A 228954-nucleotide genomic window follows, 5' to 3' on the forward strand; every position below is an offset into this window, starting at 1 on the left:
CACCCAGGCTTCCATCTGATCGGCGACCTGGGCCGCCGTGCCGATGGCAAGCAGGTGCCCGCGGGCGCCGACAACCTTCTGGTAGAACTGGCGGACGGTAAGCCGCTCCTTGACGGCCATGTCGATCAGCAGCTTCTGGCGGCTGGGGAAGTCGGGGGTGAGGGCCAGCTGCGGGAAAGGGCTGTCCGGGCCCAGATGCGACACGTCGATGCCGAGATGCCGCTTCAGGACGATCCAACCCACTTCGGGTTCGATCAGGTCCTGCAGTCGCTCGTATTTTTCGCGTGCTTCCGCAGCTGTGGCGCCGATGAACGTCATGACGCCAGGCATGATCTTCAGGTGCGCCGGATCACGCCCGGTAGCCGCCGCCTGTGCCTTGACGTCGGCGTAGAACGCTCGCGCGGCTTCCAGGCTGGGCTGTGCGGTGAAGACCACTTCAGCCCGTGTGGCAGCAAAGTGGCGTCCGTCGCTCGACGACCCTGCCTGCACGATGACCGGCTGGCCCTGCGGCGAGCGCGGGATGTTCAAAGGGCCACGCGTTGTGAAATACGTGCCGCGATGTTCCTGCACATGAAGCTTGTTTGGATCGAAGAACAGGCCACTGGCTTTGTCGCGCAGGAACGCGTCTTCCTCCCAGCTGTCCCACAGGGCCTGCACCACGTCGACGAACTCCTGGGCCCGTTCGTATCGCTGGGCATGGCTTCGCACGGTTTGCTGATTGAAGTTCTGGGCTTCGCGGTCGTTGAAGGACGTTACCACGTTCCAGCCAGACCGGCCGCCACTCAACTGATCCAGGCTGGCGAACTTGCGGGCTACGTGAAACGGTTCGAAGTAGCTGGTCGACACCGTGCCGACCAGGCCCAGGTGAGACGTACTGGCGGCCAGCGCGGCCAGCAAGGTCGTGGGCTCCAGGCGGGTGACGCGCGACGTCCGCCCGACCGTTTCGTCGTCCGGATATTGTGCCGCCATCTGGTCACCGAAGAAGATCATGTCCAGCGTGCCGCGCTCCGCCGTCTGTGCCAGGCTTCGATAGAAAGAGAGCGTGGACCCGCCGTCGGCAGGAACATCCGGGTGCCGCCAGGCGGCGATGTGGTGGCCGACATCCAGGGGAAAGGCGCCGAGATGGATATGCGAACGTTTAGGCATGTTGATCGCCTCAGAGGCGCGCGGTGACGTCGTAGGCCTGGCCCAGATGAAACTTGCCCACTGTGGCGGCGGTCTTGTCGTAGTTCTCGTGCAGGGTTTGGAATCTCAGGTCACGGATGAACCGCGAGATGTCGCTGTCTGCGTCCAGTGCGCTGGAACCGGCTACTTGGGCGCCGCGGTCGATGGCGAGCACGGCTGCCGCGATGGCCTGATGCTTGGCGTTCATGGAAAACAGTTCGGCGGCGGCGCTGTCGCGGGTCCAGAGCCAGGCGGCGCGGTAGGTGAGCCAGCGCGCCGCATCGATGGCGATACGCAATTCGCCGATGCGCAGCTGGGCGTAGCCGTCGCCTGCCGTGCCGCGGTTGGGCAGATAGGCCGTCAGCAAATCGAACAGGCCTTCCGACGCCCCTATGTACTGGGCCGCGAAGCTTAGGTGGCTCTTTGCCTGCCATCTCCCCTTGGCCGACTCGCCCAGGGCGCCGAGCTGATTCCGGTCGGGTACGAACACGTCTTTCAGGCGCAGGACCGGGCTGAACGCCCCACGCATGCCGATCGGATTCCACGAGCCGGGCTCTATGGTCAGCCCTTCCACGCCCTGGGGCAGGGCAAGCATAAGGTGGCCGTCCGGGACGGGAACGTCCTTGGCGACCGCCGCAAGGGTATGGTAATGAACTGCATCGGCGAGCGTCGCATAGTTCTTGACCCCGTTGACGACCCACCCGCCAGGCACTTTCTCAGCCACCGTTTGCAGGTTGTACAGGCCGCGCGCCGTCCGGCCGGGTTCGCTGCCGGTGGAGTTGACGAACTTGCCGGCATGCACCACGGGGCCGAGGATACGGTCCACCTGTTCCGCGGAGCCGATCTGCTCAAGACGATGCGAAGCGTTGTAATGGATATGGATACTCTGTGCGGTCGACGGGCAATAGCGTGCGGTCTGCTCCACGACAAGGAGGGACGCCAGCGGGTCGGTGCCGAGCGCACCTCCACCCAAGCCGCCCAAGTCCTCGCTCAGGGATGCGGCGCCGTAGCCAGCGTCGACCAGGTCCTGTAGGTTTTCCACGGGGCTGGCGGTGCCCACTTCCAAGGCGGCGGCGCGCGGCGCGAAACGGGTCCGGCCAAGTTCGCCGACGGTGTTGTAGATAGCTTGCTGCTTGGGGGTGTAATCGAAGTTCATAGCGGAGATGAAAAAAATTTCAGGCGGTGTGCTGCATGCGGAATCCAGCCGCGGCGGGCTGGCCCAGGGCACCTACCAGACTTTCTTCCCACGCCAGGTAGGCACGCGAGTGTTCCTCGCTGCCGGTGTGGCGCTGGTGCAGCCAGAACAGGTGATCGATGCGCAATGCCGGCGGGATGTCTATCTTTCTGTCGTCGACGGCGAGGCCCGCTTCCCGCCATTCTGCGAGCCCGCCGGCTACAGAATGGATGGACAGGCTGGGGTGGCTTTCTCGCAGGTCGATGGCGGCGAGACGGTTCGCATCGTCATTCGTACCGAAGATCAATACCGTGCTGGCCGTGTCCAACGCCGGTGTAATGGCTTTCAGCCGTGAACGATTCGTCCATACGGCGCCCCTGACGCGGTACTGGGCATAGTCGGCGCTTGTTCTGACGTCCAGCACCAGCGCATTCGCCGCCAGCAGTGGTGCGGCGTCGGCGGGCGCCAACGTTTCAGGAGCGCTGGCCAACGGTTCCGGAAGGTCCGCCCTCGCGTCCTTGCGCAGCGCTTCTGGCAATTCAGGGTCGTCGAGCACGACCACCAGCCAGCCCAGTTGTTGAAGCCAGTACGCCGTCACGTCGGCGCGCGCGGCCAGGTCGTCGACCAGTACGATGCGCGCGCCTCGCACGACGGCCCAGCGGTCCAGCGTCTGTACCAACTGGCCGCCGGGGACGTTGATGGTGCCAGGCAGGCGGGCCTTCGAAAATTCCGCCGGGCTGCGCACGTCGATCACGTAGGTCGTTCGCTGCGGATCGCGCTTCCAGTCCTCCAGCAATGCAAGGTTGATCCGTTCGATGCCGGCCTTGTCGGCCAGGGCACGAGCGCGCTGCCGCCCCGTGGCGATGCCTGCCGCACTGAAGGCGGGCGCCGGCTCGCCCGCGCCGTTCACCACTGCCAAGCCGGCCAGTTTCCATCCTTGCGTGCCGCCCGCCAGGGAGTAGACCGGATTCGGTACGCCCGCGCTGATCAGCGACTGTGCTCCCATGATGCCGCGTGTGCGTCCTGCGCAGCTGACGACCACGGGCACCGTGGGGTCCTGCACGAAGTCGGCGAATCGCAGCACTAGGTCGGCATTGGCGCAATGACGCGCGCCTGGCACGTGGTAGCGCGCGAACTCTTCGGCCGTGCGGCCGTCCAGAATCACCGGCGGCTTGGGGCCGGCGCGCCAGGCTTCCAGGTCGCGCGCGCTTACCGCAGGGGTGTGGAAGGTGTGTTCGACGAACTCGGCGAAAGCCTTGCTGGGCACATGGATGCTGGGAAAAAGCGGGAAGCCGGCCTTCACCCAGCCATCGGTCCCGCCTTGAAGCAGGGACACGTTGTTGTAGCCCAGCTGCGCCAGCCTGCGTGACGCTGCCGCCGCGTTTTCCTGTTCGCCAACGAGCACGATACGGGTGCCGCGCCGAGGAACACGCCGCGTGATTTCACTTTCCAGGCGGCTGTAGGGCAGATTGCTGGAGAGCAGCAGATGGCCTTCGCCGAAGATTCCGGGTTCTCGGATGTCCAGCAAGGCAATTTCGCTGGATTCGGTCAAGAGACGCTGCAGTTCGGCAGCAGCGATTGAAAAGGCCTGTGTCATGGTTGATCAGTCGTCCGAGTAGTGGGTGAGGTCGGCGGTTTCAAGGCGGACCGGTGCTAGGTTTTGTGTGGGCGCACGCAAGAAATTGATCACCTGGCCGTCGACGCGTGAAGGACTGGCGGCGGGGTCGCCCTGCGCCGCGACGGCGTGGCACGCGACACCGTGTCCTTGCGTCAGCACCGTCCACGCGGGTGGCGCGACGGCGCAGACCGGCAGCGCGATGGGACAACGGGTGTAGAAACCGCAACCCTGCGGCGGGGCATAAGGGTCCGGCAGGTCGCCCTGCAGCAGACCCCGTCTGGCCCCCGCGCTCCGCTCTTCTGCCGGCGTGATAGCGGGCGCGGCGGCAATGAGGGCGCGCGTGTAAGGATGAGCGGGCTGTCGCCAGATGCGCTCGCGTGGACCGGTTTCTACGATGCGGCCTAGATACATCACCGCTACGCGGTCGGCCAGATGCTGAACGACGCCAAGATCGTGGCTGATAAACAAGTACGCTACGCCCAGATCACTCTGAAGGTCACCCAGCAGGTTAAGGATCTGTGCCTGTAGCGACACATCCAGGGCCGACACCGGTTCGTCGCAGACCACCAGCTTGGGCTCGGGAGCCAGCGCGCGTGCAATGGCGATACGCTGGCGCTGGCCGCCGGAGAACTCATGCGGCAATCGCTCTGCCACGGCGCTCGACAGCCCGACCCGCTCCAGCAATTCGTCCACCCGTTTTGCGGCGGCGCGACGGGTCAGGTCAGGCCTGGTCAGGCGCAATGGCGTGCTGAGTATCCGCCGAACCGTCTGGCGCGGATCCAGTGATCCGCCTGGGTCCTGAAAGACCATCTGGAACTGGCTTCGCAACGGTCGCAGTTTCCGGAGCTTGAGTTCGGTGATGTCCTGGCCGAGGATGCGGATACGCCCCGAGTCAGGGTGGGCCAGGCGCATCACGGCCTTGCCTAGCGACGACTTGCCGCAACCGGACTCGCCGACCAGCCCCAGCGTTTCCCCCGGCGCAACGTGCAGGCTTACGTCCGCCACCGCGTGCAGCGTACCTCTTGCAGTGCGATAGCAAACATGCAGATTGTCGATATCCAGGATGTTCATCCGACTATCTCCCGCTGCAAGGAAGCTTCTTCCTCGGCGCGATGGCAGGCAACCTCGCGCGCGCTGCCAGTGCCAGCGGTGCCCAGGCTACGCAGCGCCGGGACCGCCGCATGGCAGGACGCGGCGGCAATATCACAACGGCTGACGAAGGCGCAGCCGGCGTCTAGCGTGCCGGGCGCCGGAACCGCGCCCGGGATCTCGAGCAAGCGACGGCGCGTTCCCATGTATCCACTGTCGAACTGTGGGCGTGCCTGCACGAGCAGTCGTGTGTACGGGTGCGCTGGTGCTCGGAAAAGCGCCTGGACCGACTGCTGCTCGACGACCCGCCCCGCATACATCACGATCACCCGGTCCGCGGTTTCCGCGACGACGCCAAGATCATGCGTGATCAGGATGAGAGCCATGCCCAACTCGCGTTGGAGCTGGGTCAGCAAAGCCATGATCTGCGCCTGGATCGTGACGTCCAGCGCAGTGGTGGGTTCGTCGGCGATCAACAGAGCGGGGCGGCAGGCAAGCGCCATGGCGATGGCGACACGCTGGCGCATGCCGCCGGAGAGCCGGTGTGGGTAATCATGCAGGCGCCGAGCGGCTTGCGGGATGTGGACCAGATCGAGCAGGGCGTGAGCACGCGCCCACGCCGTCCTGGCATTCATTTTTTCGTGGGCGCGCACCGCTTCGGCGATTTGCGCGCCTACCGTCATGACCGGATTCAGCGCAGCCATGGGGTCCTGGAATATGGTTGCTAGGCGGGAACCGCGCAGCGCGCGCATGTCTTTGTCCGGCAACGCCAGCAGCTCGCGATCCTGGAAACGAATCAGGCCTTGCACGCGTGCGCGCGGCGGCAGCAGGCGGGTCAGCGCCAATGCCGTCATGGATTTGCCGCAGCCGGATTCCCCAACGATCGCCAGCGTCTCGCCAGCGGCCACTGAGAAGGTCACATCATCGACGACCGTGATCGGCGCGGGGCGGCCGGGAAACGTCACGCGCAGGCTATCGACCTGAAGTAATTTCGGGGAGTTCATCGCAGGCGTGCCTTGGGGTTGAAGACATCATTCAGGCCATTGCCCAGCAAGGTAAATGCCATGACCGTGAAGAAGATCGCCAGCCCGGGTTCGGCGGTCATGTACCAGGCGGTGCGCAGTACCTGGCGGGCGTCGCCTATCATGCTGCCCCAGGACATCGCGTCCGTGTCGCCCAAGCCCAGGAATGACAGCGCGGCTTCCGCCAGGATGACCGACGCGATCAGCTCGGACGCGGCCACCATCACCGGCACCAGGCTGTTGGGCAGGATGTGGCGCACGATGATGCCAAGATGACCCATTCCCATCGTGACCGCCGCATTGACATAGTCGTGGCCACGAATGCGCAGTGCTTCGGCGCGCACCAGCCGCGCGATCTGCGGCCAGGCCGTCAGCCCAAGCGCCAGGGCGATGCTGGCTTCGGAGGGCCCTAGAATGATGACGACGGCGATAGCGAACAACAGCGTCGGCATCGTCAGGAAGATTTCGGTGAAGCGCATCAGTGCGTCATCGACATGCCCGCCAAAGTAGCCGCTGACCACGCCAAGGACGATGCCCAGCGCCAAGGCCAACGTCGACGCGCCGAAAGCGACCAGCAGCGATTGACGCGCACCGTGCATCAGCGCGGCCGCCATATCCCGGCCCAGCATGTCAGTGCCCAGGGGGAAGGCCGCGCGGGCGCCAGGCCAGAGGGTGGCGGGCCCGGCCATGTCGCGCGGGTCGCCCGGATAGGCCCAGGCCGCGCTCAACGCGCTCAGCACCACGAAGGCGACCATAAGCAAGCCCGAGACTGCGGCAGGCGAGCGCAGGATGCGGCGGGACAGCCGGTTGTCGGCGCTCATCGGGCCACCTCGATCCGGGGATCCAGGACGGCGTAGAGAAAGTCCACCGCCAGGTTCATGCTGATGACGAGCACCGAGCTACAAAGAAAAATCGACAGGAACAGGTTGAGGTCGCGGGCGCCCACCGCATCGTAGGCCAACCTTCCCAGGCCAGGCCAGCCGAATACGGTTTCGATGACGACCGTGCCGCTGAACAGGCCGCCAAGGTGCAAGCCGGTGATCGTGACGATGGGCAGCAGGGCGTTGCGCAGCACGTGGCGCAGCAGCACGCGCCGCTCGGTAAGGCCTTTGGCGCGCGCGGTGCGGACGAAGTCGAGATCCAGGATGTCGAGCATGGCCGAGCGGGTGAGCCTGACGTAGAGGGCAAGGTAATAGATGCCCAGCGACAGCGCGGGCAACACCAGATGCATTCCGACATCCTTGATGTATTGCCAGGTGTTGGCATAGTCCGCGCCTACGGTGCTGAATCCGGCGACCGGCAGCCAGCGCAGCTTCACGCCGAAGAAGACGATGAACATCAGCCCGATCCAGAACAGGGGCGTCGCGAAGCCTATGCTTGAAAACACGGTGATGCCCGTGTCCAACGCTGTTCCCCGATAGCGCGCGCTGAGAACGCCAAGTGCGACCCCGACGATCAACGCGAACGCCAGCGCACTGAGCGACAGCAACAGTGTGGCAGGAAGGGCGCCGGCGATCAGGGTGGAGACAGGCATGCTGTCACGGAAGGAGTAGCCGAGATCAAGATGGATGACGCGATTCATGAAGGTGAGGAACTGCTTCTGGATCGGCGCGTCCAGGCCATAGAGTTCGCGCATCTCCTGCATGTACTCCGCGGTTGCGCCGCCGGACTCGCCCGCCATCACGTCGACGAGGTCCCCCGGCGCGGCTTTCATCAGCGCGAACGAAACCAGCACGATGACGAAGACGGTTGGGACGACCTGCAGCAGACGGTAAAAGAGGCGCCGCCACACGGGACGGACGCCGCGGTAGGCCATGTCGGCCTTCGGTAGGATGACGGTATTCATCAAGATTTCGCGCGCGCCGGCGCACCTGGAGCAGGGCGTTGAGGGTGGTGCGCAGTGCGTTGGGGAGAGCGATACTTTGTCGCAAACGCGCTGCGATACGAAGTATTTTTTGTTTTTATGAATATTCGATATCGCTAATATTTTTATTCAATGCAAGCATATGCGATAGATATGATTCGCTGCCAGGCATAACGATATGGAGGCGTCACGGATCACGTAGACCTACAATCCGCTTTCACATCACTCGTTCTACGGACTGTCCGCGGCGATAGCGGAGTGACGACATGACCGTAGCTCTATTGCCTAGAGGTTTCTTGTGGAGTTACGCCATCTCCGGTACTTCGTGGCCGTGGCGGAAGAAGAGCACGTCACGCGCGCCGCGCGCCGCCTGGGCATGCAGCAGCCGCCATTGACGCAGCAAATCCAGGCGCTGGAGGCCGAACTGGGGGTGCCGTTGTTCGAACGTCGGCCAAGAAGCATCCAGCTCAACGAAGCCGGCCGTGCCTTTCTGGAAGATGCGCGCCGCCTGCTGCAGGACGCGGATGCCGCAGTCTCGCGGATTCAGCGTTACGCGCAGGCGGCCGATGCCGTGCTGCGCATCGGCATGACCACGACGTCGGCGCTTCACCATCGTACACGCGCGCTGCTGCGGGCGTTTCGTGGACAAAGACCCGAGGTGGTGCTGCAACTGGAAGAGGGGGCAGCGGCGGATCTCCTTGGCGGCCTTGAACGTGGCGAGCATGATGTCGTATTGATACGCGGTCCCGGGCCCGAAGTGTCGACGTTTGCCACCCAGTGGCTCAGCGAAGACGATCTTATGGTGGCCGTGCCGGCACAGCATCCCATCGCTCATTCCGATGGGATCGATCTCGGCGATTTGCGCCACGAGGATCTCATTCTTTATCGGCAGGGTGGCTACATGGGACTTTCCAGCCGCCTCATGGCGACCTTCGAGCGCCAAGGCATACAGCCGCGCGTGGGTGCAGAGGCGCGCAGGTTGCTATCGGCGGTGAATATGGTTGCGACCGGAATGGGTATCACGGTGGTGCCGCGGTCGCTCGAGGCGCTGCGGATAGACTCGGTGATCTACCTGCCGCTGCAGACGCAACCCGTGGACCGCGCGCCCGTCACGATGATTTATCGCCGCACCGATTGCCATCCGTTGTTGCACGAGTTTCTCGATGTCGGTGAACGGGTTGCGCGCAGCATCGGCCCCGCCAGGGACGTGCCCCTGGAAGCCTGACGACGAGGCGTGCCGCGGCGCCATTACAGCATCAGAAGCTGTGCCTCATCCCGATCAGGAATTGTGTCGCGCTCCAGTCTCTGGCCGACACGCCCGTGGTCGCACTGTCGAACCAGGCGCCGTCCAGATAGGAGACGTAGGTGTAGAGGTTGGTGCGCTTGCTCAGCGGATAGGAGTAGCCGAGACTGTAGATCCGTTGCGTGTGTCCCGGCTGGTCGTTGCGGCGCACCCCGCGGTTCGGGTCGCTCAGCTGGTACTGCGCGAGCACTGTGCCCGTGCCAAGCTTTGCGGAGACCCCCAGGGTATAGCCGTTGACCAAGCCGCCGCGGAAGACGGCCGTTTGTCCGGTGTTGTTCGGGAGTATGCCGTTGATGTAGGCGTCACGGTGCTGGGCGAACGCTCCATGCAGGGTGACGGGACCCACATTGACGGTGCCGCCGACGCCGTACTCACGCGGCCGCACATCCTGGTGTACGCCGGATGAGTACGTATTATCCTGGAGAAAGGCCGCCTGATAGTAGCTGACCAGCTGCCAGGTGGAGGCCCGGTAGCGTGTCACGACGCTAAGAATGCGGTCGCTGCCGTTGTTGAAATAGGGATTCGTCCTCCCGTCGGTATTCTGCGCCAGATGACCGTCGAAGGCATAGCTGACGGCGGCTTGCAGGTTGTTGAATGCAGGGCTGATGTACTTCAATGAGTTATCGGCGCGGGGTGTAGTGTTGCTGTTCACGGAACTGCCCCCGCCGGCCAGTTTGAAACTGGTTCCAAATGGGCTGTAGACGCCCGTGTAGTCGGTGGCCGCCAACGTCTGCCGGCCGGCGCGTAGTTCGCCCCAGGAACCGCTCAGGCCGACCCAGGACGCGCGGCCGAACAGCCGGTTGTTCTGCGTGGACTGTCCATTGGCGCTGTCGAATCCGCTTTCAAGCTGGTAGTTCGCCTTCAGGCCGTCGCCCAGATCCTCCGACCCGCGTAGGCCCCAGCGTGAGCCGGATTCGCCGCCGCTCACTAGGTCTTGTGAGCTGCCTTCGCCCTTTATACGAAACGATTGATAGCCTGCGTCAACGATGCCGTATAGCGTGACCGAGCTGGTTGCGGCGAATGAGGGGGTGGCCAGGGATATCGTTGTCAGACCTAATGCGAGCGTGTAGCGTTTCATTATTGATGCTTTGATAAGGTGGGATGGAAAGGGCGCTTTTGAAACTGCGGAGCAAAAGCGCAGGACAAACTCCGCCCTCCGCGCGGATGGCGGATGAATGGAGAAGACGGAAGAGGCGAGGGCCTAGGCGCCAGGAAGCGAGCGGCGGGCCGCAGCGTCTGCGCGCTGAAGCAGCAACGCCAGCAGCAGATCGAGCGTGGGCGTGGCCATGTCAAATTGTCTGGCGTGGCCAGACCTGTGCTGCGAGCGACTGCGCATCGATCTCCAGAGGCTTGCCGGCAAGCAGATCCTGGAGCATCGACGACCGGTGCGGCGTCTGCCGCATGCGGCCCGGCCGCGCGACGATGTCGACTTGCACATCAAGCGCTTAGGAACACGTCCGGTTTCGCTGATACATCGTGCGAAGAGGTCGCATAAAACCGGAGTCTCGGCCACCTCCTTACCGGTGGCCAGAGTGAGGCACGCGATTGGAGACAGCCTGTGCTTATGGAAGTACCGCCACGGCAAGCCATTGACCGCGAATATCACAGGGGTACTTGCGTCTAGGAGCGGCAGCAAGTCGGCAACGGAGCCAGGACGAGTGTGCGCTTCGGCGGCGACGATGACGGCATCCTGGGGACCCAGACCCCGGGCGTTGACCGTGGCGGCAACGGCCACATGCCAGGATTCGTGCTCGCTTTGATAACGCAGGCCATGCGTGCGTATGGCCTTCACCTGGCTCTTGCGGACCACGACACTAACCGGCAGGCCTGTACGCGCCAGACAGGCGGCAAAGAAGGAGCCGATGGCGCCTGCACCGAGAACGGCAATCTTCATCGCCAGCCCGGGAATATCTGGTGCTTGCCGGCGGCCGGCGCCGAGCCAGCGCTCCCCCGCGCCTGGAGGTGGCGCTTGAACATGGCGCTAAGCAGATCGACGCATGCGAGGTCATAACCTGTATGCACGGTATTGAGAATTGACGCGTCAACGGCGGTGAGGGTCTCGTCGTTGATTGAACGGCTGGATAGTACGGGGCGTGGCGACATGGAAGATCGATACTTGGATAAAAGAGACATGCTTGGATAGGTGTTTACGCATTGCCTTCAGTCTCGACTCCATGTGCTGTTCTGTAAAATTCCCGTTCTTGTCGATTCGATATTTTTAGGATATGGCGGTCATTGCGACGTCGGATTGGATCCGTCTGCGAATTACTAAATACCGCCTTGGTTTTGGGCGTCGCAGCGAAAGCGCGGGGCTACTGCTGTTGCGTTAGGCTCTCCGTCGTGGCCCCTCGTATGCACTCTCAACGGCATAAACATCGTTGGAATCGGTCTGTTAATGTGTTGTTCAGCTACACCGCCAGATGCTTCATCACCAGACTTGGTGGTTTCGTTGCCTCTCGGGCGCTAGAGGATGGCGCGTTGCCCGCCGTCCGCGGAGATGGACGCGCCGACGATGTAGCTTGCCCTCTCGCTGGCGACGAAGGCGATGAGATTGGCGATCTCTTCGGGTCTGCCGTAGCGGCCCAGAGGGGAGCGCGCCGCGCCACGCGAATAGGCTTCCTCCCTGTCTATGCCCTGGCGTTGTGCTTCGGCGCGCAGCGTCTCTTCCATTCTGTCGGTCAGGGTAACGCCGGGGTTCACCGAATTGATGCGTATCCCGTAGCGACCATAGAACTGGGCGAGCCCCATTGTCGAAATCAGCAGCGCGGCATTGGCGGCGCTGCCAGGAAGGTGCGTTTCCGTAGGTGCTTTGCCACCCATTCCCACGACATTGACGACTGCGCCGTGCTGACGCTCGTGAACGCCGCCAGGAAGCGTGCCTGCAGCTTCGGCTCTTGCCCGCATGCGTTTCAGGACTTCGTCCTGAATGTAGACGTAGGAGAAGAATTTGGCGCAGAGGCCGGCTTGCCAGGCGTCAGGACCGAGGTCGTCCACTGCGGTGCGCCTGGCGCTGCCGGCGCTGTTGACCAGGATGTCGATCGGCCCAACCTCCAGCTCGACGTCCGCGGCCAGTCGCGCCGCCGCGCCGGCATTGCTGAGGTCCGCCGCCTTTCCCCACAAGACCGCTCCCGATCCTTCCAGCGCCCGCAGCGCCTTGTCCACGTTGGCCTGGCTTCGCGATACGATTGCGACCGTTGCGCCCTCGCGTAGAAACACCCTGGCCGTCTCCAATCCAATTCCTTTGGTGCCGCCTGTCACGAGCACGATCTTGCCTTTCAGATTCAGATCCATATTTAATCTAAGGTAGTTGAGAAAAATTCATAGGCGCGCGCTGACGTCGAAGTGCTCCCCGAGCAGCGCCCGGCCGATTTCAGTGGCTGTCGTGTCCGGATTCTCGTGCAACGATTGATAGCGCAGGTCGCGCAGGAAGCGTGACAGCACGCTGCGCGCCGTGAGGGCACTGGAGCCCGCTATCTGCGCTGATTTTTCGATGACGCTTGTTGCGCACTTCAGTGCGACGTGCTTCGCTTTCATGGAAGCAAGTTCGGCGTTGTCGGTGGCGCCTTGTTGCCATAGCCAGGCAGCGTGATAGAGACTGTTGCGCGCGGCGTCGATGGCGATGCGGATTTCGCCCAGCCGCAGTTGCGTATGCGAATTGCCGGATGTGCCCCGCTTCGGGATGTAGTCGCACAGGAAGTCGACGACGCCTTCGCTTCCGCCGACATACTGTGCGGCGAAGCTGAGATGGCTTTTCGCGGTCCAGCGGCCGCGCGCATAATCGCCAGCTTTACCCAACACGTCACGGTCTGCGACGAAGCAATCTCTCAGGGTCAAGGTGGGGCTGTATGCGGCCCGCATGCCCATGGGATCCCAGGAGTCCGGCTCTATCGTCAAGCCAGCGGCATGCCTTGGCACGGCGAAGAACTGAATCGCGGATTTGCCGGTATCGCCATCGGTGACGACAGCGGATATGGCATTGAAATGCACCACATCGGCCATCGTCGAGTAGTTCTTGACGCCGTTCAACAGCCACCCGCCATCGGTTTTTCTGGCGGATGTCCGTAGATTAAGAAGACCGCGGCCAGTGCGCCCTGGTTCGCTGCCTGTGTTGTTGACGAACGCGCCTTGATCCACGATGGGCTTGATGATTCGCTCGATCTGGTCCGCGTTCGCGGTCTGGTCGAGACGGTGCGAGGTGTTGTAGTGGATGTGCAGGCATTGGGCGGTGGACAGGCAGTACCGCGCGGAGTGCTCGACAATCAGGAGTGACGCAAGCGGATCCAATCCCAACGCGCCGCCGCCCAGGCCGCCGATTTCCTCGCGCAAGGCAGCTGCGTTCAAGCCGGCCGCGACGACGTCTTGGAGGTTGCGGGTAGGCGTCGCGGCCAGGATGTCATGCTCGGCGGCGCGTGGGGCAAAGGCGCTGCGGCCTAGATAAGTCACCTTGTCGATGATGTCCCGGTGTTTCCTGGTGAAGATGGCGTCCATTCCCGTCCTTACTTCTGAATATGGGCAGGAAGGCCGTAGTGCTCCCGCAGTGTGCTTCCTTCGTATTCGTAGCGAAAGAGGCCGCGTTGACGCAGAATTGGGATGACCCCGTCCACAAAGGCGTCCAGTCCCTGCGGCAGCACTGCAGGCATGTAGTTGAAGCCGTCAGCCGCGCCGTTCTCGAACCATTCGGCGATACGGTCGGCAACCTGCTCCACGCTGCCAACCAGGGTCTGATGGCCACGGGCTCCCGCAAGGCGCCCGATCAGCTGCCTCACCGTGAGATTTTCGCGTTTGGAGGATTCCAGGATGATGGTGGCGCGGCTACGGTGCCCCTCTATATTGTCCAGAGCGGGAAATGCCTCCAGGGGAACCGGCTTGTCGAGCGGATAGCCGCTCAGGTCCACACCCGTGAAATGGCGGATCTGGCGCAGACCCGCCTCGGGTACGATCAGCTCTTCCAGATCCTTGGCCAGACGTTGCGCTTCAGCTTCAGTGCCCGCCAGTATCGGACTCAGGCCGACCATGACCCGAAGGTTATCGGGATTGCGTCCCGAGCGCGCGGCTTGCTCCCGGATGCGCCGGTAGTAGGACTGGGCGCCCGCGAGCGTGTCCTGCGCCGTGAACACCGCATCGGCGTGGCGGGCGGCGAATGCAATGCCCGTCTCCGACGATCCGGCCTGGATCAGCACGGGCCGTCCCTGTGGCGACGGCGGCAGGTTCAGCGGACCCAGCACCTTGAAATACTTGCCCTGGTGATTGATCTGGCGGATTTTCGTCAGATCGGCGTAGACGCCATTCGTCTTGTCGTTTACGACAGCACCTGGCAACCAGCTGTCCCAGAGTCGCGTGACGACCTGGACGAATTCTTCAGCGCGCCGATAGCGCTCGGCGTGGGCAAGTCTGTCGTCGAGCCCGAAGTTACGCGCCGCGTTGTCGCTATTGGTCGTCACGATGTTCCAGCCGATCCGCCCCTTGGACAGGTGATCCAGCGAGAGCAGCTTGCGCGCCAGATTGAAGGGCTCGTTGAACGACGTGGATGCGGTGACCGCCAAGCCGATGTGGCTCGTGGCGACACTCAACGCCCCCTGTAGCGCGATGGGGTCGAGTTGCTCGCTGGGACGATAGCCGATGCTGGAGTAGAGCATGGGTTGGTCGCCATAGAAGACGGCATCCAGCTTGCCGCGTTCAGCGGTGACCGCAACCTGGCGGTGCGCTTCGAAGTGGGTGAGATCGGCGCTGGCGGCGTCAGGCAGACGCCAGGCCGCTTCGTGATTCGATCCAAAGGAGACATGGACATTGAAATGAAGTTTTCTCGGTGGCGTTGCCATGACCTGTGCTTTTACTGAAATTCGGGTTGGGAAAGGGGCGGGCCGCGGAAGCGTTGTGGGCGGGTCAGGGTTCTATCCAGGCATCCTTGAGCGAGGATCGGGCGCCATCGGAACTGGTGTCCACGCCGTGCACGCGCTTGTTATAGAAAGTGAAATAGGGTGCCTCCATGACGGGAATCAGGGGCAGGTCTGTCAGGAGTACGCGCTGCAGATCATGAAAGGCTTCATAGCGCTTGCGCGGGTCGAGCTCTTGCTGGTAATGGGCGATCAGGGCGTCGACGCGCGGCGATGCGTAAGCGAACGCATTGACATTGGGCACGCCCTTGGCGCCGGCCTTGGACCAGACGAGACGGGTCAATCCAAGTTCCGGGTCCATCAGGGTGGAGAAGCCCTGGAACAGGATGTCGAAGTCGTAGTCGGTCCAGATTCGCTTCAGGAACGCACCCTGCTCGGTCAGGACAGGCTTGACGTCGATGCCGACCTTTGCCAGGTTTTGCCGGATGTACTCGCCGGCTAGGGGAAACGCTTCGCCATTGATGGATAGGTCCAGCTTCACGGTGAAGCGTTTGCCATCCGGCTTGCGCGGCAGGCCGGCTTCGTCCAGCAGTTTCTCCGCCTCGATGGGGTCGTAAGGATAGGCAGGCTTGTCCTTCGCATAAAAATCGCCCAGTGCCGGCACGATGGGGCTGTCGGCGGTTCGGGCCACGCCGTGCCAGACGGTGTCGACCAGCCCCTGCTTGTCCAGCGCATAGGCGATAGCCTCGCGTACCTTTACCTGGTCTACATGCGGACGGCGCAGATTGAATGCCAGATAAAACACCTGGGCGTTGTATTCATAGCCATGTGGTTCGAACACGAGGTTTGGATTCGACTTCAGCCGCTTCACGTCGGCGAGGGGCACCCCGCCAAAGGGTTGATACTGGATTTCCCCGGTTTCCAGCGCCGCGGCTCGGGTTGCGCTGTCGGGCAGACTGCGGAAGATGACGCGGTCGAGATAGGGTTTGCCGCTATCCCAATAATCGGGATTGCGTTCTAGGATGATTTGCTGCGATTTTTTCCATTCCTTGAATCGGAAGGGGCCCGTGCCGACCGGATGCTGATTGACGGGATTGCTGCGCACATCCGTTCCCTCATAGAGGTGGCGCGGCAGTATCGGCGCTTCCGCCGCGTCCAGCGAGTTAAGAATGACAGGCGCCGGACGCCGCAGCCGGAAGATCGCCGTGGATGCATCCGGTGTATCCACGGCCAGCAAAGGCTCAAAGGTTACCCGCGCGCGCGGACCGACCTTTTTCCATACTTCCAGGGCGGTGTATTGCACATCCGCGGAAGTGAAAGGTTTGCCGTCATGCCAACGGACGCCGCTACGCAACTTGAACGCGATGCTCAGGCCGTCGTCGGACACCTCCCAGCGAGTGGCCAGTGCCGGGACAGCACGGTTGTCCTTGTCGTAAGACACCAGGCCTTCGAAGATATTGCTCCCTGCGACGGCATTGGCATATTGATTATGGAAAGCCGTGCTGAGTTGTGCGGGGTCCGGGTTGACCGCGACGACCAGGGTGCCGCCCCGCACCGGGGTCTGTCCGGCGGCGAGGCCGGTTGGCGCTGCGCCGGCAATGCCAGGAATGGCTAGCGTCAGGTTGGCGCCGACAAGCAGGGTACGCACGAGTTTGCGAAGCATGGGATGGAATCTTTGTAGAAATACGGTGGCCCTGCGTAGCAGGTGTCCCGGAGAGCGCGCGCGGGAGCGCCCCGCGTACCCTCAGAAAGAGGGCACGCAGCAGGGTGGATCGTTGAGTGAGGCCTATTGGCGGCGAGTTACTGCGCGGGGGAGCTTGGTCAGCGCTGGTAGTCTTTCGTCTGTCTGTCGAGGCTGCGGCGCAGCGCCTCCCAGTCATTGCCGCCGATACGCGCCCAGCCGTTCTTGGAGACGATGCGGGACGCTTGCGTCGATGCCCGCTCAATCACCTCGGTCGGTAACTCATTGAGTTCGGTGCTTACCGTGCCGATCTGGGCCGCGAGCTGCATGACGCAAGCGCGTTGTATCCGCCAGGCAAAGCCGAACGCTTCGCCAACGGACTCGCCCACGGTGAGCGTCCCGTGGTTGCGCAGAATGAGCACGCTGCCATCGCCGATATCGGACGCAATGCTATCGCGCTCGTCCTCGTCGGAGAAACCCAGGAAGTCATGGTAGCGGACGTAAGGGAGGATGGAGAGTGCCATCTGTGTCAACGGCAGCAATCCGCGCTTCTGGCTGGCTACGGCCACGCCTTCGCGCGTATGCAGATGGATGGCGCATTTTAGGTCGGGACGGCTGATGTGTACCGCGCTGTGGATGGCCCACGCGCCGCTGCCCACGATACGCTGCCCGGGAATGGCGTCGATAGCTTGGCCGTCGGCCGTCCCATCGAAACCGACCTTCACCAGATTCGAGGCGGTGATCTCATCGAAGAGCAGGCCATAGCGGTTGATCAGGAATTGGTCAGTGGTGCCGGGCACCATCAAGGAGATGTGCGATGACAGCAGGTCTGTCCATCCGAGCGTGGCCACCAGTCGGAATGCCGCGGCAAGCTCGACCCGGGCCGCCCACTCTTCGTTGGAATAGCTGGCGGATTGAGATGGAATGGAACTGGGATTGATGCTCATGCTGGGATCCTTAAACGGTCGTGGCATCGTTGCTGGGTACGGCTTGGCGCCGTGTGGCAGGGCGGTCTATGCCAAGGTGGTCGCGTAATGTGGCGCCTCCGTAATCGCTTCTGAATATCCCGCGAGATTGCAGGATCGGGATGACCTGGTCGACAAAATCGGTCAAGGAAGCGGGCAGGCTGGGCGGTATCAGGTTGAAGCCGTCGGCAGCGCCTGACTCGTACCAGCGGATCAGCTCGCTGGCGACCTGTTCCGGCGTTCCGACGATCGGGTAATGGCCCCGCCCGGCGCTCAAACGGCGCAGTAGCTGTCGCAGGGTGAGCGTCTCGCGATCGGTGAGGTCCTGCACCAGCTCTCGCCGGCTATGCAAGTGTTCCTGACCGGAGCGCCGCGGCGGGATCCGGACCGTTGCGTCAAGGTCGTGTCCGCTGAAATCCTCCCCCGTGATCCGCAGCAGTTCCGCGATGCCATAGCTGGGCAGAATGAGGTTTTCATACGATGACTGCAGCGCGCGCGCCTGCGCCTCCGTACCGCCGAGAAAGAAGCTGATGCCAGGCAATACCAGGACTTGAGCAGGATCGCGCCCGGCCTGCGCAACCTGGGCTTTCGATCCTTTATAGAAGTGTTGTGCGTCCTCCAGGCGTGTTTGCGCTGTGAAGATCGCGTCCGCGTAACGCGCGGCCAAGCGCTGGCCGGCACCGGACGAGCCCGCCTGGAACAGCACCGGCCGGCCTTGCGGTGACCGCGGCACCTCCAGCGGGCCCGCCACCTGGAAGTAGTCGCCAGCGTGGTCGATGCGATGCACCTTGCTGCGATCCAGGAACACGCCAGCCGACTTGTCGGCCCTGATGGCGTCGTCATCCCAACTATCCCAGAGCCCAAGCACCACTTCCAGGAACTCCTCGGCGCGCGCGTAGCGGCTGTCGGGGTCGGGATGCGCCGGCAGCCCGAAATTGCCCGCCGCTTCACGGTTCACCGTCGTCACGACGTTCCAGGCTGCGCGGCCCCGGCTGACATGATCAAGGGAGGCATACCGACGCGCCAGGCTGTAGGGATCGTTGTAAGTCGTTGAACCCGTCGCCACCAGGCCGATGTGGTCGGTGACGCCGGAGAGCGCAGCTACCAGGATCAGAGGGTCCAGCAGATCCCACGGCCGGTCCTGGGACCGTGCATTAAGGACGGGATGATCAGCAAGGAAGATGGCATCCAGCTTGCCGCGTTCCGCCTCCCGCGCTAGATGGCGATAGTGAACGATGTTGACGACGTCCTCCGTGCGGGCTTCTGGCAAGCGCCAGGCGGCTTCGTGCTGACCGATATTGCGCAGGAAGACATTCAGGTGCATTTGGCGTGACGGGCGGTGCTTGGCCATGGCTGATTAACCGATAATCAACGGGTGGCGGCCGGCGCGGCCTCGAAAACCGGCGCGGGACGTTCAATCTGACGGTAATGTGCCTCGCCGCCAGACCGCTTCAACTGTGCGGTCAAGCCGTGTTCCCACGCCAGATATTCTCGGAACCGTTGATGACGGACTGCCTCTTCGGCGTAGACGTACGCGCCGTAGCGCGTATCGTCTTCGCCGGTCAGGCGCTGCTGGTCACCGTTGCCCAACGGTAGGCCGGCGCGCTTCCAGGCTTCGGTGCCGCCCTGGATAGCCCGTACGTCGAGCTCGCCGGTCCGGTGCGCTGCCGCGACGCGGCCCGCCAGAACACCATCGCGCGACGTCAACAGGATGGATTTGCCAGGGAACTTGCTGGCGCTCAATTCCCGCAGGCGGTGGGGTGCGATGAACCAGGCGCCTTCCGGATGCTGCTTCCTGTATTGGAGGCTGTTATCGATGTCGATGATGACGGCCCCGTCCCGCTGCCGCCCGTGGGCGCTCGCGGGAGCGATCCACGGAGTCGGCCCAACGGCGGGATCGAGCCGCAACAGCCTCGGGGCCGGTCCGAGTTGCAAATCGGCGGGCGTGCCTGTGCGGTAAAGATGAACGTCATAGACGCCGAATTGCGCCAGCCAGGCCGCGGCTGCCGGTGCGCGCACGCCATCCCAGTCCGCCAGGACGACGCGCGCGCCCCGAGTGCCGATATGCTTGTCTGGTCCTTGAACCAACTGACCACCCGGCACCCACCACCAGCCTGGAAGATGACCGTCGACGTATTCTTCCTCGGTACGCACATCCAGAAGATATAGGCTGCGGCGCGTGTCAGCGCTCAGGCGGGCCAGGCCGGCGTCGTCGACATAGGACACGCCAGCCCGTTGCAACAGGTCCGCGGCGGCAGCCCGCGCTTGCGTCAAGTGGACCGCGCCGGGTTCAGGCAGTTCGGTCACGCGTCCATGCTCGAGCTGTAGGCCATTCAGCAACCAGGCCATCGTGCCGTCTTCCAGCGCAACGACGGGATTGGGTATCCCCGCGTCGATCAGGGTCTGGGCGCCGACGATGCTGCGAGTTCGACCCGCACAGTTCACCACCACCAGCGTATCGGGCTTCGGTGCGAGTTCGCGAATACGGTAGGGAAGTTCGATATTCGGAACGTTGAATGCCCCAGGTAGGGAGAAGTTCTTGAATTCAGCGGGAGTGCGGCCGTCGACGATGACGACGTCCTCACCACTGGCGATGCGCCGTCGCAACTCGCGCACGTCGATATGAGGCGTCTGCGCTTTCTCTTCGATCCACTCACCAAAGGCCTTGCCCGGCACGTTCTCGTCCTGGAAGACCTCCAGTCCGGCGGCTTCCCAGCCGTCGACGCCGCCTTCGAGTAAAGCAATGTCGGTGTAAGCCAGACGTTGTAGTCTTTCGGCAGCGGCTTGCAGGGTTTGCCCATCGGCATCCACGAGAACGATAGGGGTGTCCAGCCGTGGCACCAGACGGGCGATTTCGAGTTCGAGCCGGAAATAGGGGATGCTGATTCCCCACAGCAGGCTCTTGCGGGCAAAAAGACCCTGTTCGCGCACGTCGATGACGGCGATTTCCGCCGGCCCGAGCAGGGCGTCACGCAGCGCGGTCGGAGAGACCGAGCGAAAATTTGATGAAGTACTCATGGCTACGCTCGCTGTAAAGAGGCTATCTGGATGGTCCGACTATCGGCTTGGCCGGGGCAGCAGCGTAGAAGATGTTAGGCGGCGGGCACGAGACGAGGAAAATACTTGCTTGCTATAAAAATAAGCATATGTATGGGATATAACGAGCGTAAGTCTGCCGCCTCGTGCGGAGGTCCCAGCAAGCGGGTATTGATACGCGGAGGATATGCAAGTCAGCGGGCAGTCGCGCTATCCATCGCTCAACTGCCAGATGACCGGAACAGCGTGGGCGTGGACAGTACTGACAAGGGGATTTCCGCAAGCTCCGCCGCCTTTCCAAGGAAGCCCGCCAACGCGGGGGATCGGGCCTCTCGCCTCGATACGAGGTTCAGCGGCGCCACATAGGATGATCGGGGAGCCAGCGGCCGGTACGTGACGAACTGCAGGGGAAAAGACCGCACGCTGGCGGCCACTACGGCAATGCCCATGCCAGTAGCCACCATTCCCAATGCTGCATTGGTGCGCCGGGGCTCATGACGGACTCGTGGTGCAAAGCCTGCCATCTCACAATTCTGTATCAGCGTCCCGCTCATTCCTCTGTTGGCTTTCTGTATGGGAAGAATGAACTCTTCGTCGTGGAGATCGGCAAGATTGAGGGATTTCGCCTGCGTATACCTGTGCGTGGAGGGCATCGCCACGACCAGGGGCTCGTCCGCGAGCCGTTGGGATTCCAAACCTGGATAGTCGGTCGTTTCTGTTCGAATCAGTGCAACGTCCAGGGATTCGTCGTCAACCGCATTCAGGAGATCCAGCGTTGCCCCATCCTCGATCCTGACCTCCACGTCCGGGTATTGAAGTCGGAAGGCATGTAACAGGGCCTGGGTACGCTCGTGCAAAAGGGCTGATGTAGTCAGTCCGACCCGCAGCATCGATCGGCAGCCCCGCGCTTGAATGCGCACTTTGGCGATGGCCTGCTCCGATGCCTTGAGCAACCGCAGAGCTTCGTCGAGGAAGACGCGGCCTGAATCGTTCAGGGTGATCTTGCGCGGACTGCGGTGGAACAGTTGGACGCCGAGCTCGCGCTCCAGGATCTGGATCTGCTGAGTTAGAGGAGGCTGACGCATCTGCAGGCGCTTCGCTGCACGCGTTACGTTCTCCTCTTCCGCCACCGCGACGAAGTAGCGGAGATGGCGTAGTTCCATGGGAAACTCCTGACGGGGTTGTGGGGGCTCAGGGCCACCCAATCAACTATGGCAGACCAAGCCGTCCTTCAAGGTGGCGACTTCAAAACTCACTTCACCGGCGCGCGCCTGGCGTGCTTCCTGCTGCGCGCCGCTGGCGAGCCATCGCCGCACCACCTTGTCCAGGTAGCGCGCCGACTCGCCATCGGGGCGGCTAAGGATGATCTGCGCACCTTGCCCAGCCCGCACCTTGACGGGGACCGGCTTATAGAAGCGCCAGTCTTCTCGCGCCAGCAGGCGTTTCAGCACTTCGTTATCCTCGGCCAGGATGTCGCAGTCGCCGCTCATGAAGGCATAGGCAGCGTGGACGCTGGAAGCGTATACGAGCGGCTGGGCGCCTTGCTCGCCCGCGAGGCTGGCCGCATAGGGGCTGCCTTGTTGCAGGCACACGCTGTGGCCGGCAGCCTTGTCCGGCAGCGCGGCGCGTAGCGCGATGAGTTCGGCGCGGCCGGTGATGTAGGGGGTCGACACGACCTGTTCAGCCGACGGTGCACTAACGGCGCCCCCGAGCGGAATGCCATAACGGGTGCCGCCAATGATGAGGTCGGCCGCGGGCAGGGAAGGCGGCGCCAGCTTGCCGGAGATGCCGGCGGTTTGCTGGCCGGGAGCGGGCAGGTTGACGATGCGCACAGGCACGCCGAGCGTTCCGGCCACGTAGCGTGCCAAGGCGGCATCATAATCATCCGGCTCGGCCGGCGCGGGCACGCCGGGCGGAGCCGGGCGCGGATAGGCGCGTACGGCCACCACCAGCTCCCCACGTTGCGTGGCTTGCTGGAGCAGGGGGCCACGGGGCAGGGCTTGCCAATCGGGCGTGCCCGCCACCCCTTCCATCCAAAGTCGCGCGTGGCTCAAAAAACCATCCTCCGCCGCGGACGACAGGGTCAGCAGGCTTGCCGCCGCGCCGGCCAGGACCAAGCCGGCAATGGTTGCGCGCAAGCGAAAGGAATGCGACGCCATGACCTGGCCACCCTTATGACGCCAGGCTCTGGCGCCAGCGCAGGCTCCAGCGCTCGATCAGCGACAGCACGAAGTTCAGCAGCAATCCCAGCAGGGCCAGGAGCAGGATGCCCGCGTACATCGACGGGATCTGGAAGACTTCCTGCGAGTTCAACGTCAGGAATCCCAGCCCGGAATGCGCGCCTATCATCTCGGCCGCCACCAGGGCGGTGATGCAATACGTGCCTGCCAGCCTGACACCCGTGAAGATCGACGGCGCCGCCGCCGGCAACACCACCTTGCGGAAGACAAATGCACTGGACGCGCCCATCGAACGGGCGGAGTTGATGAGCAGGGGATCCACCTGCGTGACGCCGCTGATCGTGTTCAGCAACACCGGCCAGAACGAGGCCCAGAAGATGATGGCCACTTTCGACGATTCGCCAATGCCGAAGAACAGGATGAATACCGGGAACAGGGCCAATGCCGAGGTCTGCCGGAACAACTGCAGGATGGGGCCCAGCACCCTCGCGAGCCGGGGCAGGCGTCCCATCAGCAGGCCGAGCAGGACGCCCAATCCGATGGCGAGCAGCAGGCCCCAGAGGGAACGTTGCAAGCTGGCCCAGATGTGCTTGAACAGTTGGCCTTGCGAGAACAACTGCTCGATCGCCTGCAGCACTTGGGAAGGCGGGCTGAGGTACGCTTCACTCACCACATGCAGACGGGGCAGCAGCTCCCACAGGACCAGAAACCCGGCGATCCCCACCAGCCCCAGCCCGTGGTCGCGCAGCCGGCCGCGCGCGCTGTATCGGCTCATGGCGTGGCCTCCGCGGTGCGCGCCTCGTTGCCGCGCTCGGCGGGATTGGCGGTGGCGCCCAATGGCCGCGGCGTTGCCGCGGGATTGAGAAACTGCACTTCGTCCTTGAGGATGTCCCAGGCACGCTGGCGCAGGTGGACAAAGGCCTCGGTGTTGCGCAGTTCCGGATTGCGTGGACGAGGCAGGGGCACGTCGATGATTTCCTTGATAGTGCCGGGGCGCTTCGTCATCACCGCGATCCGGTCGGACAGGAATATGGCCTCGTCCAGGCTATGGGTAATGAACACGATGGTCTTCTTGTGCTGCTCCCAGATGCGCAGCAGTTCGTACTGCAGGATTTCGCGAGTCTGCGCGTCGAGGGCCGCGAAGGGTTCATCCATCAGCAGCACGTCGGGCTTGTAGGCGAGCGACCGGGCGATCGCCACGCGCTGCTTCATGCCGCCCGAAATCTCGTGCGGGTAACGGTTGCCGAATCCATCCAGACCCACCAGTTGCAGGTATTCCTGCGCGACGCGGCGGCGCTCCCGTTTGGGAACGCCGCGTATCTCCAGGCCGAATTCGATATTCTCCAGCACGGTCTGCCAGGGAAACAGCGCATAGCCTTGGAACACGACACCCTGGTTGGGATTGATGCCCTTGAGTTCCTGCCCGTTGATGGCGACGCTGCCCGCGCTGCGCTCGGTCAGTCCCGCCAGGATGCTCAGAAACGTCGACTTGCCGCAGCCTGACGGCCCCAGAATGGAGATGAATTCGCCTTCGCGTATGTCCAGATCGAAGTCGTGCAGCACGCTGATGGTGCTGCGTCTGCCGTTCTCGTCGCGTGCGGCGTACTCCTTGCCCAAGCCCCGCGTGGAGATCTTCTCCGTCATGGGTTCAGGCTGCCTTGGCGTAAGGATTGAAGTCGTTCGTGTAGATGTCCTTGACCGTGACCTTGCCCTTTTGCAGCTTGCCTTCGCGCTCCAGTACATCGATGTAGTACTGGATTGGGGGTTCGGTGACGACCAGGTTTTCCACATAGGCATATCGGTCCACGAATTCGAGCTTCAAGTTGGTGCGCTTGGAGATCAGCTTGCGGGCTTCCTCGGGATTTGCGTTGACCCAGTTGCCGGCCTTGGCGATGGCGGTGACCACGTCGCGCACGGCCTGCGGATGTTCCTTGATGAACTTGCCGTGAGCGCTATACGGAGACATCCCTCCCAGGCCGCCGTCCAGGTCGTAATCACTCCACAGGCGGGTCAACTGGGGAGACTTGTCGGCGCGGCCCGAGAAGGGCGCGTGGATGATCGCGAGGTCGGTGTTGCCGGTTACCAACGTCTGCTCGGCGTTGTCATCCGGGACGACAACGAAGTTGACCTTGTTGGGATCCACGCCGTTCTGGCGCATCCAGGTCTTGGTCACGAACTCCGCGCAGGCGCCGAAGCTGTTGAACCCGATGGTCTTGCCTTCCAGGTCCTTCGGCTTGCTGATGCCACTATCTTTGCGCACGAAGTACTTCATGTGCGGCGCTTCCTGCAGCGTCTTGCCACCCGCCGCGACGACCTTGATGTCGCCGCCCGCGGCCACGGCGGAGATCACCAGCGGCACCATGCGGGAGCCGAAGTCGATTTCGCCGATGCTTGTCAGCGGGATGATCTGCGGCGAGGACACGCGGCCGATGTACTCCGGACGTGTCGTGGTGCCTTCGAAATAACCCAGGTCCTCGGCCAGGTAGATCAGGTCGAACGACGGGTTCAGTGGATACTTGAATGTCGTCTTGTCGCCGACCGCGCGCACGATGGCGGGTGCCGCGAGCAAGCTGGCGCCGGCGCCGAACATGGCCAAGGAGCCGATTTTCCCGAGGGCGTTACGGCGAGCTTTGAAGGTGGACGTAGCGGTATCAGTCATGGATGGGGCTGGGCTCGGAGGATGGAAATATGGCACCGTGTGAGCCGCAAAGTGTACGAGTCGTCATTTGCCCCACTTAATACTTTTTCCAGATAAAAAAATGCCGTGGCGCCGCGAGGGACGATGCGATTCGTTCCTCGCGGCGCCACGGCATCCCCGCGCGACCACGGGTTGCAGCGCTATTTCTCGCCTTTGAGCAGCGTATCGATGCGGGCCAGCGTGCCGGCTTCACCGAACCGCCAGGCGGCATCGAGCAGCGCGTCCGCCGCCGTGACCCCGATGACCGGTTCCGCCAAAGCGCGGAATTTCTCCGTCAGTCCCGCATCCGGCACCGGGTTCTCGGGATGCCCCAGGATGACGCTGGTGCTCTCCCGCAGCACATCGCCATCGGCCAGTTCGACCGTCACATGGGCTGACGCGGGCGACTGGCCCACGACAGGCTCGATCTCGATGCGCGGCAGCAGCGCCTTTATGCGCGGGTCCGCCAGGGTTTCGTCGACGAAATCGGTCCATGCCAGGCGGTAGCCGCTCAAGGCCATCGCCACGCAGCAGGCCACGCTGAACTTGGCCTCCAATCCCGTCGAGGGCGCGGTCTTGCCCGCCGTGACCAGGGCGCCGGGATGCACCTTGACGCGGACGCGCTTCACATCGCGGCCCCGGATGGCATCGACCAATGCCTGTGCCGTCTGGGCCGATGCATGTGTCGCCCGGCAGCTTGCGTAGAGCTTGTAGCCATTGCGCAGCAGCTCGTAACGGGCGTCGAAATCCAGCGGCGGAACCTCTACCTGGCGGTCCTGGATGAACGCATCCAGCCAGCCTCCCTGGAGTTCGAACGCATGATTCGCGCCGATGTAGCCCTCGGCCGCCAGATCGGCCGCCAGGATACCGTCCATCGCCGCCTTGCCCGCATGGAAGGGTTTGCCATGCGTGCCGAAGGACGCCACCAGGCCCCCGGCCGTGGTCGCGGCATTGCTCAGGGCGTGCAGCGAGCGCGTGGCATCCAGTCCATACAGGCTGGCTGCCACCGCCGCCGCGCCCATGCGCCCGACCACCGACGTGGGATGAAAGCCCTTGCGCTGAAGGCTGCGGCCGACGCCCGGCACGAAGCCGCCGCCCAGCCTTGCCATGACTTCCACGCCGGCCACGAAGGCCGCCAGGACGCGTTGCTCGTCGTCGCCATGCTCCTGGCCTATGGCCAAGGCCGTGGACCAGCAGGGGGCGCCGGGATGCCCAGCGCCAAGATAATGGACGTCGTCGTAGTCCATGGCATGCACCGCGGTGCCATTGACCAGCGCCGCCAAGGCAGGCGTGGTGGTCCCGCCCAGGACGATGCGGGCTTTACCGCGCGCCTGCCAGCGGCGCACGGTGCCGCGCAGCGGGACGACCACGGGATCGTGCGCGGCCACCAGAGCCAGCCCCAGGTAGTCGACCAATGCTCGGCGGGCCTCGTGCAGGACTTCGTCCGGATGGCGCCGCTGCTGGCTATCCGCGATATAGCGGCCCAGGGTCTCGCCACGTTCGTTGATACGTGTTTGGGTCATGTCAGGCGTACTGATCCTGTTCAAGGCGTTGCAATAAAGCCTCGGCAGCCGCCGGCGTCAGCACGCGGCCCGCGCAGTTGAGGAATTTCTGCTCAAGCGTTTCGGCGCTGAGCGGCAGGTCATGGGTGGTGCCCACCGCCGCCTCCACATAGCGCTCGTGGACCTGGCCGCCGTTTGTCCGGATGACGACCGTCGCGCCGCTCGGGTTATCGCGCTCATAGACGGACAGGCTCACTTTGGGCATCAAGGCGCGTGTCGCCGTGTCGTTGAAGCGGCTTTCATGCTCGAAATCTTCCATCGTGATGGCGCCCTGGACCAGCGCGCGTGCCACGGCGTAGCTGGTCGAGAACTTGCCGCCCAGCGGATCCACCGGATTCGGCACGTTGATGTGCGGGAAACGAATGGCATGGACGCCGATCGCCACGCTGGCGATATCGTCGGGGCGCAGATCATGTTCCGCACGCAGTGCCAACACGCCATCGAGCACCGGCGCCAGCGCGAAGCAGCAGGGGTAGCGCTTCTGCTTTACGCCTTTCTCGCGGTCCAGGATGCGCGGTTCAGCGTCCCAGTCTTCCGTCAGGAACTGGGGCGCATACGTGTCGGGGCCGCCGTTGAACACCGCGAAATAGCCCTGCGGATGCTCGAAGGCCTGCGCGCCGGCGGTGTGGCCGTTCTTCGCGAGCAACACGGCGAGCAGGGCGTTGCGGTTCGCGTGGCCGACGATCAGCGGCTTGGTCATGCTGCCGAAGTTGGACTTGATGCCGGCGGCGAAGGACGCCGCTATGCCCAGGGCCGTGGCCAGTTGCGCTTCGTTCAACGCCAGCAATACGCCCGCCGCCGCCACGGCGCCGAAAATGCCGATGGTGGTGGTCGGGTGCCAGCCGTGCGTATATTGGCGTCGCCCGACCGTGCTGCCCAGGCGCGCCACGGCCTCGAAGCCGGTGATGTAGGCCTGGAGCAGCGTTTGGCCATCTATGCCGTGTTCGTCGGCGACGGCCAGCGCGGCCGGCAGGATGGCGACCGATGGATGCCCGTGCAGGTAGGAGTTGGAGTCGTCGTAATCCAGCATGTGCGCGGCCTGCCCGTTGAGCAGCGCGGCATCCAGGCTGTTGAGCCTGAGGTCGGTGCCCAGCACGCGGGATTTGCCTTGCGCCGCTGTGGGCTCGATCACCGAGCGCAGGATGGCGCTGCCGTCATGGCGGCTGCCTGCCAGCGTGACGCCAATCGTATCGATGATGGCGGAACGAGCGCGCACGAAGGCGGCTTCGGGTAATTGACGGCGCGAGAAGGCCAGGATGTTGCGGGCGAAAGCCAGCGAAATGGGGAGGGTGGTCATGGTCGTCCGTGTTCAGGGTAGGCGTCGATGCGTGTGTGGATTCAACGGCTGAAGCCGCCAAGCAATTCGCGGAAGCGCTTGTCCTCGCTCCGCAGATAGGCGGCGGTCTGGGCGCTGTCCAGGCGGTGCGCCACCAGCAGTTCGGCATCCAGCATGGCCTTCCATTCGGCGGTGGCGGTGATGGCTGCGAATGCCTTGTCCCAATACGCGACCTGGGCAGGCGTCAGTCCGGGCGGCGCCAGAACGCCCCGCCAGGCGGGCACGACGACGTCGTAGCCCAATTCACGCCACGTGGGCACCTGCGCAAGGGGGCCGGTGGCGCGCTCGGCGCTGGCGACGGCGATGTAGCGCAAATCGCGCGATTCAACGAAAGGATTCAGCGCGAAAGGCGTGGTGACGGCGACTTCCACGTGCCCGCCTATGGTTGCCGTCACGCCCTCCGTGGACGAGTTGAAGCTGATGGCCTTGATCTTCTTCAGGTCCAGGCCCAGTTGTTTCGCCAGGAGCAGCACGCTGACGTGGTTGGTGGTGCCTATCCCGGACGAGATGGAGAACGACACCGAGGCCGGGTCCTGTTTCAGTCTGGCGATGAGGTCGGCCGGTGTCTTGATCGACGATTTGCTGCCGACCGCGAAGACCATCAGTTCATCGAACAGGATGGAGATGGGTGTGAACTGCGAGTACGAGATCGGACTGCGGCCCAGGATATTGTTGGACAGCACGACGCCGCCGACGACCTGCAGGATATTGGCCTCCTTGGCGTGCTTGAGCGTATAGGCCATCGCGACGGCGTGGCCGCCGCCTGGGCGGTTGGACACGACGCTGCCCGCCGGGGCATAGCCGGCTTGCTTCAGGAAGCGCTCCACGTCCCGGCCGGTGCGATCCTGCGCGCCGCCAGGGCCCACGCCGACGACGATTTCCACGGGGCGGTCGGGAACCCATGCGCCGGCTGGGGATTGAGCGCGGGACAAAGCCGGCAGCGCAGCCCATCCCAAGCCGGCGGAAGCGGCAAGAAGGGCGCGGCGGCGCGGCAGGGAGATCGGATCAGGATTCATCGGTGGAGGTCTGTGGTGATGGACGGGAGGAAGGCGCGGTCCGGCCACGTAGCAGGGCGGCCAGGCGGGTCCGGTGTTTCCAGGCGTAAGGCAGGAGGAACATCAGCGCGGCCAGGATCAGGAAGGTCACCGACAGGCCGCTGGATAGAAAGATGGCGGGATCGGCGCTGGACAGGGTCATCGATTGCCGGAACGATTGCTCCAGGCTCTTGCCCAGCACCACGGCCAGCACCATGGGAGCCAGCGGCACATCGAGCTTGCGAAACACATAGCCGACCAGGCCGAAGCCCAGGATCAAGCCAAGGTCCAGCGTGCTGCCGTCGATCGAGTAAACGCCTATGGTGGCGATGGCCAGGATCAAGGGCAGCAGGATGCCGGCCGGGACATGGAGCAGGCGCACGAAGATGAATACCAGCGGCAGGTTGAGCACGAACAGCATGACGTTGCCCAGGTACATGCTGTCGATCAGCCCCCAGACCACTTCCGGATTGCGGGTCATCATCAGCGGGCCAGGCTGCAGGCCGTACATGACGAAAGCCCCGAGCAGCACGGCGGTCGTGCCATTGCTAGGCAGGCCCAGGGTCAGCAGGGGAACCATCGAGCCGCCGGCCGCGGCGTTATTGGCCGCCTCGGGGCCCGCCACGCCCTCGATCATGCCGGTGCCGAACTTATGCTTGTCTTTGTGGATACCGCGCTCCAGGCCGTAGGACAGGATGGTGGCGATGGTGGCGCCGGGGCCTGGCAGGATGCCCTTGACGAAGCCGATCAGCGTGCCGCGCACGATGGGCATGACCGAGCGTGACCATTCTTCGCGCGTGAGCCACAGCCTGCCGCGGATGCGCATCGCGGGCGCCATGCCGCGGCAATGCTCCTCGAAGGTAACGAAGACTTCGGATATCGCGAACATGCCCACCGCCACCGCCAGGAAGCTGATGCCGTCCTGCAGCTCGGGCACTGCGCCGGTGAAGCGGGGCGAGCCGCTCTGCAGGTCTATGCCCACCGTGGCGATCATCAGGCCCAGCACCATGGACAGCAGGCCCTTGGCCAGCGACGCGCCGGTCAGGCTGGACACCGCCGACATGGAGAACAACATCAGGCTGAAGTATTCGACCGGACCGAATTTCAGGCCGAAGCGCGCCAACGGCACGGCCAGCACGCTTAGCGCCACGACGCTGAACGTGCCGGCGATGAAGGACCCGATGGCGGAGACGGCCAGCGCCGCGCCGGCACGCCCGTTCTTGGCCATCTGATAGCCGTCGAGCGTGGTCATCACCGATGCGGATTCGCCCGGGGTGTTGATCAGGATGGAGGTCGTCGATCCGCCATACATGGCGCCGTAGTACATGCCGGCGACCATGATGAGCGCGCTGGTGGGATCCATGCCGAAGGTCAGCGGCAACAGCAGCGCGATGCCCGCCGCGGGCCCCAGGCCAGGTAGTACGCCCACCACGGTACCCAGGATGCTGCCTATCAGCACGAAAAGCAGATTGCGCGGTTCGACGGCTGCGGCGAAGCCGTGCAGCATGTGCTCGAAGTTATTCATGGTATTGCCGCGTTCAAAAGGGGAGGAAGCCGACGGGCAGGGGAACGCCGAACAGGCCGGCGAACAGCAGATAGCTGCCGCCGGCGAAAAGAATGGCGACGGCGGCGCCCGCGTAACGGTTGCCGTGATGAAAGCGCAGGATCAGGCCCAGCAGAAATGCCGCGGTCGCCAGGGCATAGCCCAAGGTCTCGAAAAACAGGAAATAGAGCCCGGTCCAGATCGACACGGTCAACAGCACGCGGAAATCCTGATCGCGCACGTAGCGGTAGAAGCGGGCGCCGTCCGCGCGCAGTGCGGCCCGGGCGCACCCTTGCACGATCAAGACGATGCCGACGATGATCAAGGCGATTGTGAGCACCTCGGGGAACAGGCGCGGCCCCAATGGGTCGCCGAACTGAAGCACGGGAATCTGCGAGATGCCCCAGCCGTAGATCAGGGCAATGATGAGGGCGGCGGCGCCCAGGGCAAGCTGTGTCATTGCGCGGCCCCGCACGATGTGTCTTTGCGCCCGCTCAGCAGCATGGCCACGATGGCGCGGGCCGTGGTGGCGGGCCGCGCTTGCGGACGCAGTACCGACGCGGCAAGCGCGCCTTCGTAGAGCAGCAGCAGTTGGTCGGCCAGCGCGTCGCTGGCGCCGTTCACGCCGTTCTTCCGGTCCGGCTCGGCCTGCAACAGCCGGACGAAGAGGGCACGTAAAAATGCCTTGTGCTCCTGGCCCACCGCGAAGATGGCCTCCGATCGCGGATTCTCCGTCACCGCGATGACGAACGCGCAACCGCGATAGTGTTCGTCGCGGGTCTTCGTTTCCAGGCTGGCGAAGATGGCGTCTACGGCCTCGGCGCCGGATTTGTCTGTGACCAGGTCCAGTAGCTGTCGGCTGACGCATTCATGCCGATGCCGAAGATAAGCCAGCACCAGTCCTTCCTTGCCGCGGAAATGCCTGTATAGCGTCGCGCGGGTGATGCGCAAATGCCGCACGAGGCTATCAACGCCAAGCAGATACGTCCCATGTCGATAAAACAACTCGCCGACCGCCGCGATGATGCGATCACGGGTGGGCAAGGAGGAATCAAGCGATGATGCAGTTTGCATGGCCGGTAGAAAGAACGTTCGTTCTACCGAAGAATACGTGGCGTCCCGGGGTGGACCAACGTCAAATAATTCATCTGCAAATAGCCGAAAGCAGTGACTCTCAGCTGCTGTTCAGCTTGTTGGCCACCGCGTTTCGCGTATTCGAGCTGACGCAATCTCAAGCGCCCTTGCCCGGCAAGGACTAGGTGCGTGTCATCGTGATTGACCTGTCCGAGACGGACCTATAGATCGCCCGCCAGTATTCCCCACCGCGATGATCGTGGCCGACCGCTTTCACGTTGTGCGCCTGGTCAATCAGAACTTTCCCAGGCTATGGCAGCAACGGACCCCGAAGGCCGGAAGAACCGGGGCTCGCTCAGCCTGGTCATCGCCATCACTGGAAGCTGACGGCCTCGCAAAAGGAACGTCGACACTTGTACCTGGCGCAATCGCGGTGTTGCAGGCGCTGTATTTCGCCAAGCAGCAATTGGACAGCTTTGGGAGGCTTCCACTCGCTGCCCGCATTCACGCTAGATCAGCATCCGAACACCTTCGGCGCGGGCCGAGCGCGGGATCTCCTGGAGCATTAGTTCGAGCAAGGCTTCGGCTGCCGGTGTCAGGCTACGCTGGTCAGGCTGGACCAGACACATCTGGCGGTGGCAGGTGGGGTCTTCCAACAGGCGGCATTGCAGCTTGTTTAGGGGAACTCGCTTTGCCGACAACGACGGCAGCGCACAGATGCCCAGGCCCTGATTGATCAATGATTCGATCGTTGCCGTGTGGCTGACCTGGCAACTTGGATTTCGCACGTTTTCCGGCATGTCCGAAGATGGCATCTGCCTAAGCTGCATCGCCAGCCTGCTGGATTGAGAGAATCCAATGATCTGATATGGCTCTAGGTCAATCCATCGAACGCGCCGCAACTTCGTCAGCGGATGACCTTTCGCGAACAGCACGGCGAACTGATCGTCAAAAAGAGGCGTATACCTCAAATTCGATAGTCGGTTCAGCGGACTGGTGATGCCAAAATCGGCTTCGCGCTTCAGTACCCGTTCTTCGGCGGCGTCGGAACTGTCTTCCTGCAGGTGTACAGAAACACCTGGATGGCTCTTCATGAATTTTCCCAGCACCTGCGGGATCACGAGCGCCATGATCGAGGGGACCACGGAAATACTGACATGCCCCCGCGTGCGGGCGCCTAGTGCGCGCATCTTGCCCAAGGCAGAATCGAAATCCTCCAGCAATCTGCGCGCTGTCGGCAGGAACTCTTCCCCCGCAGCGGTAAGCAGCAGCGTCCGCGTCGTTCGATCGAACAGGCGCACTCCTATGGACGCTTCCAGCTGCTGCAACGTCAGCGTCAGCGCGGACTGTGACACGTTGAGTTGAAGTGCGGCCTTGGAAACGCTTTGCCAGACGGCAACTTCCACAAAGCAGCGCAGGTGCCGGAGGGCGGCAGTCATGGCAGGTTCCTATCAAAAAAACTCATTAATCGATCTTATAGTTCTATTGGACGAATAGTACCTCCGCTTTTAAAGTTTCTAGGTGCAAAACGCGCCATTGATCAGAAGGGCGGCGCCCCTCGCTTTTCCTTAACCACGCATGAAAATCACCGACATCAAAGCATCCCTCCACCGAAATGAAATCGATCTTCCCGGTATCGGAAAATCCATTGAGAGCCGCGCATTCGTCTTCGTTGAGGTGGAAACGGACGAAGGCATTTCCGGTCTGGGTATCACGGGGCAGTTCCTGCCGTGGGCCGTGATTACCGCCATCAAGGACCACATACTTCCAACCTTGAAGGGTATGGATCCTTACCACACCGAAAAGATCCATTCGACTGTGTGGAAGAAGTTGAATAATCGCGCGTACACGGGCGTGATTTCCAACGCACTGTCCGCCATCGACATTGCATTGTGGGACATACGCGGCAAGAAAGAAAAGCGTACCGTCGCCGAACTGCTGGGGGGCTACCGGGATTGGGCAAATACTTACGCGACGTTCGGCTATCCGTTTTTCGACGAGGATCAACTGGCCGAATATGGCCGAAAATTTGTGGCCGAGGGCCATCGTGCCTTGAAAATGGTCGTGGGCGAGCCGTCACGCACCTGGCAGGATGACGCCCGTCGTGTGCGGGCGGCCCGCGCCGCCATCGGCCCGGACGTGCAACTGATGATCGACGCGAACTGCTATTTCAATCCCCACGAAGCGCGCTTGTTGTGCCGGGCCATCGAGGAGTGCAACCTCACGTGGTTCGAGGAACCCTTGCAGCAGAATGACGCCCGCGCGCTGGCCGATCTGCGGCAGCACACCTCCATTCCCATCGCTGCCGGCCAGATGGAGGGCCACCGATGGCGCTACCGCGAACTGGTGGTCCATCACGCGGTCGACGTCATTCAGCCCAACGTGCTTTACAACGGCGGCTATACCGAATCCTTGAAAGTCGCGCACCTGGCGCAGGCATTCAATCTGCCTATGTCGAATGGCGGCGGATGGCCGATATTCAATATGCATCTGCTTGCCGGCGTACTGAACGGCGGCCCAGTCGAGTTCCACTACGGGATGTGGCAGACGGGCAAACGCTTCTTTGTCGGCACTCCGGATCCGCTGAATGGCAAGATGGAGATACCCAAAACGCCGGGGCTGGGCTTTACGCCGAATTACGATCAGCTCAAGGACGCCCGGGTCGAGGGGCCAGACGACACGATGAACGATGGCCGCGATGGTCACGGCTACCTGTTGCGTTGATCAATAAATATAAGTGGAGGGACATGACATGGGTGTTTTTACACATCACCCCGGGGGCGGGTGCGTGTTCGCGCTAGGGTTGGCGGCGGTTGGATTATTTGCGTCCAGTCTGCCTGCGCGGGCAGAGGCAGCGGGCTTTCCCGACCGTCCGATAACGCTGGTGGTGCCGATGGCCCCGGGCGGTCCGGCGGACACTGCGGCGCGGGCCGTCCAGGTGGAGATGAGCAAGAAGCTGGGGCAGACGATAGTCATCGAGAATCGCGCCGGCGCTGGCGGGTCCATCGCAGTGAATATGGTGAGGCGGGCGGCGCCGGACGGTTACACTATTTTGATCGCCAATGCGTCTACGCACGCGATTGCTCCCAGCATCTACGAGCGCCTCTCATACGATCCTGTGAAGGACTTCGCGCCTGTGGGACAGATCGTTGTGTCACCCGGTATTCTGGTCGCCTCGCATAAGGTGGCGCCGGACTGCAAACTGGCAACCTTCATCGCTAACCTCAAGAAGGCGCCTGGCAAGATCGCGTTCGGCTCGGCGGGAACCGGCACGCTTTCACATCTGACCGGAGCACGCTTCGAAGCCGCGACAGGAACGCAGATGCTTCACGTTCCCTACAAAGGGCTGGCACCGGCTATCAACGATCTGTATGCGGGGCAGATCGACGTCGTTTTCGACAGCGTAAGTTCGGCGCTGCCGCATGTGCAGAGTGGCAAGTTCTGCGCGCTGGCGGTACAGTCGGCCGCCCGCATTGAGGCGTTGCCGGACGTTCCCACCTACGCGGAAGCAGGGTTGCCGGATCTAAACAGTCCTACCTGGTATGGTGTCGTGGCGCCGGCCCACACGCCGCCGGCGGTGGTCGCCGCGTTGAATACGGCACTGGATTCCGCTCTCAAGGATCCGGTTGTGGTGCAAGCATTCGATCGTATGGGCGTGTATGCCGCGGCCACCACTCCGGAGGAGTATGGCGAGCGGATCAAGCAGGACATCGCAACCTGGAAGCAGCTCACGGAACAGATCCATTTCGAGAAAATACAGCAATAGGGCATCGCTTGAGTTTCAATTACTTAGCTGTACGTTGCCATCAGAATCGGCGCTGCTGTGCCATAACTTGGAATTCTCCACCGAGGATTTCGTTTAACTTGGAATATTCCTAAGCAAAGTGGTGACCGCGTGCCACCGATGGCTGGTAGGGCCGGCGAACGTCGTCTTTCGGCTGTTCATTCAACTGGTCGTTGCAACGGCTCGGCCAAATCGATCTGCCGGTGTTTCGTAGTTCAGCGTCTTCCTCGGCAGTTAATCGATCCGTCCTTGCCCACGAGCGCCGCAATGCTGAGACTTTCGCAAACTTGAATGGCAGGGCATCCCCGCCTGGTCGCCGGCCAGAGCCAACGATCTGCTGTAATAACACTGGCCCGTTCCGGGCCGCCACATCTCCCCTGGCGTCACCATGCGAGTTTCCTTTTTTGGCTGCCGTAGCCTCGGCGGCCTGCCTCCTTTCGGCCCGCGGCTTTGTCGCGCCGGCTCCGCCGATGCCCTCCCAACGACAACCGTGTCGCCATCGACCAGGCCGATGATCCCCGGCTGCCGGCGAACGATCGCTTATCCAGCAATCCGGCGACGCTTCCTCAAGCGGAGCCAATAAAGGTTAAAGGTCGCTGCCGCGGCGCCCATGTCCGGCATTCTTACCGGCAAATCTTCGGCACCGGTGCTCGTCACAACGGCCAGTACAGTTGCCACAGTCCCCCAAGGCGAGCTCCCTGCGATGAAGACGCCTGACGGGAAGCCGGTCACTCCGCCGCCGCAAGCAACGCAAGCGGTGGCCACCGGGTATCATTCCCATTGCTGATATCGAGCCACCGTCGCCTGAGCCTGCTGCAGAGGTAGTAGTCCTCATAAGGGAATCTATCCTAAGAATGCCGGCCCGATTGGGGCCGGGTGTCCTTGGGGGGCAGGAAAGGGCCGCCGATATCGGGGCCCAGGAAACTGGAGACGCAAACCAGCTACTAGATCCAAACGCGGAACGTGACGCGGAACGATTGCGGAATGTTTAGGGGCTCGCGAAGCGCATACTATCAGTAAGAAGCCCTAGAATCCTGTGGTGCCCGGGGCCGGAATCGAACCGGCACGCCTTGCGGCGGGGGATTTTGAGTCCCCTGCGTCTACCAATTTCACCACCCGGGCGGATCGTGCGCGGTGGCCCCTGATGGGGTACGCGTTGGTGCAGAGAGCGGGATTATAGCGGTTTCGGGGAACTTTGCCTGGCGCCCCGGTCCCTATCCCAGCTCGATCGTATAGAACTTCGTATCCACCGCCATCCTCGGGAAGCTCGCCGGCAGGGCGTCCGGTGTCACTTCTGTGAATCCGTGCTTTTCGTAGAACCGGTGAGCCGCCAGGAACTTGGCTGTCGTGCCCAGGTAGATCCGCCGCAACCCGCGTTGCCGGGCCGCCGCCAGCAAGGTTTCCAGCAAGCGGGCGGCGACGCCGAGGTTCCGGCCGCGGTAGGGCGCCGCGACGAACATCTTGCGCAGGGCGGCCTGGTGGTCGCCGATGTCCTTTAAGGCGATGGTGCCGATGACCTTACCTTCGCCCGTGGGGGAGCCGTCCTCCCCGGTCACCGCCACCCAGAAATCGCCCTTGCCCGTCTGGTAGAAGGCCTCGATCGCGGCCAGGTCCGGCTGGTCCTCCGCCGTGATCGGGATCCCGAATTCCTCGCGCTGGATGGGGAGTATGGTGTCCGCTACTCCCTGCTTGTCGGCCGGCCGGTAACGCCGGATTTCGAAGCGAACCCCATTATTACGAGTGCTGCCCAAGTGATTCCTCCCATCGAACCGGCCTCAAGCACGCTTTCGAGCTTCCCCGGCCGGTTGATTATCATAGCCCCCTTGAAATATCCCCCTCCGCCCCTATTCTTACGGCTGCTGGCGCTATCCGCCGGGAGCCGGTAGCGTATCCGGCGGGCCTTTGGCATTCCCTCCTTTCCCAGACCTTGAAGATTTCGACACCATGAACGAAACCGTCTCCTCTACCCCGTCCGAAACCCTGGGCTTCCAGGCCGAGGTGAAGCAACTGCTGCACCTCATGATCCATTCGCTCTACAGCAACAAGGAAATCTTCCTGCGCGAGCTGGTGTCGAATGCTTCGGACGCCTGCGACAAGCTTCGCTTCGAAGCCATTGATAACGCTGCCCTGCTGGAAGGCGACGGCGATCTGGCCATCCGGGTGGACTATGACAAGGCCGCGCGCACGATCACGATTTCGGACAACGGCATCGGCCTGACTCGCGACGAAGCCATTGCCAACCTCGGCACCATCGCCCGCTCCGGCACCAAGGAGTTCTTCTCCAAGCTGACCGGCGACAAGCAGAAGGATGCCCAGTTGATCGGCCAGTTCGGCGTCGGTTTCTATTCCTCCTTCATCGTCGCCGACAAGGTCACGGTGATTACCCGCCGCGCCGGCACGCCCGCCGCAGACGCGGTGCGCTGGGAGTCGGACGGCCAGGGCGAGTTCACCATCGCCGCCACCGAAAAGGCCACGCGCGGCACCGACGTCATCCTGCACCTGCGCGCCGACGAGGACGATCTGCTCAGCGGCTGGAAGCTGCGCGAGATCCTGCGTCGCTATTCCGACCACATCTCCCTGCCCATCCGCATGGCGAAGGAAGAATGGGACGCCGAGAAGGGCGAGCAGGTCAAGAAAGAGGAACTGGAAACCGTCAACCAGGCCAATGCGCTGTGGACCCGCTCCAAGGGCGACATCACCGACGAGCAGTACAAGGAGTTCTACAAGCACGTCGCCCACGATTACGACGATCCGCTGGCCTGGACGCACAACCGCGTCGAAGGCCGCAGCGAATACACGCAACTGCTGTACATCCCCAAGCACGCGCCCATGGACATGTGGGACCGCGACGGCCGCCGCGGCGTGAAGCTGTACGTCAAGCGCGTCTTCATCATGGACGACGCGGAACAACTGCTGCCGTCCTATCTGCGCTTCGTGCGCGGCGTGATCGATTCGGCCGACCTGCCGCTGAACGTCTCGCGTGAAATCCTGCAAGAAAGCCGTGACGTGCGCGCCATCCGCGAAGGCTCGGCCAAGCGCATCCTGTCGTTGCTGGAAGACATGGCGGAAAACCGCAAGGACGACTACGTCACCTTCTGGAACGAGTTCGGCCAGGTGCTGAAGGAAGGCACGGGCGAGGACCAGGCCAACCTGGAACGCATCGCCAAGCTGCTGCGCTTCGCCTCGACGAACTCGGGCGACGACACGCAATCCGTTTCGCTGGCGGACTACGTGTCGCGCATGAAGGAAGGCCAGGACAAGATTTACTACGTCACCGGCGAAAGCTATGCCGCCGCCAGCAACAGCCCGCACCTGGAGATCTTCCGCAAGAAGGGCATCGAGGTGCTGCTGCTGTGGGAGCGCGTGGATGAGTGGATGCTGTCCTACCTGCGCGAATTCGAGGGCAAGTCCCTGGTGTCGGTCGCCAAGGGCGGGCTGGACCTGGACGCCCTGGCGGACGAGGAAGAAAAGAAGCGCCAGGCCGACGTGCAGGAGGAATTCAAGCCGCTGGTCGAACGCCTGAAGACCGCCCTGGGCGACAAGGTGGCCGACGTTCGGGTGACCCTGCGTCTGGTCGATTCGCCGGCCTGCGTGGTGGTCGGGCAGAACGACCTGAGCCCGAACCTGCTGCGCATGCTCAAGGCCGCCGGCCAGCAGGCGCCGGACATCAAGCCGACGCTGGAAATCAATCCGGAGCACGCCCTGGTCCAACGCATCCGCGACGCGGGCGACAGCGATTTCGGCCAGTGGGCCGAGTTGCTGCTGGATCAGGCCATGCTCGCCGAGGGCGGCCAACTGTCGGATCCGGCCGCGTTCGTGAAGCGCTTGAACGCGCTGCTGCTGAAGGCGGCTTGATGATCGCTTGACGCCAATTCGCCGGTGATCCCGCGTAGTCCTTCGAGACGACGCGGCTTCAGAAAAGGCGATGAACGGGCCAGGTTTCCCCAGGGAGGCCTGGCCCTTCTGCTTCCTGGACGGCGCTGGAGATCGATAGCGTCGAAGCGACGCGTCGGCTTTGTCCGACGACGCGGCCAGCTTCTCCACGAGCACCGTGACCAGATCGCGACAGATACTTTCAGGACGATTGCGGAACGGCCGCCACAAAGCGAATTTCAAGCTTCACGCGCCGTCCAAGGCTTCAATGCCGGCCTGGATGGCGCACGCCCCGAGCAGCCATGACCGCACAGAACTTTCTCGATCCCGACTCGCCCCATTACTTTGACCTGCCGCTACGCGAACAAGCGGATCTGCTCCGCGGGCTGGCCCCCGTGCTCGGACGCCGGGCAGAAATCCTGGAGAAGGATATCTGGCTGTGCCAGGTGCTGGTCGCGCTTTCCACTTGGCCGCGCCGCAAGCCGATGGTTTTCGAGAGCGGAATGTTGCTATCGAAGCTATATCGGGTCATCGGGCATTTCCCCGACGACTTGAAGATCGCGATCGACGCCCGCAGCCTGGTCGCCGATATTCCCGGCCTGACGATGCTGCCGGACCTGCTCAAGGCTGCGCTACGTCACCACGTCAACCAGGACTTGGTGCCCGCCCTTCAAGTGTCGTTGGCGCAGGCGATGCCCACCGCCGGGATCCGGGTCAAGGTCAGCGAGGATGCCGGGCAGGTATGGCTTTACTACCCCAGCGCGCTGGGGTATCCGCGCGCCTGTGCGCCCGCCGGCATACGGATGGAATTCGGCGGCCGCCATGCCGCGTCGTCATGCGACACGTTGAGTATCGAGCCGGCCGTCGCCGCCCACGTGCCGGGCCTGACCTTCCCCAGGGCCCGGGTGGCGGTGCTTTCCCCGCAGGTTCAGCCGGGTGGCAGGGCCCGCCGCAGGAAACCGCACGTGGCGCCGAACCGCGGCCAATCGAAGGCGGGACCGGGGTCGGTCTTGCGGCCCGGCGCGATATGTTCGTGGCCCCAGGCGTGGACCAACGGGTAGCGCGCCTTGAGGGCCGACGTCAGCCGGGCCAGCGTCGCGTATTGTTCGTCGGTATAGGGCAGCACATCCGTGCCTTCCAGTTCGATGCCCACGGAAAAATCGTTGCAGCCCTCGCGCTTGCCCAGGCGTGACGCGCCCGCATGCCAGGCCCGCTTGTCGGTGGAAACGAATTGCTGGACGGCGCCGTCGCGGCGGACGAGGAAATGCGCGGCGACGCGCAAGCCCCGCAGGCGCTCGAACCAGGGATGCGCGCCATAATCCAGGCGGTTGCAGAACAGGCCTTCGATATACGGGCCGCCGAATTCCCCGGGCGGCAGGCTGATGTTGTGGATGACCAGCAGGCTGACTTCCGTGCCTCGCGGACGTTCATTGAAATTAGGCGACGGCGTCAGCGAGACGCCGCGCACCGGCTTGAGCCAGCCGTGTCGGTCCAATTGCAAAGACATGCGATCTCCCATAGTTGGCGTTATGACTTGCGTGGCGCGCGGGCCATGCGCGGCGCCAGGGCGCCCGCGGACCTCTTGTTATCGCCGCCATCCCGTGGAGGGACGGCTCAATGCCGCGCCACGCCCAGCCGGGCATGTTCCTGCCCGCAATACGTTTCCCCGGCGCTGAGCACGGCTTCCGAACGCGGCAGGTGGATGCCGCAATGCGCGCAGCGCACCATCTGTTCGGCCTGCTGAACCGCCGCCGGCCGGCCGGGCCGGTCCCCGCCGGCGTTGGCCCGGTTGCCGTGGCCGGGCTGCTGTTGCTGCCGGGCCTGCTCGCGCGCCTGCTGCTGCGCCGCGCGTGCGCCGGCGCGCGCGGCGATGCGCGCGACCGTCATGATGACCAGTCCGATGACGAACCAGAAAATCAGCTTACCCACGTCAACCTCGATGCAAAATCACTTCCAGCACGAACCGGCTTCCGGTATAGGCCAGAATCAGCAAGGCAAAGCCGACCAGCGTCCAGCGCAGCGCCACGCGCCCGCGCCAGCCCTTCAGGTAACGGCCCAGCAACAGCACGCCGAACGTCAGCCAGGACAGCAGCGTGAAAACCGTCTTGTGATCGAAGGGTAGCGGTTTTCCGGTAAGTTCGTACGACGCGATGGCGCCGGTGCAGACCGTCAGGGTCAGCACGCAGAAGCCCACCGAAATCAGGCGGAACAGCAGATATTCCTGCATCAGCAGGGGCGGCTGCACGTCCAGGACGCGGCCGACGATGGTGGCCTGGCCGGCGGGGCTGGGCGGGCGGTGCAGGTGGCGGTCGAGCAGGGCCATCAGGCCGGCATGCAGCGCCGCCACCGTCATCAGGCCGTAGGCGGCCAGGGCGATGACCAGATGGGTGCGCAGCCAGGCGTTATGCGCGTGCGGCACGGTTTGTCCCTGGGGAAAAAGCGCCGCCAGGGCGGTGGTCAGGGTGGCGGCCGGCAGCAGCAGCAATTGCAGCCCGTCGATCCGCACCAGCAGGCTTTCCAGCCAGAAAATCACCATTCCCAGCCAGACGGCGGCCGACAGCGCCAGCGCCCAGCCCACGAACAGGGCCTCGCCGCCCAGGATGCTTTCGTAGAGCGCGATGCCTTGCAAGAGCAGGGCGCCCAGCAGGCACAGGCGGTTGGCCCGGCCCGCCTTCTGCACGTCCTGGGTCTTGCCCAGCCGGCGCCATAGCGACCCCGCCAGCACCGCATAAGCGACGGCGGCGGCCGCGTGAAATACAATGCCTGTTGACATAGAACCCGTATCTTGGATGTGGCCTGGGCGCGACCGGCGCTCCATGGCGCGAAACCGCGCCTTTCTGGCCACGAGTTAGCCGACTAGTTTAAGCGGAAACGCATCTCATGCTCGATAACCTTACCCAACGCCTGTCGCGCGTCGTCAAGACGTTGCGCGGCGAAGCCCGTCTGACCGAGGCCAATACGCAGGAAATGCTGCGTGAAGTGCGCATGGCCCTGTTGGAAGCCGACGTGTCGCTGCCCGTGGTGCGCGACTTCGTGGCCCGCGTCAAGGAAAAGGCGCTGGGCGAGGAAGTCGCCACCAGCCTGAGCCCCGGCCAGGCCCTGGTCGGCTTGGTCCACAAGGAATTGACGGCCCTCATGGGCGGCGACCTGGGACCGGATGCGGGCGAGCTGTCCCTGGCCACCCAGCCGCCGGCCATCATCCTGATGGCGGGCCTGCAGGGCGCCGGCAAGACGACCACCACCGGCAAGCTCGCGCGCTGGCTGGCCGAAGGCAATCACGTACAGAACGGCCGCAAGACCGGCAAGAAGAAAGTCCTGGTGGTCAGCGCCGACGTCTACCGTCCGGCCGCTATCGACCAGTTGAAAACCGTGGCCGCCCAGGTGGGCGTCGACTTCCTGCCGTCCGATCCCAGCCAGAAGCCGGAAGACATCGCGCGCAACGCCGTCGACCACGCGCGCCGCTTCCACTACGACGTCCTGATCCTGGATACGGCGGGCCGCCTGGGTATCGACGAGGCCATGATGCGTGAAATCCGCGCGCTGTACGACCTGGTCAAGCCCATCGAAACCCTCTTCGTCGTCGACGCCATGCAGGGCCAGGACGCGGTCAACACCGCCAAGGCCTTCGCCGACGCGCTGCCGCTGACCGGCGTGGTGCTGACCAAGCTGGACGGCGACGCGCGCGGCGGCGCGGCCCTGTCCGTGCGCCACGTCACCGGCAAGCCGCTGAAATTCGTCGGCGTCTCGGAAAAGCTCGACGGCCTGGAAGCCTTCTATCCCGATCGCATGGCGCAGCGCGTCCTGGGCATGGGCGACATCGTGTCGCTGGTCGAGCAGGCGCAGAAGAATATCGACATCGCCGAGGCGCAGAAGCTGGCGTCCAAGCTGAAGTCGGGCAACAAGTTCGACCTCAACGACTTCCGCGAGCAATTGGGACAGGTGAAGAAGCTGGGCGACATGGGCTCGCTGCTGGAAAAGCTGCCGGCCCAGTTCCAGCAGGCGGCGGGGCAATTGCAGAACGGCCAGGCCGACAAGCAACTGCGCCGCACCGAGGGCATACTCAATTCCATGACGCCGGCCGAGCGCGCCAAGCCGGAACTCATCAAGGCCTCGCGCAAGCGGCGCATCGCCACGGGCGCCGGCGTGCCGGTGCAAGAGGTCAATCGCCTGCTGTCCCAGTTCGAGCAGATGCAGGGGATGATGAAGCAGATGAAGAAGGGCGGCATGGCCAAGATGATGCGGGCCATGGGCGGCCTGAAGGGCCTGGGGAAACTCGGCGGACTGCGGTGATGCGGTAAGCGCATCGCACGGCGGTGACGGCGGCGCCCTGCACGGGGCGCCGTTTTACATTGGGCGATGCATCGAAGGGGCTCCCACGCTTCGCCCCCCAAGAGGCGGCGTGCTTGCCTGCGAACCGCCCGGCAAAAAAAAAGAAGGCCAGGCGAGGCCTGGCCGATTCCACCAGCACGGAAGGGGAAGGATCCGCACCGGTTTAGCCCATCGAAAACGCTGCGGAAGTCCGACGGGCATTGCTGAGATTATCCGTAGTCTCGGCGAAAGTCAGCGCAATGATGTGTAACGATGTGCGTAGCATTCATGCGCAATAAATTGCTCTACAGTTGAGCGCATATTACTGGGTTTGTATCCTTTGCATCGCTGGCCGGAGCCGGACGCGAAGCATCTCCAGGCATTTGTGCTCAACCACCGCCGACCGCGACAACTATCTCTAATTTGTCATCAGCGTTCAGAGATGTAATCCCGTGCTGACTTTTCGGAACAATTTCCCCATTTCGCTCCACCGCGATTCGCTTGCCGGCGTAGCCCAGCAGTTCGACGAGTTGCGTAACGGTGGCGCCGGCGGGAATGTCGCGAGGTTGGCCGTTGAGTTGGATATTCATGGCGAGACGGAAGTGTTGGGTTAAGGCCGGTGCGGGGCTGTGCTGGCGAAACTACGCCGCGAACCGATTCAGCGACCGCACCAGCAAGGCCAGGATCCCCGGTTCGTCGAAGGCGTGGCCCGCGTCCGGCACGATGTGGAAATCCGCTTGCGGCCAGGCGCGGTGCAGATCCCAGGCCGTGCGCGCGGGCGTGCAGACATCGTAACGCCCCTGCACGATGACGCCGGGGATGCCTTCCAGCTTGTGGGCGTCGCGAATCAACTGGCCTTCTTCCATGAAGCCGGCATGAGTGAAGTAGTGATTCTCGATGCGCGCGAAAGCCAGCGCCGCCAGGTCGGCCGCATGGCTTTGCTGATGGCGGGGGCTGGGCATCATGGTGATCGTACTGTCTTCCCACTTGCTCCAGGCCTTGGCGGCGCGCAGGCGCTCGGCCTCGTCCGCACCGGTCAGCCGGCGATGGTAGGCCGCGACCAGATCGTGGCGTTCATCGGGCGGAATGACGGCAAGGTAGTCTTCCCACAGATCGGGGAAGAGATGCGAGGCGCCTTCCTGGTAGAACCAGTCGATCTCGCTCTTGCGGATCGTGAAAATGCCGCGCACGATCATTGCCGAGACGCGCTCGGGATGCGTCTGGCCGTAGGCCAGCGCCAGCGTCGAACCCCAGGAACCGCCGAACACCAGCCACTTGTCGACGCCCATCACCTCCTTGCGCAGGCGTTCGATATCCTCCACCAGGTGCCAGGTGGTGTTGTTCTCCAGGCTGGCGTGGGGATGCGAGCGGCCGCAGCCGCGCTGATCGAACAGCAATACGTTATAGCGGCTGGGGTCGAACAACTGGCGGTGAACCGGCGAGCATCCGCTGCCGGGACCGCCGTGCAGGAAAACGGCGGGCTTGCCTTTCGGGTTGCCGCATTGCTCCCAGTAAATCTGATGGCCGTCGCCGGTGTCCAGGTAGCCGTGGGCGTAAGGGTCGATCGCGGGGAAGAGCATTCAGGCGACTCGCTTGAAAATCAGGTCCCAGACGCCGTGCCCCAGGCGCAGGCCGCGCGTCTCGAATTTGGTTTGCGGACGGTAGTCCGGGCGGGGCGCGTAATCCTTGGCCGTATTGGCGAGCAAAGGTTCGGCGCCGAGGACTTCCAGCATCTGTTCGGCGTAGTTCTCCCAGTCCGTGGCGCAGTGCAGGTAGCCGCCGGGCGCCAGCCGGCTGGCCAGCAGCTTGACGAACGGCGGCTGGATCAGGCGGCGCTTGTGATGGCGCTTCTTGGGCCAGGGATCGGGGAAATAGATATGGACGCCGGCCAGGGAGTCGGGCGCGATCATGTCGCGGACCACTTCGACGGCGTCGTGCTGGACGATGCGGATATTCGGGACGGCGGAGGCTTCGATGCGCTTGAGCAGGGAGCCCACGCCGGCGTTGAAGACCTCCACCCCCAGGAAGTTATCGCCGGGACGGGAGAGCGCGATCTTCTCCGTCGTCTCGCCCATGCCGAAGCCGATTTCCAGGATAGTGGGGGCCTGGCGGCCGAAGGCCTTGGTAACGTCGAGCAGGCGGGGGGAATAGGGGATGGACCACTGTTCCAGCAGGCGCTCCAGCGCATCGCGCTGGCCTTGGGTGATGTGGCCGCGGCGATGGACGAAGGAGCGAATATGGGACGGATGGGCAGCGTCGGTCGCGCTGCCGTCGTTGGGGAGGGGGCTGTCTTGCGCCTGGAGTTGGGCTGTCGCGGCCGGCTGGCTGGCAGTCGTGTCGTCGGCGGGCGGCCGATCCGCGGCGTCGGCAGAAGGAGGGTGCGTATTCATAGGGCGCCATTGTAGTAGGGCGCAGCCGTCGTGCGGAACCGTGGAGGATCAGGTTACAGGCGGGTTTTGCGTCGGGCTTACGGTGGCTTCCATGCTCTATATATATAGTCACACGTCGCCTCGGATAGGAATCTTGAGACCACGGCCCGGCGTATATATTGATTTGTAACGCCGGGGGCATCAATGAACGGATGTTTCTTCTTTGTCGGGTATTGAGGGAAAGGCGCCCGCGGTCTGCCGCCTACGCGAATACGATGTCTTCGAGCGTCAAACCGTCGCCTGGGAGCCGAGAACGACCGTGCTTTGGGCGGACAGCGTTCCGCCGTTTCCATGCGCAAGCGCCACGTCGCAGTTTGCGACCTGGCGGGCGCCCGCCTCTCCCCGAAGCTGCCGCACCACCTCGATGAGTATGAAGATTCCGTACATGCCGGGGTGGCAATAGGACAGCCCGCCGCCATTGGTGTTCACCGCCAATCTGCCGCCCGGCGCGATGGCGCCATCCATGACGAAGCGGCCGCCTTCCCCCTTGGGGCAAAAACCGAGGTCTTCGAGGAAAAGCAGGGTGGTGATCGTAAATGCGTCGTACAGCCCAAGCACATTCACGTCTTTCGGCCGCAGGCCCGCCATGGCATACGCGCGCGCGCCGGAGCGCACCGCTCCGGTCGTCGTCAGGTCTTCCATGTTGCTGATGCTGTAGTGACTCAGGTCATCGCCCACGCCGAGGATATAGGCGGGGGGCTTCCTGAGCGTCCGGGCTCGCTCGGCCGACGTGACGATGATGGCGCCGCCGCCGTCCGTCACCAGGCAGCTATCGCGCACCGTCAACGGACTGCTCAGGACGCGCGAGTTCAATACCTCCTCCACGGTCAGCGCCTTCTTCTCCCACGCCTTGGGATTGAGCAGCGCCCACTGGCGCGCCGCCACGGCGATGTGCGCCAATTGCTCGCGTGTGGTGCCGAACTGATAGGCGTGCCGCGCGGCCGCGAGGGCATAGGAGCTGGCGGTGAAGATGGGCCGGAACGGCGAGTCGTACGGACTGGGGTCGACCGAGGCCACGTTGGCCCGCCCCAGGCTGCGCTGGGTGCTGCCATACGCGATCAGCGCGACTTCGCATGCGCCCGTCTCGATGGCGGCTTGCGCATGCGCGACCATGGACATGAAACTGCATCCGCCGATATTCGCCCCGCCGTGGTAGCGGGGCCGCAGCCCGAGATATTCGGATAGCGAGAGGGTCGCCATGCGCGCTTGCGAGGTGACGCAAAACACGCCGTCGATGTCCTGCAGCGACAGGCCGCAATCTTCCAGCGCGCGGTGCGTGGCCTGTCCCATGAGGTCCATGGGCGATAGACCGGGAGAGACCTGGCCTATGTCGGACTCGGCCACCCCGACGATCGCGCAGGCGCCTCTTTTCAGTTTCTGGCTCATGGATTCATTCCGGTACGAATATGGGATAGGGAGGTTCTTCATTGCCCGGATCGAAGACGCGGGCCCGCACCCGCATTCCGATGCGGACGTCTTCCGCCGGTATGCCTTCGACGCGGCTCATGAGCCGGTAGCCCTCGTCCATGTCCACCAGCACGACGTTGTAGGCCGGCTCGTTCTTCGGACTGATTACCGTGACCGAATACACCGAGCCGCGCCCCTCGCTGACCCGCCACGTCAGGTCGGTGCTGCCGGAACCCGGGGCCAGCACGCGCGGAAAGAACACGGGTTTTCCTGTCGCTTTATCCCACTGGTAGGCCAGTTTGCCCTTGCGCAGGAACGACTCATATACGCTGAGGGGCGAGCCTTCGATCACTTCTCCTGGCATCTCGCTCATCGAAAAAACCTCATCTGTCATATTTCCGGGCGGCTTGCCCGTGGACGTATGTGTCAGGCCAACGCCTCGATTTCCGGATTTTTCGCGCTGGCGGCGATGCCCAGGATCGATTGCATGGCATCCAGCAGCAGCCGAACGGCGGCGGCCTTGTCCGGGGCGCACAGCTTGGCTCCCACGAAACCATCGGGGCGCACCAGAACGACGTCGCCGAGGCGCGCTGCATAGAGCCGTTCGAATTTCGAATCCAGGGGCCGATATGCGGCGTTCGCGCCGACAGCGATCGCGGGAAGCTCGATGTCCAGGGCGTCGGCGACATCGGTGGCCGCGGCTTTCCAATAATCGGGCATGTCGTGCCCGACGAGCACGAACCTGCGCCCCCACAGATCGATGGTGGAGATTCGTTCGCCCGTGGCCTGCCTCGATAACCAGGCATGCGGCGCCCGCACGCCTGGAACGGTGGTTTCCACATACTCGACCAGATCCGGCGCCGGCGCGGTTTCACCGTTGCCGACGATTGCGCGGGATCGATAAACCGTACCCAGTTGATAACCGGTGTGGAGCACGGCGTTGTCGCCATGCGGAATCGTGCGCTGGCTGAGAAAAAGCTGCGCTTCCGCCGAAATTCTTCCCTGCGCGAACAGCGCGCCTTCCCCAACCCGCGCGGCCTCCGCAATCGCCTGGTAATGCAGGGAGTTGTAGGTGGCGGACTTGACGGTGATAAGCGCTTTCGACTTGCGCTCTTCCTGATAGGAGTCGAGCAGCGTCTCGGCGGCCTTGCCTTTCAGCACCAGTTCGAGTTTCCACGCCAGGTTGTTCGCATCCTGGATGCCGGAGTTCATGCCGAAACCGCCCCACGGGGAATGCCAGTGGGCGGCGTCTCCGGCGAACAGCACATTTTTCTCGCGCCAGTTCCGCAGCAGGCCCGTGCTGTAGTCGAATCGGTAGGTCTGAATGATTTCTATCGGCAAGTGGGGCATTCCTAGCGCCCCGCGGATGCGTTCCAGCAATACTTCGCGCACCGGCGGTGTTTCTTCATCATGCCGGAAGCTGTAGCGCCACAAACCGTTGCCGGGGTGCTTGCTGCCAAACCATCCCGCATAGCGCGGATTCAAGATGAAGGAGTGGAAGAATCCGTCCTTGCCCAGGGTGTCGTCGAGTTCAGCCCGAAACTCCACCAGCACCTGGTTTCCAAAAGTGGGTCCGTGGTCCTGGCCCGTCCCCAATCGAGAACGAATGAAGCTATGGGCGCCGTCGCACGCCACCACGTAGCGCGCCACGACGCTCCTCATCGTCTTCGACGGGACGTCCTCGACCGTCAAGCGGACGCCATCCTCCAACTGCTCGACGTCCGTGACTTGCGTATGGAAGTGCAGCGAGGCGTTGGCCCAGGACTCGGCCCGGCGGCGTATGGCCGCCTCATAGTCCGACGCGGGAATCTTGCGTGGAAAGACGGGACTATGCGCTCCCCACTTTTTTACATAGTCTTCGTGCGTGCCTTCTATCGCGCGGATCGCCGCCACCGGGCCGTTCGCCACGTTCACGTAGAAGCCCTGGCCGTTGGCATCCTCGGTCTCCCAGCCCGCGTCGGCCAACAGGTCCCATACGCCCCATTGCCTGAAGAATTCCGCGGTGGACGCGTGAAGATATTGCCCCTTGGGCAAAGTGGTCGTGCTGGGACGTTTCTCGAACATCGCGACCCGCAGGCCTGCCCTCCCTAATAGATAGGTCATGGAAAGTCCGACCGGGCCGCCGCCACAGACCACGACATCGAAACGATTTTCCGCGTTGCGCCTGGAATCTCCGTTCATTCCTCAACTCCTTGCCATGGCGCTGCGAGCCATGCGTTCGGGACGCTTGCTCCACTCCGACCATGATCCGACGTAGAGACGCGGCTGGTGTCCCAATGCCTGGAGCGTCAGCACGGTCAACGCGGAAAGCACCCCGCCGCCGCAATACACGATGACATCGTCGCCTTTTCGAAGGCCGGCTTCTTCGTATAGATCCTGGATTTCTCCGGTCGTGCGCAGGGCGCCTCCCGGCGCCCACTGACCGGCGGCGGGAACGTTGCGGGCCCGTGGAATGCATCCGGCCAGATATGCGTTCTCATCCCGTGCGTCGATCAGCACCGCGCCGTCGTCCAGATTCTCGACGTCCTGGACGAGAATCTGGGGCATGCCGCCACCGGACAAATGGAGTCGTTGGGGAGGAGGGCTGGACGCGCGTTGGGTTTCCCCTTGCGCGACGGGACCGCCATGGTTGATCCAGGCTTTCAACCCGCCATCAAGTATCTTCACGTTCGCGAGCTCGGCCCAGCGAAGCACCCACCAGCCGCGGGCGGCCAGCGCCATCGATGGGCCATACAGCACGATTTCGGTGTCCGCATCGACGCGCCACGCCTGGAGTTGACGCTCTAGCTGATCCAGGTCGGGCAGCGGCAGGTTCCCGGAGTCGGGGGTCGGCGGTCCGGCGAAGACATCTCGAATCTGGGCGTGAACCGCACCGAGGATGTGGCAGTCCCTGTAGTCCTTGAACTCGTCCGCGGGTTCGCCCAGGCGAACGTCGACGAACAGGCGATTATCGTTGGGGCTTTCAAGCAGTTGGTCCGGCTGCACGAGGTCGCCGGAGAGAGAAGAAAGTTTGTGCTCCATTTTTCATGCCCTTTGCGCTGACGGTGGGGATCAGGCTCAATCCGCGATAGGGAGATTGCGTTCCTTGATGAGCTTTTTCCAAAAGCGGGTCTCCGATCCCACTACGTTTTCCAGGGCGGCGGTTCGGGTGTCGGGAAGCTCGGCTGCCCAACCCTTGATGGTTTCCTGCGTCGCGGGATCCTTCGCGATCTCGGAAATATTCTTCGAGAGGCTTTTCACCACGGCGGGATCGAGATTCTTGGGCCCGAAAACGGCAATCCACGCGCCGATGGCGGGAACGTCCTTGAGACCCAGTTCATGCAGCGTGGGAATATCCGGCGCGATGGCACTGCGCGTTTCCGAGCTGACCGCCAATGCCTCCATGGTTCCCGCATGGATATAGGGCCACGCGGTGACCAGCGAAATAATGGCGATGTCGACGTCGCCTCCCATTACCGCGGCCAGTTGCCTGGAGCCGGTGTTGTAGGGAATGTGCATCATCTTCACGCCGGCGCTGATGTTGATGAGCTCGCCCAGATAGTGCATGCCCGTGCCGATACCCGCCGACGCGAAGTTGATTTTCTGGCTGCTCCTGGCCTCGGCCAGCAGGTTCTTGAAGGTCTTGAACCGGCCCGCCTTGGCGACGATGACATAGGGCGTGGTGGTGATCTGGGCGATGGGTTGCAGGTCGCGCAGTCCGTCCGCATTTTTCTCGTTGCTGGCCGCGCGTATGGTGATGGACGAACCCGTCACCAGCAGGGTGTAGCCGTCCGGCGGCGCGGCGATGACCTGCCTGGCGGCGATTTCACCGCCGGCCCCCGGCCTGGGTTCCACGACGAATGGCTGCTTGTATCGGGTTGCCAGCTCCTGCGAAAACAGGCGCGCGGAGTTGGCGGGGAAACCGTCGATCCAGGGCATGATCACCCTGACCGGTTTTTGAGGATAGGACTGCGCGAAGCCCGGGCTTGCGGCAAGCATCGCGATGCCGGCAAATACCCACTTGACCGCTCTGGAGATGAATTTCTTCATATTGTTTGTCTCTGTATTTATGAGCCTTTGTTTTTCGGCTTCCCGGATTCTGCCGGCCGGGTCATGCGCGCGATGTGAGATCGCCGATCGGCGTCTCCCTAGATCACCTTGGCCTCCCTGTAGGCCGCAATCTCCTTGTCCGATTTGTTGAGAAGTTGTTTGAGCAGGTCCTCGGTGCTGCTGCCGAGCTTGGGGGGAGGCAGTTTGTACTGCACGGGGGTGCCCGTGAGCCGCAGGGGACTGGCGATGGTGGAGACCGTTCCGCCGTCTTCGGTCGGCATGTCCACCCGCAAGCCGCGATGCACCACTTGCGGATCCTCGAAGACCTGCTTGTAGTCGTTGATTCGGCCGCACGGCACGCCCAGCGCTTCCAAGCGCGCTATCCACTGCGCCGAGGTGCGGGTGCGCATGGTCCTGGCCAATTCGGGGATGAGGGTTTCGCGGCCGGTGATGCGGCCTGTCACCTTGGTCCAGCGCGCATCGGATGCGAGGTCGGGCCGCTCTATCCCTTCGCAATATTTTTGCCACTGCTGGTCGTTGCCAACCGCGACCACCATGTCGCCATCCGAGGTCTGGAATACCTGATAGGGAACCAGGCTTGCATGCGCATTGCCATAACGGAAGGGCACCTTGCCGCTCGAAAAATAGCCCGTCACCTGGTTGCCGCCCAGGGCGACGAGGCAATCGAGCAATGCCATGTCTATATATTGGCCGCGTCCGGAAACTTCCCGGTGATTGAGCGCGGCAAGTATGGCGATGGACGAATACATTCCCGTCATGACGTCGGCGATGGCAATACCTACCTTCTGGGCGCCGCCGCCGGGCAGGTCGTCGCGTTCCCCGGTAATGCTCATAAGCCCGCCCTGGGCCTGGAAGACGAAGTCGTATCCCGGCTTGTGCGAACTGGGGCCGGTCTGGCCGTAACCGGTGATGGAGCAGTAGACCAGGCGCGGGTTGATGGCGGCCAGGCTCTCATAGTCCAGGCCGTAGCGTTTGAGATCGCCGATCTTGTAGTTCTCGACCAGCACGTCCGATATGGCCGCCAGCTCCCGGATCAGCTTCTGCCCTTCCTCGCTGGCAATATCCACCGTGATGGATTTCTTGCCGCGATTGGCGGCCGCGTAGTAAGTGGAGTCGTTCGTGTACTCGCCGTTGTCGTCCCTGATCCACGGCGGTCCCCACCCGCGCGTGTCGTCTCCCACGCCGGGCCTTTCCACCTTGATGACTTCCGCGCCCAGGTCGGCGAGGTTTTGCGTGGCCCAAGGTCCCGCCAGGATGCGCGAGAGATCGAGTACGCGGATATGCGACAGCGCGCCCGTGTTCTGAATTGTCGGTGTCATGGGCTTGCCTCAGTCCAGCTTGATGTGCGCCGTGGCGATCACCTTGGCCCATTTATCGATTTCCGCGTTCACGAAGGCCGCGAATTCGGGTTGCGTCATGGTTCCGGGGTCGGCGCCCTGTTCCAGGAAGAGCGTCTTCATCTTCGGCATGTTCAAGACTTCGCGCACGTCGGCGTTGATCTTGTTGCTCAATTCGGGTTTCATCCCCGCGGGGCCATAAAGGCCGAACCATGCGGTGGCTTCGAATCCCTTTACGCCGGATTCGTCCAGCGTGGGGATGTCGGGCGCCACGGACGAACGCTTGAGCGAGGTGACGCCCAGGGCCCGCAACTTGCCCGCCCTGACATGCTGCAGGACACCTGTGATCGAATCGAACATTACCGGGATCGTTCCGCCCAACAGGTCATTGAGCGCCGGCGCGGCGCCGCGGTAGGGAATATGCGTCATCTGGATGCCGGTCATGGACTTGAAGAGTTCGCCCGACAGGTGGTTCGCGCCGCCCGTGCCCGCGGAGCCGAAGCTCAACTTGTCCGGATTGGCCTTGGCGTACCGGATGAATTCCTGCACCGTCTTCGCGGGCACGGCGGGGTTGACCAGCAGGACGTTGGGAACCACGGCCACCTGCGCCAATGGCGTGAAGGCCGTCTTGGTGTCGTACGGCAGGTGCTTGTAGAGTCCCGGATTGATCACGTGATGGGTGGCCGTCACCATCAACGTGTATCCGTCAGGCGCCGTCCTTGCCAGTTGCTCGGAGAATATGGTCCCGCTCGCCCCCGACTTGTTTTCGACGACGACGGGAACGCCCCATTTCTGTCCTAAGCCGGTGGCGAGCTGGCGGGCGAGGATATCGGTGGTTCCTCCGGCGGGGAATGGCACGACGATCTTGACCGGTTGCGACGGCCAGGCCTGGCCGAATGCCAGACTCGCTGACAATGCCGCCACCAGGCCTGCCGACCATTTCGCTAATCCAAGTTTTATACCCATCGCCGAAGTCTCCTTTATCTTTTTTCGCTTTTCCTGAGGCCGGTCTGTGTTTCAGTGAGGAAACTCAGCCATGGCCTCGCCGACCGCGACCACCTCGTCGCGCTGGTTGCGCACCTCTACGTCGAGGCAGACCCAGCGGCTGTTCGAGGTTTTCTTGAGCGCGGTGATGCGGCCCCGGGGGGTAATGGTGTCGCCGGGTTTGACGGGACTCTTCCAGCGCGTTTCCAGGCGGCGCTCCACGGCGTTCTGCTCGTACAGCCAGTCGGTGAGCATCCTGGTGATGACCCCGAAGTTGTTCATGCCGTGCATGATGATTCCGCCGAAATTGGTCTTGCCGAAATCCCCCTTCATGTACTCGTCATCCAGGTGCAGCGGGTTGAAGTCCAGCGACGCCTCGCAGAAATCGCGAATGGTTTCGCGGGTGGGAGAGAAAGGGGCGCCCACGATTTCCTGGCCGACGCTCAGCTTGTCGTAACTCATATCCATGTCTCCTGTTGTCTTGCTTATTGCGGACGGATGGTCCAGCCGCGGCCGGAGCAGATCACTTCGTCGTTCTGGTTGAAGAACACGTTGTCGTGCACGACGAAAAGCCGGTCCTTCTTGATGAACTTGTCCAGCGCGCGGGCTTCCAGGCGGATAACGTCGCCGGGGCGGGCCGGAATGTTGTAGCTCCAGGACTGGCCGGCATTGACGGTGCCGGGGCTGCGCATCCAGTCGTCGGTGGGCGTGCAGGCGAACATCAGCAGGATGTGAATCGCGGGCGGCGCGATCAACCCTCCATACGAGGATTTCTTCGCGTATTCCTCGTCGAAGTACAGCGGATGCATATCGCCGACGACCCGGCAATACTTCTCGATGGCTTCGCGGGTGAGGGTGTAGGGGAGGGTCTTGCGAGGCTGGCCCGGGACGATGTCGTCCCAAATCTTGCGAAGGTTCGCGTCCTTCCAGAAGTCCGTCTCGAAGGTGGTCTCTTTCATGGCTTCCTTGCTGGTTTGAAATTGCGAAGGACATCTGTATAATGTCCGCTAAGCGGTCAATATAAACCGCTCTGCGATCATTATTTAAAAGTTTGAGACCGGCGTCAACGCGAGCACGGGAAATCCCCTATGGCTACTCCAGAGAGCGAATCCTTTGTCAGAACCTTCGCGCGGGGCTTGCGCGTCATCGAAGTGATGGGCCAGTCCACGGGCAGGCAGAACATCGCGCAAATCAGCGAGGCGGCGGAACTGCCGCGTACGGTGGTGCGGCGTCTATTGCTGACGCTGATCGATCTCGGTTTCGTGGGCGCGGACGAAAAGGACTACTGGCTCACGCCCAAGGTCCTGCGTTTGGGGATGACCTACCTTTACACCTTGCCTTTCTGGCGCCAGTCGCAACTGGTCCTGGAGGAGCTGGGCACGCGCATCAAGCAGTCGTGCGCCGTGTCCGTGCTGGACGACGGGGATATCGTCTATATCCAGCGTTTTCACACCAAGCGCATCCTGGCGTTCAGCCCGTCCATAGGCAGCCGCCTGCCTGCCTATACGGTGTCCATGGGACGGGTGCTCCTGAGCGGTCTGCGGGCAGACGAGCTCGACACCTATCTGTCCACGACCGAATTCACGCCGCTCACGCCGAAGACCACGACCGACAGGGAGGCCTTGCGCGCGGTGATTTCCAAGGTTCGGGAGCAGGGCTATGCCTGGTCGGATGCCGAATACGACGAATCCATCTGCGGACTGGCCGTGCCCATCCGCGGCCCGGGCGGCGCCGTCGTGGCGGCCGTGAACGTGAGCCTGATTTCGGGGGAATTCACGGAGGAACAGGCACGGACGGAGTTTCTGCCGCTCTTGAAACTCGCGGCGTCGAGGCTGAAGGAGCAGTAGCGCAGCCGTTCCCGCCGCGGGGTATAATCCCGCTTCCTGTCGGCGGAGTAGTGCGCCGGCACGGCATCCATGCGGGTGTAGTTCAATGGTAGAACGGCAGCTTCCCAAGCTTCATACGAGGGTTCGATTCCCTTCACCCGCTCCAAATCACGCTTCATACTCGGTGCGTCACTCTGGGAAGTGATTCCAAGTGATTGAATTTCAATGAGGTTTTTCCATCCCTAATGCTGTTGGGATCGGGAAAATGCCTCTCTAGCGTCCCCAGTCCGGTACATTTTTTGGCCCATCAATACGGGGGACCACGGGCGGATCGTGGATGCGGTCTCGATTAGCGGGCGACCAGCCTCAGCGAGGATCGAGCCGTACCCGGACACTGGGAAGGCGACCTGCTCTTCGGGATCTGTAATAGCCAGATTGCCACGCTGGTCGAGCGGCAGACGCGTTCCCTCATGCTGATCAAGGTGGCAACGAAGGGCACCGAAGCGGTCGTCAATGCCCTGATCAAGCAGGCACGAAGGCTGCCCATGAGGTATACAAATCTCTGTCGTGGGACCGGAGTAAAGAAATGGCTACGTATAAGCGTTTCACCTTGGCCACAGATATAAAGGTGTTCTTTTTCGATCCGCAGAATCCGTGGCAGCGCGGGACCAATGAAAATACCAATGGCCTGTTCAAGCAATACTTCCAAAAAGGCCTCGACCTCAGCGACTACTCGCAATCAAATTAGGTGCTATTACCAGGTGCTTAAACGAATGTCCGCGGAAGACGCTGAACTACGAAACACCGGCAGAGCGATTTAAACAAGCTGTTGAAACGACCGGCTGAATGCACAACCCAATATAGCCATTCAGTACCTTTCGAGTAAGTCTCAGCGCTGCGGCGGTCTCACCAAGTCGAAAACCATCCCCTAAATGCTGTGTACGCCGCGATCCGGTCATTTACGAATTTCATATGACTAGCGCCATAGTTAGAGTGGATCACTAATAAATATAATCAATCAGGTGCTTGCATAGATATTTAGTTGGGAAAATAGGTTGACCACGTCCGGATCAGTTGAATCTTCGGATAGAATCTTTTCACGCATCCGAATATGTGTAAAGGTCGATTTTGCACCTGAAGCTTGGCGAGCCTCTTCGCGCAACAAGTTGCAGTTACGAAGATGATTTGCTAAATCTTCCCAATATTTATTTCTTAGTATTTTGTCCGCTTGAATATCATCGCCCGGACGTAGCCAATACTGCCGGATTCTACATGCACTCCCTAGCAGCTTGAATATTGGATGCACAGCAAGTTCAGGTGAAGCGAGACCAGTGGCTACCGTGGCTGTGGCATTTCTTCCATGGCGAGTCAACCAGTCCTCTATTTCGCGGGAATCAACGATGTCATCCTTCCCTTCAAGTGCTACTTGGCGGGGCGAGGGAAAAGAAGATGAAAATATCGTTGCATCATTGGCTATTAGGCTCGTTACCTCGCACCCATTGAAAGACACGGCACTTAGATCGGCAGACCGACAATCGAGCTGATGGATGGAGACCTTCTCCAGCGACACTCGGCTTGCAGTTCCACGTATGACCGTTTCGTCGATTTCTGAATCTCTGATTATTTCGCCCTCTGGCAATAGCGAAAGCGTAGAGAGCACAAGTGCGCCTGCATTCCGGGCTGCCCTGTCAACCCCTCCATAGGTGCTAGCCATAGGCAACGAACGATTCACGAAAGCATTCAGTTGGGGAGCACTCGATTCCGCTGCTTTCGCAGCTACGTCGCCGAAAACAGCGATCAGCTCAGATCCAAGAACATTGCGCTTTAAAAACTTTGGAACCTCGCCATTGCCAATTGACTCGAGCACGGCAAGAGAAAGAAAATAATTGTGAAGATGGGAGTGAACGAATCCCTTGTAGCCGGGCCTTATATCAGGCTTCAACGGTGCGACTACGCTTGCGCGATTACGAATAAGACGGATAATTTCTTCAGGATAGCCACCCCCAAGCGTCATTTCAACGAGCCATGACAGCGTAGTTTCATCAAGCGCTTCTGCTTGTCCGTCCGCCATATCACGAGCGACTTCAATCAAAAATCGAAGTAAAAAGTCTTCCAACGCCTGGCGCGGAACAATGCTCTCAACGGCGTCTCCAAAAAGACCCGCTTCGCGCTCAAGCATGTGCTTGACAAGCAATGGGGTCAAGAAGCTATCAGTCTCCTCACGCAGCCTCTTTGGCGCGATGTTCGTGGCCATTAAATTAAGAAAAACTGGCCGAAGAGCGAATGACCCATCTTCTAGAAGTGATGCCACGGCTGGAATCTTAAAATGAACATCGGTCCAACCTTTAGTCCTTAGCCAATCCTGCGCCTGTGTTGGTGTAGCAGGCTCCAAGGTGAGGCTCGTGACCAAATCATAATTTTCACGCAAAGATTTCACATCTCTAAAAAGTCGGTCTCTACCTAAAAAGGTATCCCTGCCCGATAGAAGCACCACACCTTTGCCCCGTGCCGAAAATATCAAGTCATTAACTTGCGACCATGCCAATTCATAGCCATTAGGATCTCCCAACTCGTCAAACCCGTCCACCGCAACGGTTATAAGCCCATGCTTTAAGAGAATTGGAACTTGGTCATAGGTTGTATTTGATCGCAACGTCTGCAAACTAAACGCCATCAAATCCTGCAAGTTTGACAACACGCGACCGCGGCTCCGTACATGCAAGATCAGTGGCGATGGCGAAAGGCTATAACTTTCAGCCCGTAGAAGCGCCAACTGCTCGACAAGCTTTGTTTTTCCTATGCCGGCTGGGCCATCAATTAAAATAACCTCAGCTGCATCATCCGCTCTAGCGTCGGAATCTAACAAACCATTGACCTGTTGGATGCCTTCGATTTTGACTTTCTTATGAGTGCGTCCGTTAATTGGCAATAAATGCTTTTCTGATGCAGAAATCTTGCGTAAAAGTTCCGCCTGAGAAGCAGCCCATTTTCGAAGATTTGCAAAATCTTCAGAAGCAAGCATCGCAGCGAAAGACGAAAACCCTTTAACGGGGAAACCCGACTTCTTGAGAGAGATTTTCCCTGTCTCAACGTCAACTTCAACCTTGTACTCCCTCCCATCTCTTACAAACAGTGCGCTCAAAACATTTGATTTATGCGTGACCTTGGGTGAGTTTGTACCAATATCTACGAACGGCAGCAAATCGCTAGCCAATAGGTCTTTATTCAAAATCACATCTTCACCATAATATTTTCCAAATTTAGAAAATTCCCCGAACGCTTTCTGTTTTGCAGCATGAGTATCCTCGAAGAAGTTTTTGATAGCAATGCTTCAGCCGTGAACACAGGCGGCACTAGGTCATCGTCTTCAGCGACAACCACAATCCACTCGTCTGTCTGAGTTGCGGCGTTCGAGACAACGTCGGCAGCCAATGCCGTGTCAACCATTTTTTCTCCGAGCACTCCATGCTGTAACTGTAGCGTATTCGGTAAATGAATTCCAAGACGCGTATGCAACCGACTAGAGAGCGCATGCAGTAAACAATCTCCATATGCAACGTTCGAATCGAAGACTATGTTTCTTATCGGAGATAGATCTGCAAAGCTTATCGATGCCAACGCAGTAGTTATGGCCTTCCGATTGATGGTTGGCTCATATCCCTTGTGCCAACCATGATAAAGGCGAATCTGCACCCTAAAGCGGCCATCACGATCAACTTTATTTAGGCATCTCGCAATCCTTGCAACGGTCTTTTCGAGCGTAAGTTGCGCAGTCATGATCGGGTCTTTGCGTAATTTTTCCCCATTGATATAGATTTGAGAATTCCAATCCACGAAAGCTGAAACTGGCTGAATTCTAGCTCCCTGTGATTGTTCTTTTCGCGCCTCGTGGGACATCCATGTGACTCCTGGTTTACCAAACTATTGTACATTCTATGGTGGTGGTTACGTTAATGCCACATTGGAAGGGGCGCGACGATCTGAATCGCCCTGAATCTCTAGGTATTCTAATGACTGCTATTGGTTGTGCATTCAGCCGGTCGTTTCAACAGCTTGTTTAAATCGCTCTGCCGGTGTTTCGTAGTTCGGCGTCTTCCGCGGGCATTCGTTTAAGCACCTGGTAATAGCACCTAATTTGATTGCGAGTAGTCGCTGAGGTCGAGGCCTTTTTGGAAGTATTGCTTGAGCAGGCCATTGGTATTTTCATTGGCCCCGCGCTGCTACGGATTCTGCAGATCGAAAAAGAACACCTTTATATCTGTGGCCAAGGTGAAACGCTTATACGCAACCATTTCTTTACTCCGGTCCCACGACAGAGATTTGTATAGCTCATGGGCAGCCTTCGTGCCTGCTTGATCAGGGCATTGACGACCGCTTCGGTGTCCTTCGTTGCCACCTTGATCAGCATGAGGTAACGCGTCTGCCGCTCGACCAACGTGGCGATCTGACTATTACAGCTTCCGAAGAGCAGGTCGCCTTCCCAGTGTCCGGGTACCGCTCGATCTTCCGCTGAGGCTGGTCGCTCGCTAATCGAGATCGCATCCACGATCCGCCCGTGGTCATCCGTTTTTTGCGTATGGTGGCGCGATCGTCGCATGACTCGGGTACGTCGCAGATGCGCTACCAGCTCCTTTTTCAAAGCTCCGCGCGTTTGGATAAAGAGCGTCCGGTAAATGGTCTCGTGCGACACTTGGTAGCCCTTGTCCTCCCAATAAGCGCGTTTCAGCCACCCGGCGATTTGCGCTGGCGACCACTGCAAAGCCAACTTCTCGGCCACTAACTGCGCCAGATGACAATTGTCTGCTAGTTTGCAGATCTTAGGGCGACGTGCCCTGTCCCAGGTCGCCTGATCAGCTTGGCTTACACGGTATTCAGACTGCCCACCATTGCACTTGACCTCTCTGCTGGTGGTTGAGGACGCTCGCTTGGGCCGTGCGGCGATGGGGCGAATCCATTGACCGCGGACCAAGCCTCGAGAAATCTCTTCCCGCTCTGCCAAAGACAACGCTGCACAAGATCGACACCGCGGAGCGGGTTGAATACCGCCTGTCTCAGCAAGAATTCTCTGAATTGACGAATGGTTTCGGTCAAACAGTTGGGCAATCTGCTGGAGCGAATCACCCTTTCGCCAGCGCTCCCTCATTACGAGCTTCTGACTTTCCGTGTAGTAGATTCGAGGTCTCTGCTTCATTTGCAACACCTCTTCTGCTTGCGCAGCCGCTCGCACACGTTGACCGGATCCACACACGGAGCAGCTGCCGTACCGATGGTCAGCCTGGTCACTGATCGATTGATTGAGCTTATAGGCGCGTTGGCATCGAGTCTCACGATCGCAGTAGGCCGGATCGGAGAATAATAAAGCTGGTACCGCTATGGTCTGTAGGATTTAGTTCCATCCGGATGGCACTAAGCCCTTTCCGCGCCACTCCTCGACGCGATAGACATTCGCAAGTCCGCCCCACACTTCTTCATTCGCATGGTCTAGCACGATGATCTGCAATCTGGCGGTAGTGCGTGTGATGATGCGATCAAAAAGCGCAAATACCTTTCGTACTGCGACCACATCCTCATTTTTCCATTCCGGATCAAGTTCTTCTTCGAGGGTCTTTCCTGCTCTTCGAGCCGGGAAATAGACTTGGCTTGGTTGATCATAGACTAGCAACCCTGGCACGGGGTGATTGGGTTTACTGAGAAAGTAGCCCTGCAAAGAAAGGGTGAGCGCCACGTGGTATGCAAGCCAATTCGCACCGCTACCAATCTCCCAGAGAAAATCATCGCGTGTGCCGCGAATGACGTTCACAGTGAGATCTTGGATATTGAGGCGAATAGGAGCGTCCGGCCACTCTCCGTCAAGCTCCGGAACCAGTCTCGAAGAAATGGACTGGATGGTGTCCAGCGCGTTTTCCGTCTTGCGAGCTATTTCGTGTTCGGATATCAGCTTATTCAGATCCGCTACTTGCTCCCTCAACGCTGAAATCTCCTCATTAAGCACTGAAGATACGTCTGCCGCTTCATATAATCTTAGAGCTTCCTGCAGCCGGCCAAGAAAGCGCGAAATTTCCTCGCCGCGAGTGGTGACCTTGCGAGCTTCTGCCGACTGTCCTTCTAATGCTCTTATTTCTTGGCGCACTGCTGCAAGATCGGTAAGGATCGTCTCCACTGCTTCGCGCTGACGAAGCGTTTCTTTACCGAGAGATTCAGCAACACCCGGATGCGACCGCAGCCGAAGTTCAATACCCTCCAGCGCCTCGCAGAGTTGATCAATGCGCGCTCGTCCGGCATCGCTAGGTTCAAGCACCGCCGCTGGGCGTTCTGTGGCCAGCTCCCGAATCCAACTAGACAGTCCCAACCGGTCACGTTGGACATGGAGGCCGTCTCGGAATGTGTCGCTACTCTCATCCAGGCGCCGCAATTCGTGCAGCTGATTGCGAGACTGATTGAGTTCCATCCCAAGCTTAGATTCGATTGCTCGCAACTCGGTAAGCCTCGTCATAATGACGTCCATAGAGGCCAACGTTGGTGCGGCTGCGTGAGTGTCGCTTTGCATCACTACTCGAAGTAGGTCCACTATCGAAGGCCAATCGTTTGGCACCACTGTATGGGGTGGCAGCAGCCCGTACTCAATCGCTAGACGTGCCCATGCGAAGCCTTCTCGCTGCCAGGCTGCGCCAGAAGCCTGCCGGGTCTTCAATTCAGCTTCCTTTCGGCGAAGCTGCCGTGAGATGCGGTCCAACTCATGACGTGCTTGCAGAAGCTCGGGGCTAATAGCGCCGAGCAAATAGGGGAAAATGGTTTTGAGCTTTTCGCGATGGTCTGTGGTGTCAGCCTTGAAGAACATGACGTCAGGGTTAGCGATGATGTTCTGAGGCTGGAAAAGAAAGGCCATTAGATCGCGAAAGCTTGGTCGGGATTTGAATCTATCCTCGCTACCGGGCTCGAATTGCAGGTTAGAGAGGCCAGAAAGTCGATTCAGAACAGCCTTGACGTAGTCAACCGTTTGATTCCTTTTATGGATAATGGAAGGTGGCTCGATTTCCGACCCTTCCAAGAGCAACATGTCGCCAGATGCTTTCAAGTCACCGGGCTCTCGTCGAGCAAGCAGTTTTTGCCCTTCAAGGGTATCAACTAACACGCCAAACCAGGAACAACTCTCACGAATAACACCAACTGGAATAGCACACTTTTCTGAACCCAAGCAGTAGTCAATGATCGGTATGACCGATGACTTACCGGTCTTCGACGCCCCACTGATTACGTTGACCACACCGGGTTCAAACCTCACCACTCGCGGTTCCCCCCCGCGCCGTGGCCACAAGATAATCTGTCTCAGTTGAAAGTACATCAGAAATCCACTTTAAGTGTATGCACTACCTGTTGATCGGTGAGGCCCGCAAACCAGTAGCCGAGCCTTTCGCATGCAGGTCCAACGCGTCGAATCCGCTCGGGCAACGCTGGCATACCTAGGTCGTAAAGGCCAATTGACCAGAGCGTGGCCGTTGTTGGTTCGATCCGAATGAGGCCAGCCTGCTCTGCCCACACGAGCGACTCGAGGGTCAGCCGTCTTAGCGCCATAACCCGGCCATGAATTGCAATAAGGTCTTCCCGCTTGTCTCCAAGCTTGCCGGCGAAGAGGTGTAATCCCGATGCTTTATGGGTGCTCAGCACCATTGCCAAGGTTGGGCCATGCAATATCAGCGGGAGGACAAGGAACGCAAGGGGAAGTGTGCAGGAACGGCCATCCCGACCTTGATATCCAAGGCCGAACCTCCACAGCGAATAGGCACCCAGCGCCTCGTTCTGAACGAGCGCGGCTTCACTGAGGCGGCGTGACTGAACGATCTCGCTCATGTTTCGTCCTCCTTGTCTAGAAGGGCTTTGTGCTCTGGGTGCCAGCCGAGTTCTCGCCTATCCGCCAGATCGTTGAACACTCCGTGAGTGAAGTAACTTGGAACCGTGCGGCTACCTATAGGTACATCCAAAACCGAACATCGACCGTAGACGAGTCGCCCTCGCATGACTTCCGGCTTGTCCGAATGAAGATCGTGGATCTCGCTAGCCAACGCTTCGTGCCGACGCAGCAGCGAGGCCTCCCAATCCTCGAAGGTATTCTCGTAAATAAATCCTGCTTCGGCCCATTTCACCTTGTCGCCGGACGTTCGCATGAAGTCACTTGCTGCTCGCAGTTGCTGCGCCTCGGTGGCTTCGATCAGCTGCAGTTGCCGAACGAACATCGGTCGACTTGTGAGTACTGCCTTAGTATCGTCTGTCGTTGGAACTCCAGATAGTGAGGCTAAATAGCCGGGCATGTTGTTCTGCTGCACGAAGGCATGAAAGCTCTTCCGAAATTCTGAAACGTTTATCAGAGCCGGCCTGCCCTCACGGATAAGGCAGTCTGCCCTCGCCTTCGCCATCCCGACGGCGGCTTCGCAGATGACATCAAGGGAGCCATTTGGGATAGTGGCCGCTAGCAGAGTCCGCAGCGGCTGTATTGGATCTGCGTCGCCGCTGGAAATAGACATCTTGCAGATAACCTGGTTGCGAAGTGCAACTGACGCATCAAGAAATATTTGTACATTTGGCATGCACCTGGGCGGTTCTGCCTTCTTGCTGAGTTTGTCTTTGACGTGGTCGAGCAACCGATCTATGGCGTCTGGAGACCTTGCGTCATGAATAGCCATGCTGATCTTGCCGGACTTTGGCGGTGTTACGTATAGCCGAAACGCGGCTTTATCGCCATTAACCCTTTTGGACTCGACCGCGGCAAGCCAATTCGCAATGGTCTTCCAAAGATCCTCGGACCAGTCAGAAAGGGCATTGTGGGATAGAGAACTCTTGCATTGCTCCAATAGGACATTCCCATTGGCGTAATGGATAGCGACATCATCCAGAAGCTCCAACGACACGCTCGAATCCGGCGGGCCGCTGAGAAGGTGGTAGCAGAGCCTGACCGGCTGCAAGGAGAAACCCAGATATGGGCCTGGAGCGCTGTGCTTGACTAAGGCAGTCATACTGGGGACTCCAAGCCCACACGGTTATGGGCGCCTACCCATCGATAATTCGTAAATTCCATGCCGGTCCCTGGTTGCCACAATCCTTATTATTGATACATGTCTTGTTACGCTAGCGTAACAGCAACAAATGACGTAGCGATGGAAGATAGGGTAAATCCTAATCTTCATAGACTATGGGACCGATCACATGTCCGATATTTTTGCCCCTATGCTTTGTTTGCCAAGAACGCCCCTGCGGTCAAATCAATATCCGCACCGCTAATGCGCATCCGACGAGCAGCGTCCTGCCAATGATCGACAACCATGACTACCTCATTCATAATTCGCCGAGCTTGCACATCGCCCAGCCCATAAAAGGCGGCCGTGCTGAGGACCGTCTCTAGGCTAGGTCGATTATCAACGTCATCAATATTCAAGACATGCTCTGCCTTGTCGATATTCGGATTGACGTCAAACGCGGGTGCAAGTCTCCATCCTGTCTTGCCAAGCACGAATCCATGATTGCGAAGGTGGTCGTCGCGGTTGCCGACCGCGACGTTGAACGCCACGCGCCGAAATAGCTGTTCCAAGTCTGCATCCGCATGCTCGGCATCCCCCTGAGCTCGAATGAACTGCGCCAATTCCAGATAGCTCGTACCTTCACTTTGAGTCTTGCGAAGCAATGTCATCGCCGAGGCATAGAAGCGTCGCGAACTGTTGGCGCGATCGAACCTTTGGACGCAGAAGGTATGGAAGTCGTTGTTTAGCTTGATGAGCTTCGCAGGCGGTACGTCTATCCCCACTTCTTGCGCGAGTTGGTGAACGACATACTCCCAAGCTCCGACGTCTCGATCGTCATCCCTGGCTGGGAACTTGCCGATCCAGAGCGAGCCGTCGGTTTCGGTAAAGTTGGCCTTTGGCCTTGCACCACCCAAAGATGCGCCAGGGGCGACGAGTACGGCGAGCCACTTGCGAAGCGCATCCAGGTCATCGATACGCCGGTTGCTGAGCTGGTAGGCCACGGCCTCCAATTCTCGTAGCGTCGTCACTGGCGGAGCCGCCATTTTCTCGTCGCCAAGAAACTCTTCCGTACCTGGTCGGCGAAAGCGCAGGGCGCCTTGGCGAGTGAGGTCTTGCACGCCGATCAGGAAATCCCAGGCGTACAGCGTACGCGGAGGACGTTGCTCGTCCTTGGCCAGCAGCGCCTCGCGCCGCTTCATCAATGTTTGTCCCCAGCGGTCTGGCGACGAATCCAGGAAGATGCCGAAATTGCCTAGCTCAGGCTTGGGAAAGAAGGGGTGTTCGTCCAGAGAGAGGTCGGGGTCTAGCGCGAAGGCGCGAGGGTCTCGTAGCCAATCGCGTTCGTAATGGAAGCGGATCTGGCCGCGGTCATGGGCGAGCGTGCCGACCTTGTGTGCAGGGCCCTGGTCGTCGTCAAGCCATACCTCCAAGGTGTTGTCCAGCGTGCTCATGTTGGTTCCTCATCGTTTGAAGCTGATGAGGACTTGACCGTCTTTGCGCGGGTAGCGGTGCGGCGATTGGGCGCTGGCTCCAGCGCCAGATCTTGCAATTTCCGCCCAACTCTATCGTCGGCTCCGAGCTGATTGAGATCGCCCTCAAGGCCCAGCACCGCCAGAACCCGGACATAGGATCCCAGCGTAGCCCCAGCGTCTCCGGCTTCGACCTTGTACAAGGTCGTCCTTGAAATCCCCGCGCGTTGCGCGACGACGGCGTTGCTCAACTTGCGTCGTTTGCGAGCAAGGCGCAGCCGCTCTCCCAGCGCGGACAGGAGACGCTGCTCTTGAGGAAAGACGATAGGAGGTTTGCGTGGCATGTTCGCTATTATGGTCTATATGAATGTAATTTGTCCATAATAGCGTAAAATTATGATTTTGTGCTGAAGTCTGAGGAGAGTGGACAGCAGCCGTCAGACCGGTCCAAAACGCGGTACATCCTCGCTTTCTCAGCGGGAATACCACCTTATTAATCAAAGAGTTGGACGCTAGGTTTTGTTCCCTTCACCCGCTCCAAACCCATCTCGTCACTTTGGGAAGTCATCCCAAATGATTGAAATGCATGGCGCTGACTGGCGTACATATCTGAAGTAGGTCCGGCGTTATTCAAGTAACCTTTAGCCTACCTCCGTGCCAGTATGACAAGTATGCAAGACGATCTTTTCGGAGATGCGCTTCCCCAGCCTCCGGCCAAGTCCTCGAACCATGCGGCCTCTCGCGCGAATCCGAAGGTTTCCGCTCTTCGGGGCATGGCCAAGGTGCTTCCCGCGCCCGCGGCGCAGGAGTGGAGCGCGCTCGCGCGGCAGCTTCCGGCGCAACTGCGCTTTGGCGTCTCTACTTGGTCATACCCGGGCTGGGAAGGGCTGGTCTGGGATGGCGAATACGATTCGAGCACGCTGTCTAAGCATGGTCTTGGCGCCTACCATCAGCATCCGCTTCTGCGCACGGTTTGCGTGGACCGCACTTTCTGGCGCCCGTTGACGGCAAGCCAGTATGCCGCTTATGCGGGGCAGGTCGATGACGACTTCCGTTTCGTCGTCAAATGTCCCGCCAGCGTTACCGACGCCCAGGTGCGTGGCGAAGAAGGCAGGACGCGCGAGGCCAACCCGGTTTTTCTCGATCCGTCGCTGGCCGTCCAGGAATTCGTGCGGCCGACGCTCGAAGGCCTGGGCGCCAAGCTCGGCGTTCTGGTTTTTCAGTTGAGTCCTCTGCCCTTGGGGTTGCTGAGCCGCTCCGCAACGCTGTTTGAGAAGCTGGGCCGCATGCTGGCGGCTGTCCGGGAGGCTTTGTCCGCGCATGGCGGAGTGATCGTCGCGGTGGAAGTGCGGGACCCTGAACTACTGGGCCAGGCGCTGGTTGATACGCTCAAGGCGCACGGGGCTACTTTCTGCCTGGGCTTGCATGGCAAGATGCCGCCGATCGAAGAGCAACTGCCGATGCTGCGCGCGCTATGGCCGGGGCCGCTGGTCTGCCGGTGGAACCTGAACCGCGTTTTCGGCGCGTATGGTTATGCCGACGCGCAGAAAAAGCACGATCCGTTCAATGCCATTCTCAGCGAGGATATTCCTACTCGCACGGTGCTGGCGCGCACGATCCGCGGGATCACGGGCGCGGGCCAGCCGGCCTACGTGACAGTCAGCAACGACGCCGAGGGCTGCGCGCCGCTGTCCATCCAGAAACTGGCCCAGGCTATTGTGGTGTAGGGCCTGTCTGAGCAGGCTTGGCCGTCTTGACGACGTGCTCCAGGTGATGGCCGCAGAGAAGATGTGCCGGGGATGAAGCTACGACAGGCCGGCGCGTGATGCTTGAAGCTGGGCGATGGCCTTGGTGGCGAACGTTTGCCCCATGCTCTCGGCCATCGTCAGGAAGTGCAGCGCCTCATTCAGATCTCTGGGACCGAATAATCCCCCAAAATAATCGATGCCGAGTTGGAGCGTGGCATAGCCGTCATCGCGTGTCATGCCTCGCTGGTAAAGCGCTCGTACGCGCTCCTTTTGCTGGCGGACATGCTTGCCATTGGCCAGATAATCCGCCAACTTGGCGCAGGCATGGCCGCTGCCGTTGTAGATCGCCTGCCACAGCCAATAGATGTGGCGGAACATATCGGCTGGCTGGCCATATTGTCCTTCCAGGTAGATATTCTGTAGCTTGAGCGCGGCATTGATGTCATATCCGCGAGCTCCGCGTTCGAGCAGTTCAAGACCGCGGGCGATATCGACAGGAAGGCCGCCTTTCCCCTCAAGGTAAAGCCGGCCGAGATTATTCATGGCGGCAGCACATCCGCCTTCAGCAGCGCGTTCGAAATAGTGGCGCGCACGCTCCAGGTCCTGGGGTAGCTCTTCGCCGTGAAAGTGCATCGAGCCAATATTATTGAGCGCGTCGGCATCCCCTTGTTTCTCCCCCAGCCGATAGAAGATCAGCGCCTTTTTCCGATCAACGTCCAGGCCGTCCATTCCCTGATCCAGGCGATCGCCCATGACATAGGCGGCCTTGGGTTCGCCCCGCTCAGCCATTTCGATGAGGTCAAAGGGAAGGGTTTCGTAGAGATGATCCCAGGGCGGGAGTGGGCGGCTTCCGGCGAACTGCTCGGCGCAACGACGTTCGTGCCGAGTGAGGCGAAATTTCTTGAAAAGCATCGCTAGTCGTTCCCTATGCGTGTCTGAGGCAGGAGCATGGGGCCTTGATCATCGTGGCGACCTGTACGGGGCAATCTGTTCGCTTTGCATCACGCTTGGTCGCCTCTCATCGCCAGCCATGTCTCCACTGCAAGCCATCAATTTGATAAAAGTCCAACACCCGCTCAAATCGGGTGCACAACAGACGAACTCCCATCCACGCGTCAAGCGCGAAACCTCGTTGGGGGATGTCGTCCGAGACCGCGCAGAGCTTTCTCGCCTGTGTAAAGGGGGTTAGCTACCCTACGCGAGATCTGTATGGCCTCATGCGGAGATTGTTATTTCGGTATGGCAGAACGCAGGCGATTGAGACGGTCAGCGACGTGCGGCGGCGGTTTTCCCTGGTTGAAATACTCATACATCAAAGGGTTGGCGGCATAGAAATGACTCGCCAGTTCGATCCAGGTATGGACATCAAGCGATCCGTTGAGCTTAAAGACCTTTTTTGACTTCGGTTTGACGTGCAGATGGCTTTTGTAGATCAGATTGAAGTCACTGTCTTTGCGCAGGCTGTGCTCGTCGGCGCTTAAGTACTGAATGGCGCCATCGAAATGGCGGAATGAATGGGCGCGGACGTCATACTCGGCATGAAGGTAGCGTGCTGGGCGCCAGCTTTTGCCGTTTTCTTCCAACTGCACCTCTTCGTGTTTCAGTTCGAGTGCCTGGAACGTGCGGATGGGACCATCTGTCCATTTAACATCTACGCAGTATGTATTGGCGTACCAAGACGCGATGTGCTGCGTGTCGAGATCTGTTGGCGGGCGGAGCTTGGTCGTACCTGCGACAATTCGAGCTATGTCTTGGTTGAATGGGGGGCCATACCAAGTATCGAATTCTAAGATCAACGGTCCGTCGACATCAATGCGGACCCTGTCTTCATCAAGGGCGACGTACTTGTCTAGATCAGGCTGTTCTAGACGCCAGAATATGTCAATGAACCGCGGCGCCCAATTGTTGAGGGGGTGCATGGCTCGCCTGAAGCAGGGGTGCGCTAAGACAACAAATCCGTCAGCCTGCAAACAACCAGCGCCAAACTTGGTAGGCCTCAAGGCAGCCTTGAGGGCACTCCAGCAGTAGAGTCCATCGCTGGGATCTGGGCTTACGTCTAGCAGTGCGCGCAAAAGTTGCGGATGGCGCGCCGTGATTCCTGTGGTGTGGCTGTAACGGAAGTCCTCGTCTTCCAGGTGGATACCTTTGGCGGCTGCGCGTTGTCGAAAGCGCTCAATGAGGCCCGCCGCCGCTTGAAGTTCACGCGTCTCCGTTTCGCGCAGCGATTGCCAATATCTAGCTTGCATATCAGCTTCTTCTTGTGGCGTCATGGATTTTCTCTGGGGTGACTGGACTCGGAAGTCTGGACATATTTCGGCCGGACAGCGCAGTCTGGTGCTCGGTTGGTGATTGGCTGTTATCGCATAGTAGTGGTGAGCAGGCATCAAGGTGCTGTAAGACTGCTTATCCCAAGAGAGGGTGGCGAACCTCGCACCCGGATGTCGATGGCCCCCTTGAGAAACAGAAGGTAGATCATCCGTTCATGTCGGCGCAAAAGGCTCAAGCCAGCTCGAGCGGAATCATCACCTGGAGCCGTTCGGCACGCCTCGTCTCGAACGCCTGCACCAAGCCCCTCACCCAGCCCGCCAATGCGCCGCCATTCCCGGAGCCTGCCCGGTAACCGGGTCGCTCTCCGCGAACGGCAGCGTCGCGATGCGTAAGAGCATCTGCGCGGTTGGGGCGCTGCGGCACAGGTCCGGCGACTGGCCCAGTCCGTAGCCGCCTACCACCAGGAAATCGCTGCTCTGCTCCAGCCGGCAATGGCCCGTGCCCGCCGGGAGCACCACCACGTCGCCGGCCGTCACTTCGACCTCCTTTCCGCCGGGGCCGCCCAGCATCAGCCGGGCTCTGCCCGTCGCGAAGCCGAGTACTTCATGGGCCGTGGAGTGGTAGTGGTGGAATGGGTAGACCGTGTAGCGCCACGCCGCGGGCCAGGCATTGCGGTTGAACAATGCCTCGAATGCGGCTGCCGCGTCGGCGCCGCGCGCGGCCACCGCGCCACGGTAGAACAGCACGGGCAGGGTGGGGTGGTTGGGCACCCAGTCGTGAGGCTGGAACATCCATTGTTCAGGGGACATAGGCTTGGCCGATGCATGTTGGGCCGGCAACCAGCCGGCCAATGCCAGCAAAGTCGCGGTCTTCATCAGGGTACGCCGGTCCGCGGATAGGCCATCCTGGGTTCCGGCGGCGGAATCTTCTGGTCTCGGGTTCCTGGACGCGGTGTTCGCGGCGGCGCCGCGCCAGAGACTTGGCGTTCGCCTGATCATAGGCTTTTCTCCGTTCGATTACGGTGTCGTCGGGCCTGTCGGGCGTCGGTGCGATTTATCTCTCATAGATCCTGTCCCCGCACCGGCGTGCAGCCGGCGGCGCGAATCAGCTCTGCCGTTACCCGGCCGGCCTCGTCGTCGGTATAGCTGTAGAGCGCCTCGCCACAGCCTGGCCCCAGCGAATTCGCATTGATGCTGTTGAAGGCGCGCACGAAGCGGGTGCCCGCGAACAGGCGCGCGGAATAGCGGGCGACGCCGGCCGCGCGCGCGGCGACGGCGATGTCGCCGTCGCGGGCCGGATAGGCGTTGTCGACGTCGATCAGGATCTTGCCGGCGAGCTTGGCCCCGTACTGCTTGGCGATCTCCGGTTCGGCGCGATAGGGCACCGCCAGCACGACGACGTCGCCCCGGTCGATGGCCTGGTCCACGCTGCCGGCGCTGGCATTGGGGCCGATGCCGGCGACCAATGCCTGGAGTCGCCGCGGATCGCGCGTGGCGAAAACCACCTTGTATCCGGCCTTGGCCCACAAGGCGCCCAGGGCGCTGCCTTCGTGTCCGGCGCCGATGATGCCGATGGTCGGCTTGCCATCCGCGGCGGCGGGAAGCGGGGAGATAGCCAGCGCGGCCAGCGCCAGCGGCAACAGGCAGGAGAAAACGGATCGGCGCGAACCCTGCGGATGGGAGTCGGAGAATGGCATGAGACCTCCTTGCGTCAGTACTCTTCGTAGCGGGCCGGATCCTGATCGAAGGTGCGGCCGTCAGGACGCGCAAGCGTTGCAATCGACGCCATGTCGTCCGGGGTCAGCGCGAAATCGAAGATGGACAGGTTCTCGCGTTGACGTTCGTCGCTTGCCGCCTTCGGCAACGCGACGACACCCAGTTGCAGATGCCAACGCAGGATGACCTGCACGATACTCCGATCCAGGCGACGGGCGATGCCCTCGATCAGTGGCTCCCGCAGCAACTGGTTGGCGCGGCCCAACGGACTCCACGCCTGCGTGACGATGTCGTGTGCCGTGTCGAAGGCGCGTTGCGCCTCCTGCGGGAAATACGGGTGCAGCTCGATCTGGTTGATGGCAGGCGTAACGCCGGTTTCCGCGATGAGTTTCTCGAGATGCTCGGGCAGGAAATTGCAGACGCCGATCGAGCGCACCAGCCCTCGTTTGCGAGCCTCGATCAATGCCTGCCACGCTTCGACGTAAAGTCCCTTGCCGGGATTGGGCCAGTGGATAAGGTAAATATCGTAATAGTCCAGCCGCGCGCGATAAAGCGATTCCTCGATGGTCGCCAGGGCCTGGTCGAAACGGTGATGCCGGCCGGGCAGCTTGGACGTGATCCGCAATTGAGCCCGCGGCACGCCGGCTGTCCGAACGGCTTCTCCCAGCGCGCCTTCGTTTTCATAGTTGAACGCCGAGTCGAGCAGGCGGTAGCCGTTCCGGATGGCGGCGGCCATCGCCTTGACACCCTCGCGCCCGTTGAGCTTGTAGGTGCCGAAACCTATCGCCGGAATATGGACGCCGTCGTTCAAGGCTAGTTGCGGGATCGCCGTTTCGGTCATTCTTGATTTCCTCGCTTTATTCGTCAGTGACCGCGTCCTGGAGTGCCGCGAAGCCACCCATCCAAACCTCGATGTTGCATTGCAATAATCTTCCGCTCACTGCGCGTGGCGAAAAATGAGGTGATTCCAGGAACAGCTTACGGAAAATCCGGGAAATCAATACATGGCTGCTCGTCTCGGAAGCGGACGGCCGTCGATGCTTTTCAGCCAGGCAGTGAGCGTGTTGGAACCCTTGACGCGCTGACGCGGCCTTCCGCGGGGTGTGCCGTCAGGCGCTGTATCGGCACCTGCACCAGCGATTCGAACACGCGCGGATCGCCAAATCCTCGTGCGGCCAGCATGGCCCCATGCACCGAAGACATGAAGAATTTCGCCTCGATCAGCGGGCTGGCTTCCAAACGGAACTGTCCCTTGGCCGCGCCGCGTTCCAGGATCGCCGCGAGCCAAGCCGTGAGATCCGCGAAGTGCCCCTGCACCTCGGCAGCCACTTCGGCAGGAAGGGTGGGAAGCTCGGCCGCCAGCATGGCGCAGATGCAGAACGAGGACGTGCCGTTCTTGATGCACGTGGACCAGTAGTCGGCATAAGCGTTCAGTTCCGCCGCCGGGTCGGCAAGTTGCCGATCGAGCATCGCCAGGCCTTCACGCGCCTCCGCCCGATACCGCGCCACCACCTCGCGCACCAGGTCGGCCTTGGTGGGGAAATGGTAGTGAATACTCGCCTTGCTGATCTGCACGCGAGCAGAAATGTCCGCATAGCTGAAGCCGTTATATCCCCCGGTCTCCAGCAGGGATCGAGTAAGCGTCACGATTTCGGCCGCTTTCGGAGAAAGCTCTGCGTACATGGCAATGTCATCCAGGTTCATCTCCTGACGATTCTACCAGTAGGTAGACAGCAGGCCAGGTGCCGGGGACCACCGCCGATCAGATTTGACCAAGTGGCGCTATGTAATTTCAGCAGGTAAACGTCTGTTCAAGGGACGCGGCGCTACCCAGTGGTACCACGGCATCTCAAGGTGGCATGTTGACTGTTAATCTACTAGTAGGTTAGGATTGGCTAAATCAGACCAGGTCGATATGAGGCGAAAAGTACCCTCACTCGGCCTATCCGCCATTCTGGTGCCACGGACTGAAGCCAGCACCTCACGCCTATAGCAGGGGTCACTGTAGCCTTATTGTTTACCTACTACTAGGTAGATAGTGGCTTTCTGATTCCCTCAATCCCTCGGAGAACCAACATGCAAAGCGCCAACACAACCCCTGATCGATCGCCAAACCAGTGGCTCCAGACCTACTACTTCCTGCGAACGGGAGTGTCGATTGCCTGGATCGCCCTCGCGGCCATCGTGGGCAAGCACAATCCCGCCATCGGCGCGGTCCTGCTTGTCGCCTATCCCGCCTGGGACGCGTTCGCCAATTATCTCGACGCACGCAGAAGCGGAGGCCTCGGCGCCAATCCATCGCAAAAGTTCAACCTCGTCGTCAGCGTCATCGTCGCGCTTGCCGTCTGCGGGGCGCTTATCGTCGGCATGCCCACGGTGATCACGGTGTTCGGCGCTTGGGCGATCTTTTCCGGTTTGCTGCAGTTGGCCACCGGCGTGCGGCGCTGGAAAACCTCCAGCGGCCAGTGGCCGATGATACTTAGCGGCGCCCAGTCCGCGCTCGCCGGCGTATTCATGTTCCATCAGGCCCGCAGCGGCATGCCCTTGGATGTGACCACGGTTGCGCCCTACGCCGCCTTCGGCGCGTTCTACTTCCTCATTTCGGCGATCTGGCTGACCGTCAAGAACCTCCGTCAAGGGTCCGCGCTTGCCGGTTGAAGTACGTCCGGCCAAGTACAAAAGTACCAGCCAGCGTAGTGCGGTGTAATCTATGCCATCGATGATGGCAGTCCCTAGACTTTGCATCACGTCCCGACTATTGAGCAGCCGGCTTCGCAGCGGGGGAAAAACTACCGGCGGCATGAAGACCGGGGGCGTGCGAACCGGTTGGGCGATCACGCGAACCGGCCCGGGCATATAAGCGAATTCCGGGCGCTGGAGAATCTCAATGGATGCAAAGCCCGCACGACCGCAGGTTGATCGCCGACAGTTGCAACAGATCGTGGCGGGCCTGAGCGAAGGCATCGTCCTGATCGATCCGGACGCTTCCATCGTTTGGGCGAACGAAACGGCCTTGGCGATTCATGGCGTCGAACAGTTGCAAGGGTTGGGCGGCACCGTCGCCGAATATTGCGAGCGATTCATCCTCCGATACCGCAACAACCATCTGCTTCTTCCGAAACAATATCCCGCCGAACGGGTGCTGGCCGGAGAAATATTCCGGGATGTGATCGTGGAGGTGGAGAAAACCGCCGACGCGGATTTCCGGCGCGTGCATCAGGTTCGCAGTCTCGTTTTGACAGACACTACCGATGCGCCACAGTCCCTGGTGCTGGTTATCCAGGACGTCACCGAGCGCTTCAGTGCGGAAGAACGTTTCGAGAAAACCTTCAATGCCAACCCCGCGCCGGCGCTCATCTGCCGGTTATCCGATCTGCGTTACGTGAAAGTGAACCAGGGCTTTCTGGAAATGACCGGATATTCGCGCGAAGACGTGATCGGCCGTTCCGTCTACGAGATAGATGTGCTGGCTGGCGTCGACCGGCGCGAGCAGGTGATCGCCAACCTTGGCGAGGGACGCACTATCGCCCAGACCGAAGGTACGCTCGGTCTCCCCGACGGCGGGACCAAACTGGTAATCGTTGCGGGGCAACCGATCGAGGTGGGTGAAGAGAACTGCATGCTGTTCACTTTCATGGACCTGGAGCCACGGAGGCGGGCAGAGGATGCCCTTCGCCAGACCGAGGAGCAATTCTCCAAGGCATTCCGGCTGGCGCCGGTTCCCATGACGGTGAGTTCGCTGGAAGGTTTTCTATTACTCGACGTGAACGATGCCTTCGTGGCGACCACGGGCTATACGGCGGAAGAAGTGGTCGCGCGCAACGACGGCGAACTCGATCTCTGGGTCGATCCGAAGGCCCATGGCAAGTTCCTGGCCTTGCTTGAATCAAATAACACGGTGCGCAACTACGAAATCCAGTTGCGTACGAAGGAGGGGGCCGTACTCGACTGCCTGGTGTCGGCGGAGGCGGTAACCATACACGGACGGCGATGCGTGCTGGGCGTAATCCAGGACATCACTGAACGCAAGCGCTCGGAGGGCGAACTCGTGGCCGCCATTGAAGCCGTCATGCAGGATGCCTCGTGGTTCAGCCGTACCGTGATCGAAAAGCTCGCACAGATCCGGCAGCCACAGGGGACGAGCCAGAGCGCAGTCGCGCTGGCCGATCTCAGCTCGCGGGAGCTTGAAGTGCTGGGATTGATGTGCGAAGGACATGACGACGCACAGATCGCGAAGACCCTCAACCTCGCCCGAAATACGATCCGCAATCATGTCGCAACCATCTATAGCAAGATAGACGTCCATCGGCGCAGCGCAGCCATCGTCTGGGCACGGGAACGTGGCGTCACCGCGTATCAAAAACCACGGCGAAAGAACGGCCGCGGGGGAGTGGGGTAAATCGATATCGGGGCTTTCCGGGGGCTCAGGCGTCCGGATCCGACAGGGACAGCTCCAGTTGCCGCGACTGCCGTAGATCAACCGACGCGATAACCTTGCCGTGCGTCACGGAGCGGTCGATGGATAACGATCCCGCCATGCCCATGCACAGTTGCCGCAAGAGGCGTAGTCCCAGTCCCCCGTTCAACGTGAAATCGAATCCCGGTGGAAAACCGCTTCCCTCGTCCTCGACCGATATTTCCAGGCTGGCGTCGACCCGTTGCAAGTTGACCGAGATATTCCCGGCGCCGTATTTGACCGAATTCGTCACAAGCTCGGCTACGATCGATCCGAGCGGCGCCAGCTCGTCTTCCGGCACATGCACCGGATCGGCCCGGATCAACCGGATGTCTCGCCCGTCTACCGGATCGAGCAGCACCACCTGAAGATCGCGGACCAGACTCGTGATGTAGGGAGTGAGTTCTGTACGTAGACGTCCCGCCTGTCCTTCCAGCAGTCCTTGAACACGCGCGAAACTTTGGATCCTGTCAGCGGCCGTCGAGAGGGCCCGGCTGGCTTCCTTGTTGGCGGACCTTAGCGCCTGAAGTTGTAGTGTGCAACAAATGAGGTTCAGGCAGTTGCGAATCCGGTGATGTATCTCGTGCAGTTGCAGCTTTTGCCAGGTGTCCTCACCGTCGCGCATCGATGGCATTTGCTCGGTGTGGATGTGGGGCATCATGGCCGTCGGCACTATATCTGGCATGGCGATTTCTGATGTGAATGACACGGCTACGGAAAGCCGTCCGTAGTCCAAGCCCGGGCCCGATGCCGGTACAGACAGCGGACGGATAGAATTTATCGCCCGCTGCAAGGACCTCGGAAGATGGCGATTCACCAGCGCAGGTAGTGCATTTGCACCAGTGATCGTCAGACCTCGATCACGGTAGGCGGAGGCGCCAGCGCGGAGCCGATACCCAGCAGCGCATAAACACGCTCCGTCAGGCGCTGACGTTTGCTGGGACGCCCCGCCCGCCATTTGATATCCGATAGCAGTATCGGCAGTTCAATGCCTATCGCCCATATCAGCGGTGGGGCGAACGTGGAAACGATCAACGCCAACTCGTCTATTTTGCCCCCGATTCCGGTCGAAATGCCATTTATCAGGATCCACGCAAGAAGCCATGTCGCCATGAAAAACACGCGAAATCGTTGGCGGGCACGACGGGTAACTTGCGTCATTCGAAACGGGCCCACCAGCGGCCTGGTGCATGGATTCGCCAGCGGCGCCATGACCCGGTGAGAGGCATAGACGCGGCCGTCTTCGAGATTGCGCATCGCCCATACCAGGCGAGGCGATCCGGGCTGGCGTTGCTCATACGCGGCCACCACCACTTCGACCCGATCGCCTTCGGCCAGAAAGACGTTCCCGCCTCCCCAGGTCCGGGATGCGAACAAGGTATGCTTCTCGCCCTCCAGCGAGAACTCGAAGCACTTCAGGTCGATGCGATTCTTCGCCGTGCCGACGTGCGTTCGCTGCATCGTCACGCCGCACGCACGGCCACGCACGCAATACAAATGGGGCTCCGCCGACGTGTCCTCCTGGCGTCGCCGATCGACAACAAGCGCGTCATGGCGATCGACTGGGTTCCCGAAGAAACCATTCGGAAATTTCCTTCCCACCGGCTCATCGAGATGCCGTTGCAGTGCGCGCTCCGCCATCCTTTTGGAACGGCTGAGCCAGGATGCGCCAATCAACCCCAGTCCCATGACTGCGGGGAGCAGGAACACCATCAATGGAATCGCGACCACCACGAGGAGAATCGTGTAGCGGAAGCCGTCCATGATGTTGGCGATGCTCCATGTGAACGTAAGCAGGCAAAGCAGCAGCCATGGCATCGCGCGCGCAAGCATCTTCAATCCCTTCTTGCGCAGGTCATGCCGGGAAAGAGGAATCAGATTGCCTCTGGCGGAGAGCAGCCACTCCAGTTCCGCCGCGCCGTCGCCCGACACATAAGCGCCCGCAATGGCGTCGCAACCGGCGCCGGCTACCGTCTCGAGCGTGCGTATGCTCTGTTCGATATTCGATTGATCGACCAGCATGCCGCCGTCCACTTCGCGGCCATGCATATAGCCATCCAGGTTCACTTCGAGCCAGGCATCGCCCACCTTGACGGCGCCCACGCCATCCTGGCGCGGAACGCCCACCCGAAACGCGGACACCGTCCCGCCGAACTCCTTGAACACACGCATGCGTTTATCCGTAAGCATTGCACTTGCGATAGACGAGGCGCGCCGAGGTGAACGTGAACGCGCGCATCAGGCGGGAAAAGGTTCGCCGCTAAACGCGATCCTTCGCCTGGCGAGTCATTCGGATGAATGCTGCGCGGACATTATACTGATGAGCTATCGTGCTTTCGAATGGCCGTCCCGAAACGGGACGGCTCATACTCAGCCAACCGAGACAGCCGATCATTCCTTCCTGTAGGACAGGTATTCCATATGGATGCCGATATGGTCCGCGATGTACTTCGCATCGTGCCAGACGCCCCAGATGAATGAGGAGGAACGATTGGTCTGGTTGGGCAGGCCCAGGAAGTAAAGGCCTTTTGCGGTGGAGATGCCGCGCTTGTGCACGGGGTATCCCTTCCCGTCGAAGGTATCCACCTCGATCCAACTGTAGTCCACCTTGAATCCCGTGGCCCAGACGATACTCCTGATGCCGGCCTTGGCCAGGTCCAGGCTGAGGATCGGATGCTTCAGGCATTCCGGGTCCTCCAGCATTTCCCAGGCTTCGGGTTCGGGCGGCAGGTCCATGCCATTCTGCGCGATATAGGCGTCGGCCTCGCGCAGGACTTCGAAGTAATCCTTGTCGCCCTGCTCGATGTTCCGGGCCAGGCCTTCCTCGAAGGTCATCACGCCCTGGTCATACCCCTTGGCGATGCCGACCAGGTTGATGCCGGCATGCGCGAGCCGGCGGAAATCGATGGTCTTCCCGCCCTTGTAACCGCTGACGGCGAAGGCGACGTGCTCGCGCTTGGGCTTCTTCTTGACCTCATCCCACATGCCCAGCGCGCCCAGCCACCAGCAATAGTCCCGTTGCCGGTACGAGCGAGGCGGCCGATAGTGTTCGCCGACGGACAGGTACACGGTCCTGCCCGCTTCGCGCAATTCCTCGGCGATCTGCGAACCGGAGGCGCCCGCGCCCACCACCAGCACCGCGCCGTCGGCCAGTTGGCCCGGATTCTTGTAGGCCGACGAGTGCAGTTGCTGGATGCCGCTGTCCGCGGGAACGATGTCGGGATAGCTCGGAACCTGGAAGGCCCCGGTCGCGGCGACGACGTGCTGCGCCTCGATCACGCCTGCCGAGGTCGTGACGGTGAAGCCGGGCCGCCTGTCGTTGCGCTTGACGTTCAGGACCTCGACGCCCGTGCGCACCGGCGACCCGATCATCTTCGCGTAGTCTTCGAAGTACCTGGCCATGCGCTCCTTGGGCGGAAACACGTCCGGGCCGACGTCGTCGAATTTCAGGTTGGGGAAGCGGTCGTGCCAGGCCGGGCCATTGGCGACCAGGGAATCCCAGCGTTCGGACCGCCAGCGCTCGGCGATACGCTTGCGTTCCAGCACGATGTGAGGAATGCCCATGGCGCCCAGGTGCTCACTCATCGCGATGCCGGCCTGGCCGGCGCCGATCACAAGCGTATTGGTTGTTTCGATAGACATATGGGATTCCTGGACGGTATGGAGACCGGGCCGGTCTCGTGCGCGATGCGGGGCGGCGCCCCGGGAAATCGCCCGCGGCGCAAGGATGCTTGTTCACGGACGCAGCGCAGTGTGATCCAGATAAGCCGCTTTGATAACTTCGTTTTTCGGACGCTGGGCTTAGGAAAAAGCAAATGGCATCGCCACGGCGCGGGCTTTCGTTTTTTCCGATGGACTGCATCAATATCCCCAAAGCGCCAGCGCCGGCGGCCTGCCGTATTCTGCAAGGCACCGAATAACCATAGGGCCTGGATCATCCCGCCGGCATCCGCGCGCGGATGCCGCGCCCATGCACCGATTCCCCGGCCGCCATGCAGACCAGTCCCTTGTCCCCGGAATCTTCCAGCGCGGTCAGCCTGGAGGGCGTCGTAAAGAAATACCGAGAGCAGACCGTGCTGCAGGAACTGTCGCTCAGGATCCGGGGTGGGGAATTCCTTACGCTGCTGGGTCCGTCGGGCTGCGGCAAGACCACCTTGCTCAATCTCATCGCCGGATTCGCGGAAGCCGACAACGGCGAGATCTTCATCGACAACCAGCCGGTCACCGATCTTCCCCCCTACCGGCGGCAGATCGGCATCGTCTTCCAGAACTACGCGCTGTTTCCCCACATGACCGTGGAGCGCAATATCGGCTACGGCCTGCGCATGCGCCGCCTGCCCCCGGCGGAGATCAGCCGCCGCGTCCAGGAAGCCATGGCCCTGGTGAAGCTCGACGGCCTGGGCCACCGCAAGCCCAAGGAACTGTCCGGCGGCCAGCAGCAGCGCGTCGCGCTGGCCCGCGCGCTGGTCATCCGCCCCAAGGTCCTGCTGCTGGATGAACCGTTCTCCGCGCTGGACAAGGGCCTGCGCGGCGCCATGCAGGTGGAGATCCGCGATATCCAGCGCCAACTGGGCGTGACCACCGTCTTCGTTACCCACGACCAGGGGGAGGCGCTGAGCATGTCGGACCGTATCGCGGTGATGTCCAGCGGCGTCATCCGGCAGATCGCCACGCCGGACGAGCTTTACCGCAATCCGCGGGATCCCTTCGTCGCCTCGTTCCTGGGCGACGTCAACATCCTGCCGGCGCACTATCACGGCTCGGATCCGGACGGCATACATCTGCGCCTGGGTGCCGGCCTGATGCACGTTCCCCACGACCGCCTGGTGGGCGGCACGCACGAAGGCCTGCGCATGGACGTGTACGTACGCCCGGAGCAGATCAGGCTGGAGCCTCTGCACGGCGGCTCCGTGCTCAGCGGCACGGTGGTCAACCACGTGTTCCAGGGCGACCACGTCGATTCCTACATCGACGTCGACATTCCCGTGGCGGGACGCCAGCGCGTCATGGTGCGCAGCGCCGGGCTCGATGCCCTGCAACGCTGGCCCGTCGGCACCGTCACCGGGCTGGCGCTGCCCGATCGTGGCGTCAGCGTATTCAACGCCGCTTCCTGAAAGACGTCCATGACACCTCCCTCGACCATGCAAGCCGTCATCGCCGTCCAGCCGGGGGATGCGGACGTCCTGGCCCTCGCCGAGCGGCCCGTCCCGGCGCCGGGGCCCGGCGAAGTCCTGTTGCGGGTGCGCGCCGCCGGCGTCAATCGCCCGGACATCATGCAGCGGCAGGGCATCGCCAAGCCCGCCGCCGGGATGACCGACGTGCTGGGGCTGGAGGCCTGCGGCGACGTCGTCGCCTGCGGACCCGGCGTACCGGAAGCGCTATTGGGCAAGCGGCTGATGAGCCTGCTGCCTGGGGGCGGCTACGCGCCGTGGTGCCTGGCGCGCGCCGACCATTCCTTTGCCGTGCCCGACACGCTGGAGGACGCCGCGGCCGGCGCCTTGCCGGAAGGCTTGTTCACGGTCTGGCACAACCTCTTCGAGCTGGGTGGCTTGCGCATGGGGGAAACCGTACTGATCCACGGCGGCGCGGGCGGCATCGGCACGCTGGCCATCCAGATGGCGCGCGCGGCCGGCGCCCGGGTCATCGCCACCGCCGGCCGTCCGGACCGGCTGCCTGCCCTGCGCGAGATGGGCGCGTCCGAGGCCATCTGCTACCGCGACACCGATTTCGTCGCGGCTTGCCTGGACTACACGCGAGGGCAGGGCGTGGACGTGGTCCTCGATATGGTCGGCGGCGACTACGTCGGACGCAACCTGCAAACGCTGGCCTTCGGCGGCCGCCACGTCAGCCTGTCCTTCCTGCAAGGGTCGTCGGTGACCATCGATCTGCTGACCCTGATGCAGAAGCAGCTCAGCCTGCACTCGTCCACGATGCGGCCGCAGACCGACGCCGAGAAGGCGCGCATGGCCGCCGCCATTGCGCGGCACGTATTGCCGCTGGTCGCTGACGGCCGCATCCGCCCGCGCGTCCGCGAGACCCTGCCGCTGGCCCAGGCGGCTCGCGCGCACCGATTGCTGGAAGGCGGTGAAGTCTTCGGCAAGATCGTCCTGCTTCCTCTATAGCGCAAATCCTCATGCTGAAACTTCTCTACGCGCCCACCTCGCCGTTTGTCCGCAAGGTCATGGTCTGCGCCCATCTGGCGGGTCTCGCCGACCGGATCGAATGGCTGTCCAGCGCCGCGCATCCCATACACCGGGATGCGCGCATCGCGGCGCATAATCCGCTCGCCAAGGTGCCTACCCTGATACTGGAGGATGGCCAGGCGCTCTACGACAGCCGGGTGATCTGCGAATACCTCGCCAGCCTCGGCGGCAACGATCATCTGTTTCCTTCCGGGGGCGCGCGCCGCTGGCAGGCCTTGACGCGGCAGGCGCTGGGCGATGGCCTGCTCGACGCCGCGCTGCTGGCCCGCTACGAGCTCACCGCGCGCCCGGCCGAAAAACAATGGACCGGCTGGCGCGAAGCGCAATTGACCAAGGTCGATGCATGCCTGGCCGACATCGAGGCGCAGGCGTCGGCGCTTGCCACGAACCGCCCATGCATCGGCGGCGTCGCCATCGGCTGCGCGCTCGGCTACCTGGATTTCCGTTTCCCCGACATCGACTGGCGCGCCACCCATCCCGGCGCCGCGCGCTGGTTCGGCGTTTTCGGCGCATTGCCCGCCATGCAAGCCACGATGCCCCACGAATAAGGCCGCCCCGCGATGAACACTTCCACGACGACCGCCAACACGACCGATACCACCGCCGCTCCTTCCGGCCAGGCCATCACGGTCTGGTTCCTGAACGGCCCCAACGCCAACCTCTACGGCCTGGACGGCAACAAGACCTATGGCTCCGAAAGCTTTCCCGTATTGCGGGCGCGCTGCGAGAAGAAGGCCGCCGACGAAGGTATGACGCTCCACTTCGTGCAGTCCAACCACGAGGGCCAACTGGTCGACTGGATCCAGGAAGCCCGGGGCCAGTCGCAGGGCATCCTCATCAACGCCGCGGGCCTGACCTACTCCTCGGTGCCCATCCTCGACGCGCTGCTGTCCTATACCGGCCGCATCATCGAAGTCCACATGAGCAACATCTGGCGCCGCGAGTCCTTCCGCCACCATTCCTATATCTCCAAGGCCGCCGACGGCGTCATCGCGGGCTTGGGCGCGGAGGGCTATGAGCTGGCGATCGAGGCCATGGCGCGACTGATCCGCCGCGCGGCGTGACGGGAGGCGGGACGATGACGGCGGCGAATGGAGATGCCATGGCGGACGCACCGGAACGGATCTCCGGCGCGCTTGTGTTCTACAGCGAATTCGACGACTACACGGTCTGGAAGCATGCCCTGCGGGCGCAACTGCCGCAATTGCGTGTCCTGCACGCCAGCGAGGTCGCCGACCCCGCCGGCATCCACTACGCCCTGGCGTGGAAGGCGCCGGCGGGCTTCTTCGACCGCATGGTCAACCTGCGCCTGATCGTCAACCTGGGCGCCGGGGTCGACGCGCTCGTCGGCCGCGCGGACTTGCCCGCCGGTGTCCCGATCACCCGCATCACCGACCCGCAGATGGCGCGCATGATGGCGACTTATGTCCTGTTCGCGGTCTTGCGCCACGCGCGCGACATTCCCTATTTCGAGCAGGCGCAGCGGCGGGGCGAATGGGCCTATCGCCATCCCCGCTCCCCCGAAGAGATACGCGTCGCCGTGCTGGGATTGGGCGAGCTCGGCGCCCGCGCCGCGCATGAACTGCAGCGCCAGGGCCTGACCGTGCTGGGCTGGTCGCGCAGCCCGCGCCGGATAGAAGGCGTCGACTGCCATTCGGGCATGGAGACCCTGGACGCCGTGCTGGCCCAGGCAGATATCCTGGTCGTGATGTTGCCGCTCACGCCGCAAACCCGGGGGTTGCTGGACCGCGAGCGGCTGCTGCGCCTGCCGAAGGGCGCGGCCCTCGTCAACGTCGCGCGCGGCGCGCTGGTGGACCAGGAGGCCATGACGGACCTGCTGCGCAGCGGCCATATCGGGGCGGCCACGTTGGACGTCTTCGAGCGCGAGCCGTTGCCGGCCGGCGATCCGCTGTGGGCGATGGAAAACGTACTGATCACGCCCCATCTCGCTTCCGTCGCCATCCCCTCGTCGGCGGCGAAACAGATCGCCGACAACATTTTGCGCGTGTCCCGCGGGGATGCGCCCGAGAATCAAGTCGACCCCACACGGGGCTATTGAGTGCCCGGAGCGCCGAGCCCGGAGGGCCCGCCGAGTTGCGCGCAGGTGTCGGATCCAAGCTCGTCATCAACGCGTTTCTTCGATGTTGAGGATCTTCCCCAACCCCAGGAAGTAATTGGCGAAGGCCAGCAGCGCGCCCGTCACCACGATGTACACCACGGAAAGCGCCGCCAGCGTGGGATCGGCGAATTCGCGCACGTAGTTGTACATGGCCACGGGCAGCGTCTGCGTGCTCTGCGTCGTCACGAACAGCGAGGCCGTGAATTCGCTGAAGGACATGATGGCGGCGAACAGCCATCCGCCGAACAGTCCCGGCGCCAGCAGCGGCACCGTGATCGTGAACAGCACCCGCAAGGGGGACGCGCCCAGGCTGGCCGCGCTATGTTCCAGCCGCTCGTCCAGGTTCTCCATGGAGACGTAAACGCTGCGCAGCACGAAAGGCAGGACCAGCATCACGTGGCACAGGATCACCACCGCATAGCCGCGCTCCAGGTCGAGCTGGGCCACCAGGATCAACAGGCCCAGGCCCAGCGTGAAGTGCGGGATGACCAGCGGCGAAAGCAGGATGGCCTGTAGGGCGGCCTTGCCCGGGAACTCCAGGCGCTTGACCGCGATCGCCAGCGCGGTTCCGACGACCAGCGCCAGCAGGGATGCCCAGGCCGTGATCACCACGCTGGCGCGGAATCCGTCCTGGAAGTCCTGGTAGGTGAACACCCGGGCGAACCAGCGCCAGGACCATGATTGCGGCGGGAAGGTGAGGATCGCCTTGTCGTTGAAGGAAGCCAGGAATACGACGACCACCGGCAGGAGCACGAAGGCGAGGATGACGCAGACCAGGGCCGGCGCGCCGATGCGCAGCCACAGCGGGACGGAATTCCGTATCTTCATGTCAGTGGCCTCCGATGGCCTTGAGGCGGCGCGTCATCCTGCCCAGCGCCAGCAGCGATACCACCGTCAATGCCAGGCCCGCCACGCTCAGGCTCGCGGCCAGCGGGAAATTCATCGAGGAAAAGCCCAACTGGTAGACCAGCGTCGAGACGGTGGGCACCTTTCCGCCCCCGATCATCTGCGGCGTCGCGAAGGCGCTGAAGGTCCAGGCGAAGGACGTCGTCACGCTGGCCAGGATGCCGGGCATGGACAAGGGCAGGGTCACGGTGACGAAGGTGAGGACCGGCCCTGCGCCCAGGCTCTGGGCCGCCTTCTCGTAGTCGCGGTCGATGTGCGAAATCGCCGTGGCCAGCATGAGCACCACCACCGGTATGGTCACGTGCACCAGCGCCACCAGCACGCCCGCATGGGAGAACATCAGGTTCAGCGGCTGTTCGATCAGCCCCATCTTGCGCAGCATCGTGTTGAGGAAACCGTTGCTGCCCAGCACGATGATCCACGAATAGGTGCGCACGATCTCGCCCAGGAACAACGGCGTGATCGACACGATGAGGATGAAGGACTTGAGGAAGCGGTTGCGCACACGCACCAGGGCGTAGGCCAGCGGATACGCCACCAGCAGGGAGCAGAGGGTCGTTTCCACGCTCAGGAGCAGGGTGTTGGCGAAGGCCTCCAGGTAGACCGGCTTGTCCAGCCCCGTGAAGTTCGCCAGCGTCAGGCCGCCTACGTCCATCGACCCCGGGACGTAGGCCCGCAGGCTGAACTGGAAAACCGTCGCCAGCGCGACGCAGATGCACAGCGCGACGAAACTCGCTGGCGATACCAGCCATCCTCTCAGCCTGGAACGGGCGTCCATACTCGACCTGTATTCCTTCCGCCATCACCGCGCCGTGGCGCGGGCGATCAGTTCATCATGTTTTCGGTGAACCACTTGCGCCATTCCGCGGTCTTTTCCGCGCGCAGCTTGTCGTCGATGACGATGGCCTGGGTATCCCATTGCGCCTTGGTCGTGAAGACGCCGGGCAGCGCCGCATCCTCGGGCGATACCTTGGCGTTGTCGACCACGGGGCTCGCCTTCTTGAAGGCCACGATCTTGGCCTGGACCTCGGGCGACAGGGCGATGTTCATGAACTTGTACGCCAGGTCGGCCTTGGTGCTGCCTTTCATGATGCCCATGGTGTCCACGCCCAGGACGGCGCCTTCCTTGGGGATCACGACCTTGATCGGCACTCCTTGCCCGATCATGTAGTAGGCGTTCATGGACAGCATGACCTGCACGGGCGTCTCGCCGGTGGCGATCAACTGCTGGCTGTTGGCGTCGTTGGTGTAGTAGGCCTTGAAATTGGGCTTGAGCGCCTTGAGCTTGGCCTCGCCCTTTTCCCACGTGGCCGCGTCGCCCCCGGAAAGCAGGGCGGCGACGTCGATGATGTGGCTGGGATCGAAATCGGGCGCGGAAAGCTTGCCCTTGAGCGCCGGATTCCACAGGTCGTTCCAACTGGTGAACTTGATGTCCGCGGGCACGAGGTCGGGGCGATAGCCTATGGTGTACACGTAGGCCCAACTGCCGATGTGGTACGGGCTGATCCTGGCGCGGTCGACCAGGTGCGCATAGTTCGGGATCTTGCTCGTGTCGAGCGTCTCGTACAAACCGGCGTTGACGTAGAGCCAGCCGATATGCGACGTCGTGAAGGTGATGTCGCTTTCCGGCTTGGAGCCCGCCAGCTTGGCCTTGTTCAGGCGGTCTATGGTGCCGCCGGTGACGTACTTCACCGGCACGCCCGTCTGCCGCGTGAACTCCTTGCCGATGTTCTCGTCGATGAGATCCCGGAAGCTGCCGCCCCAGGTGCTGATGACCAGGGCGTCCTCGGCGTGGGCCGCCGTGGCGAACATCGCGCCGGCGAGAATGCCGGCTGACATGAGTTTTCGAAACATGGCATACCCCTCGTGGTGTTTTTGAAGCGTTCGATATCGTCCGGCCGCGGTGCCTATGATGGGAGCGTTGCCGGGTCGGACCAAGTCGCCTTTTCCTTATGCGGGGATCGCATTTCCTGATGCGCCGCCTTCCCCGGTCGGAATTTCCGAGACGGCCCACCGGAAAATACAAATAGGCGTCGCCGCCGGGTTCCGTCGACCATGGGACCCGGACACCAGATCCCCGTACCGGGCCTGCGTACAGGGTTTATCCCGACTCTCCGGCGCGGACCGCCCGAATCACTCTCTCCCGGCGACCATGAAACACACCCGCATCCGCACCTTCAATACCAAGGCCACCTATCCGGAACAGAACCTGGACAACGACCTGTGCCAGGCCGTCGTCGCGCGCGGCAGCACCGTATTCCTGCGCGGGCAGATCGGCCAGAACCTGGATACCTCCGAGAGCGTGTGCATCGGCGACGCGGCGGGCCAGGCCGAGCAGGCCATGTCGAACATCGCCATGCTGCTGAAGGAAGCGGGCGGCGAACTCGAGCACATCTGCAAGATCACCATCTACATCATCGACCCGCGCTACCGCGAAGCGGTGTATCGCGTGGTGGGGCACTGGCTCAAAGGCGTGTTCCCGGTCTCCACGGGCATCGTCGTCTCGGCACTGGCCCGGCCGGAGTGGCTGGTCGAGATCGACGCCACCGCCGTGATCCCGGATTGACGCCCGGATCGGCGCATCTGCCGCGGCACGCTTATCGTCTCTCCCTCACCGGTCCAGGAATCTCGCCATGACTTTCTCGATCATCGCCCGCTGCCCAGCCTCCGGCCAGTTCGGCGCGGCCGTTTCGTCCTCGTCCCCCGCGGTCGCGTCGCGCTGCGTGCGCGCCCGGGCGGGCGTGGGGGCGGCGGTCAGCCAGAACATCACCGATCCGGCCCTGGGGCCGATGGCCCTGGACCTGATGGCCGCCGGCCGGACGCCCGCCCAGGCGCTGGACGACCTGCGGCAGCGCCCGTTCATCGCCTACCGGCAACTGATGGCCATCGACGCCACGCATCCGCCGGCGATATACACGGGCGCCAGCGCCCTGGGCACCCTCGCCGGCGAGGCGGGCGAGCACGCGGCCTGCGCCGGCAATATGCTGGCGTCCCTGGACGTGCCCCGGGCCATGCTGTCCGCCTTCGAGCGCGCGCCGGGTCCGCTGGCCGAACGCTTGATGCAGGCGCTGCTCGCGGGCCAGGCGGCGGGCGGCGAGGAGGGGCCCGTGCATTCCGCCGGACTGCTGGTTTACGCCGACCTGGATTGGCCCATCGTCGACCTGCGCCTGGACTGGATGGACGCGGCGCCGGTCGAAGCGCTGTACGACGCGTGGAAAATCTACGAGCCGCAGGTGCAGGACTACATCACCCGCGCGCGCGATCCGCGCGCGGCGCCGAGTTTCGGGGTTCCCGGCGATCTCTGATGCGGCGGCGCCCGGGTGGCTACACTCCAGGGATCCCGTTCTCTCTCCTCGGACCATGCTCAACCGCATTTCCCTGCGCCAGATGGAGTACTTCGTGGCCACTGCCAAGCACGGCAGTATCGCCGCCGCCTCCGCCCAGATCCACATATCGCCGCCGTCCATCTCGGCCGCCATCGCGCACATCGAGACCGAACTGGGCGTGCAACTGTTCGTCCGGCATCCGTCGAAGGGGCTGGCGCTGACGGTGCTGGGCGCGCAGGTCATGCAGGAATGTGAGGACCTGCTCGAGCGCGCCTCGCGGCTTTATGAAATCGCCTCCGTATCGAGCGACACGATACAGGGGGTGCTGCGCGTGGGCTGCTTCCAGTCGCTGGCGGCGATGATCGCGCCGGAAGTCGTCTACGGCTTCTCGCGCGCGTTCGAGAAAGTCGACCTGCACGTGGTCGAAGGAGACCAGCAGGACCTGATCGGAAAGCTGCACACGCTCGAGATCGACGTCGCCATCACCTACGACCTGCAACTGGGCGACGAGATCAGTTTCGAGATCCTGGCCCATCTGCCGCCGCATGTCCTGGTCAGCGAATTGCATCCCCTGGCCCAGCAGATCGCCGTCACTCTCGACGAGCTGGCCCGTCAGCCCATGGTCTTGCTGGACCTTCCGATGAGCCGGGAGTACTTCATGTCGCTCTACGCCAAGGCCGGCCTGGAGCCCAACGTGGTGGCCCGCTCGCGCTCCGAGGACGTGGTGCGGTCCATGGTCGCCAACGGCATGGGCTACGCGCTGTTCAACGTGCGCCCGAAGTCCACGCAGTCCCTGGACGGCAAGCGGCTGGTGCGGCTGCGCCTGGCCGGGGAGCACCGCCCCATGCTGCTCGGGCTGGCGACGTACAAGCCCATGAAGCCTTCCCGCCTGGCGCAGGCATTCATGCAACGCTGCCGCGCCTACATTTCCGACCAATACATCCCCGGCATGAGCGCCGCGAGCTTCTTCGACCCCTACATGTCCAGCCCGGCGCATGATGGCGAAGTTTGAGGACGGGCGGCAGGGGGGCACGATCGGCGTCGACCGGCACTTTACGCATGTGCGCAAATTTGAATGCATAATTATGGTTATACGTCATATTTGAGCAATTTCAGCATGCCATTATCCGAGCGAAAAAATTCGGGCGCGCAGGTCGCATTGCCGCGGCCTGTCGAGCGTGCCTTGCACCGCCTTGGACAGGACATCTCGGCCGCGCGCCGTCTGCGCCGATTGAGCCAGGAAGACCTGGCGCTGCGTATCGGCACGTCACTGAGCACCATCAGGCGCATGGAGGATGGCCATCCCGGCACCGCCTTGCATACCTTCCTCCGCGCCTTGCATGTACTCGGCCGACTTGAGGCCGTGGAGAAGGTGATGGCGATGGAGAATGACGCGCTCGGAATGGAGTTGGTACGGGATCAATTGCCACAACGCGTACGGACAACCCGCGGCAGCAAGCCACGGGCTCGTCGTTCCGCTACGGACAAGGAGGACACCGCTGATCCTCCGGCCGATGAACTGGAGGGCTTCTGATGGCGACCAAGTCTTCCAAGCGCCAGGATCTCGAGGTGCATCTGGGCTCCAGGGGTTGCGGGAAGGCGCGAACCCGATTGCAGACATCCATCAGTTGTGGCGCCGCCTGGTCTTCAACTTTCTTATCTGCAATACCGATGACCATTTGCGGAACACCGGATTTCTGTATGACGCGCGCAACGATGGATGGCGTCTGTCACCCGCATTCGACCTGAATCCGATGCCCGGCGATCGTCGCGAGAGCAAGACATGGTTGACGGAGGATTCCGGGCCGATTGACAGCCGGGACATCCTGATGGAAGGCGCGCCTTATTTCAGATTGGATGCAGGCGAAGCTGCCGCGATCTGGGCCGAGGTGGCGCACGCAGTGGAAAGTTGGCGGACTGTGGCCAAGGGACTGGGCATGCGAGGTACTGATTTAGTGGATTTCGAGCCGGCGTTCGCATAGGGCCTGTACTGTCCAGATTCATCAACCAACAATGACACGCAATGCTCCGGAAGCCGTTGACGGCCGGCGCAGCCACGACCTATTCCCATATCGTGAAATTGCCCCGAATTTCTCCGATTTGGAATGGGAAAAACCGGGGTAGGGATGATCCTGCCGGACGGGCGCTTTTGCGCGGGACGTGACTCCTACGGATGGGGATGTCGAGGGTCGCGTAGTTACGAGTTTCTTTTCCTTCGCTGTGCGAGCGTATATGCTCCCCGGTAAAAGCATACGCAGGGAGAGATGCGCAATCTCATGACACCCTGCATGATCGGGGAAAAATCGTGACATTGAAGCAGCTCGAAGCGTTTTATTGGTCGGCCGTTCTTGGGAGTTTTTCACTGGCCGCCCAGCGTTTGCAGATGACGCAGTCGTCGGTTTCCAAGCGCATCGAAGAACTCGAGTCCTCTTTGAGCCGGCAACTCTTCGACCGTAGCGGCAAGCACGCCTTGCTGACCCGCGAGGGAGAACGGTTCCTGCCGCTCGCCAGCAATATGCTTGAACTCAGGGACCGGGCCATGACACTGCCCAGCGGGGACGTCCCTTTGACGGGAACCCTGCGCGTAGGTGTCAGCGAGATGATGGCGTTTGCGTGGTTCCCTGCATTCCTGCAGACGTTCGGACGCGAACACCCTGAACTCCGATGGGCGCCCCACGTGGGCGATCCCCATGAGCTTCAGCGCATGGTGTCCAAGGGGGAGCTGGACTTCGCGGTCACGCCCGGTCCTATTACCGATCTGGAGCTCAAGGTCAGCGTTGCCGCGACACTTGAGTTCAGTTGGGTCGCATCGCCCCGGCTGCTTGGCGATATCCGCTATCTTTCGCGCAAGGACCTGACTCGATACGTGGTCGTGGTCAAGGCGGAAAACAGCCGGATCTCAGGCCTGATGGCGAATCTTGGCGGGGAGGTGGGCTATGACGCGCAGCATACGCTCATCGGGCGCAGCCTGACGGCCGTTGTCGGTCTGGTGCTGTCGGGCGCCGGGATCGCGTGCCTCTCGCAAGCGTACACGAAGGTGTGGCGGGAGCAAGGGCTTCTCGTGAGCGTGGACTGCGAAGTGGCGGCGCCGAGGCTCGCCTATTTCTTCATCAAGCGCAAGGATGACCGACGCCATATCCTGGATCGCGTCTTCGCCCATTTCGCGCTGAACAAGGAGGCGGCCGAAACGCGTATCGACGCAAGGAACGCGCTGCCTGAAAACGTTTGAGGGGCTCCAACCCCCCGGGCGTGTTATCCCATTTCGGGGATTGGCGTGACGAGGCTGCCCGAAGTCAGGTAGGCCTCGATGTTCTGGCGCAGTAGCGTGCTGCTGAGTACCTGGACCTCCGGCGCATAAGCGGCCACATGCGGCGTAAGGATGACATTGTCCAAAGTACGCAGGGCTTCGGGGATCTCCGGTTCGGCTTCATAGACATCCAATGCGGCGCCGGCGATCGTGCCGGCGCGCAGCGCCTGGATGAGCGCGTCCGTGTCGACATTTCCGCCCCGTCCGACGTTGATGAGAAATCCCGACGGGCCCAAGGCCTTCAGGACGGCCTTGTCGATCATATGGTGAGTGGCCTGCCCGCCGGGAGCCGCCATGACCAGCACATCGGACCGCTTTGCCAACTCGGTCACGGATTTCACGTATTTCCAATCGACGCCGAACTTCAGGGTACGCGTGTGATACAGCACCTCCATATCGAAGGCGGCGGCGCGCCGGGCGATGCACGCGCCGACCTGGCCCAGGCCTACGATGCCCAGCGTCTTGCCCCCAGGCATGGGCCGGGGCCCGAGTGTCCCGCGCCACTGGCCTGCCTTGGCGGAGGCGTCGAACGCTGGAATGTTACGAAGCAGCGCCAGCATCAACGCCATGGTGTGATCGGCCACGCAAGCCGCGTTGACGCCCGCGCCGTGCGATACGAGTATGCCGCGCTCGCGCGCGGCCTCCAGGTCGACGTTCTCGTATCCTGTCCCGATGCAGGAAATCAGGCCGAGGTTGGGCAGTCCTTCGATCTCCCGCCGGGAGACGCCGTAGAAACCCGTCGTGACGACGACGCGGGCCCGCTGCCGATGGTCGGCCGACAGTCCGTCCAGGTCCAGGTCGGCGACCTCATAGTGCTCTCGCAATGCTTCCTGGAAATGGGGAAGGGGCGTCTTGAACAGGATGGGTTCTTTCATGGCGTTTGCGAGGTCAGGTTGGAATCGAATTTATTCTGCCGGCGCGAGATGCTGACCAGCGAGGCCAGGACCGCCGTCAGCGATCCCAGCAGCAGCGACGCCGAGGCGCCGGCCGCGCCCTGGAACGTTACCAGCATCAGGGTGGCGACGACGGCCCCCATGGACTGTCCGATCAGGCGCGCGGTGCCCAGCGTCCCGCTTGCCGTTCCGGACCGGTGCGGCGGCGCCGACGAAATCAGCAGGCGATTATTGGGAGACTGGAACAGCCCGAATCCCGCGCCGCACAGCATCATGCGGAGCGCGACCGTGTAGGGGCTGCTTGAGCTGTCGACGAGGCATAGCGCCGCCAGGCCGGCCGCCAGGAGAAACAAGCCCACGAAGCCGACCGATGCCAGCGAAAAACGGTTCACGAGCCGTCCTACGAACATCGACGCCAGGATCGTCATCGCGGGCCATGGCGTCATGACCAGGCCGATCAGGCCGACGTCGTACTTCGCGGCCAGCGCCAGCATGAAGGGAATGACGATGAAGGCCTGCATCTGGGCGCAGAACGCCATCATCGACACCAGGACCGACAGCCTGAACACGGGCTGCCGCAGCAGATCGACCGGCCATAGCGGATGCGTCTTCAGGCGCTCGCGGCGCATGTGGAATACCGCCACCAGGCTGCCCAAGGCGAGCTGGGGAAGCACCAGGCGGGCGTCCTCCCGGTGGGCCAGGCCGTTGGCGGCCGAGATGAACAGGCCGATGACCAACACGCTGCACACCGCCGCGGTGGCATCGTACTTGCGCGTCTGGCGGGCCGTATGCGGTATCGCATACATCCCGACGACAATCGCAACGATGCCGAACGGAATATTGATCGCGAAGAGAGCGTGCCAGTGCGAGAAGCTGAGCACCAAGGAAGCGATGGAGGGGCCCGCCGTCGCGGACACCGCCGCCACGACGGCGTTGATTGCGATGCCGCGGCCAAGCAGCCGGTAGGGATAGGTAAAGCGGATAACGGCGATGTTCACGCCGAGTATGCCGGCGGCGCCCAGGCCCTGGATGGCCCGCAGCACGCTGAGCGAGACGAGGGTGTCCACGAAGGCCAGGGCCGCCGAACTGAGCGTGAAGATCGCCAGCCCGGCCAGGTACACAAGCCGGTATCCGTAGATTTCCCCGAGCGACGCCAGGGGCAGCAGTCCGACGGCGAGGGTGAGCTGGTAGGCGCTGACGATCCAGATGGACTCGGCCGGCGTGGCATGCAGCACCTCGGCCATCCTGGGCAGCGCGACGCTCACCATGTTCGCCGCGAAGCCCGTCATGGTGACGGCCATGGCCATCGTAAGAATCGCCAGCAAGCGGCGCCTTGGTGGGATCCCGTCTACCCCGTTGGCGATCGACATCAACTTGTCTTGTCCAGGTGAAAAAGAGGACTGCTCGGGCACCCGTTCCGGTCAAGCGGCCTGGCGCTCGTCGATGACATGCGCGCAGCCTTGCTGCCATGCCGCGACGACGGCGTCTCCTACCTGGATCGCGCGCCGATCGCCGCCGGGGACGTCGTTCGGCCGGCTGGCCAGGAAGGGCGTCCCGTTGGGCAGCCGCATGTGGTAGTGCGTGGACTGCCCTCTGTACACGATCTGTTCGACCTGCGCCGCCATTGCATTGACAGGCAGGTCCGTGTTGGCGGCCGGCGCGGGGTTGACGGTGATCATCTCCGGCCGCAGCGATATGAAGCACTGGCGGTTGACCGCCGGGCTGCGGTCCACGCGTATCCGCAGCCCTCCGTCCAGCTCCAATACGGCGAAATCTCCTTCATGCGCGATGAACCTGGCCGCGAGAAGATTGGACGCGCCGACGAAACCCGCGACGAAGCGGCTGACCGGCTTGCTGTATACCTCGCTGGGCGTGCCGACCTGCTCCAGCTTGCCGCTCCGCATGATGACGATGCGATCGGCCATCGTCATCGCTTCCTCCTGGTCATGCGTGACGAGCACCGCCGTGGTGCCCAGCCGCTTCTGGATCTGGCGGATCTCCACTTGCATGTCCTCGCGCAGATTCTTGTCGAGGGCGCCCAGGGGCTCGTCCAGCAGAAGCAGCGAGGGTTCGATCACGAAGGCGCGCGCCAGCGCCACCCGCTGCTGCTGTCCGCCCGAAAGCGCGGAGGGATACCTGTCCGCGTAATCCTGCAACTGCACCATCTCCAGCGCCTTCTGCACCCTGGCCTTCGCCTCGGCGCTCTTCATGCCGCGCATCCGCAAGCCGAACGCCACGTTCTGGGCGATGGTCATATGCGGAAACAGGGCATAGTTCTGGAACAGCATGCCGATGTTTCGCCGGTGGACCGGCACGTTGGTCAGCCGGTGGCCGCCGATGAGGACTTCGCCGTTCGTCGGTTCGATGAGGCCCGCGATCATGCGCAGCGTGGTCGTTTTTCCGCAGCCGCTGGGGCCGAGGAAGGCGATCATCTCGCCGGCCTGTATGCGCAGCGTCACCTCGTCCACGGCGACGGTCTTGCCGTAGTGTTTGGTCAGGCCGTTGAGCGCCAGGTCCTGGGAAGTGGTCTCTTGCATGTTCACGCCCCGAAAACCTGGTTGAACTTGTCTATGATCGCGCTGCGCCGCGGGTTGATGTAGGCCCAATCCAGGTTGTGCAGCGTGTTGATCTTCTCGTCCGGATAGGGGACCAGCTTCGCCACCTTGTCGACCAGATCGATGCCCTTCACCGCCGGGGCCGCGTAGATGTATTCCGCCATGCCCTTCTGGAACTCATTGGAAAGGCTCATGTCGATGAAGGCCGCGCCGAGGTCGGGCTCGGGCGCGTTGTTCACCAGCGTCAGGCAGTTGATGCCGGCAAATGCTCCCTCCGTGGGGTTGCTGAACCTGACAGGCGCGCCCTGGGCCATATACGGGTAGATCGACTTGGAGAAATCCGGACCCGCCGCGATGGCCTGGCCCTGCGAAATCTGCAGCACGGCGGTGCCCGCGACTTCGTAGATCGTCTGTACATTGGGCTTCAGGGCGGTCATCTTGGCCCAGCCGGCGTCGAGCTCGTACTGGGCCTGCGCGATGGGTTTGCCGGTTGCCAGCGCGGCGGCGGCGACCAGCAGGGTGACGCTCATGGACAGCTTCGGCGTGGTCATCATGAACTGGCCCTTGAGCTCGTCGGACCACAGGTCGGCGAAGCTGTTGATGGGGCTGCCCAGTGTCGGGTTGTACCAGGGCGCGATCGCCGACACGGAGAACGCGGTGCCGTAGGCGTCGTTCAGGACGTAGCGCGGGAAGACGTTGGCCAGGTTCGGGATCTTGTCCTTGGGCAACTGGGCGATGAGTTTCTCGTCCTTGGCGATGGGGATGCCCAGGTCGTCCATCATCATTACCGAGTATTGGGGATTGTCGCGCTGGGTGCGCATCACGGCGATGTTGGCCAGCGTGGCGCTCTCGGTCTGCAGGACCTTGCAGCCATACTTCTTCTCGAACGCCGGGATGATGTACTTGCGGACGTATTCCGCCTGCGGTCCCGTGTACGTGCTGATGCGCAGCACCTTGTTCTGCGCCCAGGCATTACGGATCGCAAAGGCAGGGAGGGCCAGCGCCGTGCCGGCCAGCAGGAGTTTGCGGCGGCTTTTGGACGCGGCGGCCGCGGTGGTGGCTTGTTTCATCGATATTCCCCTTGTTGAAGTGTGCTCCAGGCCTCGGGCGCTGGTCGTGTTCCCGGGCCCCGGCCCGGGAACATGGATGCCGGATCTAGACGCCCATCGCCTTCCGCAGTCCGACGATGCGTTCGAGGCCGATGACGGCGACGACGCCCGTGACGATCATCAGCGTGGACATGGCGGAGATGGACGGGTCGAAGATCTTGCTCATGCTTTGATGCAGATAGATGGGCAGCGGTACGGTCGCCGAATCCGACAGCCACATGGAAATCGGATAATCGTCGAAGGAAATCATGAACGCGAACAGCGACCCGGCGGCCACCCCGGGCATGATCTGAGGCAGCGTGACCAGGAAGAAGACCCGGATGGGGCTGGCGCCCAGCGTGGCGGCGGCGTCCTCGAGCGACGCGTTGACCTGCTTCAGGCTGGCTGAGACCGTCCGCACCATGTAAGGCAGGGTGATCATCAGGTGCCCGATGAAGAGGTTGACCGCGGAGTTGTACATCTGCGCCGTCGAGAAGAACTGCAGAAGCGCCACGCCCGTGATCAGCACCGGCAGCATCATGGGCGACAGCAGCAGCGATTCGATTGCCGAAGCCATCGGGACCTTCCATCGCGCCAGGGAAAACGCCGCGGGCAGGCCCAGCAGGATCGCGCACACCGTCGAGGCGAGCGCCAGCACGACGCTCGTCAGGAAGGCATGGCGGAACTCCTCGTTGCCCAGGACGGAATGGAACCAGGCGAAAGTGAATCCCTTGGGCGGAAAGATGGCGAAGCTGGCCTCGGACACGGACAGCGCGACCACGATGGCCAGCGGCAGGACGATGAACGCCAGGATCAGCAGGGTGACGCCGTAGACGAGGCGGCCGCCGGGACCGGCAAGCTGTTCGGTATTCATTTGTTCCTCCCGTTTCCGGCGTTCATGGCGTTGACCCGCCGGTCCACAAGACGATTGATCGCCAGGTTGACCGTGACGGAGATCAGGACCATGACGACGGCGATCGCGCCGCCCATGGACCAGTCGTAGACGGTGGTCATCTGCTGTTCCAGCAGGTTGCCCAGCATGGCGCCGGTCCGGCCGCCGATCATGGCCGGGGTGATGTACGACGCGGCGGTCAGGGAGAAAACGATCCCCAGCCCGGCGGCCAGCCCGGGGAAGGTGAGGGGGAAGGTGATCAGGCGGAAGGCGCCCCACGACGATGCCCCCAGCATGCGCGCCGCCTGCGTGATGGACGGATCGATGCGGGCCAGCGAGCCGGCGATGGGAAGGACCATCAACGGAAGAAAGACATGGACGGAGGCGATGATGACGGCCGTTTCCGAGTACAGCAGCTTGATGACGATCGATTTCAGCCCCATGTCGGCGAGCAGCCAGTTGATGGCGCCCGTCCGGTTGTTTCCGAGCAGGATCTGCCAGCCATAGGTGCGAACCAGGACGCTGACCAGCAGGGGCATGACCACCAGGACGATGACCAGCCGGCTGAACTTCGGGTTTCCGTGGGCGATGACGATGGCCAGCGGGTAGGCGAGGACGGCGGTCGCCACCGAGGTGATCAGCGCGATACGCAGCGTGCGGAGGATCACTTGCTGGTAGGTGGGCTCGGTGAGCAGGCGCATGTAGGAGGACAGGTGCAGCGGAAAACCCATGCCCCCGCCGGTCTGCGGCGTCATGAAGCTGTAGGCCAGCAGCACGAGCGATGGCAGGACCAGGAAAGCGGTCAGGAAGGCCACCGCGGGAAGGAGCAGTGCTCCGCCGACGACAGGGCGTTTCACCCGCGGCGTCCTGGTGGCTTCGTAGGGCACGGTAACGACGGTCATCAGGCGGCCTCAGTCGGCGAACTGGGTGAACGGGACGATCTCGCCGCCGCCTTTCTCCACGGTCTCGCGGACCGTCCTGGCGATGGTCAGGGCGCCCGGGGTGTCGCTGTGCACCAGCACGCATTTGGCGTCGACCTTGATCCGCTTTCCAGAGAGGGTCGTGATGCTGCCGTCGTCGAGGAATTGCGTGATGCGGGCGCGGACTTCTTCCAGGTCGGTCACCAGCGCCTTGGGATGCTTGCGGGTGATCAGGTGGCAATCGTCGTCGTAGTTGCGGTCGGCGAAGATCTTGCCGACCGTGCGCAGTCCTATCTTCCGGGCGTATGACAGGCCGTACGTGTTGACCGAGCCGGCCACCATCAGTTCGGGATCGAAAGCCTTGAACACGTCGAGCATCAGCTCGACATAGGCATGGTTGGCCTTGGACATGGCGCCCAGCGCGCCGTGGGAATTGGCGTGCGTGACCTTGTACCCGCCGACCTTGGCGATCGCGGACAGCGCGCCCAACTGATACAGGGCATGCTTCTGCATGTCCTCGGGCTTGATGTCCATGGCGACGCGGCCGAAGCCCAGCAGGTCCGGCAAGCCGACGTGCGCGCCGACGGCCACGCCGTTCTGTTTGGCCATCTCGACCGTCCGGGTCATGATGATGGCGTCGCCGGCGTGGAAGCCACACGCCACGTTGGCGGAGGAAATGACTTTCATCAGCTCCTCGTCGTCTCCGCCTTTCCAACGGCCGTAACCCTCTCCGAGGTCGGAGTTCAAGTCGATCTTCATTGTTTGACCCTTTGCGTGTTAGCCCCGAGGGGCGGGGAAGAAACTGGACAGTGGGGTTCCGATGCCGGCCAGGCCACTTGCGCGGCCCCGCGCTTCTTTCATCGCATGCGCTGGCTTCCTGCCGGGACGCGGCCGTAGCGGGCTTGCTCGCGCAGACCGGTGAGATAGTCCTCGACTTCGGCCTGGGCCCGCCGCGCCTCGGCAATGCCGCACATGCGAAATCGCAGGCGGGCGCCGGGCCGCGCCTGGGCAATGCGCCACAGGTCGGCGTCGATGACGAAACCGATCTTGGGATAGCCTCCCGCGGAATTCCCGTCGGCCAGTTGCACGATAGGCTGGCCGGAGGGCGGCACCTGGACCACGCCCGGCACGATGGGGTGGGAACGCATTTCCCCGTGCACCTTGCGCTGGAGAGCGGGGCCTGACAGGCGATAGCCCATGCGGTCGCTTTGCGTGCTGACGGTCCAGGTGGCGTTTTCGAAGGCGGCCTGGGAGGCCTCGTCGAACAGGTCGTACTCGGCCGCGCGCATGACGCGAAGGCAGATATCCTTGTCGTTCGGCGTATCGACCGCGGCGCCGTCCGGGTCCGACTTCAGCACGTCCGCAGGCGCGCGGGCGCCGAAGCCCGCGCTCGACCGGCAGGACGCCGCGCCGGCGCCGACAGGCAGGACGTCGCCCTTCTGCAGGCTGCGGCCGCGGTGTCCGCCGAAGCCGTAGCGCAAGGCCGTCGAGCGCGAACCCAGCACCTCGGGCACGTCGATTCCGCCTTGGACGGCGAGATAGCAGCGCGCGCCCCGCAGCGGCGGCAGCATGTGCAGCTCATCGCCGGGATGGACCTCACGCACCCACCAGGGCGGCAGCCGCTTGCCGTTGATTTCGGCGCGGCTGTCGGCGCCGGTCAACGCAATCAGCGTGCGCTGGGTGAAGCGCATGGAGACCGGGAACATCTGGATTTCAAGCACCGCTTCCTGCGGGGCATTCCCGAGCAGCGCGTTGGCGCCCATCATGGCCAGGGTGTCCAGCGCCCCGGCGCGGGCAATCCCCAGGCCGCGCTTGCCGGGACGGCCCAGGTCCTGGACGCTGTTCAGGGGCAGTGTCTTCAGGATCTCTATCATGCCTCGACCCTTTCCACGCGGAAGATGATGCGGTCGCCCATGTCGAGCAGGTTGGGCGGTTCCCGCGACAGGTCGAAGGGGACGGGGACATTGGGCGCATGGCCGATCGCATGCCATCCCGTCGGATGGGTTGCCGGTCCGTTTTCCTGGCGCGGGCCGCCCAGGTTGGATTGGGCGCCGCCTATCGAAACCAGGCCGCCGGTCGGACGCATGACAGGCGTCTTGCGGCGCGGCGTGAACAGGCGGGGAGGCAGGCCGAACAGATATCCGAAGCCGGGACCGGTGCCCGGGGCGAACACCACGTATTCCGACGCGGCATGCAAGTGCGCGATTTCCTCGGGCGTCATCTTGTGGAAGCTGGCCAGATCCGGCATGTCCATGCCCAGCTCGCCGCCGTAGATCACGGGGACTTCCATCGTCCGCCCCTCGCGCTGCTTGACCGGCGTGGCGTTCCAGCGCGCGAGCAGCTCCTGCGGCGCCTGTTCCAGGTCCATGGACGCGATGTCGTACATGACGAGCAGGTTGTTCATGCCGGGCTGTACGTCGATGACGTCCTCCCGGTCCCGCATCTCGTCGGCCAGCGCCCAGATGCGGCGCTGGGTGTCCAGGGACAGCGGGCCTTCCGCATCGAGCAGCACGGCGCCGGTGCCGCACAGCGTCGCGCGGGGCGCGGCCAGGTTGATGACGCCTTCGTTCATGCGGCCACCTCCATCGCCGCCGTCTCAGGACAAGCGCGGCACGGCGGCCGCGATGCGGTCGGCCGCCGCCGATAGCTTGTCGTCCGAGGTCGCGATGGAAAGGCGGATGTACGGAGACAGTCCATAGGCCGCGCCGTTGACCACGGCCACGCGGGCGTCCTCCAGCAGGAAGTCGGCCACGTCCTTGTCCGTCTCGATCCGCGCGCCGCCGGGCGTCTTTTTCCCAAGCAACGCCTTGCAGTCCACGAACAGGTAGAAGGCTCCCTCGGGGCTTTGGCAGTCGAGGCCGGGGATGGCGTTGATGCGTTCCACCATCAGGTCGCGCCGCCTTCTGAAAACCTCCGCGCGTTCAGGGAGGAAGTCTTGCGGACCCGTCAGGGCGACGATGGCGCCGGCCAGGCTGAAGGAGCAAAGACTGCCGATGCTTTGCGACTGGACCAGTTTCATGGCGTCGATCAGCGGAGCAGGGCCGCCCACGAAGCCGATGCGCCAGCCGGTCATCGCATATCCCTTCGATACGCCGTTCAGCGTCAGTATCCTGGGCGCGAGGTCGGGGGCCACCTTGGCCAGGCTGTGGAATGTGCGGCCGTCGAAAATGATGTGCTCGTAGATCTCATCCATCATGACGAGGATCTGCGGGTGCTCACGCAGCACCGCGGCCAACTGTTCGAGCTCGGTTTCCGAATACACCGCGCCGCTGGGATTGTTGGGCGAGTTCATGACCAGCCAGCGGGTCCGCGGCGTGATCGCGCTGCGCAGCAGGCCGGGCGTGAGTTTGTATTGGGTTTCCCAGCCGCAGGGGACCACCACGCTGGCGCCGCCCGCGAGCGTGGTCATGTCCGTGTAGGACACCCAATGCGGCGCGGGGACGATGACCTCGTCGCCGGCATCCAGGGTCGCCAGGAGCGCCATATAGACGGCGCTCTTGGCGCCGGGCGTGGCCATCACCTCGTTGCGGGTGAACGTCAACCCGTTGTCCCGGCTGAACTTCGTAATGATCGCGTCTTTCAGTTCCGGCGTGCCGCCGACACCCGTGTAGTGCGTCTGTCCTTCATTGAGCGCCGCGATGGCCGCATCCACGATGTGCCTGGGCGTATCGAAGTCGGGTTCTCCCGATGCCAGGCTGATAATGTCCACGCCCTGGTTGATCAACGCGCGCGCCTTGGCGGACGCGCGTTCCGAGGCGGAGGCATCCACTGAAGCCAAGCGATCCGAAGCGTACTTCATATCAATGATCCAGTTCCCTGAGAGCGTTGTCGATCATTTGCCGGGCGCCGATTTCGCATGATCAATCAATCCGAAATCGTGTACCGCTGGACAAAATTCTATGGGTATCGAACAACAGGGGAAAGGATGCCGGCCGGCCTGTTCATGCGGGGATGATGTCGCGTCCTGGTGCTTGTTTTGACGCATCTGGAGCGTGGTCGAAGCGGTGCACCAATTTATGCACCAAACGGCGGCGAGGGGCTGTACGGAGGCGTGCAGTAAATAAACGATCCGTGGCCAATCGGGTGCGCGCACGCACGGTATCGGTTTATGAAACGCAATGTAAATCCGAAAATCTATCGATTAATAGCATCCCACGGATGCTTCGCGACTTTCCTGAATGGAATCGATTGAGAATAAGGAATGTCCATGAGCGCTGGCTATTGTCGTTCGGGGAATGCATGGCGTCATGGCGATATTCTTCAGATATAGAGATTCTCCAGCCCCGGTCCAACTGGACCCGGATACTTCAGCGCTTCCACGAACGCGGCAAACGCCGGCGAGGGTTGGCGACCTTTCGGGTAGCACAGGTGGAATCCCTGGAAATAAGGACTCCAATCGGCGAGCGCCGCTTCCAGCCGTCCGTCGGCCAGGTAAGGCGCTGCCAGTTCCTCGGGCACGTAGGCCAGGCCAAAGCCGTCCACGGCCGCATCGAGGGCGTGCGCGATGCGGTTGAAAACAAGCTGCCCTGCGGTCTCGATGGTGAAGGGCTTGCCGTCCTTCTCGAACTCCCATGCGTGGATGGGATCGGCGGGCCGAGGCCGGAGGTTGATGCAACGATGCCGGATCAGCTCGTCGGGTGTTTCCGGCACTGAATGGCGCGCGAAGTACGCGGGCGATCCCACTACCGCCAGGCGCCAGTCCGGTCCGATGCGAACGGCGATCATGCCCTTGCCGGTGGATGCCCCCATGCGTATGCCGGCGTCGAACGGCTCTTCGACGGCGTCGGCGCATCCATCGTCCACATCCTCGTCCACGTAGAGTTCCAGCGTGATCTCCGGATAGTCTTCCAGGAACTTCGCCAGCTTGGGCCGTATGCATAGTTCGATCTGCTCGTCCGTGCAGGTCACGCGGATGACGCCCCGGGGCTTGTCGCGCGCCGCTTCCGCGGCTTCCTCGTTCGTGGCGATGCGATCGAAAAGCGGCGCGATGGCGTGCATCAGCCGCGCTCCTGTCGCAGTGAGCGTCACGCTGCGGGGCGTGCGAACCAGCAGGTGCACGCCCAGCCTTCCTTCCAGCGCGCGCATGGTGTTGCTCAAGTCGGATGGCGCGAGGCCCAGCTTCGCGGCGGCCTTGGTAAAGCTCTGCTCGCGGGCGACGGCCAGGAAGGCTCGAAGGTCGTTGACTTTGGCCACAGGCTCACCTCGATAGGAATTTTGTATGAGTGAGCGAATGCCGGAACAAGTTTCAACCGGCAGGCGGTGTTCACCAGGCAGGCGATGCCATTTGGCCCGTGGAAGCGGCGCCTACCGGTCCATTACAGAACTCACCAACCCGCCAGCACGATCTTGCCGATAGCCCGTCCGCTCTCCAGCAGCTCATGCGCCGCCCGCAGGTTCTGCGCATTGATCGTCCCCAATGTCTGCGTGCGGGTGGTCACGATCTTTCCTTGATCGGCAAGCCGGGCGGCCTCGCGCAGGATTTCCTGCTGGCGGGCGATGTCGGCCGTGCCCAGCAACGGCCGGGTGAACATGAATTCCCAGTGGATCGACAGGCTCTTGCTTTTCAGCGGAACGATGTCGAGCGACGCCGGATCGTCGATCAAGGCGATGCGCCCCTGCGGCGCGATCAGTTGCGCGATGTCGGGCAGATAACGGTCGGTGTGGGTGGTCGAGAAGACGAAGGCCGGCGATCCCAGCCCCAGGGCCTCGACCTGAGGGGCCAAGGGCTGCCGGTGGTCGATGACGTGATGGGCGCCTATCTTCTTCACCCACTCCACCGTCTCCGCCCGCGAGGCGGTGGCGATGACGGCCAGGCCGGTCAAGGCCCGCGCCAGTTGGATCGTCATGGAGCCGACGCCGCCCGCCCCGCCGATCACCACGATGGCATTGGCCGCGCCCGCGACCGCTTGCTCCACCCGCAGGCGGTCGAACAGCGTCTCCCATGCGGTGAGCGTGGTCAGCGGCAGCGCGGCGGCATCTTCAATACCGAGCGTGCGCGGAACGTGGGCGGCAATGCGCGCATCCACCGCCTGCAATTCGGCATAGGAGCCGGGGCGGTTGATCGCGCCCGCGTAGAACACCTGGTCGCCCGGCTTGAAGCCCGCGACGCGCTCGCCCACCGCGCGCACACGCCCCACGGCGTCCCATCCGAGGATGCGCCAGGAACCGGCGGCCGGCCGCGCGGAGGCACGCACCTTCGTATCGGCCGGGTTGACGGCGATGGCCTGCACCTCGACCAGCAGGTCCTGTTCGCCGTATTCCGGCGTGGGCAGGTCCAGATCCACCAGGCTCTGCGGGTCGGAAGCAGGCAGCGGCTGATTGAAGCCTATAGCTTTCATGACGGACTCCTTTGTTTGAAAACCCATGTTTGAAAACCCATGCCCGTCATTCTTGGCTATATTGGCGGATAGCGGAAGAACGCACATATTCTGCATATAGTGTCGAAAAAGGTACTGTCATGGGCCGCGTCCCTCATCAAACGTTTACCTGCGCCGTCGGCTGCTCGGTCGAAGCCACGCTCGACCTGATCGGCGGCAAATGGAAAGGCGTCATCCTCTACCGCCTGCTCACCGAACGGGTGCTGCGGTTCAATGAGCTGCGCCGCCTGCTGCCCAACATCACGCAACGCATGCTGACCAACCAGCTCCGGGAGCTGGAAGGCGACGGACTCATCGCCCGCAAGGTCTATCCCGAGGTGCCGCCCAAGGTGGAGTACCGGCTGACGAACCATGGGCAGACGCTGGCGCCCGTCATACACGCGCTGAAAGCATGGGGAGACGCCCATATACAGAGCAAGGCCGGGAAGGGCGGTATGGCGGCGAAGGCGTAGCGCCCCCCGCGCGATGATAAAGCGCGTTGGTTCGCGGGGTTTCCCTTGTTTCGCCTGACTGAAACCCTGTGCGAACTGTCATCGTGGAAAACCGCCCCGACGCGGGCGGCATGATAGGCACGGCTTATCCGAATTCGCTGTACGCCGGGCCGCCTTACTTCCCGAACACGCCCCTGTCCCGCCAGCGTGCGATAGCGCTGGCGTCGAGCCAGCCGGCCAGGGCTTGCGCCGCCGTCGCCGGGCTGCCCGCCTCGGGCGGGGTCGGGGCGGCGGCCGGGGTGCGGCTGAAGCGGGGCGCGGGGGAGGGCTGGACCACGCCGTCGACGTCGACGAAGCTGGCGCGCGTCTGCAGATGCGGGTGTTGCGGCGCCTCGTCGAAGGACAGCACGGGCGCGAAACAGACGTCGGTGCCTTCCAGTTCGGCGCGCCAGTCCGCCAGCGTCCGCGACTTGAACGCCCTGGCGAATGCCGCTTTCGCCTTGGGCCAATCGGCCGGGTCGTCCTGGTCGCCGAGTTCGGCCGGGTCCAGGCCGAGGCGGGCGACGAGCTCGTCATAAAAACGCTTTTCGATCGGACCGATGGAAAGATACCGGCCGTCCTTGCATTCGTAGACATCGTAGAACGGCGCGCCGGAGTCCAGTATGTTGCTGCCGCGTTCCGGCCGCCACAGACCCGCCGCGTGCAAGCCGTAGAACGCGGTGGCGAGGTTGATGGCGCCATCGACGATGGCGGCGTCGACGACCTGCCCCTCGCCGCCGGCGCGCGCTTCGATGATGGCCGCGAGGATGCCCATCGCCATGAACGTCGCGCCGCCGCCGAAGTCGCCCAGTAGCGCCAGCGGCACGCTCGGCGGCTGGTCCTTGCGCCCGATGGCGCCGAGCGCCCCGGACAGCGCGATGTAGTTGATGTCGTGGCCGGCGGCGCTCGCCAGCGGGCCCGTCTGGCCCCACCCGGTCATGCGGCCATAGACCAGCTTCGGGTTGCGCGCCAGGCAGGTATCGGGACCCAGGCCGAGGCGTTCGGTCACGCCGGGACGGAAGCCCTCGATCAGCGCATCGGCGCCGTCCAGCAGCTCGAGCACCAGTTCGACGGCGGCCGGATCCTTCAGGTCGAGCGCGATGGCCTTGCGGCTGCGCGCCAGCAGGTTGTACTTGAGGGGGCGCTTCACGCCGAGATCGACCGCCTCCGGCCGTTCGATGCGCAGCACGGTGGCGCCCATGTCGGCCAGCAGCATGGCCGCCATCGGTCCCGGGCCGATGCCGGCCAGTTCGATCACCTTCAGGCCGCGCAGCGGGCCGGTGCGTGTGTTGGCCTCCTTCATCGCGCGATTTCCACGGCCATCGCGGTGGCTTCGCCGCCGCCGAGACACAGCGCCGCCACGCCCCGGCGCTGGCCGCGTTGGCGCAGCGCGTGGATCAGCGACACCAGGATCCGCGCGCCCGTCGCGCCCACGGGATGCCCGAGCGCGCACGCGCCGCCGTTGACGTTGACCCTGTCTTGCGGCAAGCCGAGGTCGCGCATGGCGATCATCGTCACCACGGCGAAGGCTTCGTTGATCTCGTAGAGGTCGACGTCGTCCTTGGTCCAGCCGGCCTTCTCGAGCACACGGCGTATCGCGCCGACCGGCGCATAGGTGAACTCGGCCGGTTGCTGCGCATGGGTCGCCAGGCCGGCAAAGCGCGCGAGGACGGGAGCGCCGCGGCGCCTGGCCTCGGATTCCCGCATCAGCACGAGCGCGGCAGCTCCGTCCGATATCGACGAGGCATTGCCGGCCGTTACCGTGCCGTCCTTGCGGAAGACCGGTTTCAGCGTGGCGAGCCGGTCCGGGTCGCAGCGCGCCGGGGTCTCGTCGTCGGCCATCATGGTCTCGCCGCCGCGCGATTTCAGCGGCACCGCCGCGATCTCCTCGCGAAACCGTCCCGCCGCGACGGCCGACTGCGCGCGCAGCACGCTTTCCCGCGCGAAGGCGTCCTGTTCGGCGCGGCCGAAGCCGCAAGCCTCCGCCGCCACGTCGGCGTAGTGGCCCATGAGCTTGCCCTCGTAGGCATCCTCCAGGCCGTCGCGGTACATGTGGTCGAGCACCGCGCCGTGGCCGAGGCGATAGCCGCGGCGCATGCGCGGGATGAGATGCGGGGCGTTGCTCATCGACTCCATGCCGCCCGCGACCGCGACGGCGCACGTCCCCGCCAGCAGCAGGTCGTGCGCGAGCATGGCGGCTTTCATGCCGGAGCCGCACATCTTGCTGATCGTCGTGGCCGGCGTCGCCGGTGGCAGGCCGGCGCCCAGCACGGCCTGCCGCGCCGGGGCCTGGCCGAGATCGGCGAACAGGCAGCAGCCCATGATGACCTCGTCCACCTCGGCGGGCGCCACGCCGGCCTGCGCGACCGCCGCCCGGATGGCGAAGGCGCCCAGTTCCGGCGTGCGGTACGGGGCCAGCGCGCCCTCGAAAGCGCCTATCGGCGTCCGCTTGGCGCCGACGACGACGATGGGATCGTTCTGCTTCATGGTGTCTCCACGGTAAGTGGCATAATCGTGGCCAACAAGCAGCACGGCGTCCAATACCCGTTGCAGACCGCGCGATACGCGCGGTGTATTGGCGGACCCCATTCCGGCGGCCGGGCAGGCGACGGCCGCCTCCATTCCCCACCCATCCTCCTTCGAAATCATGGAGCTTCGGCAACTCAAGCAGGCCATCGTCCTGGCCGAAACCCTCAATTTCCATCGCGCGGCCGAGCGGCTGCACATGGCGCAGCCGCCCTTGTCGACCTCCATCAAGAAGCTGGAGGACGAACTGGGCGCCGCGTTGTTCGAGCGCCTTCCATCGGGACTGCGGCTGACGCCGGCCGGCGAGGCCCTGGTGCGCAACGCGCGCCGCGTGATGTTCTATACCGACGAGATCCGGCGTGCGGTGCGGGAAGGGGAGTCGGGCGAGCAGGGCCAGTTGAAGGTGGGCTTCGTCGGCTCGGCCAGCTACTCCCTGCTGCCGCTGATCGTGCGGCATTTTCGCCGCCGCTACCCGCGCGTGGATCTCGTCATCGAGGAATCGACCACGGTGGAATTGCTCAGGCGGCTGGAGAACCACGAGCTCGACGTGGCCCTGGTGCGCTTTCCCGTGCTGGTGCCCACCGAAGTGACGCTGATGGAGTTGCAGAAGGACATCCTGATGCTGGCCGTCAGCGCGGATTCCCCGCTGGCCGAGCGCGACAGCGTCAGCCTGCGCGAAGTCGCCGACCAGCCGTTCATCGTCTATTCGCGCACGCTGGTCCCGACCATGCATGCGCTGACCATGTACGTGTTCGAGGAAGCCGGCATCCACCCGCGCATCGCGCAGGAGGCGGTGCAGGTGCAGACCTTGCTGAGCCTGGTGGAAAGCGGCCTGGGCGTGGCGCTGGTGCCGGGCCTGGCCACGCGCTACGCCGGTTCCGGCGTCAGGCTGCTGCACCTGGACGCGCCGTCCTCGGCCATCAACGTCGCCATCGCGCTGGCGGCCATGCCCGATGCCCTGCGGCCCGCCGCGCGCAACTTCATCGAACTGGCGCACGAGGCGGTGGCGGGGACCGCCGCGTCCACGGCCGAGCCGCGGCGGTAGGGCGGTCTACTCCACGGGGATATTGGCGCTCTTGACGATTTCCCGCGTCGCCTGGATCTCCTTCACCTGGAAGTCGCGGAACTGCGCCGGCGTCGTGACGAAGACGACGCCGCCCAGGTTTTCGATGAAGCTGCTTCCTTCGGGACTCGTCATCCGCGCTCGCACCAGCGCCGACACCTTGTCGACGATGGCCGCCGGCGTATGCGCCGGGAAGAACACGCCGGTCCAGGCGGAGGCTTCGAAACCGGGCGTGCCGCTTTCCGAGATGGTCGGCGTATCGGGCAGCTCCTTCAGGCGGACGTCGCTCGCCACCCCCAGTGCCCGCAGCTTGCCGCCGCGGATCAGGGGCAGGACGGAGCTTATCTCCGCCATGGTGTAGTCGACGCTGCCCATGGCCGTATCGTTGATGGCCGGCGCCGTCCCCTTGTACTGGATGGGGGTCGCCTTCATGCCGTTGCGGGAGTGCAGGCGCTCGATCGCCACCTGATAGGTCTGCGTGCCGCTGCCGTAATTGAGCTTGCCGGGCGCCTGCTTCGCCGCGCTCGCCAGATCGCCCAGGGTCTTGTACGGCGAGTTGGCCGACACCACCAGCACCATCGGAAAGCGGGCAATGCTCGAAACCGGGGCGAAGTCCTTGACCGGGTCATAGGGCAGGTGCTTGAACACAGCCGCGTTGGTGACCATGGGCGAATTGCTGGCGACGAACATCGTGTAGCCGTCCGGCGCCGCCTCGGCCACGGCCCGGGCGGCGATGAAGCTGTTGGCGCCGGGACGGTTCTCCACCACGAAGGCCTGGCCGAGTTCCTGCGCCAGGTATTTCGAGATGAAGCGCGCCGTCGTGTCGGCGCCGCTGCCGGGCGGCAGCGAGACGATCACCTTGACGGGATGGTCGGGATAGGCGGCGTGCGCCGCGGACAGGCCGGCCATGGCGCAGGCCAGGGCCGGCAGGATGTGTCTCCATCGGATCATGGGTGTCTCCTCATGTGGTATCCGCTATTTCGCTATCGTTTTCGTTATTGTCATGGGCGCCGAGGTGCGCGCTATTCGGGCTGCACGCCGGCGGCCGTGGCGGCTTGCCGCCAGCGGGCGATTTCCGCTTGCAGATACGCCGAGAACTGCTCCGGCGTGGACGATTCCAGGGTCACCCCCTGGGCGGAAAACTGGCGGTCGAGACCTGGATCGCGGGCCGCCTTCGCCAGGGCGGCATTGAAAGCCGTCACCACCTCGCGCGGCGTCGCCGCGGGCAAGAGCACGCCGTGCCAGGTCGGCGCGACGAAGCCGGGCATCACGCTGCCGTCCAGCGTGGGCACGCCGGGCAGCGCCGCCAGGGGCTCCTTGCTGGCCAGGGCCAACGCTCTTACCCGTCCGTCCTTGATGAAGGGCAAAGACGAATTGACCGCGTCCAGCATGAACTGGGTGCGGCCGCCGATCAGGTCGGTCATGGCGGGCGCCGTGCCCTTGTACGGCACGTGCACGGCCTGGGCCTGGTTGGCCTGCAGGAACAGCGCCACCACGAGATGCGTGATGTTGCCGACGCCGCCCGTGCCGTAGCTGAGCTGGTTCGGATGCGATTTCAGGTAGGCGACGAATTCCTGGATCGTCTTGACCGGCAGGTCCCGGTTCACCATGAGCACGGTGGGGATGGTCGCCGCCAGGCCGACCGGCGCGAAATCCTTGACGGGATCGTAGGGCAGCTTCCGGTACAGCGCTGGACTGATGGCGAAGCCGGAGGAGTGGTAAAGCGCCGTATAGCCGTCGGGCGCGGCGCGGGCCACGAACTCGCAGGCGATGTTGCCGCTGGCCCCGGTATGATTCTCGACGATGATGGATTGCCCGAGCTGCTGCGACATCTTCGCCGCCAGCGCCCGCGCCACCACGTCGGTGGGACCGCCGGCCGCATAGGGCAGTATCAGGCGGATGGGCTTGGCGGGCCAGCCCGGAGAGGGGCTGGCGTGGGCCGCCAGCGGCAGTGCCATGGCCCCGAGCGCGGGCAGGGTCTTCAGGATTCGGCGCCGTTCGTGGTTCATTCAGTCTCCTTTATCGTTGTCGTGCCGTATTCGGACCGGACTCGGCTCGGACGGCTATCTGGTCAGGCGTTGCAAGGCGTTGCCGAGCGCGGTTTCATGCTCGGTCGTGTGATGCGACAGGGCCTGGAAGGCGGCGGACAGCTCCAGCAAGGTGTCTAGGCGCGTGTGCTGCCCCTCGCGCAGCAGGCGCTTCGTCATGCGCAAGGCGGGGCCGGAATTCACGGCGATGCGGCGCGCCAGGTCCAGCGCCGCGGGCATCAACTCGTCATCCTTGGCGATCTTCGACACCAGTCCCCATGCCAGCGCCTGCCGGGCATCGATGGGTTCCCCGGTGAACGACATCTCGCAGGCGCGCGACATGCCCACGGCGCGGGGCAGCAGCCACGCCCCGCCATCTCCCGCCGTGAGCCCCAGCTTGACGAAGCTCTCGGCGAACACCGCGCGCTCGCCGGCGATGCGGATATCGCACATGCACGCCAGGTCGTTGCCCGCGCCATGGGCCGGCCCGTTCACGGCGGCAATGGTGGGGACTTCGAGGTTGTACAGCGCCAGCGGAATGCGCTGGATGCCGTCGCGATAGGCATGGCGGCTTTTCACCGGCTCGCCGAGGCCAGAGCCGACCGTGTCCCGCAAGGTCTTCAGGTTGCCCCCTGACGAGAAGGCCGGTCCGGCGCCCGTCAGGATCACCGCGCGCACCGAGAGATCGGCATTCACGTCTTCGCAGAACCCGACGAATGCGCCGGCGACGTCGTCGTCCGACAGGGCGTTGCGCGTCTCCGGGCGATTCATCGTGGCGATGACGACGGCGCCGTCGCGCTCGATCCGCAGGAAATCACTCATGTCCGGTTTTCCTCGATTCAGTAGGACTTGGGCAGGCCCAGCACTTTCTCCGCGATGAAGCAGAGGATCAGGTGCGGGCTGATCGGCGCGATGCGCGGCACGTAGGATTCGCGCAGATAGCGCTCGACGTGATACTCCTTGGCGTAGCCGTAGCCGCCATGCGTCATCACGGCCGTCTGGCAGGCCTTGTGGCAGGCTTCGGCGGCCAGGTACTTGGCCGCGTTGGCCTGCGCGCCGCAGCTCTTGCCGAGATCGAACAGGCTGGCGGCGTTGAGCACCATCAGGTTGGCCGCCTCCAGTTCCATCCAGCACTCGGCCAGCGGATGCTGGATGCCCTGGTTCTGGCCGATCTGGCGGTCGAACACCACGCGCTCCTTCGCGTACCGGGTGGCGCGTTGCAGCGCGACGCGTCCGAGCCCCACGGCCTCGGCGGCCACGAGGATGCGCTCGGCGTTCATGCCATGCAGGATGTAGTGAAAGCCCTTGCCTTCCTCGTCGATGCGGTCCTCGGCGGGCACCTTCAGGTTGTCGATGAACACCTGGTTGGTGTCGACGGCCTTGCGGCCCATCTTGTCTATCTCGCGCGTTTCCACATGGCCGCGGTCCAGGTCCGTGTAGAACAGGGTGAGGCCGTCGGTCTTCTTCCCGACCTGGTCGATCGGCGTGGTGCGCGCCAGTATCAGCATCTTCTCGACGCTGCTTGCCGTCGAAATGAAGGTCTTGGCGCCATTGAGGACATAGTGGTCGCCTTGGCGGTCGGCGCGCAGCTTCAGCCGCGTGGTGTTCAGGCCCGCATCGGGTTCGGTCACCGCGAAGCAGGCCCGCTCCTTGCCCGCGATCAGCGGCGGCAGCATGCGGCGTTTCTGCGCCTCCGAGCCGAACGTCACCACGGGACTCAGGCCGAAGATATTCATGTGGACCGCCGAGGCGCCGCTCATGCCGGCCCCCGATTCGGCGATGGCCTGCATCATGACCGCCGCCTCGGCGATGCCCAGGCCCGATCCGCCATATTCCTCCGGAATCGCGATGCCCAGCCAGCCGGCGTCGGCCAATGCCTTGTGGAAGTCGTAAGGGAAGCCGCCGGCGCTATCCTTCTCCAGCCAGTACTGGGCGTCGAAGCCCTCGCAAATCCTGAGAATGGCGTCCCGGATTTCCTGTAGTTGTGGTGTCAGTTCGAACATCTCTTTTCTGTCTCCCGGAGTGGCCTTGCGCGGCGCCGCGTGTCCCGGCTGGCGTCAGCCAGGCTTGTCGAGCACCGTCACGCCCTGTTCCACCAGCGCGGCGATCTCCTCTTCGCCATAGCCGGCTTCGCGCAGGACCTGGTCGCTGTGCTGGCCGAAGCGCGGCGCATGGCTCCTGAACGCCGGCTGGGTGCGCGACCACGTCGATCCCACGGCCATCTGGCGCACCCTGCCTTCGCTCGGATGGTCGACCTCCTGGAAGAAGCCCACCGCGTTCAGGTGCGGGTCCTCGATCAGCGATTCCATCGTGTTCATCGGCATGACGGGAATGTCGGCCTCTTCGAGCAGGACCAGCCATTCGGCCGTCGTGCGCGTGGCCATCACCTCGGCCACCATCCGGTACAGCTCGCGGATGTTCTCGGTGCGCTTGCTTATGGTCGAGAAGCGCGGGTCCTGCTCCATCAGTTCCGGCCGACCGATCAAGGTAAAGAAGGTCTTCCACTGCTTGTCGTTGTAGACGAGCACGCAGACGTGGCCGTCGCGGGTCCGGTAGGGCTTGCGGAATTCGTTGAGCAGGCGGCTGTAGCCGGGCGGGGAGAGGGGCGGTTCGAAGGTGTAGCCCATCATGTGGTCGCTCAGCACGAAGGCGGCCATGGTTTCGAACATCGGGATGTCGATGCGCTGGCCCTCGCCGGTGCGCTCGCGGTGAAACAGGGCGGCCGACACCGCGTTGGCGACGTTCAGGCCCATGATGCGGTCGACCATGGCCAGCGGCGCGTAGCGCGGCACGTCCGAGCCGGCCCGCATCGTCAGGGCCGGGATGCCGACGGCCCCCTGGATCAGGTCGTCGTAGGCCGGCTTGGACGCGTAGGGCCCGGTCTGCCCGTAGCCGTAGGCGCCGACATAGACGATGCCCGGATTGACCGCGGCCAGCGTTTCGTAGTCCAGGCCCAGGCGCGCCATCGCCTGCGGGCGGACGTTGTAGATGAAGACGTCGGCCGACTCCACCAGCTTGAGCAGGGCCGTCTTGCCCTCGGGATGCTTCAGGTCGAGCACGATGTCGCGCTTGTTGCGATTGCAGTGGAGGAAAAGCCCCGACATGCCCTCGTGGCGGGCCGGTCCGATGGAACGGACGTTGTCCCCGGCCGGGGGTTCGACCTTGATGACATCCGCGCCCAGGTCACCCAGGATCTGGGTGGCGTAGGGTCCCATCAGCACCGTCGTCATGTCGACAATGCGAACCCCGGTTAGCGGTCCGCTCATTGGACTGCCCTTCTGTCGCTGCGCGGCCTCCTCCCCAAGGGAGGATTCGCGTTTGGGGCGGCCCGGCACGTGCATGCAATCACCTCGATGTGTCCCCGATCGAACGAGGACCCATGCTACGGATTGCCGAAACGCCTGGATAATACTTTGTGCATGTTGCGCGATATGCGCCGTGTATCGCGCGGGACGGGCCCGCCCCGGCGTTACTCCTCCTGCGCCAGGAAGCCGCCGCTCTGATGGCGCCACAGGCGCGCGTAGACGCCGTTCATGGCCAACAGCGCCGCGTGGTTGCCTTCCTCGATGACGCGGCCCTCGTCCATGACGATGAGCCGGTCCATGGCGGCGATGGTGGAGAGTCGGTGGGCGATGGCGATCACGGTCTTTCCTTCCATGACCTCGTTGAGGCTTTCCTGGATGGCCGCCTCGACCTCGGAATCCAGGGCGCTGGTGGCCTCGTCCAGAAGCAGGATGGGCGCGTTCTTCAGCATGACGCGCGCAATGGCGATCCGCTGGCGCTGGCCGCCCGAGAGCTTGATGCCGCGTTCTCCTACCAGGGTGTCGTAGCCCCGGTTGCCGTGCTGGTCGCTCAGTTGCCGGATGAAATCGTCGGCTTGCGCGCGGACGGCCGCGGCCCGGATGTCGGCGTCGCTGGCATCGGGGCGTCCGTAGGCGATGTTGTCGCGGATCGAGCGGTGCAGCAGCGAGGTGTCCTGGGTGACCATGCCGATGGCGCCGCGCAGGCTGTCCTGCGTCACCAGGGCGATATCCTGCCCGTCGATGCGGATCTGGCCGCTGTCCAGGTCGTGGAAACGCAGCAGCAGGTTGATGAGCGTGGACTTGCCGGCGCCGGAGCGGCCGACCAGGCCGATCTTCTCGCCGGGCCGCACGGTCAGGCTCAGTCCGTCCAGCACCTGGCGTTCGCCGCCGTAGTTGAAGGACACCCGGTCGAATTCGACCTCGCCGCGCGTGACCGCCAGGGGAAGCGCGCCGGGGACGTCCTGCACCTTGGGGACATGGGTAAGCGTGGCGATGCCGTCCTGCACGGTGCCGATGTTCTCGAACAGCGAGGCCATCTGCCACATGATCCAGTGCGACATGCCGTTGACCCGCAGCGCCATGGCCGTGACGGCGGCCACGGCGCCGACGCCGACCTCGCCGCCATGCCACAGCCACAGGGCATAGCCGCCCGCCGAGAAGATCAGCGCCGCCACCAGGGCCTGGTTGACGATCTCGAATTGGCTGACCAGGCGCATCTGGCGATAGCCCGTTTCCTTGAAGTCCTCCATCGCGGCCCGGGCGAACCTGGCTTCGCGCCTGGTATGGGAAAACAGCTTGACGGTGGTGATGTTGGCGTAGGCGTCGGTCACCCGGCCGGTCATCGAGGAACGGGCATGGGCTTGTTCCTGCCCGACCTTGCCCAGGCGCGGCACGAAATACCGCATGGCCAGCGCGTACAGCGCTATCCAGCCGATGAAGGGCAGCGTCAGCCGCCGGTCGAAGCCGCCCGCCAGGGCGATGATGGTGAAGAAGTAGACGCCGATGCCGAGCACGATTTCGCTGAAGGTCAGCAGCACGTCGCGCACCGCCAGCGCGGTCTGCATGACCTTGGTGGTGACGCGGCCGGCGAACTCGTCGGAGAAGAAGGACAGGCTTTGCCGCAGCATCAACCGGTGGAAATCCCAGCGCAGCCGCAGCGGCAGGTTGATGGCCAGTATCTGGTGCTGCGCCATGGTGCGCAAGGCCACCAGTCCTATGCTGACGAACAGCACGATGGCGATGCCCCACAACACCTGCTGCACATGCGGCGACGCGGGTTCGCCGATATGCCATGTCGACAGCAGGTCCACCACCTGTCCCAGAAATGCGAAGAGCCAGGCTTCGTAGATCGACACCGTCGCGCTGAGGACGGACAGCATGGCGATGTAGCGGCGCGAACCGCGCGTGCAGGCCCATAGGAATGGGAATACCCCTTTCGGCGGCAGCGGCGCGTCTTCGGGGGGAAAGGGATCGAGTAAACCTTCAAACCTGCGAAACAAGCTGGACTCCACGACTGGATTCGACGCCCCCGGGGCCTATGTGCCTGGCAAGGCATGCGGCTTCAGGGGTGTTGGAACGAAGGCTATTGCTGGCGCCGCAGTTTCGCGGCCTCGGCGGCGTTCAGGCGCTGGGCCTCGTCCCGGGCGTAATCCGCTTCCCCAGGCTCGTAGGGGCCGTCATACGAGCAACTATTCCACCAATGGCAGGAACTGCTGCGCTTGGGTTCGTCCGGGCGCGACGCGCAGGCGGAGAGCAGGATGAGGAAGCAGGAGGCGAGCAGGAGTCGATTGAGCATGTGGCGAATTCCTTCGGCCCGTGGCGGGCCATGACCCCCCAAGCTTCTCAGTAATCGCGCCGGCGGTCAACGCGCTCCCCGGCCGGCTACCGGCTCGCCTGGCTGTGATGGTCCTTGAGTATCTCCAGGAACAGATCCAGGGCGCGCGTGCGTGGACGCGAGACTTCCGTGATGGCGCTGATCGTGTTGTCGTACGTGGGGCCGGACGGCACCTCGACCAGCCCGCGCCGCTTGCCGAAGGATGCGGCGTAATACTGCGGCAGCAGTCCCACGTATTTCCCCGAAAGCACCAGCATGGCGACGGCCTCCAGTCCCGAGGCCGTCGGCCCCCGCGAACGGCCCAGCGTTTTCAATGCCTCCAGCACGAAGGGCTGCGAGCGGTAGACGATGGGCAGCGACCCGGCCTCGCGTTTCCTGTCTCGCGCCACATAGAGGCGATGGCGTTCGACGAACAGTTTTTGATAGTCGAAGCCGGGCTCGCGGCGATACATGCCGCGAATCGCCACCTGCACGCGCCGCTCGCGCAGCGCGAGATCGAGCTCGTTGAACGTCATCACGGAAAGCTCGACGACGACCTCCGGCGCCTGCGCGTTGAATGCCGCCAGGGCCTCGGGCAGGCGGCAGCCGACGTCGCTGACGATGTGTTCGACCATGCCGATGGCGAGCGTCCCCGACAACACGCCGCGCACCGCGTCGATTTCCGGCCGGATCCGTTCCAGCGACTTGAGCGCTTCGCGGGCGAAGTCCAATGCCACCTTGCCGGCGTGGGTCAGCACGAAACCGGCGGGGCCGCGTTCGCACAGCCTGGCCCCCAGGGTTTCCTCGACCTCGCGGATGTGGCGGCTGATCGATGCCTTCGACATGTTGAGCTGGCTTTCCGCCGCGGCAAATCCGTTGGCTTGGGCGACCGCGCAGAAAATGCGCAGGGATCGCAGGGAACGTTCGTCGAAAGCGGGGCGCGACATGGCGATGATGAGTCCCGGAAAGGGTGGGCCGGAGAGCCGGAAAAGGTTTCATTTTCTGGAACCATACCAATAAAAAAATTATTTTTCCTCCCCTTTTCGTTGGGATAAAGTCCCTCCCAAGGTTGCTCCAAGGCATGGCCGGCCGATCGACCTTGAAACTTAAAAAATACTAAATCCAAGAGGGAAATCATGAAAATGCAGTCTCGCCGGACATTCATGAAGACGGCGCTCGCCTCGGGCGCGGTCATGGCCTTGCCGGGCCTGGCGCTCGCCGAAGGCGGCACGCTGGCCGATATCAAGAAGCGGGGCAAGCTGACGGTCGGCACGGAAGCGGCCTACGAGCCGTTCGAGTTCGTCGAGAATGGCCAGGTCGTCGGCTACGGCCACGACATACTGGAATTGATGGCCCAAAAGCTGGGCGTGAAACTGGAGCAGATGAACCTGCCGTTCCAGGGCTTGCTGCCCGGATTGATGTCGCACAAGTTCGATTTCGTGGCGACCAGCGTGGGCATCACGCCGGAGCGCGCCAAGCGTTTCGCCTTCAGCGAGCCGGTGGGCGTCGTGCGCTCGGTGCTGATGGTCCGCGCGGGCGACACGTCGATCAAGAAGGACCTCGACATCAGCGGCAAGATCATAGGCACGCAGATGGGCTCGTCGTCGCAGCCCGTCGCGGACGAGTTCGAAAAGGAACTCAAGGAAAAGACGGGCAAGGGCTACGCCGACACCAAGCTCTTCCAGGCCTATCCCGACGTTTCGAACGCGCTGGCCAACAACACCATAGACGTGGCCTTGATGCCCTCGAATATCGCCGCGGTGCAGATGCGGAAACAAGCCGGCGTCTTCCGTATCGTCGGCGAGATCGGCCAGCCCAAGCTCCTGGCCTGGGCCGCCAATCCCAAGGACCTGGAGATCCGCCAATTCATCAACAGTTCGCTCGACGAGTTTCGGTCGTCGGGGAAACTGGCCGAGTTGCAGAAGAAGTGGTTCGGCGGCCCGATGGAGACGCCCCGCGCGGACTATCTGCCCAGCGGCGCCATCTGACGGCGCCCGGTCATGTCGAATTGGCTCGGTTCGAGCGGCGTGATCGCGCCGTTTCTCGAGGGTGTCGCCTCGGGAACGGCCGTCACCCTGGCTACTTCCGCCGTGGCGTTCATTATCGGCCTGGGGCTGGGCATCGTGTTGCTGCTCGCCCGCATCTCGCCGATCGCGCCGCTGCGCGGTTTGGTGATGCTGTGGGTCAGCCTGATTCGCGGCACGCCGGCGCTGGTGCACATGCTGATCGCGTACTACATGGTGCCCGCATTGCTGGATATCTCGATTTCTCCCATCTCCGCCGGGATCGCGGCGCTGGCCTGTAACACCAGCGCCTACATCGTGGAGATCCTGCGCGGCGCGCTGGGGACGATTTCCCGGGGGCAGCGTTTCGCGGGCTACGCGATGGGCATGCGGGTGCCGCAGGTGTGGCGGCATGTGCTGCTGCCGCAGATGATCTACCGCTCCATTCCGCCGCTCACCAGCGAATTCACCATCCTGCTCAAGGCGTCGTCGTTGATGTCGATCATCGCCGTCCCGGAACTGGCGACGGTCGCGCGCAACGCGACGCTGCAGACGGACCTGCCGCTACAGGTATTTGCCGTGACGGCGGTGGTGTACTTCCTGATTCTCTTTTCCATATCGGCCTTGTCGCGCCTGTGCGAACGGCGGGTGTCGAGGATGCTGCCCCATGGCCATTGATTTTTCAGTCGTCCGCGAGGCGATTCCGGTCCTGGGAAGCGGGCTGCGCGTCACCGCGCTGGTGAGCGCCATCGGCATTCCGCTGGGAATATTGATCGGCATCGCCGCCGCCTATTCGGCGCAATCCCGCACCCTGCTTCGTCCGGTGGCGCTGGCCTACGTGGAGCTGGTTCGGAATATTCCTTACCTGATCCTCGTCTACCTGTCTTTCTTCGGGCTGCCCAAGCTCGGCGTGGCCGCGTCGGCGATGTCGGTGGCCATCGGATGCACGGCCTTCTATACCGGCGGCTATTTCTGCGAAATCCTGCGCGCGGCCTTGAAGAGCGTGGCGCGCGGCCAGACCCACGCGGCGCTCTCGTTGGGCATGACCTTCTGGAAGACGCAGAGATACGTGATCGTGCCCCAGTTGTTCGGGTTCCTCATTCCGCCGACGACCAGCCTGGTGATCATGATGTTCAAGGACTCGGCCATCTTTTCGGTGATGAGCCTGCCGGAGATGACCTACCAAAGCAATCTGCTCACCGCGAACACCTTCGCCTACGTGGAGGTGTTGGGAACCACGGCGCTTATCTACTGGCTCAGCAGCCTGCTGATGGCCGGCGTGGGCAGGCGCCTGGAAGCCGCCATCGGACGCACCGCCACCGCATCCCATGGCGCCAGATAAACCGCTCGACACAGCATCGACCAGAGACACTGAGACACTCCCATGACTACCTACACCGTCGCACCCAACACCGGCCATCCGACCTTGCTGTATTCGGAACTCGACCTGGACATCGACAACCTGAAAGCGGACATCGCGGTGCTCGGCATGCCCTACGGCGCGCCGTATGCCCCTTCCGACTTCAGCAACGACCAGACCAACGCGCCTTCCGCGATCCGCCAGGCCACCGACCGCGTCGTGCGCAAGCCGGGCCATTACGACTTCGATATCGACGGACCCCTGCTGCAGGGGCGCACGGACGTCCGCTTCGTCGACTGCGGCGACGTCATTCCGGACCTGACCAAGCCCGGCGAGCATTATGCGCGGGCGGAGGCCGCGGTGCGCAAGATCGTCGCCGGCGGCGCCATGCCCATCGTCCTGGGCGGCGACCACGGGATCACCACGCCGATACTTCGCGGCCTGGACGCCAAGGGGCCCATCACGCTGGTCCACGTCGACGCGCACCTGGATTGGCGCGACGACGTCAATGGCGTGCGCGAGGGTCTGTCCAGCCCGATCCGCCGGGCCTCGGAAATGGCGCACGTCGACCGCATCATCCAGATCGGCCTGCGAGCCCAGGGCAGCGGCCGTCCGGAAGAACTGGTGGCGGCGCGGGCCTACGGCTCGGAACTCGTCACGGCGTACGAGCTGCATGACATCGGCATGGACGCCGTGCTTTCCCGGATTCCCGATGGCGGCAATTACTACCTGACCATCGACGCGGACGGCCTCGATCCTTCCACGATGCCGGCCGTCGCCGGACCGGCTCCCGGCGGCGTCACCTTCGTGCAGGCGCGCAAGCTCATCCACGGCCTGGTCAAGAAGGGCCGCGTGGTGGGCATGGATATCGTGGAGATCCAGCCGCAGAAGGACGACGCCAACATGATTTCCTGCGTGACGGCGGGCCGGCTGATCCTCAACCTGATCGGCGCGTCGATACGCGCGGGATACTTCGACAAATGAGCGCGGCCGTCCCGATCATCGAGCTGCGCGGCGTCGACAAGTGGTATGGCCAGCACCAGGTCCTGAAGCAGTGTTCGACGCGCGTCGACAAGGGCGAGATCGTGGTGGTTTGCGGCCCGTCCGGCTCGGGGAAATCGACGTTGATCAAGACGGTCAACGCGCTCGAACCGTTCCAGAAGGGCGATATCGTCATCGACGATACGTCGCTGTCGGCCAAGCGCTTTCTTTCCAAGATTCTTCCGCATTGAAGTCCCCGGCTGGCGCGGGTTTCCTTGCGTCGGCCCCTTAATCCGAAAACGTGAACGCCATGTCTCATACCCGCATCCGCAAGTTCAACACCCGCGATACCTACCCCGAGCAGAACCTCGACAACGACCTGTGCCAGGCGGTGATCGCCGGCAATACGATCTACCTGAGGGGCCAGATCGGCCAGGACCTCGATACCCGCGAATCGGTCGGCATCGGCGACGTCTCCGCGCAAACCGAAAAGGCCATGGCCAACGTGGCGATGCTGCTGGACGAGTGCGGCAGCAAGCTTGCCGACATCTGCAAGGTGACGGTCTACATCATCGATCCCCGCTATCGCGAAGCGGTCTATAACGTGATGGGCCGTTGGCTGAAGGGCGTTTTCCCCGTCTCGACCGGGATCGTCGTCCAGGCGCTCGCGCGTCCCGAATGGCTGGTCGAGATCGACGTCACGGCAGTCAAGACCGACGCATGAACCGAGGTTCCCTATCATGACCACGCTTAGCCGCAGCGCCGATCTGCTCAAGGAATTGATCGCCTTCCCGACGATTTCCCGCACCTCCAACCTGGCCCTGATCGCGCACGTGGCCGCGTTGCTGGAGGGCGCGGGCATCGCGTGCGAATGGGTCAAGGACGAAGCCGGGACCTGCGCGAACCTGTTCGCCAGCACCGGCCCGGAGGGCGTGCCGGGCATCCTGTTGTCCGGCCACACGGACGTCGTTCCCGTGGCGGGGCAGGCATGGACGACGGAACCCTTCGAAGCGAGCTTGCGGGAGGGACGCATATACGGCCGGGGCGCGGCCGATATGAAGGGTTTCGTCGCCTGCGCGGTGATCGCGATGCTCGACGCCGCCGCCAGGCCGCTGCGCAAGCCGCTGCAACTGGCGCTGTCCTACGACGAGGAGATCGGCTGCGTCGGCGTGCGCCGATTGATAGGGATGCTGGAACAGGCCGCCCTGCGGCCAGAGTTGTGCGTGGTCGGCGAGCCGACCATGATGCAGATCGCCACGGGGCATAAGGGCAAGGCCGCCTATCGCGCCCTCTGCTGCGGGCAGGAGGGCCATTCCGCGTTGGCGCCGCGGTACGTCAACGCCATCCACGTCGCGGCGGATCTCGTCGGCGGCATGCGGGCCGTGCAGCAGACCCTGGCGGACCAGGGCGCGCGAGACGAGGGCTACGACGTGCCGTATTCGACGATACACGTCGGAACCATCAATGGCGGCAAGGCCCTGAACATCGTGCCGAATCAATGCGTCCTGGATTTCGAGATCCGCACGCTGGCGGCGGACCGCCCGGCGGACATCCTGGGACAGGTGCTGGAACGGGTGCCTCGGGACAATGGGTTCGCGCCCGAGATCGAGGAAATGAATACCTATCCCGGGCTGGAGACGAATGCCGCCAGCGATGCCGTGCGTTTCATCGAAAGCCTGCTGCCGGCCGGCACCGGAAAGCGCAAGGTCGCGTTCGGGACCGAGGGCGGCCTGTTCTCGACACGCCTGTCGACGCCCACGGTGGTGTGCGGTCCGGGAGACATCGACGTCGCCCATAAGCCGGACGAGTACGTGTCGCTGGACCAACTGGATGCCTGCGATGCCTTCCTCGCGCGCTTGACCGGGCGGCTGGTCTGAGCGCGCGGCGTGTCGCCTTGCCGCGACACCTGTGATCTGCCCCCAGGTTTCCCAAGACGGCCCCGGGTACCCTACATTACAATATGGTTAATTTGGGTACAAAAACAATCATTTAACATGAGTGTGCCGATAAGCCTGGGTGGGCCTTCCGCCGCGCCCGGGCTCCCATGCCAGGCATGGAGCGGCGCGGCATCCTCGTTTCGTGGAGACCGCCGCCGATGAATTCCCTCGAATCGTTGACGATCGCAAAGAAGCTCTGGCTGTTCGTCCTGAGCGCGGTCCTGGGCCTGGCGATATTGACCGGATTCCTGGTCTGGTCGGAGCGCGGCCTGCTGCTGCATGAACGCGAGCAAGGCGTCAGCCAGGCGGTGGATACGGCCTATGGCGTGCTGCAGTATTACGAGCAAAAGGTCCGCGCTGGTTCCCTGAGCCAAGCCGAAGGCAAGCAACAGGCGCTCGGCGCGATCCGCGGCCTGCGTTACAGCGGCGACGCCTACTTCTTCATCGTCGACACGAACGCCCGCGGCATCATGCACCCGATCTCCCCGGAGCTCGACGGCAAGGACCTGAGCGGCACGACCGATGCCAACGGGGTCCGTTTTTTCCATGACCTGGTTGACCAGGCCAAGGAGAACGGCGCGGGTTCCGTCGACTACGTATGGCCCAAGCCCGGCAGCGATCAACCCGTGCCTAAGATCTCCCACGGACGTCTCTTCACGCCCTGGGGCTGGGTGATCGTCTCCGGGGTCTACGTCGATACCGTCCAGGCCATCTTCATGTCGCGCCTCGCGGAGTCGGTGGGCGTGGCCGCGGTGCTGGCGATATTGTTCGTCGCGGTCGCGATGTTCATCGCGCGGACGGTGACCCAGCCGCTCAATCGCGCGCTCACGGTCGCCGATACGGTGGCGGCCGGCGACCTGACCAGCCGGATCGAAGCCCGCGGCGACAACGAAACGGACCGGCTGCTGCGCTCCCTCGGGAACATGAACGCAAGCTTGGTGAATATCGTCAGCCAGGTGCGCAACGGCTCGGCCATGATCGCCTCGGCTTCGCAACAGGTCGCGGCCGGCAACATGGACCTTTCGGCACGCACGGAGAGACAGGCCGCCGCGCTGGAGGAGACCGCCGCGACGATGGAGCAACTGACCAGCTCCGTGAAGCAGAACGTCGAGAACGTGCAGCAGGCCAACCAGTTGGCGGAATCGGCTTCCTCGATCGCGGGCGAGGGCGGCACGCTCGTCACGCAGGTGATCGAGACGATGGGCGCCATCGACGAGTCCGCGAAGAAGATCTTCGACATCATCCGGGTCATCGACGGCATCGCGTTCCAGACGAATATCCTGGCGCTCAACGCGGCCGTCGAGGCGGCCCGCGCCGGTGAGGCCGGCCGCGGCTTCGCGGTGGTCGCGTCCGAGGTGCGCAACCTGGCCCAGCGTTCGTCGACCGCCGCGCGGGAAATCAAGACGCTGATCGAGGATTCGGCCGGCAAGGTCGATACCGGCACCAGGCTCGTCGACCAGGCGGGCGTGACGATGCGCAACGTCGTGGAGGGCATACAGCGGGTCGCCGCCATCATGTCCGAAATCACGCTGGCCAACCGGCAGCAGGCGGACGGCATCGAACAGGTCAACCAGGCGATCGTGGACATGGACGAGGCGACGCAGCAGAACGCCGCCCTGGTCGAGGAAGCCGCCGCGGCGTCCGCGTCGCTGCGCGAGCAGGCGGAAGCGCTGGCGCAGACGGTCAGCGTGTTCAAGCTGTCGATCGGCCAGGATGCTGCCGGCGCGCCGTCCGCGGTGCTGGCGGCCCCCGTGCAGGTTGGTGTTCGGCGCGGTGGAGACGGACCAGGCCACGGCCACTATCGCGCCATCGCGGCCGAGGCCGTCTAGTCGGCCGTAATGCCCGCCTCCTTGATGATCGCGGACGATTGCTTCGCCTGCGCGCCGATGAAGGCGCCGAACTGTTCCGGCGTGCCGGGGTTGGTGACCACGCCCATGCCGTCCAGCACTTTCTTCACCTCGTCGCTGGCCAGCGCCGTATTGATTTCCTTGTTCAGCCTGGCGACGACGCCGGCGGGCACGCCCTTGGGCGCCATGAAACCCCACCACACGATGGCTTCGTAGTCGGGATAGCCGGCGTCGGTTGCCGACGGGACGTCGGGCAGCAGGGGCAGGCGGCTGCGCCCGGCCACGACGATGGGACGCAGGCGCCCGGCCTTGATCTGGGGCACCACCTGCGGCGGATCCAGCAGCATGAAGGACACGCGGCCCGCGCTCAGGTCGACGATGGCCGGCGCGCCGCCCTTGTAGGGCACGTGCAGCATGCCGGTCTTGGTTACGGACTTGAGCAGTTCCGAGCCCAGGTGCGCCGAGCTGCCGGGGCCGGCCGAGGCGTAGGTGACTTTCGTGGGATCCGACTGGGCGGCCTTGACGACGTCCTTCAAGCTCTTGTACGGCGAATTCGCGGGCACCACCATGATCAAGGGCGACGAGCCCAGGAAGGCAATCGGCGCCAGGTCCGTGAGTTCGGAGAAGGCGCGCTTGGGGTACAGGAAAGGATTCGTGGCCATGCCGTTGGACCCCAGCAGCAAGGTATAGCCGTCGGGCGCGGAGCGGGCGGCGTATTCGTTGCCGATGCTGCCGTTGGCGCCGGAGCGGTTCTCCACGATGATGGACTGGTTCATCTGCTGGCCCAGGCGCTGTCCCACCAGGCGGGCCAGGATGTCGACCGCGCCGCCGGGAGGGAAGGGGACGACGATGCGGATGGGCTTGTCCGGGTAGGCGTCGGCCCGGGCCGGCGTGCTCAAGGGCAGCACGCCCAGCGCCAGGGTTGCGGCCAGGAGCCAGGACGGGATGCGAAATCTTGCGTTCTTCATGTTGTCTCTCGTATGACGTCGGCCCGGGCGGCGCCGTGGCGCTCGCGCGAGCCTGCCGGATGCCGGAAAACTACCGCGCCGCGGGTTCGGGCCAATCCAATACTTGCGCGGCCGCCTTGCCCATGACCCATTCCAGGTCTTCGCCGCGCAGGAAGTCCAGTTCCTTGAGGAAATGATCCACGCACTCCTGATACGTGCAGGGCAGGCGGGTGTAGTCGGACCCCCACATCGTGCGCCGGGGGCCGAAGGCGTCGAAGATGCGACGCAGGTAGGGCTCGATGTTGCCGAAGGGATAAGGCTGGGTGCTGTAGCAGGGCGCCGAGGACATCTTCACGTGGACGTTCTCGTAGCGCGCCAGCGCCAGCAATTCGTCCAGGTCGGCGAAGCAGGCGTCGTCGCGCAGATTGCTCTTGCGCGCCATGTGATCCAGCACCAGCTTCAGCGCGGGATGGCGTTGCGCGATGCGCGGGATCTTGTCGACCAGGCCGGGCACGAACACCATCAACGGTATGCCCAGGCGCTCGCACGCGGCCCAGAACCAATCCTGCGAACCTTCCTCCAGCCAGCCGCTCCACTTGGGTTTGTGGAAGGTGAGGCGGATGCCCAGCATGCCCGGCTGCGCCAGCCAGTTTTCGATGCGCTCGCGTGCGCCGTCGGCTTCCGGATTGAAGCGGCCCATGATCGCCAGCCGCTCGGGGTAGCGCACGGCCGCCTCCAGCGCCGTCAGGTTGTCGTCGCCGACGGGCGAGGGCGGCACGATGATGGCGCGCCGCACGCCGGCGGCGTCCATGGTGGCGATGAATTCCTCCGCCTGCAGGGGCTCTTCCCGATGCGGGCGGGCGCCATCGTAGGCGACGAAAACAGGGCGTTCTATTTCCTCGGCCGGCCACGGGCGGTCGGGCCGGTGCGCCTCCCATAGATGGACCTGGGTGTCGGTAATCAGCAAGTGCGTCTCCTCCGCGATGTTCCCGCGCGGGCAAGGCGAGTCCGGCGGGCTGTGGAGTGCATGGTAAACAGCGCGGCACCTGGACGGAACGGCATTTCCGATCTAGCTGCTATTACAGGAATGAATAGCTGGCGGCGCTACTTCTATCTGTGTGGCGCTATTTGCGGCGCTATTTTTTCGCGCGATTGCGCGAGGCGGGGCGGCCTTGCGGCGCGACGGCCTTGGCGCTCTGGTCCAGGGCCTTGGGCAGGAATTCCCGCATCAGGTCGGCGGTCTGCCGGCTCAGCTCGGTGACGGGCCGTTCGGCGGACGTGGCCAGCGCCAGGACGCTGCTCATGCGTGGCGAGATGATGCGGCGGGCGTTCAGCTTCGCCGCGTCGGCGGCGATGAGCAGCGCGTTCGCGGTAACGATGGCATGGCCGTACCCCCGCGTCACCAGGTCGACGATGCCGCCCACCGCGTCGATTTCCAGGGCGATGGAGATTTTCTTGCCCATGTTGGCCAGGCGGGTCTCCACCAGCATGCGCAGCGGATGCGGACGGCTGGGGATGATAAGGGGAATGTCGGCCACCTCCTTCAGCGCAATGGGCGCGCTGGCGGCCGCGCGCCTGCCGCCGCGCCGCCCGATGAGGAACAGCGCGTCTTCGCGCAAGGGGACGAATTCCACGCTGGGCGAGGGTATGGGGTCGTGCAGCACTGCCACGTCGATGCGCCCGGCCACCAGCCATTCGTGCAGGTGCACCGTAAGGCCTTCCGTAATGCACAGCGTGGCGCGGGGAAACGCGCGCTTGAACTCGGCCACGAAAGGCGCCGTGACGAGGCGGCCGATGGAGTGCGGCACGCCGACCACCACGCGCCCGACCGGGGAGCCCCGCGTTTCCTCGACCTCCTGGCGTGCGCGCTCGAATTGCTGCAGGATGCCGCGCCCGTGCTCGAGCAGGCGCTTGCCGGGCGGGGTAACGCTGACGCCGCGGCCGTTGCGGTACAGCAGCGTCTGGCGCAGTTCGGTCTCCAGGCGCCGCACCTGGCGGCTCAGCGCCGGCTGCGCCACGTCCAGTATGGCGGCGGCTCGCGTGAAGCTGCCCAGCTCGGCGACATGGACGAAGTACTCCAACTGTTTCAGGTCCATGGCGTTCTCCTTGCAGATGGCCGTCCCAGCACCTTTTCGAGAAATGCCGAGAGCGCCGGATTCTGGTGCTGCCGCCGCCATGCCGCATACATGTCGGCATGGACGCCGCGCACTTTCAGCGGGCGGAACTCGATGCCGGGCAGGCAGAGTTCGCGCGCCGACGCCGGCACGATGCCCAGTCCCAGGCCGGCGCGGACGATGCCCAGCAGGGATTGCGTCTGGCTCACGAAATGCACGTAGCGCGGCGCCACGCCGTGTTTGGCCAACATTTTCTCGATCAGGTCGTGGAAGTATTTTCCTTCCTGCGCGGCGTACATGACGAAGGGCTGGCGGTTGAAGGCCGTCAGGGCCAGCGCGGATTGGCCGGCCAGGACGTGGCCGGCGGGGAGGGCGGCCATCATGGGCTCGCGTTCGACGCGCCGGAATTCGAGCGCGCTGTCCGCCGGGATGCGGCGCACCAGCGCCAGGTCGAGCAGGCCGTCGCGCAGGCGCTCCACGAGATGCACCGAGATGTCCTCGTGCAGGTCCACCGCCACTTCCGGCAGGACGCGCGCCGCCTTGGCCAATAGCTCGGGCATGAGCCGATAGGCGCTGGCCGTCGTGTAGCCGAAGTTCACCACGCCCAATTCACCCGCGGCGGCACGCCGCGTCGTCACGCGCGCCTTGCGCGCGCCGGCGATCAGGCGGCGCGCTTCGTCCAGCAGGCAGCGGCCCGCCACGGTCAGGCGGATCTGGCGCTGCGCGCGCGAGAAGAGCTCCACCTCCAGTTCGTTTTCCAGCAGCTTGATCTGCCGGCTCAGCGGCGGTTGCGTCATGCACAGCCTTTCCGCTGCCCGGCCGAAGTGCAGCTCCTCCGCGACGGCGACGAAACACTCCAGTTGGCGGAGATCCATGGATATAAAAATTGGATGAGTAGGAAGAAATTATGACATGGACTTGAATCGAAGCTGTCCCTAGACTGAGTCGCAAAGGCACCCGCTCGCGTGCTGCGCGGCCACCGGCCACGCAGGGCGGAAAGCCGATAAATACATGGAGCGAGACGGATGCTTATAGCCTTGGGGTTGGCGACCATACTCAGCCTGACCGTGCTGTTGTTGATGGACCGGATCTCGGCGGTCGCCGGCCTGATCCTGATACCCACCGTGTTCGCGATCCTCGGGGGATTCGGGCCGGAACTGGGCAAGATGTACGTGGCGGGCGTGAAGACCGTGGCGTCGACGGCGGCGACCTTCGTGTTCGCCATCCTGTACTTCGGCGTGGTGACCGATGCCGGCCTGCTGCGCCCCGTCATCCGCGCCATCGTGCGCCGGGTCGGCGCCTGCCCGCTGCGCATCGCCGTGGGCACGGCCGTGCTTTGCGTGCTGGTGCACCTGGACGGCGCCGCGGCGGTCTGCTTCCTGGTCACCGTCAACGCCATGATGCCGCTCTATGACAAGCTGGGGATGGACCGGCGCGTGCTGGCCTGCATCTGCGGCCTGGGCGCGGGCATCAATATCCTGCCCTGGGTGGCGCCCGTGCTGCGTTCGTCGGCGGTATTGCACATGACGCCGATGGAGATATTCCGGCCGCTTATCGTCCCCGCCGTCGTCGGCGTCCTGTACCTGCTGGCGGTAGCCGCCTACCTGGGCGCGAAGGAGCGGCGCCGCGTGGCCGCGGGCGCCGTCGGCACGGCCGGCGAAGCCGGCGAATGCGGGCATGCGGAAGCGGTGGCCGACGACGACGGGCAACTGGCGCGGCTTTTCTGGTTCAACGCCGTCGTCACCCTGGTCATCCTGGCCGTCATCATCTGGGGCGTCTACCAGCCCATGGTGGTGTTCATGGCGGGCACGGCCATCGTCCTCATCGTGAACTATCCCCGTCCCAGGGACCAGATGGAACGGCTCAATGCCCACGCCAAGGCGGCGCTGATGATGGCTGCCATCCTGCTGGCTTCGGGCGTCTTCGCGGGCGTGTTGCACGAGACCGGCATGCTGAAGGCCATTGCCGAAGGGGCCGCGCACGCCTTCCCGCAAGGGAGCGGACGCTTCATCCCGCTGATCATCGCCCTACTGTCCGCGCCCATGAGCGTCCTGTTCGATCCGGACTCCTATTACTTCGGCGTGCTTCCCATCCTGTCCCAGATGTACGCCAGCCTCGGCGGCGAGCCGGTCGAGGTGGCGCGCGCTTCGCTGATGGGCCTGCACACCGTGGGGGCGACGCTCAGTCCCAACACGCCGGTCACCTTCCTGCTGATCGGCATGACCGGCATCACGCTGGGCCAGCACCAGCGCTACCTCTGGAAGTACGCGCTGGGCGGCAGTTTCGCCATGACGGCGGCGGCGCTGCTGTGCGGCGCCATCGGCATCTGATTCCCTTTCCTTCCTGGTCTTCTTATGAAAATACGCAGCATCACGCCTTATCTTTTCAATCCCCGCAGCGGCAAAAACCTGTTGTTGGTGCGGGTGGAGTCCGACGCGGGCATCCATGGCTGGGGCGAGTGCTACACCAGCCTCCGAAAAGAACAGGTGGTCGAAACCTTCGTGCGGTGCATGGCGCCGTACCTGGTCGGCCGCGACGTGCACGACCTGCGCCACATGTGGCGGATCCTCTTCGACGATTTCGCGATCCGCCGCAATTCGGTGGACCTGTCCTGCGCCTGGAGCGGAATCGAGATCGCGCTGTGGGACATCATCGGCAAGGCCTGCGATCGTCCGGTCCATCAACTGATCGGCGGGCGCCAGCGCAGCCGCGTGCGCGTCTATGCCAACGGCTGGGCCGAGGGGGCCGGCGGCATCGACGACATTTGCGAGGCGGCCCGCCAAGTGGTGGCGGCGGGCTATACCGCCTTGAAGTGGGATCCTTACCAAGGGCCTTGGCGTACCGTCGCCAGCCGGGCGGACGTCGAGCACGCCGTGGCATGCGTCAAGGCGGTGCGCGCCGCGGTGGGGCCGGACGTCGATCTGCTGATCGACGCGCATCGCCGCGTCGGGCCGCAACAGGCCATCGAGTTCGCCCGCCGCATCGAGGAATTCGGCATTCTCCAGTACGAGGATCCCAGCCTGGCCGACAACATCGACCTGGTGGCGCAAGCGCGCGGCCAACTGCGCGTGCCCATCGTATGCGGCGAGACTTTCTATTCGAAGGAGCAGTTCGCCGGCTTGCTGGAGGCGCGGGCGGCGGACGTCATCAACCCCGACGTCTGCGCCTGCGGCGGCATCCTCGCCACCATGGAGCTGGCCGCCATGGCCGAGCCCTACGCCGTGCTGTTCAGCCCGCACAACAACAACAGTACGGTCGTCGGGCTCGCGGCCACGGCGCACGTCTCGCTGGCCGTGTCGAACTTCCTCATCGCCGAATACTTCGTCAATCTGCAGCCCGCCTGCGATGCCTTGACGGCCACGCCCCTGAAGATCGAGAACGGCTGGCTGGAACTGCCGGACAGGCCGGGGCTGGGAATCGACATCGATGTCGAGGAGCTGCGGCGGTGGCCGTACGAGGACTTCGCGTCGAAACGCCTGCGCTTGCCGGAGGACGAATCGCCGCGGGTGCGTCAGGCCTGAGTAGCGCTTCTTCCGCATTGAAAACCGAAGGACCGAAGGGCTGGTCTTACCGGTCTTTCGATGCGTGCAATGGCCGCCATTTATACGGTTCTTTCCTAAGATTTCCTTAAGTTTGCGGCGCCTTCCCAGGCGCCTTTTTCATGCGTGTTTTGCCGAGATGTGGCCTTGCCGCGACACCTGTCATCAGCGTGCAACTTTTACAAGACGTCCCGGACGCCCCACATTAGAATCCCTCAAAATTGTGTACAAAAAACAATATTTTCTATGTAAATGTACCAATTGGGCGGCGAGCGTCTGCGGCGCTTCGCCGAATTCGAGAGCAACATGGGTCGCCATTAAGAATATGCAACAGTTCCTTAGAGACATTACTGTTCGCCGCATGGTTCTCTGCGTGCTTCTGTTGGTGAGCGCGCTGGTAATCGTCCTGGCTTTCCTCGGCACGCGCGGTCTCGTGTACGCCGAGAAAGCGCTGAAAGACAGCGGTGTGTTGTTGAAGCACGTTTCGTCGCTCAATCACGTCAACGATCAACTCGTGCTTGCGCGCCTGCACCTCGTGCAATTGAAGGACTATGCCGCTGCGCGCGACCAGGAGAAACAATCCGCCGAATCGCGCAGCGTCGACGAGGCGCTAGTCGCGGCGCGCCAGAACTTCGAGACCTTCACCCAGAGTGCGCCATCGTATGTGCCGCAGTCCCTGGTCCAGTCGCTGCAGTCCGGCTTCCAGGCGCTGGATCAAGGCATCGCGGGACAGCAGAACTTCCTGGCGGCCGGAGACATCGCACGCGCGGCGGAGCAGGAAGCCAAGGTGGTCGCACCTGCCAGCCGCGCCTTCGCCGATACCCTGGCCCGCTATGAGAGCTACGGCGGCACGCGCGAGGACCAACTACTGCAGGAGGCGCATGAAAACCGCATGGAAAGCTTCATCGGCGCGGCGGTCGTGGCCGGCATCTGCCTGCTGCTGGTGTTGCTGGGCGATCGCTACGTGGTGGCTTGCGTCAAGCGGCCGCTGGACGACATCAAGGGGCATTTCCGGCGTATCGCCGGCGGCGACCTGACCCAGCCCATCGCGCCCTTCGGCAAGAACTGCGTGGGCCAGATCATTCCGTTCCTGGACGATATGCAGAACAGCCTGTCGCGCACCGTGGGCGCCGTGCGCGAGGGCGTGGTGCAGATCAACGGCGGCGCCGCCGGGATCGCGGCCGGCAATAGCGACCTGTCGTCCCGCACCGAGGAGCAGGCGTCGTCGCTGGAAGAAACCGCCGCCAGCATGGAGGAATTGGCCTCCACCGTGCACAACAACGCGCAGAATGCCGGGCACGCCCGCGACATGGCCGCGCAGGCCAGCGAGAACGCGCAGCGCGGCGGCGCGGCCGTACAGCAGGCCGTCGCGACCATGCGCAAGATCTCCGACAGCTCGCGGCGCATCGGCGACATTACCGCCGTGATCGACTCCATCGCTTTCCAGACCAACATCCTGGCGCTCAACGCGGCCGTGGAGGCTGCCCGCGCCGGCGAGCAGGGCAAGGGCTTCGCCGTCGTGGCGAGCGAGGTGCGCACGCTGGCGCAGCGTAGCGCGGCCGCGTCCAAGGAAATCAGGGATCTCATCGCGGCGTCCAGCGCCACCGTGGCGGAAGGCTCCCATCAGGTGGAGGCCGCGGGCGGCACCATGGAGGACATACTGGAATCCGTGCAGCGGCTTGCCACCCTGGTCGGCGAGATCGCCACGGCTTCGCACGAGCAGGCCGCGGGCATCGAGCAGGTCAACACCGCCCTGACGCAGATGGACCAGGTGACGCAGCAGAACGCCGCCCTGGTGGAACAGGCGGCCGCGGCGGCCTCCGCGCTCGAAACCCAGGCCCAGCGCCTGCAAAATGCCGTGGCCCTGTTCCGCCTGGCTGGCGACGGCGGGGCTGGGGGCCTTCCCACCGCGCTCAAGCTCCAGGAGATCGAACATTCGATCCCCGGCGCGGGCGGCGGGCGTCTGGCGCTGCCCGCATAGGCGCATAAGGCGCGTCGAAGCAGGGATCGTAAATATCCGTACAATCGGGTGAATTACAAGGCCAACGATCCCGGGCTTCCCCTGCTCAAAGCATTTCCTTCGCCCGGGCGCGGATTCTTGGCTGACAGCACGCCATCCCGATGGCTATAGCGTTCGTGCCTGGGCGCTAAGGAGATGTTCATCCGTATGCCGAGCCCCCGTGTCGTAGGCCTGTGTCTTGTCGCCCTGCTTGCCGGCTGTTCCTCGAGTGGATCCACGAAGGATGCCGGCCCGGACGGCGCATCCGCTTTCTCCTCGTCCTCCACGTCCGCCGCCAAGAGCGGAAATTCGTGCAGATCGAATCGCAGCAGTTGCCTCTACAACGGGGCGTACGAAGAAGGCGAGCGGGACTACGCGCAGCAAGAAGCGGCCAAGTTGAACCTGGCCGAGTTGCAGCGGCTGAAGCGCGGCTTCTGACAGCGAGGATCCGACTGCCGTAGGCGTTTTGGATATGTATTAGTAATTCGCGTCTGAAACGCTATAAGAATAAAGAACTCATGATTCATCGTCTCGCATGTGAGACGACGCCTCGCCGTAGGCTTCACCATATTTCCCCATATATTTTGTGGGGCATTTCACCGGCTCATCGCGAAAACTAACGTCCTGATTTCCCACGGGTCGGTCTCGGCCATCATTTGCGCAGACGTTTAACATATCGTATAAGTTGTCAACTTATATGGACAATCGCCAGCGATGCATTCCGAAGACCTGCCTTTTCCCGATCCTCTCATCGACGTCGCCCCTTTGGCCAAGGCGTTGGAACAGTTCGCCGTGGCCCGAGACTGGGCCCAGTTCCATTCGCCCAAGAATCTGGTCATGGCGCTTACTGGAGAGGTAGGCGAGCTTACGGAGATTTTCCAGTGGATGACGGAGGCGCAGTCATGTGCTGCCGGCAAAGACCCGCGAACCGCGCAGGCGATAAAGGATGAACTGGCGGATGTGCAGTTGTACCTTGTCCGGTTGGCGTCTGTACTCGGAGTGGACCTGAACGAGGCTGTTCGACAGAAGCTTCAAAAGAACGCTCGAAAATACCCTGTTGATAAAGCCAAGGGTTCAAGCAAGAAATACACCGATCTCTAGTTCCTTGCCGTCAGAGACAAGCCCGATGATCGTTTACGAAGCGGACAAGAAGCAGTTTCTCCATGACATTGACTTCGACGATATTGAGAACGTTGTCCTTGCGCGTTTCAAGGCAGCCACCGGTCGAGGAGTGAATGCTTCGGAGATGCGTTCCTGGAGAGAGTCTCTGAATCAACTCGCCATGGTACTGCGTGATGAGGGGATACCCGGCAATATGGGCGTCGCCATTGAGTTGCACATCCCGCAATCCTCAAAACGCATTGATGTCACCCTGACCGGCAGTGACGAGGCGGGAGGCAAGAACGCCATCATCATCGAGTTGAAGCAATGGGAAAAAGCCTCCGCGACCGAGAAAGACGCCATCGTGGTGACTTATGTCGGGAAGGGGAAAAGGGAGACGGTCCATCCTTCCTACCAGGCTTGGTCGTACGCATCGCTGCTTGAGGGGTTCAATGAAGCCGTATACGAGGGCGGAATTTCCATCCGCCCTTGCGCTTACCTGCACAATTATGCGTGTGACGGTGTGTTGGATGGGCCTCATTATTCGAGCTACACGGCTAAGGCGCCGTTGTTTCTCAGGGGCGCCAAGGAACGCCAGCAACTACGGGATTTCATCAAGAAATACGTCAAGCATGGTGATTCCAGGGGAATCCTTCACGAACTGGCTCATGGCCGCATCCGGCCGTCCAAGGCGCTTGCCGATGCCCTGAAGGGCCTGTTGGCCGCCAAGCCCGAGTTTGTGCTGGTGGACGACCAAAAGGAGGTATTCGAATCGGCCCTGGCGGCCGTCCGGACGGCCTCCGCGGAAGCCCCCAAGGTTGTGATCATTGAAGGGGGACCAGGGACCGGAAAAACGGTGCTGGCCATCAACCTGCTTGTGCGTCTGATTGGATCGGGCCTGTTCGGGCAGTACGTGTCGAAGAACGCCGCCCCGCGCGAGGTCTATCAATCAAGGCTGACCGGAACGATCACCAAGACCAAATTCTCGAGCATGTTCTCGGGGTCGGGACGCTTCTTCTCCACAGGTGTCAACACATACGATTTTCTGATCGTTGATGAAGCACATCGGCTCAATGAAAAAAGCGGCTTGTATGGGCACCTTGGAGAGAACCAGGTCAAGGAACTGATCGACGCATCGGCATGCACGGTATTCTTCATCGACGAAGACCAACGTGTAGCTCTGAGCGACATAGGAACCAAGCAGAGAATTCGAGATTTTGCCCAGGCCAAGGGCGCGCAAGTGGAAGAGTACGAGCTGGCGTCTCAGTTTCGGTGCAGTGGATCGGACGGCTACCTGGCATGGCTGGACGATGTGCTTGGCATCCGTACTACCGCGAATCCGCTTCTTGAAACGACCGAATATGATTTTCAGGTGTTCGAGTCGCCTCAGGCCTTGCATGAGGCAATCAAGGCCAGGAATGATCGAAACAAGGCGCGTGTAGTTGCAGGATATTGCTGGCCTTGGCGTAGCAAGAAAGATCCTCGTGCGGACGATATCGTCATCGGCGAATATCGCAGACAGTGGAACTTAAGCAAGGATGGCAGTCTGTGGATTATTGCCCCGGAATCAGTTGAACAAGTGGGCTGCATCCATACCTGCCAAGGTCTTGAGGTGGACTACGTCGGCGTCATCATTGGTCCGGATCTTATTGTCCGTGATGGCAAGATCGAGACTCGACCCGAGGAGAGAGACCGTCACGACAAGACGATTCGCGGATACAAGAGCTGGCTTAAGATCGACCCCGTGCTGGCAAGAGCCGAGGTGGATCGCATTATCAAGAATACGTATAAGACGCTTATGAGTCGCGGGATGAAAGGGTGTTATGTGTACTGCACGGATGAAGCGACGGCTGAGTATCTGCGGTCGCGCATTCGCGAGGCAGACTCGACAGATCTCCTGAGCGTCGGCGAAGCGTCGGCTGAGCATGCGGGCGCTGTCTGACGAATTTGCAGGTGGCTTCGCAGCTTGATGAACGACGCAGTCAGGTTCGTCCAGCGTCGCCGCGCGACCCGATGGCAAGAATAAAGACAGCAAGAATAAAGACAGCAAGAAAAAAATCAGGCAGCAGAGGTTCCGGGAGGGGGCAAGGCCATGACAGCCGCTACGCGCATGTCCGTCGGCGATTATTTATGTGTCGCGGGCGTCGTCGCGATTTGGGGATTGAACTTCGTCATCATGAAGATGGGGCTGAAGAGCCTGAGTCCCATGCTGCTGGGCGGTTTGCGTTTCGCCGTGGCTTCGCTGCCGTTTCTTCTGTTCGTGAAACGGCCGGCGCTGCCTTGGCGCTATCTCGCTTCGGCCGGGCTGCTGCAAGGGCTGGGGCAATTCGGTTTGCTGTTTACCGCCCTCAAGTTCGGCATGACCGCGGGCATGGCTTCCGTGGTGATGCAGATGCAGGCGATGTTCACGATATTGCTGGCGCGCCCGTTGCTCAATGAACGCGGCAGCCTGCGCCAATGGCTGGGCCTGCTGGTCGCCGCGGTGGGCCTGGCCGCCATCGCGTCGGCGCATGGGGACGGGCCCGGGCAGATGACGCTCATCGGTTTCGTGTTGACCCTGGCCGCGGCGTTCATGTGGGCAGGCGCGAATATGGTGGTGCGCTTCGCCTGGCGCGCCAGGCTTTCCTACGACCCGCTTGCTTTCGTCGTCTGGAGCAGCCTGGTGCCTATCGTGCCGTTCTTCGCCCTGGCCTTCCTGACCGAAGGCGAGGACGCGACGTGGCGGATGCTGGGCGCCGTGGGCATACGCGAAGGCCTGGCCGTGCTGTACCTGGGCCTGCTGGCCACCCTGTTGGCGTATTCCCTCTGGACACGGTTGCTGCAGCGCCATGACGCGGGACGCGTATCGCCCTATTCGCTGCTCGTGCCCGTCGTCGGCTTGTGGGCGGGCGCGTTCGCGTTCGACGAACGGCTCTCGGGTGTGCAGTGGCTGGGCGTCGGCACGATTATGTGCGGTTTGCTGATCAATCAATTCCGGCTGCGCGGATAATCGGCGGACCTTCCCGTGCATTCCCAGGGGCGGGCTACAAAAGCGGCTGCCCGGTAGCGGTCTTTTCCTTGTTTCGAATGCGGGATATCCGAACCGGCCGTCGCGTTGCCGGTTATGGTTATGGCGTCGCGGGCACGGCCGGGGATGTCAGGTAGGCCGCTCCGCTATCGATCAACCGCCGGCTGCCTGGGCCAGCACCGAGATACGTAGGCGACAGTGACCGACTCCAATCAATACACTCCCCCCAAAGTCTGGACGTGGAACCAGCCCAACGGCGGCAAGTTCGCGAGCATCAACCGGCCGATCGCCGGACCGACGCACGAGAAGGAATTGCCTGTCGGGCGGCATCCCTTGCAGTTGTATTCGCTGGCGACGCCGAACGGACAGAAAGTCACGATCCTGCTCGAAGAACTGCTGGCCCTGGGCCACAAGGGCGCGGAATACGATGCCTGGCTGATCAGGATCGGCGAGGGCGACCAGTTCGGCAGCGGCTTCGTCGAGGTCAACCCGAACTCCAAGATTCCCGCCTTGATGGACCGCTCCGGCGCGCAGCCGGTGCGCGTGTTCGAGTCCGGTTCGATCCTGCTTTACCTGGCCGAGAAGTTCGGCGCCTTCGTGCCGACCACGCAACCGGAGCGGGCCGAGGCGCTCTCATGGCTGTTCTGGCAGATGGGCAGCGCGCCCTACCTGGGCGGTGGTTTCGGGCATTTCTACGCGTATGCGCCGACCAAGATCGAATATGCGATCGACCGCTTCGCCATGGAGACCAAGCGCCAGCTCGACGTGCTGGATCGTCGCCTCGCGGAAAACGAATACCTGGGCGGTTCGGCCTACACGATCGCGGATATCGCCGTGTTCCCCTGGTACGGCGGCCTGGTGAAGGGCTGGCTGTATGGCGACTCGGCCGAATTCCTTTCGGCGCACGAATACAAGAACGTGCTGCGTTGGGCGGACGCCATCGCCGCGCGGCCGGCCGTGGTGCGCGGCCGCATGGTGAACCGCGTGAGCGGCGACCCCGCCGGCCAGTTGCGCGAACGCCATGACGCCGGCGACTTCGAGACCCGGACGCAGGACAAGATCGAAGGCTAGCGTCGTGTCCCGCGCCGCATTGCTTCGGCCGGCGGCTACCGCGCGCCTTGCGCCATTTCCGGCATCGGCCCGACGTACCGGCCGCGCGGCCGGATCACCTGGGCCTCTCTCGATTGCTCCAGGCTGTGCGCCAGCAATCCCACGCTGCGCGCGGTGGCGAAGAGGCCGAAAGCCGCGTCCGGCGGCAGGCGCAGGTGCGCGGCCAGCGCCGCCAGGGCGGCGTCGATGTTGGGCCGCAGGCCGGTGAGATCGTTCACCTTGCGGATGAAGCGGGTAATCGGCTCGGGCGGCTCGAACAAGGCCAGCAGGGCCTGCGCGCGGGGATCGCCTTCGGGATACAGGTGATGGCCGAAGCCCGCCAGGGGCAGGCCCGTGGAGAGGTAGTGCGCGATGACGTGGTCCTCTCCCAGGCGTTCGACCTCGTCGAGCAAGGCCTGCACGCGGCCGGATGCGTCGCCGTGCAAGGGCGCGGCCAGGGTGGTCAGGCCCGCCAGCAGGCAAGCCGGCAGCGAGGCCGCGTTGGACGCGGCGATGCGCGCCGCGAACGCGGAGCTGGTCAGTTCGTGGTCGGCGAGCAGGACCATGGCCGCGCGAAAGAGATCGGCCACCTTGGCCGGCTGTTTCCAGCCTTGCGCGAAGCGCTGGTGCAGCGGTTCGCTGCCTTGCCGGGCGCCGAAGGCATGCGCCAGGTGGCCGACGAGATGCTGACACTCGATATGCAGTACGCGGGTCAACCGTCCACGGGTGGAGTGACCCGTCGCGGCCAGCGCGGCCAATCTCGTGAATGCGGCGACGCGTCCGGGCGCGTCCTCGGGCTGCGCGACGCTCTTCGCGTGGCCGCCGGCCGCGGCGCGCCGGGAGCTGGCCGCACGCTGGCTACCCGCCAATGCCTTGCCCGTTCGGTCCTTGTCCGGGACCGGCGATATCCCTGACGCCCCCGGCACCGCCGACGAAAAGTCGATGTCCTGCTCCGCGTTCCACAGCAGCCTGGCCACGTCCTCCACGGTCGCCGTGCGCGACAGCGTGATCGCATCCTGCCCGCGGTAGTACAGGCGCTCGCGGATGAACGTCGAGACCGCCGTCGGAATACTGGGTTCGGCGCCGAACAGGGTATTGGTCGCCAGCGTCTCGTGCTTGCGCCCCGCCTGCTTGCGCTTGGCCAGGCTGGCGACGTCTTCCGCCCGGTAGAGACTGCGCCGGGTGTCTTCCGGGTCGGTCATGACTTCCAGCTTGCCGCGGCTGACGTAGGCATAAAGCGTCTGCGGCCGCACGCCCAGGCGGTTGCATGCCTCGCTCATCGATATCCAGGAAGCCATGCGGATCCTTGAAGAATGTTCCTGCGCCACGCCGCTGCAGGGTCGTTTTCCGCCTTGGGGCGGCCCGGCGGAAGAAGGCGAGGGAGAAGGCGCGACCATGCGTCTGCATGCCCGCTACAAATTTTTATATATTGATTTTGTACATCAATATTGCCATCAGAATCAATCTTTCCATACCATGGACACATTCCACCAAGAACGATTCCGAGACAACCGCCGCGGCCCACGGCCGCGACTCCGATGCAAAGGCGTACGGACATGAAGCCCCAGGTGCTGCAACTGAACCCCATCCTGATCCCCGCGATCAACGACGAGCTGGCGTCGCTGTACGAGGTGCACAAGCTGTTCGAAATGGACGATCCGGCCGCCTTCCTGCGCGAGCGGGGCGCGGCCGTGGGCGCGGTGATCACCGGCGGCCATACGGGCATCTCCCGGGAGATGCTGGCGCAGTTGCCCAACCTGAAGGTGGTGGCGGTGAACGGGGTGGGAACGGACGCCGTCGACCTCGCCTATTGCCGCGAGCGGGGCCTGCCCGTGACGGCGACCATCGGCGCGCTGACCGAGGACGTGGCGGACCTGGCCATCGGCCTGCTGATCGCCGCCTGCCGCAACCTGTGCGCGGTGGATCGCTTCGTGCGCGACGGCCAATGGGCGCGGCAGCCGTCGCCCGGCGCGCTGCCGCTGGCGCGCCGTTTCAGCGGCATGCGCGTCGGCATCGTCGGCCTGGGGCGCGTGGGACGCGCCGTCGCCGTGCGCGCGGCGGCGTTCGGATGCGGGATTCTCTATACCGATCTGCGGCGCATGGACGACGTCGAATACGGATTCGTGCCGGACCTGGTCGAGCTGGCGCGGCAGTCGGATGCGCTGGTGCTGTGCGCCGCGGCCGACCAGGCGGAAGGCATCGTGAATGCCGCCGTGCTGGACGCCCTGGGGCCGCGCGGTTTCCTGGTCAACGTGGCGCGCGGCCGCCTGGTCAACGAGCCGGACCTGGCCGAGGCCATCGCGGCGGGCCGCATCGCCGGCGCGGGCCTGGACGTTTTCGTCGACGAACCGCGCGTGCCTGACGCGCTGCGCGAGTCCGATCGCACGACGCTGCAGGCCCATCGCGCCAGCGCGACGTGGGAGACCCGCGAGGCGATGGCCCGCATGGTGCTGGACAGCGTCGCCCAAGGCCTGGCGGGACAACGCCCGGCGATGAGCCTGACGACTTGAACCGATAGTCACCGTCAACCTCATCAACACCATCAACCTATCGCAGGAGATATCCCTTGAACGCCCCTTCCAGGAAAATCGCGCTTGTCACCGGCGCCGGCAGCGGCGTGGGCCGCCTCACGGCGATCGAGCTGCTGAACGACGGCTGGACCGTCGTGCTGGCGGGCCGCCGGCCGGAACCCTTGCAGACGCTGGCGGACGAGGCCGCGTCGCGCGGCCAGGCGGCCCTGGCGGTGCCCACCGACGTGACCCGGCCGGAGAGCGTGCAGGCGCTGTTCGACAGGATCGAAAGCGAATACGGCCGCCTGGACATGCTGTTCAACAACGCCGGCGTGAACGCGCCCGCGGTGCCGATGGACGAGCTGCCGCTGGAGAAGTGGTTCGCCGCGATCGACACCAACGTCACCGGCGTGTTCCTCTGCGCCCGCGCCGCCTTCGGGCTGATGCGCCGCCAGTCGCCGCAAGGCGGCCGCATCATCAACAACGGTTCGATCTCGGCGCATACGCCGCGTCCTTTCACCGCTCCCTACACCGCGAGCAAGCACGCGGTCACGGGCCTGACCAAGGCGCTGTCGCTGGACGGGCGCGCCTTCAACATCGTGGCCGGCCAGATCGACATCGGCAATGCGCTGACGGAGCTGTCCGAACGCATGAAGCGCGGCGTGCTGCAAGCCAATGGCACGACGGCGCCCGAGCCCATGATGGATGCGCAGCACGTCGCCAGCGCCGTCAGGCACATGGCGTCGCTGCCGCTGGACGCGAACGTGCTGACCATGACCGTGATGGCGAGCAATATGCCCTTTGTCGGACGCGGTTGATCGCCGCGCCGCTGACGGCGATTCCCATGAGAGTTGAGTATCAACCAATAGGAAGGAGACAAGACATGCCGTTCAACACCCTGTCCAAGGCGCTGGCCGCCACGACCGCCGCCGCGGCGCTGGCCCTGGCGCCCGGCCTGGCGCCGGCCCAGAGTTATCCCGACCACGCCATCCGCGTCATCGTCCCCGCGCCGCCGGGCGGCGGTATCGACATCATCGCCCGCGTCATCGGCGAGAAGCTGTCGACCGCGCTGGGGCAGGCGGTGATCGTGGACAACCGCCCCGGCGCGTCGAACAACCTGGGCACGGAGATGCTGGCCCACGCCAAGCCCGATGGCTACACGATAGGCATCGTCGGCGGCAGCCACAACATCAACAAGTTCCTGTTCAAGAATCTCGGCTGGGATCCCGAAAAGAGCTTCGAGCCCATCGTCTACACGCACGAAATCCCCCTGGTCTTCGCCATCTATCCCAAGATTCCCGCCAAGACCCTGCCGGAACTGGTCAGCTATATGAAGGCCCACCCGGAGGAGGACAAGGTCGCGACCTCCGGCCGCGGCAGCGCGCAGGAGATGGCCGCCGAGATGTTCAAGATGGCCAGCGGCGTGCCGATGCTGATGATTCCCTACAAGGGTTCGTCCGCCGCGCATCCCGACTTGCTGGCGGGGCGCACCATGCTCTACATCGACACGATCAGCGCGATCCAGGAGCAGGTGAAGTCCGGCAACGTGCGCGCCGTCGCGGTGTCCTCCCTCAAGCGCGCGAAGGCCTTGCCGGACGTGCCGACCGCCGACGAGCAAGGCTACAAGGGCTTCAACGCGAACACCAATGGCGGCTTCCTGGCGCCGGCGGGCACGCCCAGGGAGATCGTCGACAAGCTCAACGTCGAGATCAACAAGGCTTTGCGGATGCCCGACGTGCGCGCCAAGCTGGAAGCCGCCGGCATCGATATCCAGGGCGGCTCGCCGGAGGACTATGCCAAGGTGATCCACTCGGACCTGGAGAAATGGGGCAAGGTCATCAAGCAGGCGGGCATCCAGCTCGAATAAGGCGCGGCCCGCTCAGGACGGCAGGCTGAGGACGCGTTCCGGGTAGATGGCCGCGAGCCGGCTCGCGGCGTCGCCATGCGCGGCTTGCCAGAGCGAGAGCAGGCGGTCGGCGCCGGTGCATCGGGTGTCGAGCGCACAACGCGCATAGGCCAGCCAGCGGCGGTCGGCGTCCGCCAGCCCCGCTTCGGCGACGGCCAGCGTGTCGGCGGCAAGCCGGTACGCCAGGCCGTCGTCCAGCGCCGCCTCGATGGCGGTGGCGCGCAGGCCGCGCAAGGTCAGCCAGCCGTACTCCCGGACCAGGCTCTCGGCCTGCGCCAGGTTGCGCAGCAGCCCCAGTTGCATGGCCGAGGGCGCCAGCGGCGCCGTCATGGCGACGTCGTCGCCCGCCTCGCGGCGCAACTGCCGGTCCGGGAATAGCGCCGACGGGGCGCGGCCTTCGATGTAGCCGTCCACGCCCAGGCGTTCGTGCAGCGCCTCGATGCCTCCCGGCTGGCCCCAGTGCGCCAGCAATTCCTCCACGGGACAGTCGCCGGCCAGCCGGTAGCGCCAGCGCGCATCCAGGAAGTTGAAGAACTGGGCGTACGTGAAATGCGCCGCGCGCGGCGTCAGCATGACCCGCGCGCCGTTGTCGGCGCGCCGGCCCGGCCACGACGGCGCGCGCAGGAAGCGGCTCAGCGAGGGATCGCCGTCGAGATGGACCGTGGCGTCGCGCTTGTAGCCGGACGCGGCGGCCAACGGCAGCGAACAACTGTGCGTGTCGCCCTCGAACATCCAGCGGAAGTAGTCGCCCAGGTCCTCGAAAGGCCGGTCCGGCATCCGGTGCAGCCGCAGGTCGCTGGCGTAGCGGGCATGGCGGAACATGCGCTCCCACAGGGTCGCGCGGTTGTCCTTGCGCCCGGTCGGCCGGCCGCACTCCAGCGGGCTGTTGGCGAACAGCGCGATGAAGGCCGGCGCCAGGGCCATGACGACGTTGACCGCGCGCGCCGCGTCGCGGACAGGCATGGACGTGCAAGGGCTGTTCTGCGCCTTGGCGTCTATGCCCACCCGGTGCAGCCAGCCGCGATGGCCGACGATGTCCTCGTAGAGGGGGCGCGGCACCCGCAGCGCGGCGTAGCGCGCCGGGTCCAGGGACGCCGCGGGATGTTCGCCGGCATTCAGGATCGCGGCATCCTCCTGCGCCAGCGCGTCTTGCACGTCGCGCAGTTCCGCATGGACCGCCGCCGCCAGGCGATCCAGTCCGCCGGGACCGCCGGCGACGGGACGCAGGGCGCTCTCCAGCAGGTTGAAACCATTGTCCAGGCCGCTGTCGGCGAGGGCGCCGCGCGCGCTGACCACCCGGCCCGCCAGGACGCCCAGCGCCATCGTCTCGCCGCGCGCGGCGCGCAGGCGCGCCAGCGAGGCGGGATAGGCCCGCACGGCATGGCTGGCGCCGCTGCCGCGGCGGACCGCCACCATTTCCATTTCGAGTCCCAGTTTTTGTCCGGCCCGGACCTGTCCGGCCTTGTCCCGCAGCTTCATGCGTCGACCTCGGAAAAACGTCTGCGCGGCGCGGCGGCCGCCCGCAAGGAATGTCCTGCGACGCTAAGTACCGTGGACACCGGTACGCGATCCCTGGCTACCGGTCGCCGGCATCGGACCGATACGCGAGGCTGCCCGGGCAGTCCGGGCAGCGGGGCCCCGCATCCGCGCTAGAATGCTGGCCGAACCAACCCCGGCGCAGGTTGTCGCGCGTGCCACGCGCCTGCTCATCCGTCATCGGATTCCTTACCGCATGAGCATGCGTGGCGATACCCGCGATTACCGCGATATTTTTCTTGGCGACGTCCCCATGATGGACGCGCGCGCGCCCATCGAGTTCGGCAAGGGCGCGTTTCCGCATGCGGTCAACCTGCCGCTGATGACCGACAGCGAGCGCCAGAAGGTCGGCACCTGCTACACGCAGCAGGGCGAAGCCGCGGCGATCGCGCTGGGCCACCGGCTGGTCAGCGGGCAGGTCAAGGCAGAGCGCCTGGCCGCCTGGGCGGACTTCGCCCGCGCCCATCCCGACGGTTATCTCTATTGCTTCCGTGGCGGCTTGCGTTCGCAGATCGTGCAGACCTGGCTGCGCGAGGAGGCCGGCATCGCTTATCCGCGCGTGGTCGGGGGCTACAAGGCCTTGCGCGGTTTCCTCCTGGATACGCTGGACCGCGCGCTGGCCGAATGCCGTTTCACGGTGCTGGGCGGCATGACGGGCACGGGCAAGACGGACGTCCTGCTGCAACTGGAGCAGGGCCTGGACCTGGAAGGACACGCCCGCCACCGCGGCTCCAGCTTCGGCAAGCGCGTCGTCGGCCAGCCGGCGCAGATCGATTTCGAGAACGGCCTGGCCATCGACATCCTGAAGAAACGCCACGCCGGCCACGCGCATTTCGTGGTGGAGGACGAGGGACAGGCCATCGGGGGGTGCAGCCTGCCGGTGGGCCTGCACCAGGGAATGCAACGCTATCCGCTGGTATGGCTGGAGGACAGCTTCGAGAACCGGGTGCAACGCATCCTGCGCGACTACGTCGTCAACCTGTGCGCCGAGTTCATCGATGCGCATGGCGAGGCGCAGGGATGGGCGCTGTTCGCGCAGCGGCTGCGGCAAAGCCTGGACAAGATCCAGAAGCGGCTGGGCGGCCTGCGGCACCAGCAGTTGGTGGCCGTCATGGACGCCGCGCTGGCGGAACAGACGCGCAGCGGCGACGTACAGGGCCACCGCGCGTGGATCGAGGCCCTGCTGACCGGCTACTACGATCCCATGTACCGCCACCAGCGCGAAAGCAAGGCGGACCGCATCGTTTTCGCCGGGGACGCGGCCGCCGTCCTGGCTTATCTGCGCCGCGCCGCGGGTTCATGACAGCAAACGGAAGCGGCGGGACGGCATGATCGCGCGGTCATGACCCGCGCCGGCCGGCGGGGCCGCTTGTGGCGCCGCGGCGTCGTGCTTAAGATGCAGGACAGACGACCCGGCCTGTATTCCAGGCCGTGTCCCACATCGAACCTCTGGAGATCCGCTCATGGCGAACGTCGCTCTCATTGGCGCATCCGGCAATGCCGGTGCGCGCATCCTCAAGGAACTGTCCGACCGTGGCCACAGCGTCACCGCGATCGCCCGCAACCCCGAGAAGATCGCCGATCTGCCCAAGGTCACGGCCAGGCGCGGCGACGTCGATGACAAGGAAGGCCTGGCCGCGCTGCTGCGCGGCCACGACGCGGTGATCAGCTCGGTGCGTTTCAGCGCCAGCGATCCGCGCGTGCTGATCGATGCCGTGCGCGCGTCCGGCGTCCGGCGCTACCTGGTGGTGGGCGGGGCCGCCAGCCTGGAGATCGCGCCGGGCAAGCGCCTGCTGGACCAGCCCGATTTCCCGCAGGCCTACAAGGTCGAGGCGACCAAGGGCGCGGAATTCCTCGATCTGCTCAAGGGCGTGCAGGACCTGGACTGGACCTTTTTGTCGCCCTCGGCCATGTTCATGCCCGGCGAACGCACCGGCAAGTTCCGTCTGGGCACCGACCAGTTGCTGACCGGCGAGCATGGCTCGAGCATCAGCTTCGAGGACTACGCGGTCGCCCTGGTCGACGAACTGGAGAAGCCGGCGCACGTGCGCCGGCGCTTCACGGTCGGGTATTGAAGCTGCGGATTCCAAGCCGGGAGGGTGAGGCCGGAGGTTGAAGCCGAATTTCCGGCTGCGATCCCCGGCCGCGATTCCTGGCCGCTACTGCAACGCCGCCACGCCCGCCTGGGCGATTTCCTCGTCGTGCTGGGGCGTGTCGGCCGAGACGCCGATGGCGCCGACCACCTGGCCGTCGACGGTCAGCGGCAGCCCGCCGCGCATCAGCACGAAGCCGCGCGCGGTCGCCGCGGCGGGCCGCTTGCCGTTGATGGCGTCTTCCAGCGCGCCGCTGGGACGGCGAAAGAGCGCCGCGGTGCGCGCCTTGCCCGGCGCCAGTTCGACGCCGGCCGGCACCGCCGCGTTGTCCATGCGCAGCAGCAGGATGGGCTGCCCGGCGGCATCGGCCACCGCGATGACGCAAGGCCAGCCCGAGGCCTGCGCCTTGGCCTGGGCGGCGGCCAGCACGTGTTGCGCGGCGGCCAGGTTGAGGACGGGCTGCGTGGGAAGGCGGGGCGGCGCGGCCTGGACCGAGGCGGCGAGGCCCAGTCCGAGGGCGAGGGCGGCGGTAAAGCGGGTGATGCGTTTCATTTCAGACTCCTGATGCTGCGAAAAACGAGGCTCCATTTCAGCATCGGGTAAATTCGTGTTCAATAAAGAAGACTGGCTTCTTTATTTAGAAAAACCGAATATGGAAATTCGCCACCTGCGCGCTTTCGCGGTCGTCGCGCGCGAACTGCATTTCGCCCGCGCCGCCGAACTGCTGGGCGTCTCCGCGCCGACGCTGACCGTGCAGATCCAGGAACTGGAGCGCGCCGTGCAGGCGCGGCTGCTGCAACGGACCAAGCGATCCGTGGCCTTGACCGCCGCCGGCGTCGCGTTTCTCGCGGAAAGCGAGGCGGTGCTGGCGCGATTCGACCGCGCTGTCGACGTGGGCCGCAGGGCGGGACGGGGCGAGGTGGGGGCGATCGCGCTGGGCTACGTGGGATCCGCCGCCTATTCTGGCGTCCTGCAGGAGCAGACGCGGCGCTTCCTGGCGCGCTGGCCGGAGGTGGAGATCCGCGCGCGCGAGCTGCCGATGGACGAATTGCCCAGCTTGCTGGAGGACGGCAAGGTGGACGTCGCCTTCGTGCGCACGCCCGTCAACCTGCCGGCCAGCCTGTCCAGCCGGGTGCTGGCCAGGGACCGCTTCTGCCTGGCGCTGCCGCGCGACCATGCCTTGGCGCGCGGCGACGGGCCCGTGGCCGCCCGCGCGCTGGCGGGCGAGTCCTTCGTGGTGCCGGAACAGGGCTCCGGCTTGCAGGAGGTGGCCCGGCGTGGGCGCTTCACGCCCCGCATCAGCGCGGTGCCGGGGTCCTTGCTGGCGGTGTTGACGCAGGTCTCGGTCGGCGCCAGCGTGGCCGTGGTGCCCAGCGTGCTGCGGCGGGTGATCGCGCTGCCGCACGTGGCGTACCGGGACATCGCGGGCGCCGTCATTCCCTCGCAGGTGGCGGCGATCTACCGGCGCCATGAGCGCGCGCCGGGCGTGCGGCGCTTCGTCGCGCAGATCCTGGAAACGCCCGAGCCCAAGCCGCGGTGACGCCGTTGCGGCGGCCGGCCTCGGCAGGGCCCAGGCCCCCGGTTTTCCCTGAATACCCTAGGCCCGCGGGAGCAGGCTGATCTCCAGTTTGCTCTTGCCGGACGACAGCTTGCCGGCAAGCTGCTTCATCTTCGCTTCCGTCAGCCCGTGCTCGTCAACGCCCGGCGTCACGCTCAGGTTGCCGCTGTCGATGGGGCCGCGGATGACGACGGTCATGAGCACTTCGCCATCGGCGCGCAGGGTCACGCTCCTGCCCACGTTGCTGCCGGTCAGTTCGGCCAGGGCCTTGCGCGATTCCGGCGCCAGGCGGATATCCAGCACGGACTGCTCGCCGGGGTTGTCCTGGCGCAGTTCGGCGTGGTCGACGGTCAGCACCAACGGCGCCGAGGACAACTGGGCCACCCTGGCCGCGTCGCCGGACTTCGCCCGGGACGGATGTTTCGCCGACAGCAGCGGCGGCAGGTCGGTGGGCGCGTCGGGGGAGGCCTGGAAGGCCTGGGCCGCGGGCAGGACGCCCACCGCGCCGGCGATCAACGCCGCCAGGAGGAAACGTCCGGATACGCCGGGGATGCCTTGCCGGCCCTTGCTGGTCGCATGCATGGGTAAGGACCTCGTAGATAGTGGGACTTGCCGCATTCTACGGGCTGGCGCCCCTATCCCGGGTAACGATAGGCAATGGGTTTTTCCCAAATCGCTGTCGGGAGGCGCCATCGCTTTTTACGCGCGGCGCTCGCGCCCCCCGAGGCGCCCCCGCCTGGCGCCTCTTTTTGCTATTTCATGTACAGCTTGCGCAGGGTCCGCACGTCCTTCACCTCCTCGATGCGCCATAGGGCATCGAGCAGCTTCAGGGCCCGTTTCCTGCCCAGCACGGGCGCCAGCAGGTCGATGGCCTTTTCGTTCTCCTCTTGGGGCGTCAACGGGTTCTCGAAGCTGCCCTTGGCGGCCATGGTCTGGCCGCGCAGGACGCGACCGTCCTTGAGATGCACTTCCATGACGCAGCGCCAGCGCCGCTGCACGTCGGTCAGCGAGGGGTCTCCCACGGCATGGACCCGGGCGCGGAGACGCAGGACGCGCGGGTCCTTCATGCGATCGAAATCGTGGGCGGATTCGAAGGTCAGCTTGCGGTCCAGCAGCATGACGGCCAGCAGGTGCTGCACCGAAATGTCGGGCATGGGGCGGTTGTCGACGATCTCCAATTCCTTGTCCGGCATATTGGCGATGACCTTCTCCACGTCCCCGGCGCCGAAGCCGTGTTCGGCCATCAGGTCGTTGAGCACGTGCATGGGACCCTGGATGGGACCGCCGATGGGCCAGCGCTTGATGGACGCGCGCAGCATCTCGTAATTCTTGCCGAGGCCGCGCGCGAGGTCCTCGCGGTCGAAGGCCTCGGGCGCGAACGTGTGGAAGAAGTCGCGCTCGCCGGAGAAGATGTCCTCCACGCCGGTCCAGCCGCTGGCCGCCATCATGGCCGCCTGCAAGCCGTTGTGCGCCGGCATGCCGCCCATCGCATAGGCTTTCTCGATGTGCTCGGGGTCGCGGAACATGGTGTAGAGCCCCGCCGTCTGCTGGCCCGTGTAGGACAGCATGTAGCGCACCTGTAGCGGCGTGAGGTCCAGCAGCGCGCCCGCCGCCGCGGCCGCGCCGAACAACTGCCCCGTGGCGCCGGCGTGATGGCCGGACCGCAGATAGGGCATGGGCTTGAGCGTGAGCAGCATGCGCGCGCAGACGTCGTAGCCCAGCACGATGGCGCGCAGGAATGTTTCGCCGCTCAGGCGGCCGCGCTCGGCGATGGCCAGCGCCGCCGGGACCACGCTGGTGCCCGGGTGGGTCAGCGAGGGCGGATGCGTGTCGTCGGTTTCGTCGGCGTGGCCGAACATGCCGTTGGCCAGTGCCGCGTTCTGCGCCGTGGTGACGATGCGCGTGCCGATCACGCCCGCTTCCTCGCGGCCGCCCAGCGGCTTCACGTACTCGATGGCCTTCCTGCCCGGCAGCAGGCGCGAGCCGGAGATCATGGCCGCGAAGGTGTCGACCAGGTGCAGGCGCGCGCGCTCGGCGACCTCGCGCGGCACGGCGCGCCCGGCGGCGCGGGCGACGTACCGGCTCAGCTTGCGCATGACGGGAGAGACGCCGGCGGCCGTCTCCGCCGTTTCCTTGCCCTTTTTCCTGCCGCCGTCCTTGTCCTTCTGCTTGTCCATCTGTTTCTTCTGCATTTTTCCCGGGTCCTGTGGCTGGGGTGCGCGCGGCGTCAGTCCGCGTGGATGTTCATCTTGTGGATAAGATCGGCCCAGGTGGCCGATTCGGTCTTGATCAGGTCGGCGAACTCGCTCGGCGTGTCGATGCTCAGTTCCAGGCCCTGCTTGGCCATGGCGTCGCGCACCTCGGGCAGTTGCACGACTTTCTGCGCGGCCGCCGCCAGCTTGTCGACGATGGGCGCGGGCGTGCCCTTGGGCACCAGGAGGCCGTACCAGGAAGTCACGTTGAAACCCCGCAGCCCGAGCTGGTCCAGCGTGGGCAGGTCCGGCGCCACCTCGGAGCGCTTCAGCCCGGTCACCGCTAGGGCGCGCAGCTTGCCTTCCTTCACGTGCGGCATGACCGCGGCCACGCTGCCGAACATCAACTGGGCCTGGCCGCCCAGCAGTCCCATGGTGGCCGGGCCGCCGCCCTTGTAGGGGATGTGGGTGATGTCGGTGCCGGTGCGCGCCTTGAACAGCTCGCCCGCCAGGTGCAGCGGGCTGCCGGGTCCGCTGGACGAATAGTTGAGCTGCCCGGGCTTGGATTTCGCCAGGTTGATGAGGTCCTGCACGCTGTGCACCGGCAGGTTGGGGTTTACCACCAGCACGTATTCGGCGGAAGCCAGCAAGGTGACCGGCATGAAGTCGCGCTGCACGTCGAAGGGCAGGTTGCGGTACAGCGATGGATTCATGGTCAGCGCGGTGTTGAATCCCATCAGCACCGTATAGCCGTCGGGATCGGACTTGGCCACGATGTCGGTGGCGATGTTGCCCGCCGCGCCGCCCCGGTTGTCGACGACGATGGGCTCGCCCAGCAGCGCGCCCAGCTTGGGCGCCATGATGCGGGCCAGCGTGTCGGTGCCCCCGCCCGGCGGGAAGGGCAGCACCAGGCGGATGGGACGCGTGGGCCATTTGGACGGGTCTTCGGCGGCATGGACGGGCGCGGCGCCCAGCGCGGCGATGGCGGCGGCCATGGTTGCCGTGACCGCCATCGCCGCGGCGTTTTTCAGGGCGGCGAAAAGCGGCCGCGCCGGGGTGCTAGCGGTCCGTTCCGGCTGCATGCATGCGCGGCGCGCCGGCTGGCGCATCGCGGGAGTCAGGGATTGCATGATGGTCTCCTTGTCTTTCTTCCGCATCCGGCCTGGATCGCCGCCGAATGCTGCGCGGGGACAGGCCGTCGCGGCGCAAGCGGCCGTTTCCCGCCGGCGGCGGCGCTCAGGCGCCGGCCGCCGTCAGTTCCCGGGTGATGTCGCGCACGTCGGCGACATCCTCCAGCCGGCGGACCAGCGCGATGGCGCGTTCCGCCTTGTCCATCGGCCAGCGGCTGAATTCGGCGCATTCGCGGAACTTGTCGGCCACCTCGTCCTCGGACATGGGGTCGTCCTTGTTGCCCTTGCCGGCGTCGACGCGTTCGCCGTAGCGGCGGCCATCCCGCATTTCGATCTCGACGTAGGACGTGACGATGGTGTGCCGCTCGCGCGCGGCTTCCTCCGGCGTGAACGTGGTGTATTCGACCTTGGCGATGGTGTCCTGCACGTCGGGCCGCATGACGTGCGCGTCATGGAACTGGTTCAGGCCGCATTTGCGTTCCAGGAGCAGGGCCGCCAGGCAGAATTCGAGGCTGAACTTGGCTTGCAGCTCGGTCCTGGGCTGGTGGTGCAGCAGGGTGTGGTGAATGTTCTGGCTGGTCTTCACCCGTATCCGCGCCACGTCGCGCGGCTGGATATCGTACCGCCGGACCAGTTCCAGCATCTTGGTCATGGCCGGATGGCCGAGGCTGCCGGTGGGGAAGGCCTTCAGCCAGATGCCCCGCTCGACGAAGGACCACGGACGTCCCAGCTTGTCCACCAGGCGGGCGGCTTCGTAGCCCCCGCCCAGCGCCTGGAAGAAGCCGCGCTTGGCCTCGAGGATGATGGGGGACGCGGTGAAGCCGCGTTGTTGCAGGTCGGCGGAGACGATGCCGGCCTCGGCCGAGCGGCCGGCATGGAAGGGCTTCACCGACGTGCCGAAGTTTTCCTGCAGGCCGCCGGCCTGGCTGGCGGCGATGCCCAGCGTGGCGGCGACGGCGTCGGCGTCCATGCCGTACAACCGGGCCACGGCGGCGGCCGCGCCCAGCATGCCGCAGGTGGCGGTGGCATGGAACCCGTGCAGGATGTGATTGACGTGTGTGGCGTCAAACAGGCGGCACGCCACTTCGACGCCCACCTGGTACGCCAGCAGCAGCTCGCGGCCGCTGGCGCCGCGGGCCTCGCCGGCCGCGAGCACGGCCGACAGCACCGGCGCGGTGGGATGCACGCCCTGGTAGCGGCCGGTCTCGGCTTGCAGGGTGTCGTCGTAGTCGTCCGCGTGCATCGCCGTGCCATTGGCGAGCGCGGCGAAACGCGGCGCCATTCTGTAGGCCGTGCCGAGCACGGTGGCCGGACCGGGACAACCCAGGTCATGGAGATAATCCGCCAGGATCCGGCCCGGCGCGGAGATGGCGCCGGGCAGCGCCACGCCCAAGGCATCGAGGATGGCTTTCTTGCCTAGCTGCTGCACCTCCGCGGGAATGTCGCGCTCCTGCGTGTCCACCACGAACGCCGCCACGTGGCGGGTCAGCGGAGGAACGCCGGCGGGGCCGGTCGTCGTCATGCTCGGTCTCCTGGTTCTTGTCCGCGCCGTTGGGGGAGGCGGCGCCGGCGCTTGGTCTTGGTATGCGCGAAGAATGAAGAACGGCGACAACCGTGTAAAGTGCAAAAATTCGCTGGATTGATGCGTCTGATGCATCAAGTTGTCCAACGCGAAATCATGCGGCGCAGCAGTCAATTTGTCCCTTAAATGGGACAAAAGGCGCCGACCCGCGCGCTGCCTTGGATGGGCGGGAGACGCGCCGGTTGCGGCATTGCGGCGGGGAAGGCTCGATGGCCCGCGGCCGCGTGCTCGATGGCGATGCGATGTCTATCCGATCTGGATTCGATTTGGATTCGATCTCGATCCGACGGCCCCTTCCGCCGCGCCGCTCAGCGGACCTCGGCCGCCTGGCCGCCGGTCCCGCCGAGCGCCAACCGGTCGCTGCGCCAGCCGCCGCCCAGGCCCTTGATCAGGGCGGCGCTGGCCGCCAGGCGGCTTTGCTGGATCTGCAAGGCGGTTTCTTCGTTGGACAAGGCGGTGGCTTGCGCGGTCACCACCGTGGTGTAGGACTGCGTGCCGGCCTGGTACTCGTTCAGGGCGATGACGACGGCCTGCCGCGCCAGCGCCAGGGCTTCGTCCTGCGCCGTGGCCTGGTTGGCCAGCACGCGCAGGTTGGACAATTCATCCTCCACGTCCTGGAAGGCGGCCAGCACCGTCTGCCGGTAGTTGGCGACGCTCTGATCGTAGGCGGCCTTGGCGGCATCGGCCGCGGCGGATCGCGCGCCGCCGTCGAACAGGGTCTGGCTGCCGCTGGCGACCAGGGACCACAGCGCATTGGCGGCCGAGAACAGCGGCGACGCGCCGGAATAGCCGGCCGCCGCCGACAGCGTGACGGACGGATACCAGGCGGCCTCGGCGACGCCGATCAGGGCGTTCTGTTGCTGCATCGTGCGCTCGGCCTGCGCGATGTCGGGGCGGCGCTCCAGCAGCTCGGACGGCAGGCCGGCGGGAATCTGCGGAATACGCGCCGGCATTGCGCCGGCCGCGATGCTGAGGTCGGCGGGCGGCTTGCCGATCAGCAGCGCGATCGCATGTTCGTATTGGTCGCGCAACTGCTCGCTGGCGATGGCCGACGCGCGCGCCGAGGCCAGTTGGGTCTGCGCGGTGATCACGTCCGAACGCGCGGCCACGCCGGCGCCGTACTGGTTCTGCGTAATGGACAGGCTGCGCTCGTAGGCCTGCACGGTGTCGCGCAGTAGACGGCCCAGCGCATCCTGGTAGCGCAGCGCGAAGTAGTCGGTCACCAGCTCCGCCTGGGCCGACAAGGTCAGGTCGGCCAGTTCGGCGGCGCTCGCCTGGGCGCTGGCCTGGTCGCTTTCGACCTGGCGCCGCACCTTGCCCCACAGATCCAGGTCCCAACTGGCGCTGGCTTCGAGCTCGCGCGTGGTGCCGGTGCTGCCCTTGCTGCGCGCGCGGGTGAGCGAGGGGTCGACGGCCAGGGTCGGCGCGAGATTCGCCCGCGCCTCGCGCACGACGGCCAGGGCCTGGCGATAGGCCGCCTCGTACGCCTTCAGGTTCTGGTTGCCCACGGAGACCTGGGCGGCCAGCCCGTCGAGCACGGGATCCTGGTAGATCTCCCACCACGCGCCGCGCGGCGCCGCGCCCGGTTCGGCGAGCTTCCATCCGGCCGGCGCGGCGGGCGCCTCCTTGAAGGCGAGCGGCGTGGGCGCGTCGGGCCGGCGGTAGTCGGGGCCCACGGCGCAGGCTTGCAGCGCCAGCAGGAGGGGCAGGGCAAGGCCGGCGGCCAGGCGCTTGAACGAGGACTTCATGATGCGGGACGGCATGATGCGGGGCTTCACGGTGCGGGACTTCATGGTGCAGGACTTCATGGCGCGGCATCGGCGTGGGGTTGCGCCGGGATGCCGCGGCGCCGGCGCCAGGCGGCGAGCGCGCGCTGGCGCCAGCGGTCCAGATAGAGGTAGACCACGGGCGTGGTGTAGAGCGTCAGCACCTGGCTGACGATCAGGCCGCCGATGATGGAGATGCCCAGCGGCCGGCGCAGCTCCGAGCCCATGCCGTGGTCCAGCACCAGCGGCACCGCGCCCAGCAGGGCGGCGCAGGTGGTCATCATGATGGGCCGGAAGCGCAGCAGGCAGGCGCGGTGGATGGCTTGCGCCGGCGCCAGGCCTTCGTTGCGCTCGGCGTCGATGGCGAAGTCCACCATCATGATGGCGTTCTTCTTGACGATGCCGATCAGCAGGAAGACGCCGATCAGCGCGATGACGGTGAACTCCGTATCGGTCAGCAGCAGCGCCAGCACCGCGCCCACGCCGGCCGAAGGCAGCGTGGAGAGGATGGTCAGGGGATGGACGTAGCTCTCGTAGAGGATGCCCAGCACGACGTACACCGCCAGCAGCGCGGCGGCGATCAGCCACGGCATGGTCGACACCACCGACATCGAGGCGCCGGCCGTGCCGGCGAAGCCGCCATGCACCGTCACCGGCATGTGCAGGTCGGCGACGGCCTGCTGGATGGCCTTCGTGGCATCGTCCAGCGTATGGCCCGGCGCCAGGTTGAAGGAGAGGGTGACGGCCACGGCCTGGCCCTGGTGGTTGACCGACACCGGCGTGGAGGCCGCTTCCAGCCGCGCGAAGGCCGCCAGCGGGACCATGGTGGAGCCGCTGGTGCTCACGGCCGTGCCGCTGGACGCCTTGCCGGCGCTGGTGGCGATGGCGTTGGTGGCCGCGTTCGTGGCGGAGGCGGAGCTGCTTGTCGAACCGGAGGAGGAAGACGTCGTGGACGTGTCCGTGCCGCTGACCAGCCCGGACGAGGCATTGGTCGACGAGGTGCCGCTGGCCGTCTCGCCGGACGTGCTCACATAGACCTGTTGCAGCGACGCGGGATCCTGCAGGTATTGCGGCGCCAGTTCCATCACCACGTGGTACTGGTTCTGCTGCTTGTAGATGGTGGAGACCTGGCGTTCGCCGAAGGCATCGTAGAGCGTGGCGTCGATGGCGTCGGGCGTGATGCCGTAGCGGGCGGCGGTGGGCCGGTCGACCACGACGCGGGTCTCCAGGCCGCCCGCCTGCCGGTCGGAGACGACGTCGGCCAGCGCCGGGCTGGCCTTCAGGGCCTCGGCCAGCCTGGCGGCCCACAGGCTGACGCTCGCCGAGTCGTCGCCCTGCAAGGTGTACTGGAACTGGGCGAAGCTCATGCGGCCGCCGATGAACAGGTCCTGGCGCGGAAACATCATCAGCCGGGCGCCGGGAATATCGGCCAGCTTGGCGCGCAGCCGCGCCATCACCTCGAAGGCCGAGGCGCTGCGCTGGTCCAGCGGTTTCAGCGTGATGTCGTTCATGGCCTGGTTGGTGCCCCGCCCGCCGGTGAAACCCACCACCGTCTGCACCGCGGGATCGGCCTGCACGATGGCCATGGCCTGGTGCATCTTCGTGCTCATGGCCTGGAAGGAAATGCTCTGGTCGGCCTGGATGCCGCCGCCCATCAGCCCGCTGTCCTGCTGCGGGAACAGGCTCTTGGGGACGGCGGCGAACAGCACCACGTTCAGCACGACGGTCAGCAGCAGCGATACCAGGACCGGCAGCGGATGGCGCAGGGCCAGCGTCAGGCTGCGTTCGTAGAGACGCTGCATGCCGTCGACGACGGCGTCGGCGCGGCGGGCGATGCGCGTGGCCAGCTTGTCCGGGCGCGGGCGGCTGGCCGGCGTCGCGCGCGGCCGCAGCAGCAGGGCGCACAGCATGGGCGTGGTGCTCAGGGACAGCAGCAGCGAGATGCCGATGGCGATGGACAGCACGATGGCGAATTCATGGAACAGCCGGCCGACCAGGCCGCCCAGCAGCAGGATGGGCAGGAACACCGCGACCAGCGACACGCTCATGGAGATCACGGTAAAGCTGACCTCGCGCGCGCCGTCCAGCGCGGCGCGCAGGCGCGTCGCCCCCGCTTCCCGGTGGCGGGCGATGTTCTCCAGCACGACGATGGCGTCGTCGACCACGAAGCCGGTGGCGATCGTCAGCGCCATCAACGAGAGATTGTCCAGCGTGTAGCCGAACAACTGCATGGCCCCGAAGGTGCCGAGGATGGAGACGGGCACCGTCACCGCGGGAATCAGCGTGGCGCGCACGTCGCGCAGGAAGGCGAGGACCACCAGCACCACCAGCAGCACGGCGATGACCAGCGTCTGCTCGGTGTGTCGCAGCGAGGCGCGGATGGTGCTGCTGCGGTCGCTGGACATCGTCATCTCGACGCCGCTGGGCAGGGCCGCGCGAAGCTGGGGCAGCAGCGCATCGACGCGGTCCACCGTCTCGACGATGTTGGCGGCGGGCTGCTTGTACAGCCACAGCAGCACCGCGCGCTTGCCGTTGACGTAGCCGGCGTTGCGCAGGCTTTCCACCGAATCGTCGACCTGGGCGATGTCGCGCAGGTAGACCGGGCGCTGGTTGCGCCAGGCGATGACCAGGTCGCGGTAGGCCGCGGCGTTCAGGGCCTGGTCGTTGGCATAGAGCTGGTAGCGGTTCGCGCCGTCCTCGACGATGCCCTTGGCGCTGTTGGCATTGGCGGCGGACAGGGCGGCGCGGACGTCCTCCAGGCCGATGCCGTACTTGTTCAGGGCGCCCGGGTTCAGTTCGACGCGGACCGCCGGCAGCGAGCTGCCGTTGACGTCGACGTTGCCGATGCCCGGCACCTGCATCAGGCGCTGCTGGAGGATGGTGGCGGCGCTGTCGTAGAGCTGTTCGGGGCGCAGCAGGTCGGACGTCAGGGCCAGCACCAGGATAGGCGCGTCGGCGGGATTGAACTTGCGGTAGGTGGGATTGGACTTGAGGGAGGCGGGCAGGTCCGCGCGCGCGGCGTTGATGGCCGCCTGCACGTCGCGCGAGGCGCCCTCGATGTCGCGGTCCAGGCCGAACTGCAGGATGATGCTCGTCGAGCCGACGCTGCTCTGCGAGGTCATTTCCGAGACGTCGGCGATCTGGCCCAGATGTTTTTCCAGCGGCGCGGCGACGGTGGCCGCCATGGTCTCGGGGCTGGCCCCGGCCATCTCCGCCTGCACGCGGATGGTGGGAAAGTCCACCGCCGGCAGCGGGGCGACCGGCAGCAGCCCGAAGGCCAGCGCGCCGGCGGCGGCGATGGCCAGCGTCATCAGCAGGGTGGCGACGGGGCGGCGGATGAACAGCGCGCTGAGGTTCATGGCCGGGCGCTCCCCGCGTCCTCTTGCGGCGCGCGCAAGGCGAAGCCGCGCCGGCGCAGGCGCAGCGCCAGGCTGTCCATGGCCAGGTAGACGGCGGGCGTGGTGAACAGCGTCAGCAACTGGCTCACCGCCAGGCCGCCTATCATCGCGTAGCCCAGCGGCTGCCGCAGTTCCGAGCCGGTGCCGCTGCCCAGGGCCAGCGGCACGGCGGAGATCAGCGCCGCCATGGTGGTCATGAGGATGGGCCGCAGCCGCAGCAGGCAGGCGCGGTGGATGGCCTCGCGCGGCGACAGGCCTTCCTCGCGCTCCGCGGCCAGGGCGAAGTCGATCATCATGATGGCGTTCTTCTTCACGATGCCGATCAGCAGCACGATGCCGATGATGCCGATGATGTCCAGGTCGGCGCCGGTGCACAGCATGGCGAGCAGGGCGCCCAGCCCCGCCGAGGGCAGGGTGGAGAGGATGGTGAGCGGGTGGACGAAGCTTTCGTACAGCACGCCCAGCACCACGTACATCACCAGCACGGCGGCCAGGACCAGGTAGAGCTCGTTGGACAGCGAGGTCTGGAAGGCCTCGGTGGCGCCCTGGAAGCGGGTTTCGAAGCCCTGGGGCAGGCCGATGGCCTGCTCGGCGCGCTTGACGGCGTCCACGCCGGCGCCCAGCGAGGCCCCCGGCGCCAGGTTGAAGGAGATCGTCGTCGCCGGGAATTGCGCCAGGTGCGAAATCTGGATGGGCTTGCGGCTGACCGTCACGTGCGCAATCGCGCTCAGCGGCACCTGGCCGTTGGTGGCGGTGGCCGACGGCAGGTAGATGGCGTCCAGCGTCTTCAGGCCCTGGTTCAGCTTGGGATCGATCTCCATGATCACGCGCATCTGGTTGGATTGCGTGAAGATGGTGCTGATGATGCGCTGGCCGAAATTGTCGTAGAGCGCGTTGTCGATGGTCGCCAGCGTGATGCCGAAGCGCGCGGCGGTGGCGCGGTCGACCTCGACGGTGGCGGCCTGGCCGCTGGCTTGCAGGTCGCTGGTGACGTCGGCCAGTTCGGGCTGCTTGCGCAGTTCGGCCACCAGCCTGGGCGTCCACTGGCTCAACGTGTCCAGCGACGGGTGGTCCACCATGAACTGGTACTGCGTGGCGCTGATCTGCGTATCCACCGTGAGGTCCTGCACCGGCTGCATGTGCAGGGCGATGCCGGCGACGTCGGCGGTTTCCTGTTGCAGGCGGCGGATGATCTCGCTGGCGGTGGCGTCGCGGTCGCCGCGGGGGCGCAGGTTGATCTGCATGCGGCCGACGTTCAGCGTGGTGTTGCTGCCGTCCACGCCGATGTAGGAGGACAGGCTGGCGACGTCCGGATCCTTCAGCACGGCGGCCGCCAGCGCGTTCTGGCGCCTGGCCATCTCCGCATAGGAAATCGATTGCGACGCCTCGGTGATGCCCTGGATGACGCCGGTGTCCTGGACCGGGAAGAAGCCCTTGGGCACGACGAAGTAGAGCAGGGCCGTGAGCGCCATGGTGCCCAGCGCGACCAGCAGGGTGACGCGCTGGTGGTCCAGCGCCACGGCAAGCAGGCGGTCGTAGCCGCGCGTGACGCGGGCGAACCAGCCGTCGCCCGCCAGCGGGTCCGATGCCCCATGCGCCTCGACGCCGGGGCGCGCACGCAGCAACTGCGCGCAGAGCATGGGCACCAGGGTCAGCGAGACCACGGCCGACAGCACGATGGTGACGGCCAGCGTGACCGCGAATTCATAGAACAGGCGGCCGATGACGTCGCTCATGAACAGCAGCGGGATCAGCACCGCCAGCAGGGAGACCGTCAGCGAGATGATGGTGAAGCCGATTTCGCGGGACCCTTGCAGCGCCGCCTGCAACGGCGTCTTGCCCGCCTCGATGTGGCGGCTGATGTTCTCGATGACCACGATGGCGTCGTCGACGACGAAGCCGGTGGCGATGGTCAACGCCATCAAGGACAGGTTGTCCAGGCTGAAGCTCCACAGGTACATGGCGGCGAACGTGCCCACCAGCGACAGCGGCACCGAGAGGCTGGGGATGAAGGTGGCCGGCAGGTTGCGCAGGAACAGGAAAATGACCATCACCACCAGGCCCACCGCCAGGGCCAGTTCGAACTGCACGTCGCTGACCGAGGCGCGGATGGTGGTGCGGTCGGTGAGCACGTCGACGTGGACGCTGGCGGGCAGGCCGGCCGTCCACGCCGGCAGCTTGGCCTTGATGCTGTCGACCACCGAGATCACGTTGGCGCCGGGCTGGCGCTGGATGTTGAGCAGGATGGCCGGCGTGGCGCCGGACCAGGCGCCCAACTGCGTGTTCTCCGGTCCCGTTACCACTTCCGCCACGTCGGACAGCTTCACGGGCCGGCCGTTGCGGTAGGCGATGACGGTATCCAGGTAGTCGGCGGGGTCCTGGATCTGGTCGTTGGCGTCGATGGTGTAGGAACGGCGCGGCCCGTCCAGCGTGCCCTTGGGCGCGTTGACGTTGATGTTGGCGAGCGTGGTGCGCAGGTCGTCGGGATTGATGCCGTAGGCCGCCATGGCGCGGATATTGCCGCGCACCCGGATGGCCGGCTTGTTGCCGCCGCTCAGGCTGACCAGGCCGACGCCGGGCAACTGGGATATCTTCTGTCCCAACCGGGTATCGGCGATGGTCTGCAGCGTGGTCAGGGGCAGGGTAGGCGAGGTCACCGCCAGCGTCAGCACCGGCGCGTCGGCCGGGTTGACCTTGGCGTAGACGGGCGGCGCCGGCAGGTCCGAGGGCAACAGGCTGTTGGCCGCGTTGATGGCCGCCTGCACTTCCTGTTCGGCAACGTCCAGCTTGATCGTCTCGTCGAACTGCAGCGTGATGACCGAGGCGCCGGCCGAGGACCGCGAGGACATCTGGCGCAGGCCCGCCATCTGGCCGAGCTGGTCCTCCAGCGGCGCGGTGACGGCCGACGTCATGACGTCCGGGCTGGCGCCGGGATAGAAGGTCTGCACCTGGATGGTGGCGTATTCGACCGAGGGCAGGGCCGAGAGCGGCAGGTGGCGCCAGGCCACCAGCCCGACGACCAGCAGCGCCGCCATCAGCAGCGTGGTGGCGACGGGCCGCAGGATGAACAGGCGGGAGGGATTCATGATGCGGCGGCCGTCTTGTCGCCGGGGATGCGCACCTTCGCGCCGTCGGTCAACTGGTCCGCGCCGTCGACCACCACGCGGTCCCCCGCTTGCAGGCCCGAGACGATGGCCGTGCGTCCGTCCGCCGAGGCGCCGGTGGTCACCTTGACCAGGCTGACCGTGTCGTCGTCCTTGACGCGATACACGTAGTCGCCCGGCGCCCCGTTCTGCACCGCCTCGTTGGGCACGACCACCGCGTTGCTCAGCGTGTCCAAGTGCAGCACGACGTTGACGAATTGATTGGGGAACAGCTCGCCCGCGGCATTGTGGAACATCGCGCGCAGCTTCACGGTGCCGGTGCTGGTGTCGATCTGGTTGTCCACCGTGGCCAGCTCGCCTTGCGCCAGGGCCTCGCGGCCCGCGCGGTCATAGGCGGTGACGGCCAGCTTCGCGCCGGTGGCCAGGCGCTTGTTGAGCTTGCGCAGGTCGTCCTCGGGCAGCGTGAACACCACCGAGATCGGATCCATCTGCGTGACGACGACGATGCCGTCGGTGTCGGAGGCGGTCACGTAGTTGCCCACGTCGACCTGGCGCAGGCCGACGCGGCCGTCCACCAGCGACACGATGCGGCAATAGCTCAGGTTCAGCTTCTGGGCGTCGACCTGGGCCTGGTCGGTGCGCACCGTGCCCTCGTATTGGCGCACCGTGGCCACGGCGGTGTCTATGGTCTGCCGGGATATCGAGTCCTGCTTGCCCAGTTGCTGATAGCGCTTGAGGTCGCGGCGCGCGTTGTCCAGCAGGGCCTGGTCCTTTTCCAATTGGCCTTGGTATTGCGCCAGTTGCACCTCGTAGGGCCGCGGATCCACCTGCGCCAGGAGGTCGCCTTTCTTCACCGTCTGGCCTTCCTGCAAGGGCAGCGCCACCAGATAGCCGCTGATCTGCGACTTCACCGTGACCGTGGCGAGCGAGGTCACCGTGCCCAGCGCGCTGAGGGTGATGGGGATGTCGCCCTTGGCGGCGGCGGCCACGCCGACTGCCTGCGCGCTCTCCGCGCCGGGCGGCCCGCCGAAGGGATTGAAGCCGCCGCGGGCGTGCGCATGCCCGCCGGCGGGGGGAGCGGAGGCGCCGCCGTGATGGCGCAGCAGGAAGAACGCGCCCACGGCGACGAGGACGATCGCCAGGGCCATGATCGCGGCCGTCCTGCGACGGCGGCGCGTGGGCGCCGAGGCGGCGGCGTGGGGATCGCGGGACAGTTCGGAAGTTTTTTTCATGGAAAACCAGGCACGGCTTTGAAACGCTGGTATTGTTGGCGCCGGGCTCTCCGGAAGTCAAATAAGTGATTGATTTATAAGGAGATTTATATAATTTGTCGAAACTGACATAAACCGCTTTTCGGCGATTCCGGGCGTAGAATCGCGGAAGTCGAACGTGGCTCCACCATCGCCACGATCCGCAACATGGCGTCCTTCATTCCTCGTTTTTTCCCGTGACCCACAGCTCCATTCTCATCGTCGAAGACGACACCGAAATCCGCGAGGCGCTGGCCGGCTTTCTGGTCGGCAAGGGCTACGCCGTTCACCAGGCGGGCAGCGTCGACGAGGCCCTGGCGTGCCTGGCGCGTGAACGCGTGGACTTGGTGCTGCTGGACATCATGCTGCCCGGCGAGGACGGCCTGGCCTTGTGCCGCCGCCTGCGCAACGCGGGCGCTGAGCGGGGGCCGCGCATCATCATGGTCACGGCGCTGACCGATCCCACCGACAAGGTGGTGGGCCTGGAACTGGGCGCCGACGACTACGTCGCCAAGCCTTTCGACCTGCGCGAGCTGCTGGCCCGCATCCGCGCCGTGCTGCGGCGTCCGGGCGCGGACGAGGGGGCGGCGGCGAGCCGTTCGTCGTCGCCCGCCATGGCCTACCGGTTCGCGGGTTTCGCGTTCTATCCGCAGCATCGCTATCTGCGTTCGCGGGCCAGCGTGCGCATTCCCCTGACCGGCGCGGAAACCGATTTATTGCTGGTCTTCTGCCAGCATCCGCGCCGCGTGCTGGCGCGCGAGGAGCTGCTGGTCCTGACCCGGGGCGATGGCGCGCCGGTGGCGGTGCGCTCGATCGACCTGCTGGTCAGCCGCTTGCGCCGCAAGCTGGCGGGCGACGATCGGCTGGAGGACCCCATCCGAACGGTGCGCGCCGACGGCTACGCACTGCATTACGAAGTCACGGTCGCCTCAGCGGCGTAGACAGGAGAGCCAGGCGATGCTGCGCCGCTTTTTCACCACCACCCTGGGCCAGATCGTGGCCATCATCGCGTGCTCGTCGGTGGCGACCTTCGCGTTGTTCGCCTGTGTCTTCTTCTACGTAGGCGCGCCGCCGGATCCGCCCTGGCCCTGGCCCGAGGCCTATCGCATCTCCAGCGTGGCCAACGTGCTGCACAAGGCGCGGCCGGCCGACAGGCCCGCGCTCATGGCGGCGGCGCAGACGCAGGACATGTCCCTGCGTTTCGTGGACTTTCCCCAGCCCTGCCAGGCGACCAACCTGGATACGCGCGAGATGGAGAACATCCTGCGCGAGAATATCCAGGACGCCGGGACGCTGATGGTGCTGGGCTGCGATACCGCTTCGCCGCCGTCCCGATTCCAGGTGCTGATGCCTTTCGACGGCAGGGTGCTGGAGATCCGCGCCGATCGCGTCAGCCGCGTGCCGCGGCGCTTCACCTTTCCCTTCCTCACCGCGCTGGCCTTCCTTTGCATCGGCGTGGTGGCGATGTCGGCCTGGGCGGTGTGGCGCGTGATCCGGCCCTTGCGCCGTCTTTCCGAGAAGGCCGATGCCTTCGGCCACGACGTCGCCGTGGCGCCGCTGGAGGCGCAGGGCCCGCTGGAGGTCCGCCGCGCGGCGCAGGCGTTCAACCGCATGCAGGAGCGCATCGCCGGCTTCGTGCAAAGCCGCACGCGCATGCTGGCCGCCATCAGCCATGACCTGCGCACGCCCCTGACGCGCATGCGCCTGCAAGTGGAAACGGGCCGCGAGGAAACCATGCGGCCGCGCCTGCTGCGCGACATCACGCTGATGCAGACGATGGTGGATTCGGCGCTGTCCTTCCTGAGCAGCGGCCTGGACAAGGAAGCGCGGGAATGGCTGGACGTGGGCGCGCTGTTGTCCACGCTATGCGACGAGTACGAGGAGGGCGGCGCGCGCATCCGCTACGACGGCCAGGCGGACGTGCGCTTGTATTGCCGCCCCAACGCCATGCAGCGCGCCTGCGCCAACCTCATCGAGAATGCCCTGGCCTATGGCGACAGCGCCGTGGTCGACGCGGTGCGCGAGCAGGGCGAGGTGGTCATCACCGTCAGCGACGACGGCCCGGGCATTCCCGCGCAGCGTTTGCAGGACGTCACCGAGCCCTTCGTGCGCCTGGATCCCGCTCGCGCGCAACGGCCCGGCAGCGTCGGCCTGGGACTGTCCATCGTGGCCGAGATCGTGCGCGCGCATGGCGGCACGCTGTCGCTGGAAAATCGCCGGCCCTCCGGCTTGTGCGCGCGCATCCGCATGCCCGGCGACGCCGGCGGCGAGACGGTGGCCGCGTCGGGATCGTTCAGTGCAGGTTGAATACCCAGCAGCGCAGGCTCTTGCGCGAGATGCGGCTGTTGACGACGCGCACGCCCAGGAAGTGCGGATAGCGGCTGCGCTTGAGTTCGTTGCGCAGTTCGGGCGTCAGCATCACGGACTTGTCGTCCTCGCCCAGCACGTTGCGCAGGTGGCGGAAATTCAAGGCCAGGAAACGGTCCGAGCGGCGCGCATGATTGATCTCCGCGCCGTCCGTGATGCGCGCGAACACCAGGCGCCAGAACTGGTCGAGCGCCACCGATTGCTTGCTGCGGGGACCGACGGGGAAGTCGCAGAGCTGGCTCAACTGGGCGCGGATGATTTCCCGTTCGATGAAGGTTTCGGCTTGCCGCAGGGAAATGTCCATCGCGTCGATCTGGGCCTGCATGCGCTTGAACTGGCGCTTCAGCGCGGCCACTTCGTCGTCCGCGCCATTGCCCTGCAGCAGCCGGCTCCATTGATCGAGCAGGGTGGCGAAGCCTTCCTGCTGCAGGACGACGAGACGGTGGCGCTGGCCGACGTCGGTCGTTTGCTGGGCCAGGCGATGCAGCCAGAGGGCCACCGCGCCCATGGGCAGGGCATTGCTGCCGCTCAGGGGCGGCGCGTAGGGCAGCGGCTTCAGGTGGCTGCCCAGGTCTTCGTCCAGGGCGATGCGCCGCAGCTCCTGTTCGCTGTCGAGGTGCATGGCCGCGCACAGGGGAACCATCGAGACCTGGATGGTCTTGCCGTCATGCGCGCAGGGAAGGCGGATGTCCGCGAACTGTGTATCGACGATTTCGGTGATCATCATCATGAGATAGTCCTCCGACACTAGCCGTCAGTTATGCGCGACCGGGGCGCCGCGATCGCCCGCAACTGCTTGCGGCAGCCCCGCCCACTCATGCTCAAATGGCCAATGACGCGCGCTAACGCTTGGGGTCACCGGTTGGAAATCATCCTAAATACCTGCGCCAAACGGCTGCTTTCACTTTGCGCACGCGTGTTTTGAATTCACGACTTTCGTTAGACGATGTGAGGAACAGACACAGATGGACAAAGCTTCCGTGGATGCGGCCGCCGAAAAAACCGCGGCGCGGGCACATCGGGCAAGCGGCGATGACGCGCCGGCACGCGCCGCGCGGGACGCCGCCACCGCCGTGGACGTGGCGGCCTTGACGCTGCGCCAGGCGACGCGCGACGACGTGCCCGCGCTGCTGGCCTTGCGCCGGGCGACGATGCTGCCGCATTTGCGCAGCGCCGGCGCCCCGGACGACGAGGCCAGCCTGCTGGCGCGGGTGGAATATCGCCTGGAGGACGCGCGGTTGGCGTATCTCGGCGATGAGCTCATCGGCCTGTTCAAGGCCCATGAGATGAAGGACGCGGTGGACGGGGCGGACGGGGAGAAGGACGACGCGTGGATGCTGGTGCAGGTGCAGATCGCCCCGGCGCGGCAGGGCCAGGGCTGGGGCGCGGCGCTGATCGGCCGCCTGCTCGAACGTGCCGCGGCCGAGGGCCGTTCGGTGGTCCTGCATGTCCTCAAGACCAATCCGGCGCGGCGGCTCTACGAACGCCTGGGTTTCGCCGTCGAAGGCGAAAGCGGGAATGGATTGGAATACGTCATGCGCTGGCGGCCCGGTCGCGCGGCGCGTCGGGATGCCGCCGCCGGGACGTGAAGGCGCTTGCAAGCATGGCGCGCCGCGACGACGGCGGCCATGCTCGCGGCGCGGCGGGCGTTCAGCCCAGGTCGACGCCGACCGTGTGTTCCACCTGGGGCGGCTGGGCGAAATAGCTGCTCACCAGCGCGCGCCAGCCCTGGAAGTCTTCCGATTCGCGGAAATCGACCATGTGGTTTTCCACCGTTTCCCACAGCACGTACAGGCGATAGCGGGTGGGATGCTCCACCGACTTGTGCAGCGTGACGCCCTTGCAGCCCTTGGCGCGCAGGAACAGCGGCTTGGCCTTCGCCACGCCGGCTTCGAACGCGGCATTGCTGCCTTCCTTGATTTCGATCTGAGCGATTTCCGTAAACATGCGGTTTTCCTTCTTTTGGTGACGGGGGAGTGGTGACGGGAGTGTGGCCAGGCCGTCGCGGCGCGCGACCCCGCCGGAGCATATTACGCGAGCCCGGGCGGGCGCGCCTCTTGCGGGTGTCCAGGGCGCCGGCGGATCGTCCGGCAAGGCCGCCGGCAGCGGGCCTTTCCGCCCCGCCTCCGCGGCCGACGCGCGGGCTGCCGCGCACCCGTGGCGGCGCCGGCGCGGTCGCGTCCAGGGACCCTCGGCCGGCTTGCCTACAATGTGGGATCCGTTTTATGCGCTTCGCTTCATTGCTACAGGAGAATCCGTGATGCCGTTCCCCTTCCCGCCGCGCCGTGTGGCTGTCGCCGCCGTTGCCGCCGGCGCCGTCGTCCTGGCCGCCGTCCTGTCCGCTTGCTCCACCACCACGGGCCATGCCCAGGCTAGGGGCGCGGCGGCGGCGCAGGCCGCCACCACTTCAGATTCCCTGGCCGAGACCACGTGGGACCTGGTGACCTGGACGAACGCGGACGGCGGCGCCATGGCCGTGCCCGGCGGCAACGGCAACCCGCCGGTCGGCCTGGCCTTCCTGACGCAGAACCATGATTACCGGGTCGCCGGTTTCTCCGGCTGCAACCGCTACATGGGCGCCTATCGCCTGCAGGGCGGGAAGTTGTCCATTACCGTGCCGGCCGCTTCCCGCATGGGCTGCCCGTCGGATCAACTGGCCGGCTTCGAGACCGCCTACCTGAAGGCGCTCGGCCACATCTCCACCTTCACGCTGGACAGCGGCGGCGCGCCGCGCAAGATGACGCTGAACCTGCAGGACGGCGGCGTCATGACCTTCAAGCGCGGCGAGGACGTGCCGACGAAGCTTTGAGGCGACCGTCCTGGCGGTCCCGCGTCCCGCCGTAACCGGTGCGACCGGCGCCGCCGTGCGGAACGCCGGATCCCGCCGGCGCGCCTAAAATAGCGCCGCGTACCGCGCCCGCGCATGGCCGCCGCTTCCCGTGCGAGCGGCCCGCCGGCGATTTCCGGATCAGGAGCAACTGTCCATGCCTACCCCCTACTTCCGCGCGCGCGGCCTCGGCCTGCTCGGCGCCATCCTGCTTGCCGGCCTGGCCCTGGCCGGCTGCGCCAGCCAGTCCGCCTGGCGCAACAGCGCCGGCTCGCCCGCTTTCCAGCCCGCCAACGGCAATGATTTCCTGGCCCAGACCAGTTGGACCCTGGTGCGCTGGACGCATCCGGGCGGCGCGCCGCGGGCGGTGCCGAGCAACGATCCGCGCAACCGGCCCATCACCATCACCTTCACGCGCGAAGGCGCCGAGCCGCGCGTGACGGGGTTTGCCGGCTGCAATACCTTCACCGCCAGCTACACGGTGGCGGGCGGCCAGAACCTGATCCTGACCTCGGATCCGGCGGCCACGCGCATGGCCTGCGCGCCGGCCGACCGCGCCCAGGTCGAGCATGATTTCCTGGCTGGCCTGATCCGGATCGCCGCGACTTCGGTGGACGACTACGGCAATCCGCGCCGCCTGAGCCTGTCGCTGGCCAACGGCGACATCCTCGATTTTTCGCGCCGCATCGATCCCGTCATGGGCGGCAGCGCCGGCACGCCCAAGCTGGTCTACGTCAATTCCCAGCGCGTGCCTTGCGACGCCGGCGTGCTGCGCACCACCTGCTACCAGGTCCGCGACAGCGACAACCAGCCGTGGCAGTTCTGGTACGGCGACATCGCCGGCTTCCAGTACCAGCCCGGCAGCCTCTATCGCCTGCGCGTCATCGAGACGCCGGTATTGAATCCCATGCCGGACATGCCGGCGGTGCAATGGACGCTGGACCGCGTGGTCGAGCAGCGCGTGGTCGGACATTGAACATGTCGGTAGTCGAATCGAATCGGGAAAGCGCGATGCGCGCGGCGCCGGCCGCCACGGAGGCGATCGCCAACATCGCGGCCTATAAATTCGTCACCCTGGACGACACGGACGAATTGCGCCCGCGGGTACGAGACTGGGCGCAGGCGGCCGGCCTCAAGGGCACGGTGCTGCTGGCCGCCGAGGGCATCAATTTGTTCCTGGCGGGCGCGCAGGCGGGCATCGCGGATTTTCTCGGCCATCTGCGCGCCGACCCGCGTTTCGCCGACCTGGAGGTGAAGGTCAGCCACAGCGATTCCGTGCCGTTCGGGAAATTGCTGGTCAAGATCAAGCGGGAAATCATCCGCATGAATCATCCGGCCATCCGCCCCGAGGAGCGGCGCGCGCCCAGCGTCGACGCGCATACGCTGGCGCGCTGGCTGGCGGCCGGCGTGGACGACGCGGGCAGGCCCGTCGCGATGCTGGACACCCGCAACGATTTCGAGGTGGACGCGGGCACGTTCGAGGGTGCCATCGATTGGCGCATCCAGCGCTTCACACAGTTTCCGGACGCGCTGCTGCGGCATCGCGAGCAACTGGCGGGCAAGACCGTGGTCAGCTTCTGCACCGGCGGCATCCGTTGCGAGAAGGCCGCCTTGTTCATGCAGGACGCGGGCGTGGACCACGTCTACCAGCTCGAAGGCGGCATCCTCAAGTATTTCGAGGAAACCGGCGGCCCGGGATTCAAGGGGCGCTGCTTCGTGTTCGACGGCCGCGACACCCTGGGGCCGGATCTCGCGCCGGCGGCCTGCGCATGACCGCCCCCATCGGCATCCTGGCCGCCCTGCACGACGAAATCGCCGACCTGCTGGTCCGCATGGGGCCCGCGGCGCAGCGGCGCACCATCGGCATGCGCGATTACTACGTGGGCGAACTCGCCGGCCGCGCCTGCGTCGTCGTCCTGGCGCGCGTGGGCAAGGTGGCCGCGGCCGCCACGGCGGTCACCCTGATCCGCGAATTCGGCGTGTCCAGCGTGCTGTTCGCCGGCCTGGCGGGCGGCATCGCGCCGGCGGTGCGCGTGGGCGACGTGGTGATCGCCGACACGCTGGTGCAGCATGACCTGGATGCGCGGCCCCTGTTCCCCCGTTTCGAGGTGCCCTTGCTGGCGCGCGCGAAGTTCGACACGGACGCGGGCTTGAACGCGGTGCTGGCGCAATGCGCGGCCGACTTCCTGGGGCGGGACTTGCCCCGGCTGGTGGACGCGGCCACGCAGGAACGTTTCGGCATCGTGGCGCCGGCGCTGCATCGGGGCGAGATCGCCAGCGGCGACCAGTTCATCGGCGCCGCCGAAGTGTCGCGGCGCCTGGCGGCGGACCTGCCCGCCACCTTGTGCGTCGAGATGGAAGGCGCCGCGGTGGCGCAGGTCTGCCACGAATACGGCGTGCCCTGCGCGGTGCTGCGCACCGTGTCCGACCGCGCGGACGCCGCCGCGCCGGTCGATTTCAAGGCCTTCCTGCACGAAGTGGCGAGCTTCTATTCGGCCGGGATCATCGGGCGCTTCATCGCCGCGCTTTGAACGACGCCAGCGCGTCGTTCCGTTCAACAGCAAAAAGGGGTTTCCCACCCCGGTGGGAAACCCCTGGTCTCAGGCCTTGCCTGTGCTTTGTGCCTGTACAGGCCGCATGATTACCGGACCCGCATGCCGGGCTGCGCGCCCGCCCACGGTTCCAGCACGTAGATGCCGGCATCCGTCTTGTCGTCGGCGTGGCTGGCGGCCAGCACCATGCCTTCGGACACGCCGAATTTCATCTTGCGCGGGGCCAGGTTGGCCACCAGGACGGTGAGCTTGCCGACCAGGTCCGCCGGCTTGTAGGCCGACTTGATGCCGGAAAACACGTTGCGGTGGCGTCCTTCGCCGACGTCCAGGGTCAGGCGCAGCAGCTTGGTCGAGCCTTCCACTTCCTCGCAATTGACGATGCGCGCGATGCGCAGGTCGATCTTGGCGAAGTCCTCGATGCCGATGACGGGCGCGATGGCTTCGCCGCCGGGCAGGTTCTCGTCCGCGGCGGGGGCCGCGACGGCGGCCGGGGCGGGGGCGTCGAAAAGCTGCTCGAGCAGCTTGGGGTCGACCCGCTGCATGAGGTGCTGGTAGGGGGCGATGGCATGCCCGGCCGGCAGCAGCGCGGCGGCGTCGCCCGATTGCAGCGGCGCGATGGCGAGGAAGGCCTCCACCCGCGCGGCCAGCACCGGCAGCACCGGCTTCAGGTAGACCGTCAGCAGCCGGAAAGCCTGGATGCAGGTGCTGCATACGGCCTGCAGGCGCGCCTCCATGCCTTGCTGCTTGGCGAGATCCCAGGGCTTGTTCTGGTCGACATACTCGTTGACCTTGTCGGCCAGGGCCATGGTCTCGCGCAGCGCGCGCGAGGTGTCGCGGGCTTCGTAGAGCGCGGCGATGGCCGGCGCCGCGTCCTGCAGCACCAGCAGCAGGGCCGCGCCTTCCGCGTCGGGCTCGGCGAGCTGGCCGCCGAAGCGCTTGGACAGGAAGCCGGCGGCGCGGCTGGCGATGTTGATGTACTTGCCCACCAGGTCGCTGTTGACGCGGGCGGCGAAGTCTTCCGAGTTGAAATCGATGTCCTCGTTGCGGCCCGACAGCTTGGCGGCGAGGTAGTAGCGCAGGTGCTCGGGATTCAGGCCCAACGAGAGATAGCGCAGCGGGTCGATGCCGGTGCCGCGGCTCTTGCTCATCTTCTCGCCGTTGACCGTGAGGTGGCCGTGCACGTAGATGGCGTCCGGCGCCTTGCGGCCGCTGAAGTGCAGCATGGCCGGCCAGAACAGGGTGTGGAAGGTGATGATGTCCTTGCCGATGAAGTGGACCTGTTCCAGTCCCGGCTGCGCCATGTAGGCGGTGTAGTCCTCGCCGCGCCGGTCGAGCAGGTTCTTCAGCGAGGCCAGGTAGCCCACCGGCGCGTCCAGCCAGACGTAGAAGTACTTGCCCGGCGCATCGGGGATCTCGATGCCGAAGTAGGGCGCGTCGCGGCTGATGTCCCAGTCGCCCAGGCCGCCCTTGCCCTCGGCGTCCTTGTAGAGCCATTCGCGGATCTTGTTCTGCACCTCGGGCTGCACGTGGCCGGGCGCGGCGGTCCACTGTTGCAGGTAGGCCTCGCAGCGCGGGTCCGAGAGCTTGAAGAAGAAGTGGTCGGAACTGCGCAGCTCGGGCTTGGCGCCGGAGAGGGCGGAGTAGGGCTCGATCAGGGCGGTGGGCGCGTAGACCGCGCCGCAGACCTCGCAGTTGTCGCCGTACTGGTCCTTGGCGTGGCAGTTGGGACATTCGCCCTTGATGAAGCGGTCGGCCAGGAACATGCGCTTCTCGGGGTCGTAGAACTGCTCCACGCTGCGCGTCTCGATGAGGCCGGCGGCGCGCAGGTCGCGATAGATGTCCTGGGCCAGCTGGTGGTTTTCCGGGCCGTCGGTGGAATGCCAGTTGTCGAAGGCGATGTGGAAGCCGTCCAGGTACTGGGCCCGGCCCGCCGCGATCTTGGCGACGAAGGCCTGCGGCGTGATGCCTTCCTTGTCCGCCGCGATGCTGATGGCCGCGCCGTGCGCGTCGTCGGCACAGACGAAGTTCACCTTGGCGCCCTGCATGCGCTGGAAACGCACCCAGATGTCGGCCTGGATGTACTCCAGCATGTGGCCGATGTGAAAGGGTCCGTTGGCGTAGGGAAGGGCGGTGGTGACGAAGAGGGTGCGTGACATGACCGGGAGGCGTTAGGGTGAACCGGAAGATAAAACCGAGGCACGATTTTAGAGCCAGCGATTTTAGAGCCAGTTTAGCGGCTCGCCGGAGGGCGGCCGGGCCGCGGACGGTCAGCGGCGCGCGCCGCCCATGCCGGGGCCGGACGGCCCGTGGCGGCGGCGCGCGGGAGGAAAGCGGGTGGGATCAGTGAAGACGACCCGTGCAGCGGGTCGTGGATGCCGGGACGCGCCCGCCGTGGCGGGGACAGGGCCGCGCGGAAGGCGGCCGCGCGAAAATCGCCGGGCGGCCAGGGGGCCGGATCAGCGGACTTCCCGCACCTCGACGTCGATCACGTCGGGACGAACGGGGGGGAAGGGCGCGCCGGCGCCGACCGGGCCGCGGCCGCCTTGCTGGCGCTGGTGCCAGTAGGCGCGCACGCCGAACGGCTTGCCGCGCACCTTGGCGACCAGGTAAAGGATGCCCACCGCGATGGCGGTGGAGGCCATGAAGAGCAGCGCCATGGCCGCGCCCACGAGGGCCAGCAACGTGACGGCGAGCGCGCGAAAGAGACGGGTGAGAGCGTTGTCCATGATCTTATAGACGCCTGGTGCGGCAAAATGTTCCTGCGGATTCCGCTATCCTTGCAAGACAATGTGTAGCCATGAAACCCGGCGTTCGCTGGAGATCCTGGGCCAGAAACCGAGGGCGGGAGCCAAAAGGCTGCGGGAAAGACCGCGCCGCCGGTTGGGAATATAGTGACATGAGTTTGACAAACGAACAAATTAAAGCCGCCCTCGCAGGTGTAACCGACCCCCTCACCGGTGCCAAGGTCGCCGATTTTGTAAAAGATCGCGACATTCGCGTGGAGGACGGCCGCGTCAGCGTGGCCGTGCAACTGGGTTATCCCGCCCGCACGCAGCAGCAGGCATTGCGCGCCGCCGTGGGCGAGGCGCTGGCCGCCGCGGGGGCCCCCGGCGCGCAGGTGTCGGTGACCTGGAAGATCGTGCCGCATGCCGTGCAGCGCGGGCTCAAGCCCCTGCCCAACGTCGCCAATATCATCGCCGTCGCCTCCGGCAAGGGCGGCGTCGGCAAGAGCACGACGGCGGTCAACCTGGCGCTGGCGCTGGCCGCGGAAGGCGCCCAGGTCGGTATTCTCGACGCCGATATCTACGGCCCCAGCCTGCCGACCATGCTGGGCATCACCGGCAAGCCGGTCAGCCTGGACAACAAGTCCATGGAACCGTTGCAGGGCCACGGGCTGCAGGCCAACTCCATCGGTTTCCTGATCGCCGAGGATTCGCCCGCCATCTGGCGCGGTCCCATGGTGACGCAGGCCCTGGAGCAGTTGTTGCGGCAAACCAACTGGCGCGGCCTGGATTACCTGATCGTCGACATGCCGCCGGGCACCGGCGACATCGCGCTGACGCTGGCGCAGAAGGTGCCGGTGGTGGGCGCCGTGATCGTCACCACGCCGCAGGATGTGGCCCTGCTGGACGCGCGCAAGGGCCTGCGCATGTTCCAGAAGGTCGAGGTGCCGATACTGGGCGTGGTCGAGAATATGTCGATTCATATTTGTTCGGAATGCGGCCACGCCGAGCACATCTTCGGCGAAGGCGGCGGCCAGCGCATGGCCGCGCAGTACGACGTGCAGTGGCTGGGCGGCTTGCCGCTGGCCCTGCGCATCCGCGAGCAGACGGACTCCGGCCGGCCCACCGTGGTGGCGGAGCCGGAGGGCGAGGCGGCCGGCCTGTACCGCGCCATCGCCCGGCGCGTGGCGGCGGCCGTCGCCGCGCTGCCGCGCGACATGGCCGGCAAGATTCCGAACGTCGTCGTACAGCCTAGCTGACGCATGCGGCGGTCCGCGCGTCTTCTTTTGCTGTGGTCCTCGCTGTTGCTGGCGGGGTCGGCCTACGCCGCCAAGCCCGAGGTCGTCATCGACGCGGGCAAGGCGGATGCCGCGACGGTGAAGGCGGTCGGCGATGCGGTCGACGCCATCGCGCGCCAGGCCGAGGACCAGGACGGCGGCGAAATCACGCGGCTGCGCCGGCGCGCGCGCGACGCCGCGCTGGCGGCCTTGTCCACCCAGGGCTATTTCTCCGCCCGGGTGGAGTTGGAGCCGGGGCACAACGCCAAGGGCGAGGACACCTGGAATATCCGCATCGATCCGGGCGAGCAGGCGCGGGTCGTGTCGGTCGACATCGAATTCCAGGGCCGCATCACGCAGCCGGCCTACGCCAAGCGGGTGGCGGACCTGCGCAAGCGCTGGTCCTTGCCGGCCGGCCAGCCTTTCACCAACAGCGAATGGAACAAGGCCAAGTCGGCGGTGCTGAACGACGTCAGCACCCATGACTTCATGCTGGCGCGCATGGTGGACTCGTCCGCCGACGTCAATGTCGAGGCCGGCACCGTGGGGCTGCGGGTGGTGGTGGACAGCGGCCCGCTGGTGCGCATGGGCGAGCTGCGCGTGGAAGGCCTGAAGCGGGTGCCGGACAAGCTGGTGCGCCGCTACGTGCGCTACAAGCAGGGCGCGCCCTACGACCAGGACCAGTTGAACTCCTGGCAGCAGGCGTTGCAGCGCACGGCCTTTTTCCGCGGCGCCTTCGTGTCGTTGCAGGAGCCGGGCGGCACCGAGGCGGACACCAGCAACCAGACGTCGACCGCGCGCGAGGTCACGGCCGCCACGCCGGCCGGCGACGCGCGCGTGACGGCGGCGCAGCGGCCCGCGCCCGTGCCCATGGACCGCAACGGGGAAGTCACGCTGCCGGTCGTGGTGCGGCTGACCGAAGCGCCGCCCAAGCGGTTCTCGACCTCGATCGGGCTGGACAGCGACGTCGGCCCGCGCCTGGAAATGACGTATCAGCAGCAGGTGGTGTTCGGGCAGCCGCTCACCATGGAGTCCGGTTTCGGCGTGGACCCGAAGCGCCAGCGGGCCTATACCGACTTTCATCTGCCGCCCGACGCCCGCGGCAACCAGGACAGTATCGGCGTGCTGGCCGACCACTCGGACATCCAGGGCCTGGACGTCATGCGCCTGGGCGTGGGCGCCACCCGCCTGCGGGAGAGCAGCGCCGGCGACGGCAGCCGCGTCAACTACGAAACACGCTACGGCCTGCTGGCGGCCCATGACCACGTCAGGATCGACGGCGGCGACAGCTACAACCTGCCGACCCTGACCGCCACGGCGGAATGGCTGCGGCGCGACGTCGACAGCAAGTACAACCCGCGCGAGGGCAATCTGCTGGTGCTGGGCACCGGCGCGGGCGTGACGCTCAACAGCGGCGACCCCTATACCCGGCTGCGCCTGCGCGGGCAGAAGTGGTGGCCCGTGGGACAGCGCGACCTGGTGACGGTGCGCGGCGAGGTCGGCAAGGTCTGGGCCAGCCACAATACCCAGGTGCCGGACGATTTCGGTTTCCGCACCGGCGGCGCGCGCAGTATCCGCGGCTACAGCTACATGAGCATCGGCGCCGACCGCAACGACGCCGTCGTCGGCGCGCCGGCGCTGCTGGTGGGCAGCGTGGAATACGACCACTATTTCGACGACCGCTGGGGCATGGCCTTCTTCGTCGACGCCGGCGATGCCGCGCAGTCCTTCGGCGACATGAACATGGCCCTCGGGTACGGCGTGGGGGCGCGGGTGCGCACGCCCGCCGGGCCCTTGTTCCTCGACGTGGCGTATGGCCAGCGCGATCATTCGCTGCGCTTGAGTTTTTCGCTGGGGATCGCGTTTTGAGGCGCCTTGGCCGTTTCCTGCGCCATATCCTGGTCTGGTGGGTGCCCGGCCTGCTGCTGCTGTGCGCCATCGCGGTGGGCGCGCTGGCCTGGCTGGTGGCCGCGCCGGCGGGCACGCGCGTGCTGCTGGCGCGGGTGGCCGAGCAGTTCGACTCGCGCATCGACAACGTGCAGGGGTCGCTGTGGCACGGCTTGCGGGTCGGGCAACTGGACTTGCATCTGCCGGGCGTGGAGATACAGGCCGAGGATTTCGCGTTGACGGTGGCGTGGCCGGCCCTGTGGCATCGCCGCCTGCTGGTGCCCACGCTTTCCGCGGCCAGCCTGCGCGTGGAACTGACCACGCAGCCGGAGGAGGCGACGCCGGAGGACGAGACGGCGGGCGGCGGGATGCCCGAACTGCCGGTGGAGATCGAGGTGCAGCGCCTGGCCGTGGGGGAATTCAGCCTGGCGCGCGACGGGCAGTCCATGTTGCCCGTGACCCTGGGCAACATGGCCGCCAGCCTGTCGGCCGGCCGGGGGGGCGCGCAATTGCGGCTGGACAGCCTGCATGTCGGCCACGAGATCGCGCAGGTCGACGCGCAAGGCGAGGCCAGCGTGAGCCGCCTGGCCGCGCCCTGGCCCATGAATGTCGATTTGCGGATGACAGCAACCGGCCAGGGCGCCGATTCGCCGCTGTGCCTGAAGCAACTGGACGCTTTGCGCGTGCCGGCGGGCAAGGCGGCCGGCAATGGCGCGCCGGCGGCGGCAGGGAAGGGCAAGGCCGCGAAGAACGGGAAGGATGCCGGAAGCGCGAAGGGCGGCAAGGGGGGCAAGGGCCCCGGCAGCACCAGTGGCGGCAAGGAAGGCAAGGGCCAGAGCGCCAAGGGCGCCAGTGGCATCGGGAATCCCAAGGATGCCAAGGATCTCAAGGACGCCAAGGACTCCAAGGACGCCAAGGACTCCAAGGACGCCAAGGACGCCAAGGACGCCAAGGACGCGGCCAGCTCGGCCCAGGCCGATGTCCCCCATGACGCCCAGGGCGCCGCGCCGGCGGCCTGCGTCGTCGACGTCCAGGCCCACGCGGTGGGCGATCTCGATGACTTGAACGTGACGCTGGCTGGCCGCGGCGCCGACGCCAGCGTGGACCTGCGCGCCGCGCTGAGCCCCCTGGCCGCATTCCCCGCGCGCAGCGTGGACCTGGCCCTGGTGCTGCCGGACCGCTCCGGCGCCACGCTGGCCCTGAAGGCCGAGCGCGCCGCGGACGGCGCCGCCGAGCGCCTGACCGGCAAGCTGGCCGCGGACCGCCTGGACGTCGGCCGGCTGGTGGGCGGCGGTCTGCCGCAGGCCGTCCTCACCACGAATGCCGACGTCGACGTCGAATTGACCGACGCCTACGTGCTGCGCCGCGCCCACGTCGGACTGGACATCGCCGACGCCAGCCGCTGGAATCGCCAGCCGCTGGCCGGCACCGCGCGTATCGAGGTGGCCACCGGCGCGATCACGGACGCGGCGGCGGACTGGCCGGCGGCGCTGGCGGGCATCCAGGTGGACCGCTTCGACGTCGACGTGAAACTGGGGCGCAACCGCGTGCGCACCGCCGGCAGGGTCGGCCTGTCCGACGGCGCCATCACGCTGGATGCGCAGGCGCCCGAGCTGGCCGCCTTCTGGCCCGGCCTGCCCGGCGGCGCCCGGGCGCAAGGCAAGCTGTCCGGCACGCCCGCGCGCCATCGCCTGGAGCTCACCGCCGGCTACACCCCCGCGCGCGTGCACCCGGGCCTGCTGGGGCAGGACAAGGCGGACGCCTCCTTTGTCATCGAAGGCGGCTGGGGCTCGCCCGCCGGCGCGCGGCGCGCGAATACGAGCACCAGCACCAGCGCGAATGCGGCGCGAACGCCGGCGGCCGCCAACGCGGCGGCGCCGACGGCAGGATCGGCGGGATCGGCGGGATCGATGGCACCGGCGGGATCGACGACGCCGGCGCAATCGGCGGCCGCGGCGGCCGTGCTGGCCGCGGGCGCCGACCCCCAGACCGGCTGGCGCGGTTCCATCGTGCGCCTGCAGGCCTCGCATGCCGGCTTCCAGGTGAATATCGCGCAGCCGGTCACGGTCGCCTTCCTGCCCCATGCCGTGGCCCCGGCCTGGCAATGGCAGGTCGGCGCGGCCAGCATCGGCCTGGGGCTGCCCAGCGGCGACCGCCTGACGCTGGCCCACGGCGGATCGCGCGGCGGCGCGGGCCGCTGGGAGACCGCCGGCCGCATGGACAACTTCGTGCTGACGCCCAAGCTGGTGGGCAGCGTGATCCGCGCCACCGACCCGGCCGCGCTCGACAACAAGAACGCATCCCAGGGCCGCCAGTCGAAAATCAACGCGAGCATCCCCGGCGGCCAGCGCAGCATCGCCCTGGACGCCTCCTGGGACCTGAAATTCGCCGGCACGCTGAAGGGCAATGTGCGCCTGGCGCGCCGGGGCGGCGACCTGCGCATTCCCGGCGACCCGCCCATTCCGCTGGGCCTGAAGACCCTGCTGCTGGAGATCAACGCCACCGCCGTCTCGGCGTCCAGCAGCCGGCTGGACGCCACCCTGGACCTCGCCACCGAGAAAATGGGCCTGATCTCCGGCAAGGGCAGCGCCATGCTGGTCACGGGCAAGGACGGGACGCCGGGCCTGGCGGCCAATCAACCCATGCGCGTGAACCTGCACGCCGACATCGCCGACCTGGCCTGGCTGAGCCTGTTCACCGGCGACGCCACCGAACTGGGCGGTTCGCTCAAGGCCGATATCGACGCGCAGGGCACGATGGCCGGCGGCTGGCGCGCCAACGGCGCCATCAATGGGCAGAAATTGCGCGTGGTGCGCATCGACGACGGCGTGCGGCTGCTCGACGGCACGCTGTCGGCCCATTTGCGCGACGACGTCCTGACGCTGGACAGCCTGCGCTTTCCCGCCACCTTGCGGGTGCTGCCCAAGGAGTCGCGCACGCGCGACTGGGTGACCCAGAGCCCCGACGCCAAGGGCGGCTACATCGAGGCCAAGGGCGACTGGAACCTCTCCAAGTCCGAGGGCAAGGTGCGCGTGACCCTGTCCCGCTACGCCGCCATGCAGCGCGCCGACCGCTTCGCCATGATGTCCGGCCACATCGATATCGACGCCGCCTTGCCGCGCCTGGACGTCACCGGCGACGTCAAGGCCGACGCCGGCTGGGCCAGCATCGAGCTGTTGAGCGAGGTGCCGTCGCTGGACGACGACGTGCGCCTGCATCGCGCCGGCGACCAGCCGCCCGGCGAGGCCGCGTCGTCGCCGCTGGCGCTGTCCATGGACCTGAACGTGGACATGGGCCCGCGCTTCTACCTGACCGGCATGGGATTGGACACCGGCCTGAAGGGCAGCCTGCGCATCCGCTACGTCGACCGCAAGCTCAGCGGGACCGGACGCCTGTTCACCTCGGGCGGCCGCATCGACGCCTACGGGCAGCGCCTGCAACTGCGGCACGGCACGGTCACTTTCCAGGGCGCCGTCGACAACCCGCTGCTGGATATCGAGGCCCTGCGCACCGGCGAGCAGGTCGAGGCCGGCGTCCGGGTGTCGGGCACGGCCCAACGGCCGCGCATCGACCTGGTGTCCTATCCGGACGTCAGCGACGTCGACAAGCTTTCCTGGCTGGTGCTGGGCCGCGCGGCCGACGCCAGCGGCAGCGACACGGCCTTGCTGCTGTCCGTGGGCACCGCGCTGCTGGGCGGCGGCGAGCCGTTCTACAAGCAACTGGGGCTGGACGACGTCGGCATCCGCAACGGCACCATCGGCTCGTCCGGCAGCCTGCTGCCCGAATATACGGTGGCGAGCAAGGTCAACGCCGACTCCGACAGCACCCTGGCCACCCAGTTCCTGGTCGCCAGCAAGAAGCTGGCCAACGGCATCACCCTGAGCATCGAGCAGGCCATGTCCGGCGCCGGCACGGTGGGCCGCGCCAGCTACGCGCTGTCGCGCCGCTGGTCCCTGGACGCGAAGGGCGGCACGGTCAACGGGCTGGCCCTGATCTACCGGACCTTCTGGGGCGATTGAGGCGCACGCTAAAATACGCCCCCGATACCCTCTGAACGGTTTTTTCTATGAGCATCAAAAGCGACCTGTGGATACGCCGCGCCGCCGCGGCCGGCATGATCGAGCCCTTCGAGCCGGGCCAGGTCCGCGCTCACAATGGCGAACGTATCGTCAGCTATGGCACCAGCAGCTATGGCTACGACGTGCGCTGCGCGAACGAATTCAAGATCTTCACCAACATCAACTCGACCATCGTCGATCCGAAGAACTTCGACGAAGGGTCCTTCGTCGATTTTTCCGGCGACGTGTGCATCATTCCGCCCAACTCCTTCGCCTTGGCGCGCACCGTGGAGTATTTCCGCATTCCGCGCAGTGTGCTGACCATTTGCCTGGGCAAGAGCACCTACGCGCGTTGCGGCATCATCGTCAACGTGACGCCGCTGGAGCCGGAATGGGAAGGCCACGTGACGCTGGAGTTCTCCAACACCACGCCGCTGCCGGCCAAGATCTACGCGGGCGAAGGCTGCGCCCAGATGCTGTTCCTGGAAAGCGACGAGGTCTGCGAGACCTCGTATCGCGACCGCGGCGGCAAATACCAGGGCCAGCGCGGCGTCACGCTGCCGCGCACCTGATCCGGGCAGCGAGCCGCTGTCGCGCGGCGCGGACGTAATCGGTTATCGCGCTATTGCGCTCGCGCGGCGCGGATGTAATAGATGTCCCAGGCGTCTTCCGACGTCTGGACATAGCCGTGGCGCCGGTAGAAGGCATTCGAGGGACTGTCGCGCAGCGCGCCGAGGTGGATGGCTCGGCCGGCCTCGTCGGCCTGCGCGGCGATGCGCCGCATGACGATACCGCCCAGGCCCCGGTTCTGGAACGCCGGCAGGATGTAGAGGTGGTCCAGCTTCAGGCCCTCGTCGATGGGGCGCAGGGTGTAAAACCCGGCCCGGCGTCCGTCGACTTCGATCGTCCACGTACAGTCCGGCATCCAGTTGTCGCGCAGCCGCTTGCGCGCGCGTTCGGGGTCGTAGCGGCCCACGCGCTCCAGGCTGGCGCGCATGGATTCGGCGCGCAGGTCCGCCAGGGCTTCGAGATCGCCCGCGGCGGCCGGCTTGAAAACAACGGCCGCCGGATCGGGCGCACCGGCAGGATGGGGCGGTTCTTGCTGCATGACCGCGCTTCTACTTGCCCTGATAACGCTTGAGTATGGCCGCGCCGTCCGCGCCGGTCTGCTGCTTCCAGGTCGCCACGGCGTCGGCGGCGGCGTCCTTCAGCGCCTTCTTCACGCTCCCCGGGACGTGGGTATCGATCGCCACGCCGTTCTTGCGCATATTGTCGTAGTTCGCCTTCAGCCGGCCCTGGATGCGTTTCCATTGCTCGGCTTCGGTCTCGGCGGCGGCCTGGTCGATGGCCTTGCGCTCGGCCGGGCTCAACGCCTTGTAGGCGTCCAGGTTCATCGTCGCCACCGAAATCGGCATGGCGTAGTTGATTTCCGCGAAGGCCGGCAGGTATTGCCAGAGCTTGCGGCCGGCGCCGCCGTCGCCCGAGGACAGCACCGCGTTGACGTCGCCGGCGGCGATGCGCGGCATGGCGTCGGCGAAGGAAATGTTCGAGGCCTTGGCGCCGGCCTTGGTCATGGTGGCCTGCGAGGTGTCGTCATAGGTGCGGATGGACAGCGCCTTCAGGTCGGCCACGCTCTTGATGGGCGTCTTCGACCAGATGCCGGACGCCGGCCAGGGCGTGGTGTACAGCAGCTTCTGGTTGTGTTCGGCCAGGAGCTTTTCGTAGGCGGGGCGCGAGGCCTTGGTCAGCGCCCGGGCTTTTTGCAGGGAGTCGGCCAGGAAGGGCAGGGAAGACACGCCGAAGATCGGGTACGTGTTCGACAGGCCGCCGGCGAAGGCGTCGCCCGCGTCGACCTTGCGGGCCTGCACGGCGTCGATCATGCCGGCCGACTTGATGCCCTTGGCGGCGTCGAAGGAGGGCTCGATGATCACTTCGCCATGGGTCTTGCGTTTCACCAGGTCCGCGAAGGTGCTCACGCCAAGTCCCGGCATCGCGGTGGCGGGATATTCCGTGGTCATGGTCAAGGTCGTGGCGGCCTGCGCCGCGGTGGCCGTGGCGGCGCTGGCGGCCACGCCCACGAACATCGATACCGCCTGGGAAACATGAATCCGACGAATCCGGGACAAGATAGCCATACCACCTCCGAGAATTCCCGCGGCGCGCGGGCAGGGTGACAAATATATACAGCCGCGCACCCGGCCGGACGGCACCTAGGGAAAGTCTCTACGGCAGCGCACGCGCCGGACGCCCCGATCGTGCCGGCGCCGGCACGCCACCCCCGCGCCCGCCGGGTGGCCGGCCCCGCCGCGCACCGGGGAATCCGCCCGTAAATTGAAGTTGGGTTACATCTTGTATTCCTCTACTATACGGGCGGCGTTTTGAAAAAAACCAAAGGCGATTCCCCCTGCCCGGGATTGCGCGACGACAGGCGGCCGGCCGCGTCCCGCGGAGGGCTCGCCCGAGCGCGTGGCGCCTGCACTGCCGGTCCGTAGGATTTTGCATGCTCTTTGCTTCCCGCTATGCCCCGCCGCTGGTTTCCGAGGAGTTGCAGCCAGGCGCCGACGCCCTGGCGCAGGGGCGTTACATCGATGCCTGGCGGCTGCTGGAGCAGGCCAGCCGCGACAAGCTGTCCGTCCTGCCCTGCAACGCCTTGCTGGCGGCCGAGGCGGCGCGCGCCCTGGGCCTGGAGCGCCGCTACCGCGCCGTGGTGCGCTGGGCCCGCAAGCGCTGGCCCGACAACCCTTATGTGCTGCTGGAGTGGCTGCGCCAGGCCGTGCGCAGCGACATCGGCCCCGCGGTCTCCCAGTTGACGGGCATGCTGGCGGCGGGACGGGTGCCCGAGGCGGCCCGCTCGCTGGCCGAGGCCGTCATGCTGTCGGCCCAGTTGCGCGGCGTCGCGCCGGTCCAGGCCATCCAGCACCTGCCCAGCCCCCATCTGCTGATGTTCGAGCGCGATCCGCGCGTCGCTTATACCCTGGGCCACGCCTGGGCCAACCAGCGCGAGTGGGAGAGGGCGGCGGCGGCCCTGCGGCGCGCCGTCGACCTGGCGCCGCGCTGGCATCGCGCCCGCGCCAGCCTGGCGCACGTGCTGATGTCCGCCGCCCTGTACGAGCAGGCGCGCGAGTCGGTCAAGGCCGACGGCGGCGACGAACCCTATGACTACCTGCGCCTGTGCCTGGAACTGAGCCTGAACAATCTGCATGCGGCCTGTCGCATCGGCACGGCTTACATGGCGCGATGGCCGGACGGCGACACCCGCGAGAAGGTGCGGGATTGGCTGATCTTCGCGACCAGCCTGCTGCGCGACGCCTACCAGTTGACGACTCTGCTCGTCCCCGCGCTGGGGGCGGACCACGCGATGGCGGAGTGCGAGCGCCTGCTGGCCTGCCCGCGCGTGCTGCTGGCGCTGCCGCCGTTGTGCCAGGCGCGCCACCAGTGCGTGTCCACCGCCGCCGCGATGGTGGCGGCATGGCACGGCGATCCCCATGAGCCGCAGGCCTTGCACGCGGCCCTGGGCGGGCAGGCCGGCGTTGAGATGGGCCGCCTGCGCGACTATTTCCTGGCGCGCGATTACCGCGTGGAATTCGTGCTGATGCGGCCGCCCGTGCTGCAAGCCTTGCTGTCGGCGGGCTTGCCGGTGATCGGCCTGGTCGACGGGCCTTTTTCCTCGCATGTGGACGTGGTCTGCGGCTACGACGCCGGGCATGGCGTGTTCTTCCGACGGGATCCTGAACGCTGGGCCCTGCAATGGAGCAGCGAGGCCGACCTGGCGCGCCGCTACGGACCGGGCGGCGAGGTCGGCATGGTGCTGGTGCCGCCGGCGCACGCCGATTTCGCGTTCGATCCGGCCTGGCGCCATGCCGACGCCGCCGTGCTGGACGGCTTGCGGCGCGCCTGCGCCCGCGGCGACGTGGCCGGCGCGATCGCCTGGCATGCGCGCATCGGCGACGATTCGCCCCTGGTCCTGCAGCGCACCCAGGCGGCCCAGGGCATCGTCGAGTCGCCGCGCGACTTCGGCCGCGTGCTGGCGCGCATCGTCCGGAATCCCCGCCTGCCGGCGCTGGTGCGCTGGCGCGCGCTGGTCATGATCGACGACGCCGTCGTCCTGCGCCGGCACAAGCGCGAAGTGCTGGCCGGCCTGCCGGGGCGCGACGCCGCGCGCTACGTGGAAGGCGTCGAGCTGCTGGCGCTGCGCCGCTGGGCGCGGGCCTGCGTCGTCCTGGAGCCGCTGGCCCGGCGCTATCGCTCGCACGCCCCCCTGTGGCTGCGCCTGGCCCAGGCCCAGCTCCAGTTGGGTCTGGCCGACGCTTCCTGGCACAGCGCCGTCTGCGCATTGGCCGGCAGTCCGCAGGCGCCCGCGGTGATCCAGCACGTGGCCGCGATGTTTCCCGCGCTGTATGACCGGGCCGAGCGCCTGCGCCGCTGGCGCATGCTGCGGCGCCAGGCGCCGGGCACCTACGCGGAAGTGCTGGCCGAAGCCGACGCGCGCGAATGCGGACGCCAGGGGCCGGGCTACGAGCGGGCGCTCCTGCGCTGCATCGCCTGGGAGCCCATGCGGATGCGGCATTACGAGCGCCTGGCGCAGTGGTATCTGGCCCGGGGCCGGGCCGAGCAGGCACGCGCTGTGCTGGAGCTGGCCCGGCGCCGGCTGGCGCCGGCCGACGCGCCTTCCCGGCCGGCGCCCGGGAAGGCCGCCGCCTTCGGCGGGGCGCGCCTGGGGTTCCTGCTGCGCGGCATCGGAGGGCCGGACCGGCAGCCTCGCCGCGGCGGGCATTGAGGCGCGGCGTCCGCGCGGCGGCCGGTCGCGGGAAGGCGGGGCTCGTCCAGGGCTAAAATTCCGGCGGCGTTGTCCGTCCGGCGTCCCGCCATCCGCCGCGCCGTCCACCGTGCTGCCCACTGCGTCGTCCATCGTCATGCGCCTGTCCCGCGCAAGCAGTACACTCGGCCCGCTTTCGCCATACCCCCCGCAGGAGTGCCCGCATGAAATTCCGGTTCCCCATTGTCATCATCGACGAAGATTACCGCTCCGAGAACGCCTCGGGGCTGGGCATCCGCGCGCTCGCCGCGGCCATCGAGGCCGAGGGCGTGGAAGTGCTGGGGGTCACCAGCTATGGCGACCTCAGTTCCTTCGCGCAGCAGCAGAGCCGCGCCAGCGCCTTCATCCTGTCCATCGACGATGAGGAATTCGACGTCGACTCGCCCGAGGACGTGGCCAGCGCCATCAAGAACCTGCGCGCCTTCATCGGCGAACTGCGTTTCCGCAACGCCGACATCCCCATTTACCTGTATGGCGAGACGCGCACCTCGGAGCACATCCCGAACGACATCCTGCGCGAGCTGCACGGCTTCATCCACATGTTCGAGGACACGCCGGAGTTCGTCGGCCGCCACATCATCCGCGAGGCGCGCAGCTACGTCGACAGCCTGGCGCCGCCGTTCTTCCGCGAACTGGTCAAGTACGCCCAGGACGGCTCCTATTCCTGGCACTGCCCCGGCCACTCCGGCGGCGTGGCGTTCCTGAAGAGCCCGGTGGGCCAGATGTTCCACCAGTTCTTCGGCGAGAACATGCTGCGCGCCGACGTGTGCAACGCAGTGGACGAACTGGGCCAGTTGCTGGACCACACCGGGCCGGTGGCCGAGTCGGAGCTGAACGCCGCCCGCATCTTCCACGCCGATCACTGCTACTTCGTCACCAACGGCACGTCGACGTCGAACAAGGTGGTGTGGCACGCCAACGTCGCCGCCGGCGACGTGGTGGTGGTCGACCGCAACTGCCACAAGTCCATCCTGCACGCCATCACCATGACGGGCGCGATCCCGGTGTTCCTGCGCCCCACGCGCAACCACCTGGGCATCATCGGGCCCATCCCCATCGAGGAATTCGAGCCCGAGAACATCGCCCGGAAGATCGAGGCCAATCCCTTCGCGCGCGAGGCGGTGAACAAGAAGCCGCGCATCCTGACGCTGACGCAGAGCACCTACGACGGCGTCATCTACAACGTGGAAATGATCAAGGAGAAGCTGGGCAGCTACATCGATACGCTGCACTTCGACGAAGCCTGGCTGCCGCACGCGGCTTTCCACGAGTACTACACGAACATGCACGCCATCGGCCCGGACCGGCCGCGCAGCGAGGACGCCATCGTCTTCGCCACGCACTCCACGCACAAGCTGCTGGCGGGCATTTCTCAGGCCTCGCAGATCATCGTGCAGGAGTCCCAGACCCGCACGCTGGACCGCAACATCTTCAACGAAGCCTACCTGATGCATACCTCCACGTCGCCGCAGTACGCGATCATCGCGTCCTGCGACGTGGCGGCGGCCATGATGGAGCCCCCGGGCGGCACCGCGCTGGTCGAGGAAAGCATCCGCGAGGCGCTGGACTTCCGCCGCGCCATGCGCAAGGTGGAATCGGAATACGGCCGCAACGACTGGTGGTTCAAGGTCTGGGGCCCGAACCGCCTGGTGTCCGAAGGCATCGGCAACCGCGACGAATGGTTGCTGGAATCGAACGACCACTGGCACGGCTTCGGCGACCTGGCCGACGGCTTCAACATGCTGGACCCGATCAAGGCCACCATCATCACCCCGGGGCTGGATATTTCCGGCAGCTTCGGCGAGACCGGCATCCCGGCCGCCCTGGTGTCGAAGTACCTGGCCGAGCACGGCGTGGTGGTGGAGAAGACCGGCCTGTATTCCTTCTTCATCCTGTTCACCATCGGCATCACCAAGGGCCGCTGGAACACGCTGCTGACCGCCTTGCAGCAGTTCAAGGACGACTACGACCGCAACCAGCCGATGTGGCGCATCCTGCCCGAGTTCTGCCGCGACCATCGCCGGTACGAGCGCATGGGCCTGCGCGACCTGTGCCAGCAGATCCACGAGGCGTACCGCGAAAGCGACGTCGCGCGCCTGACCACCGAGGTGTATCTCAGCGACATGGTGCCGGCGCTCAAGCCGTCCGACGCCTTTGCCCGCATGGCGCACCGCGAGGTCGAGCGGGTGAGCGTCGAGGACCTGGAAGGCCGCGTCACCGGCGTGCTGCTGACGCCTTATCCGCCCGGCATTCCGCTGCTGATTCCGGGCGAGCGCTTCAACCGCACCATCGTCGAGTACCTGCAGTTCGCGCGCGCCTTCAATGCGCGCTTCCCCGGCTTCGAAACCGACATCCACGGCCTGGCCGAGGAGACGGACGAGGACGGCGAAGTGCGCTATTACGTCGATTGCCTGAAGGAACAATGAGCGTGGCGCGAGCGCGGACCGGCGCGCCGACGCGCGCCGGCCGGAGCATGGCGGTCCCATGTACGACGTAGCGGTCATCGGCGCGGGCGCGGCGGGCATGATGTGCGCCGCCGTCGCCGGCCAGCGCGGCCTGCGCGTGGTGCTGATCGACCACGCTGACAAGCTGGCGGAGAAGATACGCATCTCCGGCGGCGGCCGCTGCAATTTCACCAACCTGGGCGCGGGACCGGCCAATTTCCTGTCGGAGAATCCGCATTTCTGCCGCTCCGCGCTGGCGGGCTACGGGCCGCGCGATTTCCTCGACCTGTTGCGCCGGCACGGCGTGTCCTGGCACGAGAAGCATCGCGGCCAGTTGTTTTGCGACGATTCCAGCGAATCCGTCATCGACGTGCTGCGCGCGGAATGCGGCGCCGGCGACGTGCAGTGGCGCATGGGCTGCGCGGTGGCGGAGATCGCGCGCGAGGCGGGGCGGGGCGAAGGGCCCGGCGCGGGAAGCGACGCCCGCACGGCCGCGGGCGCGGACGGCGTCTACGTCCTGCGCACCACCACGGCCGGCGTCCTGCGCGCCGCCAAGCTGGTCATCGCCACCGGCGGCATGGCCATTCCGCAACTGGGCGCCACCGACTACGGCCTGAAAGTGGCGCGGCAGTTCGGCCTGAAGGTGGTCGAGCCGCGTCCTGCCCTGGTTCCGCTGACCTTCGATCCGGCCCTGTGGCAGCCCTTCGCCGCCTTGTCCGGCGTGGCGCTGGAGGCCGGCGTGCGCAGCGGGCAGGGCGAGTTCCTGGAAGACTTGCTGTTCACGCACCGGGGCCTGTCCGGCCCAGCCATCCTGCAGATCTCCAGCTACTGGAATCCCGGCGAGCCGTTGAGCCTGGACCTGGCGCCGGGCCTGGACCTGGGGCAGGACCTGGTGGCCGCCAAGCCGGGCAATCGCCAGCAACTGGGCACCGTGTTGGCCGGCCTGTGGCCGCGCCGCCTGGCCGAGGCGTGGCTGGAACGCGACGGCCTGGCCGCGCAGCGCCTGGCCGACACGCCCGACAAGGCCCTGCGCGCCCTGGCGGCGCGCATCCACGACTGGACCCTGACGCCCACCGGCACCGCCGGCTACAAGAAGGCCGAAGTCATGCGCGGCGGCGTCGACACCCGCGGCCTGGACCAGAAGAGCATGCAGGCGCGCGGCGTCCCCGGCCTGCATTTCATCGGCGAAGCCGTCGACGTCACGGGCTGGTTGGGCGGATACAACTTCCAGTGGGCCTGGGCCTCCGCCGTCGCCTGCGGGCGCGCGCTCTGACGCAAGCGGCCGCGCCGCCGCGGCCGTTTTTCCCGCCGCCATCGTTCACGTTTCGTGGCCGGCTGGTTTCCATTGCCGGTCTTGTCCGGCCCTGGCCTGTTTCCGTATCGTTTGCATCCATGGCAAACAAGGAGACAACAGTGCCGGCTACCTCCCACGTCCACACCTAGTGGACTAATCCCGCCCCGTTTCCGCGCCGCCGTGCCGGACGGGCGCAACGCTTTCCGCTGAATTTTCCGCAGGGCGCATCCAGGTCCATGGATACGCCCCGGGGGCCGGCGCGCGCCTGCGACGCCGCGGTCCCGCACAGCCTTCGCATTTACCCATTATCCGCACGCAAAGGGAGTACACATGAAGATCGATGCGATCGAGGTCATTCCGCTCGACATGAAGCTGGAAGAGGTTTTCAAGGGCGGTACGTATCAGGTGGCTTCCCGGCCGACGATCGTGACACGGGTGCATCTGGCCAACGGCCTGGTCGGCGAGACGTACGGCGGCGACGAATTCCATACCCAGCGCGAAATCGTCGACGTCGTCCGCGCCCACCTGGCGCCCCTGCTGGTGGGCCAGGACGTGCGCGACTTCCAGCGCCTTTGGGAAAGCATGTTCCATGTCAACGTCGACCTGGGCAATCGCGGCCTGCACCAGCTCGATATGCATCCGCGCGGCATCCTGATGCAGGCGATCAGTTGCCTGGACAACGCGATGTGGGATGCGCGCGGCAAGCTCTATCGGACGCCGGTCTACAAGCTGCTGGGCGGCGTGCGCGAGCGTGTGCCGGTCATCTCGATCGGCGGCTACTACCCAAAGGATGGCCGCGATTCCTGCCAGGCGATCGCCGAGGAAGTGGAAATGGTGCGTGCCGCCGGCTGCATGGGCATCAAGATGAAGGTGGGGCGGGCCTCGCTGGAAGAGGACTTGGCGCGCGTTCGCGCCGCCAGCAAGGCCGGCGGCCCGGGTTTCGTCGTGACGGTGGATGCCAACCAGGGTTGGGATCCCCTGGACGCCGTCAAGTTCTGCGTCGCCATGGAAAAGGCCGACCTGGGCGTGCGCTGGATGGAGGAACCGGTCAAGTGGTACGACCAGACCGATGGCCTGCGGCTGCTGGCGAGCAAGACCCGCATTCCGATCAACGTCGGTCAGGGCGAGATCAGCGGGCGCGCCTGCCGCGACCTGATCACCAAGGGCGATGTCTCCATCCTGAACCTGGATTGCACGCTGTGCGGCGGCGTCACCGAATGGCAGCGCGTCGCCGACATGGCGAAGCTGATGAATGTCGAGATGGCGCACCACGAGGAGCCGCAGGTGGCCGTGCACTTGATCGCGGCCAACCCTCATGCCCTGTTCGTCGAAATCTTTGCGAACAAGGTGCGCGACCCCTTGCTGTGGCAGTTGCCCGACGGCTTCCCCGAGATCCGCGACGGTTACATGCAGGTGCCGCAGGAGCCCGGCTTCGGCGTGCGCCTGAAGGCCGATGTGATCGAGCGCTACCGCGTCGACCGTTGAAATAAATCAAGCGCGACCACGCGCTAGTCCCCACAGGAGGAGGATTCCGTGAATGCCCTGGCCCATGACCATCGTTCCATCGCGCGCAGGCGGTGGTTCATCATTCTTCCGGCGACATTTCTCATGTACACGATCTCGTTCTTCGATCGTGCCAACATCGGGATGGCGCTGCCGCACATCACCAAGGAACTCGGCCTGACCTCGATCGAGGCCGGCTGGGTAGGGGCTGCCTTTGCCTGGGGCTATGTGGTGACCCAGGTCGGCGGCGGCCTGATCGCCTTGCTCGTCAACCCGCGCCGGCTCATCGGCATCGCCCTGCTGCTGTTCGGCGGCGCCGCGCTGGCGACCGGCTTTGCCCGGACCTTTCATGAACTGGTGGCCTTGCGCATCCTGCTGGGGTTGGCCGAGGGGCCGATCTACGCGGCCGTGTCGCTATTTCTGTCGCAGTGGTTCATGAAACCCGAGCGCGGCCGGGCATTCGGCATCTGGAACCTGGCCATTCCGGCCGGCGGCTTCCTGGCCGGCCCGATCTCAGGCGCCATCCTGTCGCACTACGACTGGCGCATGATGATGATTCTCGAAGGCGTGCCGGCCTGGATTTTCTGCGTCGTCTGGTTCATCGCCATTCCAAAAAGCGTGGACTCGGCCGCCTGGCTGGCGGTCGAGGACCGCAATGTCCTGAAGGCCGAACTGGACGCGGAACAGGCGGCCTACCAGAAGCCGGAGGCCGACCCATGGTGGCGCGTGCTGGGTGAGCCGGCGGTCTGGTTCCTGACGGCGGGTTTCGCGCTGAACGGTGTGCTGATGTACGGGACCACGCTGTGGCTGCCGACCATCATGCGTTCCTACGGCAGCCTGAGCGAAATCTGGATCGGCGTGTTCTCCGGACTGCCGTTTGTGGCCTCGATGCTGGGCATCTTCTACATCAGCCGCCGCTCGGACCTGCACGGGCAGGAGCGGCGCTGGCATGCGGCCGTCCCCACCATGCTCACTGGCGTGATGATGGCCATGGCGGCCCTGGTGCCGGCGCAGCTCTATTACCTGCAGATCCTTCTCTTCGTGGCCGTCGGTTTCACCTTGAAGATGATCAACCCGCTGATCTTCTCCTGGTTGACGGAGATCCTGCCGACGCGCAAGGCCATCCCGGCCGTCGCCATCGTCAGCGGCGTGGGCAACCTTATCGGCCAGTCCGTGGGGCCGCTGGTGGTGGGCTACGTGAAGTCGGTGTCGAACACCTATCTGCCGTCGCTGCTGGTCCTGGCGCTGTCGGCGGTGCTCGGCGGCGTGGCGATCGCGCTGGCGGGCGCCGGAGGGCGGGGCGAGAAGCGCTATTCCCGCTTGGGCGCGGCGGCGCGGTCCTGATCCGCGCCTTGGGCCAGCCCCCTGGCGAACCAGCCCTGCAGGAATTCGACGCAGACCCGGACCTTGGCCGAATTCGACAGCCGGCCGGTCGTGACGGCCCAGATGTCGGCGGGCCAGTCGTATTCCGGCAACACCCGGACCAGCGCGCCGGCCGCCAGGCTGGCCGCGCAATCCCAGGCGGAGGCGCGCATGATGCCGTGGCCGTCCAGAGCCCACTTCCAGATGATGTCGTTGTTGTTCGAGGACAGCGGTCCGCTGACCTTGGTCGTGTGGACCGCGTCGCCGCGGCGCAGGCGCCAGGTGCCGAACGGCTGGTCGCGCTCGCGGAACACCAGGCAGGCATGGCGGCGCAGGTCCTCGGGCGTGGCCGGCATGCCGCGCCGGGCCAGATAGTCCCTCGACGCGCACAGGATGCGGCGGCTCACGCCCAGGCGGTGCGCGATCAGTTGGGACTCGGGCACGTCGCCAATGCGGATGTCCAGGTCGATCGCCTCGGCGATCAGGTCGGCCGGCCGGTCCATGACGATCAGGGAAATATCTAGGCGCGGGTAGCGCAGCGACAATTCGGACAGCGCGGGCGCGAGCAGATTGCGGCCCACCCGGAAGCTGGCGCTGATGCGGAGGTCGCCGCGCGGTTCCGTGCGCACGCTGGAGACGGCGCTGTGCATCTGCGCCGCGGCGTCCAGCATGTAGAGCGCCCAGCGATGGATCGCCTCGCCGTCCTCGGTCGGCGTGATCTGGCGCGCCGTGCGATGCAGCAGGGTAGTGCCGAGATCGCGTTCGAGGATGCCGATGCGCTTGCTGATGTACGAGGTGGACGTATCGAGTTCGGCCGCCGTCCGGGCGAAGCTGGCCAGGCGGACGACGGTGCAGAAAATCTGCAGGTCGCGGATGTCGGGAAATTTTTCCATGGCGAGCAGTGTCGCAGGCTTTGCAGAACCCCGCTCTTTCCCCCTATACTTGTGCCCGCTGTCATGTAACGTGCGGGAGAGAGCGGACCCAGGGGACTACCTTGCCGTCCGCCGCCGAAGGCGCAATTCGCCCGGAATCGCTCAGGTATCCCATACCGCACGTGCCCGGCCCGTACACGTACACGCCACGTACCTATAGGGGCTGAAACAGTACTCTGGAGAGACTTGGTGCCCCCGCGGGGCGGCCAGGCGCCGAAGGTGCACACCCGCCATGCGGGGCAACTCTCAGGCAAAAGGACAGAGGGGCGGAAACACCACCGGCCGGCAGGCGGTTCGCAGGGGTTTTCCGAGACCCCCGCCGCCATCCGGTCGTTTTCCGATCCCCTGGCAGGCCCTACCGGAGTTTCCATGTCCGCCACCCTCAAACAAACCCCCCTGGCACCCGAACACCTCGCCGCCGGCGCGCGCATGGTCGATTTCGGCGGTTGGGACATGCCGCTGGCCTACGGTTCGCAACTGGAAGAACATCATGCCGTGCGCACCGACGCCGGCATGTTCGACGTGTCGCACATGCTCAACGTCGACGTGATCGGCGCGGGCGCCGGCGCTTTCCTGCGCCGCCTGATCGCCAACGACGTCGCCAAGCTGACCGTGCCCGGCAAGGCCCTGTATAGCTGCATGCTGAACCCGGAAGGCGGCGTCATCGACGACCTCATCGTCTACTTCTTCGCCGCCGACCGCTGGCGCGTGGTGGTCAACGCCGGCACCGCCGACAAGGACGTCGCCTGGATGCAGCGCGTGGCCGCCGCCGAAAAATTCGACGTCGCCATCACCCCGCGCCGGGACCTCGCCATGGTCGCCGTGCAGGGCCCCAATGCCCGCGCCAAGGTGTGGGCCGCGCGTCCGGCCTGGCGCGCCGCGTCCGAGCCGCTGACGCCCTTCGTCGGCGTCATGGCCGAGGCCGACACGCTGGTGGCCCGCACGGGCTATACGGGCGAGGACGGTTTCGAGATCGTCTTGCCCGCCACGCAGGTCGTGGCCCTGTGGCGCGACCTGGTGGCCCAGGGCGTGCGCCCCTGCGGCCTCGGCGCCCGCGACACGCTGCGCCTGGAAGCCGGCATGAACCTGTACGGCCAGGACATGGACGAGCTGACGCAGCCCGCGCAGGCCGGCCTGACCTGGACCGTGTCGCTGAAGGATGCCGCGCGCCAGTTCATCGGCCGCGCCGCCATCGAGCAATTCCCCACCCCCAACGATTTCGTCGGCCTGAAGCTGGGCGAGCGCGGCGTCATGCGCCCGCACATGAAGGTGCGCGGCGCCGCCGGCGAAGGCGAGATCACCAGCGGCACCATGTCGCCCACCCTGGGCGTGTCGATCGCGTTCGCCCGCATGCCGGCCGGCACCCGCCCGGGCGACCAGGTGGAAGTGGAGATCCGCGGCAAGTGGGTGCCCGCCTCGGTGACCAAATTGCCCTTCGTGCGCAACGGCAAAGCCGTCGAACACCCGTAAACTCGTAGCTTCCCGTTCCGGGGCCCGCCTACGCCGCGGGCCGGGACGGGTGGGCGCGCAACCCTACATCGTCATCCAACGTCTACCCAGGAGCCTCCATGAGCCTGCCTACCGATCGCAAGTACACCGAATCCCATGAGTGGATCAAAGCCGAGGGCGACGTGTTTGTCGTCGGCATCACCGATAGCGCCCAGGAGCAGTTGGGCGATCTCGTCTTCGTCGGCGACGTCAAGGTTGGCGCCAAGCTGGCCGCCGGCGAGACCGCCGGCGTGGTCGAGTCGGTCAAGGCCGCCTCGGACATCTACGCCCCCGTCGCCGGCGAAATCGTCGCCTTCAACGACGCGCTGGAAGCCTCGCCCGGCCTGATCAACGAGTCCGCCTTCGAGGCCTGGATCTACAAGATCAAGCCGAACAATCCCGCCGACGTCGACGGTCTGCTCGACGCCGCCGGCTACGAAAAACTCTGAACCGCAGCGGGCGCCGGCCTGGCCGGCGCCCGCTGCCCGTCCGCCTGGCTGCGGACGCAGTCGTCCCACCGAGATATCCATGTCGCGCGCCCTAGACACCCATTCCGATTTCATTCCCCGCCACATCGGCCCCTCCGAGGCCGACCAGGCCGCCATGCTGGCGGTGCTGGGACTCTCCAGCCTGGACGAGCTCATCGACCAGGTGGTGCCGCCCGCCATCCGCAGCCGCGACCCGCTGGCGCTGCCGGCCGCGCGCAGCGAACCGGACGTGCTGGCCGAGCTCAAGCAGATCGCCGGCCGCAACCAGGTCTTCCGCAACTACATCGGGCAGGGTTACTACGGCACGCACACCCCCAACGTCATCTTGCGCAACATCCTGGAGAATCCCGCCTGGTACACGGCCTACACGCCCTACCAGCCGGAAATCTCCCAGGGGCGCCTGGAGGCGCTGCTGAACTACCAGACCATGGTCATGGACCTGACCGGCCTGGACATCGCCAACGCGTCGCTGCTGGACGAGGGCACGGCCGCCGCCGAAGCCATGACGCTGGCGCGTCGCGGCGCCAAGTCCTCCAGCAATGTCTTCTTCGTGTCGCGGCACTGCCATCCCCAGACCATCGAAGTCGTGCGCACGCGCGCCGAAGGCCTGGACATCGCCGTGACCGTGGGCGACGAGGCCGACGGCCTGCCGGACTGCTTCGGCGTGCTGCTGCAATACCCGCACAGCCTGGGCGCCATCGACGACTACCGCGCGCTGGCCGCGCGCGCCCATGAGCAGGGCGCCGTGGTGGCCTGCGCCACCGACCTGCTGGCCCTGGCGCTGCTGGCGCCGCCCGGGGAGTGGGGCGCGGACATCGCCATCGGCTCGGCCCAGCGCTTCGGCGTGCCCTTCGGCTTCGGCGGCCCGCACGCCGGCTTCATGGCCTGCAAGGACGCCTACAAGCGCAACATGCCCGGCCGCCTGGTCGGCGTGTCCAAGGACGCCCAGGGCAACACGGCGCTGCGCCTGGCCCTGCAAACCCGCGAGCAGCACATCCGCCGCGAGAAGGCGACCTCCAATATCTGCACGGCGCAGGTGCTGCTGGCCGTGATGGCCGGCATGTACGCCGTCTGGCACGGTCCGGCCGGCATCCGCCGCATCGCCCAGCGCGTGCACGCCGCCACCGCCATCCTGCGCGGCGCCCTGCAGTCGCTCGGCGCCGCCGTGGTCAACGACACCTTCTTCGACACGCTGCTGGTGCGCACCGGCGCCGCCACCCGGGCCGTGGTCGACGCTGCCGTGGCCCAGCGCATCAACCTGCGCCTGGTCGACGACGGCCAGGTGTCCGTCGCGCTGGACGAAACCGTCACCGCGGAAGACCTGCGGGAACTGGTGGCCGCGTTCGCGCGCGGCCTGGGCAAGGCCGCGCCGGCGCTGGACGTCGACGCGCTGGAAGCGGGCGCCGTCACCGGCATCCCGGCCGCCGTGGCGCGCCAGGGCGACATCCTGACCCACCCGGTTTTCTCCAGCGTGCAGTCCGAAACCGACATGCTGCGCTATCTGCGCAAGCTGTCCGACAAGGACCTGGCGCTGGACCGCAGCATGATCCCGCTGGGTTCGTGCACCATGAAGCTGAACGCCACGGCCGAGATGATTCCCATCACCTGGCCCGAGTTCGCCATGATCCACCCGTTCGCCCCGGCCGAACAGTCGGCCGGCTACGCGGAACTGATCGAGCGCCTGTCGGCCGCGCTGTGCGAAATCACCGGCTACGACGCCGTCAGCCTGCAGCCCAATTCGGGCGCGCAGGGCGAATACGCCGGCCTGCTGGCCATCCGCGGCTATCACGAGGCCAACGGCCAGCACCAGCGCAACGTCTGCCTGATCCCGTCCTCGGCGCACGGCACCAACCCGGCGTCGGCGCAACTGGCCGGCATGCAGGTCGTGGTGGTGGCGTCGGACGCCAACGGCAACGTCGACGTGGCCGACCTGCGTGCCAAGGTGGCGCAGGTGGGCGACCGCCTGGCCGCGCTGATGATCACCTACCCCTCGACCCACGGCGTGTTCGAGGAAGCCATTACCGAGATCTGCGAGATCGTGCACGCGGCCGGCGGCCAGGTGTACATGGACGGCGCCAATATGAACGCCATGGTGGGCGTGGCCAAGCCGGGTAAATTCGGTTCCGACGTGTCGCACCTGAACCTGCACAAGACCTTCTGCATCCCGCACGGCGGCGGCGGCCCGGGCGTCGGCCCCGTGGCGGTGCGCGGCCACCTGGCGCCGTATCTTCCCGGCGTGCTGGACGCCGGCGGCAAGCTGCCCGCCGGCGCCAAGGTCGGCCCGGTCTCGGCCGCGCCGTTCGGCTCGGCCGGCATCCTGCCCATCCCGTACATCTACATCGCGCTGATGGGCGCGGAAGGCCTGCTGCGCGCCACCGAAGTGGCCATACTCAGCGCCAACTACATCGCCGAGCGCCTGCGCGCGCACTACCCGGTGCTCTATTCGGGCCGCAACGGCCGCGTGGCGCACGAGTGCATCCTCGACGTGCGCCAGTTGAAGGAGACCAGCGGCATTTCCAACGAGGACATCGCCAAGCGCCTGATCGACTACGGTTTCCACGCGCCGACCATGAGCTTCCCCGTGGCCGGCACGCTGATGGTCGAGCCCACCGAGTCGGAAGGCCGCGCCGAGCTGGACCGCTTCATCGACGCGATGATCGCCATCCGCGCGGAAATCGCCCAGGTGGAGCGCGGCGAGCGCGACCGTGACGACAACGTGTTGAAGAACGCGCCCCATACCGCCGCCGCCTTGCTGGCGGACGAATGGCATCACGACTACCCGCGCAGCCAGGCCGCCTACCCGCTGCCCAGCCTGCGCGACGGCAAGTACTGGCCGCCGGTGGCGCGCGTCGACAACGCCTACGGCGATCGCAACCTGGTGTGCAGTTGCCTGCCCATCGAGGCGTACGCCTGAGGGGAAGGCCCACCCCCTACCCGCTTCGCGGGCCCCCTCCAGGGGGCGGCGTTGGCGGACCGGCAAAGCCGGCTCCGCTACGCCCTGGATGGGCACCGAGGCTTGCGCCCGGCCTTTTTCTTTTTTTTATAAGGCCTCGCCCGGCCACTGCTGCATTACGCTCTTGTAGCGGGTATGGAAGCGCAGGCCTTCCTCGCCGCAGAGAGGGAAGTCGCCGAACAGCGACTGCTTTCGTCCGCCGATGGAATGCCAGGCCGCGGGCGCCGGGATGGGCACGTTGATGCCGACCATGCCGGTGCGCACGCCGCGGGCGAAGGCGCGCGCGGTGGCGCCGTCGCGCGTGTAGCAGGCCGCGCCGTTGGCGTATTCGTGCTGGTTCACCAGCGTCACCGCCGACTTCAGGTCGGGCACGCGCAGGACGCACAGCACCGGGCCGAGGATTTCCTCTCGATAGATATTCATGGCCGGCCGTACGTGGTCGAACAGCGTGCCTCCCACGAAGAAGCCTTTTTCGTGCCCGGGGACCCGCAGATCCCGGCCGTCGACGACGATGGTGGCGCCCGCCTCGACGCCGTCCTCGATATAGCCCAGCACCTTGACCCGATGCTGCGCGCTGATCAGCGGACCCATCCCGGTATCGGGATCCATGCCATTGCCTACTTTCAATGCCCGCACGCGCGGCGCCAGGCGCTCGACCAGCGGGTCGGCGGCGCCGCCCACCGCCACGGCCACCGACACCGCCATGCCGCGCTCGCCCGCCGTGCCATAGGCCGCCTTCAGCAGGGCATCTGCCGCCAGGTCCAGGTCCGCGTCGGGCATGACCACCAGGTGGTTCTTGGCGCCGCCCAGGGCCTGCACGCGCTTGCCGCGCGCCGATGCCTGGGCATGGACGTATTGCGCCGTCGGCGACGAGCCGGCGAAGGACACGGCCTGCACACCGGCGTGCGCGATCAGGGCATCCACCGCCAGCTTGTCCCCGTGCAGCACGTTGAAGGCGCCCGCCGGCAGGCCCGCCTCGCGCAGCAGCTCGCCCAGCCGCACGGGGATGGAGGGAGTGCGTTCGGAAGGCTTGAGCAAGAAGGTGTTGCCGCAGGCCAGCGCCAGCGGGAACATCCAGCAGGGCGCGAGCATGGGCAGGTTGAAAGGCGTGATGCCGGCCACGACGCCCAGCGGCTCGCGCAGGCTCCAGTTGTCGACGCCGTCCTCGACCTGTTCGGTGTACTGCCCCTTGAGCAAGCGCGGAATCCCGCAGGCGTACGCCACCATGTCGATGGCGCGCGCGACCTCGCTGCGCGCCTCGGCCAGCACCTTGCCATGCTCGCGGGTGAGGGTGGCGGCCAGTTCCTCCTGGTGCTGTTCCAGCAGGGCCTTGAAATTGAACAGCACGCGGGCGCGCCGCTGCGGCGGCGTTTCGGACCAGGCGGGGAAGGCGAAGTCGGCGGCCGCCACGGCCAGGTCGACCTCGTCGGGCCCGGCCAGCGGCACGTTGGAAATGATCTCGCCGCGCGCCGGATCGAAGCCATCGGCGTAACGGGGACTGCGGCCGTCGTAGAGCTGGCCGTTGATGAAATGCGGAATCTTCAGCATGAAGGGTAGTAGGGGCAGAGAGGGTCCACCGGGATACCGGACTCCCGATCGCGGCAGGCTGGATCACGGTAGCCGCGCGGACGGGTTCGCGGTATTACCCAGAGGCTTTCGCCTATTCGGATCATAGGGGATATTCGATGACAGGCTGACTTGGCTACCCCTCCACCCTTTCTCTCCCCGGAAACAATTTGCCCCGTGCCTTGCGGGGAGCCGCAAGGCACGGGGCGAGGAACGAACGCCGAAGACGATCGATCGGTGGGGCGATCGGTCAGGCGATCAATCGATCAGGCGATTTCTTTCAGCACCTTGCCGATGGTGTCGAAGATCTCGGCGATCTGCGCTTCGCTGATGATCAGCGGCGGCGAGATCGCCAGGATGTCGCCGGTGTAGCGCACCATCAGGCCGGCGTCGAAGCATTTCTTGAACGCTTCGGCCGCGCGGGCGCCCGGCGCGCCGTCGCGCGGCGACAGTTCGATCCCGGCGACCAGGCCGATGTTGCGCACGTCGATGACGTGGCGCGCGCCTTGCAGGCCATGGGCGGCTTTCTCGAACGCCGGCGCCAGTTCGCGGGCGCGGGCGAACAACTGGTCGCGGCGATAGATGTCCAGGGTGGCGAGGATCGCGGCGGCCGCCAGCGGGTGGGCCGAGTAGGTATAGCCGTGGAAGAATTCGATGCCGCCGTTGACCGAGTTGACGACGGCGTCGTGCACCTCGCGCTTGACCGCGACCGCGCCGGCCGGCACGGCGGCGTTGCTGACGCCCTTGGCCATGGTGATCAGGTCCGGCGTCACGCCGAAGAACTCGCTGGCGGTGGCGGCGCCCAGGCGGCCGTAGGCGGTGATGACTTCGTCGAAAATCAGCAGGATGCCGTGCTTGGCCGTGATTTCGCGCAGGCGCTCCAGGTAGCCCTGCGGCGGGATCAGCACACCGGTGGAGCCGGCCATGGGCTCGACGATGACGGCCGCCACGGTGGACGGGTCATGCAGGGCCAGGATGCGTTCCAGCTCGTCGGCCAGGTGGCCGCCCCAGGCGGGCTGGCCCTTGCTGAAGGCGTTCTTTTCCAGGTTGTGGGTGTGCGGCAGGTGATCGACCGACGGCAGCAGCGCCCCGGAGAAGGTCTTGCGGTTGCCGGAAATGCCGCCCACCGAAATGCCGCCGAAGCCCACGCCGTGGTAGCCGCGCTCGCGGCCGATCAGGCGGGTGCGCTGGCCCTCGCCGCGCGCGCGGTGGTAGGCCAGGGCGATCTTCAGCGCCGTATCGACCGATTCGGAGCCGGAGTTGGTGAAGAAGATGCGGTCCATGCCGGCCGGCATCAAGCCGGCCACGGCGGTGGCGGCCTCGAACGCCAGCGGATGGCCCAGTTGGAAGCCGGGCGCGTAGTCCAGATGCGCGGCCTGGCTGGCGATCGCCTGGGCGATTTCCGTGCGGCAGTGGCCGGCGTTGACGCACCACAAGCCCGCGGTGCCGTCCAGGATCTGCCTGCCGTCCAGCGCCGTGTAGTACATGTCCTTGGCGCCGGCCAGCATGCGCGGATCGGCCTTGAACTGGCGGTTGGCGGTGAAGGGCATCCAGAGATGCGACAGGTCGGGCATGGCGGGGGCGTTCATCGAGGGCTCCAGGAGTAAGCGGAGGGCGCAACCGCCGAAGGGGCGGCGCGGCGCCGGGGACCAGGTTGCCATGGCAGGCAGTCGTATCGCCCGGCGACTGAGTGGCGATAGCGGCGATTGTGGCCCTGCCGCGGGGGCATGAACATATACAATTTGCGCAAATATCCCTGACCGTACAGGTATATCCTGAACAACTGTATAGAAATGTCGCGCGCCAATGAAACACCCCGCGAGGCGGACGGGAGCACATCATGCCCGTGCCGCCCGTGCCGCACCAAGCGGCCATCCTGGCACTGACCCACGCCGAGTATTCCCGTGACCGACCTGCCCCTCATCGAATTCCAGCCCGTGCGCGACCGCGCCCGCGCGCCCAGCCTCGTCCAGCAGGTGATCGACGCCGTCACGCGCGCCATCGATACCCAGGCGCTGCGTCCCGGCATGGCGCTGCCGTCGGTGCGCGATTTCGCGCGGATCCATGAGGTCAGCACCTTCACCGTGGCGGCCGCCTATGCGCGGCTAGCGGCGGCCGGGCGCGTCGCGTCCCGGCCCGGCGCCGGCTACCGCGTGGCCGCCCGCCCCAGCGCCTCGCCGGAGGACGCCGCCGGCGCGCCGCCGCGCCCGTGGTCGCCGCCCACGCCGGGCGCCGAATGGCTGCTGTCGGACGTCTTCGCCGACCACTCCATCCCGGTCAAGTCCGGCTGCGGCTGGCTGCCGGGCGAATGGCTCAACGAGGACGGCCTGCACCTGGGCCTGCGCCACGTCGCGCGCGTGCCCGGCGCCCGCATCGCGGGCTACGGCCATCCCTACGGCTACGCGCCGTTGCGCGAGACCATCGCGGGCCGCCTGGCCAGCCTGGGCCTGCCGGTGCAGCCCGACCAGGTGCTGCTGACCCAGGGCGTGACGCATGGCCTGGACCTCGCCATACGCACGCTCCTGCGGCCGGGCGACACCGTGGTCGTCGAGCGCCCCTGCTATGCCAATCTCCTGCCGCTGCTGCGGCTGGCCGGCCTGCGCATCGTCTCCGTCGACCGCGGCGCCGCCGGACTGGACTGCCAGGCCCTGGAGCAACTGGCCGCGCTGCACCGGCCGCGCGCGCTGTTCGTCAACCCGGTCCTGCAGAATCCCACCGGCGCCACCCTGGGCATGGCCAACGCCTTCCAGTTGCTGCGCGTGGCGGAGCAGCACGATATGTGGATCATCGAGGACGACATCTCCCGCGAGCTGGCGGTGGGCGTGGCGCCCATGCTGGCGGCCCTGGACGGCGCGCGCCGCGTGGTCTACCTGAGCGGTTACTCCAAGGTGGTCAGCCCCTCGGTGCGGGTGGGCTATCTGGTGGCCCATGCCGAGGTGGTGCGCGACATGGCGCGCACCAAGATGGCGGTGGGCCTGACCTCGCCGGAAATCCTCGAACGCGTCGTGCACCAGGCCCTGCACGAAGGGCGCTACCAGGCCCACGTCGGGCGCGTGCGCGAGCGGCTGGCGCTGGCGCACGGCAAGGTGGCGCAGTCCCTGGCCGAGCTGGGCATGACCCTGCATTCGGAACCGCGCGCGGGCCTGTTCCTGTGGGCCGGCCTGCCGAAGGCGTGGAAGGGCGGCGCCAACGCCCTGGCCAGCCGCGCCTTGCGCGACGGCATCTGGCTGGCGCCGGGCTCGTATTTCGATGCCGAGCAGGAAGACGTCCCCTGGCTGCGGCTGAACGTGGCCTATTCCGAGGACGCGTCCTTATGGCGCTTCCTGCGCCAGGCGATGGCCGGGTGACGAGGGCGCTTCAGCGCGCCTGCCGCTCGTATTCCACGAAATCGTAGGCGTAGCCGTTCTCGTCCGGCTGCGCCTGGCGGGAGACTTCGCGCCATTCGTCCGCCGGCAAGGGCGGGAACCAGGCATCGCCTTCCACGTCCGCCCGGACTTCCGTGGCGACGATGCGCCGCGCCAGGGGCAGGGCGGCGGCATAGATCTGCGCGCCGCCGATCACGCATACCTGCGGCGCCTGCGCGCACGCTGCCAGCGCGGCCGGCAGGCTGCCGACCACTTCCGCCCCGGCCGCCGCGTAGGCGGGGTCGCGGCTGATGACGATATTGCGGCGTCCCGGCAGCGGCCGCCCCAGCGATTCCCAGGTCTTGCGCCCCATGACGATGGGATGGCCCAGCGTCGTGCGCTTGAAATGCGCCAGGTCGCCCGGCAGCTTCCAGGGCAGGGCGTTGTCGCGGCCGATCACGCGGTTGCGCGCGTAGGCCACGACCAGCGTCAGCACCGGCGCGGGCGCCGCATGGCCGTCCGCGCCGGCCGGGTTGGCTTCTTTCATACGGCGACCTGGCCCTTGATGTGCGGATGCGACTGGTAGTCGACGATTTCGAAGTCTTCGTACTCGTAGTCGAAGATGGTCGGCGGCTTGCGCTTGATGCGCAGCTTGGGATAGGGGTAGGGCGTGCGCGACAACTGCAGCTCGACCTGCTCGAAGTGGTTGCTGTAGATGTGGCAGTCGCCGCCGGTCCAGATGAAATCACCCGGCTCCAGGTCGCATTGCTGCGCCACCATGTGGGTCAGCAGGGCATAGCTGGCGATATTGAAGGGCACGCCCAGGAAGATGTCCGCGCTGCGCTGGTACAACTGGCACGACAGCTTGCCTTCCGCCACGTAGAACTGCATGAAGGCGTGGCAGGGCGGCAGCGCCATGTTGGGGATCTCGCCCACGTTCCACGCCGACACGATCAGGCGGCGCGAATCGGGCGTGCGGCGGATCTGGTCGATCAACTGGCTGATCTGGTCGATATGGCCGCCGTCCGGCGTCGGCCAGGAGCGCCATTGCACGCCGTAGACCGGGCCCAGGTCGCCGTTGGCGTCGGCCCACTCGTCCCAGATGGTCACGCCGCGTTCCTGCAGCCAGCGCACGTTGGCGTCGCCGCGCAGGAACCACAGCAGTTCGATGAAGATGCTCTTGGTGTGCAGCTTCTTGGTCGTGACCAGGGGGAAGCCCTGCGCCAGGTCGAAGCGCATCTGGTAGCCGAAGGTCGAGCGCGTGCCGGTGCCGGTGCGGTCGGTCTTGGTGACGCCATGTTCGTAGACATGGCGCATGAAGTCTTCGTATTGGGCCATGGGCTCAGGCCGCCTGGGCGGCGTCTTCGCTGGTGTCGACCACGTCGACGGAGAAGGTCAGCTCGGCGGTCTTGGCCATCATGGCCGAGGCCGAGCAGTATTTCTCGTGCGACAACTGCACGGCGCGCTCGACGGCGGCGCGCGGCAGCTTGCTGCCGGTGACGGTGAAGGCGAAGTGGATCTTGGTGAACACCTTGGGATCGGTGTCGGCACGGTCGGCCTGCAGCTTGACGCTGCAGCCGGTGACCGCGTGGCGGCCGCGCTTGAGGATCAGCACCACGTCGTACGCCGTGCAGCCGCCGGTGCCGGCCAGCACCATTTCCATGGGGCGAAAGGCCAGGTCGTGGCCGCCGCCCTCCACGGCGCCGTCCATCGCGGCGACGTGGCCGCTGCCGGAGGTCGCTACGAACAGCATGCCCGAAGGGCCGCCCCAGTCGATCGTGCATTCCATGTCGAAATCCCGTAATTGCGTAATTGTTGCGCGACGGCGCCCGGGGGGCGGCGTCCCAAAGCGGAGATCATAGCCGGTCTGCCGCGAGCCCTAGGGGATGCCCATGGGAACAACGCGGCAAGGGGGCGGCCTGGGCCAAGCACTGCTTCTGACTGGGATCAATAGGCGTCGTGATCGCCCAGGCAATGGCCGGCGCCCTTACTACAATAGATGCTCGTCGTCCCGCGCCGCCTCCGCCGCGCGCCGTCACCAGGAGTCCGCCATGCCGCCGTCCGCCACCGCTTCCTCGTCCGCCTTCACCCCTTCCGCCCCGGGCTTCCTGCGGCGCCGGAGCCCGCTGGACGTCCTGCTGGGCGAGGTCGACCGCGCCTTGCAGGTGCTTTCCAACAACGCCAGCGCCAGCCGGCCGTACCCCGCCGGGGCCGAGGTGGGGGACGACCCCCTCACGGCGCAGGAAAAACGCCATGCCGCCGGCCTGATGCGGGTCAACCACGTCGGCGAGGTCTGCGCCCAGGCCCTGTACCGGGGCCAGGCCGTGGCCTGCGCCGAACCCGCCGCCCGCGCCCTGTTGCTGGACGCCGCCGCCGAGGAAGTCGACCACCTGGCCTGGTGCGCGCGCCGCCTGGATGAGCTGGGCAGCCACGTCAGCGTGTTCAATCCCCTCTGGTACGCCGGCTCCTTCGCGCTGGGCCTGGCGGCCGGCCGCGCCGGCGTGCCGCGCAACCTGGGCTTCATGGCGGAGACGGAGCGCCAGGTGGAGGCCCACCTGGACAGCCATCTGAAGGTGCTGCCGGCCCAGGACCAGCGCTCCCGCAACGTGGTCGAGCAGATGAAGCAGGACGAGATCAACCACCGGGTGAGCGCCGAACGGGCGGGCGCCACGCCGCTGCCCTTGCCGGTGCGGGGCGCCATGCGGGCGTTGTCGCGGGTGATGACGACCACGGCGTATTGGATTTGACGCCCGGTAGAATGGGGACAGGGTTAACCCTCTTATGCGTCCCCGATACATTTGACGCTTGCCGGGCGTGCCATTTCCCCCGGCGGCGTCTATAATGCGATGCACCAAAGCAACATCTGTGCTGATCTGTAAGCCTCCTAAAAATTTTTCTTGCATCGCACAAAAGTTCTGGTTAATATTCACTCAACGGATGTCGAAACGCAGTCGGCGCGGTGCAGAACCCCGACAGCTTCCGGTGGACCCTCCAGGGTTAACCCTTTCGACTTGCCACGGTTGTCTCCTCCACCCTCCTCCTTTGGTGGATTTAGCCCAAGATCGCAAGATCTTGGGCTTTTTTTTATCTTTTTCCCGCCCGGCCCTTGTTTCACTTGCCCCTGGGCTGCCTCGCTCCCCCAGGGGCATCCTTGGCGGCCACGATTTCGCTCCCGGCCGCGCCCTGCCGGCGTTCCGGCCGCAAGGCTCCGGTAGCGCCTTTCCACTAAAATCCCCGACATCGCTCTTGCTGTGGAAAACCTTATGTTGCGTATTCAGGACGTCAAACTCGCCGTCGTCGGGCTGGGCTACGTCGGCTTGCCGCTGGCGGTGGAGTTTGGCAAGCGGCGGCCGGTCACGGGCTTCGATATCAATCGGCGGCGCATCGACGAACTGCAGCGCGGGCATGACCACACCCTGGAAGTCGACGACGAGGAACTGGCCAGCGCCACCCACATCGTCTACACGGACGACCGCGCCCGGCTGGCCGAGGCCAATGTCTACATCGTCACGGTGCCGACGCCGATCGACGCCTACAAACAGCCCGACCTGACGCCCCTGATCCGCGCCAGCGAGACCATAGGCGCGGTGCTCAAGCGGGGCGACATCGTCATTTACGAGTCCACCGTCTACCCCGGCGCCACCGAGGAAGACTGCGTGCCCGTGCTGGAGCGCGCCTCGGGCCTGAAATTCAACGTGGATTTCTACGCCGGCTATAGCCCCGAGCGCATCAATCCGGGCGACAAGGCGCACCGCGTCAGCACGATCCGCAAGGTCACCTCGGGCTCCACGCCGGAAGTGGCGGAGCTGGTCGACCAGCTCTATCGCGAGATCATCACGGCCGGCACCCACAAGGCGGCGTCCATCCGCGTGGCGGAGGCCGCCAAGGTCATCGAGAACACGCAGCGCGACGTCAATATCGCCCTGATCAACGAACTGGCGCTGATCTTCAACAAGATGGGCATCGACACCGAGGCGGTGCTGCAGGCGGCCGGGACCAAGTGGAATTTCCTGCCTTTCCGTCCCGGTCTGGTGGGCGGGCACTGCATCGGCGTGGATCCTTACTACCTGACACACAAGGCGCAGTCGATCGGCTACCACCCGGAAATCATCCTGGCGGGCCGCAGGCTCAACGACGCCATGGGCAGTTATGTCGTGTCGCAACTGGTCAAGGCCATGATGCGCCGGCGCATCCACGTGCAGGGCGCGCGCGTGCTGGTGATGGGACTGGCGTTCAAGGAGAACTGTCCGGACCTGCGCAATACGCGCATCGTCGACATCGTGCGCGAGCTGGCCGAGTACAACGTCGCCGTCGATGTCTACGATCCCTGGGTCGATCCGGCGGAGGCCGTGCACGAATACGGTATAACACCGGTAAGCCAACCGCAGACCGGCGCCTACGACGGCATCGTTCTTGCGGTGGCGCATCGGCAGTTCGTGGAGATGGGCGCGGCGGCAATCCGCGCCTGCGGCAAGCCCGAACACGTTTTGTACGACTTGAAGTACGTCCTGGCGCCGGACGAATCGGACCTGCGGCTCTGAGTCCGGGTCCATCATCGAAGAAGGTAGAAGCATGACGAATCGCTATCAACAGATCACCGAGGACCTGCGCAAAGCGCCCCGTAAATGGCTGGTCACCGGCTGCGCCGGCTTTATCGGCTCAAACCTGCTGGAGACCCTGCTCAAGCTCGACCAGACGGTCGTGGGCCTGGACAATTTCGCCACCGGCTTCCAGCACAATCTCGATGAAGTGATGGAACTGGTGTCGGCCGAGCAATGGGGCCGGTTCACCTTCATCGAAGGCGATATCCGCAATCTCGAAACCTGCCGCCGCGCCTGCACCGGCGTCGACTTCGTGCTGCACCAGGCGGCGCTGGGCTCGGTGCCGCGTTCGCTGGAAGATCCGGTGACCACCAACGCGGTGAACATCGACGGTTTCCTGAACATGCTGGTGGCGGCGCGCGACGCCCGCGTGCACGGCTTCGTGTACGCGGCCTCCAGCTCGACCTACGGCGACCATCCCGGCCTGCCCAAGGTCGAGTCCGAGATCGGCAATCCGCTCTCGCCCTATGCCGTGACCAAGTACGTCAACGAGCTGTACGCCAACGTGTTCGCGCGTTCCTACGGTTTCGGCAGCGTCGGCCTGCGCTACTTCAACGTGTTCGGCAAGCGCCAGGATCCTGACGGCGCCTATGCCGCCGTCATCCCGAAGTGGATCGGCAAGATGATCCGCGGCGAGGACGTCGTGATCAACGGCGACGGCGAGACCAGCCGCGACTTCTGCTTCGTCGAGAACGCCGTGCAGGCCAATCTGCTGGCGGCCCTGTCGCAGCCCGAAAAGGCGAGTCAGGTCTATAACGTGGCCTTCAATGCCCGCACCAGCCTGAACCAGTTGTTCGAGTACCTGCGCGCGCAACTGGCCAAGCATGGCGTGCACTACGACAAGGCGCCGATCCATGGCGACTTCCGTGCCGGCGACGTGCGCCATTCGCAGGCGGACATCGGCAAGGCCAACGAGCACCTGGGCTACACGCCCATGCACGACATCCTGGAGGGGCTGGAAGTCGCCATGCCCTGGTACACGCAGTTCCTGCGTTGACGACGGCGGGCGCCGCGCCCGCAGGGTCTTGCGGCTCCCGGCAGGCGGTTTGCCTGGGGCCGGCATGCTCCCCGCAATGAGGGCGCGCCCCGTCCAACGATGAAAAAAGCCCCGCGCCGGTTCGCCGGCGCGGGGCTTTTTTTACCTCTGAAGCGGCCGCGTCAGAACGGCAGCTTCACGTCCGGCTTGAGCAGTTGCAACTGCTTGCGGAAGTCGTCCTGGATGCGCTTGAGGGCGGCTTCGTCGTCGGCCTCGAAGCGCAGCACCACCACCGGGGTGGTGTTCGACGGGCGGGCCAGGCCGAAGCCGTCCGGATACTCGGCGCGCACGCCGTCGATGGTCACCACGTTGACGGCGCCGTCGAACTTGCCCTTTTCCTGCAGGGCCTTGACCAGGGTGAAGGGCTCGCCCTCGTTCATTTCCAGCTTGAGTTCCGGCGTCGAGATGGCCTGCGGCAGCGCTTCCAGCACGGCCGACGGGTTGGCGTCGCGCGAGACGATTTCCAGCAGGCGGGCGCCGGTGTACAGGCCGTCGTCGAAGCCGAACCAGCGTTCCTTGAAGAAGATGTGGCCGCTCATCTCGCCGGCCAGCGGCGCGCCGGTCTCGGCCAGCTTGGCCTTCACTAGCGAATGGCCCGTCTGCCACATCAGCGGCTTGCCGCCCGCCTCGGTGACCGCGAGACCCACGTGGCGGCTGCACTTGACGTCATAGATGATGGTGGCGCCGGGGTTGCGCTTCAGGACGTCGCGCGCGTACAGGATCAACTGGCGATCCGGCCAGATGATCTGGCCGGACTTGGTGACCACGCCCAGGCGGTCGCCGTCGCCGTCGAAGGCCAGGCCGATTTCGTTGTCGGTGGTCTGCACGCAGCGGATCAGGTCTTCCAGGTTGTGCGGGTCGGCCGGATCCGGGTGGTGGTTGGGGAAGTTGCCGTCGACTTCGCAGAACAGCTCGGTGACTTCGCAGCCCAGGGCGCGGAACAGGCGCGGCGCGATGGCGCCGGCCACGCCGTTGCCGCAGTCCACGGCGATCTTCATCGGCCGCGCCAGCTTGACGTCGCCGGCGATGCGCTGCAGATAGGTTTCCACCAGGTCCAGCGTGCGGCGCTTGCCGGGGGTGACGCCGGCCGGGGCCTTGCCGCCGGCGGCTTCCATGGCCTTGCGCAGTTCCTGGATGCCTTCGCCGTACAGGGCCGCGCCGGCCAGCATCATCTTGAAGCCGTTGTACTTGGGCGGATTGTGGCTGCCGGTGATTGCCACGCCGGAGCCCGTCTTCAGCGTATAGGCGCCGAAGTAGACCAGCGGCGTCGGCACTTCGCCGATGTCCACGGTGTCCACGCCGCCGGCGTTCAGGCCTTCCTGCAAGGCCAGCGCCAGTTCCTCGCTGCTCAGGCGGCCGTCGCGGCCGATGACCAGTTCGCTGACGCCCAGGGAGCGGGCGCGGGCGGCCAGGGCCAGGCCCAGTTCGCGGGCGAAGCCGGCGTTCAACAGGTCCGGCACGGTGCCGCGGATGTCGTAGGCCTTGAAAATCGATGCGGGAATAGTCGACGCGGTAGCCACGTTGATTCCTTGTTCCAGGGTGCAATGAAAAGGGCATTATCCCCGATTGCCGGCGGCGCCATCCCGAGGCGCCCGCCGCGTGCGTCCTAGTTCTGATGGACGAGGCGGGTGGCGCGGGGTGCGTTCCGACGGATGGCGCGCGGCGGCCGTCCCGGCGGTTGTCTCGGTGGGAAGGGGCGCCGCGCCGGCAACGCCGGTCCAGGGATTGTTACACGGAAGCGCGGGGTCTCGTTGTGTCCGAATTCGACAATCCTGACGGAGCGTTGCGTTCCGGCGCGCACGACGGGCCATGGCGCGGGCGTCTCGTCCTACAATAGCCCCACTTTTTCAGTCCCGTCCCGGCCATGCGCCGCACGCGCGGCGCGTCCGGGGGGACCATAATCATTATCGCGGTGGTCGATGACATTCCTGGATGAGTTGCGGGCGTTGCTGGGCCCCGAGCATGTATTGACGGGCGAGGACACCGCCTCCTATACGCTGGACTGGCGCGGCCGCTACCAGGGCAAGGCCTTGGCCGTGGCGCGGCCCGGCGATACCGACGCGGTGGCCGCGGTCGTGCGGTTGTGCGCCCGCCATCGGGTGCCGGTGCTGCCGCAGGGCGGCAACACCAGTCTCTGCGGCGGCGCTACGCCGGACCGGGAAGGCGGCACGCTGGTGCTGTCGCTGGGGCGGCTGAACCGCGTCCGCGCCATCGATACCGACAACGATACGATCACCGTCGAAGCGGGTTGCGTGTTGCAGGCCGTGCAGCAGGCCGCCGAGCAGGCCGGCCGGCTGTTCCCGCTGAGCCTGGCGGCCGAGGGCAGTTGCAGCATCGGCGGCAACCTGGCCACCAACGCCGGCGGCACCCAGGTGCTTCGATACGGCAATACCCGCGAGCTGACGCTGGGGCTGGAAGTGGTCACCCCCGACGGCCGCGTCTGGCATGGCCTGCGCGGCCTGCGCAAGGACAATACCGGTTACGACCTGCGCGACCTGTACATCGGCAGCGAGGGCACGCTGGGCATCATCACCGCGGCGACGCTGAAGCTCTATCCCTTGCCGGTGGCGCGCTGCACGGCCTTGCTGGCGCTGCCGGGCGTGGAGGAGGCGGTGCAGGTGCTGTCGCGCGCCCGCGCGGGGTTCGGCGCCATGCTGACCGGTTTCGAGCTGATGGCCGGCTATTGCCTGCAAGGCGTGGTGCGCCTGTATCCGCAGCAGCGCCTGCCGTTCAGCGGCGTATCGGCCGAATCGCCATGGTTCGCCCTGCTGGAACTCTCGGACAGCGAAAGCGAGGCGCATGCGCGCGAACGCTTCGAACAGGTGTTGGGCGAGGTCCTGGAGGCCGGCCTGGCCACCGACGCGGCCATCGCGGAGAACGTCGCGCAGAGCCGCGCGCTGTGGCATCTGCGCGAAAGCATTCCCTTGGCCGAAGCCGCCTTCGGCAAGGCGGTGAAGCACGACGTGTCGGTGCCGATTTCGCGCATCGCCGACTTCGTGCGCACCACCAATGGCCTGCTGCAAGCGAGCTTCCCCGGCGTGACCCACGTGATTTTCGGCCACCTGGGCGACGGCAACCTGCATTACAACGTGGCGCCCGCGCCGGGCCAGGCCGAGGCCGAACTGCTGGCGCTGCAATCGCGGATCTACCAGGTGGTGCACGACAGCGTGCACGCGCACCAGGGCTCGATCAGCGCCGAACACGGCGTCGGGCAGCTCAAGGTGGACGAACTGACCCGCTACAAAGACCCGCTGGAGCTGGAGCTGATGCGCCGGATCAAGCTGGCGCTGGATCCTGACGGTATCATGAACCCCGGCAAGGTCGTCCGCGTATGATGGTCGAGCGACGAGACGCCGTTTCATGCCGCAAGCCGCCGGCGCCCGGTCCAACGCGAATCCGCTGATATGGCTCTATCCGATACCCCGCACCATCGCATCCTCATCGTCGAGGACGATGCGACCATCGCCGGCAACCTCTACAGCTACCTGGAGCAGCGCGGCTTCGTGCCGGACGCGGCCTACGACGGCCGCGCCGCGCTGAGCCTGCTGAACGCGCAGCACTTCGACGCCGTCATCCTGGACGTCGGGCTGCCGGGCATGGACGGCTATGCGGTCTTGCGCGCGATGCGCAACGAGCACATGCTGCCCGTGCCGGTGCTGATGCTGACCGCGCGCGACGAACTGAACGACAAGCTGGCGGGCTTCGCCCACGGCGCCGACGACTACCTGACCAAGCCTTTCGCGCTGGCGGAGGTGGAGGCGCGGCTCAATGCGCTGATCCTGCGCGCCACCGGCGCCGTGGCCAATCCGGTGCGCCGCTGCGGCGCGCTCAGCTACGACAGCCGCACCCGCGTGGTGGCGGTGGACGGCAAGCCCGTGCACCTGACGCGCAAGTCGGTCATGATCATCGAGGCCTTGCTGCGCGATCCGGGCCGCGTGGTGTCGCGCGGCGAGCTGGAAAGCTACCTGTGGGGCAGCGAGCCGCCGTCCTCGGATGCGCTGCGCAGCCAGATGCACCTGCTGCGCAAGGCCTTGAACGACGCCGGCTACGACGGCATCGAGACCATCCATGGAACCGGATGGCGCCTGCTGGCCGATGGTGCGGGAGCATGAACGGCGGCAGTACGCTGACCCAGCGGGTGACGTGGGCCTTGACGGGGCTGGTGGCGATTTTCGTGTCGGCGCTGGTGGTGCTGGCCTATCTGACGTTCGACCAGATGGAAGACGACCTGGTCAACGACATCCTGACGACGGAGGCCGAGCGCCAGATCACGCATCTGCAGAACGGCGCCGTGGTCATGCCCGAGCATGGGCCGCTGGACCTGGGCAGCAATATGCGCGCGTGGGTGGAGAAGCCCGGCACGGTCAATCCCGATATCCCGGAGCCGATCCACAACCTGGGCCTGGGGCTGCACCTGGTCGAGCCGGGCGTGGAAACCTGGCACGTGGTGATCGCCAATTCGACGCAGGGGCGGTTCTTCGTCCTGTACGACGCCACCGACAACGAGGACCGGGTGTTCGATTTCGGTCTTATCGTGCTGGGCCTGGGCGTGATCAGCATCATCGCGTCCTATGGCGTGGCGCGCAAAGTGGCGCAACTGGCGGTCGGCCCCATGTTGACGCTGACGGATCAACTGGCCAAGTGGGCGCCGGGATCGCCCGACCTGGCGGTGGAGCGCAATGACGAGGCCGGCCGGCTGGTCGAGGCCTTCAACCGCGTCCAGAACCAGGTCGACCGTTCGCTGGCGCGCGAACGGGAATTCGCCGCCAACCTCAGCCACGAGGTGCGCACGCCGCTGGCGGCCATCCGCAGCGATGGCGAATTGATGCTGCTGGCCGAGGTCAGCGACGACCAGCGCAGCCGGCTCACGCGCGTCATCAAGAACGTCGACAGCGTGGCCGCGGCCCTGGAAAGCGCGCGCGCCATGGCGCGGGATGAATTGCGCGCGCCCGAGGAGGTCGACCTGCACGACTGCATGCAGGCGGCCTGGCAAGGCCTGGAGGCGCACGCCGAGCAGGCCGGCCTGGAGCTGGACGACCGCCTGGCGCCCGGCAATGTCCGCACCCTGGACCGTTATGCGCTGTTGACCGTGCTGCGCAATCTCATCCGTAACGCCATCGAGCACGCGGCGCCGGCGCGGCTCAGCGTCAGCGCGGTGGAAGACGGCATAGAGCTGCGCGACGACGGCAAGGGGATAAGCGCCGCCGACCTGCCTTTCGTGTTCGACCGTTACTACAGCGTGCGCCTGCGGGACATGCGCAATGGCGGCGCCGAGTCGCTCGAGGCGGCGGCCGCCCTGGAGCGCGGGCTGGGGCTGGCCATCGCCAAGCGGGTCTGCGACATGCAGGCCTGGAGCCTGACCGTGCGGTCGGCGACCGAAGGCGAGGACCGGGGCACGTGTTTCACCCTGCGGTTTTGAGCGCGCGCAGGCGGATTTGACGAATATTCCATGGGGCGAGGGTTAGCGTGGCGCATTCACTGCCCGGGCAACCCGCATGGTCACTTCCCACCCCAATAATCATTGGCCGGTCGCCGAGCGCCGCGATACCTACCTGATCGGCCAGGTGTTTTCCGTGACCCTGCTGCTGGTCTTCTGCGCGCAGGCGGTCAACCTGTGGGGCGTGGACCTGATCGTGGCGCGCTGGTTCTTCGACGCCCGGACGAACGTGTTCCCGCATCATGCCTCGCGCACCCTGGAAATCCTCGGCCACCGGCTGGTGCTGGTGGCGCCGGTCGGCGTGGCGATCGCGGCGGCGGGCGCCGCCGTGGCCAGCCGCTGGCTGCCGGCGCTGCGGCCCTGGCGGGGCGTGCTCTGGGCCACGGCCCTGACCTGTGCGCTGGGGCAGGTGGTCATCGCGCAGTTGAAGCATTACACCGCGCTGCCGCGCCCCTACGACCTCAGCATGTTCGGCGGCTATGCGCCGTATCCCGACCGCTTCTGGGCGGTCAGCCGGCGCGATGCCGGCGGCGCCTTGCCCAGCGGGCACGCGGGCGCCGGCTATGCCCTGCTGTCGCTGTATTTCGCGGGCTGGGCCGCCGGCCGCCCGGCGTGGCGCTGGACGGGCCTGGCCATCGGCCTGGCGGCGGGCATCGGCTTCTCGCTGGTGCGCATCGCCCAGGGCGCGCATTTCCTCAGCCAGACGCTGTGGTCCGCCGCGGTCATGTGGTTCATCGCCAGCCTGCTCTTCTATCCGCTGCTGGTCCGGTCGGGCAGCCGGCCGGCGCGCCAGGGCGGGAAGGCCGGCGCCTACATGGCCAGGGCCGGCGCCGCCAACGGCGCGCCGTAGCAGGCCCGGGCGGCCAGATCGCTGGCATCGCCATCTTCCGGCACCTGCGCCAGGCCAGCCGCGCTGGCCTTGTCGCGGATTTCATGGTCCCGCAAGCGCTTGTTTCGACGCCGGCGCTCGGGGCGCGAGGCGCTTCCCTCAAGTGCTTGTATGTCATCGCACAACATAGGCCGGTATACTTGGCGTTTCAAAACGCACCCAAGCCGCGACCGGGATTTCTGATGACCAACAACGTACAAGCCGTCGTGCCCGCGCGTCGTCGACCCCGCAGTCTTGCCCAGGAGCTGGTGGACACCTTGTCCACCCGGATCCGCGGCGGCGAGATCGTGCCGGGGGAGAAATTGCCCACCGAATCGGAGATCATGCGCGCCTTCGGCGTCAGCCGCACGGTGGTGCGCGAGGCCTTGTCGCGCCTGCAGGCGTCCGGACTGGTCGAGACCCACCACGGCGTGGGGACCTACGCGCTCAAGCCCGGCGGCACGGGCGATTTCCGCGTGGATCCGGCGGATATCGCCACGGTGCGCGACATCGTCGTCATCCTGGAGCTGCGCATCTGCCTGGAAAGCGAAGCCGCCGGGCTGGCCGCGGCGCGCCGCACGGACGAACAACTGGCCCAGATGCGCGAGGCGCTGGACCAGTTCCGCGCCGCGCTGGTGCCGGGCGGCGACACCGTCACCCCCGATTTCCGTTTTCACCTGCTGGTGGCCGAGGCCACGCAGAACAAGTATTTCGCGGACCTCATGTCGCACCTGGGCGCGGCCATCATTCCGCGCACCCGCATCAATTCCGCCAAGCTGGCGCACGAGGATCGCGCGTCCTACCTGGCGCGGGTGAACCTGGAGCACGAGGATATCTACGAAGCGATCCGGCGCCAGGATGCCGAGTCGGCGCGCGCGGCCATGCGCACGCACCTCAGCAATAGCCGCGAACGCCTGCGCCGCGCGCAGGAGCGCTGAAGGCGGCGGCCGCGCCGCATCTTCCCGTCACGCCCAATCCGCCGCCAGCACGCGGCCGCATGCGCTGCCGAAGCCGATGCGGCGGCGGTCCGGCGCGACGCAGTGGGCCGACAGCCGGATCTCGTCGCCGTCCTGCAGGAAAGTCCGCGTCTCGCCCCAGGGCAGCGCCAGCGGCGACTTGCCGCCTTCGGCCAGTTCCAGCAGGGAGCCGGCTTCGTCCGGGCCGGGGCCCGACAGCGTGCCCGTGCCCAGCAGGTCGCCGGCCCGCAGGTTGCAGCCGTTGACCGTGTGGTGGGTCACCAGTTGCGCCACCGTCCAATAGGCGTCGCGGAAGTTGCTGCGCGACAGCGTGGCGGCCGGATGGCCGGCGCGGCGGGATAGCTCGGTGCTGAGGTCCACCTGCAAGCGCACGTCGAAGGCGCCGGCCGAGGCGTTGCCGTCCGAGGCCAGGTAGGGCAGCGGCGCGGGATCGCCGGCGGGGCGGCGCAGCGGCGCGCGGAAGGGCGCCAGCGCCTCCAGCGTGACGATCCAGGGCGACAGCGTGCTGGCGAAGCTCTTGCCCAGGAAAGGCCCGAGGGGCTGGTATTCCCAGGCCTGGATATCCCGCGCCGACCAGTCGTTCAGCAGCCCCAGGCCGAAGACATGGCCTTCGGCTTGCGCCATCGGGATGCGCTGGCCTTGCGGATTGCCCGGGCCGATGTAGATCGCCATTTCCAGCTCGTAGTCCAGGCGCTGGCTGGGACCGAAGGCCGGCGGCTCGCCGTCCCGCGGCGGACGGGTCTGCCCCACGGGACGGCGGAAGGCGGGCTGCACCCCCAGGCTGGACGCGCGGCCGTGGTAGCCGATGGGCACCCATTTGTAGTTGGGCAGCAGGGGCTGGTCGGGCCGGAACTGGCGTCCGACCGCGGTCGCGTGGTGCAGCGAGATGTAGAAATCCGTGTAGTCGCCGATGTGCGCCGGCGTGGCGTGGCGGGCGCCGGCCATGGGACGCAGCGCGGCTTCCAGCGGCGCGCGCCGGGCCGCGTCCGCATCCGCGCGCAGGCCGCGCGACAAGGCCAGCCGCAAGGCATGCCAGTGGTCCGCGCCCAGCGCCATCAGGCCATTGAGCCGGCCATCGTGCGCGGGCGCCGCGCAGGCGGCCAGCGCCTCCCCGGCCAGGCCGTCGAAGGGCGCGGCCGTCGCCAGTCGGCCCAGGTCGAGAATCCGCTCGCCGATGGCGACGCCGGCGCGCCAGGGTTCGTCGTCGGCGTGGCGGAAGGTGCCGTAGGGCAGGTTCTGCGGGGGGAAGTCGCCGTCGCGGTCGTCGGCGCCGGCGACCCAGCTACGGAGGGTCGGATCGTGGGTTTCGTTCAACTGCATGGTGTTCTGTCGCCGTGGTGTCGTCGTTATGTTGGTATGTTGAAAGAAGATGCGCTCTGGACGCGGATCGGTCTGCCTCGGATGTCCCTCACGCCTGGCCCGGCGTGAAGTGCCGGCGCAGGTCCTGCCAGCAGGTGTAGTAATCGGCCTGGCGCTGCGGCGACGCGAGCGCTTGTGCCGTGGGTCGGATGACGCGGCGCGTTTCGAACATGAAGGCCATGGTGTCGCGGATGTAGTGCGGTTGCGAGGTGTCGGCGCGCGAGGCTTTTTCGAAGGTGTCGGCGTCCGGCCCGTGGCCGCTCATGCAATTGTGCAGGCTGGCGCCGCCGGGCAGGAAGCCTTCCGCCTTGGCGTCGTAGACGCCGTGGATCAGGCCCATGAACTCGCTGGCGACGTTGCGGTGGAACCAGGGCGGCCGAAAGGTGTTCTCCATGGCCAGGATGCGCGGCGGAAAGATGGCGAAATCCACGTTGGCCGTCCCCGCGGTGTCGGAGGGCGAGGTCAGCACGGTGAAGATGGACGGGTCGGGGTGGTCGAAGCTGATCGAGCCGATGACGTTGAAGCGGCGCAGGTCGTATTTATAGGGTGCATGCGTGCCGTGCCAGGCCACCACGTCGAGGGGTGAATGATCGATGCGGGCCTGCCAGAACGCGCCGGCGAATTTGCCGACCAGCAGAAAATCGCCGGCCCGGTCTTCGTACCAGGCCGCCGGCGTCTGGAAATCGCGCGCGTTGGCCAGGCCGTTGGACCCGATGGGCCCGAGCTCCGGCAGGCGCAGCGGGGCGCCGAAATTCTCCAGCAGGTAGCCGCGCGCCTGGCCGTCCGGAAGCTCGACGCGAAACCGTATGCCGCGCGGGACGACGGCGATTTCCCGCGGCGCGATCTCCAGCCGGCCGAGCTCGGTCGACAGCAGCAGCCGGCCCTCCTGCGGCACGAACAGGAGTTCGCCGTCCGCGTCGTAGAAGAAGCGGCCTTCCATCGGCCTGTTGGCGGCGTAGAGGTGGATGCCGACGCCGCTTTGCTCGTCGGGGCCGCCATTGCCGCCCAGGGTGAAAACGCCGTCGACGAAGTCGGTGGGCGCGTCCGGCATGGGCGGCGGGCTCCAGCGCAATTGGTTGGGCGTGGCCGGGTAGGCGGCGGCGTCGCTGCTCCACCGTGGCGGCTTCGCCAGTGCCTCGAACGGCTCGTGGCGCGCGGCCGGCTGGATACGGTAGAGCCAGCTACGCCGGTTTTCCGCGCGCGGCGCGGTGAAGGCCGTGCCGGAAATCTGCTCGGCATACAGGCCGTAAGGACAGCGGGTCGGCGAGTTGCGGCCTTGCGGCAGGGCGCCGGGCAGGGCCTCGGTGGCGAAGCTGCCGCCGAAGCCTGTCTGGTAGGGCAGGTCCATGATCGGTCTCGCGTAGAGGTGGTCCCGCGACCGATTGTGCGCGCCCTCGGCGCCCGGCGCCAGGGGGCGCAAGGCCTCAGGCGCGCTGGCAGCGGACGCAATAGTAGGTGGCGCGCTGCCCTTGCACGATGCGGCGGATGGGCGTGCCGCAGACCCGGCAAGGCTGGTTCTCGCGCTCGTAGACGGCCGCATGGATGTCGAAGTAGCTGCCGGGCTCGCCACCGGCGCCGACATAGTCGCGCAGGGTGCTGCCTCCCGAGGCCAGGGCGTCGCCCAGGGTGGCCTGGATGGCGGCGGCGAGCTTTTCGCAGCGCGCGAGCGAAAGCCGGCGCGCCGGCGTACCCGGATGGATGCCGGCGCGGAACAGGCTTTCCGATGCGTAGATATTGCCCACGCCGACGACCGCCTCGCCCGCCAGCAGTATCTGCTTGATGGGCGCCGACCGCCCGCGGAACTGGTCGCGCAGCCACGCGCCGCCGAAGCGGGGATCGAAGGGCTCGATGCCCAGCTTGGCCAGCAGGGGATGGAATTCGACGGGTCCGGCATCGGCCGGATGCCACAGCACCGCACCGAAACGGCGCGGATCGTGCAGGCGCAGCACGGCATGGTCGAATACCCATTCGACGTGGTCGTGGCGGCGCGGGGCTTCGGCCTCCGGCACGCGGCGCAGGGAGCCGGACATTCCCAGGTGCACGATCTGGGTGCCGTGGTCGAAGCGCAGCAGGAGATATTTCCCCCGCCGCCCGCATTCCAGCACGGTGCGGCCGGAGAGCGTGGCGGGCAGGTCGGCGGGGACGGGCCAGCGCAGGCGCGGTTCGCGGACGACCAGGCGAACCAGCGGGCGGCCTGTCATGACGGTGTCGATTCCGCGTCGGGTGGTCTCGACTTCAGGCAGTTCGGGCATGGGGCGATCGCACTGGAGGGTGGGGGCCTTTCAGTGTGAATGCTCCCTAGCCAGTGTAAGATGAACAGTTGCGTGTACAGATTGTGCCATCAACCGGACGGGACGCGTGAAGTCGTCGCTTATGCATATGAATTTCGGGTTAGCCGCGCTGGCGTTGGCGTTGGCGGGATTGCAGGCCGTGCCTGCCCAGGCCGCTGAACGGCCGAAGACGACGCCGCGCGCGCACCAGTCGGAAACCGAAGTGATCCGGCTGCGCGAAGGCCAGTTGCCTTACGTCAAACTGACCTCGGATATCTTTTACCGCGTGGTGGCCGCCGAGATCGCGGCGCAGCGGGGCATGTACGGCACCGCGGCCTCGACCATGCTGGGCCTGGCGCGCGACACCAGCGATCCGCGCGTGGCGCGGCGCGCGCTGGAGTTCTATCTGGCTGGCGGAAACCTGAAGGGCGCGCTGGACGCCGCGCGCGTGTGGTCGCGCCTGGCCCCGAACGACGACGAAGCGGGTTCGACCGAACTGGCGCTGGCCGCGGCGAATGGCCAGACCAAGGGCCTGGGGCCGGCGCTGCGCGCGCGCATCGACGAGGCCAAGGACAAGCAGGCCGCCATCGCGCAGACCATGGCGGTGCTGGGCCGTATCAGCGACCGCAAGCTGGCCTTGCAGATTCTCGACGAAGCCCTGAGCCCGGCGTCGCGCAAGCTGCCGGTGGCGCACCTGGCGCTGGCCGACGTGGCGCAGGCCGCGGGCGACAACGCGCGCGCGCTGGAAGAATCGCGCGCCGCGCTGGCCGCCGATCCCAAGTCCGAAGCGGCCGCGCAGCGCGTGCTGGAATACGGCATGAAGGTCGACCCGCAACGCGCCGCCGCCGATGCCCGCGCCTTCCTGGCGCGCCATCCCGATGCGCGCAAGCTGCACCTGATGCTGGCCGCGCAACTGGCCGACCACAACGACTACGACGGCGCGCTCAACGAGCTGCAGTCGATGTCGCGCCGCTCGCCGGAAGATTTCGACCTGATGTTCATGCAGGGTCAACTGGCTTACAAGGCCGGCCGGCTGGATCAGGCGCGCGCTTACCTGCGCCAGTACCTGGACGTGCAGAGCCAGCGCCAGCGCGCCATCGTGCCGGGCGCCACCGACGCCACCGCGGCGGCGGCCGACGCCCGCGTGCTGCTGGCCCGCATCGACGAGGACCAGGGCCGCTACGACGACGCCATCGCCGAGCTCGGCCGCATCGACGATCCCACCATGCGCTTCCAGGCGCGCATGCGCCAGGCTACCCTGCGCGCCAAGCAGGGCCGTATCGACGACGCCGTCGCCATGGTCGACCGCGCGCAGCCGCAGGACGAGGAAGAACGGGTGCTGGGCGTGTTGACCAAGGCGCAGATCCTGCGCGACGCCGATCGCACCGACCAGGCCATCGCCCTGCTGTCGGGCGCCGACAAGGCCATGCCTGATACGGTGGAGATCAAGTACGAACTGGCCATGCTCTACGAGCGCAAGGACCGGCTGGCCGATCTCGAACGCCTGCTGCGCCAGGTGATCGCGCTCGACCCGGATCACGCGCATGCCTACAACGCCCTGGGCTACACCCTGGCCGACCGCAACGTGCGGCTGCCCGAGGCGCTGGACCTGATCACGCAGGCGCTGGACCTGTCGCCGGACGATCCCTACATCATGGACAGCATGGGGTGGGTGAAGTACCGCATGGGCGACAACGCCGCCGCGTTGACCTATCTGCAGCGCGCGTATGCGCAGCGGCCCGAGGCGGAAATCGGCGCCCACCTGGGCGAGGTGCTGTGGGCCAGCGGCCGCCGCGACGAGGCCACGGCCGTCTTCCGCAACGCGGCGCGCAAGGAACCCGCCAACAAGACCCTGCGCGAGGCCATCACGCGCCTGGGGGTCAAGCTGTGATCGCTGCGTTCTGTCGGCGCGCCGCCGCCGCGGCGCGACCGGAACGGGACGGGCGCCCGGCGCCGCGTTGGCCGCAATGGCGCGCCGCCGTCGTGGCGCTGCTGTGCGGCGCGCTGGCGGGCTGCGTGACGCCCGACCGCATCGCCGGCTCCGGCGCGCAGAACGAGTTTTCCCGGGTGGGCCGTTTCGCGCTCACCGTCAACCAGGACGACGGCCGCCAGAACGCCGTGCAGGGCGGCTTTTCCTGGCTCGACGATGGCCGCCGCTATGTCCTGGACCTGACCACGCCGCTGGGCTCGACGCAGGCCCGCGTGGAAGGCCGGCCGGGGCTGGCCACGCTCGACAAGGCCGACGGCACGCACTTGCAGGCCAGCGACCCCGACGCCCTGGCGCAGGATGCCCTCGGCAGCCGCGTGCCGGTCTCGGGCCTGCGCGACTGGCTGCGCGGGCGCCTCGCGCCGCAGCCGCCGGCGCAGGACGTGCAGCGCGACGACCAGCAACGGGTCGCGGCGTTCCAGCAGGGCGGCTGGTCGGCGCGTTTGTCGCGCTATGACGACCTCGGGCCGCAACTGCTGGTGCTGGAGCGGCGCGAGTCCGATCGCAGCATCCTGTTGCGCCTCGTCGTCACGCCGGATTCCTGATGCGCGCCGACGCCGCTGGAGGAGGGCGCTTGTGAACCTCTACGACGTTCCCGCCCCCGCCAAGCTCAATCTCTTCCTGCACGTGGTCGGCCGCCGGCCCGACGGCTACCACCTGCTGCAGACCGTATTCCGCTTCGTCGATCTCGCCGACACCCTGCATTTCTCCGCCCGCGACGACGGCCGCATCGAACGCGACCGGCCGCTGGCCGGCGTCGATCCCGAGCAGGACCTGACCGTGCGCGCCGCGCGCGCCTTGCAGGCGGCCTCCGGCACGCGCCAGGGCGCCACCATCGCGCTGGAAAAGCGCATTCCCATGGGCGGCGGGCTGGGGGGCGGGTCGAGCGACGCGGCGTCCACCTTGATTGCCCTGAATCGCTTGTGGGGGACGGGTCTGACGCGCGCGCAGTTGATGCGCCTGGCCCTGCCCCTGGGCGCGGACGTGCCGGTGTTCGTCTTCGGCCAGTCGGCCTTCGCCGAAGGGGTGGGCGAGGACCTGTCGGCGGTGCCGCTGCCGCCGCGGGCGTACCTGATCGCCCAGCCGGACGCCAGCGTGCCCACGCCTGTTGTTTTTTCCGACCCGGATTTGACACGGGACACGAAACTGATCACAATAGCGGACTTTCTTGCTTCGCCTTATTTCCACCGGGGGCAACCCTCCCGAGGATACTTCGGCCGCAATGATCTGGAACCGGTGGTCTATCGGCGCTTTCCGGAAGTTCTCCGGGCTGCGCGGTGGTTGTCGGGAACGGAACGTGCAGCGGAGAATCCGGAAAAGGATCGCGGTTTGGATGTGCGTATGTCAGGATCCGGCGCCTGTTTGTTTGCCGAATTCGACAGCATCGAAAAAGCGGTTTTGGCAGAGCGTGAAATTGCCGCTACAATGCGCGTCGCTGGTTCAACCAGTACGTCGCAAGCGACGCAAGAATCGCCTCCGCGGTTCCGGTTATTGCAGGCTTGTCCTGGTTTGGCCGAACATCCGCTCAGGCACTGGATTGCTAGCTAGTGGGGAGTCGCCAAGTTGGTTAAGGCACCGGATTTTGATTCCGGCATGCGAAGGTTCGAATCCTTCCTCCCCAGCCCCATACGAATCACTATAAAAAAGCTGTTGAACTCGCCCATATAGCCAGAGGCCAAGGTTCAACAGCTTTTTTGTTTTTTCGACCAAACCGGTCTTCGCGATCTTTGCACCTGCCGCATCATGTCAAAAGACAGCTTCATGATTTTCACGGGGACGGCCAACACCCGTCTGGCCGTTGACGTCGCCAACCACCTGGACATGTCGCTGGGCAAGATGACGGTCGGCCGCTTCTCCGACGGCGAAGTGATGGTCGAAATCAATGAAAACGTGCGCGGCAAGGACGTTTTCGTGCTGCAGCCCACCTGTGCGCCGACCAACGACAACCTGATGGAAATCATGGTCATGGTCGATGCCCTGCGCCGCGCGTCGGCCGGCCGCATCACCGCCGCCATTCCCTATTTCGGCTATGCGCGCCAGGACCGCCGCCCGCGTTCGGCGCGCGTGGCCATTTCGGCCAAGGTCGTGGCCAACATGCTGCAGGTCGCCGGCGTCGACCGCGTGCTGACGATGGACCTGCACGCGGACCAGATCCAGGGTTTCTTCGACATTCCCGTGGACAACATCTACGCTGGTCCCATCCTGCTGGGCGACATCTGGCGCCGCAATTTCTCCAACCTGGTCGTGGTGTCCCCCGACATCGGCGGCGTGGTGCGCGCCCGCGCGCTGGCCAAGCAACTGGAAGCCGACCTGGCCATCATCGACAAGCGGCGTCCGCGCGCCAACGTGTCGGAAGTCATGAACATCATCGGCGAAATCGACGGCCGCACCTGCATCATCATGGATGACATGGTCGACACCGCCGGTACGCTGTGCAAGGCCGCGCAGGCGCTGAAAGAGCGCGGCGCCGGCGCCGTGTATGCCTATTGCACGCACGCGGTGCTGTCGGGCGGCGCGGTCGAGCGCATCGAGGGTTCGGAGCTGGACGAGCTGGTCGTCACCGACACCATCCCGCTGTCGGAATCGGCGCGCTCGGGCAAGAAGATCCGCCAGTTGTCCTGCGCCGGGCTGCTGGGCGAAACCATCCTGCGTATTTCCAACGCGGAATCGGTCAGTTCGCTGTTCGCGGACTGATCCTTCATCGTTGCTTCCGGGCCCGGGCGCCCGGGCAGTTTTCTCCACCTCGCGCTGGTCGCGGCACGGGGTGATTCACACGGACCGTCGTATACGGTCCGTGTTCACAACCGGACGTTTCGGCGTCCATTACTTAGCCAGTCTGGAGTTTTCCATGAAATTCAATGCCACCACGCGTAGCGTCCAGGGATCGAGTGCGAGCCGCCGCCTGCGCCGCGCGGGCCGCGTTCCCGCCATCGTTTACGGCGTCGGCACCCAGCCCCTGAACATCGAGCTCGACCACAACGACATCTACCATGCCCTGCGCAAGGAAGAGTTCCACTCGTCCATCCTGGACATGGAAGTCGAAGGCGGCAAGTCCGAGAAGGTGCTGCTGCGCGCCGTGCAATGGCACGCCTACAAGCAGCAAGTGCTGCACATCGACTTCCAGCGCGTCGACGCCAACAAGGCCCTGCACACCAAGGTGCCGCTGCACTTCGTCAACGCCGACGTGTCGCCCGCCGTCAAGCTGAGCAGCGCCGTCATCACCCACGTGCTGACCGAGCTCGAAGTGAGCTGCCTGCCGGCCGACCTGCCCCAGTTCATCGAAGCCGACCTGAGCAAGCTGGAAGCCGGCGCCTCGCTGCACCTGGCCGACGTGACGCTGCCCAAGGGCGTGACCTACGTTGCGCACGGCGGCGACGCCAACCCGGTGCTGGCCTCGGCCCTGACCAAGGGTGGCCCGGCTGACGAAGCCGACGCCGGCGAAGCCGCTGGCGACGCTGCCGCGCCCCAGGCCTAAGCCCGCGCTAGCGGACGGCGTGGCCGGCTGGCCAGGCCGTTCCGCCGAGCGCAAGGCGATACGCAATACCCGACCCCGCGCGTGGATTTCCACCGCGGGGTTTTTCATGTTCTGATAGCGGCCAGAGAATCCCGTCGCGGCGCAGCCGCGCGCGACGGCCAGGCTTCCCACCATGTCTACTCCCATACGTTTGATCGTCGGCCTGGGCAATCCCGGACCGGAATACGAAACGACCCGGCATAACGCCGGGTTCTGGCTGGCCGACCACGTCGCCGACGACTTGCGCGCCAGTTTCGCGATGGAAAAGGGCTTTTCCGGCTTCGTCGCCAAGGCGCGCCATGGCGGCGAGAACGTCGTCCTGCTCAAGCCCATGACCTATATGAACAGGTCGGGCCAGTCGGTCGGCGCGCTGGCGCGTTTCTTCAAGTTCACCCCGGAACAGGTGCTCGTGCTGCATGACGAACTGGACCTGATGCCGGGGGAGGTCAAGCTCAAGCAGGGCGGGGGCCATGCGGGCCATAACGGCCTGCGCGACATCCAGTCCGCGCTGGGCAGCCCGAATTTCTGGCGCTTGCGGCTGGGCATCGGCCATCCGCGCACCTTGGGCCTGGCCCAGCAGGTGGCGGATTTCGTCCTGCACACGCCCCGCCGCGAGGAGATGACCGGCATCGAGGCGGTCATCGACCGTTGCCGCGCGGTCATGCCCTTGCTGCTCGACGGCGAGTTCACCAAGGCGACGCAGCAATTGCATCGGGAGAACAAGGCGTGAGCGCCGACCGGCCGCCGCCGCGCCAGCCGCCCTCCGTCGAGCCGCTGGCGACCGGCCGCTATGGCGGCCTGGCCGGCGGCGCGAACCGGCCGACGGCCGGGGGCGGGAAGCGGGGGATGCCGCGTTTGCGCGACGACGTCAAGGATTTCCTGCGATTCGTGCGCCGGCCCACGCTGCGCCGCTTGCCGCCGCACGACGCAGGCAACGGGCTGGACGCGGACTGGGTCCCGCAGACCACCCTGCGCCGGGTGCTGGCCTGGGTGGTCATCCTGTGGACCTTCAATCTGCTGGTGCTGGGGCCCCTGGCGCTGAAGGTCGCCACCATGGGCGGCGCCCATCATCGACTGGAGTCGGGCAACATTCCCTGGATGATCGCCATTTTCTGGGCGCCGCTGGTCGAGGAAATGGTGTTCCGCTATTTCCTGCGGCGGCCGGGGCAGGCGTGGTGGATGGTGCCCGCCATGCTGGCGGCCATGCTGAAGGGGCCGAACGTCTGGACCCTGCCGCTGGCGGCCCTGGCGATCGTCGCCAGCGTCTGGACTCTGCAGCGCGCGCAGCAGGCCGGGCATCGCTGGTCCTGGGGGTGGCGCCGCCGCTATGTGCGCCTGTTCCCGCTGGTGTTCCACGTGGCGTCGCTCACCTTCGCCGCCTTGCACCTGGGCAATTACACGCTCAACCACACGCTGATCTGGTTGATGCCGGTGCTGGTCCTGCCGCAGTGGCTGACCGGGCTGGTCCTGGGCTGGATGCGCGTGCGGCGCGGCATAGGCGCGTCCGTGCTGATGCATATGATGTTCAACGCCGGGCCCGTGCTGCTGGTGCTGGCGCTGGTCAAGTGGGCGCCGGCATTGGCGAGCTGAGGCGGGCGAGCCGGGCGTCGATCCAGACGTTTTGCCGCGTCGATGCGGGCGCGCAACACATGGCCTTTCCGGGCCTGGCGCGATCAACGTATTTTCAGGCGCCTTCGTGTATTGTCCGGGTCGCATTTTCAGGAGACAAACAGGCTCGGGACGTGGACGCACCAGCGGTCCGCCGGGCCGGGTGCATCTATGGATACGTTGAAATCGGCGGCCGACACGCTGTTCATCCTCATTGGCGCGGTGATGGTGCTCGCGATGCATGCGGGCTTCGCGTTTCTGGAACTGGGCACGGTCCGCAAGAAGAACCAGGTCAACGCCCTGGTGAAAATACTGGTGGATTTCGCGGTGTCGACCATCGCGTATTTCTTCATCGGCTACAAAATCGCGTACGGCGTGCAGTTCTTCACGGGCGCCGAGGCGCTGGCGGTGAAAAACGGCCATGAGCTGGTGCGCTTCTTCTTCCTGCTGACCTTCGCCGGGGCGATCCCGGCGATCATCTCCGGCGGCATCGCGGAGCGTTCGCGCTTCAACCCGCAGTTGGCGGCGACCTTCCTGCTGGTGGGCTTCATCTATCCCTTCTTCGAAGGCATCGTGTGGAACGGGCACCTGGGCCTGCAGCAATGGCTGGCCGGGGTCGCGGGCGCGCCTTTCCACGATTTCGCCGGATCGGTGGTGGTGCATGCCTTCGGCGGCTGGGTGGCCTTGATCGCCGTGGTGCTGCTGGGCGCGCGGCGCGGGCGCTACAAGGACGGCCGCATCGCCGCGCATCCGCCGTCGAACATTCCTTTTCTTGCTCTGGGCGCGTGGGTGCTGGCGGTGGGCTGGTTCGGCTTCAACGTCATGAGCGCGCAGACCCTGGACAAGATCAGCGGCCTGGTCGCCATCAACTCGCTGATGGCCATGGCGGGCGGCACGCTGTCGGCATGGATGGTAGGGCGCAACGACCCGGGCTTCGTCTACAACGGCCCGCTGGCCGGCCTGGTGGCCGTCTGCGCGGGCTCGGACGTCATGCATCCCCTGGGCGCGCTGGTGACCGGCGCCATTGCCGGCGTCTTGTTCGTCTACATGTTCACCAAGGTCCAGAACAAGTGGCGCATCGACGACGTGCTGGGCGTCTGGCCCTTGCACGGCCTGTGCGGCGCCTGGGGCGGCATCGCCGCCGGCATCTTCGGCCTGCAATCGCTGGGAGGCCTGGGCGGCGTGTCTTTCGGCGCGCAGGTGGCGGGGACCGTATTCGGGATCATCGTCGCGTCCGTGAGCGGTTTCATCGTCTATGGCGCCATCCGCGCGCTGGTCGGCCTGCGGGTCAGCCAGGAAGCCGAGTTCAATGGCGCGGATTTGTCCATTCACCGCATTTCGTCCACGCCGGAGCGGGAGACGAATTGGTAGGGGTTGCCGCAGCCGGTCCCGCGACCGTCCGGTGAGCGCTGCCGCCCTCGGTTAAAATGCCCGGTTTCCTGGACTAATGTCCGATCCGGCACCGATTTTCAGATTCGCGTTTCGATTCCCTGGCGATCGCCTGGGCGATCCGGCGGATAGCGGGCAGGCCGGCGGCGCGATCGCACCGGGCTCGCCGGTGCGTTGATACTTATAGGATTTCCATGGCTCTGCAATGCGGCATCGTCGGCCTGCCCAACGTCGGCAAATCGACGCTTTTCAACGCGCTGACCCGCGCCGGCATCCCCGCGGAAAACTACCCTTTCTGCACCATCGAACCCAACGTCGGCGTCGTGGAAGTGCCCGATCCGCGCCTGCAGAAGCTGGCTGAGATCGTGTCGCCGGAGCGCATCCTCTCCGCCACGGTGGAGTTCGTCGACATCGCCGGCCTGGTCGCCGGCGCCAGCCAGGGCGAGGGCCTGGGCAACCAGTTCCTCTCGCATATCCGCGAAACCGACGCCATCGTCAACGTGGTGCGCTGCTTCGAGGATCCCAACGTGATCCACGTCGCCGGCAAGGTCGATCCGATTGCCGACATCGAAGTCATCGAGACCGAGCTGGCCCTGGCCGACCTGCAGACCGCCGAGAAAGCCCTGCACCGCCATCAGAAGACCGCGCGTTCCGGCGACAAGGAAGCGCAGAAACTGGTCGGCCTGCTGGAAAAGTGCATCGCCCAACTGAACCAGGCCAAGCCCGTGCGCGGCCTGGATTTCTCGCCGGAAGACCGCGCGCTGGTGGCGCCCCTGTGTTTCATCACCTCCAAGCCGGCCATGTACGTCGGCAACGTCAGCGATGACGGCTTCAACGACAATCCCTTGCTGGAGCGCCTGAAGGAATTCGCCGCGGCTCGCAATGCGCCCGTCGTGGCCATCTGCGCAGCCATCGAATCGGAAATCGTCGATCTGGACGATGCCGATCGGGCGGCTTTCTTGGCAGACA

General features: G+C 65.3%; 196 protein-coding genes, 3 tRNA genes, 6 pseudogenes and 2 riboswitches (2 of these 207 running past the window's edge). Of the genes and pseudogenes, 85 read left to right on the forward strand and 120 right to left on the reverse strand.

Annotated elements, in window-relative coordinates; translation table 11 throughout:
* The 7 genes in view from CAL29_RS01495 to CAL29_RS01525 are tightly spaced (at most 19 nt apart) and all read right to left on the reverse strand, a layout consistent with a single transcriptional unit that may run on beyond the window.
* On the reverse strand, window positions 1-1146 hold the 5' portion of the coding sequence (locus CAL29_RS01495; RefSeq protein WP_094851238.1) for an LLM class flavin-dependent oxidoreductase. Its footprint begins 207 nt before the window's first position; 1146 of the gene's 1353 nt are visible here — the first part of the coding sequence; its start codon is at window positions 1144-1146; the stop codon falls past the left edge of the window.
* A gap of 10 nt (window positions 1147-1156) precedes the next feature.
* Complete coding sequence (locus tag CAL29_RS01500; RefSeq protein ID WP_094851239.1) at window positions 1157-2320, reverse strand: acyl-CoA dehydrogenase family protein; 1164 nt, start codon at window positions 2318-2320, stop codon at window positions 1157-1159.
* A 19-nt stretch (window positions 2321-2339) separates the two neighbouring features.
* Complete coding sequence (locus CAL29_RS01505) at window positions 2340-3935, reverse strand: rhodanese-like domain-containing protein (RefSeq protein ID WP_094851240.1); 1596 nt, start codon at window positions 3933-3935, stop codon at window positions 2340-2342.
* Window positions 3936-3941: 6 nt separating this feature from the next.
* Entirely contained in the window at window positions 3942-5027 is a 1086-nt protein-coding gene (locus CAL29_RS01510; protein WP_094851241.1) for an ABC transporter ATP-binding protein, read from the reverse strand.
* On the reverse strand, window positions 5024-6049 hold the full coding sequence (locus CAL29_RS01515; RefSeq protein ID WP_094851242.1) for an ABC transporter ATP-binding protein: 1026 nt from the start codon (window positions 6047-6049) through the stop codon (window positions 5024-5026). Before CAL29_RS01515 ends, CAL29_RS01510 begins: the two co-directional genes overlap by 4 nt.
* Window positions 6046-6888: an ABC transporter permease gene (locus CAL29_RS01520; RefSeq protein WP_094851243.1), complete on the reverse strand. Its 843-nt coding sequence runs from the start codon at window positions 6886-6888 to the stop codon at window positions 6046-6048. The genes CAL29_RS01515 and CAL29_RS01520 overlap by 4 nt, the downstream gene beginning before the upstream one ends.
* Window positions 6885-7913, reverse strand: a complete 1029-nt coding sequence (locus CAL29_RS01525) for an ABC transporter permease (protein WP_256977119.1) — start codon at window positions 7911-7913, stop codon at window positions 6885-6887. Before CAL29_RS01525 ends, CAL29_RS01520 begins: the two co-directional genes overlap by 4 nt.
* A 316-nt stretch (window positions 7914-8229) precedes the next feature.
* Between CAL29_RS01525 and CAL29_RS01530 the strand changes: the two genes are divergently transcribed.
* Window positions 8230-9156: a LysR family transcriptional regulator gene (locus CAL29_RS01530; RefSeq protein ID WP_094851244.1), complete on the forward strand. Its 927-nt coding sequence runs from the start codon at window positions 8230-8232 to the stop codon at window positions 9154-9156.
* 31 nt (window positions 9157-9187) lie between these two features.
* Here CAL29_RS01530 and CAL29_RS01535 read toward each other — a convergent pair whose 3' ends face one another.
* The 21 genes and pseudogenes from CAL29_RS01535 to CAL29_RS01635 form a co-directional block, all read right to left on the reverse strand.
* The gene (locus CAL29_RS01535) at window positions 9188-10312 is read right to left on the reverse strand and encodes a porin (RefSeq protein WP_094851245.1); all 1125 of its coding nucleotides are present in this window, start codon (window positions 10310-10312) and stop codon (window positions 9188-9190) included.
* A 211-nt stretch (window positions 10313-10523) separates the two neighbouring features.
* Window positions 10524-10670: a ketopantoate reductase C-terminal domain-containing protein gene (locus CAL29_RS01540; RefSeq protein WP_094851246.1), complete on the reverse strand. Its 147-nt coding sequence runs from the start codon at window positions 10668-10670 to the stop codon at window positions 10524-10526.
* Between the two features lie 158 nt (window positions 10671-10828).
* Window positions 10829-11128 (reverse strand): annotated as a pseudogene (locus CAL29_RS32240) (ketopantoate reductase family protein); the annotation flags it as partial.
* A gap of 569 nt (window positions 11129-11697) precedes the next feature.
* Entirely contained in the window at window positions 11698-12525 is an 828-nt protein-coding gene (locus tag CAL29_RS01550) for an SDR family oxidoreductase (RefSeq protein ID WP_094851247.1), read from the reverse strand.
* 27 nt (window positions 12526-12552) lie between these two features.
* Window positions 12553-13722 carry an acyl-CoA dehydrogenase family protein gene (locus tag CAL29_RS01555; protein ID WP_094851248.1) on the reverse strand — a complete coding sequence of 390 codons (1170 nt, stop codon included), beginning with the start codon at window positions 13720-13722 and terminating at the stop codon, window positions 12553-12555.
* Window positions 13723-13730: 8 nt separating this feature from the next.
* Window positions 13731-15053: an LLM class flavin-dependent oxidoreductase gene (locus CAL29_RS01560; protein WP_094851249.1), complete on the reverse strand. Its 1323-nt coding sequence runs from the start codon at window positions 15051-15053 to the stop codon at window positions 13731-13733.
* A gap of 64 nt (window positions 15054-15117) precedes the next feature.
* Entirely contained in the window at window positions 15118-16731 is a 1614-nt protein-coding gene (locus tag CAL29_RS01565; protein ID WP_094851250.1) for an ABC transporter substrate-binding protein, read from the reverse strand.
* Window positions 16732-16889: 158 nt separating this feature from the next.
* Window positions 16890-17696, reverse strand: coding sequence for a class II aldolase/adducin family protein (locus CAL29_RS01570; protein WP_179283872.1), 807 nt, complete (start codon window positions 17694-17696; stop codon window positions 16890-16892).
* A 10-nt stretch (window positions 17697-17706) separates the two neighbouring features.
* Window positions 17707-19065, reverse strand: coding sequence for an LLM class flavin-dependent oxidoreductase (locus tag CAL29_RS01575; RefSeq protein WP_094851252.1), 1359 nt, complete (start codon window positions 19063-19065; stop codon window positions 17707-17709).
* Between the two features lie 17 nt (window positions 19066-19082).
* Window positions 19083-20732 carry a rhodanese-like domain-containing protein gene (locus CAL29_RS01580; protein WP_094851253.1) on the reverse strand — a complete coding sequence of 550 codons (1650 nt, stop codon included), beginning with the start codon at window positions 20730-20732 and terminating at the stop codon, window positions 19083-19085.
* A gap of 239 nt (window positions 20733-20971) precedes the next feature.
* Entirely contained in the window at window positions 20972-21913 is a 942-nt protein-coding gene (locus CAL29_RS01585) for a LysR family transcriptional regulator (protein WP_094851254.1), read from the reverse strand.
* A 42-nt stretch (window positions 21914-21955) separates the two neighbouring features.
* Entirely contained in the window at window positions 21956-22909 is a 954-nt protein-coding gene (locus tag CAL29_RS01590; RefSeq protein ID WP_094851255.1) for a substrate-binding periplasmic protein, read from the reverse strand.
* Window positions 22910-22922: 13 nt separating this feature from the next.
* Window positions 22923-23705: an ABC transporter permease gene (locus tag CAL29_RS01595; RefSeq protein WP_094851256.1), complete on the reverse strand. Its 783-nt coding sequence runs from the start codon at window positions 23703-23705 to the stop codon at window positions 22923-22925.
* Window positions 23702-24574, reverse strand: a complete 873-nt coding sequence (locus CAL29_RS01600) for an ABC transporter ATP-binding protein (RefSeq protein WP_094851257.1) — start codon at window positions 24572-24574, stop codon at window positions 23702-23704. Before CAL29_RS01600 ends, CAL29_RS01595 begins: the two co-directional genes overlap by 4 nt.
* Before the next feature lie 4 nt (window positions 24575-24578).
* Complete coding sequence (locus CAL29_RS01605; protein ID WP_094851258.1) at window positions 24579-25589, reverse strand: ABC transporter substrate-binding protein; 1011 nt, start codon at window positions 25587-25589, stop codon at window positions 24579-24581.
* Window positions 25590-25768: 179 nt separating this feature from the next.
* Window positions 25769-27130 (reverse strand): MmgE/PrpD family protein, encoded by a 1362-nt coding sequence (locus CAL29_RS01610; RefSeq protein WP_094851259.1) that lies wholly within the window; start codon window positions 27128-27130, stop codon window positions 25769-25771.
* Between the two features lies 1 nt (window position 27131).
* Window positions 27132-28466 carry an MmgE/PrpD family protein gene (locus tag CAL29_RS01615; protein WP_094851260.1) on the reverse strand — a complete coding sequence of 445 codons (1335 nt, stop codon included), beginning with the start codon at window positions 28464-28466 and terminating at the stop codon, window positions 27132-27134.
* 41 nt (window positions 28467-28507) lie between these two features.
* Window positions 28508-29389: a tripartite tricarboxylate transporter substrate binding protein gene (locus CAL29_RS01620; RefSeq protein WP_179283873.1), complete on the reverse strand. Its 882-nt coding sequence runs from the start codon at window positions 29387-29389 to the stop codon at window positions 28508-28510.
* Between the two features lie 121 nt (window positions 29390-29510).
* A complete protein-coding gene (locus CAL29_RS01625; RefSeq protein WP_094851262.1) occupies window positions 29511-31064 on the reverse strand; it encodes a tripartite tricarboxylate transporter permease in 1554 nt (517 codons plus the stop codon).
* 13 nt (window positions 31065-31077) lie between these two features.
* Window positions 31078-31542: a tripartite tricarboxylate transporter TctB family protein gene (locus tag CAL29_RS01630; RefSeq protein WP_094851263.1), complete on the reverse strand. Its 465-nt coding sequence runs from the start codon at window positions 31540-31542 to the stop codon at window positions 31078-31080.
* The gene (locus CAL29_RS01635; protein WP_218831792.1) at window positions 31539-32126 is read right to left on the reverse strand and encodes a TetR/AcrR family transcriptional regulator; all 588 of its coding nucleotides are present in this window, start codon (window positions 32124-32126) and stop codon (window positions 31539-31541) included. The genes CAL29_RS01630 and CAL29_RS01635 overlap by 4 nt, the downstream gene beginning before the upstream one ends.
* Window positions 32127-32379: 253 nt before the next feature.
* Here CAL29_RS01635 and CAL29_RS32245 point away from each other — a divergent pair.
* Window positions 32380-32469, forward strand: a pseudogene (locus tag CAL29_RS32245) (transposase); the annotation flags it as partial.
* A 196-nt stretch (window positions 32470-32665) separates the two neighbouring features.
* On the opposite strand, the gene CAL29_RS01640 reads toward CAL29_RS32245, so the two are convergent.
* Window positions 32666-33595 (reverse strand): LysR family transcriptional regulator, encoded by a 930-nt coding sequence (locus CAL29_RS01640; protein ID WP_094851265.1) that lies wholly within the window; start codon window positions 33593-33595, stop codon window positions 32666-32668.
* Between the two features lie 139 nt (window positions 33596-33734).
* Between CAL29_RS01640 and CAL29_RS01645 the strand changes: the two genes are divergently transcribed.
* The gene (locus tag CAL29_RS01645) at window positions 33735-34880 is read left to right on the forward strand and encodes a mandelate racemase/muconate lactonizing enzyme family protein (protein ID WP_094851266.1); all 1146 of its coding nucleotides are present in this window, start codon (window positions 33735-33737) and stop codon (window positions 34878-34880) included.
* Window positions 34881-34944: 64 nt separating this feature from the next.
* On the forward strand, window positions 34945-35922 hold the full coding sequence (locus tag CAL29_RS01650; protein WP_256977283.1) for a Bug family tripartite tricarboxylate transporter substrate binding protein: 978 nt from the start codon (window positions 34945-34947) through the stop codon (window positions 35920-35922).
* Window positions 35923-36977: 1055 nt separating this feature from the next.
* Here CAL29_RS01650 and CAL29_RS01655 read toward each other — a convergent pair.
* Both CAL29_RS01655 and CAL29_RS01660 read right to left on the reverse strand, forming a co-directional pair.
* A tRNA-Leu gene (locus CAL29_RS01655) sits at window positions 36978-37062 on the reverse strand.
* 92 nt (window positions 37063-37154) lie between these two features.
* A complete protein-coding gene (locus tag CAL29_RS01660) occupies window positions 37155-37691 on the reverse strand; it encodes a GNAT family N-acetyltransferase (protein ID WP_094851268.1) in 537 nt (178 codons plus the stop codon).
* 193 nt (window positions 37692-37884) lie between these two features.
* Between CAL29_RS01660 and htpG the strand changes: the two genes are divergently transcribed.
* A complete protein-coding gene (htpG, locus tag CAL29_RS01665; RefSeq protein WP_094851269.1) occupies window positions 37885-39795 on the forward strand; it encodes a molecular chaperone HtpG in 1911 nt (636 codons plus the stop codon).
* Window positions 39796-40741: 946 nt separating this feature from the next.
* Here the strand turns inward: htpG and ampD are convergent.
* From ampD to CAL29_RS01680, 3 genes are all read right to left on the reverse strand, one after another.
* Window positions 40742-41320, reverse strand: coding sequence for a 1,6-anhydro-N-acetylmuramyl-L-alanine amidase AmpD (gene ampD / locus CAL29_RS01670; protein ID WP_094851270.1), 579 nt, complete (start codon window positions 41318-41320; stop codon window positions 40742-40744).
* Window positions 41321-41427: 107 nt separating this feature from the next.
* Entirely contained in the window at window positions 41428-41742 is a 315-nt protein-coding gene (locus CAL29_RS01675) for a PP0621 family protein (RefSeq protein ID WP_094851271.1), read from the reverse strand.
* 1 nt (window position 41743) lies between these two features.
* Window positions 41744-42586, reverse strand: coding sequence for a cytochrome C assembly family protein (locus CAL29_RS01680; protein ID WP_094851272.1), 843 nt, complete (start codon window positions 42584-42586; stop codon window positions 41744-41746).
* A 107-nt stretch (window positions 42587-42693) separates the two neighbouring features.
* Between CAL29_RS01680 and ffh the strand changes: the two genes are divergently transcribed.
* Window positions 42694-44103, forward strand: a complete 1410-nt coding sequence (ffh, locus tag CAL29_RS01685; RefSeq protein ID WP_094851273.1) for a signal recognition particle protein — start codon at window positions 42694-42696, stop codon at window positions 44101-44103.
* Window positions 44104-44510: 407 nt separating this feature from the next.
* Here the strand turns inward: ffh and thiS are convergent, their stop codons facing one another.
* From thiS to CAL29_RS01745, 12 genes are all read right to left on the reverse strand, one after another.
* Window positions 44511-44711 carry a sulfur carrier protein ThiS gene (gene thiS, locus CAL29_RS01690; protein WP_094851274.1) on the reverse strand — a complete coding sequence of 67 codons (201 nt, stop codon included), beginning with the start codon at window positions 44709-44711 and terminating at the stop codon, window positions 44511-44513.
* 51 nt (window positions 44712-44762) lie between these two features.
* Window positions 44763-45701 (reverse strand): prolyl aminopeptidase, encoded by a 939-nt coding sequence (gene pip / locus CAL29_RS01695; protein WP_094851275.1) that lies wholly within the window; start codon window positions 45699-45701, stop codon window positions 44763-44765.
* Window positions 45702-46511: a tRNA (guanosine(46)-N7)-methyltransferase TrmB gene (gene trmB / locus CAL29_RS01700; protein WP_094851276.1), complete on the reverse strand. Its 810-nt coding sequence runs from the start codon at window positions 46509-46511 to the stop codon at window positions 45702-45704.
* A gap of 267 nt (window positions 46512-46778) precedes the next feature.
* Window positions 46779-47936, reverse strand: coding sequence for an acetyl-CoA acetyltransferase (locus CAL29_RS01705; RefSeq protein ID WP_094851277.1), 1158 nt, complete (start codon window positions 47934-47936; stop codon window positions 46779-46781).
* A 4-nt stretch (window positions 47937-47940) separates the two neighbouring features.
* Window positions 47941-48351, reverse strand: coding sequence for a Zn-ribbon domain-containing OB-fold protein (locus tag CAL29_RS01710; protein ID WP_256977121.1), 411 nt, complete (start codon window positions 48349-48351; stop codon window positions 47941-47943).
* A 32-nt stretch (window positions 48352-48383) separates the two neighbouring features.
* Window positions 48384-50138 (reverse strand): FAD-dependent monooxygenase, encoded by a 1755-nt coding sequence (locus CAL29_RS01715; RefSeq protein ID WP_094851279.1) that lies wholly within the window; start codon window positions 50136-50138, stop codon window positions 48384-48386.
* Window positions 50139-50141: 3 nt separating this feature from the next.
* Window positions 50142-50978, reverse strand: coding sequence for a sulfurtransferase (locus CAL29_RS01720; protein WP_094851280.1), 837 nt, complete (start codon window positions 50976-50978; stop codon window positions 50142-50144).
* Window positions 50979-51014: 36 nt separating this feature from the next.
* Window positions 51015-51986: a tripartite tricarboxylate transporter substrate binding protein gene (locus CAL29_RS01725; RefSeq protein WP_094851281.1), complete on the reverse strand. Its 972-nt coding sequence runs from the start codon at window positions 51984-51986 to the stop codon at window positions 51015-51017.
* 98 nt (window positions 51987-52084) lie between these two features.
* The gene (locus CAL29_RS01730) at window positions 52085-53326 is read right to left on the reverse strand and encodes a CaiB/BaiF CoA transferase family protein (RefSeq protein ID WP_094851282.1); all 1242 of its coding nucleotides are present in this window, start codon (window positions 53324-53326) and stop codon (window positions 52085-52087) included.
* 9 nt (window positions 53327-53335) lie between these two features.
* Window positions 53336-54268 (reverse strand): tripartite tricarboxylate transporter substrate binding protein, encoded by a 933-nt coding sequence (locus CAL29_RS01735; protein ID WP_306430678.1) that lies wholly within the window; start codon window positions 54266-54268, stop codon window positions 53336-53338.
* Between the two features lie 93 nt (window positions 54269-54361).
* Entirely contained in the window at window positions 54362-54790 is a 429-nt protein-coding gene (locus tag CAL29_RS01740; RefSeq protein WP_256977123.1) for a MaoC family dehydratase, read from the reverse strand.
* Between the two features lie 23 nt (window positions 54791-54813).
* Window positions 54814-55287 carry a MaoC family dehydratase gene (locus CAL29_RS01745; protein ID WP_094851285.1) on the reverse strand — a complete coding sequence of 158 codons (474 nt, stop codon included), beginning with the start codon at window positions 55285-55287 and terminating at the stop codon, window positions 54814-54816.
* Window positions 55288-55416: 129 nt separating this feature from the next.
* Here CAL29_RS01745 and CAL29_RS01750 point away from each other — a divergent pair, with 129 nt between their 5' ends.
* From CAL29_RS01750 to CAL29_RS01760, 3 genes and pseudogenes are all read left to right on the forward strand, one after another.
* Window positions 55417-56175 carry an IclR family transcriptional regulator domain-containing protein gene (locus CAL29_RS01750; protein ID WP_094851286.1) on the forward strand — a complete coding sequence of 253 codons (759 nt, stop codon included), beginning with the start codon at window positions 55417-55419 and terminating at the stop codon, window positions 56173-56175.
* Window positions 56176-56246: 71 nt separating this feature from the next.
* Window positions 56247-56320, forward strand: a tRNA-Gly gene (locus CAL29_RS01755).
* A 146-nt stretch (window positions 56321-56466) separates the two neighbouring features.
* A pseudogene (locus CAL29_RS01760) lies at window positions 56467-57000 on the forward strand (IS30 family transposase); the annotation flags it as partial.
* Window positions 57001-57172: 172 nt separating this feature from the next.
* On the opposite strand, the gene CAL29_RS31165 reads toward CAL29_RS01760, so the two are convergent.
* The 8 genes and pseudogenes from CAL29_RS31165 to CAL29_RS01790 form a co-directional block, all read right to left on the reverse strand.
* The gene (locus tag CAL29_RS31165; protein ID WP_143277584.1) at window positions 57173-59389 is read right to left on the reverse strand and encodes a hypothetical protein; all 2217 of its coding nucleotides are present in this window, start codon (window positions 59387-59389) and stop codon (window positions 57173-57175) included.
* Complete coding sequence (locus tag CAL29_RS31170; protein ID WP_143277585.1) at window positions 59386-60051, reverse strand: NYN domain-containing protein; 666 nt, start codon at window positions 60049-60051, stop codon at window positions 59386-59388. The genes CAL29_RS31165 and CAL29_RS31170 overlap by 4 nt, the downstream gene beginning before the upstream one ends.
* 135 nt (window positions 60052-60186) lie before the next feature.
* A pseudogene (locus tag CAL29_RS01765) lies at window positions 60187-61345 on the reverse strand (IS30 family transposase).
* Between the two features lie 195 nt (window positions 61346-61540).
* Window positions 61541-63496, reverse strand: coding sequence for a DUF3732 domain-containing protein (locus tag CAL29_RS01770; protein WP_094851287.1), 1956 nt, complete (start codon window positions 63494-63496; stop codon window positions 61541-61543).
* On the reverse strand, window positions 63496-64002 hold the full coding sequence (locus CAL29_RS01775) for a three component ABC system middle component (protein WP_094851288.1): 507 nt from the start codon (window positions 64000-64002) through the stop codon (window positions 63496-63498). The genes CAL29_RS01770 and CAL29_RS01775 overlap by 1 nt, the downstream gene beginning before the upstream one ends.
* The gene (locus CAL29_RS31175) at window positions 63999-65162 is read right to left on the reverse strand and encodes an ABC-three component system protein (RefSeq protein ID WP_143277586.1); all 1164 of its coding nucleotides are present in this window, start codon (window positions 65160-65162) and stop codon (window positions 63999-64001) included. The genes CAL29_RS01775 and CAL29_RS31175 overlap by 4 nt, the downstream gene beginning before the upstream one ends.
* Window positions 65163-65371: 209 nt before the next feature.
* Window positions 65372-66616: a type II toxin-antitoxin system HipA family toxin gene (locus CAL29_RS01785; RefSeq protein ID WP_094851290.1), complete on the reverse strand. Its 1245-nt coding sequence runs from the start codon at window positions 66614-66616 to the stop codon at window positions 65372-65374.
* Window positions 66613-66978 (reverse strand): helix-turn-helix domain-containing protein, encoded by a 366-nt coding sequence (locus tag CAL29_RS01790; protein WP_094851291.1) that lies wholly within the window; start codon window positions 66976-66978, stop codon window positions 66613-66615. The genes CAL29_RS01785 and CAL29_RS01790 overlap by 4 nt, the downstream gene beginning before the upstream one ends.
* A gap of 327 nt (window positions 66979-67305) precedes the next feature.
* On the opposite strand from CAL29_RS01790, the gene CAL29_RS01795 reads away from it, so the two are divergent.
* Complete coding sequence (locus tag CAL29_RS01795; protein ID WP_373559685.1) at window positions 67306-68361, forward strand: DUF72 domain-containing protein; 1056 nt, start codon at window positions 67306-67308, stop codon at window positions 68359-68361.
* A 78-nt stretch (window positions 68362-68439) separates the two neighbouring features.
* Here the strand turns inward: CAL29_RS01795 and CAL29_RS01800 are convergent, their stop codons facing one another.
* The 6 genes from CAL29_RS01800 to CAL29_RS01825 all read right to left on the reverse strand — a co-directional run bounded on the left by CAL29_RS01800 (window position 68440) and on the right by CAL29_RS01825 (window position 74069).
* On the reverse strand, window positions 68440-69294 hold the full coding sequence (locus tag CAL29_RS01800) for a tetratricopeptide repeat protein (RefSeq protein ID WP_094851293.1): 855 nt from the start codon (window positions 69292-69294) through the stop codon (window positions 68440-68442).
* Between the two features lie 317 nt (window positions 69295-69611).
* The gene (locus tag CAL29_RS01805; RefSeq protein WP_143277587.1) at window positions 69612-70652 is read right to left on the reverse strand and encodes a hypothetical protein; all 1041 of its coding nucleotides are present in this window, start codon (window positions 70650-70652) and stop codon (window positions 69612-69614) included.
* Window positions 70653-70955: 303 nt separating this feature from the next.
* Entirely contained in the window at window positions 70956-71525 is a 570-nt protein-coding gene (locus tag CAL29_RS01810) for a cupin (protein WP_306430670.1), read from the reverse strand.
* A 185-nt stretch (window positions 71526-71710) separates the two neighbouring features.
* Window positions 71711-72346: an NADPH-dependent F420 reductase gene (locus tag CAL29_RS01815; protein WP_094851295.1), complete on the reverse strand. Its 636-nt coding sequence runs from the start codon at window positions 72344-72346 to the stop codon at window positions 71711-71713.
* Between the two features lie 14 nt (window positions 72347-72360).
* Window positions 72361-73206 (reverse strand): aldo/keto reductase, encoded by an 846-nt coding sequence (locus tag CAL29_RS01820; protein ID WP_094851296.1) that lies wholly within the window; start codon window positions 73204-73206, stop codon window positions 72361-72363.
* A 203-nt stretch (window positions 73207-73409) separates the two neighbouring features.
* Window positions 73410-74069 (reverse strand): TetR/AcrR family transcriptional regulator, encoded by a 660-nt coding sequence (locus tag CAL29_RS01825; RefSeq protein ID WP_256977125.1) that lies wholly within the window; start codon window positions 74067-74069, stop codon window positions 73410-73412.
* A 372-nt stretch (window positions 74070-74441) separates the two neighbouring features.
* On the opposite strand from CAL29_RS01825, the gene CAL29_RS01830 reads away from it, so the two are divergent.
* Together CAL29_RS01830 and CAL29_RS01835 are read left to right on the forward strand one after the other, a co-directional pair.
* Window positions 74442-75023, forward strand: a complete 582-nt coding sequence (locus CAL29_RS01830; RefSeq protein ID WP_094851298.1) for a DUF308 domain-containing protein — start codon at window positions 74442-74444, stop codon at window positions 75021-75023.
* A gap of 229 nt (window positions 75024-75252) precedes the next feature.
* On the forward strand, window positions 75253-76764 hold the full coding sequence (locus tag CAL29_RS01835; RefSeq protein ID WP_094851299.1) for a helix-turn-helix transcriptional regulator: 1512 nt from the start codon (window positions 75253-75255) through the stop codon (window positions 76762-76764).
* A 25-nt stretch (window positions 76765-76789) separates the two neighbouring features.
* On the opposite strand, the gene CAL29_RS01840 is transcribed toward CAL29_RS01835, so the two are convergent.
* The 3 genes from CAL29_RS01840 to CAL29_RS01850 form a co-directional block, all read right to left on the reverse strand.
* Window positions 76790-77482, reverse strand: coding sequence for a sensor histidine kinase (locus CAL29_RS01840; RefSeq protein ID WP_179283874.1), 693 nt, complete (start codon window positions 77480-77482; stop codon window positions 76790-76792).
* Window positions 77483-77670: 188 nt separating this feature from the next.
* Window positions 77671-78993, reverse strand: a complete 1323-nt coding sequence (locus CAL29_RS01845) for a hypothetical protein (RefSeq protein ID WP_094851301.1) — start codon at window positions 78991-78993, stop codon at window positions 77671-77673.
* A 219-nt stretch (window positions 78994-79212) separates the two neighbouring features.
* The gene (locus CAL29_RS01850) at window positions 79213-80463 is read right to left on the reverse strand and encodes a flavin-containing monooxygenase (protein WP_094851302.1); all 1251 of its coding nucleotides are present in this window, start codon (window positions 80461-80463) and stop codon (window positions 79213-79215) included.
* A gap of 350 nt (window positions 80464-80813) precedes the next feature.
* On the opposite strand from CAL29_RS01850, the gene CAL29_RS01855 reads away from it, so the two are divergent.
* From CAL29_RS01855 to CAL29_RS01875, 5 genes are read left to right on the forward strand one after another with little or no spacing between them, the layout of a single operon-like run.
* Window positions 80814-81935, forward strand: a complete 1122-nt coding sequence (locus tag CAL29_RS01855) for an ABC transporter ATP-binding protein (protein ID WP_094852647.1) — start codon at window positions 80814-80816, stop codon at window positions 81933-81935.
* 9 nt (window positions 81936-81944) lie between these two features.
* Window positions 81945-82943, forward strand: coding sequence for an NAD(P)H-quinone oxidoreductase (locus CAL29_RS01860; protein WP_256977127.1), 999 nt, complete (start codon window positions 81945-81947; stop codon window positions 82941-82943).
* Between the two features lie 14 nt (window positions 82944-82957).
* Window positions 82958-83572: a glutathione S-transferase gene (locus CAL29_RS01865; RefSeq protein ID WP_218831828.1), complete on the forward strand. Its 615-nt coding sequence runs from the start codon at window positions 82958-82960 to the stop codon at window positions 83570-83572.
* Between the two features lie 12 nt (window positions 83573-83584).
* Window positions 83585-84088: a type II 3-dehydroquinate dehydratase gene (locus CAL29_RS01870; protein ID WP_094851305.1), complete on the forward strand. Its 504-nt coding sequence runs from the start codon at window positions 83585-83587 to the stop codon at window positions 84086-84088.
* Window positions 84089-84126: 38 nt separating this feature from the next.
* Window positions 84127-85083: a 2-hydroxyacid dehydrogenase gene (locus tag CAL29_RS01875; RefSeq protein WP_094851306.1), complete on the forward strand. Its 957-nt coding sequence runs from the start codon at window positions 84127-84129 to the stop codon at window positions 85081-85083.
* A 66-nt stretch (window positions 85084-85149) separates the two neighbouring features.
* On the opposite strand, the gene CAL29_RS01880 is transcribed toward CAL29_RS01875, so the two are convergent.
* The 3 genes from CAL29_RS01880 to CAL29_RS01890 are packed head-to-tail and all read right to left on the reverse strand — an operon-like array spanning window position 85150 to window position 87888.
* Window positions 85150-85971, reverse strand: coding sequence for an ABC transporter permease (locus CAL29_RS01880; protein WP_094851307.1), 822 nt, complete (start codon window positions 85969-85971; stop codon window positions 85150-85152).
* Between the two features lies 1 nt (window position 85972).
* Window positions 85973-86827 (reverse strand): ABC transporter permease, encoded by an 855-nt coding sequence (locus CAL29_RS01885; RefSeq protein ID WP_094851308.1) that lies wholly within the window; start codon window positions 86825-86827, stop codon window positions 85973-85975.
* A gap of 47 nt (window positions 86828-86874) precedes the next feature.
* Entirely contained in the window at window positions 86875-87888 is a 1014-nt protein-coding gene (locus CAL29_RS01890) for an ABC transporter substrate-binding protein (protein WP_256977129.1), read from the reverse strand.
* A gap of 313 nt (window positions 87889-88201) precedes the next feature.
* Here CAL29_RS01890 and CAL29_RS01895 point away from each other — a divergent pair, with 313 nt between their 5' ends.
* From CAL29_RS01895 to CAL29_RS01920, 6 genes are all read left to right on the forward strand, one after another.
* Window positions 88202-88615 carry a RidA family protein gene (locus tag CAL29_RS01895; protein WP_094851310.1) on the forward strand — a complete coding sequence of 138 codons (414 nt, stop codon included), beginning with the start codon at window positions 88202-88204 and terminating at the stop codon, window positions 88613-88615.
* 67 nt (window positions 88616-88682) lie between these two features.
* Window positions 88683-89354: a DUF1028 domain-containing protein gene (locus tag CAL29_RS01900; RefSeq protein ID WP_094851311.1), complete on the forward strand. Its 672-nt coding sequence runs from the start codon at window positions 88683-88685 to the stop codon at window positions 89352-89354.
* Window positions 89355-89409: 55 nt separating this feature from the next.
* Window positions 89410-90387 (forward strand): LysR substrate-binding domain-containing protein, encoded by a 978-nt coding sequence (locus CAL29_RS01905; RefSeq protein WP_094851312.1) that lies wholly within the window; start codon window positions 89410-89412, stop codon window positions 90385-90387.
* A 105-nt stretch (window positions 90388-90492) separates the two neighbouring features.
* Window positions 90493-90909, forward strand: a complete 417-nt coding sequence (locus CAL29_RS01910; RefSeq protein WP_094851313.1) for a helix-turn-helix domain-containing protein — start codon at window positions 90493-90495, stop codon at window positions 90907-90909.
* A complete protein-coding gene (locus tag CAL29_RS01915; protein WP_256977131.1) occupies window positions 90890-91357 on the forward strand; it encodes a HipA domain-containing protein in 468 nt (155 codons plus the stop codon). Before CAL29_RS01910 ends, CAL29_RS01915 begins: the two co-directional genes overlap by 20 nt.
* 323 nt (window positions 91358-91680) lie before the next feature.
* Window positions 91681-92604, forward strand: coding sequence for a LysR family transcriptional regulator (locus CAL29_RS01920; protein ID WP_094851314.1), 924 nt, complete (start codon window positions 91681-91683; stop codon window positions 92602-92604).
* Between the two features lie 23 nt (window positions 92605-92627).
* Here the strand turns inward: CAL29_RS01920 and CAL29_RS01925 are convergent, their stop codons facing one another.
* The 12 genes from CAL29_RS01925 to CAL29_RS01980 form a co-directional block, all read right to left on the reverse strand.
* On the reverse strand, window positions 92628-93557 hold the full coding sequence (locus tag CAL29_RS01925; RefSeq protein WP_094851315.1) for a 2-hydroxyacid dehydrogenase: 930 nt from the start codon (window positions 93555-93557) through the stop codon (window positions 92628-92630).
* Window positions 93554-94900, reverse strand: a complete 1347-nt coding sequence (locus tag CAL29_RS01930; protein WP_179283875.1) for an MFS transporter — start codon at window positions 94898-94900, stop codon at window positions 93554-93556. Before CAL29_RS01930 ends, CAL29_RS01925 begins: the two co-directional genes overlap by 4 nt.
* A gap of 96 nt (window positions 94901-94996) precedes the next feature.
* A complete protein-coding gene (locus CAL29_RS01935) occupies window positions 94997-96112 on the reverse strand; it encodes an ABC transporter ATP-binding protein (RefSeq protein ID WP_094851317.1) in 1116 nt (371 codons plus the stop codon).
* 2 nt (window positions 96113-96114) lie between these two features.
* Window positions 96115-97200, reverse strand: coding sequence for an extracellular solute-binding protein (locus tag CAL29_RS01940; protein ID WP_094851318.1), 1086 nt, complete (start codon window positions 97198-97200; stop codon window positions 96115-96117).
* Between the two features lie 85 nt (window positions 97201-97285).
* Complete coding sequence (locus CAL29_RS01945; RefSeq protein ID WP_094851319.1) at window positions 97286-98092, reverse strand: ABC transporter permease; 807 nt, start codon at window positions 98090-98092, stop codon at window positions 97286-97288.
* Window positions 98089-99012, reverse strand: coding sequence for an ABC transporter permease (locus CAL29_RS01950; RefSeq protein ID WP_094851320.1), 924 nt, complete (start codon window positions 99010-99012; stop codon window positions 98089-98091). The genes CAL29_RS01945 and CAL29_RS01950 overlap by 4 nt, the downstream gene beginning before the upstream one ends.
* Before the next feature lie 9 nt (window positions 99013-99021).
* Window positions 99022-99789 (reverse strand): LamB/YcsF family protein, encoded by a 768-nt coding sequence (locus CAL29_RS01955; RefSeq protein ID WP_094851321.1) that lies wholly within the window; start codon window positions 99787-99789, stop codon window positions 99022-99024.
* Window positions 99790-99887: 98 nt separating this feature from the next.
* Entirely contained in the window at window positions 99888-100904 is a 1017-nt protein-coding gene (locus CAL29_RS01960) for a 5-oxoprolinase subunit C family protein (protein WP_094851322.1), read from the reverse strand.
* Entirely contained in the window at window positions 100901-101602 is a 702-nt protein-coding gene (pxpB, locus tag CAL29_RS01965; protein ID WP_094851323.1) for a 5-oxoprolinase subunit PxpB, read from the reverse strand. Before pxpB ends, CAL29_RS01960 begins: the two co-directional genes overlap by 4 nt.
* 24 nt (window positions 101603-101626) lie before the next feature.
* Entirely contained in the window at window positions 101627-102829 is a 1203-nt protein-coding gene (locus CAL29_RS01970) for a pyridoxal phosphate-dependent aminotransferase (RefSeq protein WP_094851324.1), read from the reverse strand.
* 461 nt (window positions 102830-103290) lie between these two features.
* Entirely contained in the window at window positions 103291-104223 is a 933-nt protein-coding gene (locus CAL29_RS01975; protein ID WP_094851325.1) for a LysR family transcriptional regulator, read from the reverse strand.
* A 131-nt stretch (window positions 104224-104354) separates the two neighbouring features.
* Complete coding sequence (locus tag CAL29_RS01980; RefSeq protein WP_094851326.1) at window positions 104355-105368, reverse strand: zinc-binding alcohol dehydrogenase family protein; 1014 nt, start codon at window positions 105366-105368, stop codon at window positions 104355-104357.
* A gap of 119 nt (window positions 105369-105487) precedes the next feature.
* Between CAL29_RS01980 and CAL29_RS01985 the strand changes: the two genes are divergently transcribed.
* Window positions 105488-105859, forward strand: a complete 372-nt coding sequence (locus tag CAL29_RS01985; RefSeq protein WP_094851327.1) for a winged helix-turn-helix transcriptional regulator — start codon at window positions 105488-105490, stop codon at window positions 105857-105859.
* Between the two features lie 154 nt (window positions 105860-106013).
* Here CAL29_RS01985 and CAL29_RS01990 read toward each other — a convergent pair whose 3' ends face one another.
* Together CAL29_RS01990 and CAL29_RS01995 are read right to left on the reverse strand one after the other, a co-directional pair.
* On the reverse strand, window positions 106014-107180 hold the full coding sequence (locus tag CAL29_RS01990; RefSeq protein WP_094851328.1) for a CaiB/BaiF CoA transferase family protein: 1167 nt from the start codon (window positions 107178-107180) through the stop codon (window positions 106014-106016).
* Window positions 107177-108364, reverse strand: a complete 1188-nt coding sequence (locus CAL29_RS01995; protein WP_094851329.1) for an acetyl-CoA C-acyltransferase — start codon at window positions 108362-108364, stop codon at window positions 107177-107179. Before CAL29_RS01995 ends, CAL29_RS01990 begins: the two co-directional genes overlap by 4 nt.
* Before the next feature lie 160 nt (window positions 108365-108524).
* Between CAL29_RS01995 and CAL29_RS02000 the strand changes: the two genes are divergently transcribed.
* Window positions 108525-109448: a LysR family transcriptional regulator gene (locus tag CAL29_RS02000; protein ID WP_094852648.1), complete on the forward strand. Its 924-nt coding sequence runs from the start codon at window positions 108525-108527 to the stop codon at window positions 109446-109448.
* A 6-nt stretch (window positions 109449-109454) separates the two neighbouring features.
* Here CAL29_RS02000 and CAL29_RS02005 read toward each other — a convergent pair whose 3' ends face one another.
* The 8 genes from CAL29_RS02005 to CAL29_RS02040 form a co-directional block, all read right to left on the reverse strand.
* The gene (locus CAL29_RS02005; protein ID WP_094851330.1) at window positions 109455-110417 is read right to left on the reverse strand and encodes a Bug family tripartite tricarboxylate transporter substrate binding protein; all 963 of its coding nucleotides are present in this window, start codon (window positions 110415-110417) and stop codon (window positions 109455-109457) included.
* Window positions 110418-110488: 71 nt separating this feature from the next.
* On the reverse strand, window positions 110489-111475 hold the full coding sequence (locus CAL29_RS02010; protein ID WP_094851331.1) for a Bug family tripartite tricarboxylate transporter substrate binding protein: 987 nt from the start codon (window positions 111473-111475) through the stop codon (window positions 110489-110491).
* A 54-nt stretch (window positions 111476-111529) separates the two neighbouring features.
* The gene (locus CAL29_RS02015) at window positions 111530-112315 is read right to left on the reverse strand and encodes a crotonase/enoyl-CoA hydratase family protein (protein ID WP_094851332.1); all 786 of its coding nucleotides are present in this window, start codon (window positions 112313-112315) and stop codon (window positions 111530-111532) included.
* Window positions 112316-112332: 17 nt separating this feature from the next.
* Complete coding sequence (locus CAL29_RS02020) at window positions 112333-113496, reverse strand: acyl-CoA dehydrogenase family protein (protein WP_094851333.1); 1164 nt, start codon at window positions 113494-113496, stop codon at window positions 112333-112335.
* Between the two features lie 54 nt (window positions 113497-113550).
* Window positions 113551-114759 carry a CaiB/BaiF CoA transferase family protein gene (locus CAL29_RS02025; protein WP_094851334.1) on the reverse strand — a complete coding sequence of 403 codons (1209 nt, stop codon included), beginning with the start codon at window positions 114757-114759 and terminating at the stop codon, window positions 113551-113553.
* A gap of 203 nt (window positions 114760-114962) precedes the next feature.
* Window positions 114963-116795 carry an ABC transporter ATP-binding protein gene (locus CAL29_RS02030; protein ID WP_094851335.1) on the reverse strand — a complete coding sequence of 611 codons (1833 nt, stop codon included), beginning with the start codon at window positions 116793-116795 and terminating at the stop codon, window positions 114963-114965.
* A gap of 83 nt (window positions 116796-116878) precedes the next feature.
* On the reverse strand, window positions 116879-117091 hold the full coding sequence (locus CAL29_RS02035; RefSeq protein ID WP_094851336.1) for a hypothetical protein: 213 nt from the start codon (window positions 117089-117091) through the stop codon (window positions 116879-116881).
* 86 nt (window positions 117092-117177) lie between these two features.
* Window positions 117178-118056, reverse strand: a complete 879-nt coding sequence (locus CAL29_RS02040) for a LysR family transcriptional regulator (RefSeq protein WP_094851337.1) — start codon at window positions 118054-118056, stop codon at window positions 117178-117180.
* A gap of 189 nt (window positions 118057-118245) precedes the next feature.
* Here CAL29_RS02040 and CAL29_RS02045 point away from each other — a divergent pair, with 189 nt between their 5' ends.
* The 8 genes and pseudogenes from CAL29_RS02045 to CAL29_RS32165 all read left to right on the forward strand — a co-directional run bounded on the left by CAL29_RS02045 (window position 118246) and on the right by CAL29_RS32165 (window position 125219).
* Window positions 118246-119097 (forward strand): transporter substrate-binding domain-containing protein, encoded by an 852-nt coding sequence (locus CAL29_RS02045; RefSeq protein WP_094851338.1) that lies wholly within the window; start codon window positions 118246-118248, stop codon window positions 119095-119097.
* A gap of 12 nt (window positions 119098-119109) precedes the next feature.
* On the forward strand, window positions 119110-119790 hold the full coding sequence (locus CAL29_RS02050; RefSeq protein ID WP_094851339.1) for an amino acid ABC transporter permease: 681 nt from the start codon (window positions 119110-119112) through the stop codon (window positions 119788-119790).
* Window positions 119780-120454, forward strand: coding sequence for an amino acid ABC transporter permease (locus CAL29_RS02055; protein ID WP_094851340.1), 675 nt, complete (start codon window positions 119780-119782; stop codon window positions 120452-120454). Before CAL29_RS02050 ends, CAL29_RS02055 begins: the two co-directional genes overlap by 11 nt.
* Window positions 120455-120496: 42 nt before the next feature.
* Window positions 120497-121456 (forward strand): agmatinase, encoded by a 960-nt coding sequence (locus tag CAL29_RS02060; protein ID WP_094851341.1) that lies wholly within the window; start codon window positions 120497-120499, stop codon window positions 121454-121456.
* 14 nt (window positions 121457-121470) lie between these two features.
* Window positions 121471-121674: pseudogene (locus CAL29_RS02065) on the forward strand (ATP-binding cassette domain-containing protein); the annotation flags it as partial.
* A gap of 89 nt (window positions 121675-121763) precedes the next feature.
* Window positions 121764-122177 (forward strand): RidA family protein, encoded by a 414-nt coding sequence (locus CAL29_RS02070; RefSeq protein ID WP_094851342.1) that lies wholly within the window; start codon window positions 121764-121766, stop codon window positions 122175-122177.
* A gap of 16 nt (window positions 122178-122193) precedes the next feature.
* Window positions 122194-123330 carry an acetylornithine deacetylase gene (gene argE / locus CAL29_RS02075; protein ID WP_094851343.1) on the forward strand — a complete coding sequence of 379 codons (1137 nt, stop codon included), beginning with the start codon at window positions 122194-122196 and terminating at the stop codon, window positions 123328-123330.
* A gap of 218 nt (window positions 123331-123548) precedes the next feature.
* Window positions 123549-125219 (forward strand): methyl-accepting chemotaxis protein, encoded by a 1671-nt coding sequence (locus CAL29_RS32165; RefSeq protein ID WP_306430671.1) that lies wholly within the window; start codon window positions 123549-123551, stop codon window positions 125217-125219.
* On the opposite strand, the gene CAL29_RS02085 is transcribed toward CAL29_RS32165, so the two are convergent.
* From CAL29_RS02085 to CAL29_RS02100, 4 genes are all read right to left on the reverse strand, one after another.
* On the reverse strand, window positions 125216-126205 hold the full coding sequence (locus CAL29_RS02085; protein WP_094851344.1) for a Bug family tripartite tricarboxylate transporter substrate binding protein: 990 nt from the start codon (window positions 126203-126205) through the stop codon (window positions 125216-125218). The genes CAL29_RS32165 and CAL29_RS02085 overlap by 4 nt on opposite strands.
* A gap of 70 nt (window positions 126206-126275) precedes the next feature.
* Window positions 126276-127151, reverse strand: coding sequence for an amidohydrolase family protein (locus CAL29_RS02090; protein ID WP_179283876.1), 876 nt, complete (start codon window positions 127149-127151; stop codon window positions 126276-126278).
* Between the two features lie 169 nt (window positions 127152-127320).
* Window positions 127321-128280: a LysR family transcriptional regulator gene (locus tag CAL29_RS02095; RefSeq protein WP_094851346.1), complete on the reverse strand. Its 960-nt coding sequence runs from the start codon at window positions 128278-128280 to the stop codon at window positions 127321-127323.
* A complete protein-coding gene (locus CAL29_RS02100; protein WP_094851347.1) occupies window positions 128271-129173 on the reverse strand; it encodes a LysR family transcriptional regulator in 903 nt (300 codons plus the stop codon). The genes CAL29_RS02095 and CAL29_RS02100 overlap by 10 nt, the downstream gene beginning before the upstream one ends.
* A gap of 150 nt (window positions 129174-129323) precedes the next feature.
* Here CAL29_RS02100 and CAL29_RS02105 point away from each other — a divergent pair, with 150 nt between their 5' ends.
* From CAL29_RS02105 to yghU, 8 genes are all read left to right on the forward strand, one after another.
* The gene (locus CAL29_RS02105) at window positions 129324-130628 is read left to right on the forward strand and encodes a CitMHS family transporter (protein ID WP_094851348.1); all 1305 of its coding nucleotides are present in this window, start codon (window positions 129324-129326) and stop codon (window positions 130626-130628) included.
* A 24-nt stretch (window positions 130629-130652) separates the two neighbouring features.
* Window positions 130653-131819 (forward strand): mandelate racemase/muconate lactonizing enzyme family protein, encoded by a 1167-nt coding sequence (locus tag CAL29_RS02110; protein WP_094851349.1) that lies wholly within the window; start codon window positions 130653-130655, stop codon window positions 131817-131819.
* Window positions 131820-132162: 343 nt separating this feature from the next.
* The gene (locus tag CAL29_RS32170) at window positions 132163-133818 is read left to right on the forward strand and encodes a methyl-accepting chemotaxis protein (RefSeq protein WP_094851350.1); all 1656 of its coding nucleotides are present in this window, start codon (window positions 132163-132165) and stop codon (window positions 133816-133818) included.
* Between the two features lie 186 nt (window positions 133819-134004).
* Entirely contained in the window at window positions 134005-134274 is a 270-nt protein-coding gene (locus CAL29_RS02120) for a hypothetical protein (protein ID WP_256977137.1), read from the forward strand.
* Between the two features lie 276 nt (window positions 134275-134550).
* Window positions 134551-134937 carry a nucleotide pyrophosphohydrolase gene (locus CAL29_RS02125; protein WP_094851352.1) on the forward strand — a complete coding sequence of 129 codons (387 nt, stop codon included), beginning with the start codon at window positions 134551-134553 and terminating at the stop codon, window positions 134935-134937.
* Window positions 134938-134962: 25 nt separating this feature from the next.
* The gene (locus tag CAL29_RS02130; protein WP_094851353.1) at window positions 134963-136879 is read left to right on the forward strand and encodes a DUF2075 domain-containing protein; all 1917 of its coding nucleotides are present in this window, start codon (window positions 134963-134965) and stop codon (window positions 136877-136879) included.
* 150 nt (window positions 136880-137029) lie between these two features.
* Window positions 137030-137926: an EamA family transporter gene (locus CAL29_RS02135; protein ID WP_094851354.1), complete on the forward strand. Its 897-nt coding sequence runs from the start codon at window positions 137030-137032 to the stop codon at window positions 137924-137926.
* 216 nt (window positions 137927-138142) lie between these two features.
* Window positions 138143-139015 (forward strand): glutathione-dependent disulfide-bond oxidoreductase, encoded by an 873-nt coding sequence (gene yghU / locus CAL29_RS02140; protein ID WP_094851355.1) that lies wholly within the window; start codon window positions 138143-138145, stop codon window positions 139013-139015.
* Window positions 139016-139050: 35 nt separating this feature from the next.
* Here the strand turns inward: yghU and CAL29_RS02145 are convergent, their stop codons facing one another.
* Window positions 139051-140331: a citrate/2-methylcitrate synthase gene (locus tag CAL29_RS02145; protein ID WP_094851356.1), complete on the reverse strand. Its 1281-nt coding sequence runs from the start codon at window positions 140329-140331 to the stop codon at window positions 139051-139053.
* Between the two features lie 258 nt (window positions 140332-140589).
* Between CAL29_RS02145 and CAL29_RS02150 the strand changes: the two genes are divergently transcribed.
* From CAL29_RS02150 to CAL29_RS02160, 3 genes are all read left to right on the forward strand, one after another.
* Window positions 140590-141543 (forward strand): 2-hydroxyacid dehydrogenase, encoded by a 954-nt coding sequence (locus CAL29_RS02150; RefSeq protein ID WP_094851357.1) that lies wholly within the window; start codon window positions 140590-140592, stop codon window positions 141541-141543.
* 56 nt (window positions 141544-141599) lie between these two features.
* On the forward strand, window positions 141600-142361 hold the full coding sequence (locus tag CAL29_RS02155) for an SDR family oxidoreductase (RefSeq protein WP_094851358.1): 762 nt from the start codon (window positions 141600-141602) through the stop codon (window positions 142359-142361).
* Between the two features lie 65 nt (window positions 142362-142426).
* Window positions 142427-143410, forward strand: coding sequence for a Bug family tripartite tricarboxylate transporter substrate binding protein (locus tag CAL29_RS02160; protein ID WP_094851359.1), 984 nt, complete (start codon window positions 142427-142429; stop codon window positions 143408-143410).
* Between the two features lie 12 nt (window positions 143411-143422).
* Here CAL29_RS02160 and CAL29_RS02165 read toward each other — a convergent pair whose 3' ends face one another.
* Window positions 143423-144928, reverse strand: a complete 1506-nt coding sequence (locus CAL29_RS02165) for a glutamate-cysteine ligase family protein (protein WP_094851360.1) — start codon at window positions 144926-144928, stop codon at window positions 143423-143425.
* Window positions 144929-145187: 259 nt separating this feature from the next.
* On the opposite strand from CAL29_RS02165, the gene mnmH reads away from it, so the two are divergent.
* Entirely contained in the window at window positions 145188-146288 is a 1101-nt protein-coding gene (gene mnmH / locus CAL29_RS02170; protein ID WP_094852650.1) for a tRNA 2-selenouridine(34) synthase MnmH, read from the forward strand.
* A 160-nt stretch (window positions 146289-146448) separates the two neighbouring features.
* Window positions 146449-147060, forward strand: a complete 612-nt coding sequence (locus CAL29_RS02175; protein ID WP_094851361.1) for an NAD(P)-dependent oxidoreductase — start codon at window positions 146449-146451, stop codon at window positions 147058-147060.
* A gap of 84 nt (window positions 147061-147144) precedes the next feature.
* Here the strand turns inward: CAL29_RS02175 and CAL29_RS02180 are convergent, their stop codons facing one another.
* Entirely contained in the window at window positions 147145-147630 is a 486-nt protein-coding gene (locus tag CAL29_RS02180; RefSeq protein ID WP_094851362.1) for a GlcG/HbpS family heme-binding protein, read from the reverse strand.
* Between the two features lie 100 nt (window positions 147631-147730).
* Here CAL29_RS02180 and CAL29_RS02185 point away from each other — a divergent pair, with 100 nt between their 5' ends.
* A complete protein-coding gene (locus CAL29_RS02185) occupies window positions 147731-148618 on the forward strand; it encodes a LysR family transcriptional regulator (RefSeq protein WP_094851363.1) in 888 nt (295 codons plus the stop codon).
* A gap of 57 nt (window positions 148619-148675) precedes the next feature.
* Here CAL29_RS02185 and CAL29_RS02190 read toward each other — a convergent pair whose 3' ends face one another.
* From CAL29_RS02190 to CAL29_RS02225, 8 genes are all read right to left on the reverse strand, one after another.
* Entirely contained in the window at window positions 148676-149218 is a 543-nt protein-coding gene (locus tag CAL29_RS02190; RefSeq protein WP_094851364.1) for a hypothetical protein, read from the reverse strand.
* Window positions 149219-149388: 170 nt separating this feature from the next.
* Window positions 149389-150828, reverse strand: coding sequence for an MmgE/PrpD family protein (locus CAL29_RS02195; RefSeq protein ID WP_094851365.1), 1440 nt, complete (start codon window positions 150826-150828; stop codon window positions 149389-149391).
* Window positions 150829-150863: 35 nt separating this feature from the next.
* Complete coding sequence (locus CAL29_RS02200; protein ID WP_179283877.1) at window positions 150864-151958, reverse strand: tripartite tricarboxylate transporter substrate binding protein; 1095 nt, start codon at window positions 151956-151958, stop codon at window positions 150864-150866.
* A 106-nt stretch (window positions 151959-152064) separates the two neighbouring features.
* Window positions 152065-153480 carry an MmgE/PrpD family protein gene (locus tag CAL29_RS02205; protein WP_094851367.1) on the reverse strand — a complete coding sequence of 472 codons (1416 nt, stop codon included), beginning with the start codon at window positions 153478-153480 and terminating at the stop codon, window positions 152065-152067.
* A 368-nt stretch (window positions 153481-153848) separates the two neighbouring features.
* A complete protein-coding gene (locus tag CAL29_RS02210; RefSeq protein WP_256977138.1) occupies window positions 153849-155333 on the reverse strand; it encodes an efflux transporter outer membrane subunit in 1485 nt (494 codons plus the stop codon).
* 11 nt (window positions 155334-155344) lie between these two features.
* Entirely contained in the window at window positions 155345-158665 is a 3321-nt protein-coding gene (locus tag CAL29_RS02215) for an efflux RND transporter permease subunit (protein WP_094851368.1), read from the reverse strand.
* Window positions 158662-161790 carry an efflux RND transporter permease subunit gene (locus CAL29_RS02220; protein ID WP_094851369.1) on the reverse strand — a complete coding sequence of 1043 codons (3129 nt, stop codon included), beginning with the start codon at window positions 161788-161790 and terminating at the stop codon, window positions 158662-158664. The genes CAL29_RS02215 and CAL29_RS02220 overlap by 4 nt, the downstream gene beginning before the upstream one ends.
* The gene (locus CAL29_RS02225; RefSeq protein WP_094851370.1) at window positions 161787-163040 is read right to left on the reverse strand and encodes an MdtA/MuxA family multidrug efflux RND transporter periplasmic adaptor subunit; all 1254 of its coding nucleotides are present in this window, start codon (window positions 163038-163040) and stop codon (window positions 161787-161789) included. The genes CAL29_RS02220 and CAL29_RS02225 overlap by 4 nt, the downstream gene beginning before the upstream one ends.
* Before the next feature lie 215 nt (window positions 163041-163255).
* On the opposite strand from CAL29_RS02225, the gene CAL29_RS02230 reads away from it, so the two are divergent.
* Window positions 163256-163999: a response regulator transcription factor gene (locus CAL29_RS02230; RefSeq protein ID WP_094851371.1), complete on the forward strand. Its 744-nt coding sequence runs from the start codon at window positions 163256-163258 to the stop codon at window positions 163997-163999.
* A 16-nt stretch (window positions 164000-164015) separates the two neighbouring features.
* A complete protein-coding gene (locus CAL29_RS02235) occupies window positions 164016-165365 on the forward strand; it encodes an ATP-binding protein (RefSeq protein ID WP_094851372.1) in 1350 nt (449 codons plus the stop codon).
* Here the strand turns inward: CAL29_RS02235 and CAL29_RS02240 are convergent.
* The gene (locus CAL29_RS02240; protein WP_094851373.1) at window positions 165352-166155 is read right to left on the reverse strand and encodes a hypothetical protein; all 804 of its coding nucleotides are present in this window, start codon (window positions 166153-166155) and stop codon (window positions 165352-165354) included. The two genes, CAL29_RS02235 and CAL29_RS02240, sit on opposite strands and share 14 nt — an antisense overlap.
* Before the next feature lie 235 nt (window positions 166156-166390).
* Between CAL29_RS02240 and CAL29_RS02245 the strand changes: the two genes are divergently transcribed.
* Entirely contained in the window at window positions 166391-167014 is a 624-nt protein-coding gene (locus tag CAL29_RS02245) for a GNAT family N-acetyltransferase (RefSeq protein ID WP_094851374.1), read from the forward strand.
* 61 nt (window positions 167015-167075) lie between these two features.
* Here CAL29_RS02245 and CAL29_RS02250 read toward each other — a convergent pair whose 3' ends face one another.
* The gene (locus tag CAL29_RS02250; RefSeq protein ID WP_094851375.1) at window positions 167076-167372 is read right to left on the reverse strand and encodes an antibiotic biosynthesis monooxygenase family protein; all 297 of its coding nucleotides are present in this window, start codon (window positions 167370-167372) and stop codon (window positions 167076-167078) included.
* 313 nt (window positions 167373-167685) lie between these two features.
* Here CAL29_RS02250 and CAL29_RS02255 point away from each other — a divergent pair, with 313 nt between their 5' ends.
* The 4 genes from CAL29_RS02255 to CAL29_RS02270 all read left to right on the forward strand — a co-directional run bounded on the left by CAL29_RS02255 (window position 167686) and on the right by CAL29_RS02270 (window position 170783).
* Window positions 167686-168234: an META domain-containing protein gene (locus tag CAL29_RS02255; protein ID WP_094851376.1), complete on the forward strand. Its 549-nt coding sequence runs from the start codon at window positions 167686-167688 to the stop codon at window positions 168232-168234.
* 175 nt (window positions 168235-168409) lie between these two features.
* Window positions 168410-169228, forward strand: coding sequence for an META and DUF4377 domain-containing protein (locus CAL29_RS02260; RefSeq protein WP_094851377.1), 819 nt, complete (start codon window positions 168410-168412; stop codon window positions 169226-169228).
* A gap of 2 nt (window positions 169229-169230) precedes the next feature.
* Window positions 169231-170025, forward strand: a complete 795-nt coding sequence (locus CAL29_RS02265) for a sulfurtransferase (RefSeq protein ID WP_256977139.1) — start codon at window positions 169231-169233, stop codon at window positions 170023-170025.
* Window positions 170022-170783, forward strand: coding sequence for a 5'-methylthioadenosine/adenosylhomocysteine nucleosidase (locus CAL29_RS02270; RefSeq protein WP_094851379.1), 762 nt, complete (start codon window positions 170022-170024; stop codon window positions 170781-170783). The genes CAL29_RS02265 and CAL29_RS02270 overlap by 4 nt, the downstream gene beginning before the upstream one ends.
* Window positions 170784-170893: 110 nt before the next feature.
* Here CAL29_RS02270 and metG read toward each other — a convergent pair whose 3' ends face one another.
* Together metG and CAL29_RS02280 are read right to left on the reverse strand one after the other, a co-directional pair.
* Entirely contained in the window at window positions 170894-172960 is a 2067-nt protein-coding gene (metG, locus tag CAL29_RS02275; protein WP_094851380.1) for a methionine--tRNA ligase, read from the reverse strand.
* A gap of 300 nt (window positions 172961-173260) precedes the next feature.
* Entirely contained in the window at window positions 173261-173530 is a 270-nt protein-coding gene (locus tag CAL29_RS02280; protein WP_094851381.1) for a hypothetical protein, read from the reverse strand.
* A 170-nt stretch (window positions 173531-173700) separates the two neighbouring features.
* On the opposite strand from CAL29_RS02280, the gene apbC reads away from it, so the two are divergent.
* Genes apbC through dcd form a run of 4 tightly spaced genes read left to right on the forward strand, consistent with a single transcriptional unit; the run spans window position 173701 to window position 181321 of the window.
* Window positions 173701-174786, forward strand: coding sequence for an iron-sulfur cluster carrier protein ApbC (gene apbC, locus CAL29_RS02285; protein ID WP_094851382.1), 1086 nt, complete (start codon window positions 173701-173703; stop codon window positions 174784-174786).
* A gap of 3 nt (window positions 174787-174789) precedes the next feature.
* Window positions 174790-176673, forward strand: a complete 1884-nt coding sequence (locus tag CAL29_RS02290; protein ID WP_094851383.1) for an autotransporter assembly complex protein TamA — start codon at window positions 174790-174792, stop codon at window positions 176671-176673.
* On the forward strand, window positions 176670-180710 hold the full coding sequence (locus CAL29_RS02295) for a translocation/assembly module TamB domain-containing protein (RefSeq protein WP_256977140.1): 4041 nt from the start codon (window positions 176670-176672) through the stop codon (window positions 180708-180710). The genes CAL29_RS02290 and CAL29_RS02295 overlap by 4 nt, the downstream gene beginning before the upstream one ends.
* 47 nt (window positions 180711-180757) lie before the next feature.
* Entirely contained in the window at window positions 180758-181321 is a 564-nt protein-coding gene (gene dcd / locus CAL29_RS02300; RefSeq protein ID WP_094851384.1) for a dCTP deaminase, read from the forward strand.
* A gap of 50 nt (window positions 181322-181371) precedes the next feature.
* Here dcd and CAL29_RS02305 read toward each other — a convergent pair whose 3' ends face one another.
* Together CAL29_RS02305 and CAL29_RS02310 are read right to left on the reverse strand one after the other, a co-directional pair.
* Window positions 181372-181857 (reverse strand): GNAT family N-acetyltransferase, encoded by a 486-nt coding sequence (locus CAL29_RS02305; protein WP_094851385.1) that lies wholly within the window; start codon window positions 181855-181857, stop codon window positions 181372-181374.
* A gap of 10 nt (window positions 181858-181867) precedes the next feature.
* Window positions 181868-182884: a TRAP transporter substrate-binding protein gene (locus CAL29_RS02310; RefSeq protein ID WP_256977141.1), complete on the reverse strand. Its 1017-nt coding sequence runs from the start codon at window positions 182882-182884 to the stop codon at window positions 181868-181870.
* A 365-nt stretch (window positions 182885-183249) separates the two neighbouring features.
* On the opposite strand from CAL29_RS02310, the gene CAL29_RS02315 reads away from it, so the two are divergent.
* From CAL29_RS02315 to CAL29_RS02335, 5 genes are all read left to right on the forward strand, one after another.
* Window positions 183250-185526 (forward strand): hypothetical protein, encoded by a 2277-nt coding sequence (locus CAL29_RS02315; protein ID WP_094851387.1) that lies wholly within the window; start codon window positions 183250-183252, stop codon window positions 185524-185526.
* A gap of 203 nt (window positions 185527-185729) precedes the next feature.
* Entirely contained in the window at window positions 185730-187991 is a 2262-nt protein-coding gene (locus CAL29_RS02320) for an arginine/lysine/ornithine decarboxylase (protein ID WP_094851388.1), read from the forward strand.
* A gap of 58 nt (window positions 187992-188049) precedes the next feature.
* Window positions 188050-189282: an NAD(P)/FAD-dependent oxidoreductase gene (locus CAL29_RS02325; RefSeq protein WP_094851389.1), complete on the forward strand. Its 1233-nt coding sequence runs from the start codon at window positions 188050-188052 to the stop codon at window positions 189280-189282.
* Between the two features lie 351 nt (window positions 189283-189633).
* A complete protein-coding gene (locus tag CAL29_RS02330; RefSeq protein ID WP_094851390.1) occupies window positions 189634-190788 on the forward strand; it encodes a mandelate racemase/muconate lactonizing enzyme family protein in 1155 nt (384 codons plus the stop codon).
* Window positions 190789-190836: 48 nt separating this feature from the next.
* Window positions 190837-192150, forward strand: a complete 1314-nt coding sequence (locus CAL29_RS02335; RefSeq protein WP_256977143.1) for an MFS transporter — start codon at window positions 190837-190839, stop codon at window positions 192148-192150.
* On the opposite strand, the gene CAL29_RS02340 is transcribed toward CAL29_RS02335, so the two are convergent.
* A complete protein-coding gene (locus CAL29_RS02340; RefSeq protein WP_094851391.1) occupies window positions 192117-193061 on the reverse strand; it encodes a LysR family transcriptional regulator in 945 nt (314 codons plus the stop codon). The genes CAL29_RS02335 and CAL29_RS02340 overlap by 34 nt on opposite strands.
* Window positions 193062-193124: 63 nt before the next feature.
* A riboswitch (glycine riboswitch) is annotated at window positions 193125-193229 on the forward strand.
* A gap of 37 nt (window positions 193230-193266) precedes the next feature.
* Window positions 193267-193372, forward strand: a riboswitch (glycine riboswitch).
* 97 nt (window positions 193373-193469) lie between these two features.
* Here CAL29_RS02340 and gcvT point away from each other — a divergent pair.
* From gcvT to gcvP, 3 genes are all read left to right on the forward strand, one after another.
* Entirely contained in the window at window positions 193470-194570 is a 1101-nt protein-coding gene (gcvT, locus tag CAL29_RS02345; RefSeq protein WP_094851392.1) for a glycine cleavage system aminomethyltransferase GcvT, read from the forward strand.
* Between the two features lie 98 nt (window positions 194571-194668).
* Complete coding sequence (gene gcvH / locus CAL29_RS02350) at window positions 194669-195037, forward strand: glycine cleavage system protein GcvH (protein WP_094851393.1); 369 nt, start codon at window positions 194669-194671, stop codon at window positions 195035-195037.
* 79 nt (window positions 195038-195116) lie between these two features.
* Window positions 195117-197990, forward strand: coding sequence for an aminomethyl-transferring glycine dehydrogenase (gcvP, locus tag CAL29_RS02355; RefSeq protein ID WP_094851394.1), 2874 nt, complete (start codon window positions 195117-195119; stop codon window positions 197988-197990).
* 126 nt (window positions 197991-198116) lie between these two features.
* Here the strand turns inward: gcvP and CAL29_RS02360 are convergent, their stop codons facing one another.
* Complete coding sequence (locus CAL29_RS02360) at window positions 198117-199577, reverse strand: CoA-acylating methylmalonate-semialdehyde dehydrogenase (protein ID WP_094851395.1); 1461 nt, start codon at window positions 199575-199577, stop codon at window positions 198117-198119.
* A 284-nt stretch (window positions 199578-199861) separates the two neighbouring features.
* Window positions 199862-201184 (reverse strand): aspartate aminotransferase family protein, encoded by a 1323-nt coding sequence (locus CAL29_RS02365; RefSeq protein ID WP_179283878.1) that lies wholly within the window; start codon window positions 201182-201184, stop codon window positions 199862-199864.
* Window positions 201185-201499: 315 nt separating this feature from the next.
* Between CAL29_RS02365 and CAL29_RS02370 the strand changes: the two genes are divergently transcribed.
* Window positions 201500-202942 carry an aminotransferase-like domain-containing protein gene (locus CAL29_RS02370; protein WP_256977144.1) on the forward strand — a complete coding sequence of 481 codons (1443 nt, stop codon included), beginning with the start codon at window positions 201500-201502 and terminating at the stop codon, window positions 202940-202942.
* A 10-nt stretch (window positions 202943-202952) separates the two neighbouring features.
* On the opposite strand, the gene CAL29_RS02375 is transcribed toward CAL29_RS02370, so the two are convergent.
* The 3 genes from CAL29_RS02375 to CAL29_RS02385 are packed head-to-tail and all read right to left on the reverse strand — an operon-like array spanning window position 202953 to window position 204728.
* Entirely contained in the window at window positions 202953-203486 is a 534-nt protein-coding gene (locus tag CAL29_RS02375) for a dihydrofolate reductase (protein WP_094851396.1), read from the reverse strand.
* A complete protein-coding gene (locus CAL29_RS02380; RefSeq protein ID WP_094851397.1) occupies window positions 203483-204277 on the reverse strand; it encodes a thymidylate synthase in 795 nt (264 codons plus the stop codon). Before CAL29_RS02380 ends, CAL29_RS02375 begins: the two co-directional genes overlap by 4 nt.
* Window positions 204278-204281: 4 nt before the next feature.
* Entirely contained in the window at window positions 204282-204728 is a 447-nt protein-coding gene (locus CAL29_RS02385; protein ID WP_094851398.1) for an OsmC family protein, read from the reverse strand.
* Between the two features lie 262 nt (window positions 204729-204990).
* Between CAL29_RS02385 and coq7 the strand changes: the two genes are divergently transcribed.
* The 3 genes from coq7 (at window position 204991) to CAL29_RS02400 (ending at window position 208537) form a co-directional block, all read left to right on the forward strand.
* Window positions 204991-205686 (forward strand): 2-polyprenyl-3-methyl-6-methoxy-1,4-benzoquinone monooxygenase, encoded by a 696-nt coding sequence (gene coq7, locus CAL29_RS02390; protein WP_094851399.1) that lies wholly within the window; start codon window positions 204991-204993, stop codon window positions 205684-205686.
* 516 nt (window positions 205687-206202) lie between these two features.
* The gene (tviB, locus tag CAL29_RS02395; RefSeq protein WP_094851400.1) at window positions 206203-207480 is read left to right on the forward strand and encodes a Vi polysaccharide biosynthesis UDP-N-acetylglucosamine C-6 dehydrogenase TviB; all 1278 of its coding nucleotides are present in this window, start codon (window positions 206203-206205) and stop codon (window positions 207478-207480) included.
* A gap of 31 nt (window positions 207481-207511) precedes the next feature.
* A complete protein-coding gene (locus tag CAL29_RS02400) occupies window positions 207512-208537 on the forward strand; it encodes an SDR family oxidoreductase (protein WP_094851401.1) in 1026 nt (341 codons plus the stop codon).
* A gap of 161 nt (window positions 208538-208698) precedes the next feature.
* Here the strand turns inward: CAL29_RS02400 and CAL29_RS02405 are convergent, their stop codons facing one another.
* The gene (locus tag CAL29_RS02405) at window positions 208699-210096 is read right to left on the reverse strand and encodes a phosphomannomutase/phosphoglucomutase (protein WP_094851402.1); all 1398 of its coding nucleotides are present in this window, start codon (window positions 210094-210096) and stop codon (window positions 208699-208701) included.
* Window positions 210097-210495: 399 nt separating this feature from the next.
* Here CAL29_RS02405 and CAL29_RS02410 point away from each other — a divergent pair, with 399 nt between their 5' ends.
* From CAL29_RS02410 to CAL29_RS02425, 4 genes are all read left to right on the forward strand, one after another.
* On the forward strand, window positions 210496-211911 hold the full coding sequence (locus CAL29_RS02410; protein WP_094851403.1) for an FAD-binding oxidoreductase: 1416 nt from the start codon (window positions 210496-210498) through the stop codon (window positions 211909-211911).
* A gap of 69 nt (window positions 211912-211980) precedes the next feature.
* Complete coding sequence (locus tag CAL29_RS02415; RefSeq protein ID WP_094851404.1) at window positions 211981-212688, forward strand: response regulator transcription factor; 708 nt, start codon at window positions 211981-211983, stop codon at window positions 212686-212688.
* Window positions 212685-213995: a sensor histidine kinase gene (locus CAL29_RS02420; protein ID WP_094851405.1), complete on the forward strand. Its 1311-nt coding sequence runs from the start codon at window positions 212685-212687 to the stop codon at window positions 213993-213995. Before CAL29_RS02415 ends, CAL29_RS02420 begins: the two co-directional genes overlap by 4 nt.
* A gap of 76 nt (window positions 213996-214071) precedes the next feature.
* Window positions 214072-214863, forward strand: coding sequence for a phosphatase PAP2 family protein (locus tag CAL29_RS02425; RefSeq protein ID WP_094851406.1), 792 nt, complete (start codon window positions 214072-214074; stop codon window positions 214861-214863).
* Here the strand turns inward: CAL29_RS02425 and CAL29_RS31945 are convergent.
* Window positions 214824-214958 carry a hypothetical protein gene (locus tag CAL29_RS31945; protein WP_256977145.1) on the reverse strand — a complete coding sequence of 45 codons (135 nt, stop codon included), beginning with the start codon at window positions 214956-214958 and terminating at the stop codon, window positions 214824-214826. The two genes, CAL29_RS02425 and CAL29_RS31945, sit on opposite strands and share 40 nt — an antisense overlap.
* Window positions 214959-215084: 126 nt before the next feature.
* Between CAL29_RS31945 and CAL29_RS02430 the strand changes: the two genes are divergently transcribed.
* Entirely contained in the window at window positions 215085-215819 is a 735-nt protein-coding gene (locus CAL29_RS02430; RefSeq protein ID WP_094851407.1) for a FadR/GntR family transcriptional regulator, read from the forward strand.
* Between the two features lie 27 nt (window positions 215820-215846).
* Here CAL29_RS02430 and fahA read toward each other — a convergent pair whose 3' ends face one another.
* From fahA to mutM, 3 genes are all read right to left on the reverse strand, one after another.
* Entirely contained in the window at window positions 215847-217178 is a 1332-nt protein-coding gene (fahA, locus tag CAL29_RS02435; protein ID WP_094851408.1) for a fumarylacetoacetase, read from the reverse strand.
* Between the two features lie 88 nt (window positions 217179-217266).
* Complete coding sequence (gene hmgA / locus CAL29_RS02440) at window positions 217267-218565, reverse strand: homogentisate 1,2-dioxygenase (protein WP_094851409.1); 1299 nt, start codon at window positions 218563-218565, stop codon at window positions 217267-217269.
* Window positions 218566-218641: 76 nt separating this feature from the next.
* Window positions 218642-219469, reverse strand: coding sequence for a bifunctional DNA-formamidopyrimidine glycosylase/DNA-(apurinic or apyrimidinic site) lyase (gene mutM, locus CAL29_RS02445; RefSeq protein ID WP_094851410.1), 828 nt, complete (start codon window positions 219467-219469; stop codon window positions 218642-218644).
* Window positions 219470-219508: 39 nt separating this feature from the next.
* Here mutM and CAL29_RS02450 point away from each other — a divergent pair.
* The 10 genes and pseudogenes from CAL29_RS02450 to ychF all read left to right on the forward strand — a co-directional run.
* Window positions 219509-221378: pseudogene (locus CAL29_RS02450) on the forward strand (tetratricopeptide repeat protein).
* Window positions 221379-221470: 92 nt separating this feature from the next.
* The gene (gene lolB / locus CAL29_RS02455; RefSeq protein ID WP_373559688.1) at window positions 221471-222019 is read left to right on the forward strand and encodes a lipoprotein insertase outer membrane protein LolB; all 549 of its coding nucleotides are present in this window, start codon (window positions 221471-221473) and stop codon (window positions 222017-222019) included.
* A 31-nt stretch (window positions 222020-222050) separates the two neighbouring features.
* Window positions 222051-223022, forward strand: coding sequence for a 4-(cytidine 5'-diphospho)-2-C-methyl-D-erythritol kinase (ispE, locus tag CAL29_RS02460; RefSeq protein ID WP_094851412.1), 972 nt, complete (start codon window positions 222051-222053; stop codon window positions 223020-223022).
* Window positions 223023-223096: transfer RNA gene (locus tag CAL29_RS02465), tRNA-Gln, on the forward strand. It begins immediately after the preceding gene.
* 121 nt (window positions 223097-223217) lie between these two features.
* The gene (locus CAL29_RS02470; protein WP_179283879.1) at window positions 223218-224168 is read left to right on the forward strand and encodes a ribose-phosphate pyrophosphokinase; all 951 of its coding nucleotides are present in this window, start codon (window positions 223218-223220) and stop codon (window positions 224166-224168) included.
* A 154-nt stretch (window positions 224169-224322) separates the two neighbouring features.
* Window positions 224323-224949 carry a 50S ribosomal protein L25/general stress protein Ctc gene (locus tag CAL29_RS02475; RefSeq protein WP_094851414.1) on the forward strand — a complete coding sequence of 209 codons (627 nt, stop codon included), beginning with the start codon at window positions 224323-224325 and terminating at the stop codon, window positions 224947-224949.
* A gap of 172 nt (window positions 224950-225121) precedes the next feature.
* On the forward strand, window positions 225122-225718 hold the full coding sequence (gene pth, locus CAL29_RS02480; RefSeq protein ID WP_094851415.1) for an aminoacyl-tRNA hydrolase: 597 nt from the start codon (window positions 225122-225124) through the stop codon (window positions 225716-225718).
* A gap of 116 nt (window positions 225719-225834) precedes the next feature.
* Window positions 225835-226578 (forward strand): CPBP family glutamic-type intramembrane protease, encoded by a 744-nt coding sequence (locus CAL29_RS02485; RefSeq protein ID WP_094852657.1) that lies wholly within the window; start codon window positions 225835-225837, stop codon window positions 226576-226578.
* A gap of 189 nt (window positions 226579-226767) precedes the next feature.
* Window positions 226768-227967 (forward strand): ammonium transporter, encoded by a 1200-nt coding sequence (locus tag CAL29_RS02490; RefSeq protein ID WP_094851416.1) that lies wholly within the window; start codon window positions 226768-226770, stop codon window positions 227965-227967.
* A 212-nt stretch (window positions 227968-228179) separates the two neighbouring features.
* Window positions 228180-228954, forward strand: the 5' portion of a protein-coding gene (gene ychF, locus CAL29_RS02495; protein WP_094851417.1) for a redox-regulated ATPase YchF. The gene runs 317 nt beyond the window's last position; the window shows 775 of its 1092 coding nt (coding positions 1-775); the start codon lies at window positions 228180-228182; its stop codon lies off the right edge, out of view.

The sequence above is a fragment of the Bordetella genomosp. 10 genome (assembly GCF_002261225.1).
Lineage (GTDB): Bacteria > Pseudomonadota > Gammaproteobacteria > Burkholderiales > Burkholderiaceae_B > Bordetella_C.

What these genes read in the sequence shown, in the direction of transcription:
- CAL29_RS01500 (WP_094851239.1), bottom strand. Translation starts at nt 2,320, where the DNA reads ATGAACTTCGATTACACCCCCAAGCAGCAAGCTATCTACAACACCGTC.
- CAL29_RS01505 (WP_094851240.1), bottom strand. Translation starts at nt 3,935, where the DNA reads ATGACACAGGCCTTTTCAATCGCTGCTGCCGAACTGCAGCGTCTCTTG.
- CAL29_RS01510 (WP_094851241.1), bottom strand. Translation starts at nt 5,027, where the DNA reads ATGAACATCCTGGATATCGACAATCTGCATGTTTGCTATCGCACTGCA.
- CAL29_RS01515 (WP_094851242.1), bottom strand. Translation starts at nt 6,049, where the DNA reads ATGAACTCCCCGAAATTACTTCAGGTCGATAGCCTGCGCGTGACGTTT.
- CAL29_RS01520 (WP_094851243.1), bottom strand. Translation starts at nt 6,888, where the DNA reads ATGAGCGCCGACAACCGGCTGTCCCGCCGCATCCTGCGCTCGCCTGCC.
- CAL29_RS01525 (WP_256977119.1), bottom strand. Translation starts at nt 7,913, where the DNA reads ATGAATACCGTCATCCTACCGAAGGCCGACATGGCCTACCGCGGCGTC.
- CAL29_RS01535 (WP_094851245.1), bottom strand. Translation starts at nt 10,312, where the DNA reads ATGAAACGCTACACGCTCGCATTAGGTCTGACAACGATATCCCTGGCC.
- CAL29_RS01550 (WP_094851247.1), bottom strand. Translation starts at nt 12,525, where the DNA reads ATGGATCTGAATCTGAAAGGCAAGATCGTGCTCGTGACAGGCGGCACC.
- CAL29_RS01555 (WP_094851248.1), bottom strand. Translation starts at nt 13,722, where the DNA reads ATGGACGCCATCTTCACCAGGAAACACCGGGACATCATCGACAAGGTG.
- CAL29_RS01560 (WP_094851249.1), bottom strand. Translation starts at nt 15,053, where the DNA reads ATGGCAACGCCACCGAGAAAACTTCATTTCAATGTCCATGTCTCCTTT.
- CAL29_RS01565 (WP_094851250.1), bottom strand. Translation starts at nt 16,731, where the DNA reads ATGCTTCGCAAACTCGTGCGTACCCTGCTTGTCGGCGCCAACCTGACG.
- CAL29_RS01570 (WP_179283872.1), bottom strand. Translation starts at nt 17,696, where the DNA reads ATGAGCATCAATCCCAGTTCCATTCCATCTCAATCCGCCAGCTATTCC.
- CAL29_RS01575 (WP_094851252.1), bottom strand. Translation starts at nt 19,065, where the DNA reads ATGGCCAAGCACCGCCCGTCACGCCAAATGCACCTGAATGTCTTCCTG.
- CAL29_RS01580 (WP_094851253.1), bottom strand. Translation starts at nt 20,732, where the DNA reads ATGAGTACTTCATCAAATTTTCGCTCGGTCTCTCCGACCGCGCTGCGT.
- CAL29_RS01585 (WP_094851254.1), bottom strand. Translation starts at nt 21,913, where the DNA reads ATGGAACTACGCCATCTCCGCTACTTCGTCGCGGTGGCGGAAGAGGAG.
- CAL29_RS01590 (WP_094851255.1), bottom strand. Translation starts at nt 22,909, where the DNA reads ATGGCGTCGCATTCCTTTCGCTTGCGCGCAACCATTGCCGGCTTGGTC.
- CAL29_RS01595 (WP_094851256.1), bottom strand. Translation starts at nt 23,705, where the DNA reads ATGAGCCGATACAGCGCGCGCGGCCGGCTGCGCGACCACGGGCTGGGG.
- CAL29_RS01600 (WP_094851257.1), bottom strand. Translation starts at nt 24,574, where the DNA reads ATGACGGAGAAGATCTCCACGCGGGGCTTGGGCAAGGAGTACGCCGCA.
- CAL29_RS01605 (WP_094851258.1), bottom strand. Translation starts at nt 25,589, where the DNA reads ATGACTGATACCGCTACGTCCACCTTCAAAGCTCGCCGTAACGCCCTC.
- CAL29_RS01610 (WP_094851259.1), bottom strand. Translation starts at nt 27,130, where the DNA reads ATGACCCAAACACGTATCAACGAACGTGGCGAGACCCTGGGCCGCTAT.
- CAL29_RS01615 (WP_094851260.1), bottom strand. Translation starts at nt 28,466, where the DNA reads ATGACCACCCTCCCCATTTCGCTGGCTTTCGCCCGCAACATCCTGGCC.
- CAL29_RS01625 (WP_094851262.1), bottom strand. Translation starts at nt 31,064, where the DNA reads ATGAATAACTTCGAGCACATGCTGCACGGCTTCGCCGCAGCCGTCGAA.
- CAL29_RS01630 (WP_094851263.1), bottom strand. Translation starts at nt 31,542, where the DNA reads ATGACACAGCTTGCCCTGGGCGCCGCCGCCCTCATCATTGCCCTGATC.
- CAL29_RS01640 (WP_094851265.1), bottom strand. Translation starts at nt 33,595, where the DNA reads ATGACTGCCGCCCTCCGGCACCTGCGCTGCTTTGTGGAAGTTGCCGTC.
- CAL29_RS01645 (WP_094851266.1), top strand. Translation starts at nt 33,735, where the DNA reads ATGAAAATCACCGACATCAAAGCATCCCTCCACCGAAATGAAATCGAT.
- htpG (WP_094851269.1), top strand. Translation starts at nt 37,885, where the DNA reads ATGAACGAAACCGTCTCCTCTACCCCGTCCGAAACCCTGGGCTTCCAG.
- ampD (WP_094851270.1), bottom strand. Translation starts at nt 41,320, where the DNA reads ATGTCTTTGCAATTGGACCGACACGGCTGGCTCAAGCCGGTGCGCGGC.
- CAL29_RS01680 (WP_094851272.1), bottom strand. Translation starts at nt 42,586, where the DNA reads ATGTCAACAGGCATTGTATTTCACGCGGCCGCCGCCGTCGCTTATGCG.
- ffh (WP_094851273.1), top strand. Translation starts at nt 42,694, where the DNA reads ATGCTCGATAACCTTACCCAACGCCTGTCGCGCGTCGTCAAGACGTTG.
- thiS (WP_094851274.1), bottom strand. Translation starts at nt 44,711, where the DNA reads ATGAATATCCAACTCAACGGCCAACCTCGCGACATTCCCGCCGGCGCC.
- pip (WP_094851275.1), bottom strand. Translation starts at nt 45,701, where the DNA reads ATGCTCTTCCCCGCGATCGACCCTTACGCCCACGGCTACCTGGACACC.
- trmB (WP_094851276.1), bottom strand. Translation starts at nt 46,511, where the DNA reads ATGAATACGCACCCTCCTTCTGCCGACGCCGCGGATCGGCCGCCCGCC.
- CAL29_RS01705 (WP_094851277.1), bottom strand. Translation starts at nt 47,936, where the DNA reads ATGAGCCAGAAACTGAAAAGAGGCGCCTGCGCGATCGTCGGGGTGGCC.
- CAL29_RS01710 (WP_256977121.1), bottom strand. Translation starts at nt 48,351, where the DNA reads ATGACAGATGAGGTTTTTTCGATGAGCGAGATGCCAGGAGAAGTGATC.
- CAL29_RS01715 (WP_094851279.1), bottom strand. Translation starts at nt 50,138, where the DNA reads ATGAACGGAGATTCCAGGCGCAACGCGGAAAATCGTTTCGATGTCGTG.
- CAL29_RS01720 (WP_094851280.1), bottom strand. Translation starts at nt 50,978, where the DNA reads ATGGAGCACAAACTTTCTTCTCTCTCCGGCGACCTCGTGCAGCCGGAC.
- CAL29_RS01725 (WP_094851281.1), bottom strand. Translation starts at nt 51,986, where the DNA reads ATGAAGAAATTCATCTCCAGAGCGGTCAAGTGGGTATTTGCCGGCATC.
- CAL29_RS01730 (WP_094851282.1), bottom strand. Translation starts at nt 53,326, where the DNA reads ATGACACCGACAATTCAGAACACGGGCGCGCTGTCGCATATCCGCGTA.
- CAL29_RS01740 (WP_256977123.1), bottom strand. Translation starts at nt 54,790, where the DNA reads ATGAGTTACGACAAGCTGAGCGTCGGCCAGGAAATCGTGGGCGCCCCT.
- CAL29_RS01745 (WP_094851285.1), bottom strand. Translation starts at nt 55,287, where the DNA reads ATGAAAGAGACCACCTTCGAGACGGACTTCTGGAAGGACGCGAACCTT.
- CAL29_RS01750 (WP_094851286.1), top strand. Translation starts at nt 55,417, where the DNA reads ATGGCTACTCCAGAGAGCGAATCCTTTGTCAGAACCTTCGCGCGGGGC.
- CAL29_RS31170 (WP_143277585.1), bottom strand. Translation starts at nt 60,051, where the DNA reads ATGTCCCACGAGGCGCGAAAAGAACAATCACAGGGAGCTAGAATTCAG.
- CAL29_RS01770 (WP_094851287.1), bottom strand. Translation starts at nt 63,496, where the DNA reads ATGTACTTTCAACTGAGACAGATTATCTTGTGGCCACGGCGCGGGGGG.
- CAL29_RS01775 (WP_094851288.1), bottom strand. Translation starts at nt 64,002, where the DNA reads ATGAGCGAGATCGTTCAGTCACGCCGCCTCAGTGAAGCCGCGCTCGTT.
- CAL29_RS31175 (WP_143277586.1), bottom strand. Translation starts at nt 65,162, where the DNA reads ATGACTGCCTTAGTCAAGCACAGCGCTCCAGGCCCATATCTGGGTTTC.
- CAL29_RS01785 (WP_094851290.1), bottom strand. Translation starts at nt 66,616, where the DNA reads ATGAGCACGCTGGACAACACCTTGGAGGTATGGCTTGACGACGACCAG.
- CAL29_RS01790 (WP_094851291.1), bottom strand. Translation starts at nt 66,978, where the DNA reads ATGCCACGCAAACCTCCTATCGTCTTTCCTCAAGAGCAGCGTCTCCTG.
- CAL29_RS01795 (WP_373559685.1), top strand. Translation starts at nt 67,306, where the DNA reads ATGCAAGACGATCTTTTCGGAGATGCGCTTCCCCAGCCTCCGGCCAAG.
- CAL29_RS01800 (WP_094851293.1), bottom strand. Translation starts at nt 69,294, where the DNA reads ATGCTTTTCAAGAAATTTCGCCTCACTCGGCACGAACGTCGTTGCGCC.
- CAL29_RS01805 (WP_143277587.1), bottom strand. Translation starts at nt 70,652, where the DNA reads ATGACGCCACAAGAAGAAGCTGATATGCAAGCTAGATATTGGCAATCG.
- CAL29_RS01810 (WP_306430670.1), bottom strand. Translation starts at nt 71,525, where the DNA reads ATGAAGACCGCGACTTTGCTGGCATTGGCCGGCTGGTTGCCGGCCCAA.
- CAL29_RS01815 (WP_094851295.1), bottom strand. Translation starts at nt 72,346, where the DNA reads ATGCCATTCTCCGACTCCCATCCGCAGGGTTCGCGCCGATCCGTTTTC.
- CAL29_RS01820 (WP_094851296.1), bottom strand. Translation starts at nt 73,206, where the DNA reads ATGACCGAAACGGCGATCCCGCAACTAGCCTTGAACGACGGCGTCCAT.
- CAL29_RS01825 (WP_256977125.1), bottom strand. Translation starts at nt 74,069, where the DNA reads ATGAACCTGGATGACATTGCCATGTACGCAGAGCTTTCTCCGAAAGCG.
- CAL29_RS01830 (WP_094851298.1), top strand. Translation starts at nt 74,442, where the DNA reads ATGCAAAGCGCCAACACAACCCCTGATCGATCGCCAAACCAGTGGCTC.
- CAL29_RS01835 (WP_094851299.1), top strand. Translation starts at nt 75,253, where the DNA reads ATGGATGCAAAGCCCGCACGACCGCAGGTTGATCGCCGACAGTTGCAA.
- CAL29_RS01840 (WP_179283874.1), bottom strand. Translation starts at nt 77,482, where the DNA reads ATGATGCCCCACATCCACACCGAGCAAATGCCATCGATGCGCGACGGT.
- CAL29_RS01845 (WP_094851301.1), bottom strand. Translation starts at nt 78,993, where the DNA reads ATGCGTGTGTTCAAGGAGTTCGGCGGGACGGTGTCCGCGTTTCGGGTG.
- CAL29_RS01850 (WP_094851302.1), bottom strand. Translation starts at nt 80,463, where the DNA reads ATGTCTATCGAAACAACCAATACGCTTGTGATCGGCGCCGGCCAGGCC.
- CAL29_RS01855 (WP_094852647.1), top strand. Translation starts at nt 80,814, where the DNA reads ATGCAGACCAGTCCCTTGTCCCCGGAATCTTCCAGCGCGGTCAGCCTG.
- CAL29_RS01860 (WP_256977127.1), top strand. Translation starts at nt 81,945, where the DNA reads ATGACACCTCCCTCGACCATGCAAGCCGTCATCGCCGTCCAGCCGGGG.
- CAL29_RS01870 (WP_094851305.1), top strand. Translation starts at nt 83,585, where the DNA reads ATGAACACTTCCACGACGACCGCCAACACGACCGATACCACCGCCGCT.
- CAL29_RS01875 (WP_094851306.1), top strand. Translation starts at nt 84,127, where the DNA reads ATGGCGGACGCACCGGAACGGATCTCCGGCGCGCTTGTGTTCTACAGC.
- CAL29_RS01880 (WP_094851307.1), bottom strand. Translation starts at nt 85,971, where the DNA reads ATGAAGATACGGAATTCCGTCCCGCTGTGGCTGCGCATCGGCGCGCCG.
- CAL29_RS01885 (WP_094851308.1), bottom strand. Translation starts at nt 86,827, where the DNA reads ATGGACGCCCGTTCCAGGCTGAGAGGATGGCTGGTATCGCCAGCGAGT.
- CAL29_RS01890 (WP_256977129.1), bottom strand. Translation starts at nt 87,888, where the DNA reads ATGTCAGCCGGCATTCTCGCCGGCGCGATGTTCGCCACGGCGGCCCAC.
- CAL29_RS01895 (WP_094851310.1), top strand. Translation starts at nt 88,202, where the DNA reads ATGAAACACACCCGCATCCGCACCTTCAATACCAAGGCCACCTATCCG.
- CAL29_RS01900 (WP_094851311.1), top strand. Translation starts at nt 88,683, where the DNA reads ATGACTTTCTCGATCATCGCCCGCTGCCCAGCCTCCGGCCAGTTCGGC.
- CAL29_RS01905 (WP_094851312.1), top strand. Translation starts at nt 89,410, where the DNA reads ATGCTCAACCGCATTTCCCTGCGCCAGATGGAGTACTTCGTGGCCACT.
- CAL29_RS01910 (WP_094851313.1), top strand. Translation starts at nt 90,493, where the DNA reads ATGCCATTATCCGAGCGAAAAAATTCGGGCGCGCAGGTCGCATTGCCG.
- CAL29_RS01915 (WP_256977131.1), top strand. Translation starts at nt 90,890, where the DNA reads ATGAACTGGAGGGCTTCTGATGGCGACCAAGTCTTCCAAGCGCCAGGA.
- CAL29_RS01925 (WP_094851315.1), bottom strand. Translation starts at nt 93,557, where the DNA reads ATGAAAGAACCCATCCTGTTCAAGACGCCCCTTCCCCATTTCCAGGAA.
- CAL29_RS01935 (WP_094851317.1), bottom strand. Translation starts at nt 96,112, where the DNA reads ATGCAAGAGACCACTTCCCAGGACCTGGCGCTCAACGGCCTGACCAAA.
- CAL29_RS01940 (WP_094851318.1), bottom strand. Translation starts at nt 97,200, where the DNA reads ATGAAACAAGCCACCACCGCGGCCGCCGCGTCCAAAAGCCGCCGCAAA.
- CAL29_RS01945 (WP_094851319.1), bottom strand. Translation starts at nt 98,092, where the DNA reads ATGAATACCGAACAGCTTGCCGGTCCCGGCGGCCGCCTCGTCTACGGC.
- CAL29_RS01950 (WP_094851320.1), bottom strand. Translation starts at nt 99,012, where the DNA reads ATGACCGTCGTTACCGTGCCCTACGAAGCCACCAGGACGCCGCGGGTG.
- CAL29_RS01955 (WP_094851321.1), bottom strand. Translation starts at nt 99,789, where the DNA reads ATGAAGATCGACTTGAACTCCGACCTCGGAGAGGGTTACGGCCGTTGG.
- CAL29_RS01960 (WP_094851322.1), bottom strand. Translation starts at nt 100,904, where the DNA reads ATGATAGAGATCCTGAAGACACTGCCCCTGAACAGCGTCCAGGACCTG.
- pxpB (WP_094851323.1), bottom strand. Translation starts at nt 101,602, where the DNA reads ATGAACGAAGGCGTCATCAACCTGGCCGCGCCCCGCGCGACGCTGTGC.
- CAL29_RS01970 (WP_094851324.1), bottom strand. Translation starts at nt 102,829, where the DNA reads ATGAAGTACGCTTCGGATCGCTTGGCTTCAGTGGATGCCTCCGCCTCG.
- CAL29_RS01980 (WP_094851326.1), bottom strand. Translation starts at nt 105,368, where the DNA reads ATGAAAGCTATAGGCTTCAATCAGCCGCTGCCTGCTTCCGACCCGCAG.
- CAL29_RS01985 (WP_094851327.1), top strand. Translation starts at nt 105,488, where the DNA reads ATGGGCCGCGTCCCTCATCAAACGTTTACCTGCGCCGTCGGCTGCTCG.
- CAL29_RS01990 (WP_094851328.1), bottom strand. Translation starts at nt 107,180, where the DNA reads ATGAAGGAGGCCAACACACGCACCGGCCCGCTGCGCGGCCTGAAGGTG.
- CAL29_RS01995 (WP_094851329.1), bottom strand. Translation starts at nt 108,364, where the DNA reads ATGAAGCAGAACGATCCCATCGTCGTCGTCGGCGCCAAGCGGACGCCG.
- CAL29_RS02000 (WP_094852648.1), top strand. Translation starts at nt 108,525, where the DNA reads ATGGAGCTTCGGCAACTCAAGCAGGCCATCGTCCTGGCCGAAACCCTC.
- CAL29_RS02005 (WP_094851330.1), bottom strand. Translation starts at nt 110,417, where the DNA reads ATGATCCGATGGAGACACATCCTGCCGGCCCTGGCCTGCGCCATGGCC.
- CAL29_RS02010 (WP_094851331.1), bottom strand. Translation starts at nt 111,475, where the DNA reads ATGAACCACGAACGGCGCCGAATCCTGAAGACCCTGCCCGCGCTCGGG.
- CAL29_RS02015 (WP_094851332.1), bottom strand. Translation starts at nt 112,315, where the DNA reads ATGAGTGATTTCCTGCGGATCGAGCGCGACGGCGCCGTCGTCATCGCC.
- CAL29_RS02020 (WP_094851333.1), bottom strand. Translation starts at nt 113,496, where the DNA reads ATGTTCGAACTGACACCACAACTACAGGAAATCCGGGACGCCATTCTC.
- CAL29_RS02025 (WP_094851334.1), bottom strand. Translation starts at nt 114,759, where the DNA reads ATGAGCGGACCGCTAACCGGGGTTCGCATTGTCGACATGACGACGGTG.
- CAL29_RS02035 (WP_094851336.1), bottom strand. Translation starts at nt 117,091, where the DNA reads ATGCTCAATCGACTCCTGCTCGCCTCCTGCTTCCTCATCCTGCTCTCC.
- CAL29_RS02040 (WP_094851337.1), bottom strand. Translation starts at nt 118,056, where the DNA reads ATGTCGCGCCCCGCTTTCGACGAACGTTCCCTGCGATCCCTGCGCATT.
- CAL29_RS02045 (WP_094851338.1), top strand. Translation starts at nt 118,246, where the DNA reads ATGAAAATGCAGTCTCGCCGGACATTCATGAAGACGGCGCTCGCCTCG.
- CAL29_RS02050 (WP_094851339.1), top strand. Translation starts at nt 119,110, where the DNA reads ATGTCGAATTGGCTCGGTTCGAGCGGCGTGATCGCGCCGTTTCTCGAG.
- CAL29_RS02055 (WP_094851340.1), top strand. Translation starts at nt 119,780, where the DNA reads ATGGCCATTGATTTTTCAGTCGTCCGCGAGGCGATTCCGGTCCTGGGA.
- CAL29_RS02060 (WP_094851341.1), top strand. Translation starts at nt 120,497, where the DNA reads ATGACTACCTACACCGTCGCACCCAACACCGGCCATCCGACCTTGCTG.
- CAL29_RS02070 (WP_094851342.1), top strand. Translation starts at nt 121,764, where the DNA reads ATGTCTCATACCCGCATCCGCAAGTTCAACACCCGCGATACCTACCCC.
- argE (WP_094851343.1), top strand. Translation starts at nt 122,194, where the DNA reads ATGACCACGCTTAGCCGCAGCGCCGATCTGCTCAAGGAATTGATCGCC.
- CAL29_RS32165 (WP_306430671.1), top strand. Translation starts at nt 123,549, where the DNA reads ATGAATTCCCTCGAATCGTTGACGATCGCAAAGAAGCTCTGGCTGTTC.
- CAL29_RS02085 (WP_094851344.1), bottom strand. Translation starts at nt 126,205, where the DNA reads ATGAAGAACGCAAGATTTCGCATCCCGTCCTGGCTCCTGGCCGCAACC.
- CAL29_RS02095 (WP_094851346.1), bottom strand. Translation starts at nt 128,280, where the DNA reads ATGGACCTGAAACAGTTGGAGTACTTCGTCCATGTCGCCGAGCTGGGC.
- CAL29_RS02100 (WP_094851347.1), bottom strand. Translation starts at nt 129,173, where the DNA reads ATGGATCTCCGCCAACTGGAGTGTTTCGTCGCCGTCGCGGAGGAGCTG.
- CAL29_RS02105 (WP_094851348.1), top strand. Translation starts at nt 129,324, where the DNA reads ATGCTTATAGCCTTGGGGTTGGCGACCATACTCAGCCTGACCGTGCTG.
- CAL29_RS02110 (WP_094851349.1), top strand. Translation starts at nt 130,653, where the DNA reads ATGAAAATACGCAGCATCACGCCTTATCTTTTCAATCCCCGCAGCGGC.
- CAL29_RS32170 (WP_094851350.1), top strand. Translation starts at nt 132,163, where the DNA reads ATGCAACAGTTCCTTAGAGACATTACTGTTCGCCGCATGGTTCTCTGC.
- CAL29_RS02120 (WP_256977137.1), top strand. Translation starts at nt 134,005, where the DNA reads ATGCCGAGCCCCCGTGTCGTAGGCCTGTGTCTTGTCGCCCTGCTTGCC.
- CAL29_RS02125 (WP_094851352.1), top strand. Translation starts at nt 134,551, where the DNA reads ATGCATTCCGAAGACCTGCCTTTTCCCGATCCTCTCATCGACGTCGCC.
- CAL29_RS02130 (WP_094851353.1), top strand. Translation starts at nt 134,963, where the DNA reads ATGATCGTTTACGAAGCGGACAAGAAGCAGTTTCTCCATGACATTGAC.
- CAL29_RS02135 (WP_094851354.1), top strand. Translation starts at nt 137,030, where the DNA reads ATGACAGCCGCTACGCGCATGTCCGTCGGCGATTATTTATGTGTCGCG.
- CAL29_RS02145 (WP_094851356.1), bottom strand. Translation starts at nt 140,331, where the DNA reads ATGGCTTCCTGGATATCGATGAGCGAGGCATGCAACCGCCTGGGCGTG.
- CAL29_RS02150 (WP_094851357.1), top strand. Translation starts at nt 140,590, where the DNA reads ATGAAGCCCCAGGTGCTGCAACTGAACCCCATCCTGATCCCCGCGATC.
- CAL29_RS02160 (WP_094851359.1), top strand. Translation starts at nt 142,427, where the DNA reads ATGCCGTTCAACACCCTGTCCAAGGCGCTGGCCGCCACGACCGCCGCC.
- CAL29_RS02165 (WP_094851360.1), bottom strand. Translation starts at nt 144,928, where the DNA reads ATGAAGCTGCGGGACAAGGCCGGACAGGTCCGGGCCGGACAAAAACTG.
- mnmH (WP_094852650.1), top strand. Translation starts at nt 145,188, where the DNA reads ATGCGTGGCGATACCCGCGATTACCGCGATATTTTTCTTGGCGACGTC.
- CAL29_RS02175 (WP_094851361.1), top strand. Translation starts at nt 146,449, where the DNA reads ATGGCGAACGTCGCTCTCATTGGCGCATCCGGCAATGCCGGTGCGCGC.
- CAL29_RS02180 (WP_094851362.1), bottom strand. Translation starts at nt 147,630, where the DNA reads ATGAAACGCATCACCCGCTTTACCGCCGCCCTCGCCCTCGGACTGGGC.
- CAL29_RS02185 (WP_094851363.1), top strand. Translation starts at nt 147,731, where the DNA reads ATGGAAATTCGCCACCTGCGCGCTTTCGCGGTCGTCGCGCGCGAACTG.
- CAL29_RS02190 (WP_094851364.1), bottom strand. Translation starts at nt 149,218, where the DNA reads ATGCATGCGACCAGCAAGGGCCGGCAAGGCATCCCCGGCGTATCCGGA.
- CAL29_RS02195 (WP_094851365.1), bottom strand. Translation starts at nt 150,828, where the DNA reads ATGCAGAAGAAACAGATGGACAAGCAGAAGGACAAGGACGGCGGCAGG.
- CAL29_RS02200 (WP_179283877.1), bottom strand. Translation starts at nt 151,958, where the DNA reads ATGCAATCCCTGACTCCCGCGATGCGCCAGCCGGCGCGCCGCGCATGC.
- CAL29_RS02205 (WP_094851367.1), bottom strand. Translation starts at nt 153,480, where the DNA reads ATGACGACGACCGGCCCCGCCGGCGTTCCTCCGCTGACCCGCCACGTG.
- CAL29_RS02210 (WP_256977138.1), bottom strand. Translation starts at nt 155,333, where the DNA reads ATGAAGTCCCGCACCGTGAAGCCCCGCATCATGCCGTCCCGCATCATG.
- CAL29_RS02215 (WP_094851368.1), bottom strand. Translation starts at nt 158,665, where the DNA reads ATGAACCTCAGCGCGCTGTTCATCCGCCGCCCCGTCGCCACCCTGCTG.
- CAL29_RS02220 (WP_094851369.1), bottom strand. Translation starts at nt 161,790, where the DNA reads ATGAATCCCTCCCGCCTGTTCATCCTGCGGCCCGTCGCCACCACGCTG.
- CAL29_RS02225 (WP_094851370.1), bottom strand. Translation starts at nt 163,040, where the DNA reads ATGAAAAAAACTTCCGAACTGTCCCGCGATCCCCACGCCGCCGCCTCG.
- CAL29_RS02235 (WP_094851372.1), top strand. Translation starts at nt 164,016, where the DNA reads ATGCTGCGCCGCTTTTTCACCACCACCCTGGGCCAGATCGTGGCCATC.
- CAL29_RS02240 (WP_094851373.1), bottom strand. Translation starts at nt 166,155, where the DNA reads ATGATGATGATCACCGAAATCGTCGATACACAGTTCGCGGACATCCGC.
- CAL29_RS02245 (WP_094851374.1), top strand. Translation starts at nt 166,391, where the DNA reads ATGGACAAAGCTTCCGTGGATGCGGCCGCCGAAAAAACCGCGGCGCGG.
- CAL29_RS02250 (WP_094851375.1), bottom strand. Translation starts at nt 167,372, where the DNA reads ATGTTTACGGAAATCGCTCAGATCGAAATCAAGGAAGGCAGCAATGCC.
- CAL29_RS02255 (WP_094851376.1), top strand. Translation starts at nt 167,686, where the DNA reads ATGCCGTTCCCCTTCCCGCCGCGCCGTGTGGCTGTCGCCGCCGTTGCC.
- CAL29_RS02260 (WP_094851377.1), top strand. Translation starts at nt 168,410, where the DNA reads ATGCCTACCCCCTACTTCCGCGCGCGCGGCCTCGGCCTGCTCGGCGCC.
- CAL29_RS02265 (WP_256977139.1), top strand. Translation starts at nt 169,231, where the DNA reads ATGTCGGTAGTCGAATCGAATCGGGAAAGCGCGATGCGCGCGGCGCCG.
- CAL29_RS02270 (WP_094851379.1), top strand. Translation starts at nt 170,022, where the DNA reads ATGACCGCCCCCATCGGCATCCTGGCCGCCCTGCACGACGAAATCGCC.
- metG (WP_094851380.1), bottom strand. Translation starts at nt 172,960, where the DNA reads ATGTCACGCACCCTCTTCGTCACCACCGCCCTTCCCTACGCCAACGGA.
- CAL29_RS02280 (WP_094851381.1), bottom strand. Translation starts at nt 173,530, where the DNA reads ATGGACAACGCTCTCACCCGTCTCTTTCGCGCGCTCGCCGTCACGTTG.
- apbC (WP_094851382.1), top strand. Translation starts at nt 173,701, where the DNA reads ATGAGTTTGACAAACGAACAAATTAAAGCCGCCCTCGCAGGTGTAACC.
- CAL29_RS02290 (WP_094851383.1), top strand. Translation starts at nt 174,790, where the DNA reads ATGCGGCGGTCCGCGCGTCTTCTTTTGCTGTGGTCCTCGCTGTTGCTG.
- dcd (WP_094851384.1), top strand. Translation starts at nt 180,758, where the DNA reads ATGAGCATCAAAAGCGACCTGTGGATACGCCGCGCCGCCGCGGCCGGC.
- CAL29_RS02305 (WP_094851385.1), bottom strand. Translation starts at nt 181,857, where the DNA reads ATGCAGCAAGAACCGCCCCATCCTGCCGGTGCGCCCGATCCGGCGGCC.
- CAL29_RS02310 (WP_256977141.1), bottom strand. Translation starts at nt 182,884, where the DNA reads ATGGCTATCTTGTCCCGGATTCGTCGGATTCATGTTTCCCAGGCGGTA.
- CAL29_RS02315 (WP_094851387.1), top strand. Translation starts at nt 183,250, where the DNA reads ATGCTCTTTGCTTCCCGCTATGCCCCGCCGCTGGTTTCCGAGGAGTTG.
- CAL29_RS02320 (WP_094851388.1), top strand. Translation starts at nt 185,730, where the DNA reads ATGAAATTCCGGTTCCCCATTGTCATCATCGACGAAGATTACCGCTCC.
- CAL29_RS02325 (WP_094851389.1), top strand. Translation starts at nt 188,050, where the DNA reads ATGTACGACGTAGCGGTCATCGGCGCGGGCGCGGCGGGCATGATGTGC.
- CAL29_RS02330 (WP_094851390.1), top strand. Translation starts at nt 189,634, where the DNA reads ATGAAGATCGATGCGATCGAGGTCATTCCGCTCGACATGAAGCTGGAA.
- CAL29_RS02340 (WP_094851391.1), bottom strand. Translation starts at nt 193,061, where the DNA reads ATGGAAAAATTTCCCGACATCCGCGACCTGCAGATTTTCTGCACCGTC.
- gcvT (WP_094851392.1), top strand. Translation starts at nt 193,470, where the DNA reads ATGTCCGCCACCCTCAAACAAACCCCCCTGGCACCCGAACACCTCGCC.
- gcvH (WP_094851393.1), top strand. Translation starts at nt 194,669, where the DNA reads ATGAGCCTGCCTACCGATCGCAAGTACACCGAATCCCATGAGTGGATC.
- gcvP (WP_094851394.1), top strand. Translation starts at nt 195,117, where the DNA reads ATGTCGCGCGCCCTAGACACCCATTCCGATTTCATTCCCCGCCACATC.
- CAL29_RS02360 (WP_094851395.1), bottom strand. Translation starts at nt 199,577, where the DNA reads ATGCTGAAGATTCCGCATTTCATCAACGGCCAGCTCTACGACGGCCGC.
- CAL29_RS02365 (WP_179283878.1), bottom strand. Translation starts at nt 201,184, where the DNA reads ATGAACGCCCCCGCCATGCCCGACCTGTCGCATCTCTGGATGCCCTTC.
- CAL29_RS02375 (WP_094851396.1), bottom strand. Translation starts at nt 203,486, where the DNA reads ATGAAAGAAGCCAACCCGGCCGGCGCGGACGGCCATGCGGCGCCCGCG.
- CAL29_RS02380 (WP_094851397.1), bottom strand. Translation starts at nt 204,277, where the DNA reads ATGGCCCAATACGAAGACTTCATGCGCCATGTCTACGAACATGGCGTC.
- CAL29_RS02385 (WP_094851398.1), bottom strand. Translation starts at nt 204,728, where the DNA reads ATGGAATGCACGATCGACTGGGGCGGCCCTTCGGGCATGCTGTTCGTA.
- coq7 (WP_094851399.1), top strand. Translation starts at nt 204,991, where the DNA reads ATGCCGCCGTCCGCCACCGCTTCCTCGTCCGCCTTCACCCCTTCCGCC.
- tviB (WP_094851400.1), top strand. Translation starts at nt 206,203, where the DNA reads ATGTTGCGTATTCAGGACGTCAAACTCGCCGTCGTCGGGCTGGGCTAC.
- CAL29_RS02400 (WP_094851401.1), top strand. Translation starts at nt 207,512, where the DNA reads ATGACGAATCGCTATCAACAGATCACCGAGGACCTGCGCAAAGCGCCC.
- CAL29_RS02410 (WP_094851403.1), top strand. Translation starts at nt 210,496, where the DNA reads ATGACATTCCTGGATGAGTTGCGGGCGTTGCTGGGCCCCGAGCATGTA.
- CAL29_RS02415 (WP_094851404.1), top strand. Translation starts at nt 211,981, where the DNA reads ATGGCTCTATCCGATACCCCGCACCATCGCATCCTCATCGTCGAGGAC.
- CAL29_RS02420 (WP_094851405.1), top strand. Translation starts at nt 212,685, where the DNA reads ATGAACGGCGGCAGTACGCTGACCCAGCGGGTGACGTGGGCCTTGACG.
- CAL29_RS02425 (WP_094851406.1), top strand. Translation starts at nt 214,072, where the DNA reads ATGGTCACTTCCCACCCCAATAATCATTGGCCGGTCGCCGAGCGCCGC.
- CAL29_RS02430 (WP_094851407.1), top strand. Translation starts at nt 215,085, where the DNA reads ATGACCAACAACGTACAAGCCGTCGTGCCCGCGCGTCGTCGACCCCGC.
- fahA (WP_094851408.1), bottom strand. Translation starts at nt 217,178, where the DNA reads ATGCAGTTGAACGAAACCCACGATCCGACCCTCCGTAGCTGGGTCGCC.
- hmgA (WP_094851409.1), bottom strand. Translation starts at nt 218,565, where the DNA reads ATGGACCTGCCCTACCAGACAGGCTTCGGCGGCAGCTTCGCCACCGAG.
- mutM (WP_094851410.1), bottom strand. Translation starts at nt 219,469, where the DNA reads ATGCCCGAACTGCCTGAAGTCGAGACCACCCGACGCGGAATCGACACC.
- CAL29_RS02470 (WP_179283879.1), top strand. Translation starts at nt 223,218, where the DNA reads ATGTCAAAAGACAGCTTCATGATTTTCACGGGGACGGCCAACACCCGT.
- CAL29_RS02475 (WP_094851414.1), top strand. Translation starts at nt 224,323, where the DNA reads ATGAAATTCAATGCCACCACGCGTAGCGTCCAGGGATCGAGTGCGAGC.
- pth (WP_094851415.1), top strand. Translation starts at nt 225,122, where the DNA reads ATGTCTACTCCCATACGTTTGATCGTCGGCCTGGGCAATCCCGGACCG.
- CAL29_RS02485 (WP_094852657.1), top strand. Translation starts at nt 225,835, where the DNA reads ATGCCGCGTTTGCGCGACGACGTCAAGGATTTCCTGCGATTCGTGCGC.
- CAL29_RS02490 (WP_094851416.1), top strand. Translation starts at nt 226,768, where the DNA reads ATGGATACGTTGAAATCGGCGGCCGACACGCTGTTCATCCTCATTGGC.